The following is a 230,686-nucleotide window of genomic DNA, read 5'->3' as shown; positions in this document are numbered from 1 at the left end:
ATCTCACCATATATTGAATTATTATTCACATTTATGCACTCAATGCAATACGCATTTTTTTAAACTAAAAAAATAAATAAAATTAACCATAAACATCATCAGAATATAATAACCAAACACCAAATTAAACACAATTAAATAAATTGACAATCAACTACATACAAGACAACATCTATTAACATGAATAGCATCTAAGCCAAAATTCATTCCAAAATCAACCTGACAAATTAGAAGTTTGTCGATGAAAAATTGAGATATAAAGCAAAAAAACCTTGAAAGAAATCGCTTTACACGAAGTTCATTTCAAGGTTTTAGGATGTTTTTCAAACGAAGATTTATCGTTGAAAATTGTTAAAAAAAATCTAATTATTGAATATCGACTTTATCAAAAGCTTTTGATAACGATGGTTATCAAAAGTAAAATATTATCTAAAGTTAAATATACAAAGTACTAAAAATAAAAAAGATTAAGATCATTTTTATTTATTAAGCTTTTGATAATAAATTATAAAGAACTTCAAAATTACATATGGGAATTGTCTTCAGTTTTTTGACTATTAATCTTTAAAGTCACCTTCTATTTTTTAATTTGAATATTTAAATAACTATTCTCTATAAAAGAGAAAAATATTTTTCCAAATTTTATTCTCACGATTTTTTTGTCTTGATCATCAATTACAATGCTCTTTTTTCTGTCACAGGCAGTTTCGTCTGGACATTTCTTAGGTAATAACTGGTAGTAAAATTCCCCATTTTTGCAATAATAATTCCGCAGAATTCTTTTTTCCTCACCTTTTTTAATAATTAACTTTATAGTATTAAACTAATTATTTATGAAAACTAAATTAATATCTATGGTGGTTATCTTTTCCACTATTGAAGTTTTCGCTAAAGTTGATATTAATAATGGTACTGTAAATGAAGCACTAAAAATTGTAGACGGAGCTCAGGCAGACGGCAGAGTGTTAACTTCTGATGCTAATAGCCTGGGAACATGGAGAAATGCAACAGTTACAAATCTTACTAGGGTTACTCCAAATGTCAGCACTCCTTATGGTACTACAGCTGACAAATATATGAATGGAAAAGTTTTACCACTTATTTGAAAAGATTTACTCCCAAAAAAAAAAGATTCTAAACCTTCAGTCAGAAATTCTGATCTTAGAAGAATAACAATAGTGAAAAATATTAAACCTATTCACTTTGATAAATGAACAAGCGAAAACTTTAATGTCGGAGATAAAGCTTGGATGCCATGGAATGGTAGAAAAGCCTTTCCAGTAACTATTACTGAAGTAACCGACCGTAATTATTCATTCAATATTGAAAGACCATTAAAGCATAAAGGAAATAATCATTTTCTTTTTTTAGATGAAGTACGTAGCACTCCAGAGCTTGCTTGTATTAATTATGTAACATTGTAAATATACGAAATAATAAAACTGGTTTGATGGGTATGGTATTTTAAAAAAAAGATCTTTTAGAAAAGATCTTTCTGACATTACAAAATAATATCTAAAAAATCCTAACTTTAAAAGTTAGGATTTTTTAGATATTAAGTAAGGTAATATTGAATACTAGTAATCGTGAGGCTTCACATAATTATTGAAAAAAACAATGTATGCAAAAACATTGCGTAGTAAGATATTACCTTTGAGTATTATTTGAAATAATATGAATAAAGAAGTAGAAAATTTGATTAATGAGATTTTAAGTGATTTTTACTTAAAGACAGATGTAAAATATAAAATACACAATTCTGTAAACTTGTCGCTAGTTAGATATTTTAATTTTAGATTGAAATATATTGCAATAGTCCCAAGAAAAATAATGATTTCGAAGGAACTTCTAAAATCAATTGAAAATAATAACAGTTTAAATATTTTGTCTTTAATACAAATTTTCAATAAAGCGAGTAAAGGTCTGGATATAAATCCATTTCAAAGTAAACAGTCTTTTAATAGTAATGTTCATGATAGTTTATTTAATGATTGGGGGATACACCACCTTCATATTTCGCATGAAAAAGCTACTGATCAAGATTTCTTTAATAGAAGAACTGGTCCACTATTATTTGTAAGATTTACTAATGATACGGCATATTTTATAGATATAAAACCTCATAATGATAAGAATGTTTGGAGTAATAGGGATTTTATTAGGATCTTAAAAAACAATTGGCCGGAAAGTATCGAAAGATTTGAAGCAGGCTTCAGAATTTATCCTGATTTAGATGACTCAGATATTGGTATTTTAAGAAATAAAGGTTATTTATTCGGAATAAATGTGGATGATAAGTCTTATCTTTTATTAGGACATGGACAAGCAACTTCCGGTGATAATATGATGGCAAGTAGGCTTGCAAATAATGTTTGGAGGTGGGTAGGAGAACATATAGACTTAATTCAAAACAATAAATCATTATTTAAAAAAAAATTAATAGAGCAACTTTATATGAATTAATAAGAGGGAAATACTTCAAACTAAGTAAACTATACAAAGGATTAAAAAACTTTAATTTACAGTAGATGAATAAGCAATCTCCCTGCATAATACTACCAATAAATTATAAACCATGAATAACACTAATCCAAAAGAGAATACTAAAGGTTTACTATATTCTGCTTATCACAAGCTTTATAGTGCTTTAAGCAGCTTGGAAAAATTTGAAAAAGGAATTAACTTTTTCGACAACATCTCTCACTTAGATAATTTTTTTTCTGAGTATAGGAATGTGACATTTATGCTGCAAAAGTCATTAGCACATACACAATTTCTCAAAGTTTATGAAGAAAACAGACAAAAATATCTGCTTAACGATGTGTGTAAGTGGTTTATCGAAAAGCGCAATGAGATTTTGAAACAACAACCTTTTGATTTAGAGAAAAGAATACGAATTGTAGTGTATACTACTAACAACAATGTTGCTTTACCTGAATTGTCTTTTACAATAGAAAATGATGTAGAATTTTCTACATTGATTGACTCAATGCAAAATTTTTTCATAAAATTTAATTTGATTGAAGTAATGTTTTCTGCTGAATTTTCATTTTATGAAAGAGGCAGTAATGAAGAGCTGTATGATAATTTCATATCCGGTATTAATAACATGAAATTATTTATGAAAGCAATGAAGGAAGCGCTAAACGAAAATGATATACTGTCTGATCAACTTGAAAAAAAGATTGATGACATGAATTTTCACCGTATTCCTAAAAATATGTTGCTAACTGATGACTATGTATTTTATACTAGAGAAAACCGTTTTGAAAAAGCTTCAAGGGCAGAATTCAGCTTTGGACAAACTGATTTAAAAGTTCCTGTGACAACTTTTGAAAAGATGTTTCCTGGATCGAAAGATTTATTTAGCAATTTCATTATGATGCACTTAACTGTATTTAAAATGCAAAAAATAATAATGCCAACTTGCTTTATTATTTATAATGATGAGAAAATGAAATTTATATCATTTGATAGCTCAATAAAAACTACTGTCTATAGAAAACTCGATGAAATAGCAAATCGTATTGAAACAGAAGGAATTATTGAAGTTTTATATGTTGGTGAAATGTATCTGTATTCTAATAACGAAAATATTCTTAATTTGGAGAGCAGAGAGAGAATAAAACATAAGCATTCTGAATCACTTGTATTCTTCAAAGCAAGCCATGATGAGTTGACAAACAGTTGCTATTTGTTTGATTCAGACAAGATAGATGATATGGAATATATTGTTTCTGTTTTGCATCAAAAGGAGTCTGAGATTAAAAGTTTAGCATTTATGAATCCGGTAATCAATGAATTTAAGCGGCTAAACGCTAAAAAATAAATATTACCCTTTTTAAAATTAGTTATATGAAAAGAGTCATCTACAAATAATAAATGCTATTACGATTAAGGTTTTCTAAACTTTTGAAAATAATTTTAAATAAATATTAAAATATGGATATTAAACACGAGAAAATTACAGTGCAAAAATTAGTTGATATGTACGAAGATATAAGATTTATCTTTTCAGATGCATTAAATATCGTTAAGTCATATGGATATGATGAAAATAAAGATTGTAGAACTGTTTTCTATAAACTTGCAAGTCAAGCAACTCAAACAAATGTAATATTATTTCATCTAATCGGTGAACATTTTGGCGATCTTGAACTGTGGAATTTGCAAAAATTTGAAAATGAAGAACAAAAACAAATTTTCTTGAGAAATCAATTAGATTTTATAGTGTCTGATTTAAGAGAAAATTTATTTGTAAACATCTTTCTGCGGTTTGAAAACTTTATAAAACTAATTGCACGAAGTCAAGGACTAAACGGTGAAAAGTTGAATAAATTGACAAAAGATTTAATTGTTAAATTAAATGTTGATGATCAGTATAAAGATTTAATTGATTTAGTAACTTATATTAGAAATACTATCCACACAGAAGGATTTCATACGAAACCTGATGTTACAATTTCATATAAAGGACAGGATTTTGAACTAAAGCAAAATAATCCAGTTACATTCTATAATGAAGACTTTCTCCATTTTTTGATAAGTGAAATAAGTGAATTTGTAATGACAATTATTAATACAAATGATGTTAAATCTATTTCATTAATTGAGCATACTTATGTGGGATTGAATCATATTTATGATAACGAAGAATAAATTTAATTAGTATTAATGAAATAATTAAAAAAATGTTAGGGCAAAATAGCTTATCAGAAGAACTGGATACTATATCCAAAATTATTTTAAACGCAAAATCAAGTTTTGACGTAGTATTATTTTTGAATAATGATAATCATAAAAAAGCGAATTTAATAAATCATGAAAAAATCTCAAATGATTTCTTCAGGTTTGTAGAAGTGAATTTCTTTCGAATCACAATAATTGAATTATTTAAACTATTTAGCTCAAATAAAAATGATTATTACTCCTTTTATTCTTTAAATACGAGATTTAATTCAGGACAGAAATACGATAAGCTAACTATGTCTAACGACACTCGTAAAAGTATACGTCTTTTGCTTAAAAAATCAACAAAGACTATTAAGAAGCTAATGGATTTAAGAAATAAAGTTTATGCTCATAGTGATCAGGATTTCAAAAATTATATTGGAATCATGAATATCAAAGAAATTAACAATCTTATTTCAATTTCTAAAACAATTTTTAATAATTTCTATTCTGAAGCCTCTAAAAAAGAGTTCTTTTTTGACTTTCCTCTTGGTACACCTATTGACAGTTTGGATCACTTATTTGAAAAAATTGAATTTTATAATGTAAACTATGAGAGCTTGATGCTACAGCAGTACGATCAAATGAATAAAGTTATAGATTAGTGAATTTAGATCATAAATGATTAATATTTCATTTCAAAATATCTAAAAAAGATTTTATTTGTAACTCTTTAAAACTAATATTAAACATAAATGGAGTTAAAACATAAATTAACCAGTACACCTGAGCTATTTGAAATTTATAAATCTGTATATATAAAAATCAGTACTTCCTATTATTCTATTAATCGCTATCAAGATAATGATTGCAGAACTCAATTTTATAACAGGCTGATTTCTGATGTTGAAACAACAATGCTTTTAGTTGAGTTATTAGCTACATATTATCCCCATATCCCATCAATAGAAAAAATTGAATTTAAAAATAATGAAGATATGGCTTATTTTTTAAATTTAAAACTTAGTACAGTTACTAGTAGTATAAGAGAGAGCTTGTTCCAACGAGTATTTTTGAGATTTGAAGGTTTTGTTAGAACGATAGCAAAATACCAGAGCTTAGAGAATCATAAACTTCTCGTTACTATTGAAAAACTTATTGAACATTTAGATATTAATACAAAGTTCTTAGAATTTTCAAAACTATTACTTTACACAAGAAATACTATTCATTTCGAAGGATTTCAGACTAATTCCAGTACTAGTATTCACTATCATGGAATAGAATACCAATTTATAAAAGACAAACCATTAGCCTTTTATAATACTGAATTTTTATCATTTTTAATTACAGAAATAGATTGCTTTACATTAGCAATTATTAATTCTCAATTAATTAATAAGATAAATTTTATAGAGCATATTTCAACAGGGATAACTCATAATTTTGTAGATTAAAAAATAAATATATATTAAAATTATGGCTAAAACTTCGGATAGAGACAATTTCAGCATCATTACAAAGACAAGCCTGGCAAAACGATCCGCATACTTGTGCTCAATGTGTAAATCTTTCACCATTGGGCCAAGTTTTGAATCTATTATTTCAACCAATAATATCGGAGTTGCTGCACATATTTCTGCAGCTTCAAGAAAAGGACCCCGTTATGATGAGACGATGACTTCCGCAGAAAGATCAAGTATATCAAATGGAATTTGGTTGTGTCAAACTCACGCCAAGATGATTGATAATGACACAAAAACATGGACTGTAAAGAAAATAGTTCTTTGCAAAAAAAAACATGAGGAATTTGTTGCTAATAAACTTGGAATTCCTAATTTGTCCATTTGTAATGTGATTCCAAGTAAGCAAATCTTTATCCGAGAGTATGCGTTTGTAAATATTGGAGAATTAATTGAACCATATAGAGAGTTTATAAAACCTATTCTTCAAGATAAAAATTTAAAAAATAATTCTGATATTGGTGTCTTAATGTGCGGCTCAGATAATGAACCTTCTTGGACGTTTTTTGTCGATCGAATGTTGTTGCGTTGGCTCGTCGAAGGAAGTGTTTCTGGTTTTAACATTGGTAAAGAATTGCCTTATGAGAAAATTTTTGGTCAAATACCAGGGTGGCCCGACAATTTTTTTGAATTTCTTGAAGCAATTGTTCGAACAAAAGCAGCATTTATTTGGAAAAGAAATGAAAATGACTATCTAGTATTATCTCAAATATAAAACGGAATTTATTAATGTTATTTATGGAAATAGCTTCTTCAAACTTTTGCGTTGATTTTATTAGTCAGAAGTTGTAGTTTTCCGAAGAAGATTTTTTTTTTAAGTGAATAATTTCTTTTTGTCGGCAACACATTTGCCAGTCTAATGTAATCATAGAATATCAAGTTTCAAAAACGATAATTAAGCTATTATGGATAAAGGAAAAAAAAATAGGCTACATTTCTCCACTAAGGTTTTATTGGGATGAACTCTATAAAAATCAAAAAAAACTTACTCCACAATTTTCGAATGATAGTATTTTCTCATTATTGAGACACAATATTTTATATTCTCCTCTTTTACCTGATGAAAGTCCTGAAAAAAAGAGACCTATTAATAACTGGCTTAGAACTATGGTCGCAAGATTCAAAAGGAGAATTACTTCATATTTTCTTTCTAGAAAAATATTTACAGGATTTCCTCGAGAGTACCAACCTATCGGACTTAGACGGAATAAGAAAATATCTTTATGATAATGGAGAAAAGAAACAAATTACTTACACTAAAGTAAAAGGAAGTTCAAATTGTGTTTATTATTCTTTTGGATTACATATTCCCAATGAGAAAAACGGTTATGCTTTTGCCTTAAGCTTATTTGATAATGACACGTTAGAATTATACTTTTCTCATGGAAAAAATAATGGTGTTTTATCAGACATATTTTATACGAATTTGAGTAAAAAACAAGATTTGCAATCTAATACATTATGTAGAATGTTTAGGCTTGCTATCAACACTATTGCATATATGAAGTGTTTTCCTGAGTGTATTACAGAAGGTGTTCCCAAAATTTCTTTTCCAAGAGGTGAAAATAGATCAGATAATAATGTCATATTTAAAATGTCTGATAAAATATATTATGAAATCAATTATCAAATTTCTAAAATACCTCACTTCAGAAAAGGATATTTTAGATTACTAATTTCAGATTATTATACTCACAAAAAAGGGCAGTTGATTTACATTTCCGAAACTATGGTTAAAGGAAAAGCTAAAACTATGTCAACATCAGATAAAATTAAAAATTCAAATAGTAATTAATCTAAAAACGATAACAAATGGAAAATATTGAAAATAAAATTAAGGTGTTCACACTATATAGATACTACCTTTATGCCGTTATAATGCAGGATAATTTAAGAAAAGAAAATTTAAAAGATTTTATAAAAAGCTTAAAAGATGATGTATCTTATGTAATATTGATTTTTTCTTCTCCAGTAGATATTTACATGACATACTTCTACTCTTCTCTTCTCTTTATTTGATAATTGAAGGTTGGAAAGAATTGAAACTGTCTGATGAAACTATAGATAAACTAATAGCTTTCTCTTATACTGAAAAGTTAAGACTTTTTAGAAATGCAACATTTCACTACCAAAAAGAACCAATAAGTCCTAAAATTGTGCAATTTTTAGGGACAGAAGAAGAAGCTTCAGAAAAATGGATAAATGCTCTATACACTGAATTTGGGCGATACTTCAAGGCTAATAGTTTTGAAATTCCGGTAGAATTAATGAAAGAGATTGAAGGGAAAGGTTATCAAGAAATGACCTCACTCGTTCAAAAGTATTTTGTTAAAAATGCCAAATAAGATTTACAAACTGTATCATTAAGAATTAAATAAGCGAAAATTATACTAAAGCCTTATTATTTTTATCTAAATTATTTAGTCTTTTTATAATTAGATAATCTTAAAAAACGAGCAACTATTAAAAATGACCTTCCTAAAATATGCTATTGGTACGGTTTCCTAATTTTGTTGTTGCTATTTTTTTATGTTTTTGATTAAACTATGGCTTTTAATAAAAAACTCTACCACTTGAATGGTAGAGCATATAATATTTTTAGAAAAAGAACTGTTCAGACTTTGAAAACCCTGTCGAAACTGTTCAGATTTTGCTCGCCCTGTTCATATTTCTAAAACAAATATAGATATTAATTTTTTAAGTCTGAGAAGTGAAAATAAATTTCATAATTTTATAGTAACTAATTTTGTTCATATATTTCATTCTTCAATTATAGTTTTACTTAGTCTTCCGGTTTCTTTAGCAAGCCAGATAAAACCATATTTGTCTTTTTGATATGTTTTATACTGTTTTGCAGAAGACCATTATCCTTTGTGTACCAAGTAGAAGTATATTATTGTCCAAAAGAAAATAATTGTAAAATAGAAATAAAAAGGTATAGTTTTTTTTTATCAATTTTATCCAAAATTAAGAAAAAAATTCATGCACAATTTATTGAAAAACCAAGGATAAAATGATTATTTTTCGATAATTTTATCATAAAAAATATCTATAAGATATCGCGATATGTATAATTAAAGATCTAAACGATTATGACTTCCGAAGACAAATAAGCTATTATGCTGACTTTACAATTCAAAAACAAAGAGGAGTATACCTGTTTACGTTTCATTGCTAGTTAAAACTTGCTTTTTGAGACAAAATTTATGAAAACACTCACATAGATTTATAAATTATGAAGTTAGATATTTTTGAATTTTTATATTTCTTAATTACGAAAAATGACCATTAACCGTTAAATATAACAAATAATTGAATGTAAAAATGGCATATATAATATTTTCGATTATATTTTAAACAAAAGATGAAAAAATTACACTATATATTTGTCATAGAAAGAGTTTTGATATTGATAAGTTCCGTTGCGAAGATTGCCTATGAGCTTAGTTTCAAATATCTGCAACATTTTTTATTCATCTTTTTAAGCAGAGAACGGGTGTGATACCGAATGAATATAGAAGTTTTAATTAATTTATCTGCTGCATACGATTTCCAAATATATGCCGTAATAAATGAGTTGCATCATAAATTATAATATCCCTAAATTATTTAAATCATTCCTAAGTTTGCTGTCTTTTTCCCATGACCCTACTTTTCCTTTTTGTGGAATAACATCTTCATAAACAGATTCTAAAGCCTCTCTTTTTTGTTTTGAGTCAGCACGGGCATATATTTCAGTAGTTATTACACTTGAATGTCCTAAAAAATCTCTAATAAAAATCAGATTAATTCCAGCTTGTACCAGATGCATCGCTTTAGAATGTCTCAAAGTATGCGGACTTATACTTTCTGGAATTAAATTACTATCAATTAATCTGGCCTTTCGAACATATTTTTTAAAAATGTATGTTATACCTGCAGTAGTTAATTTTCCTCCAAAACGATTAGTAAATAAAGGATTCATTAATTTTTCTGATTTATTAAGATTATTTTCTTTAACATATAGCTCCAGCAATTTCATTTGTTCCTTTAGTAGTGGAATTTCTCTCTCCTTATTTCCTTTACCAGTAACTTTAATAAAATATGGTTCTTCAAACCTTATACAGGAAACTGTTAAATCAGCAATCTCTTGTACACGAGCAGCACTGTCATATAAAAGTGCTAACATTGTCAAGTCCCGTCTAGAAGCTATAGTATCATCAGGTATTTGCTCAAGTAATAATTTAATCCCTTCCATTGTCAAATATGTAATTGCTTTACGTGGTTCTTTTTTGGGTCTAATTGAACGAATACTTTGCCATTCTATCATTCTATCGGGTTCTTCATATTGAAGATATTTACAGAATGAACAAATAGTAGCATATCTTTGATTTCTTGTAGATATTGAATTCTTATGTTCTATCTCTAACCATTTAAGAAAATCTAAAATGACATTTTTATTAAGATGCTTTAACTCTATCTTATTTGGAGCAATTTTTTTCTCATCTTTCATAAATATAACAAGTAATCTAAATCCCTTTTTGTAACTTCTAATAGTATTTGCACTAACTCCACATTCACCAATGAGATATAAATGTATATAGTTATGTAAATGCTTGGCAAAATCTGTCATATACTTTCAATATTTAAAGATTCAACTGTTGGAAAAATTTGAGCTGCCAATTTCTCCATATTTATTAATTCGGGAAATGCCTCCGCAGTCATTCTAACATACATTTCCGTTGATCTTACATTTACATGTCCTAGAAAAGCCGAAATTATTGGTAAAGCACAATAAATATCTATATCATTTTTTACCATTTTTATAAGTGCATGAACTGCTGCTGTGTGTCTAAGATCGTGTAAACGAGGTGGATTTCCACCTGTTTTTTGTTTAATCCCTAAAAACTTTAGAATTTCATTAAACCAATCTCTAATTCGATTAACACAACATTTTTTCCCAAGTTGGGTTATAAAGAAATGATGGTTAGGTAATAAGATATTTTCGACTCTAATACAATCTCTAAATTCTTTATATTGCTTTAAAACTAGCAGTAAAGAATCATTTATTGCTGATAATCTTTCTGTATTATTTTTCTCTCCTATAATACGTATGCATCTTTTTTCAAAATCAATATCTTCATTTTTTATTTCTAATGCTTCGCTAATTCTAATACCCGTACTATAAAGTAATCTAATTAAAGCAGGAACTACAAATACCATAATTCGAGGATCTTTTTTCCATATCTTTATTTGGCTAGATGTTGAAAAAATTTCTTCCATTTCTTTATGGGTAAATACATATGGTAAATACCTATTCTTTCCTCCATTTTTAGGGAGTCTAGGAATATAGCATTCTACACCCAAAGAGCACATATATTTAGCAAGCTGATTCCATGCAGAAATTTTTATGTAAAGACTACGTTCGCTATCATTACTTCTGCTATTCTTCCATTCAACAATTGTCTCTTGTTTTATATACGAATCTCGAATGTTATACTCATTATAGAATTTGTCGAATTCTAGCATTATCCATTTTAGCCCATCTCTTTTTAAAAAACCTTTTTGTTCCTTCTCTCTTAAAAAGCTTTCAATATAAGGTGCTATTTTACTTGTAAAAACAAATTCTTTACTCATAACAATAATTAATTTGTGAATAAAATTCTTTATCTACAATTGGAACATCTAAAGAACATAATAGTAATTTCTCGATATTCAAGTTTAGGTAATCCGTTGTTGAAGTTATATTTGAATGTCCTAAGGAACTTGATATTATTAATAAAGAAGTACCTTTATTTAACATATTTGTAGCTAAACTATGCCTTAAGGAATGACTTCCCGCTTTTTTATTTTTAAAATCAATATGAGCTATTTTAAAATACTTTTTAATTGCCGTATAAAATGCTCCATCACTTAAAGCATTATAAGGTCCCGATGCCCTTAAAAATATATAAGAAATATTTGACTTTGGTCTTCCATGCTTTATATAATCAATAATAGCTTCTCCAATATCTATTAGTAATGGTAACTCTATTATTTTCTTTGTCTTAAACTGTTCAAGCCGAATAATATTTTCATTCCAATTAATATTTGAAAAATTTAAATACCTGATATCTGAAGATCTAAGCCCTAATCTAGTTGCTAATAATATCATTGCATAATCTCTTTTACCGACAGCCGTTGCCCTGTCAATATTAGCCTCAAGTTGTGAAATTTCAATAGGAGTGTAATATGATGGTAATTTTTTGAATCTTTTTTTCTTAAATTGATCTAAAATGTGTGAAGCATGATAATCTACGATTTTTTCTTCATACAATTTTTTTAATATTGCTCTAAATATTATCGCATATTCATTAGCCATAGAGTTTTGGCTTGATAAGAAGGAAAGAATTAAATTAGAAGTAACATCTTTTAGTGAAATAATATTGTCTATTTGTAATCTTTCACAGAATGTATAAAGACATCTATAATAATTTTTCTTAGTACCAATAGCGAGTCCTTTTTCATGACAATAATTGTTAAGAAAATTCATAAAAAAAACACCAAGATCACCGGGAAAAGGTATATCATAGTTTCTTCCCTGATATTTATATACCCATTCTTTCTTCAACATTCCATTTAAAAGAATGATATATCTTCTGTCATTACGGTAATTTTGTTTAGCCTTAATACTAATGATAGAGTCTCTATACTTTAGATACGAATCCCCAATTTCTTCGCAATAATTAGTAAGTGATTTGCTTTCCATGTATTTAATTAGATTATTAAATTCAGTGGAAAATCTTTTCAACATACTACTTGAATCACCATTTTCGTTTATGTACTTTTTAAGCGAGGTGTGTAAGGTATATATACTTTCTTCCATGATAAATTATTTATCCTGAAGAAATAGCTTTAATTCATAGTCAAATTTTTAAATAAATTTACAACAATATTTTAATAGTCAATTACTTAAAAACAAAATATTTGATTTTGAAACATAGAGATTTAGAAAATATTAAATAATAGTGTAATTGTCATTGATTACAAATTTATGAATTGACTTGGCAAAATAATGTTGTCCCCCTCAACTTCATGCATGATAAGGGATACAATGAGAAATTTTGATTTTCGGAAAGCTGATTCTAACTAGAGTAAAATATAACAATCTTATTTACAAAGAAAATTAACAAAAATATTGGAAACATAGAATTGCTAAATCCAGTCACCAGATAAAAGAAAATTTTAATTTAAGCTTTCGTTTTCGAGCTGGATAATTACAATAAAAAGAAATTCCAAATATGGTGTATTTACAATACACTTATCACACTCATTACAATTACTTTAGGATTTACCTACAATTTATTATACAAAAATAATAAGTGAGACTGTTTATTTTGATTATATAAACTTTTAATTTTGATTTTATATATTTGCTTACAAAATTAAAATAACGTCAAGCGTAAGCTATCGTTTTGGTACATAAAGCCGCGAACTTTAAAATGATAACCAAAAATGATAGACTTACGCCCATGCTTATACGGCGTGGGCTAAGTCTTTCTGGTTATCGGGTACTTCGCGGCACCTATGTACGGATTGATATTAGTTCCACGCTTTTTATTAAATAGGCATGATACAAATTTTAACCGTAACTACTCAACAAGAAGAAGGAGGAGCATTATTTCTAAAAATAATTTTGTTCATATATTTCATTCCTTCAATGATAGCTTTACTTCGTCTTCCAGTACTAAAGTTCAAATTTCTAATCGTTTTATTAATTAATGCATTCTTTGGATGGACAGTCTATGGTTGGTGGCTTTCTTTTATAAAAGCGGTATCTAGCAAAGGATAATCTATAATGTAATAATATTAAATAATCCGGTATATGATGATAAAGGTAATTTTAAAGGTACACAAAACTGAAGTTGATCAAGTCTTGAGTAAGCTGGTAAAACTGGGAATTAAAAATATAAAAATTAAAAAGAAGAGGAAAAGATTAAATCTTTTTCGTTACAAAAACACATTTGAAAATCCCGACAGTAAAATAGACGGAACTATTAAATAAAATAAGCAATAATTTCCCAATCAATTAAACATAAATACATTTCCGTTGTCATATTTCATCTAAATAATCTAAAAAAAGATTCTTATCATTAAAAAGAGTAGCCTTTTCACATATACTAAATAAAATCTGAACTAATTCACCTTGGAAAACTTGTAGTTCGTAATTATCAATATACAAGCGAATAGATTTATGAGTCATTTTATGCCTGATTTGATACATATTATCTAATATTAGTTCTAATTTATCGTTAGAGTTTTTAGAACTAATATTTCTAAAATTCAAGAATCGAGTTTTACATTTTTGAACCATGCCATGAATTTCAGTATCTCTGAGAAATATGCTTTCAAGAATCATAATGAACTTAGATATTCGAAGATGTAAATCATCTTCAGATATACATTTAGAATAAAAAATAATAGAGTTTTTAACTAAAATTTCTAGATGAACTTTACTATGAAATAAACCTCCAAATTGGTCATAAATGGGCATATATCCATTAATCATTTCTACAGTGTAACTTATTTGATGACATCTATTTACTTGTTCATGTATTGCCAGCCCAAATTTATTCCCCTCTTTAAAAGAAAGAAAATCAAATTTCGAAGGCATTTTACTTGCAAGCTCTAGAAAACACTTTTCAAATGGTATAACCACCGTAGGAGATGTAAGTTTTAATACATCTACAATGTAAGATGCTTTTTCATAAGCTAATTTGCTAGCTAGCCTTTTCTCTGCAATAACCTCTACGCAAACAAAAACCTGACCCAAATATTTTTTATATAATTTATTGAAATCATCTTCACTGATTCCTTCGGATTTTTTTTCCTGAAATAATTGTTCAAAATATTCTTTAGTAAAATATGTTATTTTAGCATCGCCAATGGAAAACTCTTCATCAACCTCAAGATTTAAAATCGGGTAGTAAAACGAATACTTTTTAACATCATCATCTACTAATCTATTTAAGTAATTTAATAAGCCCTCCTTGGAAAACTTATTTTTATAAATATCTACTATCCAAATCAATACTTTCTCCTTCAAATATTCAATTGAAACAAGATCAGATAAACCTTTGTGTTCATTGAATTGATAAATAAATTCATAAAATCCCTTATAATCTAATTCAGAAAAGCCATAACGGATTCCTTTGCTGAAAATGAAAATTTTTCTATCTGATAAATCAGAAAAATACTGTGTAACTATTGCAATACTATTATTAATCAAATCAGAAAGATCAGTAATCTCTCTTGTTGAAAGCGAACCTTTTAAAGACACATCTTCAAATTTCTTAAAACTTTCATCTCTGATCTCTATTATTTGGGGAACAAAAGTATAGGCTTTTAATTCAAAATCATTATCATTCATATGCTAAGCAATTTAAATTGTGTAATTTATTTGTAGGCTTCTGAATAAAAAAGAAGCAAAGTGATTAACTTTGCTTCTAATTTCTGTGCTGACCAGGTCTAGACCTGCAGTGTTGCATTACATTCTCTAAACGGCCTAAGCGCATTCTTTGATAAGCTCTAACATACACCGGTTTCCAACCAGCGCAACGTAAACATTGTGGTGTCATAATAAACGATTTAAATATTAATAATTATAACTTTAAATCACTATGACATGCTTACATTTACAAATGTATTTTATTTTAATAAATGGACAAAATAAAATACTCATTTTTCTATTTCAAGTTTTGAGTATTTTTATATAAGTCAATTAGATGATGAACAGACATATCAATTAAGGGCTCATACATAAAAGAGTTAATATGGATATTTTCAGGTGTCATCAAATTTACTCGATCTATTGTTCCTAGGTTAATACTTACAGGATATTTCTTCTTATACATATTGGATAGGACTCTTGTTTGAACATAATTTATTTTTGTAACATCTGCTTCTGGTAGCTTAGATATCATATATTGTTCAGCCTTTAATCTACAAGCAATTGCTAATGTAATTTTATTCTCTAATAAAATTTCGTTTATTTCTTTTTCCTCTACAATTGAGTCAGCAGTTGAAAAGATGAAATCCTGAATATTAAAAGCTTTATCAAAATCAATACTCTTATCACTAAGTTTGATAATTCTGTTTTTATAAATTGTAAATACTTCATCAACAATAATCCCTCTAGAATCAGATTTCTCATGGAGACAACTAGTAAGTTTTTTATAATCGTCTGTATCTGAAGAGTCTGAATACTCTATTATATTGCGCACAAATGAAATAAGACTTATAAATGTTTTTGTATCATTATAATTATTTAAAAATTCTTTAAACAGATCTTGCTTATACAGCCCTGGGATAATTTGAATTTTTCTATTTTCATCCTTAGAAGTCATAAAACATTGTTTACCCATATTCAAACGAGATGCAATTGTTCTATAAAAATCGAAATTATGCGTTAAGATAAGTGATTTGAATTTTTCTGATTGATGAAGATCAATAATATATTCTATTATGGCATACTTATTTTTATAATCAAAAGAATCTGCTATATCATCAAAGATTACCAATGTTTCTTCATTATTATTTTTCCTTGATTCTATCTCAAATAAAAACTGTAAAATAAAATATGCTCGTTGTTCACCTTTACTAAGTATTTTCAATAAATTTTCTTTTGTTTGGGGTTTAGATTCTTCATTTTCATCTGTAAAAATAAACTCCAAATTAGCAGTCTCCCTTTTTAAAATTACGTCATGTAGATTCCCCATTTTTACTTCAAATGGTACATAAAATCTATCATTAAATTTGTTGATAATATCATTCCATAGCTCTAACTCTTTTTTAGATTCTGAGATAATAATATCTAATTCTTTCTTTTTCTCTTCATACATTTTAGATAATGCTTCTGCATCATCTTTAACCTCGGATACGAAGCTAGTCCAAACCTTTTTTTTGAAACCTTCATAATCTTTTAAATTTACCAATAAGGAATTATCTTGCTCAATAACTTGTTTAAATGCTCTTAAATCTATGTTTGCTCCAATAGCTTTGTCGACTTTGTTAAAAGATTCTTTTAACTTCTCATCAGCTAAAATTTTTTCAAGCTCAGCATTATATAATTCTTTTAATTGTGATGATTCTGTAATTTCTGTTCCATCTTCCAAAACAAATTTATGACCGGCATCAAAGTAAGAGTTATCCTCTGTAGATTTCATAATTTCATTTGCCTGATAGGTTCCGAAAGTATTATTACCGGATAATTTAAATAACTTAGAATTTGAAAGGATTTGATTATAGTTTTCTACATAGTCATCTAATAAATCCTCATTTTTATCTAAGAATTTTTTTACAATTCCTTTGGTGTCAAATACTGTATTATACTTAAATGTAATCTTATCTGAGTCCTCAGTAAGCTGATCCACATTTGAGGATAATACGTCAAAGAAGTTTTTCTGAGAATCACTGCTAAAAGTTCCCATATATTCAACTTCACAGTCAGTACTCTTTGATATTGTTTTAAGCTTTTTTAAAAGTTCAGCTTTAGCATTATTTAATTCAGAATAAATTTGATCATATTTTTCTTTAAGTTCCTTACGAGCTATGAATGAGGTTATTTTATTTGTAGCATCATAAGAATTGTCTTCTGCATTAATAACCAAAATTGAATCTGGATTTATCTCTACATCATCAGATAATATTTCAAATTTTGACTTCTTACTATACACAACATCTTTTGGAAGATTTTTTTTATCATTCTTAGAAATCAAATCAAATGTTTTAGCGAATGAGGTTTTCATTGTCCCGTTCGGTGCATAAATAAGATACGAGTTGACTTTATTAAAATTAAATTCATGCTTTAGTTGCCCTATGCCGAAGCAGTTTTCAAAATCAAGCTTTAAAATTTTCATAGTAATTTAATTAGTTTTTTAGGTTGTAATAATATGAATTATATTATCATACAGAATATGGGTTTCCGTAAAAAAACAACATTTTCTATTATTATTTTGATGTTTTTAAAATATTACAAATAAAAGTAAATATTTAATAGCACGCAAAATGATTGCGCACTAAGTTTCTAATTTTGAAATCGTAAGCTATTAAGAATTTAAAAAGGAAAAATAATTTTATTGAAACTATAAATGTCATGTAATTGTAATGTTTTAAAATACTTAAAGAAATGAGATCACAGAAAAAAAAGATAGATTTAGAAAATTATATTGTAGAAGACAGACCATCTATAAAGGAAATTGATAAATTAAAACTCTATACTAAATCTGGAGGTAGATGTGCAATTTGTAATAAATATCTTATTGATTTAGGATATGGTGTCAACATTGGTGAAATGGCACATATTGTTGGATGGACTAATAAGCAGAAATCTCCAAGAGGAATTTCTGCATTACCACTAGATAAAAGAAACACTGAAGAAAACTTGATACTCCTTTGTGCAGAACATCATAAAATCATTGATGATAAAAAAGCTTTAGAAGAGTTTACTGTTGAAAGATTAATTGCTCATAAAAATGAGCACGAATCTAGAATACATCATCTTACAAACTTACATAAAGATTCTGATTCTGTTGTACTAAGAATGTTGGGCAACATCCGAGGGATTTCTGTTGAACTTTCTCAAGAAAATGCCAGACATGCCGTTTATAATACTGATAAGAAATTTGCTCGTTTTATTGATAGTTTTGATAAACAAAGTATCGAAATAGATCTATCTGCACTTCCAGAACCAGAAATTAACTGGGATTCTTATTGGCAAATGGGAACAGGAATTATTGATAAAGAACTAAGATTATTTGAGCAGGGAATTAATAGTGGCTCTATCAGACATTTATCTGTTTTTGCATTAACTAGAATACCTTTATTAATATACTTAGGATACAAGATTGGAGATAAAGTTCCTGTATCGGTATATCAAAAGCAGAGGGGTAATGAAGAAAGCTGGGCATGGCCAGGTAATGAAGACATACAATTTGAAATAGAAACTAAACAAATCAAAGCATCGGATGATGTTATCTTGATTTTAAGTTTAAGTGGAAGTATTGATTTAGATAAACTTCCTGCAGATCTCATTTCAAGTGCTAGCATTTATCTAATTAAACCTGTAAATATTGTTCCCAATAGGGATATATTCCTTTCAAAAAAAACTTATGAAAATTTCGTAAAAATGTATCATCAATTTTTAAGTTCATTAGAAATCGAGCAAAAATCTTGTAAAAACCTCCATCTTTTTCCAGCAATACCAATTTCCGCTGGAATTGCTTGTGGTAGAGGTCTAATGAGGAATATACATCCGGCATTAATAGTTTATGATTTTGCAGAAAAAGAATATTTACCAACAATTAAAATAAACGCTTATGAAACTAATTAATTATTTTAAAAATTTTCTTGACAATCAGGTCAATTTAAATTCAAGCAGAATAAAAACGCTTGATGAAAGAACCGAAGCAATTACTCAATTCCTTAAAAATAGCGACTTATTGGAGGAAAATTTTATCGATGTTATTCCACAAGGATCTTATGCACATAAAACAATTATTAAACCAGTAAGAACGACCGATGAATATGATGCAGATATACTACTTCAATTGGAAGAATTTACAGATTGGGAGGCACAAGATTATGTAGAAAATTTATATACATTATTTCGAGTAAGTAACGTATATAGAGACAAAGTAAGTAGAAAGACAAGGTGTGTAACCATTACATATGCGAATGATTTTCACATGGATATAGTTCCATTTATGGAAAGACATGGTCAAAAGTACATTACAAATAGGCATGAAAATATTTTTGAATTAACAGATCCTGAAAAGTTTACAGATTGGCTTGATGAAAGAAGTAGAATAACTAAACATCATTTTGTAAAAGTTGTCAGATTAATAAAATATATTCGTGATTATAAAAGAACATTTTCAGTAAAATCCATAATATTAAATACTTTACTTGGAGAACAAATTAATGATGCTGCATTACTCGAAAATGAAAATTGTTATGACGATGTTTCTACTGCTTTATATAATATCATGAAAAAGCTTAAAAATTATGTAGAATCAAATTACTATATGCCTACAATTGCTGATCCTAGTGAAACTGGAGAAAACTTTGGCGACCGTTGGGATCAAGATGGTTGGTTAGTTTTTCGTGACAAAATGATTTATTACAGTGATAAAATTACAGATGCTTATGAAGATCAAGACTTAAACTCAAGTTTGGAAAAATGGCAAGCAATTTTTGGAGAAGAGTTTAAGAAACTTATAATTGAAAATTCAAAGGTAAAACGATTATCTGATGGTAGTATCTTATCATTTACCGATACTGAGGAAACACTAGCTGATCATAATATTGCGCGTAAGATAAATCCTCGATATAAAGCTACATTGAAAGGTAGGGTAACTCCCAAAAATGGATTCAGAACGTATAATTTATCTGAGAGAGGTAATAAGGTTGATAAAGGACGTTCTGTTGCATTTTCTATTACTTGTAATGTTCCTCAACCATATACTATTTATTGGAAAGTTTTAAATCGTGGTGATGAAGCTTTAAGGAATGATTGTATTAGAGGGCAGATTAAAATGGGTTATTCTTCTCATACTGAGCCGACTATTTTTCGGGGAAATCATTATGTAGAATGCTACATTGTAAAGGAAGGCATTTGTGTGGCAATGGATAGACAATCTGTATTTATTGTCTAATAAAAATAAACAGCTATTAGCAGCTGTTTATTTTTTTATTATAAATTAAAAGCAAAAACTATATTATTATCAATACAATGTTATCAAAATTAAGTATGATAATCAATAATATAGACTCAAATATCATTACTGCTTTTGATAATAGTTATCTATTGATAATCGACTACATACATTGTTCCTTTGTCTACCCTACCTGTTTTGGGTAAAATTTTTGCTTTTGGATTTCCGTTTCCGTCATCTACCACTCCAAAATCATCATCATTGAAAACAGCCAGTTTATTATTTCCTAAATAAACAATTCCTTCAAACTTATCATGTTCATAGCCCAGTTTTGCTACAAGATCTACAGCTAATGTTTTGGTAACTGATTTTATTCCTGCATTGGTAATTTCATCCCATGAGCACTGTTCTAAAGCTTTTCCATTCACTTTCATACCATCTACAGCTGCAATATCAGCACCGTTTACATCGGTAGCATTACTCAGATTGATTCTGTACACTTTCTTGATACCACCCTGAGATCCAAAATTTCCATCTCTTTCGATCACTAAGAATTCATTATTACTTAGTGCAGTAATATCACAAACCGAATCAGAAGCACCTCCATCCTGTTTGTATAAAAACTGCTTAGTCTGCCCGGTAACAATATCAAAAGTGACAATTCTTGTTAAAGTAGTATTGGTTGCCAATGCTTTGCTGGGTACCAGCATCATCGACTGGATTGTTCCCACCAGCGTTCTTCCATCCGGGGTAATACAAAGTCCTTCCATCCCTCTGTTAGCTCTTCTTTTCGCCAAAACAGCGGGTAACTTTCTTGGTCCTGTATTTACACCTATTGGACTTATTCTTTCCATCTCCACGCCATCTGCACTGTAATGCACAATGTGTGGACCATATTCATCAGAAACCCAGAATGTACCGTCAGACGCAGCGACAATACTTTCGCTGTCAAGACCATAGTTATCAGTCCCTAAAACATTTCCGGAAGCATCATAAGCAATTTCTCCGGTGCTTCCCATTCCGACAGGATTAGGAAGACCTGTAATAGGTTGTCCGGATGGGTTTTTAAGTTTAATATATTTGATTACCTCTATATTCCCGTCAGCATTGATTTTAAAATGCATAATGGTTGGGGTAAAATTAGGGGCAAGAAATTTTTTCCCATTTTGAAAGTCAGTATTAGGGCCTCTGTCTGTAATAACGTAAAATTCTCCTTTCCTTGTAGGATGAGCTGCTGCTCCGGAACCAAATCCGCCATTGATGACGTCTACTCCATTTATAGTAGCCAGTTTTGTAAACGGAAACTCCTGAGGGAGTTTAGAATAATTAATATCCTGGTTTATTACTGCTGTATCATCATCACTTTTACATGAAGCTAATACTGCCAGTACTCCAACAGACCATAGTAATTTTTTCATATGCTATTTTATGGCTGCGAATGTATCACTTGATTGTAAACTGATCTTGAATGTAATGATAATTATGCTTTAACATTGAACCTAAACAAAAAAATCAATACGGTTACATCCTGCTACTGACCTTTAAAATAAATGATTCTATTAATTTGAAGGATAAATAAAATTGGTTTCCTCCTCTTTCATTTTAATCGGCAGGATTTCGATGGTTGCAGAAGGAACATATTCAAACTCTGGATTCTCTTTTGCAATTTCAATCGCCTCATCAATATTGTTAGCACGAATATGATAATATCCTACCTGAACTTCCTTATTGGGATCTACAGGAACTTTGATCCAGCCACCAGTGCTTTTGGAAAGTATAAAACCTTCGCGAATGATTGGCTGTGCTGCAACAAGCAGGTTTTCATTTTTGAGCCGTTCAATATAGGACTCACATTTTTTTATAAATGCCAAATGTTCATCTGCAGAAAGAGCAATCTTTGCATTCCCTGCATTGCGGATATAAAACATAAATTCTTTCATATTTTGTTTTTTTAATCCTCAAAAATAAAAAAAGAACACATCTTATGATATGTTCTTTTTTAAAATATTCTTAAAAAAATAAATTATTTTTTCTCTGTAGATCTTTGTAAAACCTCGTCTACCATTCCGTAGCCTTTAGCTTCTTCAGAAGTCATCCAGTAATCTCTGTCTGAAGATTTCTCTACCCACTCATATGTTTGTCCTGAGTGATGACCAATGATTTCATAAAGCTCCTGCTTCAATTTCAGCATCTCTCTCAAGTTGATCTCCATATCAGAAGCAACTCCCTGAGCACCTCCTGAAGGCTGGTGAATCATTACTCTTGAATGCTTAAGCGCAGAACGTTTTCCTTTTTCTCCGGCAACCAATAATACAGCTCCCATAGAAGCAGCCATACCTGTACAGATCGTTGCTACATCCGGTTTGATAATCTGCATGGTGTCATAAATACCTAATCCGGCATATACGCTACCACCTGGAGAGTTGATATAGATCTGAATATCTTTTGACGGATCTGCACTTTCTAAGAATAAAAGCTGAGCCGTAACAATGTTTGCTACCTGATCGTCAATACCTGTTCCAAGGAAGATAATTCTATCCATCATCAGACGGGAGAAAACATCCATCTGAGCAACGTTTAATCTTCTTTCTTCCATGATGTACGGAGTAAGATTCGTCGGTCCATACATTCCCATATACTGATCGGTAACCAAACCGTTGTTTCCTAAGTGTTTTACAGAGAAATCTCTGAATTCTTTTTTAATGTCCATATTTCTATTATGTATTATTTTTACAATATTCTCGAAGTTTAAATTACAATATTTATTCCTAAAATTTTATAGGACTTTTTGTCACAGAATACCAAAAAATCTGACTTTAAATTATCTCTTACGATCTACATAAATTCCTTTGATAGGCGAATATTCGATAATATTACTCAATCGCATAGAAGCCTGTTTTAACAGCGTAATCTTTTTGATCAGCTCATAATATTTCATTTCATCTGTACTGCTGTACTGATCAAGCTCTTTGGCGGTCTCTTTGATTAAGTAATCAATATACCTGTATTTGTGTAAAAGAACATCTCCTTTGATCTGATCTGCCACTTTATCACCGTAATTGGGTGGATAAATATTTCTGGAAGCCCAGTTTTCAAGATCATCCAACGGAATTAAAGCATCTACAACCTTTGTGGTAATCTCTTCGTCCATAAAAGATACAAAAAAGTTTCCACTTCTGAGCTCATCTTTTTGAATTCCTTCCCTTACCTGATTGATAATAATCTCGTTTTCTTTTACCAAAAATATATACTGTTCTTCTTCAAAATGATGAAGAATTTCTTCAATAACAGTAATCTGATATTCTTCATTCTGATCATTATTTCTTTTCAGAACAATATCTCCAAACATCAGCATATGATCTACAAGCTTATTTTCCATGAACAACACATCATATAGAAAAGGATCCTCTTTTTCCTGATCCAAAGGAACAATCTCCATCTTTGGAGCTGCTACCTTTTCTTTCTGCTGCTGCTGAACATGATGCGTCTGATTCTGCGTAATCTGTTTCTGAACATCCAGTTCATTGAAAAGACTCTGCTCGGAAAGTCCAAATTTATTGGAAACCTCTTTAAGATAAACTTCTCTTTTCAGGGCATTCTGTACAAAAGAAACCGATTTTACAATATCCCTTATCGCTTCTGCCTTTTTAATAGGGTCATTTCCGATATCTTTTAGCAGAATTTCCGCTTTAAAGTCGATGAAATCCATCGCTTCATTTTCGATGTATTTCTCAACATATTCCTGCGGATGTTTTCTGGCAAAGGAATCCGGGTCATCCCCATCAGGGAAAAGTAAAACACGAATGTTCATTCCTTCCGTCAGCAGCATATCAATACTTCGGAAACTGGCTTTGATACCGGCATTATCACCATCAAAAAGAATGGTTACGTTTTCCGTAAGCCTCTTAATCAGTTTAATCTGCTCTGTAGTCAGAGAAGTTCCGGAACTTGCCACCACATTTTCAATTCCGGACATATGAAGCGAAATTACATCCATATATCCTTCCACCAAAAGACAGCCATTCTTTCTTGAAATAGCCTGTTTACTTTGGTTTAATCCGTAAAGAACATTGGATTTATGATAAATCTCTGTTTCCGGCGAATTGAGATATTTCGCTGTTTTGACATTATTCTTAAGAATCCTTGCTCCAAACCCTAAAACCCTGCCGGAAAAACTGTGAATAGGGAAAATAACTCTTTCTCTAAAACGGTCTACACCTGCCGGAGTATTTTCAGGGAAAATAGAAAGTCCGGATTTTTCAAGAATTTCTTTGGTATATCCTTTCTCCAGAGCATAAGCCGTAAAAGCATTCTTTTTCTCAGGAGAATACCCCAGTTGGAATTTATTAATAATATCATCCTTCAGCTCTCTCTCTTTAAAATAAGAAAGACCTATACTTCTGCCTTCACGATCATCCCAAAGAATCTCCTGAAAATAGCTATTGGCTACTTCATGAATCTTATATAAAAGATCTTTTTCAGTCTGGGCATTTTTCGCTTCTTCAGAAATTTCACGGAGATCTTCTTCAATTTCAATTCCGTACTTTTTTGCAGCGTGGCGAAGTGCCTCAGGATAAGTAAAGTTCTCAATTTCCATAAGGAAAGAAATCGCTGTTCCTCCTTTTCCTGTTGAGAAATCTTTCCAGATCTGTTTGCTTGGTGACACGACAAAACTTGGAGATTTCTCTTCATGAAACGGACTGAGCCCTTTGTAATTAGACCCTGCTCTTTTCAACTGCACGTATTCACCCACAATCTCTTCAACGCGGATTGTGGAAAATATCTTATCAATGGTCTGTTTGGAAATCATAGTACAAAAATACACATAAAAAAAAACCTTACAATTATATAATACAAGTGCATTATATTTAGTAAGTTTTATCATTATTTTTGCAAAATAAATTTGGTATTATATGCAATTCACTATAGATAAAATCGAAGACTGGCAGGAAGTTGTTGACAGCATCATTCCTCAATTAAAACATAATATTTTTTTATTAAAAGGAAATCTGGGAGCGGGTAAAACGACATTCACCCAATTTCTGCTTAAAAATATGGGCAGTACCGATGAAGTAAACTCTCCTACTTACTCTATTGTGAATGAATACAATACAGAAAAAGGGAAAATATACCACTTTGATCTTTACCGCTTAAAAAACATTGAAGAAGTATATGATATCGGGATTGAAGAATACCTCGACAATTCTTTTTTATGCATCATCGAGTGGCCGGAAGTCTATGAGGAGGAGCTTTACGGGCTTAACTACCACACAATGAGTATTGTGAATACGGGTGAAAAAAGAGAAATTTCATTCGATTAAATATTATGTATCTTTGCTCATTAATTGAGTGTAAAATAACAATCTGTAAGACATAATTTAATTTAAGGATGAGTACAAATATTTTTACTCCTTTCACAGAAGAAGAATTAATGCCGAAAGAGGAAAAATTGGAGGTTATAAAGAAAGGAAAACAGTTCAGTATTGGAATTCCTAAAGAAACCTGTCTCAACGAGAGGAGAACCTGCATTACTCCTGATGCCGTACAGGTATTGGTAGAGCATGGCCATGAGATCATTATTGAAGCAGGGGCTGGCGAAGGTTCATTCTTTACAGATTTACAATATTCCGAATCTGGAGCGAAGATTACCAATGATCCTAAGGAAGCTTTCGGGCAGGATCTTATTCTGAAGGTGAATCCCCCTACTGAGGATGAAATAGAGTACATGAAACCTAATACTTACCTGGTTTCCGCACTTCAGATCAATCTTAGAGACAAGGAATATTTCTTAAAGCTTGCAGAGAAAAAAATAAATGCCATCGCTTTTGAATTTATCGTTGATGAATACAAACAGCTGGCTTTGGTAAGATTAATCGGGGAAATTGCAGGAACTGTTTCTATTTTATATGCTTCGGAATTATTAGCCTTATCAAATGGACTAATGCTTGGAGGGATTACAGGAGTAAGACCTGCAGAAGTAGTTGTCCTGGGTGCCGGTATTGTAGGAGAATTTGCTACGAAAGCAGCAATAGGTTTAGGAGCCAGCGTAAAGGTTTTTGACAACTCTTTATCCAAATTGAGAAGACTTCATACGATTGTAGACAGCCGTGTACCGACTTCCATTATTGATCCTAAGGAACTCAGCAAAAGTTTAAGACGTGCTGATGTTGTTATCGGAGCACTTCCAAGACTGAATATGACGCCTATCGTCACTGAAGATATGGTGATGAAAATGAAAAAAGGCAGTGTCATTATTGATATTACCATAGATAACGGTAAAGTGATTGAAACCTCAGAACTGACAACCATGGAAGATCCTTATGTCATCAAACACGGTGTTATCCACTGCGGACTTCCTAATCTTACTTCAAGAATGCCAAGAACTACAACAAAGGCAATCTCGAATTTCTTCCTTTCCTATATTTTAAATTATGACGAAGAGGGCGGCTTTGAAAACATGCTGATCCGCAAAAACGAAATGAAGCAGAGCTTATATATGTACAAAGGAAGACATACCAAAAAGATCATCTGCGACCGTTTCGGACTTACGTACCACGATATCAATCTTTTAATTTTCTAATGAAGAAACTGAAATTTTATGCAATAGGCTTCGTTCCGGGGCTTTTACTCGTATTTTTTATTTTAAACAAAAAAGGAGCAAGCTGCAGCGGTTATTTACCGAACAGCCGCGTGATTGCTGAAACCCTTTCGAAAGAATTTCAATATTCAGAAGAATTTCATAATGAAATGATTTTAAATAATATTGATGAAAAGTTTTTAAAAGATAGTATCATTACCAACGGAAAAGTAGATTTTGACCGCAGCCATGCACAAAAGAAACCCTGCCCGGACTATCTTATCACATATCCCGAAAAAAATCCAAGATTCGAAATTCATTTTGACAAATGTGAGGATCACGCAGGTTTTATTAGCTTAAAAAAACTTAAATAGTTTTTAAAAACAAACTATGGAAGGCAACTACTACATGATTCATGATTATCTGATATTCATCGGAGTTTTTGCCATTTTCCTGTTTCTCACCACCAGCATTTATCTCTTCAGCCAGAATCAGAAGCTGAAACAGAGAAACACCAAATTATCAGAGACCAACAAACTTATTGAACAGCGCCTGAATGAGGTTCGTCTGGAACATATCGGAACAAAGCTGAATCCGCATTTGTTTAAAAACATCCTTAATTCGGTACAGTCTCATGCTTATCAAACTTATATGTCACTGGACAAGCTGGCGAATGTGCTGGATTATATTTTGTACGAAAGCAACAATAAATATGTAAGCCCTAAGGAAGAGCTCAACTTTGCGTTAAGTCTTATTGAGATCAATAAAATCAAGATCAATCCACTTTTTGACTTCAGAATTAAATCAAGGATTAATAAATCTGATGCGCTGTATGAAGAAAAAGTGTTTGCTCCGCTGATCTCTGTGGATCTTATTGAAAATGCCTTTAAACATACGGATTTCCTTGCTCAGGATTCTTTTATTTCTATTTATATGGAGCTTGAAAATGGGATTTTCACCATGAAAGTCAGCAATAAAGCGTCTCTGAAAAACATTCTGGAAAAGGAGAAAAGCGGTTTCGGAAGCCAGTCTTTTGACCAAAGGCTTAAAATGATCTACAGTACTTATTATCAGCTGGAAAGAAGCTCAAAAAACGGAATCTTTACGGCGGAATTAAAAATCAATTTAGGAGAATTCTATGATAAAATGCGTTATTCTGGATGATGAATTACTGGCCATCAGTTATTTGAAACTTCTATGTGAGCAGATTGATAATGTAGAAGTGGTAAAAGCCTTCAATGATCCTAAAATTTTTCTGAACGAAATAGACAGTCTCGACTGTAATTTGTGTATTCTGGATATTGAAATGCCCGGAATGACAGGCCTGCAGGTGGCTGAGATTATTTCAGGTTACAAAAAAATCATCTTTACAACGGCTTATAAAGAATATGCTGCAGAAGCTTTCGATTTGAATGTGGTAGATTATGTAAGGAAACCTATTAAAAAAGAAAGACTGATTCAGGCCTTCGAAAAAGCTAAAGAACTGGTAGAAAATAACCCTAAAAAGACTTTTATCGAGTGGAATACCAATATTGGGAAAACGGTTATTTTCACAGAACAGATTTCTTATATCAAAACCTCTGAGATCGACAGCAGGGATAAAGATATCATTCTCAGCGACGGAACTACGATCGTTTTAAAAAACCTGAATTTTAAAAACCTTCTGGAAATGCTTCCGACAAAAGATTTTGCACAGGTCAACAAAAAAGAGATCATTGCACTTTCTTGCATTAAAGTATTTTCCACCAATGAAATTATTACCACCATTCCTTCGGAAGACAACACTTTTCTGAAACTTCAAATCGGAGATGCTTATAAAAACTCTCTAATGGAGTTATTCGGAAAATAAGTCTTTTTCAAATATTTCCGGTTTCGTTACAGAATATAAGCTCTTCATTACAACTCCCCTTTTTCAGCAGGTAATCCCTTTATTTTTGCATAGAATTAATTGATTTTATAATGAAAAATTGTTTCTATGCTGCAGGACTTCTCATATCCGGCCTGTGTTTTTCCCAGGAAACCTCTTCCAAATTAAAGGTTTCATTTTTTGACGGAATTGCTGTAGCCGGATATGTAGATCATGGTGCCTACCTCAACTTTACAGGACCTAACATAAACCTTACTCACAAAAATGTAAAATTTATATTGGGAATGCTTCCTTCCCTGAGAATTAAAGAAGATCACTCTTCCGGAACTAAAAACAGTCCAATTGTGCCAACACTGGGAGCTGGTCTCACAGTAGTGTATAAAAAAATAGCCTTCCAGATTCCGGCTTACTATAATACCAAAACGGCAGATCAGGACGGGAACTGGAGAATAGGATTTGGATTGGGATATTCATTCAAATAGATTTTATTACATTTTTTAGAACATTCATTACATTTTAAAAAAAAGAGTATTTAACATAACTATATTCTTATCAACTTTGCATAAAATATTGGAATCATGAATTTGGGGAAATACAAAAATTTAATTTTCTACATTACTACCATCGCCGTTTTTTCTTGTCTGATGTATTATTTCATCATCGAAGGACAGACGCTAGAAGTAAAAGAAAATATTGTTGCTAACACCAGCAGCGGCTCTACCTGGGAGAATTTCCTGGAATCATTCAAAACCAATCTTCATCATCCGCTTGCGTTATTATTGGCGCAAATTGTCACTATCATTATGACGGCAAGACTTTTCGGATGGATATGTATGAAAATAAAACAGCCCACTGTCATCGGAGAAATGATTGCAGGTATTGTGCTGGGGCCATCACTTGTGGGAATGTATTTTCCTGAGTTTTCGGCATTTCTTTTCCCCAAAGAATCATTAGGCAACCTTCAGTTTCTGAGTCAGATAGGTCTTATTCTCTTCATGTATATTGTTGGAATGGAGCTGGATCTGAGTGTATTAAGAAAAAAAGCTCATGATGCCGTAGTCATAAGCCATGCCAGTATTATTATTCCTTTTGCTTTGGGAATAGGACTTTCTTATTTTGTTTACCAGGAATTTGCACCGGAAGGCATTCAGTTTACCTCCTTCGCTTTATTCATAGCTATTTCTATGAGTATTACAGCCTTTCCGGTATTGGCCAGAATTGTACAGGAGAGAAACCTTCAGAAAACAAAGCTTGGAACCATTGTTATCACCTGTGCTGCAGCCGATGATATTACGGCATGGTGTATTCTTGCAGCCGTAATTGCTATTGTAAAAGCTGGCTCTTTCACAAGCTCCATCTATGTAATTATTATGGCTATTGCTTATGTATTTTTAATGATAAAAATTGTCAGACCATTCCTGAAAAGAATCGGAGACCTTCAGGCAGGAAAAAATACAATCAGCAAACCAATGGTTGCTATTTTCTTTCTGACTCTGATTTTATCGGCATATGCTACTGAGGTAATTGGTATTCACGCGTTATTCGGTGCCTTTATGGCGGGAGCTATTATGCCTGAGAATACAAAATTCCGTACTCTTTTTATTGATAAAGTAGAAGATGTGGCTTTGGTACTTCTTCTTCCGTTGTTCTTTGTATTTACGGGACTTCGCACACAAATCGGACTTCTGAATGACAGCCATTTATGGATGACAGCCGGATTTATTATTCTGACCGCTGTTCTCGGAAAGTTTGCAGGAAGTGCACTCACAGCCAGATTTGTAGGCATTAACTGGAAAGAAAGCTTAACGATCGGAGCCCTGATGAATACAAGAGGTCTTATGGAACTTATCGTATTAAACATCGGATATGACCTTGGGGTTTTAAGCCCTCAAATTTTCGCAATGCTTGTGATCATGGCACTTTTCACTACTTTTATGACAGGGCCTGCCTTAGATTTTATTAATTTTATTTTTAAATCTAAAAAAAATCAGGACGAACCCACTCATGAAAACGATTCCAAGTACCGCGTTCTCCTTTCTTTTGATAAACCGGAATCCGGAAGTACTCTCTTAAAACTGGCCCACAATTTTACTCATAAAATGAATGGCAATAAAAGCATCACTGCTATGAATATTGCTCCGGTAGATGAAATGCATGCTTATGATATTAACGAATATGAGGATTCACAATTCCAAAACGTCATTGAAACCTCTCACGATCTTAATCTAGAGGTAACTACCCTCTTCAAAGCCTCTACCGATATTGAAAGTGATCTTGCCAGCATTACCAATAAAGGACATTATGACCTACTCCTGATCATGCTTGGAAAATCCATGTATGAGGGAAGTTTATTAGGACGATTACTGGGTTTTACAACCAAAATTATCAATCCTGAAAAGCTTCTGAACACCGTAAAAGGCAAAGGAAATATATTCAACAATTCTCCTTTTGACGATTTCACCCTTCAGATTCTTGACAAAACCAATATTCCTGTGGGAATTTTGGTAGAAAAAAATTTTAAAGCGGCAGATAAAGTATTTGTTCCCATATTTAATCTGAGTGATTTCTATCTTCTTGAATATGCTAAAAGGCTGATCAATAACAATAATTCCCAGATTATTATTCTGGATGCTGCCGGACAGATCCGAAATAATATTGAGGTGAAAGAACTGATCAGAAGTATAGAACAGGTTGCTCCTAATCATATTACGCTGTATAATGAGAAAAAGATTGAGAAAGAATTCCTGAACTCACAGGATCTGATGCTGATCAGCAGCAAAAGCTGGAAAAACCTGATCGATACCAAAAGTCTCTGGCTTTCTGATATCCCATCTACATTAATAATTTCCAACCCATAGCCCAAAATAACACACCGATATTTCTATTTCTACTGAAAGCTATAAATATTATTCGTTGTCTGTAAAGAAAAAACGGGTATATTTATAGCTTCAATTTTTTGGGACATGCTGATTAACAGTGAAAATGGAGTTATAGACCTGGAAACCTTTACTACCAGACTGTACAAGGGAATGAAATTTGATCAGCTGAAGCAGACTGATTTCTATAAAGAAAAGTATCATAGTATGCGGGATGTGAAAACCGGATATTTTTGGTATTATTTTCAACATATAGAAATAACAGGATATCAGGTCTCTTTCAGTTTATGCTTTTTCGGAGATCAATTGGATATCATCCATATGAGTACCTGGGAAAAGACTGATGCAAAAGACTGGAATGATTGGACAGAAGAAAAAGAAATGAGAGTTTTCCACCGGAATAATACATTTCTTACCAGGATTCTGGAAATGCTGCCCACCCAAAAAAAGAAAACTCCTTACCCAAGCTGCACCTTCAACTTTCCCTGGGGAAATGTATGGTCCGTATACGATCCGAGAAGTGCCAGCAGCCTGATGGGAATCAATTTTAATGAAGAGGAAAAAAATAAATAAAAAAATAACTTTTAACCAAAGATTAAGATTTTAATATGTGCCGATACTCCATGATGGTTTACAAAGGTCATTATGCCTGTTTCAAATGCCAGAAAACATTCAAACGCCGCCACCTGAAAGATGTGGACCGGGACTCCGAGGTCTCTGTGGAAGCCAAATGCCCGGAATGTGGAAATCTGATGGCCAATATGGGACTTGATTTCAAATCACCGGCAAAAAATGATGATAAACAATGGGCTCATATCCGTGATTTGTATACGGTTGGAATTACTTTTCATTCGTGTGGCTGCTCCGGCCCGGGATATATTCCTCAAGATCGAAAAGCTATCATTGCCCATCTGGAAAAAATCCGCTCAGAATATATGCATGCACTGGTATTCTGGAGATACCGCATAGAGCCTGAAAATAAAAAAGAACGCGAACTGGATTATCAAAAAAACAGAGGTCATTTATGGACGGTCAATCGTAATGCTTTTAAGGAAACGGTAACCAATCAGGAAGGAATTAATTATTGGCTAAAAAGAATTAATGAAGTGGAAGAAAGACTGAATATTATCAAAGCTGATAAGAAATAATAGACATTATTCTGCCAGTTTCAGAAGCTTTTTGAAACTCTCTGTTAAGTTTTTCTCCTGTTCAGACAGATAATCAGCACTGATATTAAATCCACGTCCTGTAGTATTATTGATCATAATGATATTTCCATTTTCAAAGTAATTCCTGGTTGTGATAACCTCCGACTTATTGAAATCAAAGGCTTCCGTATCATTATTATCTTTCATTGCTTTCGTATCGTAGAAAAGCGGACGATTATACCTGTACTCTTTCTCGAGAACAAAAGATAGCTGCCCGTTCATAAGGTAATATTCTATCAGTATTTGTCCCATTTCTCCATAATGTCTGGCAATAACTTTTTCCAGCCCTTTATCGGTATAATAAAATGTGGCTTCTCCTCCTTCTGCTGATTCTCCTTCAATATCCTTCTTTTTGACAGAAGTCCATTTTGTAATAGAATTGATACTTTTAAAATTAGCCTGAATGGGTTTTATCCTATTTTTTAAACTCTTACTGCCTGTAGCATCTTTCTCGTTAAATGTTTCCCCAATCTTTACAGTATCCTGTACTTTAGTGGTGAAAAAAACAGACGCTTGATCGCCGGACTTCTGAGCATATACAGAACCCCAACTGATCAATATTATGAAAACTCCGTGTAAGAATCTATTCTTCATATTTGCTTTTTTATTGCTTTAAAATTAATAATAACTTTTGTTTGTATTGTATATCATGAAACCACAAAAGTCACAAAAGTTTTTTTTTATGGGCTGGTTTTACTTTACAACGAACTGTTTTAAAAGTTCACAAGCTTTGAAAGCCCTTATAACAGCTAAGATTCCTACGGAATGACACAATTGCCATGATATTTTATCCACACAGTTTGTCATTCCGTAGGAATCCAGCCTTATGAAAGTATCAACAAATATTTCTAATCCAGACCAAAAACCTCAACTGAAGACGTATCAATTCCCATCCTCTGGAGGGGTGGCAAAAATTTAAAGAATTTTTGACGGGGTAGTTTTGCACTACAATTCAAATCTATGTCGTAATTCTACTACAATTTTTAAAATTTAATTCCAAAAATTAATTTCAAATAGAGTTTTTTAATAGCTTTATGGGATAATTCACATTGGATGGAAATTGATTTCTTACAATATCAGGTACGAAATGGAGACACGCTGACCTCTATCGCTTCCCGACTGGGTATGACTGGCGAGGAGCTAAAGCTGTTTCACAATTCCCATTGTCAAAAAATGGATACAGTCTGGTTTGAAAATCTTAATAGTGTTAAAACTATCTTTGTTCCTACAGATTTTAAAACCAAAGAACAAAAAGAGCAGGAAAGAAAGAATAGTCTACCCAATCAACTATCCGATTCTTTTTTTGCTAAAATATATACTGTTGATGAAACTTTTGAAAGTCCGTTCGAATCTAATGTCAACATCAAATATGCCGTGGAGCTCAATCTTCGCAAAGACAAAAATACAGGTCAATATATCCTGAATTATCTTCAGAAAGATTTCAAATCCAATGGAGATGCTCCTGATGATAAGGTAAGCAGTCTTTCCATTACCTGCATGCAAAGCATTATGCCTCTTGAGTTTATTGTTAATGAACAAGGCAAAATCACAGGATTTGCAGACCATAAGAAAATTATTGTTACTTTTTCCAAACAACGTAAAGAACTTGAAGAATTCTACGTAGGAGAGGTTTCTCAATATTATATGGATACGTTTGAAAAGAGCATCAACGACGAAATGTTTTTATTAAGGCAGTTTCAAAGTACACTCCTATTTCAGACCCTATTTCCCAAAATTGACTGGTTTCAAAAGAAAACAAAATGGAAAGAATTTTTCTATTTAGTACAGAATTCCTTTCCTGTACAATGCGAAATTACTATTGAACAGGAAAATATAGAGAAAGACTCTGTTTCGACCATTTTCAATGGTAAAATCATTGAATTGTGCACGTCGCAAGAGATCATGCGCGGTATTCAACTTAAAGAATCTACACCTGAACCAGCATCAGGAAACATCATAGTAGAATACATCACTCATACCAAAAATAAGAATCTACTTCAGGCGAAAGCTTCGGTTTTACTGACTCATGAAGAAGAATTTATTCACCAACATCACATCAATATAACACAAGGATAATATGAAAAATTATGTCACACAAAAAGGCGATACATTCAGTTCGTTAGCCCGGCAGTTCAAGCTGAAAAATGAAGGCATTTTAAAAACCTATCATAATCTTCACTGCCCGCCGGAAGATGTTACGCAGGAACCCGTTCCCGGAAAAACCATTTTTATTCCGGAAGACCCACAGCTTATGACTGGTGAAACGGAACCTCAAAATATCACTGCATCCCCTCAGGAAGAATCTTCAGAGGATATAGCTTCTGGTGAAGAAAATTCAACGGAAGAGCTTCAACAAAACAGTGAACAAACATCTGAAAAAACTGAGCAGCCATCCAATAAACAAGAAAAGAAAGATAAAAAAGAAGACAGTGGATCCAGTCCTCATGAAGGAAAATATTTTATTGTACAGAAAGGAACAGTGCAATGTAATCAAGGTTTTAAATTTCCAAAATTTAAAGTAACCAGCCACCAAAAGCATTACTGGAATGATGAAGAAGGGCAGGCAGATTATCTCGCTGTAACGGAAGATGATCTTCAGTTTGATCCTGCTGCACAACCATTCGGACAATGTAAACTGAAACCCACCTCGGGAGGCTATCTTCCCTGTGCTTACGCTCCTGTCGGAAAATGGCAAAAAACGTATGAAAAAGTAAAGGTCATGGAAAAAAGCTGTCTTACTGAAATCTCAGAACTCATGTGCAGTACAGGAGGAAAAATAACCATCCTGAAACATGGCCAGCAAAGTGAAGTGGGCAAAAGCCAGGTTGAAAAAGCCAATACCCAGGAACAGCAGGTTTATAATCCTGTTGTGGATTTTGGTGAATTCAAGGAAGATACAAAAGGTACAGACGAACTTTATTACAGCTAAGCCATGACAGGAAATATTATTGGGAATCAGAATCCTATGGTAGGAACCACCTACTCCTACGAAGTAAAGCCTTCCCTCCTATCATTCGGATTGAAAGGTGAATATGAATGGTATCTTTACAGGAAACAAAAAAACGGAAGCTGGAAAGACATCACCGGAAGACCTAAAACTGGTGAAAAGGTCACTTACAGATTTGGAGAAATAGGTCTGGGAATAGAATTTCAAATGAAAGTCTATGAAACGAAAAAAGGGATTTTACCCGGACTTCCTGCTACCAAAGAATTGTTGGCTAGTCTTATATTGATCCCTGCCAGTGATAAAGTTTCAAAAATAGATAAAGTAATGCTCTTCAACAGAGGTGCAAAAGACGTTAATAAAGCCAGTTATCGTGATACGCTTATCGCTCAGGCTCACTGCATCGCCATGTTTAATAAAGAGATCGAATTCCATCTTTGGGAAGATGATGCTCCGGGAAAAGGTCATGATCCTGTTATCAATAAAAACAACCGCCATACCCGCAGTTACAAAGCTCTGGTAAATGAAAAAGGGATTGCAGAAGTGAAAATATCTCTGATGTCTGATGAAAAAATTCTTCGACAGGTTGCCAATCAATTTATGATGAAAGGTGATAAAAGTGAAGGTGCCAACCATGAGTATTATGTTACAGCCACTTATTCCGGGAAAATTCAGGGAGCAAGTCAGGTGAATGTAGACGTGGCCAATCCGGATTATAAAAGCCAGCCTCAAAACCAACCAAAGCCTAAACCTCAGCCCCAGAAAGACACACCTAAATTCCCTGCAGGACAAGGAGGAGCTCCCAAACAGCCAGATCCTAAGGGTAATATCATAGAAGCGGTTTTCATTAATGATACAGGAAAAGAACTTTCTAAAGTAGCTGTAGGTGATAAAGTAAGGGTAAGAATTCACTCCAAAAACATGGTAGGAAAACACATCCAATATGTTATCTGGGAGTATGATGCTGTTTCCAGTGATGAAATATTTAGAAGCTCAAATATTAAAATTATAGATGATATATATGATAGCGCAGGGTTTATCATTACCAAAGATATTTTTGCAAAAGGAGTAGACTCCCCTATCGGTGATCCGGATTCCGATAAACAAAACTATTTCATTGAAATTATCTCCAAAGATCTTTCTGCAGAATCTCAGAAATTTGGGGTAAATTCGGAAGGTTTGATGGAAGTGGAGAAGGTGAAGAGTGCGGCGGGGGTGCAGAAACAGCCGGAACAGCAAAATAAAATAAAAGGAAAATGTTTTTGTAACAGGAAAATTACAGGCGAGGAATTAAAAGAAATGGTAATTGCTATGCGAAAAGCTACATTTGATGAAGCTGGTGAAAATTTTTATAAATGGAATAAGGATAATTTATTTACAGGTGGGCATGAGCAATTTACTATTAAAACCTATGATAAATTTGCAGAGGTATTGAATAAAACATTTGAGAATTATGATATAAATACATGTATAAGAAAAATTCATTTTTTAGGTCAGTGTTATCATGAAACAGGTTCTTTTGTAAAAAGTGTAGAAGGTAAAAAAAATCAAGAATATTGGTATGATCCATATAGAGGAAGAGGGTTTATACATTTAACATTGCGAGGAAATTATCAAAAATTCAAAGATAATTCTGGGTATGATGTTGTCAACAACCCAACGTTAGTTTCTACTAATATTGAAGTTGCAGCAATGTCAAGCGGTTGGTATTGGAAATATAATGATATGGGAAATATAAATCCATTTGCTGATAAAGATAGTATTTTTGATACATCAAGGTTAGTTAACAAACCAAATGCTACAAAATCTTCATCCATAATTGGCTACAATCAAAGAATTAATGCCATCAATGCTCTTAAAATAGTATTCAAATATCCACAAGACTGTATAAGTTTAGGAAACAAAGAAGAAATTAAAGAAAAAACACCTTGTGCCAGTGGTTTAAAAGATTGCATCTGTATTGATAAATTTACCGTAGAGAATGGCTTCATACAACATTCAAGAGTTGCAAAAAATCATGTAAGTGTTATTGAACATGGAAATTTTAAAGATCCAAAAACAAGTGTTCAAAAAGTAATTCTACATAGAACGGCAGGTGGAACAACCCAGGCGTGCATAAATGCTTTTAAAGGAGGAAGAAAAAATAAAAAAGGAGGCATAGATCACTATGGAACTCATTTTGTGGTTGGAAAAGATGGAATCATTACTCAAACTGCAAATTTAACAAAAGTAACATGGCATTGTGCTGGATGGAATTCAAAATCTGTTGGAATTGAAGTTGTCGGATTTGCCATTGATAAAGATGGCAAACCTACACTAGGATTAAAAGGACAAAATCCAGTTGCTGGGTGGGAAAATTTAACGAAAGAACAAGCTAAATCAGTAGCCTGTCTAGTTAAGGCACTTTTAAATTATTATAATCTAGATAAAAGTAAAATTGATTGCCATGAACATTTAGCTCCTAAAGAAGAGGGAGAAGGACAAATTGTATATAATGCCATTAAAGACTATCTATAAATTTAGGCTATGAAAAATACTGCTATAATTTTCTCAATATTATTTTCATTTATAATTTCTTGCAAAGGCCAAGATAAGGATGAAAAAAAGAGAATAGAAACAAAAGTTTACGCTGCAAACTGTAAAGGTGAATATTCTACAAAAGAAAAATTAACTGAAAGAGATAAAGCATGGTCTCTTAATAGTAATGATATTGAAAAAATCATGAATTTATCAGTTCCTATTACTGATGAAGAGTGGCATTTTTCATACCCAATTACACCATGTAATATTGATATAAAAGGCTATTCATATAGAGGAAAAAAATATGATTTACAGATTAATGGAGGTTCATACATTTCTTTTTTTGATGGAAAAAAAACACAAATTCTAGGATGTGAGCTACCGGAATGTAAAAAATATTTTCTAAAACCTAAAGAAAATATGAATGAAGAAGATCTCACTCCTTCTTCTAATTCAAAATCTGCACAAAATAAAAACTATAGAGTTAACTTTAATAAAAGTGACAAAAATGATCTCATTCTCATAGAAAAAAACACAAATGACTATACTTTAAAAGCGAAAACTGATAATAAAGTATTTTTCACCAAAAATATTAACTGTGATTTTATAGAAATAGATACTAATATAAAAAACAAACAAGCTTTCAATTTAATTTTAGGCTACACTGATCAATATCAAAATACATCTCGGAAAATTGTTATACCCGTCTTTTTCAAGAATAATGATTTATTTATTGAAAAACTATTCATTGCAACTTTGGGAACTAGTGCAAAAACAGGTGAAGAAGAATGGATGCAAAAAGAGATTTCTGAAAAAACATCCCTTAAACAGCTTGATTTGGATAAAATCTTATTAGAATAAATGAAAAAAATATTCCTATTATTACCTTTATCTTTCTTTTTTAGCTGTAAAGAGAATAATGCAAAGGCTATTGACTCCATCGACACACAAAATAAAACATTATACTTTGATGATGATAATATTAAAGATAAAGCTGTAATTAAGTCAAAACAAAATACCGAACTATCTAGTTTTATTCTATCCATCTACTTATCCTCATTGAACAAAACTGTTGAAATTCCCATGTTAAACAATAGTGTTCTATATAACAACACTGAAGCAGATTATTATTTAAGTGATCCTATTATTAATAATAAAATTATTACCATTAGAGTAGATTATGCAGACCAAGTTACAAAGCCTAATATTTCCGGCGAAAAAAAAAATGTAATTGAAAAAATGAAGTTTAGATTTGATAATAAGAACAAGAAAATACAGGTTATCGGATATGATTTAAGTTATACAAAAGCTAAAAAAAATTATTCAAAATCATTTAATTTTATTACAGGCAAGTTTTATTCTACATCATCCTTTGATGGCAAAAAAGAAGAAACATCTGGTTGGACTTCAGAACTTCAAAACATATACATAGAGAATTTGAACAGTGATTTTTTTAATAAACTTTTATTACACGGAAATGAAATTGAATAAAACTTTATAAATAAAACACAATGATGAAAAACTTTTTAATTTTACTATCGCTCATATTTCTATCATACTCATGTGAGCAGAGAAAAGAGCAAAAAAGCATAACCGCAATAAATAAGACAGAATTAAACAAAACTGACTCTTTAATTTCTCAAAATAAAAATCAGAATTTAACAGTAGTAAAAGATAGTAATTTCACAAAAACCAATATTGATTTTTGGAAAGGAAAATATCATTTTGAAGCATCAAATAGAGACGAAGCAAAAACTATTTTTAACATCACAATAAATTCTCTTGAAGATATTTCTATGGATATTACTGAAGAAGGAACAACAAATAAATATTCTAAATTAAAGGCTGAAGAAGTTAATCATCAAAAAATTAAAATAAAGTATGATGATTCTTCTGATGAGATGGGAGTTATTTACATTGAAAGATCAGATGACAATTACTTTATTTCGGGAAACCCAATATACTTTATAAACCCTGGAAATAATGAGATGCTTTTACAGAAATTGAAATAATAAGATGCTTGAACTGGTACAGCAATGCAAAACCCTAAAACTACCCCCCAAAAAACCAATTCACCCCATCTATAAATAATTTAGAAAAGAAATTTCGTTTCATTTAAAAAATATTTTTACCTTTGCTAAGTGAATTTTAACAACGGAACATATTATTATAGAATTTTTACCTCAGCTCTGGGATAGGGATTCTTATGAATATAATTTAAAACCTCGTCCTAGGGACGAGGTTTTTTTATTTTAAAAAATAGAGAAAGATGAAAATAAGTATTATTGGAGTAGGATTAATCGGTGGTTCGATGGCCTTGAAATTAAGAGAGAAAAACATCGCCAGCTTTATCTACGGAATCGATAACAATACACAGCATATCAGTGACGCATTAGAACTTAAAATCATTGATGCCGGAGTAGATCTTGAGCATGGAATTAAAAATTCGGATCTGATTATCCTGGCTATTCCTGTAGATGCTGCCAGAAAGCTATTGCCTTCTGTTCTTGACTTAGTAACTGATCAGCAGACGGTAATGGATGCTGGTTCTACAAAAGCTGGAATTGTAAATGCAGTAAAAGACCACCCGAAACGTTCAAGATTTGTTGCTTTCCACCCGATGTGGGGAACAGAAAATAACGGTCCGAAATCTGCTATTGCAGAAAGTTTCTCCGGAAAAGCTGGTGTCATCTGCAACAAAGAAGAATCCGCAGAAGATGCGCTGAACATTGTTGAACAAGTGGTTAATGCCCTTGATATGCACATGATTTACATGGATGCACAAGATCACGACGTCCATACCGCTTATATTTCACATATTTCACATATCACATCTTACGCCCTTGCCAATACAGTACTGGAAAAAGAACGTGAAGAGGAGACTATCTTTCAGCTTGCGAGCTCCGGTTTTTCAAGTACGGTACGTCTTGCCAAATCGCATCCTGAAATGTGGGTTCCCATCTTTAAACAAAACAAAGAAAATGTACTGGATGTTCTGAACGAACATATCTCCCAGCTCAGAAAATTCAAATCTGCCCTTGAAAAAGAGAATTATGAATACCTTGAAGAACTGATCACCAATGCCAACAGAATCAGAGGAATTTTAAGGTAAACAATTCCACACGATACTAAAAGCCCAATGGTTTTTACTTTTATTTTATTAAGAAACCCTTAGTCATTAATGTCTAAGGGTTTTATTTTTAAAATGATGTTATTTCTATTAACATTCCGGAACGTTGACTGCGATAGCCAGTCCGCCTTCCGAAGTTTCTTTAAAATGGTCACTCATAGACTGAGCAGTTTCCCACATCGTAAGAATCACCTCATCCAATGTTACTTTTGCTTTGGCAGGATCACTTTCCAGTGCAATATTGGCTGCAGTAATCGCTTTCATAGCGCCCATTGTATTTCTTTCGATACATGGAATCTGTACCAGTCCTTTAATCGGATCGCACGTTAATCCTAAATGATGCTCCATTGCAATTTCTGCCGCCATCAATACCTGTCCTACGCTTCCACCCAGAATTTCTGTAAGTCCGGCCGCTGCCATTGCAGACGATACCCCGATTTCAGCCTGACATCCTCCCATAGCGGCAGAAATAGTGGCGTTTTTCTTGAATAATGTTCCGATTTCTCCTGCTACAAGCAAGAATCTTATGATGTCTTCCTCACTCGTAAATGGTGTAAATGCCTGAGAATACATCAATACTGCCGGAATTACCCCACTCGCTCCATTGGTAGGTGCCGTAATAATTCTTCCGAAACTTGCATTCTCTTCGTTCACTGCCAGTGCAAAACAGGCAATCCATTTATTGATATTGGTGAAGTTCTCTTCAGCGTCTACAACCTGTTGGAACCATTCATCTTTATTTTTATAAATTTTGTCTCCCAACAGCTTTCTGTTGATTCCTGCGGCTCTTCGGGTAACATTCAGTCCGCCCGGAAGAATTCCTTCTTTATTAACGCCTTTATAAATGCATTCTTTAATCTGCTGCCAGATATAAAGTGCTTCCTGTCTTGTTTCTTCCTGGGTTCTCCAGCTTTCTTCATTCATGAAAATCAAATCTGAAATTTTATCAAATCCCAGCTTTTCACAATATTTTGCAATATCCGAAGCCTTATGACAAGGGTATAATGTACGAACACACTGCTTTTGAATTGAGTTTTTTTCCTGGCTCGCAATGAAACCGCCTCCTACAGAATAAAAATCCTGCACAAGCTCTGTTCCGTCTTCGAAAACAGCTCTGAAGATCATTCCGTTCGGATGAAAATCAAGGCTCTTTTTCATATTTAAAATCAAGTGATGTCCGTAAACAAATGGAATAATTTTCTCCCCTCCCAGATTAAGGGTTTGAGTACTTTTGATATATTCTATCTTCTCATCAATTTTTGAGGTGTTGATGGTCTTAAAATCTTCTCCATTCAATCCAAGCATCCCGGCAATATCTGTTCCGTGCCCAATCCCCGTTTTGGCGAGTGAGCCAAAAAATTCAAGAAAAACCTCTTTAACTTCTTCTATTGATCTTTCTCTTTTTATAATCCTGATAAATGCAGCTGCTGCATTCCAAGGTCCCATCGTATGCGAACTGGACGGGCCTATTCCTACTTTAATAATCTCAAAAACCGATATTGATTCCATAAATGATTCGTCATTTTCCTCAAAAACAAAGATACATGATAAATCCTAATATATGCATAGCAAAATCCCAGATTTATTTGGTTTTGACAGTCCATAAAATAAGTATTTTTGTAATTGAGCCGATCATATGAATTTCAATCAGATATATTATTATACGATTCTTTTTAATCATTTTTTTTAAATGGAAACATTAATTAAAAGCATTCTGCAATATGTCCAACTAAGTCCTGAAGAAATAGCTGCCTGTAAAAGTTTCTGGACAGAAAAAACATTGGAAAAAGGTGATTTTCTGTTGAGAAATGGAGAAATATGCCGCCATGACAGTTATATCATTTCAGGTGTTTTAAAAGCTTTCTGCATCAATGAAGAAAACGGAAATGAAGAAATTCTCTTTTTAGCTATTGATCATTGGTGGGCAACTGATATTGCCAGTTTTTCAAAACAAAAACCTTCCATTTATAATATTCAGGCGGTAGAAAAAACAAAGCTCTTACAGATCAGCCACCAGTCTTTTCAAAAAATGCTGAAGGAAATTCCAGCCTTGGAAAAATACTTCAGAATTATTCTGGAAGGCTATCTTGGAACCCTTGAAAAAAGAGTTGTATTCAATCACATGTACAAAGCCGAACAAAAGTATTATGATTTCCTGGATACTTATCCTGATATTTCATCGAGAGTTCCTCAATACTTGATTGCTTCCTATTTGGGAGTTTCTGCAGAATTTATCAGCCGAATCAGGAAAAAAAATAAATCCTCTTGAACTAGATCAATTTTTCAGGATTAAATAATTAGGAATTTTGCTGGTATAAATTCTTAACAAATGAAAATACTGATTATTAATGCCAGTGTAAGAAATGAAAGATCTTACAGCAGAAAACTGACCCAGCTTTTCGTTGAAAACTGGACGACGAAATATCCTCTTGATACCTTTACCTACAGAGAAGCAGGAACTGATATTATTCCCAATATTGATGAATCCTGGATCGCAGGAGCATTCAAAAAATCTTCAGACAAAACCGAAGAAAACCAAAAGCCTTTACAGCTCAGTAATGAACTCGTCAAAGAACTCAAGGAACATGATGTGTATGTCATCGGAACTCCCATGTACAACTGGTCTATTCCATCCGGATTAAAAGCTTATATTGATCAGGTGATGCGGATTAATGAAACCTGGAAATTCAGATCCGGAGTTCCGGATGGAGATTATGTAGGACTTCTTGAAAATAAAAAGCTATTTATCCTCTCAACCCGTGGCGATACCGGATACGGAGAAAATGAAAAGAACGGCCACATCAATTTTCAAACGACTTACCTGAAGCATATTTTTGGGATCATGGGTGTAAATGATCTCACCATTCATTCATTAGATAATGAAGAATTTGGAGGTGATATCTTTGAAAATTCTAAGAATAAAATCTTCGAAGCGATTCACTCCATTCAATAAATCATTTTTGATTTTAATTAATATCATTCAGGACATTAGGTATAACTTAATGTCCTTTTTGTTAACTGAAACTTTCCTCATGCTGAGACAGGTCAAGTCCTTTATTTTCGGACTCTTCAGAAACTCTGAGCGTAATAATAGAATTGGTAATCTTATATAAAAGCAACGAACCGAAGAATGTAAAAACAGAAACCAAAACCAATGCAGCCATATGATGAAGAAAAACATCAACTCCTCCATGAAGCAGGCTCGCTTTTTCACCATGTGCAAAGATGGCAGTAAGAATCATTCCCATAATTCCCCCTACTCCATGACAGGCAAAAACATCCAGCGTATCATCTATTTTCTTTAACCCTTTCCAGTTCACCATCACATTAGATACGATCGCTGTAATAAATCCTATAAAAAGACTTTCCTGAATGCTTACAAAACCACATCCGGGAGTAATGGCCACCAGTCCTACCACAGCTCCGATACACGCACCCAGAGCCGAAACACTTCTTCCATTAATTCTGTCAAAAAAGATCCAGGTCATCATCGCAGAAGCAGAAGCAATGGTAGTTGTTCCAAAAGCGGTAGCAGCAGACGCAGAAGCACTCAGTGCAGATCCTGCATTAAAACCAAACCATCCGAACCACAGCATTCCCGTTCCCAGAAGTACATACGGAATATTGGAAGGCTCATGATGGGGATTTTTTCTGTTGCCAACTACCATAGCTCCGGCAAGAGCTGCAAAACCGGCACTCATATGCACCACAGTTCCGCCTGCAAAGTCTTTTACTCCAAAATATTTGTTCAAAAGGCCGTCAGGATGCCATACCATATGACAAAGAGGAGTATAAATAAAGATACTGAAGAGAACGATAAATAGTAAATAAGAAATAAAACGAACTCTTTCTGCAAAAGATCCGGTAATAATAGCAGGAGTAATAACGGCAAACTTCATCTGAAACAGGGCAAACAGGATAAATGGTATCGTAGGTGCCATCAGTTTATGAGGAAGATTTCCTACCCCGTTAAAGAAGGGATAACTTAATGGATTTCCAATGATCCCATAATGTTTCCCGGCAATGGTAATTCCCAGAGATTCACCAAATGACAAAGAAAAACCTACTACAACCCAAACCATAGAGATGACTCCTAAAGCAATAAAGCTCTGCAGCATGGTAGAAATTACATTTTTTTTTCCGACCATTCCTCCATAAAAGAAGGAAAGTCCCGGTGTCATGAGCAGAACAAGTCCTGCTGCAGCCAAAATCCAGGCTACATCAGCCCCTACAATTTTATCTTCACTTAGAAATTCTCCCGTATCAGGAATAACTGCAGCCGGATTCCAGAATAAACCTCCGATGGCTACAAGTGAAATAACAGAGAATGAAACGATCCATTTTAATCCTATTTTCATAAAATTCATATTTAACCCTATCAAATTTAAACATAAATTTCATAAAAACTATATTTTTAAAACAGACACCCCTTAAAAAAAACTATTTAATCAATAATATTTATTATTTCTAAGAAAACACCTCCTTCAGTATTTTGGAAACTTCTTTGGATTTTGTAGCCGGGAAAAGATGAGTTCCTCCTTTCACCACATAATCAGGATTGGAATAACGAATTGGAAAAACAATGTCTTTATCTCCCAGGATCTGAATCACATTAGGATTTTCTTCAAACTTCCATTCGGAAACCTTTTCTACAGACCATTTCAGATAGTAAGGATCTCTGACTTTAAAATATTGTAAAAGTTTGGGATTTTTTGGATCAAAAAGCTTTCGAATAACGGTATATACGTTGGCTGCTTTATCATTAAACAAACCTACAGGTAATATTCTTGGGATTTTGGTAACTTCACCTGTCTTTATAAATTTAGACTTTTCTTTATCAGATTTTATACTTCCCAGAATCACTACTTTCTCCGCAGGTTTCAATTGATTAATCTCCTGTACCATAATTCCGCCAAAAGAATATCCTAACAAACAGAACGGCTCAGAATCGTCTACTTTTTCTGCCATTCTTTTAACATATACATCAAAGGGCTCATTTTTTTCAGGGATGAGCCAATCTATAAAAATCAATTCACAGTCTTTGGGAAACTCTATTCTTTCAAGGACTTTAAAGTCTGCTCCCAGACCGCTTACAATATAAATTTTCATACAACTAATTTATAAAAAATACAGGAAAACAGGGAATGGTTACCACAAATCTTAGTCATAAAAAAATGAGCCATTCTGATGAACGGCTCACTTCTATATGGATCATATCTGATCTTATTTTTTCTTCTTAGGAACTCTGTTCTCGTTATCCAGCATTTCTGTGGTAACTTTGAATTGAATATCCATTTCGTTCTTAATGAAATAATCTTTCAATGAAGACTGATAGAATACTTTAAAGTCTCTTCTGTTCAGAGAGAACTTTGCAGATTCAATAGAGGTGGTGAACTGAGTAACGTATACATTCGCAGGGAAAGAGATGGTCTTTCTCACTCCTTTAAGGGTAAGGTCACCGTATACTGTAGAATTGTATTCACTGTTTGCTAAAGGAATAATTTTAGTCAAATGGAATTTCGCAACAGGGAATTTTTTTACTTCAAAGAAGTTGGTACTTTTCAGGTCGTTGGTAAGCTTGATCTGATCTTCATCAGAAACATCTCCCGCCATCATACTTCTCATATCTATTACAAACTCTCCATCTACCAGAACCGTATGGTCAAAATTGAATTTTCCGCTTTTCAGCTTTACTGTTCCTGAGTGGGAAGAAGCTTCGGTTTTTACCACCTTATACCCCCACCATCTGATCTCTGATGAAGTCACTTTTGCAACCTTATCAAATTTCTTTTGAGCAGAAACAAATGATATACTTGCGCATACCATAGCAAACAATAGTAATCTTTTCATTCTTTTTTATTTACAATTCAACAAAAATAAAAAAAAGTGTAGAACTTCTACACTTTTAATAATCTTTTTTTGATTAATTTATTGAGCAGTTACTTTTACAAGCATTTCAATATCATCTTTCACAAAAACATCCTGCATTGTAGACTTGTACGCTACATCAAATTTTTGTCTGTCGAAAGAGAATTTGTTTGAAACTAAACTTACTACTCCTTTGCTGTAAGAAATCTTAGCAGGGAATGAAACTGGGTTTGTTTTTCCTTTTACAGTAAGGTTTCCTGTTACAAGAGAGTTATACACTTTATCGTTGTTTTTCTTTACTCCTGTAATTTTGAAGCTTGCAGTAGGGAATTTTTCAACTTCAAAGAAGTCACCATTCTTAAGGTGTCCGTTCAGTTTTTGCTGATATTCTCCTGTAAGGTCAGTAGAACTAATAGAAGTCATATCCAAAACGAAGCTTCCTCCTACCAATTGGTTTCCTTTCATCACCATATCTCCAGACTTTACTTTTACAGTACCGTCATGAGAGCTTGCCTCAGATTTTGCTACTTTGTATCCCCACCAGTGTACATCAGACGCTACTACTTTTTTTGACTGTCCGAAAGCTAATCCACCAGCTAAAACTGCTAATAAAAATATTTTTTTCATTGAATAGAGTTGTTTACTTATTTAACAGCACAAAGGTAGCATCTTATTCAATAGATTTCATTGATGTATATCAATAAAAATTATTATTTTTATGAATAATATCATCTCATAAAAAAACTCCGAATTTCTTCGGAGTTCTGTTTTATACTTGATAGTAAGCCGTATAAAGTGCTATACCATTTAATGCGGTGTGATTTTGCTTGACCAGATAGATAGGAGTACTTCTCAGCATCTCCTCCATTTTATCACTGATCTTAAATTTCTCATAGAACTTTGCCTTGTCAATATATTCTCTTACAATCTGTGGAATATCTCCAGCAATCAGTAATCCTCCTGTAGCCTTAAGCTTTAAAGTAAGGTTATTGGCTTCTCTTGCCAGAAACTCAAGGAAGGTATCTAAAGCAATTCTGCAGATCAAAACATTTTCTTCTACAGCTGCTTTGTATAACTCTTCTACAAAATTCCCTTGTGCAAGACGTTCTCCAAGCCATTCCGGCTCAGGATGTCTTTTCACATCTCTTAAGAATCTGTAAATATTAAATAATCCTGACTTGGAAAGCACATTTTCCCAGCTTACAATACCATAGATATTATTTAAAAACTGGTAAAATTCAACTTCTACGTTGGTTCTTGGTGAAAATTCCGAGTGTCCTCCTTCTGTTGCAAAAGGTCTCAGGTATTTTCCATCAAAGAAATATCCGGCTTCTCCCAAACCGTTTCCGGGAGCCAGAACCGCTACATTTCCTTTTTCAAGATGTCCGCTTGTATAGATAGCTTCAAGATCGTTATCTTCAAGAAGAGCCATTCCGTAAGCAGAAGCCTCAAGGTCATTCAGCATGTCTACTTTTTCAAACCCGAAATCACGGGAATATTCTTCAACATCTAAATGCCACCCTAGTCTTGCAGGACTACTCTTTCCGTCCAATACAGGACCCGGCACAGCCATTCCTAGACGTTTTACATTTTCCAGCTGATTATCCTGAATAAACTTCTTTAAAATATCTGAAAAAGAAGCGTATTCTTTGGTTGCATATTTATTTTGTACTTGTATCTCAAGACCTCCGTTCCCGGAAACAAAATAGCCTAAGATTGTTATATCTTCACGGAGACTTGCCCCAATGATAGAAACATTATCATTATTACTGTTCTCTACTCCTGGTAAATAAAGTGGAAATTTTGGATTCAGAATCATAACCTCAAATTTTACCAAATATAATAATTGTTTTTGTAAATCCTGCACAGAACAAAAAAACCTTTCCACTTTCGTGAAAAGGTTTTGGTTAATAATTGTTTATATAATAAATCTAACTACTTTCCTAATGGAATATTGTAACCGAATCCTACCCCGATATTCCCCACATTATAGTCCTGACCTGGCAAATCTCCTTTAGTTCCTACAAAAACCTTTTGGTATTGTACGAAGAAATTCCAGTCTCTGTTGTGGTATCCGATCTCCGGTTTGATATAGAAACCTCCGCTAGCTCTTTCAACACTGGTGTTTGATGCCACTGTTTTATCTCCAACAAGGAATCCGTATCCTAAATCAGTTCCGAAATAGAAACCTGTTTGTTTTGGATAAATTCTGATTAAAGCTGCCACAGGCACTACTCCTACATCATTATTTTTATATCCGTTGTTCTCTTTTCCAAAATAGTGAGTATATCCGGATGCGATACCTAGTCCAAATCCTGGTGTAATCAGGTTCTGGTAGGCTACATCCACTCCTACTGCTGCAGAAAGATTATCTGAGGGAACTGCTAAACCAACATTTGCGCCTACTTTAATCATATTATTCATTTGAGAACTTTGGGCACTTGCTATACCTGCTGTTAAAATACCAGCCAGTACTATTGCTTGTTTAAACATTTTCATAACTCTAATTTTTAAATTTTACTAAACAAGAGGATGTAAAAATCATGCCAAGCAAGGGTTTTTCTTCAATTTTAACACTCAAATAATCCATAAAACAATGATTATCAATATATTAATTTTTAACAAAATTTAAATGTTTGTTTAACAAAAATTATCAAAAAATGATGGTAAAAAGTGAATTAAGGAAGGAATGGAAGTTGGAAGCCGGATGATGAAAGAAATATACTTCTATAAAACCAATTCTATTTCTATGATACAAAACTTTTTGCCTTTAGCTTCCCGCTTCCTGCCTCCAGCCCTCTCTACAATATTAACAAACCTTAACCCATTATCATTTTAACCTTTATCTTCGAAATACATCAAAAAAATAAATTCTCCCATGATGGCTGATTCATTATTAAAAAACAAGCATCTTCTTTGGCGCGCAGGATTTGGTGTTGGAGTTAATCAAATTGATGATTTGAAAAATAAGAACATTAAAACGTTGATGAATGAATTATTGAAAGAAGACAGCTTCAGTGAGATCAATTATGACACCCCGGATCCCGAATCGGCGGCAGATTATATGAACAGTACCGCTCCTGCAGAAAAGAAAAAAGAAATGCAGCGGATCAACAGAGAGCAAAATAATGAACTGAATCTGAATTTCCTGAATACCATTGTAAACAGTAAGGAGCAGATGAGAGAAAAGATGGCGTTTTTTTGGCATGGACATTTTGCATCAAGAGTACAAAATCCAAGGTTCAATAAACAGCTTTTAAATACCATCAGGAAAAATGCACTGGGAAATTTTAAAGATCTCCTTTTTGAGGTAAGCCAGTCGCCGGCAATGCTTATTTTTTTGAATAATCAGCAGAATAAAAAGGATCATCCTAATGAAAATTTCGCCCGTGAAGTGATGGAACTCTTTACCATGGGAAGAGGCAACTACACTGAAAAAGATGTAAGAGAAGGAGCCAGAGCCTTTACCGGATGGAGCTATGATAAGGAAGGAAGTTTTAAAGAAAGAAAAAATCTTCATGATGAAGGCAGTAAAACTTTTTTAGGAAAAACAGGCAACTTTGATGGAAGTGATGTTCTCAATATTATTCTTGATCAGAAAGCAACGGCACTCTTTATTACTACAAAGATTTATAAATTCTTCGTCAATGAGAAACCAGATCAGGATATCGTCAATAAACTCAGTACCAATCTCTATAATTCAGGATATGACATCAAGAAACTGATGACTGAGATATTTTCCAGTTCATGGTTTTATGATCAAAAAAACATTGGCAACCGCATAAAATCCCCTGTAGAGCTGATGGCAGGTATCATGCGAATCCTTCCTATGCAAATCCAGAATCCTGAAAACCTCATCGTTTATCAGAAGTTATTGGGACAAATGCTTCTTTATCCGCCCAATGTTTCAGGATGGCCGAATGGAAAATCGTGGATCGACAGCTCTACTCTGATGCTGAGACTTCAGGTTCCGCAGATATGGTCCGGACTTCGTCCTTTAGAATACAGTCCCCGACAGGATGATGACATAGATATGGGCATGAAATCCCGTGAAACAGCTTTAAACAAAAGCTTTAAAAACCCGAATATTACCATCGACTGGGGTCGTATTGAAAAACTTTTTGCCAATAAAAACTGTGAAGATTATCTTCTTCAGAATACGCAAAGCCTTGATATGAATTCTGTGAAGAATTTTTCAGACAAGAGCATAAAAATGAATGTCATCAATCTGATGTCTACTCCGGAATACCAGTTAATGTAGGGAGAAGATTGTAGGTTGCAGCTAGCAGACAACTGATGTCGCAGTATAACTTAGCTCCCATTTATTTACTATTTGCTGCTATAAAATTTTTATAAAAACAAACAGTAGTAAAAATATAGACAAGTTCTGCAACCTGCAACCTATCATCTATTACCGATCAACCACCTTTACCCTAAAAGCAAAATTATGTTAATCAAAAGAAGAGAATTCCTCAAAATAAGTTCGTTGGCTACCGCTTCTATGCTGATGCCTAATTTCTTAAAAGCCATGACACTGGATGAAGCACTGAACCCTAATCAGAACATTCTGGTAGTTCTTCAGTTTACAGGAGGAAATGACGGTTTGAACACCATTATTCCTGCAAAAAATGACATATATTTCAGGGAAAGAAAAACACTTGCCATTCAGGACTCTATGCCATTGACAGATGAGGCAGGAATTAATCCGTCACTCTCCTATTTTAAAGAACTTTTTGATAACGGAGAACTGTCTGTAATGAATAACGTAGGCTATCCCAATCCGGACAAATCCCATTTCCGAAGTATGGATATCTGGCAGTCGGCAAGCAGAAGCGATCAGTTCCTGGAAACAGGCTGGCTGGGACGTTTTCTGGATGAAGAATGCTATCGCTGTGACCATCCAACTCAGGCATTGGAAGTAGATGATATGCTAAGTCTTGCTTTAAAAGGTGAAAATAACAAAGCTTTTGCCTTTAAAGATCCTAAAAGACTCTACCAAACAAGCCAGGAAAAATATTTTAAATCTCTCTATGATCATCATCACGATGACGAAACAGTGTCTTATCTTTATCAGACGTTAGGTTCTACCATTAATAATGCTGATTATATTTTTGAAAAAAGCAAAGCTAAAAAGACGGAACAGATATATCCCAATTCGCAATTAGGAAAAGACTTTAAGACAGTAGCTTCTTTAATAAAATCTGATATTAATACTCAGGTTTACTACCTTTCTGTAGGAAGTTTTGATACGCATGTCAACCAGAATGACAGGCAGAAAAAGTTATTCGATGACATCAATGAAGCAGTAAAATCATTTGTGGCCGATATGAAAAGTAATGGACTTTTCAAAAATATACTATTAATGACATTTTCAGAATTTGGTCGTCGTGTAGCACAAAATGCAAGCAACGGAACAGATCACGGAACAGCCAACCAGATGTTCTTTATCAGCGGAAACCTTAAGAGAAAAGGCATACTGAATGCACTACCCGATCTTCAGAATCTTAATGAAGGCGACCTCATCTACAAAGAAGATTTCAAAAAAGTATATGCTACTATTTTAAAAAACTGGCTCAAAGCGGATTCCTCCAAGGTATTGGGATGGAAAGACGGAATCTATGATTTTGTATAAGGAAATTGCAATCTAAAAAATGAATAATAAGAACGTTTAGATTCCTACGGAATGACAAACTGTGTGGATAGACCATTATTACAAATGTCTCATTCTACAGGAATCCAGCCTTGTTTACCCATAAAAGTATAGTACTAACCAAAGACGTGAAAATTCCGCTCCCTCGGAGGGGTGGCGAAAATTCAAAGAATTTTTGACGGGGTGGTCATAACATCCCCTTAATACCGAACAAAAAAGAGACTGTGCATACTCACGACAGTCTCTTTTTCAATAATTTTAAATTTTAACTACTTTTACGTTTAAGCTGTAATCTGCTTTGGTTCTTTTTCTTTCTGATCTTCTTTTTTATCAAGTTTCTCAGATATTTTTTTAACAATATATTCTATCGCTATAGGTGCCAGGATTGCAATTAATGCTTTAAATATTCTCGATTTCATAATATGGTTTTATTGGGTTATTAATACAATTTCCAAGCCAAGATAAAACCTGAAAACAAATTATCTTTTGTAGTCCACTGCAAATAGTGCATTAGGTTAGTTTTCATCAGGAACAACCAGATTCTGATAATTTTCACTTCCTATTTTAAATTTTTCTTCCATTTTCACTCTTAATTTCCGAGGTTTATGAACAATCAAAGAGTCACCAAATCCAAGCAGCAGTCTTTCTAATTCAAAATTGATCTGAACACATATTTTAAAAAGAGTTCCGTTATCATCTTCTCTTACAATTTCCTGACTTTTATGCAGCGGCTTGGTTTTTACATAAGGAGCATTTCCTGCATCTACCCAAAAAACTACATTTCTTGGATCCATTGATTCTGCAACTGTTACTCCTACAATATCTTTAAAGTATTCATCTCCATCCAGATCTTTGTCAATATAGGGAAGACTCTCATCTGTTTCAATACTTTCCATTCTGTCCAGAGCCAGATTGTACATTTTCTGTTTGTAAAGACAGACCAGAAACCAACGGTTATTGAACTCCTTCAAAAGCTGGGGATGCACTGTAAAGATGTTGGATTCTCTTGCTGTAAAGCTTTTGTAAAGAATCTTCAGAACTTTTTTATTCGCGATACTTTCATACAGAATATCAATATGCTCCAGTCCTTTCAGCTGTTCATTTTTATCCAAGTGAATAATAGATTTCTGACTGGTTGCATGGATAGAGTCTTCCAGTTTCTGAATGACACCATTCATCTCCTTGAACATGGAGAAGTCCTTAAATTGTTTTAAAATCTGAATTGCATTGTTCATCGCTTTCAGATCACTTTCATTTACAGAGATATTATGAATACTATAATCCGGATCACTGTAACGGTAGTATTTTCTTTCGTAGACTTCAATGGGAGCTTCATAACCGAATTTTTCACTCCGCATATTCTGAAGATCAAGCTGAACCGTCCTCTTGCTTACGTAAGATTCTTTTCCTTCAAATTCAAATAATGCTTCCGAACATTCATCTATGAGATCTTCCAGCGTGTATTTTCTGTATTTGTTTTTAAGACATTTATCTAATGTTTTATACCGGATCAGGGCATTTTTATTGGATGACATACCTTAGTGTTTAATGATTGGGTGTTTTTATAAGTAAATCTGCTTTTTTAAATTATTTCTCTTTCAAAGCATTTTCGTCAAAAGTAATTCCCTCCCAACCGAATTTCATAAAGTTCCGGATATTCTGGTGATCAGTTCCATTCGGGTTTTTCAAAACGTCTTCTCTGTAGAACTCACCGAAAAGCCAAAGTGTTTCTTCTTTTGTCAGATCCTGAATGCTTGCGAAGCTGAACACTTTACAAGAGCCATTATTCTGCCCTGCCTGATTGGTTGTATCTCCGTTTTGAAAAGCAGTAGGAGTAAATTCATAATGTTCATCAATATAAGCGATCACATCGTTAAACTGGATTGTTTCAGGGAAATGTTTTAGTTGTTCTATTAATACCATGAGCCTTGTTTTTTAATTATATACTATTTTACGAAACTGCCAACGAGCTTTTTCGTCTTTTGAATAAACTTTTTGTAAAAATAATTAAAATTTCCTTATCTACGCAAAACTATTGCGTAATAATGATATTACTTTGCATCATCAAAATGAAACAAAATGGAATTTAATGGAAATCATTTAATCGAATTAGGATATAGACCAGCAAAATGGTTTAAAGATGCCATTAGCTATATCAACGAGAATAATCTGGATGAACATCAGATTGCAGAATATCTGGTACAGTTCAAACAGCCGGATATTATTCCGCTTCATGAAATGGCTAAAGATTTTATGATCAACATACGAGCGGAGCACGAAAGTGAGAATGAGAATGTGGAAAAAGTAATCAAAACGATGAAAGTTCTGATGAAAACTCCTACCCTGATTGGTGGAGCCATAATGCCTGATGCCTGTCCTACAGGTCCTGAAGGTCAGATTCCAGTAGGAGGTGTAGTGGTTGCCCAGAATGCCATTCATCCGGGATTCCATAGCGCTGATATCTGTTGTTCTGTCATGCTGACGGATTTTGGAAAAACAAAGCCTAAAGATGTATTAGATGCAGCGCATTCTATCACTCATTTCGGATATGGAGGAAGACCAAGAGGAGAACAGATGCCCATGTCTCAGGAACTGATGGATGCTTTCAGAGAAAATGTATTCTTAAATGATGAAAAACTGATCAGCATTGCCCGTTCTCATATGGGAACTCAGGGAGACGGAAACCACTTCCTTTTCGTTGGAATTTCTAAAAATACAGGAAATACCATGATGGTCACGCACCACGGATCAAGAGCTCCGGGAGCTGCTTTATACGATAAAGGGATGAAAGTAGCCAACCGTTTCAGACAGGAAATTTCCCCTGAAACACTGAGAGAAAATGCCTGGATTCCTTATGATACTGAAGAAGGTAAATCTTATTGGGAAGCACTGCAACTGATAAGACAATGGACAAAAGAAAACCATACTTCTCTTCACGATGCCGTGCTGAACAAACTGGAAATGGAGAAAGAAAACAGATATTGGAATGAACATAACTTCGTTTTCAAAGATGGAGATCTATTCTATCATGCAAAAGGGGCTACTCCACTGGATGATAAATTCATGCCTGATATTACGGGACCAAGACTGATTCCTTTGAATATGGCAGAACCTGTACTGATTGTTCAGGGAACAACGAATGAAAGAAACCTAGGTTTTGCACCGCATGGAGCAGGAAGAAATTTCAGCAGAAGCCAGCATAAAAGATCTTTAGCTCATAAAACGACTGAGGAAATTTTCAATGAGGAAACAGAAGGATTAGATATCCGTTTCTACTCCAATGAAATTGATATTTCTGAACTTCCAAGCGCTTATAAAAGTGCCAAGAACGTAAGAGCACAGATAGAAGAATACGGACTTTGCGAAGTTCTGGATGAAGTGATGCCTTACGGATGTATTATGGCCGGAGACGTTCAGAAGAATGCTCCATGGAAGAAAAAAAAGAAATTCAGAAAAGCATAATTTTTAATTTAAAAAAACTAATAACCCAACCTTACAGGTGTAAAAGCCTGTAAGGTTAATGAAAACTTTTCTATAACGGCAGGGGCAGTAGCTCAGATGGTAGAGCAACAAAATTACTTTTCGCTGCAGGCAACTAAAGTTCCTATAAATCGCCAAGATTGTGGGTCACAGGTTCGAGTCCTGTCTGCTCCTCAAAATGAAGAAAATGCGTATATTCACGTATCAGGCATTTTCATTTAAAAAAAAATTAGGCAAAGAAAGTTCCTATAATTCAGAATTACTTTCCGCCTTTTTACAAATTATAAGGCAAAGGGAGTTCCTATATTTTTGGAAAAATACTCCCCGCTTTTTATAAACTATAGGTAAAAGGAGTTCCTATACCCTTCACTTTTAATGAATCTACTCCTCACTTATTTTTTAAACTAAAAAACAATGAAAACACTACAATTATTCAATGCTGTACTGGCCAGAAAATCTGATGAAAAGCCATTTATTTCTAATGATGGTTTCATCATTGAACCGGATGCTTTATGGGCAAAAAATGAAATTATCTCTTATTATGCAAAGGAAAAACTGAATGGGAATGATTTGAACAAAACCTTTCATAAATCCTGGGAGAAAATAAAAAATACTTCCAGAATTGATTTATTTTTTGAACAGATCGAACATTATATTTCAACGTATGGAAGTAATTTCCAAAGTGAAATCTATATTCCTGACGAAATACTGAATGTTCCTGATATGAAAATGGTTTTTAAAGTTATCAAAGCTTATTCTGTAGAAGAAATGCAGGAAAAATGTCTTGCTCTTTTAAGATCAGGAATTGCTTTAAAAGAAGAAACCATTGATGATTTGCTTTCTATTTTACATACGGAGCTTGAATATGATTTTACAGGAAAAGAAAACATCAGAAATAAAGAAGCGGTTATAAAAATAGCTGATCTGTATGATATCTATCCTGAAAATCCGGTTGAGTTTTTCCGTTATGTTATTTATAAAACAACCACTACAACACTTTTAATTAAAAACGATGATTTGATTGATTTAATAAAGCAAAGTAACTTCAACCCAACGTATCTGTTTGAAAGCTTTGGAGTGGAAAAACTGGCAGAAATTTTCAACAGATTTAAGCCGTTATTCCTTGCTTATAAAAACAGAGCACCAAAAGCGATCAATAAAATATCAAAGTTATCAAAGGTTCATCATAAACCATTGATATCAAATCCTTTGAATGATGCTACTAACACATTATTGGAAAACAGCGATTGGCATTGGCTGGAAAATGCGACACCGTTTGCATTATTCAAAGCATTGTCAGCATGTTACTCAAGAATGTATGGTCAGGATACATTTGTTTACAGAGTGAGAAACGGAAAATCATGGACTAAAAAAGGTAAGGAAACTTACGTAAATCAGTTCAATTATGATTTCATTCTGGACTTTTTGAAACTGAAATATGAGAGCCTTTCCGGAAAGAAATTCTATTTCCCGGAGAATGTAGAATTTGCATTGCCAACTTCTGAAAAAATGTTCGTGGGAAATATTCCTACCGGAACGCGTTTTTATGGTGATAGACTGGCTGTGGGTATTTATTGGGAAGATCAGTGGGGTGCCCGAGACCTTGACCTTTCGGGATTGAATATCGCCGGAAAAATAGGTTGGAATGCGGCTTATAATCATGGTGACGGACAATTGATGTATTCAGGAGATATGACTTCTGCTCCCAACGGTGCTGTTGAATATCTTTATGCCAATAAAGGGCATTGTGCACCAACGCTTGTCATGAATAACGTTTTCAGTGGAGATGCTAATTGTGGATATAAAATCGTGATCGGAAAAGGAGATAACATTTCTTATGAATATATGATGAATCCTAATCATCTCTTTGCTGAAGCCAGATGTAATTCTGTACAAAAGCAAATGATTCTGGGAATGCTGACGACAAAGAACGAAAAACAATGTTTCGTACTATTGAATTTCGGAGCCGGACATGCTCATGTTTCAGGAAATAGTGAAGTTTCAATGATGGCAACAAGCGCCCTGTATCAGCAGTGGTATGAAGCCATGTCTTTCAATGAGCTTGTAAAAGAGCTTGGTGCAGAGATCACCACAGAAAAAGCGGAAGCTGATTTTGATTTCTCGCTGGAAAGCTTAGAAAAAGATAGTTTTATCAAGATTTTTAAATAAATCTCATTACGTCATTTGATTTTATCGGGTGGCGTTTTTTGTGGAATTTCGCATAGGAAACACTGAAAACCACCCCGTCAAAAATTCTTTGAATTTTCGCCACCCCTCCGAGGGAGCGGAATTTTCACGTCTTTGGTTAGTACTATACTTTTATGGGTAAAGAAGGCTGGATTTCTGCGGAATGACATAATTGTAATAATGGTCTATCCACACAGTTTGTCATTCCGTAGGAATCTAAACGAGTTTTATTATTTGTAGTTTGAAAGCTTTTGTAACAATATTATGCATTCATCTTTTTAACACAAAAAATTCCTTCATTTACATCAATGATCACTTTTTTTCCGTAATCAATCTGAACTGCAAACATATTCTCCAGCGGAAACTGAAGCACCGTCTGCAGGATCAGACGAATGACTCCGGCATGTGTAACGATAAGTGCTTTTTCTAAATCTTTTTTCTGGATCAATTCCTGCCAGAAACTGAGAACACGGATTTGCATTTCGAGAAGATTTTCACCTCCTGAGGCATTTATATGAATAAAATCTTTGTACCAGGGATTGATTTCTTCTTCGGGAATATCGGTCCATTCTTTCATTTCCCAGCTCCCGAAATTCATTTCGCGAAGCCTTTCATCTGTTTGATATTCAAACTTAAAATAATCAGCTAAAAGGCAGCAGCGCTGAGAAGGACTTGAAATAATTACATTATAATCCTCATCTAAATCCAGTTCTTTAAAATCTTCAGTATAATTTTTCCTTAAAGGCATTTCAGCAAAACCGTAACACAGGTTTTCAGGATTTTCTACAGCGGTATGACGGATTAAGTGAATTTCCATACGATGATTGTTCCTAAATAAAATAAAACTTCACAAACCTGCTGTACAGCCCCCAGGCAGTCGCCTGTATAGCCACCAATATGCTTTTTAAAATACCACCCCATATAGACTTTCCCAAGATACGCCAAAGCGAATGCAAAAATCAAATGCCAGTCAGGAATCAGGTAAAAAGCAATTAAAACACTGATAAATCCTACTATTAAAGCCGTTTTATCCAATGGTTTATTGGCTAAAGGTTTCGATTTGCTGACATCAATATCAGTCACATATTGATGAGTATAAATCATTGTTCCCGAAATAAAACGGCTTACCGTATGTCCTAAAATGACAATGAGTAAAACTCCTACCGGGTTACTCATTCCCAATGACTGAATACTATAAAATTTTAATGCAAAAAGCAGAATAATTCCAATAGTTCCGTACGCTCCTACCCGACTGTCTTTCATGATGGTTAGGATTTTCTCTTTTCCGTATCCGCCTCCAAAACTGTCGCACATATCCGTAAAACCATCTTCATGAAACGCTCCGGTTAACAAAACATTGGAAATCATCATGAGAACAATTCCAATTTCAAGATTAAAAAGGAGCGTAGAAAGATAGAGAACCAATGCATTAACGAATCCTATGATCAGTCCTACCCAGGCAAAGTATTTTTGAGATTTGTTCATAATCTCGCCGGAATATGGAATGGTAAACGGAACCGGAATTCTTGTAAAGAACATCAGGGCTGTTGCAAAATAGATCAGTTCATTTTTGAGGACTTTCATCTGCTTGTTTTAAATATAAAAACTGGTTTAATCAATTCCCGTAAAATTAGGAAAGCTTTTAACAATGGTAAAGAGATCGATTAAAAAAATGAGAAACATGAATCTTATCACCTTAGATTTATCCTTTAAAACAGGCAGTATTTATACTTTTGCACCGTAATAACCATGAAAAAAATCAAATGAAAAAATCTTATTTCATTGCATTATGCGCTATATCCCTGACTAGCTGTTCAGCTCCGGGTGATGAACTGGAAAGTTTAAATGAATCGCAAACTCTTAACGGATCTGCTCCTAACCAATTAGCAAAAGGAGGCTTCAGAGATAATCCGGATACACCAACTCCACCACCTGCCGGAATCTGGTCCAAATCTTTTTACTTAACCAACCCTATTTACGGTTTCTACAGTGATATCAACAAAAAATATCTGTACAATACCTCTCCTTTACCGTCTGAACTTCCTAAATCCTACCCTGGACTGAGCTATTATTTTCAGGAAAGATTATTAGGTTCTGCTGATGGCCCTGGTGCGGTTATCTCAAGTTGGTTTCACACAGGCAGCAATGATTTGGTATTAACCACCAATCCTAATGAATTTGCCGGACAAAACTACTGGCAGAAAAGAGATCTTGGTACCAGCTATAACGGTGATGAGCCTGGAAGTTTTCCGATTTACAGGTATTTTAATGCTGATAAAAAGACCCACTTTTACACGAGAGATAAGAATGAACTGGGAGACGGAAAAGATGGATTTGCTTACGAAGGTATTTCTTTCTACTTAAAAGAATCAGAACCGAAAGCTTTCAGAATCCGTGACGGAGAATTTTTCCAGGATAACAGTACAGGAGCAGTATACATAGTCTTTGAAAGTACTTTAAGACGTATTGAATCCTGGTCTGTTGTGAATGGATTATTTGATTTCAAACCCAATCCAAGAACAGGAAAACCTAAAGACTGGAAGATTTTAAAGGTTAATAATATCAATGACTATACCGGAGATAGAGGACCTGATATCACTTCAGCTAATCAATTGGTACAAAACACCAACGACGGTAAAATATATTTAGTGGATGATGGTTTATACCGATATATTCCTACTGATCTGATATTTAAACTGTATAACTTCAATGAAGATGCTATCCAGCACAAACCTATTCGTATGATGTTTACGGGGAAAGATATTGCTAAAACTTACTAATCGTTTTCATTGTTATACCATAAAAGGGGCTTTATTGCCCCTTTTTTTATTGTAAAACTTAAGATGATTTATTGGAAATATGAGCATCTTCAAAGCTCGACATTTCATTCAGAAAATTAACTGCACTTTGAATAATCGGATAGGCCAAAGCACAACCGGTTCCTTCTCCCAGACGCAGATTGAGATTTAAAATAGCTTGCTCTCTCATCAATCCCAACAGCTGAGGATGAGCATTTTCATTGCTTACATGGCAGAAGATACAGTTGTTCAGAATTTCAGGATTCTTTTTCCAGACGGTGGCTACGGCTACGGTGGCGATAAATCCATCTACCATGATCAGCATATTATGATGAAAAGCTTCTTCTATTGCACCAATCATTTGGGCAATTTCTAATCCACCAAAAGTTTGAGCAATTTCATCTTCGGTCATTTCAGCCGGATATTTTTTTATGGCTTCCGTTAAAATATGAACCTTATTCTGCAGCTGATGATCATTCAGTCCGGTTCCGCGTCCGATACAATTGGTAATAGGAATATCAAACAGTTTACTCATCATCAAAGAAGAAGCGGAAGTATTCCCGATTCCCATTTCACCGAAACCAATAATATTACAGCTTTTTTTTGCAATATCAGCAACGACTTCCTTACCGTTTTTAAGTGCCTGCTGATATTCTTCAGGAGTCATGGCTGGTTCTTCCAGAATATTACGGCTGGATTTTCTGACTTTTTTATTTACCAGATTCAGACCTTCAGGAAAATCAAAATTGACTCCGGCATCCACAATTTTAATTGTAATATCATTCTGTCTGCAAAAAACATTGATCGCAGCACCTCCGCCAAGGAAATTCATCACCATCTGATAGGTTACTTCCTGTGGATAGGCACTTACCCCTGCGGTAGCAATCCCATGGTCGGCCGCAAAAACCACCATATGAGGATTCAATAACTGAGGTGAAGTAGTTTTCTGAACCATTCCGATTTTGTGGGCAATATGTTCAAGGTGTCCTAATGCGCCTAATGGTTTTGTTTTAAAATCAATTTTATGCTGTAATTCTGATGATAACATGGATGTTGATAGTTATGTTAAATGGAAAAGTGCAATATTAGTAAAATTCAATGAGTCTTTTTCTTTTGTCTTGACACAAAAGAAACAAAAGGTCAAAGAAGAATTTTGGTCTGCAGCATTCATTTATCTTCCGATTTTTTTTAAAATTTTATAACACAAAATAACTACGCGAGTACATTGCGTACAATACTATTTACTTTGCATCATAAATACAAAACAATGACACCAAAAATACTTGAAAAAATAAAAGAAGTTGAGACTGCAAAAGGGGTAGAAGTCCTTCTGGCAGTAGAATCAGGGAGCAGAGCGTGGGGCTTTGCGTCTCCTGACAGTGATTATGATATACGTTTTATATACCGTCATGAAAAAGACTGGTATCTTTCTCCCTGGGATAAGGATGAAACGATAGAATTTATGACAGAAGATGATCTGGATGGCTCGGGTTGGGATCTGCGAAAGACGTTTCACCTGCTGCTAAAATCGAATGCAGCTTTGCTAAGCTGGTTTTACTCTCCTATCGTTTATAAAGCGGATGAAAGGTTTTTAGAACTCTTTAAACCCTTGGCTGAGGCCTGCTTCTCTCCGGTAGCAGTTTCTTATCATTATCTGAGCATGAGCAAGAAATATCTGGAAGCATGCAGAAGCGATGAAGTAAAATTAAAAAGTTATTTTTATTGCCTCCGAACTACACTCACCGGAAAATGGATCATAGAGAAAGGAACAGTTCCACCTATACTTTTCAGTGATTTGCTTGTTTTGACGGATGATAACACCAGACGAAAAATAGAAGATCTTGTAGCCCTAAAAGCGACCAAAGGAGAATCTTACTACCACCCGAATGATTGGATACTTTTTGATTTTCTTGAGAAAACGGTAGCAGAGAATGAAGAAAAAGCGAAAGGTTTATCTGGAGGAAAGGCGGATAAAGGGGAGATGGAAAGGGTTTTTAGGGAGATATTAAAACTTTAAAGAAAGATAACATGAAAATATTTAACTTCTTCAAAAAGAAGTACATTCAACCCCTTAAAAAGGAGATTGAAAAATTGATTCCCAAAGAGAAAGAAAAAATACATGAATTTATTGAAAGGTGTCAATTTTTAAAGGAAGAAATGGGAATTGAAGTCCCTTTATCAGTGATTGAAACTTTCAAAAGGTATGATCTTCCTAAACACAATTATTTTTATAGTATTTTTTGGAATGTTGATGATGATAGTTTTATTATTTTCTATACGGAAGCTTTTATTGAATTAGTTGTTACCCGATACAAAGAAATTCACGGAAATGATGCAGATTTGGCTACATTGTTACAGCAGCTTGATGATGCAGTTTATGAATTTCGTGTAAAAGAAGATTGTTTTGACAGAACAAATCCTTCTTTTGATTTTATCAACAACTGTTATGAAGAGTTCAAAAAGTCTGGAGAAGAACTGACTATCACCATGGATCTGGGAAACTATGACAATCTCGTTCTCAATAAAGAAGAAAAAGGCAATGTAGGATATAATTTATCATCTTATAAAACAACTGCAGGAATAAAATATAAATTTCTTACACAATTCAGACCTTTACCGGAAGTCATTAAAGAAACTTTTGATGCACTTTAATTTTTGAAGTTCACTTAATATACCACGATTATTCCGAAAAAAAATATAAAAATCATGACCATCCAAAACCTAAAAAACAAAAATCTCCTCCTTTTCGAAGCCATTTCCGGAAGCCGGGCTTTCGGATTGGCAACGGAAAATTCTGATACGGATATCCGTGGGGTATATTATCTGCCGAAGGAAGAATTCTTTGGCCTGAATTATATTCCGCAGATTTCCAATGAAACAAATGATATTACGTATTATGAAATCGGGAGATTTGTAGAATTGCTTCAGAAAAACAATCCTAATATTCTGGAAATTCTGGCAAGTCCGGAAGATTGTATTCAATACAAACATCCGTTGATGGATCTATTGAAAACTGAGGATTTTCTATCCAAACTGTGCAAAGATACCTTTGCTGGATATGCTGTTTCACAGATTAAAAAGGCAAAGGGTCTCAACAAAAAGATTTTAAATCCTATTGATAAAGAAAGAAAATCAATCTTGGATTTCTGCTTTATCCTTGATGGACAGGGTTCTGTACCGTTGAAAAAGTGGCTGCATGAGGATGGTTTCTCACAGGAAAAATGTGGATTAATAAGTATTGATCATACCAAAGGAATGTATGCTTTATTTTATGATGAATCGGGAACATTGGGATATAAAGGAGTTATTCAGAATGAAGAAGCTAATCAGGTTTCCTTATCATCTGTTCCCAAAGATGAAAAACCGGTTGTATATCTGTATTGCAATCTGGATGCCTACTCTGTGTATTGCAAAGATTACAGGGAATACTGGAAATGGGTTTCTGAGCGCAATGAAGACCGTTACAATGTCAATCAGACTCACGGTCAGAATTATGACAGCAAGAATATGATGCACACCATCCGGCTGCTGCAGTCCTGTGAACAGATTTTTAAAACCGGTTCACTGACGATCCGCGTAGAAAACCGTGATGAACTTTTAGATATCAAAGCTGGCAATCAGTCTTATGAAAATGTTATGGAAAAGGCAGAAACTCTGATACAATCAATAGAAAACCATTATTCCACCTCCAGCCTCCCCGACTCTCCGGATCTGGATAAAACAACAAAAATCTTAATTCAAATCAGAAAAAAACTGTACGATAATGAAAAGTTATGAATGGTGGGACTGTTGAAATTCAGCGCTCCCACTTTCTTACTCTCAAACCCAACAGCTCACTTCTTCGCCGCCTTCGCTAACGGATTATAATCCAGACAGATCTTGATCCAGTACTCAAAATCATCTGCTTTTTTAAAACCGATGGGTTCTACATAGCAATATCCGTTTAACTGTTTTCCTTTCATGATCATCGGCAGAAAGCCTTTCTTCTCCGAAACTTCATCTTCCAGTTCGGGATCATAACGACACATCAGATTATCATGACTGATGTTGATGCACATCTTTCCGTTCACCAAAAAAGACAGTCCGCTGAACATTTTCTTTTCTTCAATGTCTATATTATTTTCCATCGAAAGCCGTTCACGTACCCGGTCGGCAAGTTCTGTATTGTAAGCCATGATTTCAATTTTTTTATCTATCCCTTTTAGTAATAATAGCTTCGACAGGCTCAGCCAGACAGTGCTTAAAAATTTCGGTTGGTATTCGAGTTGTCACCCTGAGCCTGTCGAAGGGCTATCAATAAGAAAACCTTTGTTAATCTTTAAGCTCGAGTATTAATGAAAGGGATAAGTCGGTTAACTTTTTTGTTATTAAAATTAATTAAAAACCGTGATTATCACCCTATTTCTTTCAGTTTATTGATGGATTCTTATTTTAGAAAATAAAATTTTATTTAAATTAATTATTGTTTTACGATAATTAATTATACATTTGCAATATCAATTAAAGTTCGTACCATGAACCAGACCAAAATTATTTCAAGGATTTTATTTTATATCTGTGCCTTACTTTCAGCCGGATATTTAATCACTTTTGTGTATTCCTTATTCTGTTTGATCACCGGATTTTCGGTTACGCCTTATAAAGAAGGACAGTTTCTCCACATCAATTATCCGTTTACAGAACAGCCCTTTCTGAATATAGAAAACAATTATCCGTATATGATATTTTCTTTTATGCTGGTGCTTATTACTTATGGAATCTTTTTCTGGCTATCTGCCCGGGTTTTCAAAGTATTTTTCCAGCAGAAACTGTTTACTCAGGAAAATATCATCCGGCTTAAGAAATTTTACCTGTACAATATTTTCATCCCGCTTCCACTGGTTATAATCGCGAGTTTCTTTGTGGAAGTAGAAAGTATGATATGGGGACTGGTGTTTATTCACTTTATGCTTGGAATTTTCTGTCTGTTTCTTGCGAATATCTTTAAGCAAGGACTACATTTGCAAAACGAACAAGACCTATTTATTTAAAATGCCAATTATAGTCAACTTAGATGTGATGCTTGCCAAACGAAAAATGCAGAGTAAAGAATTGGCAGAAAAACTGGGTATCACGCCCGTGAACCTCTCTATCCTGAAAACCGGCAAAGCCAAAGGAGTCCGCTTCGATACCCTTGAAGCCATCTGTAAAATCCTGGAATGCCAGCCGGGAGATATTCTTGAGTTTAAAGAGTAAACAAGTTGCGGGATTCGGGGTTTGAGCGTTGGAGAGTTTGAGGGTGAGAGCGTTTGAGGGTGGGAGTATAAAAGTTTTTTTCTAACTTCCAGCATCTAGCATCTAGCAACTAACTTCGAACTTCCATCATCCAGCAACCAGCAACCAGCAACTAGCAACTAAAATCGAACTTCTAAAATCGCTGCCGAAAGGCTGCCTGTCCTTCTATTCCCCAAACACAACGTCATGAACACATTAACCATCAACAATCTCAGCCTTACCTACAAAAATGGTTTCCAGGCTATTAAAAACATTTCACTGGACATCAACAACGGAATGTTTGGACTGCTTGGTCCGAACGGAGCCGGAAAATCGTCTTTAATGAAAACCATTGTCGGACTTCAGAAGCCCACCTCCGGAACACTGCTTTTCAATGAAGTGGATATCGTTAAAAATCCTGATTATATCAAACAGAATCTAGGATTTCTTCCTCAGGATTTCGGAGTGTATCCGAAAGTTTCAGCGTATGATTTATTGGAGCATATTGCTATATTAAAAGGGATTACCGATAAAAACAAACGTAAAAATCAAATTCTGGGTTTGCTGGAAAAAGTCAATCTTTCTGATTTTGCTAAAAAAGAAGTCCATACTTTTTCGGGTGGAATGAAACAGCGTTTTGGTGTTGCACAAGCCTTATTGGGAGATCCAAAAATCATTATTGTAGATGAACCAACAGCAGGATTAGATCCGGAGGAACGAAACCGTTTCAATACACTGCTCAATGATATCAGTCAGGATATTATTGTTATTCTGTCCACGCATCTCGTTGAAGACGTCAGAAACCTCTGTTCGGAAATGGCAGTGATGAACCACGGACACATCCTCCGAAAAGGAAACCCCGGAACACTGATCGCAGAACTGGAAAATAGAATCTGGTCAAAACCTATTGACAAAAACGAACTGGAAAGTTATCGTTCCAATTATGAAATCATCAGCCGACAGCTTTTGGAGAGAGAACTTCATATCATTGTATTTTCTGAAGAATTTCCAAAAGAGTTTAGCCCAGTAACGCCTTTGCTGGAACACGTTTACTTCCACACCCTCACCCAAAAACCTTAATCATGAACACTTTATTTTTATTCGAAGCCAGACGCTCTTCCAAGCACTGGCTCACCTATCTTGTGGCCTTACTTTTAATTGGTCTCGGTATTTTTTGCGGCAGCCAGTTCAATCTTTCAGTAGGAGAAGGAATTTATTTAAACTCGCCTTACACCACTGGTTTTATGACCGGAACGCTAAGCCTTGCCGTGATTTTTTTCGCTACCGTATATGCATTGCAGCTGCTTTTTAAAGATCAGGATTCCAAATTTGACAGTATCCTTTTTTCATTTCCTTTTTCAAAGTTAACGTATCTGAGAGGGAAATTCTGCATCTATTTTTTACAGACTTTTTTAAGCTTTTCTTTCTTAATGACAGGATTTATCATAGGTCAGATGATGCGTACCGGAAGTGAGATGCAGGAAGGTTTTAATATCTTACATTACCTCTATCCCTTATTGATCTTCGGTTTTATCAATAGTCTGCTTATCTGTAGTTTTCTGTTTCTCATTGCTTTTACTGTGAAGAGAAAACTGCTGGTTGTAGTAGGTGGATTACTATTATATGTTTTTTATATGATTATTATGCTGTTTTCCAATTCTCCATTTATGGCAGGAAGTCATCCTCAGTCGTTGGAAACGCAACAATTTTCGGCTTTAATAGATCCTTTTGGATTGTCCGCTTATTTTATGCAGGCCTGTGATTTGACTGCTCAACAGAAAAATATTCAGATAGTTCCTTTTTCGGGGTATCTTTTGTTCAACAGACTTTTATTTTGCTTCATATCACTTGGGTTTTTGCTTCTTTCGCTCAGATTATTTTCTTTCTCCAATACCTCCGGACGGAAAGTAAAAACATTAGGAAACTCCTTTGTATTATCTGAAACAAATACTTCAGAATACTCTACAGTTACTCCCAACTTTAACAGATGGAGTTCTTTCCGGTCTGTACTATCTTTTGCAAAAACTGATCTTACGTATCTGTTTAAAAGTATTGCGGTTCCTGCTGTTTCCATTCTGTTATTGTTCTCTGTCGGAATGGAAATGTATGCCGAAATTGAAAAAGGGATTCGTCTTCCCCAGAAATATGCAGGATCAGGGCTTATGGCGACAACCATCTCAGAAAACTTTCATCTGCTTGGGCTTCTTATTTCCGCTTATTTTTTAAATGATATCTACTGGAGAAGTCCTTTTTCAGGATTTTCTCTGATTGAAAACAGCACTTATTTTTCAAAAAACAGATTAACCGGACATTTTATTTCGATCTGTTTTCTGCTGTTTTTCTTTACGGGAATTTTAATTATTCAGGGGATCATTTTTCAGGCCGCTTATCAGTATTTTCATATAGACTGGAAGGCTTATCTTGGTGTTTTCCTGTTCAATACTTTTCCATTAATTCTGTTTTCCGGGTTGATTCTTTTGATGAATGACCGGATTCCCAATAAATTCATTGCCCTCGGAGTTTCGATACTTGCCGTATTTGTATTATCAGGTCCGGTTTCAGGGAAATTGATTTCTTACCCTCTTTTCAGAATATTTTCTGATTTTAAAGGTACTTACAGCGATTTTAACGGCTATGGAATCTATGAAAAGGCTTTTGCTCAAAGGCTTCTGTTCGGAGCGGGTATTATCATCATTCTATGGATATTCAACAGCATTATAAAAATTAAAAAAATCCCTGTAATTTCCTCTTGTTTCAATATTATTCTGTTAATCTCAGGAATCTTTGCCGGAGTATTGTTTATGAAAGGTTATATTCCTAAAGATAAAGATCAAGCTATCTTAAGTTCTGTAGAATATGAAAAAAAATATCGGAAATATTCAACCCTTCCACAACCTGATATTTCTGATATTACCACAGAAATTAAACTCAATCCTTCGGAAAATGCTTATCAGATTGTTGGAAAATATACGCTTAAAAATCAAACAGATCAGCCTATCCATAAGATTCTGATCAATTTTAATGAGGATTTAAAACTGGAATCTGCTGTCATGACAAAAGGTAATGAAACGAAAAAGATTCATAAAAATATCACGGAAGTTTCATTTAAACAGCCTCTTCTACCGGGAAAAACAGCTTTCCTTGATTTTACATTATCTTATCAATGGTTTGCTGTCAACGGTCATCAGTCTTTCAATGCTGTTATTGAAAATGGTTCTTTTATGAGGATCAGCAGATATTATCCAACGATTGGTTATCAGAAAGATTATGAAAGTCAGGATGAAAAAGAACGAAGCCAATTCAAGCTTGGAAAACTCACTGAACTGAAGAAACCAGAAGCTCCAGAAGTTTCAAAAAAGGATTTTATCAATTTGAGTATGATTATTTCCACTGAAAAGAGCCAGACAGCGATAGGAACGGGAGATTTAATAAAAAAATGGTCGTCATCCAGCCGTAATTATTTCGAGTATAAAGCCGATCAGATTCCTTTCCGGTTTGCCGTTTCATCCGCAAAATATGAGTTAAAAAGTATTCATTATAAAGGAACTATCATCAATGTCTTTTATCATCAGAAACACTTTGAAAATGTGAATCACCTTCTTGAAAATGCAAAATTTACGTTAGATTACTGTCAGCAGAATTTCGGAAAATATCCTTTTAAAACCATCAATTTTGCGGAGATTTCTTCCTTTACCAAAGGTTTTGCGGCTACAGCATATCTATCTGCGGTTTTTATGCCGGAAGACATGGTTTTTCACGCCAATATTCAGGCAGACAAAAAGCAGGATGTCATTAATGAACTGGCTGGTCATGAACTTTCCCATCTCTGGTGGGGAAACAGTCAGATTAATCCTGATGACAGAGAAGGTTCTGTGATGCTTACCGAAACACTGGCAATGTATACTGAAATGATGCTCTATAAAAAAATGCACGGTACAGAAAAAATGATGGAAAGAATCAATGTACATCAACAAATCTACGATAATGAAAAAGGGCTGTCTGAAAATGTTCCGATTTATAAAGCAACCGGAGATGTCCCTCATATTTCGTATTCCAAAGGGGCTGCTGCGATGGTAGAATTGAGTAATTTAATGGGTGAAAAAAGAGTAAATATAGCATTGAAGAATTTCCTCAATAACAATCAATATCCCAAGAAACCTACATCTCTGGATCTGATCAATGAGTTTTATAACGTTGCACCTGATGCTTCAACCAGAAAACAAATCGACAGATTATTCAAAACCATAGAAAATATAACTTTTACTTCAAGGCCTAAAACAGCCTCTATCAAGGCAAAACCAAAAGAAGGTAACAACAGTTTTTAATTTTTCATGAAATTATTTTTCAGGATTTGTAACAAAATAAAATGATGATTCACTAATTAATTGATATATCAATAATTGATACATCATTTTAAATCTGAAATTATGGAAAAATTAAATTCAATTATATTCTACAACATAGACAAAGCAATCCGAGCCTACAGAAACTATGCCCAGCGACAGCTGAAAGCCCATGGTTTTACAATCACCATTGATCAGTGGCTCATCATCAAAGCGATTCTGGAAAACCCGGGAATTACCCAGAATGAAATTGGTGATCTTGTTTTTAAGGATAATGCTTCTGTGACCAGAATAATTGATTTAATGGTAAAATCCGAATACATTATCAGAAAAGTTCATCCTGAAGACCGAAGAAAAACCCAATTGGAAGTGACAGATTCCGGGGTAAAAGTGATCAAAGAGGTTCAGAATATTGTAGAAGAGAACCGTAAAATAGCTTTAAAGGGAATCAACGAAAAAGAACTGAAAGTAATGTATACCGCTTTACTGAAAATTTCAGAAAACTGTCTTAATCCTAAAAAGTAAAACGCTATGACCAGAATATTTTTACTCTTATCGGTCTGGATGCTAATCCTGTTCAACAGCAGGCTGGCCGCACAACAGACTACACAGAGTTTATCTTTGTCAGGAAATATACAATCCGGCAAAGCAGAGCAGATGGAGATCAACCTCTTTAATGCTGAACAGAAATTGATCAAAACAGAAATTGCTGATAGTAATGGTAAGTTTAATTTTAATGATTTAAAAGAAGGAACTTATCAGATAAAGATTAATAAAAATGGTACTGAAGTCTACCATTCGGAAAATATTTCACTCACCGAAAATAAGGCACTCAATCCCATTGACCTGAATGTAAAATCCATTGAAGGAGTAACGATTACGAAAACCAAACCTCTGATTGAAAGGCAGGATGGAAAAATGATTATGAATGTTGAGAACAGCATTGCCAACACGGGAAATTCTGCTTTTGAAGTTCTGGAAAAAGCTCCGGGAGTGAATATCGATAATAACGATAATATCAGCCTTCGCGGAAAAGGAAATCTCCTGATTCAGATCGATGGTAAAAATACACCCATGACCGGAGCGGATCTTGCCAATTACCTGAAGGGAATCCCCTCTTCTACTATTGAAAAAATAGAATTTATCACCAACCCTTCTTCCAAATATGATGCTGCAGGATCTGCGATTATTAATATTAAACTTAAAAAAGAACAAAGAAAAGGAACCAACGGAAGTATTTCCACGTCTTTAGGAACAGGAAAGTATGTAAAAAACAACAATAGTTTCAGCATCAACCACAGGAATAAAAAGATCAATATTTTCGGAAATTACAGCTTTGCATACAGAGAAGCTTACAATGGATTGGTTCTCGACAGAAATTTCTATGAAGCCAACAATTTTAAAAAAGCGTATGTACAGGACAATTATCTGAGATTCAAATTCAACAGTCATGTGGCCAAAGCAGGAATGGATTATTATCTGAACGATAAAAATGTGCTTGGGTTTTCTGTAGGGCTGGTTTCCAACAAATTCAATGTGAACGGAGACAATTCCAATGTAACCCTTGGCAGCAGCTATCTTCCTGAAAGCTCATTTACGACAGTCAACAGATCGAATGACCGATGGACGAATCTTTCATTCAACCTTAATCATAAATACACGATTGATTCTTTGGGTTCTGATATTTCTACGGATTTTGACTATATTAATTACGCCAATTCTTCTTTGCAGAGCTTTGATACAAGAACCCATGATATAGCCAGTGGTACGGACAATCTTGATATCATTAAAGGAGATATGGATGGAAAGCTGAATATTTATTCTTTAAAATCCGATCTTACAAAAAACTTCAGCAGTGACTGGAAACTGGAAAGCGGGGTGAAAACCAGTTTTGTAAAGACAGATAATGATCTGAAGTTCTTCAATGCAACTTCTGGTACCCTCATTCCTGATCTTACTAAAACCAATCATTTTATTTATGAAGAAAACATCAATGCAGCGTACGGAAATGTTTCAAAAAAATGGGAGAAATTCAAGGTTACGGGTGGTTTAAGACTTGAAAACACCAATGTAAAAGGAACTCAGATTACAACGAATCAGGTTAATAAGAGAAATTACACCCAGCTGTTCCCAAGTGCTGTTTTGAGTTATGATCTTACGGATAAGAGCAACCTTGAAATCAATTTCAGCAGAAGGATTACAAGACCAAGCTACAACCAGCTGAATCCTTTTAAATTCTATCTTGATCCTACCACACTGAAAGCCGGAAATCCTGATCTGAACCCACAAATCACCATGAATTATGAACTGACCTATAGTCTGAATAATAAATATTTTGCCACATTAAGCTACAGCAAGACTTCTGACAACATTACAGACATCTTAAAACCTGTAATAGAAAACGGACAGGTGGTAACGGTACAGACGATTGAAAACCTGAGTTCTGCTTCTTATTTTGGTTTAAACCTAATCGCTCCGGTGAAAGTGACCCAATGGTGGGATATGAGCAACAGTGCCAATTTCTATTATGGCTCCTACACTGGAAATGTTTCCGGAACTCAGATTAATAATAAGGGGAATTTTACATATAGCATCAACAGTATCAATTCCTTTAAACTGGGAAATGGCTTCACTGCAGAGCTTACAGGAAATTACAAAGCCAGGGAAGTCTACGCCTATCTGAATATGAGCCCGAACTGGTATTTGAATATCGGAGCACAAAAGAAGTTTAAGAACAATAGCGTACTGAAACTTTCATTTACGGATGTTTTCTTTACCAGCAATATCAAAGGACAGACTGTTTATAATGATTATATAGAAAACTTTGCGGTAAAAAGAGATACGCGTGTTGCTACAATCTCTTATACATATAATTTGGGTTCTTCTAAAAACGGACAGCCCAGAAAAACGGGAGGTGCTGAGGATCTGAAACAGAGAATTGGAACGTAATAACGTCATTGCGAGCCGAAGGCGAAGCAATCTCACTTTTGAAAATTTAAATAAAAATGATGAGATTGCTTCAATGCTACACATTTCGCAATGACATAAAAAGCAAAAATCCCTCAAATTGAGGGATTTTTTATGTTTAAGAATGAATCTTATTAAGCTTCGTTAGAAGGAGTTTCGTTTTCCACAGGTCTTTCACCTTCTGGCTTTTGTCCTTCTGGTCTTCTTTGTCCCTCAGGTCTTCCTTGTCCTTCTGGTCTTCTCTGCCCTTCTGGTCTACCTTGTCCTTCCGGTCTTGGAGGTCTTGGTAAAAGAACTTTACGGGAAAGTTTCATTTTCTTACGGTCATCGTAACCCATGAACTTCACTTCTACTTCATCACCTTCTGCATAAGGAACTTTATCAAGACGAGCCCATTCAATTTCAGAAATATGAAGAAGTCCTTCTGTTCCTTTAGCAATTGCTACGAATGCACCGAAGTCCATTACTTTCACTACTTTACCTTTGTAAACTTCACCTATAACTGGTACGAAAGTAATTTCATTGATCTTAGCAACAGCTGCATTGATTTTCTCTCTGTCTGTTCCTGCAATTTCGATACGTCCGATTTCACCAACTTCTTCAATAGCAATAACAGTATCTGTATCTTTCTGCATCTGCTGAATGATTTTTCCACCAGGCCCGATTACAGCACCAATGAAGTCTTTAGAGATCTCCATTACCACCATTTTCGGAGCGTGAGGTTTCACGTCTGCTCTTGGCTCAGAAATAGTTTCAGTAATTTTATTTAAGATGTGTAATCTTCCGTCTCTAGCCTGCATCAATGCTTTCTCCATGATATCCATAGAAAGTCCCTGGATCTTAATATCCATCTGACAAGCTGTAATACCATCTGCAGTACCTGTTACTTTGAAGTCCATATCACCAAGGTGATCTTCATCTCCTAAGATATCAGAAAGTACAGTAAATTTACCAGATTTTGCATCTGTGATCAATCCCATTGCAATACCGGAAACAGGTTTTGTAATTTTTACACCTGCATCCATCAATGCTAATGTTCCTGCACAAACTGTTGCCATCGAAGATGAACCGTTTGACTCAAGGATATCAGAAACAATTCTGATTGTATATGGATTTTCTTCAGGAATAACAGCCTGCAATGCTCTCTGAGCAAGGTTACCGTGTCCTACTTCTCTTCTTGATGTTCCTCTTAGAGGTCTTGCTTCACCTGTAGAGAATGGAGGGAAGTTATAATGCAAGAAGAATTTCTCGTCGTGTTGAGTAATTACGCTGTCTACCATGTTGGCGTCCTTTACAGAACCTAAAGTTACTGCTGTTAGAGATTGAGTTTCACCTCTTGTAAATACTGCAGAACCGTGAGCTCCCGGAAGGTAATCAATTTCAGACCAGATTGGACGGATCGTCTGAGGATCACGGCCATCAAGACGGATGTTGTCTTCAAGGATCATCTGACGCATTGCTTCTTTTTCTACGTCATGGTAATATACTTTTACGAAAGGAGTTACTCTTTCCAGTTCTTCTTCGTTTTCAGCATATTGAGCTAAAAATTCTTCACGAACCGCTTTGAATTTTTCTCCTCTCTCCTCTTTTCCAGATGGAGTTCTTGCTACTTCATATACTTTATCGTAAGTTTCTTTCCAAACTTTTTCACGAATTTCTTCGTCATGAGTTTCGTGAGAATATTCTCTCTTAGGGAAAGCTTTTCCTACTTTTTCTGCTAATCTTTCCTGAGCTTCGATTTGCTTTTTAATTTCAGCATGACCAAAATTAATAGCTTCCAACATTTCCTGCTCAGAAATTTCTTTCATTTCTCCTTCTACCATTACGATGGAATCTTTAGTAGCTCCAACCATGATGTCTAACTCAGAATTTTTCAATTCTTCGTAGCTTGGATTGATAGAAAGTACTCCGTCAAATCTTACAACTCTTACTTCAGACATTGGTCCGTTGAAAGGGATATCTGTAATAGCAATGGCTGCAGAAGCTGCCAAACCTGCTAAATCATCAGGAATTGTTTTCCCGTCATAAGAAATTAATGAAATCATTACCTGAACTTCAGCATGGAAATCTTCAGGGAAAAGCGGACGTAAAACTCTGTCCACCAAACGCATTGTTAAAATTTCCTGATCTGAGGGTCTTGCTTCTCTACGGAAGAAGTTTCCAGGAATTCTTCCACCTGCATAGAATTTTTCTCTGTAATCAACTGTTAATGGTAAAAAATCTACACCAGGATTTGCTTCTTTATTGGCTACAACAGTTGCTAAAAGCATTGTTCCACCCATTTTTACGACCACAGATCCGTCAGCCTGCTTGGCCAATTTCCCTGTTTCGATAGTGATTTCTCTGCCATCTGCAAGAGTAATCATTTCTGTAAACGCTTGAGGTATACTCATAAATTTGTCTTCTTAATACTCCGTATTGAGTATGAATTAATATTTAAACTCTTTAAATTTCGTGTGCAAAGGTACTATATAATAATGATATATTAAATTTTTCAATTGCATAAATAGGCTTTCAAAATACAAAAAATTGGCTATCAATTGATGAAAGTTTTAAAATTTGTATCGGTACTATCAACTTACTCATCATTTGTGAAAATAAAAAGTGTTTTTTAAGAATAATGTATTGAAAAATCCTGTCGTTTTTGTATTATTGTCTCAAAAAATGAAAATAATACTTTAATCTGAAAAAAAGTATCTTTTTCATTCTAAAAATGATTAAAATTATTGCAAACCAATAGGCTGATCCCTATATTTGCCCTACTTCACCAATTACAATGCTGTAGGCTAAAACAGTTAAGGAATTTTCCTTATACAGATAAATAAATGTTTATGATTAATAAAGAAGTACAATCTCAAAGCAGGAATTATACGGTACCGTTGATTACCATCACCCTGCTGTTTTTTATGTGGGGATTCATCACCTGTATGAATGACATCCTGATCCCCTATCTGAAACAACTTTTCAATCTTACCTTTTTCGAATCCATGCTGGTACAGTTCTGTTTTTTCGGGGCTTACTTCATCGGATCTCTTATTTATTTTCTGATCTCTATTACGAAAGGAGATCCTATCAATAAATTAGGATATAAAAAAGGGATTCTGTTCGGAATTTTTCTGGCGGCTTTTGGCTGTGTCCTATTCTATCCGGCAGCTACGTTTTCATATTACCCTCTATTTTTAGGAGCTTTATTTATTCTTGGACTGGGTTTTACAGTACTTCAGATTACAGCCAATGCCTATGTTTCATTGCTGGGAAGTGAAGAATCTGCATCCAGCCGACTGAATATGACCCAGGCATTCAATGCATTCGGAACAACGATTGCTCCGGTACTTGGAGGCCACCTTATTTTTGAATTTTTCTCATCTCCGGACGGATCATTCAGTGCAGTAGCAACAAGAATTCCTTATCTTATTTTTGCGGGTATTCTTTTATTGGTTGCTCTGTTGATTTCAAGAGTTAAGCTTCCTTCATTCCAGATGGGTGAAGAAGAAGTGGTAAAAGGCTGGGGAGCGCTTGAGTTCAGCCACTTGAAATTCGGAGTATTTGCCATGTTCTGCTATGTAGGCGGGGAAGTTGCTGTGGGAAGCTTTATTATCAGCTTTCTGGAGCAGCCACAAATTATGGGCTTTAATGAAATCATCAGTAAGAACTACCTTTCTCTGTATTGGGGTGGAGCAATGATCGGCCGTTTTCTTGGAGCTATCTCTTTGAATCAATCTTTAAGCCAGAGCAAAAAGGCTGTTTATATGCTGGGAGCAGCAGGAGCCGTTTTTCTTGTAATTTTCAGCATTGTGAATCTTACTTTCTCTCAGATCAGCTTTTTCCTTGTGTTTATTGTTCTTAATTTCATTGCCTTTTTCGTTGGTAAAGCAGCTCCGGCAAGAACATTATCCATCTTTGCCACAATCAATGTTGTATTATTGATTTCTGCAATGGTGAATCATGGTGAGCTTGCAATGTACAGTATTTTAGGAATCGGGATATTTAACTCTATTATGTTCTCCAACATTTATACACTGGCTATTTCAGGACTGGGTAAATATACCAGCCAGGGATCTTCTTTAGTGGTAATGGCTATTTTGGGAGGCGCTATTGTTCCTATTTTCCAGGGATATCTTGCAGATCAGTTTGGAGTACAGCATTCATTTATTATTCCTGTATTCTGCTATCTGATTATTCTGATCTTTGGAGCTTACTGTACCAAATATCTGGGTCATGTGGAAAGCACTGAGGCCAAATCTGGTCATTAAAATAAAACTTATTTAAAATATATAAAGCGGAATATCTCAACATATTCCGCTTTCTTTTTCCCAATCTAAATGTAACTTTTCATCAAAAAAAGGAACTTATCATATAGATTAGCACAATTATCATGAAAATACAATTAAAGCTTGAATACGCAGCATTTCTACTATTAGGAATATATGCTTTTGCCCAAACAGGATATTCCTGGTGGTGGTTTGCCGGACTTTTCCTTGCACCAGACATTTCCATGCTGGGATACACAATTAATAATAAAGTGGGAGCTTTCTTTTATAATCTATTTCATCACTTGGGGCTTGCTATCATTGTTTATTTGGCGGGAACAACATTATCTCTACCCTATTTACAAGTGGCTGGGGCGATCTTATTTTCTCATTCTGCTTTTGATAGAATTCTGGGTTATGGATTAAAATATCCGGATAGTTTTCAGAATACGCATTTGGGAAAGATTGGGAAGAATCCAAAATGAGTTGTTATGAAAAGGTCTGACCACCCCGTCAAAAATTCTTTGAATTTTCGCCACCCCTCCGAGGGAGGGGAATTTTTATACCTTCGGTTTTGATACTAGTTTGAGTTGCAATCTTTTTATGGATCATAAAAGCTGGATTCCTACGGAATGACAAATTGCATGGATAGATCATCTTTACAACTGTGTCATTCCGTAGGAATCTGGATTTTGCAGTTAAAAATCCCTTGTAGTGTAAAAACAAAAAAGCAACCTCTTTCGAAGTTGCTTTTTATTTTGAAAATCTTTATAGATTATTTTCTTAAACCTAGTTCAGCAATAATTGCTCTATATCTTGCGATATCTTTGTTTTTAAGGTAATCTAATAAACTTTTTCTCTTACCTACCAATTTCACTAGAGATCTCTCTGTGTTGAAATCGTGACGGTTAGCCTTTAGGTGTTGAGATAAGTGGTTGATTCTGAAAGTGAAAAGAGCGATTTGTCCTTCAGCACTCCCTGTGTCTTGTGCAGATTTTCCGTGTTTTGCGAAAATTTCCTGCTTTTTGTCTGTTGTTAAGTACATTCCAATATTGTTTAATGATTATTATGTAACGGGTGCAAAATTACGACTATTTTTTGATTCTGCAAACATTATTGATTTCATATATCAAATTTGATAGAAAAAAATGTTAAAAATTTCTTAATAAATTATATGCAATCCAACGAAAAGGCAGTAATTTTGCATTCGAATTACAAATGAAAAAAATTATATTCTTCACAGCGGTTACTACCTTTTTATTCATTGGCATTACTTCGGTAAAAGCTCAGAAAAATACTGATGATAAAATAAAAAAAGTTCTCTACTTCAATCCTGAGGTAGAGCCTGATATCGACGAAATAAAAGACCCTACCAACAATGCCTTCTTTGATGCTGTTACCGATAATTTCAGTGGTAGAAGAAATAAAGTGCTCCGTGCAGAAGTTCAGGTTCCCTTTGACAGCATAGACAAACAAACGATTGTAGACTACTGCCTCAATAATGATGCTGATTTTGCTATTGTTTCCAAAGTGAGATATTTCAAAGTAGGTTTTGGAAAATATGTTTTCTCCAACCAGGTGGTTGTGAGTATGAAGCTTTTTGGTGCTGACGGAAACCTAGTCACCGAAACAGATCACGACACCTATCGAAAAAATATGCGCCTGCTAGGCTCTACAACCAACTCTGTTAAAATAGGAACCGAAGGTGCTATAAAAGGCATCATCAAAAAACTTAGAAAACTGAAGCCGACTGAGGCTGAACTGTAAGTTTAAGTTTTAAGGTTGGAATATACGGATTTTCATTATCCATGATGAATTTATATATCAGAAAAATTCATCATTCATCATTCATCATTCATCATTCATCATTCATAACTTAATAAAAGTTTTCATAATATAAAAAGCACTTGTTTTCATTATAAACAGGTGCTTTTTACGTAAACAATACCACAAACGACTGATTTACAATTAAATATTTTCACCAAATAAGGAATTATTAAATATTTTTTACTATTTTAGTCAGACCTTAAAACTAAATCTTATGAAAAATGTAAAGAAACTCAGCAGAGAAAAAGCAAAGCAAATTAACGGCGGATCTATGGAAAGGTGCAGCGAAAACAATCCATGTACTGTCGGATGGTGTTGTTTTGGAATCTGTTCTCCCTTCATCTGTCTTGAATAAAAAATTAAACTAAATCACATAAAATCAAATCACATGAAAAATCTAAAAAAAATCAGCAGACAAGTACAAAAGGAAATCAAAGGCAGCGGACCTTTCAAAAGATGTACAGAACATTACGAATGTCCGGGCGGATCATGCTGTCACAACACCTGTGTTTTGAATCCATGTCCCCTGGAATAATATATGATCATTACAGACACCTGCACCCGTAGGTGTTTTTTTTATTAAAAAAAATAAATTATAATTTCTATTTATCATAAAATATTTCATTAATAAATGAATAATATAGAAATATTTATTATTTTAGTACAACATTAAATCTAAACTATATGAAAAACTTAAAGAAACTCAGCAGAGAAGCTGCCAAACAAATTAATGGCGGCCTCGGACTGTTCAGATGCAGTATAACAAGACCTTGCTCTGTTGGATATTGCTGTAACGGAGAATGTATTGATCATGATTGTATGATAGAGCCTTAATCTTAATATATTGATGATTATGAAAAGTTCAAATCTTAAGAAGCTCAACAGGTTCGAGCAAAAAAATATTAAAGGAAGCGGAATAAAAAAGTGTGGTGACAATTCTGATTGCGGACCATACCAATGCTGTACAAACGCTGTCTGTACCTATATTCCTACTTCAGAATGCGAACCAATATAAAGAGTATTGGAATTTAAAATTTAATTTTTGAACATCCGCTTCGGCGGGTGTTTTTTTGTGCTTATACTGAAGCACTAAACTTTAATTAATCCTTAATTTTCCCAGTTTATTGCTCAGTCTTAAAAATTTGAATTATTTTTGCATATCCAAAAAAATTCACGTTTTGAATTCTAGAGACGAACTTATCTTCAACCCTGCCGATATTGCCGAAACTCTCAGCGAACTTCATGCTGACGAGAGGCTTCTCGCGTTCCTGAAGGTTCCGAAAGAGTACAAAGCAGAAGTCTTTTCACATCTTGACCCTGATTTCCAGGAGGATACCATCAGAAGTATCGGAAGCGATGAAGTGTCTGAAATCCTGAATGCGATGACTCCGGATGACAGGACTGCTCTTTTCGAGGATTTCCCGGATGAGCTGATCAAGTATTCCATCAACCACCTAAATCCGCAGGAAAGGAGAATAGCTTTAAAACTTCTTGGATACAACTCAGACTCTATTGCCCGTCTGATGACTCCTTATTACATCCAGATCCGTAAGGAATGGACGGTAAAAAGATGTCTTCAGCAGATTAAAAAGGTAGGAAAAAGAGTGGAAACCATGAACTACCTGTATGTTGTGGATGAAAGAAACCGTCTGATTGATGACCTTGCCATCGGAACTTTACTGCTGGAAGAGGAAGATACTCTGGTTTCTGATATTACAGACAATCATTTCGTAGCCATTACCACCACTACTTCCAAAGAAGATGCGGTAACCTATTTTGAGAAGTATGACCGTGGCGCTCTTCCTATTATTACGGAAGCTGGTGTTCTGGTAGGTATTGTAACGATAGATGACATTCTGGATCAGATTGAACAGCAGAACACAGAAGATATCCAGAAATTTGGGGGATTGGAAGCGTTAGACCTTCCCTACATCCAAACTTCATGGACAGAAATGATCAAAAAAAGAGCAACCTGGCTGATTATTCTATTTGTTTCTGAAATGCTGACGGCTTCAGCAATGGGATATTTCGATAAAGAAATTGAGAAAGCTGTTGTTCTAGCCTTATTTGTTCCGCTGATTATTTCCAGTGGAGGAAATTCCGGATCGCAGGCTGCCACGTTGATTATCCGTGCGATGGCTCTTCAGGAGATTAGTTTGAAGGACTGGTGGTATGTGATGAAAAAAGAAATTATCTCCGGATTATGTCTTGGAGCAATTTTGGGAGTTATCGGGTTTATTAGAATCATGCTTTGGCAGCAGATAGGCCTATTTGATTATGGTCAGTATTGGGTATATGTAGGATTGAGTGTTTCTGTTTCCCTGATTGCCATTGTGTTGTGGGGAACATTATCAGGTTCTATGATCCCGTTTGTCTTAAAGAAATTAAATCTTGACCCCGCTACTTCTTCTGCTCCGTTTGTAGCAACATTGGTGGATGTGACGGGACTTATTATCTATTTTACCGTTGCCGGGCTTTTCTTAACCGGAAAACTTTTGTAATTTTAGGCATCATCTAACATGCCAATATGAAAATCGTTTCACTTGTACCCTCAATTACCGAGGCATTATTTGACCTTGGACTTACCGAAAATGAAGTTGTAGGCAGAACAAAATTCTGTATTCATCCTCAGGATAAAATAAAAAATGTAGCCGTAATCGGCGGAACAAAAAACATCAATATTGAGAAAATTAAAGCATTACAGCCGGATCTCATTCTTGCCAATAAGGAAGAGAATGTAAAAGAACAGGTAGAAGCTTTAATGGATGATTATAAAGTAATGGTCACCAATATTGACACGATTGAGGATAATTATTATTTGCTTAAAAATCTCGGAAAACTCTTTGGAAAGGAAGACAGAGCTCAGCTATTCAATCTTAAAATTTATGATATTCTGAATCAGGCTAAACTGGATGCTCCTGTTAAAGCCGCTTATCTCATCTGGAAAAATCCTTATATGACTATTGGTTCTGATACCTTTATTCACAGGATTTTATCTGAAATTGGATTCGAGAACATTTTTAAGGATAAAACCCGCTATCCTCAAATCACCACTGAAGATCTGGCAAATGCCGATGTTATTATGCTTTCTTCTGAACCATTTCCGTTTAAAGAAAAACATATTCAGGAACTGCAGGTGTTTTATCCTGATAAAAAGATTATGATCGTAGATGGTGAAGCATTTTCCTGGTACGGAACCCATATTGCAAAATGTGAGCATTATTTTAAAGAACTTCTTGCAGAAATTCATTCGATGCAGCAAAACTAGTTTTCACCAACAACTTTAAACCCTAAACTTTAAACTTTAAATATTCAATTCACATGTCTGGTACAGTTATATTATCCGAAGGAACGGAATTTGATCACGTTATACAGCAGGTTTCAAAATACATCAACCTTTATGTAATGGCCTTTGAAAAAGAAGAAAGAACCATTACACGGCTGGAAAAACGGGAAAATATGTATGGTGGAAACGGGACTGTATACATGGTACAGATGTTTGACCACAAAGAACTGGCTAATAATCGTTTGGCAGCCTATATGGTTTTATTGAAAAACGGTGATGAATCCGGTTTTCATACGCACAATCTAAGAAATGAAGAAGAACTGTATGTTGTTGTACATGGAACCGGAGAATATAGGGAAAGAACCGGAACAGATGGACCCATACGTAAGAAAACACTTCAAAAAGGTGATATTACAGCCATCAGTTCTATAGGATATCATTCTGTTGAAAATACGGGAGATGAGCCTTTAATCATGTTTGTGATTACCACCAATAATCCATAAAAAACTCCGGCTGAGTCAGCCGGAGTCTATATTTTACTTATCATAAGTTCGAATTACAAAATCTTAGAAACTTCATTACAAAGCCATTCTAATAATTCACGGTCTTCTTTCGTGAAAGGATCGATGGTATGAGAATCAATATCAATCTGACCAATGTTTTTTCCGTCTTTAAAAATCGGAACTACAATCTCTGCTTTTGTATCAATGGAGCAGCTTAAATAATTGCTTTCTTCATGCACATCAGGAACTACAAACGTTTCATTTGAAACAGCTACCTGACCGCAGATTCCTTTTCCGTAAGGAATAATGGTGTGATCTGTTGGTGCTCCTACGTAAGGGCCTAAAATCAACTCATCCTTGTCTCCGTTTTTGAAATAGAAACCCGTCCAGTTGAAGTAAGGAATTTCCTGATCCAACAAGTGACAAACTTTTTCAAGTTTTTCTTCTGTATTATGTTTAGGACTTTCAAGAATTGAGGAAAGTCTTTTCTTTAATTCTGACATTGTATTTATTTTTTAAGAGAATTGTTTTAGGGAAAGTTCTTCTTTATATCCGAACATTCCACGCTCTTTGATCATTTCTGCTACGCCTTCCGGCACCTGAGTTTCCCAGCCTTTCACACAGCATGCTATTTTTCTCAAAATTTCTCTTGAGTAGATTTCCAAAAATTCCGGATTATAGTTCGTAATATCTACAATACGGTTGTTGTGTTTGAAATATTTATATAATTCTTTCAGGTTTTCTTCTACTTTCAAGTTTGAAGAATCCAGTAACTGGTGTGTTTCAGGGTCTTTGTAAGGATACAGATATACTCTCATCCCATTTCTGAAAAATTTCCCGAATGCCTCAAGAATTCCTCCTGACATATTTTTATAGTATTTCTCATCAAATACCATCAACAGGTTGTTTACTCCCATCGCTACACCAATGTCTCCACTTGTGTAAGAGGCAAAATAATCAATCAGTCTGTAATATTCGGAGAAATTTGAAATAATAACGGTGTATCCCAATTTACCAAGAATGTCTACTCTATCCAGGAAATCTCTTTCATCAATATCTCCGTCTGCTCTCAGATTGGAAATGGTGATTTCAATAAGAACTTCTGTTTCTTCGTGAGTACAGGTAGCATCTTTGAAAAACATATCCATCCCATTTTTAAGCATATCAATGTTTACTTTCGTTACCGGTCTGAAACTTCCTCTTACAGCGAAAATATTTTTCTTGTACAAAACATCTGCCGGAAGCATGTTGTTCCCCTCAGAATTGAAAATCACAGCATCAGTCATTCCATTTTTTACCAGTTGAAGAGACATCAGTCTGTTGTCAACATACGCAAAAGCGGGCCCACTAAAGTCGATCATGTCAATTTCAAGATTATCTTTTGCAATATCATCGTAAAGAGATTCTACTAAAGTTCTTGGATTGTCAAAATAATGGAAGGCTCCGAAAATAAGATTTACTCCCAGATTCCCTAAGGTTTCCTGCTGAAGAGTGGCATCATTTTCTTTGAATTTTACGTGAATTACGATCTCATTATAATCTTCATTTTCTTTGGTCTGAAAACGGATCCCTACCCAGCCGTGGCCTCTTACAGTTTTGTCAAAATTGATAGTTGTTACCGTATTGGCATACGAAAAGAATTTTCTGTCCGGATTGTTATCTCTGGAAATTCTCTCCTCGATCAATGCTACCTCATATCGGAGCATTTTTCGAAGCCTGTTCTGGGTAACATACCTGTTTTTTACTTCCTTTCCGTAGATGGCATCACTAAAATCTTTGTCATAAGCAGACATTGCCTTAGCAATCGTACCGGAAGCTCCCCCTGCTCTAAAAAAGTGGCGAACAGTCTCCTGCCCGGCTCCAATTTCTGCGAAAGTACCATAAATAGTAGGATCTAGATTAATTGTTAATGCTTTTTGTTTAGGAGTTAGTTTCTGATACATTAGGACATGAAATTTTTTGTAAATTTACCAAAATTAAACCAACCTCAAAACAAAATGAAGTTGAAATTTTTAGGAACCGGTACTTCCCAAGGTGTGCCCGTTATAGGCTGTACATGTGAAGTGTGTACTTCCGAAAATCCCAAAGACAACCGTTTACGCTCTTCCGTGATGGTGACTACGGAAGAAAATAAAAAAATCCTGATCGACTGCGGTCCGGATTTCAGGCAGCAAATGCTTACCAACCACGAACATAACGTAGACATTGCGTTGATTACCCATGAACATAATGACCATGTGATTGGGCTGGATGATATGCGACCATTGATTTTTAAAAGTGGAAAAGATGTTCCATTGTACTGCTATTCAAGAGTTGCTCACGAAATAAAAAACAGATTTCCTTACGCCTTTGCAGATGTAAGATATCCCGGCGCACCCGCTTTTGAACTTCACGAAATTGAAAATAAACCTTTCCAGGTGCTGGATACAGAAATCACTCCTGTAGAAGTGATTCACTATAAAATTACCGTTTTTGGATATAAGTTTAAAAAACTGGCCTACATTACGGATGCCGGATTTATTTCTGAAACAGAAAAGGAAAAACTGAAGGATCTGGACATTCTGATCTTAAACTGCATCAGAAAATTTGATCCCCATCCTGCCCATTTTATCCTTCCGGATGTTATTAAGCTGTTTGAAGAGCTAAAACCGAAGCAATTATTTTTAACGCATATCAGTCATCATTTAGGGCTGCATGATATTGAAGATAAGCAGCTTCCGGCCGGAATGCACCTTGCCTACGATGGTTTGGAACTTAATTTTTAAAATTTTTTCTTCAAAAAGCTTTTGAACATTCAAAAAAGTTCCTATATTTGCACACCAATTTGAAACAAACATCACGTTTGAAGTAAACATCAAGCCCAGGTGGCGGAATTGGTAGACGCGCTGGTCTCAAACACCAGTTCTTAGGAGTACCGGTTCGATCCCGGTCCTGGGTACAAAAAACCTCTGAAATCATTTGATTTTCAGAGGTTTTTGCTTTTCAGGGTGGCCAAAAGGGTGGCAAAAAACTTATTTACCTTTTATTATAATATTATATTACTTGATTGAAGTTATATGATTATCATCCTTTAGATAGTTCCATTAACTATTCTCCGAAAGCTGTGTGACCTCATTTCATTAAGCAAGGCTCAAAAACTTCCGCTACCGGAAAGCGATTTAATTGTGCTGTCCGCGTTTATTTACAAATATATAAATGAAAAACCACTGCTTTTTCGGCAGTGGTCTATTTTTTATTCTAGGTCACAAGCGAGACGCTCGCGCCAGCTGGGGAAATGATATTCAATCAATTGCATATGTCTTTTCGATCAAAACAAACACGAATAAGGAATCCTTACTCGTGTTGTTAATAATTTATCGTAAAATTCTATTGAAATTCAAGAAGCTAATTATCAAAAAAAAAACATCATCAATTTCCTAAAAAGCAAACTCCTAAAAAGTTGGCTTTTGTGTTGTTCTTCTTCTAAATTTCATGAGAAAAAAGAAAAGAGCCGGAAATTAGGAAGTTGACACTAACATAGCATCTTCTATTTCCCAATAATTATCATGCAATCTTAGTTTAAATACAGCATTTCTACCGTAATAATCTTTTTTTATATGATGGTCAACAAAAACTAATGCTCTTTTTTTTGAAGTATCGAATACAATCTCTGAAAAATAGACAACACCTATCTCACATTCATTTGTATGTTTATCATACTCTGCCAGATCTAGAACTTTTGCGGTACACAAATTAAATTGATTTGCTTTTATAGAACTTCGTATGCTTAAATTTTTAATAATATCTGGACTATTGGAAAAGTCTTTAAAAAAATCCTTATTTCTTTGTATGTATTTTATATTATCTTCGGTACTACCTGTAGCAAAATCAGTATTTTTATTTTTAATAGAATCTATATACAAATTGCAAAATTTTTCAGGATGATTAAAAATTTCGTTGTGCGCTTTTGTCTTCTCTTCGATATATAAATCATCATCGTGAACTCTTAAACTATCAAAATATCTTTTTTCACCTAAATAATCTTCTCTAAAAAAATAAGGTATCAACTGATCTGTTAAATCATTATATAGTTTTACATTAGTATCGGTAGATTGGCTTACACATTTTTTCATTTCCTCCTTACAATTCGTAATTAATAAAGAGGATAATAAAATCATAACTATTTTAGTTTTAAAATTCATATTATTTAGGGATTTTGGGTTAATAACATGGTCTTACTCGCAAATTATCTTTTGGTTTTTTATAAATATCTAAAATAGATGGTTTTTTTCTGATTTCAAGTCCCTGATTTCACGTTGTTGCCTAAAATCTTTTGCAGCATTATTCCTCCTAATTCCATCAAACTTTTCACTAATTATATTACGATCAGACTCAGAAAATTGAAGATCTGTTCCAAAATAATAAATTTCCCAATTATCTCCTGCATCTGGCTTAAAACCTTTTGATTTAGGACTCCCCCTGAAAAATGGGTCTTCTTCCATGGAAACACCGCCCATTTGATAGTCTGCCCAATGATCACCTTCATGAATTATCAATTGTGCTAAATGATCAATACACGTTTTATCTCCTTTATTTTTTGAAACCGTATTTACTACGCCAGAATCTATTTTAATAACATTGGGATCTTCATCTGATTTAAATTGCCTCAAATTAAGTATACTTTCATTCATTATAACAGTCGGCCCATCTCCATCTGTGAGCATTTTTTGTATCATTTTATCATCTACACCAAGCAATTAAAAAGAAACCCATTATTGCTATGAGTGGGGATAAAATGACAAAATTCTATCAAAGAATTGATAAATTTAAAACAAATATAGAAAATATATAAAATCATAGTTTTTTGATCCTTATCCTAGACCACTCCCTAAAATGGTGTATTCAAAATCCACTTATGATACTTAATTAAAGATCCTTCAAAATCCTTTCAAGCTCCACGGAATAATATCATCTTCAGAATATTCAATAAATTCATTGATCCTTGCTCCTACTTTTGGGGTTTGAGAACTATCATAATAGAGAATACCATTTCCGGTAAATTCAAGATTGTAGCCACCGGAAGTTTCATCGTTCTAACAGCACCATCAGCACCAGCTGTTCTTTAACCAATAGTTTTTGATTGAGGAAAGATATTCTGAAGATTCAAGGAGATAGTTGAATTAAGCACTTTATAGTTCTTTCGATCTTACAGGAATTCTTTTCTTTACTAAATGAATGTATTTTTCATCACATTCTTTAAAATGCCAATATGGATTCCCTGAATTCCCTGAATTTTGAATCGAAATTGTATCATTCGAAAACAATCCACCAATACCATCCAAAAAATAAAGATATGTTGCATTATTTTCTTTATCTACCCTTACAATGCCTTGTATTTTCTTATCTTTTTTAACATTAAAAACAAAATGTTTCATACTGTCAACTTTTAGAGAAATTTTACATTTAGATCCATATGAGAAATAATCTCCCGACATACTTTGAGAATGTAAAAAGTATGGAAACAATAAAAATAGTAAGAAGATTGATTTTATTATTTTCATCATCTTTTATACTTAAATATTTATTTTGATGAGATAATTTTAGAAATACTCGTTGAGTTTAGCATAAAGACATTTGTTGGAAATCTTTTATAAGAAAGCTGTTTTGTTTCATATCTGGTTTCTTTTCCTAATCCTACCTGCATTGAAATCACTTTTTCATCATATATATTTTTGTTTGGATCTATAAAGATTTCACTGTCAGTAATAAGCCTGCTTTCAACATTGGTATGCTTGGAATATTTCAAAGATCCTTTATTTGACGGCAACATTTTTTTCTCCAGTTCCTGATCTCCTTCCACAGATTCTTTTAAAACATATTTTGGCATTCCTTGATCATCATATAAAAACTTCAGATTCCATTTATCCAGATAATCGCTTGCTTGAGTTCTATATGATTCCATATAGCCTTTTAATATTTTAAAGTCTTTATGTTTATACTTTTCATATGAAGAAATATACTTTAAATCACCGAGATTATATCCTGGCAGAAAGTCCTCCAAAAAATCAATAAGATCAGGAATGTTTAAATACTCGTTAACATTTTTCTGCAAATAGCTGAAATAGGGAGCATTTAAATAAAATATATCTTTATCTCCCACCAAAATTGTTTCATTCTTTTCATTGAAAACAATTTTAAGATTGTTTGTATAACCTTCGTTTTTAGAGTTTAACAAAAGAGTATTTTCATTTTTTGTTAAGGTATATACATCCGGTACTTTCTTTTCTGATACCTTCGAGTCGGTAAATCTGTAAAAAGCAATACTGTCTTTTTTTGGACTGAATATATAAATAAGGTTATTAGTGCTTGTCTTATCTTTTTTATCAATTCTTTTGTCATTAACATATTCTCCCTTATCAATAGTTTTATTAACAATATAAGTGATAATATATGATTTAGGCGCTTGTGCACAGGCATTTGTATGAAATACCGCCAGAATGAATAATATGTATGCTAATTTTCTCATTAATTAAACTTTTACTTTTTTCCAAAATATAGTATATCCAGCAACTCGGGTTGCTTCCAGACCAAAAGATCTCTTAGTTGCATTTTTATAGTAAAAATCACCTGTTGTCCAATAGTCCTTTTTTGCAAAATCTTCATTAGGAAGGGTGTAAACTGCTTTATTTTTTCCTTTTACTGTTTTATGTGTATGTGTCCCTTTATCACAACCTTCTTCATGAACTGAGTTATAAGCTAAAGTTGATCCTCTTCTTCCGGTTATTTTACTTTCAAAAGAATCATAGAGGCTTTTACTTATTTTTATATAATCATACTCATCAAACTTATTATGGCCGTATTTTGAAGTACTGTCAGGTTTTAAGTCAGTATCAATACCCCAAGCGAGAAAATCTTCACCATCCCATTGTGTGGCATTATCCGTAGGATCAATTTTAACCTCATCTACATCTCTTAAAAGAGCATCAATTGCCCCCGCTCTGGAATACAAAGAAATGGTGTCTTTTTCTGAAGTTTTCATTTCAACTTTATCCTTAGCATCCACACTGGAATAGCTGGAATTTAATAACTGGTACATTGTTTTTCCAACTCTCTTTGCTTCATTATAATTTGTATGTGCTATATATAAATATTCTTCTTTTTCTGATGAAAGACCTTCATGTTTAATAATATTGCAAACTTTCTGGAAGTCACTATGTACAATATTCAGCTTTTTAGGGCTTTTGTAAATATCTTCTTCTGATCCTTTTCCTTCGCAGGCATATACATCATTTTCATTTCCTTTTTTCTGACCTTTTACATTTCCTTCGAAACTTCCATTATAATTATAAAAATAACCATTTATTTTTTCTTTTGATTCAGGTACAGGAGCTCCGGTTGCATCAACCGCTTCCGGCTGATGAATTTGTCCGCTATCGGTAATTTTAATATCTACACCTCCATAAGTACATGGAATGGTACTTTTCTGTAGCAATATAAATTGTTCCTGAGAAAGGTAGGTACCTACATCTTGCCAGTCTCTTACATTCATAACAGAAGCGCATGGAGCTGCCATTTGCGGGCTTTTCTTACAGTTTCCTGTAAAAACCAGACTTTTCGGGCCCCTCTCTTTTACCGTTGCAGTTTTCTTTTCCTGTATTGTTGGCGTATCATAATTCACTTTCATAATTCCTTGTGGAACAGTACACAATGTACATTCCAGCGTTGCGGTATCTATAACAACTTTCAGCCCGTCTTCTACTTTATCTTTTTCCTCATTTTCAGCTCGTTTCTCCTCCATTTTCTTGCTGTTTTCCGCTTTCATCTGCTCACTATCCTGTGCTGTATTCTGAGTTTGAGTTTCCGGAGTATTTCCTTCTCCATCGTTCTTTAACCTATCCATAATAATGAATGTTTTAAGTGAGAATTCTGTTTTTTAATGGCTACAAAGCCTTCTTCATACTGGTTTCCTTTGCAGATAAATATTCCTCTGAAATCATCAATTTCTGTGTGTTCAAGGTTTTGAGCAGAGATTTTTAAAGTCATTTTCTCTCCATCTTTTTCGGGAATCATGATTTCTGTAAATCCTTCCGGAGAAATTCTTTTTCTTTTGGTATCAAATGACTCCAGCAAACCGTTGAAGAGTAATCCAAACATATTATAGCCAGTCAAAAAATCAATCATTTTTGTTTCATCTTCCAATAGACTGCTGATCTGGTTGAAATAGTTATCTATAGCATCTCCTTTATGGGTTTTCGATAATTCAGACTGAATTTCACCCCATCTTAAACGCAGGAAAAGCAGATTATCTAGGGCAGTTATATTCCCTTCGTTATCTACCCTGAGTTCCAGTTCATCAAACAGATAGCTGACTTTTCTTATCAATTTTCCCATAGCAGTATCGTTATCCGAAAAATCGAATTCAACTACCAGAATCTGAAATTGATGCTCTTCTTTGGCTTTTCCAAGATAATATACTTCAATCTGCCGGGCATAGCTTTTTGTAATAGCATAAACCGGATTTCTCTGCTCTGTTACAATGGTTTCAAGCCTATATGTTTTCCGATGAAGATTTTCCAGCAGCATAAAAATTATTTCAGGGGATATACTATTCTTTCATAATTACTATTGGGATCCATTCCCATCCAGTCTCTGTTTGCCGACCAATGAAGATATTTTTTACGCATAATTCTCAATAATGTCTGAGGATGATAAGCAGTAACTACAACCTCCTGCAGCGTCTTTGTTTTAATAATATTACCGTCTTTATCTACTACTTCATCAGGTATTGGTTCCTGTACCGGTTCCGGATTTTCTAATCTTTCTCTTGCTCTTTCCTCTTTTTCTTTTTCAACTTCTTCATCTGTTTTGAAATTCCATTTTTGTCCGTCCTCAAAGACATAATGGTGCAAAATATCTTTTGCTGAAGGCAGATACTGGTCGTGATCTATAGAATAGCTTGTTTCTGTTTTTGTGACGATCTGATTGTCATAAAAACCTATTCCGTGCTCTTCCATAAACTGAAGCGGAATATAGCTGTATTCTTTTCTCAGGAACCGAATTCCCGTAATCTTGCGGTATACTGCTCCCATTGTTAAAACATTCAGGAAGCTGTTATTAATTGTTATCTGTTCATCATCAAACCAATGCTCATCAATCAATTGCTGTCTGCGCTTGTTTAAGAACCACACTGGTTTATGATTGGAGGTTTCTATTTCATCTACTGTTTCTTTTCCGTTTTCATAAGCTCCGCCAATATCACAGTGAACGCCCGGAAATTCTCTTTCCACACTTCCGGGAAAGCTTGTTAATGAAAAGTTTTCCCGATGTTCATTTCCTGCTGTAAAATGAACTGCTTTGAAATAAGACCCGGGATTCAGCAACTGTAATTGTTCTACATCATCTCCGAAATTATAACTGGATCCTAACGTAGAATGCTTCATACCTTCCCATCCTACACGCTTCAACGTTCCCATATCACCAAATTCTTCATAAGACGATACAGTATCATACACTCCAATAAAACGGACGTCCAAATCTAAGGCTTCCAATTCTTCTTTGGTGAGTACATCTTTACTTAAAAGATAATATCCCAAAAAGCCAAATTTCGGAAGCTTTCCATCCACAAGGTAATTAGGATCTACCTCTGTTTTATCTTTATCTATCCAGATATCTCCATATTCCGGAACCGTAATGGGTCCTTCAGGAGAGTCCATTTGGGTATACCCTACGATCTTTCTGGATTTTTTTATTTCAACATCAACGGGTCTTTTCTTACCATTGATTTCGTAAGCAAAATTCCTTGCGGCTGCGGCTCCACGGCTGAATCCAAAGGTATCAATGTATATTTTTGCAAATTGTTTATCCGCATTTAAACCATTTCTAATGATTACTTTAATTCTTTCCGCCAATTTTTCACATCCTTTTCTCACTTTTCCTCTTACCCCTGTTATACCGGATCCGTATTGGAAGCCGTCATCTACATCCCTGCGGTTATCCAGCGTCCCAATACCTTCTATATAAATGGCATAATTGCTCTGCTCACAGCATTTATACAGTCTGGCAACATTGGTAAAGTCGTTGCTAAAGCTATTATCAACGCCCATTTTATCCAAACGGCTCCTGTGAATTGCTTTAAGATACTGATCATATTCGGAACCTGCATCCGGATCTTTTTTATGACCCAAATTATCATACTCTTTTTCCTGCTGTTTGGTAGTATTGTCTATAGCTTCTTCTTTTTTTGCAACTACATCATCAGAATCTGTGCTTTCAATTTTATTTTTGCCATCTTTATATTTTTGACGGAGCTCGGTATTTTTAAGATTATTCAAAGTTCCGTCAAAGAAAACACCTACCTCCAAATGCAGTTCATCAATAGGAGGTTTAGCATTACCAGTGTTATATACTAATGTTTTTCCCATAATCTTACATTTGAGAATTTTCTTAATTTTTCTTTTTCGACTTAAACATTTCTAATGAATCTGTCTTAATAAAAGCTTCCTTACCATTCTCTCCTTTTAGCTTTACCGTAAAAAAGCTAAAAGCTTCATTCACTTTTATCACTAATTCTGCTTTGGTACTTTTGGGATCATCTCCAAAAACGGTGTTGAAAGCATCAAGGCTGGATTTTCCGTCCAAATTACATGCTGCTCCGTATCTATTATTGTCTTTATCTGATACAGACATTGAAACTGAACGAGGAATTGCTCTAAAATCATAATCTGACAAAGGACTTTTTGCAGCATCAAACTGCTCTTTTTCCCCATTGATCATTTCGATTCCAACATCTCTCAGTGGGTTTAATTTTGCATTTTCCGGAAGTTCAAAAACTGGTTTCCAGCTAAATCTTGTTCTGTAAACATCCCATAAACCCAATGGTATTGGTTTTCCTTTGTTTTCTTCCTGTACTTTTTTGGGAATGATTTGTTCTCTTGTGTGTACCATTTCCAAATAATCTTTGCGCCAAAACCTGTTTTCATGACTGTCCAGCTTTGCAATTTCTGATTCCGGAATGGTTACTTTTTTACCCTGATATCTTCCTATTTCCTTTTGCCATCCAACTCCTGATATCCAGACAACTACCACTCCTCCCGGTGCCATACCTATAGAAATAACATTGTAATTTAAATGTTGTGGTTTTCCGCTTGCTCCTTTTATTTCAAATCCCTGGCTAAAATATTTTCTTATCTTTTCGGTATCTATTTCTGTATCTACCTGATAAAACTGGTTTTCCATATAAGACATCCAGATAAAATCCAGGCGCTTTGGTAAGCTTTTGAAACCATTACTCATCCCATTATTGATGGTTCCCCATCCTTGATTTCCCGATGCTATTCCAAAACTTAATCCCACCCATTCTCCTCCTTCACATTCTATTCCTCCTTTGTATACTTCCATAGGATAGCCTAAAGCTGCAGAAGTCCCTTCTGTCCATTCATATTTTGTCATAGTCTTAGTTTTTTGAGATTCTTTTTTTTCCTGACATGAGATCTGGATAAAAAATAAAAAGCTCAGTAAAAATTTTATCGCTTTATTCATTCTTTAATGCCTTGCTGTACAGTATTGATAACTGATTTATTATTTTGATTACCCTTTATTCACTTTAGCATCTATTTTACCCAACATTTTGGCTACGCCTGAACTCTGCAGTAAAATATCTCCGTTTTTGGCTTTATGAGTAGTCGTTGAAGTAGTTTCTTTAAGATCGCCTGTTACATTAATCGTTTTATTTTCATTGACGGTCTGTTTATAATTTTTCGAGGTAAATTTATGATCATTGATGATACTAACGGCATTATCATTTCCTACGCTGGTCTTCATATCTTTTCCTACGTTGATTGCCAAATCTTCACCTACATTGAAAGTCATATTTTTAGGAGCCGTTACAATGATATTCCCTTTACCATCCATCAAATAATTGTTTCCACTAGGGTCTATGATATTTACACTTCCTTCGGCATCATTCATTAAAATACGGATTCCGCTTCTGGTTTGTATTGATTTTAAATGATTATCTACTCCACCTCCAAGAGCTGTTCCTCCATGGAACATTCCCCCCATCACAAAAGGACGGTCGGGATGATTGTGAACAAAACCTACCATCACCTGATCTCCAACCTCCGGTATGGCTACATAGCCCCTGTTTTGAGTAATCTGGTCTGTTCCTCCGGCATCGGGAGACATCATTCTGATAAAATTGGTTGTGTCATGCAGCTGCCAGTCGAATCTAACTGTAATTCTTCCCTGTCCCAACGGATCTGTATTGGAGATTACAGTCGCTATCTGTGGCTGTGCGATAGGCATAGTAAAATCAGGTGTCGGAATATATCCTGTGTCTGAGGCAATAGCCTCGAATCTTCCTTTGTAGCGCCCGAGAGCATCTACTTCATGAATGACTTCTGTCATCATCAGCTTTGTGAAATACGCTGTTTTACTGGTATCCGTCTTCCGCATATTGATATCAGCTACACATCCAGGATATAAAAACGGAATAGTAGTTCCTCCGGAAACGGTAAAAACTTCCACAGCTTTGCTTCCGGCAGTACTCGTTTGAGAAATAACAACATCCATATCGGTTGCCGCTTTTATAGGAGCTACCTGCAATGATGGTGTTTTGAATATTCCTTCATTATTTTTATAGGCTGTCTGAGCCAGGTTGCCAACGTGTTTTATAGGAGTTTCTCCAGAAATAAGTTTAGCATTGGAACTGCTGTTATATCCGTAAAAATGAGGTCTGATATGAACAGCTTTTAATTCCACATTCACATCAGAAACATTGCTTCCGTATATTAATTCAAGTGATTTATTCTGAGGCGGCATATTTCCAAAATGTAATACTTCACCGTCGTAATAGAACTGTTCGCCATAGGCTTCTGCCATTCTGCAGAGATAATTATAGTGGGTTTCATTATACTGGGCACTGTAAAGAATCTGAGAGGATGCCTTCGCATTCACTTTTACATCAAATTTACCGTTTTCAATGCCCTGTTTAATAACATCTTCAGCAATAATCCCCATATTGACAGATTTATCACCACCGAAACTTTGAGTATGCGGAGCACCATCCAATAAAATGGTAGGGCTGTACCCTTTCAATACAATATTTCCCAAGCTATGGTTTTCCTGACTGAACCCTACTTTTGTAATTACGCCTACAAAAGTTCTTTCCGGGCTTCCTTCAACATCTTTATATTTAAAAACGACTGTTAATCTTTTTCCTAAAAATTGTTGGGCTTCTTCCAGGTCATGGTTTTGTACTCCGTCTAAAGTATCATGGGCTAATGTAAGTTCAAAATGATGGTGCTTTTTTACGCTTTGCTGCAAACGGAAATGCTTGAAGTGCTTGATCATTTTACCTTCAATCACAATATCCAGTTTCACCACACGGTTGATTCCAGGAATATGATTCTCTGAAATCTTTTCAGAATTCGAGATATTTTTATTCATATTAAATAGTGTTTGGTGAGCTCTTTATTTTCGAAAAAAACTAAAATAAACGGCTTTTTATAAAGTTATCAATTTTTTACAATATAAAGTTCACATTATCAGCTTTAATTTTCTAAATCTTAGTGAAATAATATCCTTTCCTGAGGACAAGATTACTGACAAAAAAACAGAACAGGATCCCTGATAACGGATCTACTATTCTGTTTTTATGTTTGTAGCTGTTAAAGGATTTTATCCCTGAGATCCAGGCCAGGCTCCGTCATAAGAAGAATTACCAAGCTCAATCTGTTCAGCACTAATAACAAAACTGATGTACATACTGTTTTCATCTACTGCATCGAAATCTACTTCGTGCTGGATTACGTAACCGTTTGTCCATTTCAATGTTGTTAAGGTTCCTTCTTCGTGAGATTTATTGAAAGTTACTTCTCCTACAGTAGGTTTGTATTTTCCGTTTAGCAAACTTTCAAGGATGTCTGATTTTTCAGTAGCTTCTACTGTAATTTTGATAAGAGCATTGGATGGGTCTGATGCTACACGTCCTGAAACGTCTGTAGCTCTTGATACGCTGTAATTCAGTTTTAACAGCTTTTGTCCTTCACCGTTGTTGAATTTTAAGATTCCTCTTGAATTTCTTTCTGCCATGATTGTAAATTTTAATCGTTAATATTTTGTGATTTGATGTTGTTATATCACCAAATTTAGAAGTATTACGCATAAAAAAATACAAATTGAGTATAAATCTGAAAAAGTGTAGTACTTTTACGACTAACACTTGTTAGGCAAAATACATCCTAGAAATCAATCCATTACAATCAATAAAGCAAAATAAAAACGTATTAAAAGTCTTTTATTTTCAACAAGATTTCAAAGGAAAACGTTAAAGTTTTTCAGGCTACATTGACCCCAAAAATATGTCCAACCAATGCTGTAATTCCCATTGCGACAGTTCCCCAGAAACAGATTCTCAACACAGCTATTTTAATACTGGAACCTCCGGCTCTGGCAGAAACGGCTCCCAAAAGCATTAAAAATATGATTGAAAAACCATATTGGAAATATACCATTTGTTTAAGAGGAGCCAAAAGAGAAACGGTAAACGGCAATAAAGCTCCTACTGCAAATGAACCGAATGAGGCCATTGCTGCCTGCAAAGGTTTTGCCTGTGTGATTTCATTTATCCCCAGTTCGTCACGGGCATGTGCTCCAAGTGCATCATGTTCTGTCAGTTCAACAGCTACCTGCATAGCCGTTTCTTTGGTACAGCCTCTTTTTTCATACACTTTAGCCAATTCTCTGAGTTCTATTTCGGGCATTTCTTCCAGTTCGCGCTGTTCACGAATCAAGTCTGCCTTTTCTGTATCTTCCTGTGAACTTACGGAGACATATTCCCCTGCAGCCATAGACATTGCTCCGGCAATCATTCCTGCCAGTGCTGCAAGGATAATAATATGACGTTCCGGAGCTGCCGCAGCAACGCCTATAACAATACTTGTGGTGGATAACAACCCGTCATTTGCGCCTAATACAGCTGCCCGAAGCCAGCCTACTCTGTTTACATAATGTTTCTCCAGCTGATGATGCATAACTTTTGTTTTGGTAGCAGCATAAAGTTACCAAATGTTTCATCAAGAATCATTTTAAATTAATATGAGATTTTACTTCTTTAGCTTAAAGCCGATACCGGATATTTGTTTTTGAATCTGATAAAATCTTCTAATGAATATTCCGGACATGCTCCTTCCTGTGAGGTGATGAATGCTCCGAGGGAAACAGCCTGAGCCATGATTTCATGAACAGCATTTCCTTTTTCTAATCTTTTGGAAAGAAATCCTGCAAGGAATGAATCTCCGCTTCCCACAGTATCTTTTACAGTAACCGGTATGGTAGGATACAGATAAAAATTATCTCCAGACGCATAAAGAGCTCCTTTGCTTCCTTTGGAAATAATAATTTCTTCAAGATCAAACTTGTCCTGCAGATATTTTATACCCTCCTCTTCAGTGGTATATTCTTTTCCTAAAAAATCGAGCATCATACGCATTTCTGCTTTGTTGAATTTGGCAAGATGTGTTTTGTGGAGTAGATCTTTAATCATTCCGACTTCATAGTAAGGTTCTCTGAGGTTGATATCAAAAACATTATAATCACTCAATTCAAGCAATTGGAGCAAAGTATTTCTGGATTTCTCATTCCGGGCTGCCAGTGTTCCGAATACAAACGCATTTGTTGTCTTGAGAATTTCCTGATTTTCTGTAGTTGTTTCAATAAAATCCCAAGCTACTCCTTCCACAATATCATAATGAGCATCATTATTTTCATCTACTGTAGCAATTACTGTGCTGGTGGGATATTCAGCATTGATCTGAACATAATTTGCAGGAATATTCCAGTTTTTCATTTTATCCAAAAGATCATAACCCAGCTGATCATCACCGACGCTGCTTATCATATTGACCTCGATTCCCATTTTGGAAAGGTGGTAAGCCACATTAAAAGGAGCTCCTCCCATCCTTCGCTGTTCTCCCGGAAAAATATCCCAGAGCACTTCACCAAAACAGACTGCTTTATTTTTTTTATGTTCCATTATATAAAAGTAATTAAATGTATTGATTTTTAAAAAGTTTACTATTTTGAATTTCTTTGCTTCAGAATGAATAAGCCTGTACAGAAAACTGAAGAAATGCATTATTGTTTACAGGATTCCACATCCCCCAAATTCCAATGGGAATTTTATATCCTTCAATAGTAAAGCTTTTTGAAACAATAAGGCTTATTTCATTGAATCCCGATTCTTTAGCAAAGAAATTATTTTTCTCACCATGAGTGTCTAATGCAAAAGCATATCCTATCCTTCCTCTTACTTCAAGATCATTCTTTTTGTATACAGGATATTCTCCTGAAACAAATGACGAATACTTATTTCCCGTATTTTCACTGTTTCTGTCTCTTCCGAAAACAACTGTATTCCAGCTGAGTACCAGAGGGAATTTATCACTTATGGTATAATAAGATCTTAAATCCCAAAAACGTCCGGTTTCTTTCGCAGAATAATTAAAAAACTCCTTATTGTTATAAGTTGCTCCAGGCGAAAAGTTATAAATATCCCATAATTCCAATGTAAGATGTTTGTTTTTGTATCCTACATAGTTATTGAATTCTTTATAGGAGCCATCAAAATTACCCCCTGCCCAGAATCCCGCATAAAAATTCTTATAATCAAAATGCAGGTCTCCGGTGTAAATAAATCCTGCGGAGACTTCTATCCCGCGCCACAAATGGCTGTTTCTAAGCTGCAATGCCGAATGCACTTCCTGTGCACCCAACCAGGTTCCTATAAAAGAGGAAACAAGTAGTAAGTAGGTTTTTAACATGATTCAAGTGTTTTTTAAGGTTGTAATTATCCTGTATCCAATAGCAGTCTACAGGATAATTACATTAAATGAATGAAAGAAAAAATATGATTAGTGAATAAGGTCTTTTTCTCTGATTCGCGATCCAAACAACGCATAGGTCAGCATCAATAATTCGCAGATTACGGTAAGCCACCAAGTCCATCTCCATGAACCTAAAATATCGGCTAAACCTCCCTGGATAAGGGTAAATACTGCTCCGCCAAATACAGCGGAAATGAAAATACCGGATGCTTTTGAGGTATATTTATTCAAACCTTTAATGGAAAGGGTGTAAATACAGCTCCACATGGATGAATGCAGAAGCCCGATGGCAACAAGAAACCAAAGGTTCTGGGTAATCATAGATACCAACGCAAGTATTGTTGCCAACACAGTGGTTGTTATCAACTGTGTTCTTGCAGAAATCTTGCTGAAGAAGCTCGAAACTGCTCTTCCTACAAGAAAACCTCCCCAATATAATGTGGATAATAAGGCATGAATTCCTAAATCCATACCACCGACTATGATATCTGTTTTCCCAAAAAATGTGATAGGATGCCCGGAATCCATCAATTCAAAAGCGTAGAGATTAATATTAGCGCCAATAGCCACTTCTGTTCCTACATAAAAAAAGATCGCTAAAACTCCCAATACAAAATGCCTGAACGACCAGATACTTCTCTCCAGTTTTTCTTCTCCCACCACTCTTGTATGGGCAAGATCGGGAAGATGAAGTCTTTTTGTGATGATCATGACTGTAAGGATGCAGACAATCAATACAGAAAGTGGTAGCAAAAGCTGTCTGATTTCTATATTTTCAATGGAAATTCCACTGAACATTACTACTGTGACGAAGAAAGGTGCGGAAGTAGTTCCAATAGAATTGATAGCAGTCAAAATATTAAGGCGCTGTACAGGCTGAGTTCCTTTCAGTTCATATGAAGCAGCATAAGGGTTTACCACCACCTGAATGATTGCTGCCGAAGTTCCCATCAAATAAGAACCGATAACAAAAACGATAAATCCAACAGGAATAACAGCATCTTTTATACTAAATTTCAGATCGGGATAATGATCACCAACCCATGATGAGCACAAATACATAAAAAGACCGGAAATCATAAATAAAAGCCCGCGCAAAATCGTGTTTTTATACCCAAAAGCATTTACCCATTTGCTTCCCAATGTTCCATTCAGAAGATATCCTAAAAAGAAGAAAAAGGAAATCAAAGTAGTAAATGTATTTTTCAGGCTGCCTGCGTGGCTCAGAAAGGTAAATTTCAGAGGTGCCTGCAGCTGCTCATTCACTGTGGTCAGAAAACCTACAATAAAATAGATAAACGTAATGATCGCAAACGGCAGTATAGCATTGTTTGTTTTATTGTCTGAAGAGGTTATACCTGGATTTATCTGCATGGCTTAGTTATTTTATGATGGATTGTAAAACCGTGGCGGTTCCTGAATTTTTTAAGTCTTCTGCAAGACTGTTGTATTGTTTTATAAACTGTTCAGAAGCTTTTAACTGAACTCCTTTGAAAGCTGACAACTCCAGGAAGTCCTGTGGATTTTCACTGGCAATAAGCTTCTTATCGTTATCTGTCATCCAAGGTTCAGCTGTTTCAAAAGCATTGCCCTGGTCGTCTGTTTTATATTTAAGATAATGCCTGTAGGAAGCAATTAGAAAAGCTGGTCTGGTAAGGTCTTTCGCTCCTTTTATCATTTTATCAAGATTAGGAATGATGTATACCGGGAATTTCGAAATCCCATCGAAGCACAAACGGCTCACCTGATCACTTACACTGTGATTGGCAAATCTTTCGATCAATGTCTGTTTATATTTTTCCAGATCTGTATTTTCAGGGGCAGGAACAAAAGGCGTAATGTCTGTATCCATAAAATCCCTGATGAATTTTACAAGATTTTCATCCTCCATCGCCTGATCTACCTTGCGATAGCCCATTAAGAATGCAGGATAAGATAATAAGGTGTGGGAAGCATTCAGCAAGCTTAGTTTCATATTTTCAAATGCGGTTACATCATTCGTAAATTCTACGCCTACTCTTTCCCATGACGGTCGACCCGCGATAAAGTTGTCTTCTATCACCCATTGCGTAAAATCTTCACAGTATACAGGAGCATGATCATCTGTACCATTCAACTTATTTAGTCTTTCAGCATCTTCCGGAGTTGTTGCCGGAGTAATTCGGTCAACCATGCTATTCGGGAAAGTTGCATTTTCTTTTACCCACACTGCCAATTCTGCATCCTGTGCTTCTATGAATGACATAAAAGCTCTTTTTGCTGTATTTCCGTTGTGTTGAAGGTTATCGCATGAAAGTATCGTGATTGCTCCTGCACTATGCATTTTTCTCTGGCGTAATCCTTCTGCAACAAAGCCAAAAACAGTAGTAGGACTGGAAGGATTCTTCAGATCATGTTGTATTTTCTCATCCTCCAATATAAATTCTCCGGTTTCTTTATCAAGATTATACCCTCCTTCCGTGATAGTCAAAGTAATGATCTTAACAGAATTGTCTGCAATTTTTTTCATTACAGCCTCCGGATCTTCTACTCCCCAGATCAACTCTTTTAAAGAACCTATTTTATACACCTCATCATTTCCGTTTCGTCCACAAACAGTAAGAGAATACTGGAGATTCTGGGCTCTTAAATTCTTTACGATATTTTCATCTGACGGCAACAGGCATACTCCACAAATTCCCCAGTCCTTCTGATCCTCATCATTGAGCAGCATATTGGTATAAAACTGCTGGTGGGCCCTGTGAAAGTTTCCTACTCCAATATGTAAAATTCCTGTTTGAATTTTTTCTAAATCATAATTGTAATAAATCATACTCATAAGCGTAAAATTGTCATCATATTAACCAATTCGTTAAAACTATATTAACAAATGATTAACAAGACATTTTTTTTACAAAATTCAAATTGGGAACGTTCCCAAAAATCAGGGAACGTTCCCAATTGCCTATTTTTTTATTATTTTTAGCAAAAAAACAAGGCTGATGAGACGTATTACGATTAAAGATCTGTCCAAATTTTTGTCATTATCCACCTCTACCATCTCCAGAGCGCTGCTTCATGATAAAAATGTGAATGAAGAAACAAGAAAAAGAGTATTGGATGCTGCGGAAAAATTGGGCTATAAACCGAACCTTACAGCTTTGAATTTACAATCCGGGCAATCGCGGACAATAGGGTTTGTAGTACCGGAAATGATTACTCCTTTTTCCTCCAGTGTTTTGAAAGGAATTCAGAACATTTTGTATCCTCTGGGGTATCGTATTATCATCACTCAGTCCGATGAAGATCCTCTTATAGAAAGGAAAAACCTTCAGCTTCTGGAAGAATTTAATGTAGATGCCATTATTATTAATCTCTGTCATGAAACCCATAATAATGAGGTCTATCAAAACATTATGGATAAAGGAACTCCTTTAATATTTTTTGACAGAATTCCCCATAAGTCTCTGGATGTCTCGAAGGTAATTATTGATGATGCTATTAAAGCTTCATTGATGGTGGAATATTTAATTAAGACAGGAAGGAAAAGAATTGTCCATATCATGGGGCCTTCTACGATCCGAAATGCTGTAGAAAGGGTAAATGGTTATAAACGTATTCTCATGAAATACAATATTTTTGACGAAAATCTGATTATTCAGACGGATGGAATGACTTTCGAGCATGGGAAAAAAGCGGTCAAACAGTTATTGAATAAGGATATAGAGTTTGACAGTATTTTTGCTTTTAGTGATACCTTAGCGATGGGAGCAATGAATTTTCTTCTTGAACAGAAAGTAAGAATTCCTGATGAAGTAGCTATCGCCAGCTTTTCCGGAACAGAATTGTCAACGATGGTATATCCTCAGCTCACCAGCGTACAGCAGCCATTGGAAAAAATGGGAGAAGAAGCTGCAAAACTGGCGTTGGAAAAAATCAAAAATAGTTCAGCTCCAAGCCAATCTATTCTGATGGATGCAGAATTGGTTTACAGGGCTTCTACTTAATGAATAGATTTTGAATTATTTATATCGATAGTAGGTAATCTCTCTTTCCGGAGTTTCATTATTTTGATCTGTAATTTTTTCCCGTTGGATTTCAACATTTTTATAGAAATTTTGAAGCTGGCTCAGTTCATCGTCTGTTAATTTCTGAAACCGAGGATCTATAGTGCTTTTATTCGTTGCAATCAATTCATCAAGTTTAATCTGAAGTTCTCTAAGATCTCTGTTCTGTGCATTCTTTACGAATACTACGGCAAGTCCTGCAATACCCAATAAAGTGCTGCCCATAAAATAACCGGGCCAGGCTGTCAGTTTGCCAAAAATATCTTTTATCATAATGTTATATTTTAAGTGATTGGAGTAAAAAAGCCATGCAAATCTTTTGTTACGCTCATTTTTTTAAGCTTAACCTAAGTAAACGGAAAAAATTCAGATTTTTTATTTTTACAATGGCGTACTATCAAATATAAGCAATCATACGCTAACACTTTATGACTCAAGTCATAGAATCCTGAAAAAGGCCTTTCCCATTCAGAATTTAATGTTTTCTTATCTTTGCATCCTGAAATTCGATAACAATATCAATGAGTTTATTATATATCAACTGGGATGTAAACCCCGAAATCGTCAATATCTTAGGACTTCCGATAAAATATTACGGTCTGCTTTTTCTTGCAGGACTGGTTTTATCACTTAATATTTTAAAAAGAATTTATAAAAAAGAAGGACTTAGCTCCCAAGCCCACGAAGCTTTATTCTCTTATGCACTGATAGGAATTTTAGTGGGAGCAAGATTGGGACATTGTCTTTTTTATGATTTTGATTATTATTCCCAGCATCCGATTGAGGTATTTTTACCCATTCAGAAAGGACCGGATGGAGCCTACCATTTCACAGGATTTGCAGGTCTAGCCAGTCATGGTGGTGGTATAGGACTGGTGATTATGCTTCTTATCTATGCGAGAAAGTATTCAATCCCATTCATGACTGTTCTGGATGCAATTGCTATTGTACTTCCATTGGGTGGTACTTTTATAAGGCTTGCGAATCTTATGAATTCTGAGATTATAGGAACTCCAACCAATGTTCCATGGGCTTTTATTTTCCGTCAGGTGGATGATCTTCCGAGACATCCTGCACAGCTTTATGAAGCCATTTCTTATTTCATTATTTTCCTTCTGGTGTATTTTATTTACAGAAAAAATATATTTAAAATTGGAAAAGGATTTTACTTAGGTGTCAGTATTCTGTTAATCTTCATTATGAGAATTCTGATTGAATTTATCAAAGTAGATCAGGTAGAATTTGAGCACGGAATGAGCCTGAATATGGGACAGCTTCTGAGTATTCCATTTGTTCTTCTTGGATTATTCTTTATCATCAAAAGTATCTTGGAAAAAGGAAAGGCGAAAACCGTTTAATTTTCTGATTTCTTCTAAAATAAAAACTCACTGAAAGTTGTTTTCAGTGAGTTTGCTTTTTTAAACAAATCTGTGATAGATTATCTTGTAGTGTATCCTCCGTTGGCAAAGATGGTCTGCCCTGTAATCCACCAGCCTTCTGTTACCAGAAATTCTACAAGCGGAGCGATGTCTTTAATATCTGTAAGTCCTCCCAATGCTGATGCAGATTTATGATAAGCAACTGCATCATCCGTTTCCTGTCCGTAGAAAAAAGGTGTATCCATTGGGCCAGGTGCTACAGCAGTTACGGAAATTCCTCTTGCTCCAAATTCTTTGGAAGCTGCTCTTGTAAAATGCTCTACAGGTGCTTTTGCTCCTGCATACGTAGAATACAAACCTGTATAAGCTGCCAGCAATGAAGTAACAATCGTACAGATTTTTCCTTGATCGTTCAGCTTTTTACCAGCTTCCTGCAAAAAGAAGTAAGCGGACTTGGAATTGACATTGAACATGGTATCGTATTCTTCTTCTGTAGTCTCAGCAAATGGCTTTTTCAGTACCATTCCTACAGTATTGATCGCAATATCCACTCCTCCGAAGCGGGAAATGGTTTCATCAAAAAACTTTGTGATATTGTCTACTTTGGTAAGATCTCCCTGAAATAAGAATGCTTCAGCTCCTAATGCCTGTACCTCAGCAAGTGTTTTTTCACTGTCTGCTTTTGAGCTTTCACTGTTATAGTGTATTGCCAGTTTTGCCCCTTTTGCGGCAAAATCTCTGCTTAATAATCCTCCCAGGTTTTTACCTCCTCCGGCAATTAAAACAACTTTTCCTTTTACATTTTGTGTTGACATGTTTTTATATTTAAATGTTAATGAGACAAAGATGGATAATAAAAATCGCCTCAACATGGTGAAATTTTCGGGAATTGCATAAAAATTCAACAAAATTTTCAATTTCCTATTTAAACCAAAACAGAAATATTTATTTTTTTATACAAACAGTACAGTTTAATAGAATTCTATTTACCAACCAGATACGGGTTGAAATACGGCTTTTTGATTAAACATGTCCATATAATTCACTAATAGCCATCCATTTTAGGCATAACATTTGATACTCTCCCACCCGTATTATACACCACTTCATTTTATAATATATTTTTTTATAATCCCCAGTATTCTGGGGATTTTTTTTATGACTCTGCCCGTACTTCCATGATCCTTTTACATTCAGACCATAAAGTATACCTCAAAAACGCTGTAAAACCATTTCTGATAATCAATCATTTAAAACCGGATTATTCATTTTATTGTTGTATATTTGTACATTATTAATCAAGCCACCACTTTGTTTTCTGTAACGACCCGGATATTTTTATTCAGTCTTTGCTTTTTGAGCAGTCATCTTTTTAACTTTTATTCTTCTATTAAGAACAATACTTGTCGGAATTTTAAAGCTCTGTATGATTGGAGAAACTCCAAAACAGAAAACATCGCCAGGCTTTATAGGGGTCAGCAGACCAGATTGAACCAACTAATTTATAGAAACTAAATACTAAAAATAATTTATGGCAGATTCTTTTTCTAAAAAGGAAAATTTCAAGAAAAAAATTCAAAAGCAAAAAGAAAAGGCGCTAAGACGCGAAGAACGTAAAACGAACAACAACAAAGGAGCGGAGGATGTCTTCATGTATGTAGATGAATTCGGAAGATTAACTTCTACTCCACCGGAACAAAGACAGGAAGTAAACCTTGATGATATTCAGCTGGGTGCGGCTCCTATTCTCGAAGAAGATCCAAGAAAAACAGGAATTGTTACTTTCCTGAGTGAAAAAGGATATGGTTTCATTACTGAAGATAATAACAAAGAGAACATCTTCTTCCACAATAACAACTGTGCAGAACCTGTGAAAAAAGGAAACAAAGTATCTTTCGAAAAAGAGAAATCTCCTAAAGGATTTTCTGCTGTTGAAATTCAGCTTGTTAAATAATACATACACATAAAATTTTCTGTTTTACAACAGATCTATTTTAAAAAATACAAAGAGACTGCCCTTTTGGACAGTCTCTTTTTTGAATCATATAAAAAACTATCTCAACTTGTAAAAAGTTAGATTCTGAAACAAACTCAGGAGCACCTGTCCGTAAGCTCAGGATCGCAATATTCACTGCTATATCCCTTTAAGAGCTCTCTTGACATGTTCTTCAAAGTTTTCATGGTTAGCTATTTTTATTAGATTGTAAAGATCCTGGAATTATTTCAATTACCATTACGGGAACCCGTAGGGTGTGATTAAAATTAAAACTACAAAAGAAGCCGCCTTAAAAAAGACGGCTCCTCTCATCGTAAAAAAAGTAAAAATTAATCCAGCTTCCCTCCCAGTGCTTTAAACAGCAGGACATTGTTTCTGGTATTCTGATGTTGAAACTGTAATAAATCCAATTCAGCGGTTAGTTTGCTTTTCTGAGAGTTGATCAGTTCAAAATAATTGGCATATCCTGTAAGATACAGATCATTGGAAACCTCCACTCCACGGTCAAGAAAACCCACTTCTTCTGATTTCAGCGTCAAAACACGTTCATAGATTTTGGTCTGTTTCAGAATCGACTGCAGTTCATTAAAAGCAGTTGTGATACTTTTCTGATAGTTTAAAAAAGCAATTTCTTGTTCTTTGCTTGCTACTTTAAATTCATATTTCAACTGTCCTTTGTTGAAAACAGGAACCATTAATCCTCCCAACAATTGTCCCGCCAGTGAGCTTGGTTTAAAGAATGTTTCGACGGAAAAAGAATTCAGTCCAAACCCCGCTCCAAGATCAATCTTGGGATAAAAAGCCGCTCTTGCTGCCTTGGCATCAGCCTGAGAAGCTTCCAAAACATAATAATTGGCTGCCACATCCGGTCTGGAATGAATGACATTTTCTACATTAATGGTTTTATTCAAAACTTCCATATTGGTAGGCATCAGTATTGCACCACGTTTTACATCTCCGCCGTAGCTTCCTGTCAATGTTGTGATCGCCTGTTCTACCGTAACGATTTCCACTCTTATATGCTCAATTTCTGCCAGCCAGTTGTTATTTTGGGCTTTGAACTGCTGTACTGCCAATTCAGTAGCTTTACCCACTTCACGTTGCGCCAAAACAATTTCAAAGGCTCTTTGCTGAAGCTTATAGTTTTTCTGATAAATCGCAAGACGATTGTCTAACGCCACCAACTGATAATACAGATTGGCAATATCCGTGAAAAGCTCTACCTGTAATAACCTCAGCCCTTCTGTTGAAGCCAGAAATTTCTTCTGGGCGGCAATCTTTTTATTCTTCAATTTTCCCCATGCATCAATTTCCCAGCTGCTTCTTGCTCCCACCCAGTAATTAGGCGTAAAATCTCTGTTGATTTTCTGATTTTCTGTAATATTAGGAGAAAGGTTGGTATCATAATTTCCAACGCCTTCCATCGTATATTTTCCGTATCGGTTACCAGAAGCCTCTACTCCGACTTCAAGAGAAGGCAGCAAGTCCATTTTTGATCTTTGAAGGAAACTGTTGGCAATTTCCACTCTTTGCTGAGCAATCTGGAAATCCGGATTCGCCTGAACCACTTTATCAAAAAGTTCAAGCAGGTTCGGATCTGTAAAATAAGCTTTCAGGTTGATCTGCTGGAATTCATCCGGAGATTTATTTTTATCAGATTTGATAATTTCCTCTGGTAATTCCTGAGCTTTTTTCAGCTCTGTTACTTTGGGAACAGCACACGAAACCAGAGCAAGTGAAGCTATTCCATACAATATATTTCTATGATTTAATCTTTTCATCTTTCTTCTTATTTTCAAGTTTTGCAAAGAATATATACAACCCGGGAATCACCACCAGTCCGAAAATAGTTCCAATCAGCATTCCTCCAGCTGCAGCGGTACCAATAGAACGGTTACCGATTGCTCCGGCTCCTGATGCGATACATAATGGAATAAGTCCCGCTACAAACGCAAAAGAAGTCATCAGAATAGGTCTCAGACGTTGCCTTGCCCCTTCAATAGCAGCCGGAATAATATCAAACCCCTGCTTATTTCTTGCTACAGCAAATTCTACAATCAGAATGGCATTTTTGGCCAGAAGCCCGATCAGCATAACTAATGCTACCTGCGCATAGATATTATTGTCCAGCCTCATCATTACCAATGCAATGTAAGAACCGAAGATTCCAGTCGGAAGGCTTAATAATACTGGCATTGGAAGAAGGAAGCTTTCATATTGTGCTGCTAATAAAAGGTACACGAACAAAAGACAGATCGCGAAGATATAAACCGTCTGGTTTCCTGATAAGATTTCTTCTCTTGTCATCCCTGACCATTCAATATCGAATCCTCTTGGTAATACCTCTTTTGCTACACGTTCTACCGCTGCAATGGCATCTCCGGAACTGTACCCATTTGCGGGCTCTCCGTTAATCATGGCAGACATATACATATTATATCTCGTCAAAACTTCAGGTCCGTATACTTTTTCAATCGTAATAAATGTGGAGAACGGAACCATTTCGCCTTTATCATTTTTTAAATATAAATTCAAAATACTTTCAGGGGTATCTCTGTGCTCCGGACTTGCCTGCACCATCACTTTATACATCTGGCTAAAGCGGATAAAATTTGTGGCATAATAAGATCCCAGCATGGTTTGTAGTGTAGACATCGCATTGTCTACGGATACTCCTTTCTTCGCTGCCATATCATAATCTACATTGATCATATATTGCGGAAAAGTAGCATCAAAGCTGGTAAAGTTGTTCTGCAGTTCCGGAGCTTCGTTTAATTTTTTAACAAAATCCTTAGTAATCTTATCTGTATTTTCGATGGTACCTCCGGTTCTGTCGAGCAAACGCAATTCAAAGCCGCTGGTATTACCGAAACCTGGAACGGTTGGTGGTGCAAAAATCTCAATCTGTGCATCTGCAATGCTTTTTGTTTTGTCTGAAAGTTCTGCGATCAGATCGTTCACTGAAATATTTCTTTCTTTCCAGTCTTTAAGATTAATCATTGCCATTCCGTAAGAAGAACCTGCAATTTCTGTTACGATGCTGTATCCTGCAAGTGTGGTTACATTTTCTACTCCATTAATTTTCTTGGCAATAACGGTAACCTCATCCAGTACTTTTTCTGTTCTTTCTACCGTTGCTCCCTGTGGAGTGGTTACACTCACATATACCATTCCCTGGTCTTCCATAGGAATAAAACCTGTCGGCAGGAATTTACTGGTCACAAAAGTAAGTCCGACAAATAAAAACAGCAATCCGAAAGTCACTGTAGTTCTTGTCGCAAATTTTGATAAAATACCTACATAACCATTGGTCAGTCTTTCAAAACCAATATTGAAACTCTGGAAAGCCCTGTCGATAATGGTTTTCTTTTTATCATGATTATGGGGCTTTAAAATAATTGCGCAAAGTGCAGGAGTAAGCGTCAATGCATTTACTCCGGAAATCACGATACTGATGGCCAGCGTTAATGAAAACTGGCGGTAAAATACTCCTACCGGACCATCAAGGAATGCTACAGGAATAAATACAGCAGACATTACAATCGTAATCGCTACTACAGCTCCTGCAATTTCTTTAGTAGCACTGATGGTGGCATCCATGGCATTCATTCCTTCTTCCATTTTCACATGGACGGCTTCAACGACGACAATGGCATTATCCACCACAATTCCGATGGCGAGAACCAGCGCAAACAATGTTAAAAGGTTAACAGAGAAATCCAGCATATTCATAAAGGCAAAAGTTCCTACCAAAGCTACCGGTACAGCCAGTACGGGAATCAATGTGGAACGCCAGTCCTGAAGGAAGATAAATACCACAATTCCTACCAAAATAAAGGCTTCGATAAGGGTTGCCAATACCGCACTGATGGAAGCATCCAGGAATCTGGAAACATCATAAGCCATGTTATATTCCATCCCGGGAGGGAAAGAAGTGACCTTTAATTCTTCCATTTTTGCCTTTACATTTTCAATCACTTCGGAAGCGTTGGAACCAGGACGCTGCTTCATCATGATCGATGCAGAAGGTCTTCCGTCTGTTTTGGAAACCATTCCGTAGTTCATCGCTCCGAATTCAACTTTTGCAATATCCCTAAGCTTTAAGATAGTTCCGTCCACATCAGATCTGATGGGAATTTCTTCATATTGTTTAGGCTCAAAAAACTTTCCTTTATATTTGATGACATACTGAAGCTGGCTGGAGGTTTTTCCAGATGTTTCCCCTACTTTTCCCGGTGCTGCAGAAATATTCTGTTTTTGCAGGGAAGTGATGACTTCATCTGCAGAGATACTGTAAGCTGCCATTTTCTGTGGATCCAGCCATACTCTCATGGAATATTCTTTCTGTCCCATGATTTCAGCACGTCCTACTCCATCAATACGTTTCAGCTCCTGCAGGACGTTAATATCTGTAAAATTATAAATAAACTGCTCATCCTGACTTGGATCTGTACTGGTGATATTGAGATACATCAGCATGCTGTTCACCTCTTTTTCAGTAGTTACACCCGCTCTGATTACCTCTTCAGGAAGCTCATCCAAAATCGTAGTTACCCTGTTCTGAACATTTACTGCTGCTACATCAGGATCTGTTCCTACTTCAAAGAAAACCTGAATAAGCGTAAGACCATCATTGGAGGTTACCGTCGACATATAAGTCATTCCCGGTACTCCATTAATCGCACGTTCCAGAGGAAGCGCTACCGCATTGGCGGATACTTCGGCATTCGCTCCTGTATATTTTGCAGTTACCGTTACTGAAGGTGGTACAATATCAGGAAACTGAGTGATCGGCATCTTCAATAAAGCCATAATTCCCAGCAAAACAAACAATATGGAAATAACCAACGAAAGAACCTTTCGTCTTATAAACATTTCTATCATAGTAAATTGATTTAAAGATTATGAAAGGTTAATACTTCTTTTTAATTTTGATAATATCACCATCTTTCAAAGACTGAGTCCCTTCATAAATGATTAAATCTCCTTTTTTAAGACCGCTTTCTACCATATAAGAATCTCTTAAAGTAGTTCCGATCTTAATGCTGGTCATTTTCACTTTATTCTGCTTATTCACGACAAAAACATAGGTCTTATCCTGAATGGAGAAGGTAGATTTCTGTGGAATAAGGATCGCATTGGCCTGATGTTCTGAAATAATGAGTTTTCCGGAAGTTCCGTGCTTTATCAAATGGTCAGGATTCGGGAAAAGTACTTTATATCTGATAGAGCCAGTAGTTCTGTCGATTTCTCCTTCAGCAGTTTTCAAAGCTCCGTTGAACTGGTAATTAACTCCGTTGGGCAGGGTCAGCTCAATCTTCTGATGGCTTCCGATTTTATCATTCGCCAAAAGCTCAAAATATAAGTTTTCAGGAATGGAGAAATAAGCATATACTTCGTTCAATTGAGAGAGTGTGGTCAACAGTGTACCATTTTCCACCAAACTTCCGTCTTTATGAGGAATCACGTCAATTACCCCATCAAAAGGTGCAGTAATTCTTGTAAAACTTATTTTCTGAAGAACGGTTCTCTTCTCTGCATCGGCGAAAGCATGTTTTGCTTTGGCGGAGGACAACTTGGCCTTCACCATTTCCAGTTCATTGTTGGCCACAAATTTTTTAGCATGAAGACTCTGAATCTGCTTCAGTTCTACTTCTGCAATACGAACGTCTGCTTCAGTCTGCTTTAATGTGGCATTTGCTTTTAGAAGCTCCATCTGCAGTTCCGCATCATTGATTTTGAATAGAGCCTGTCCCTGATGCACAAACTGTCCCTCGTTGACATAAATATGCTGTATAATACCTCCGATTCTGGAACGCATTTCAACATTCTTTTTAGCCTGGATATCAGTGACAAACTGGTTGCTCACCAAGGTGTCTTTTTCTTTGATTTCCAGTACGGGAACTTCTTTATCTCTTTTATTGTTTTTCTCCTTGTCTTTACTGCATGACACAGCGAATAATGTTGCAACTATGCAAATTATTACAGTTTTAAAATACATTCTTAAATGTTTAGGTTATAAAAATTTCCGTTAAAATGATTTGGTTTACAGAATTTTACAACTAGTACAGCTGGAGGAGATGGAGAAAGGATTTAACGCCACAAATAGTAGAGACTGCAATCTCCGGAAGGGTAATTTTCGGAATAGCTTTTAATATTCCTGAAAAATCTGCAATTGCAGGATCGTTTTTTTTAACTGAATGTTTTACAATTTTGGCAGCAGCAGGCAATGCATGCGTATTCATATCTGCCTCTTCGTAGACATCTAAAACGTGAATATTGTTTACATGAGGAACATGAGGAATATTCTCCCATGATTTTTCTGCCCAATTCGAATTGAAAAGGGTAAAAACCAGCAGGATATAAAATAAGAAAAATGACCTCAGACTTGTCATGTCAATCAGAACACATTAGTTTTTCAGTAAAAACGATAGTGGTGCAAAAATAGGGATTTCTACTGGGAAATTGGGTCATTGAACTGTTAAAAAAACTTAAACAATGGGGTGAGTAATGCTATTTATTAGAATTTGGATTCCTGCAATACTAAAAATAAAAAGTATCAATATTTTTGTTAACTAGATAAAAACTTCATTCTTATTCCAAATATTTTTGGTTTAATTTTAAAAAATGTAAAAAAACAGTAAACATTATAAAAGCCACTGCAATTGCAATGGCTTTTATAATGTTTTACTTTTATCTCTAGCTAAAAATCTATTTAATGATCTTTTCAGGGAAAAAATCTTTTAGATCAATATCATAAATTACAGAATTACATTTTTTTTCAGAGCTATTCTCTTTAGGTACCTTTGAAATATTACTTAAAATATCATCTATATTTTCGTAAACAGCATTCCCTTTTAGATCTATGTGTACTATATTACAACGATTTATATTATCCTGTATTGAAATACTAGACTTATATGTGTTTATATCATATGGTGGATGAATATAACTGTACATCATTAGGTATTCATAATTAAAATTATTATCAACTATTATCATTGAAGGTTTAAACATATAATTACCTACTAAACCTGTATATAAAGTAATATTGTAAATAGCTTTCTTTTTATGATATATGCTTTGTCGAAATAGAGTAAGTATTCCTTTATTGTATTTTTTAGAAAAGAAAATTAGATTTACCAAATCAATATTTATATTTTTTTTATCAAAATCAAATTTTTTCCTATTTAAAATATAAAACACACTATAATTGTTATTATCTAATATCTTTATAACATTTCTTTTTTCTGTTTTTAAATCAATTGAAAATTGCCTACCCTCTATATCTGCCATTTTCATTTGAGAAAATGCATTTATGTTTATAATTAAAGCTATTAAAATTGTTAGTTTATTTAATTGTTTTAACTCCATATTTTGTCATTATAATATTAAAATTTCTTTGAGTAGCTGCTCCATCTCTATACCAAACCCGTCCTTTTATTGCTATCAATCCAAAAGTAGTAAGCTTTGTAAAACAAGAAAATAAAACCACTGCAATTGCAATGGTTTTTATAATGTTTATACATATCTCTCACTAAAAATTTATTTAATGATCTTTTCAGGGAAAAAATCTTTTAGATCAATATCATAAATTACAGAATTACATTTTTGTTCAAAACTATTCTCTTTAGGTACCTTCGAAATATTACTTAAAATATCATTTATGTTTTCGTAAATAGCATTACCTTTTAGATCTATGTCTATTAAATTGCAATAATTTTTAGTGTTCTGTATCGTAATCCACGATTTATAAACTTCATTTTCAGGTGGAGGTGGTGGCATGTAATGATATTTTATAAAATATTCATAATTGAAATCTTTATCTAGTACAGCCATTGAAGAAACAAACATATAATTATCTGCCGAACCTGTATATAAGGTAATATTATAAATATTTTTCTTTTTATGATATATGCTTTGTCGGAATAGAGTAAGTATACCTTTATTATATTTTTTAGAAAAGAAGATAATATTTGCTTTGTCACTAATACCTGAACCTAATTTTAAATCAAAACTTCTTCGATCTAAAATATAATAAATACTATAATTGTTATCATCAGATATTTTTATAAGATTCTGTTTTTGAGTCTTTGAATTAACTGAAAATTGTTTATTCTCTATATCTGCCATTTTCATTTGAGAAAATGCATTTATGTTTATAATTAAAGCTAATAAAATTGTTAGTTTATTTAATTGTTTTAACTCCATATTTTGTCATTATAATATTAAAATTTCTTTGAGTAGCTTCACCATCTCTATACCAAACCCATCCCTTTTCATAATTTTTCTGTGAAGTTTGATTAAAGCCAATAAAATCTTGAAATCTTATAGTTCCTTGACTATTTGGCCACAAACTTGAATAATCTCTATTCACAAAAACATCTCTTGATCTTATAATTGAAGAAATTCCTGTTCCGAAAAGATCATCATATCTCACAGACCAACATGATCCCATAATCAGATTCTTACCTTCTTTAACATATTTGGCAATTCCAATAAGACTTTCTATACTATTTCTTGTTTCCGCAGCCAATTTACTTTTATCAGATATATACTGTTGCATATGGCTTCCTAAAATTTTATCATTAGCTGTATGAAAGCCTGTATCTCCTACCATCATATATTTACCGGAGCTTGGGTCACGAGTAGCTTGTCCATTTTCATCAAGCACATAACGTTCACTGGCTAAACCATGGGCATTAATGTAGATATTATCAACAAGGTTGCTTCCTAAATATGCTGTTAATTTTTCTAAAGCATCTTTTAAGCTTGAAGCATCAATCACATGCCATCCATTTTTTTCAAGATCACTATTAATAAAATTTCCAAGATGTTCTTTATCTCCTCTTATAAAATTAATGATGATATTAGTCGCTGTAGCCCCACCTCCGGTTCGTTTACCAATCCAGTTATTCTCTACATATCCTGAGGTGAAATTTCCACTTCCTCCTGCAAACCACCATGAGCCATCCGGCACATTAATTTCTAATCCTCCCTCATACGGTTTGTTTCTCATCCCATCAGGATCAGTAAACATAACAGGATTATCCGCTGCATAGTGGTAAGGGCTAAATCGTCTGAACCCTTCCGCTAATGGATCTATTACGCCCCATCTTCCCAAATCAGGCATATACATCCTCGCTCCATAATCATACATACCACTTTCCTGCAATTCTTTCCCATTGTATTTGTAGCTATAGAAGCTTCCAAACGGAGAAAATATATTTCCAATATAGTTTAATCCTAAAGGATAATAGTTCCTTTCTTCAAGATCTTTCGCATTGTCGCGGGTATTTTTAGGTAAGATTCAAAATTAGGGTATTGAAATCAATACCCTAATTTTTCACTAATACATTTGAAACATTACCACTTCAACTAGCAGTAAATCATCTTATATAACCTTTTTCTGTTTATCTTTTAAAAAAAATTGAAAAAGAATCAAAAAAAGATTCCTCAAATGTAAAATAATAATAATTAGGACAATATAATACATTAAAGTTTCTATTGAACTTAGAAATTTATTATTAAAAAAGTTATTCTCTTGTGAAAAAAAACTAGTCATTCTAAGCCAATAAAAATCAATCTCATCGTTTCCACTGACAGTAATTAGACAATAAAATAACTGTAATAAGGAAAGAATGTAAAAGTTATATTTTTTAATTCTTATTTTTTTTATACTTCCAAAAATTACATTTAATATTGTACCAAAAAAAACTAATTTATCAAATGATTTAGTTGCATCATCATGAAAAAAATCAGGAGTCAGTAATATTATAATTAATGTTATTAAACTAATTAGATAAAAAATTATTTTCATTGTTTCTTATTGTTTTATTGGAATTTGCATATGAAATTTTTCTCTTAAACCCCTTACTATTTTCATACCTTCATCACCCGGGCAATAGCGATTATTAATTTTTTCTATATGTCCTCCAAGATATTGAATTCCATATTGATTATTTAAATAATTAACTAGATTTGTTAATGATTGTCTCATTTTTGGACTGGCTTCAGCACTTCCAAAATAGTATTTTTCTATTAAAAATTTTTTAAATACAAGCCCTTTATCTTGATGATCAAGATCTGCCATTAAAACAATTCCTATATTTGATGTATTAGCACCTTCAACGTGTGAACCTTTTATATATATAGGTCTTCCTTCATAAATATTCCCTTGACTATCTATCGCAAAATGATATGGTATGTCAGCATAACCTGCTGCTTGTTCTTCTATTTGCAATTGTTGGATATTCATATAATTATGTCTATTACCTGAATGATGTATAGTGATTGTATCATAATAAGCTGCTAAACTAACTGGTACCCCCTCCCAGCTTCTACCTTTTTTAATAGGATTTCTAGCCCCCCATTCTTCTCGTGAAATAATCTTAAGTCCATCTGCAAAATGTGAAAAATCAATTTCTTTGAAATAGTTAGTCCCAGGATCATTAAGATAAGCCATTATATCTTTATAAGCTTGCGTTTCTCCAAAAGTCGCTGTAGCCCCACCTCCGGTTCGTTTACCAATCCAATTATTTTCTATATATCCCGATGTGAAATTTCCACCTGCCGCTGCAAACCACCATGAGCCATCAGGTATATTGATTTCTAATCCTCCCTCATATGGTTTGTTTCTCATCCCATCAGGATCAGTAAACATTACGGGGTTATCTGCTCCGTAATGATAAGGGCTAAATCGTCTGAATCCCTCGGCTAATGGATCTATTACGCCCCATTTACCCAAATCCGGCATATACATTCTTGCTCCAAAATCATACATACCACTTTCCTGCAATTCTTTCCCGTTGTATTTGTAGCTATAGAAGCTTCCAAACGGAGAAAATGTATTCCCTATATGATTTAATCCGAAAGGATAATAATTATTGGTATCTAAAATTTCAGGATCGCCTGCGCTGTCTTTTGCAAAACTTACCCTGGTATTTCCAAGGTGGTCTTTATACTGGTAAATATAACGGTTTTCTGTGAAACTGTAATAGCCTTCCGCCGTAGCTACAAAATCAAGATTCCATTGTGGTGCAATCACTTTTCCTGTATCAGAAATCCCTTTGTAAGCCTGTTCTTCATAAGCATTACTTGTTCTACATGTTACACAGGTAGTTCCTTCTTCAAAAGTATATTGAAATCCATCCAGATAATCTGTGGTTTGAGTAGTCGTTCTTGCCACCCTTCCTGTTGTTGTAACAGTATAGATTTTTCTGTATTTGGTTCCATCTGCACGATATAAGTAATTAAGCTTATTATTAATAGGATTCCCAAATGCATTTTGTACAATGGTGAAAGTATCAGACAGGTTAAGGAAATTATAGCTGATAGATTGTATTCCTTTGTCCAGCATATCTTTCATATTTCCATTTACATCATAAGTAATGGTATTATTTCCCCCTTCATACCCCGAATCATTCAGTGCATTCTCCGTTACTTTAGTCAAGCGGTTTCCGGTATAATCATACACCAAATCATCTACTTGTGTAGCTGTTGTTCCAGATACAGGAAAAGCATTTCTTTTTAAGGTTTTAATATTTCCGTTCAGGTCATAAGTTAGATGCTCGTTATAATAATTGTTAAACGGTGCAGTAGTTCCTGGTTCAGAATACACAGCATCCTTCAGCCTGTTCAGCCCGTCATAGGTATAGGTATATCTTTTCTGTACGTTTTCCGAAGCATTCTGCCAGTCTATTTCAGCAATACTTCCATTGTATTTTCCTGAACCCACATTACTATATTCAGGATTGTTATATTTGATTCCATATCCGAATAATTTCCCGTTCAGATTAACAGGATCATTGATCTTAATGAGAGAACCTCTGATATTATAAGCATAGTCTATACTTTGAAGAGGTGTAGAAGGGTTTGTTCCTCCTACCTTTTTATTTTTCAGCTGAGATAATTCATTATATTCATTCTGAGACAGAATTTCTATTGGATTATTATCAACCTGATGCCTGTGTACCAATAGCCTGTTCTGATTATCATAGTCGAAAAATTGGGTGATAATTCTTTCCGGATCACTTTGTAATCTTTTGTGATAGACTTTACTTTGAATGGTAGTACCTGCAAAATCTAATTTTGTTTCTGTTTTCGTATATCCTCCCAAATGATTGATCGTATGGCTTCCTATAATCCTCGATTTAGAATCATACCAGGTCCAGTTGTAAGTCCAGTTATCATTATTAATATTCTTTACATAAGAAGCAGTGGGAAGGTTTTTGGTATTTTGAGAAGCACTCATATTATCCCATATTACATCCTGTCCGAAAATAGGAACTGGTTTAGGAGGAGTTCCTTGTGGATAAGTATCATAATAATTGACACTTAGAATTACCGGTGTTTCACTGTTAAAATAACTCTCTGTATAATAAACCGCAGTCCCGCTCCTGAAAAAACCAGTTGTATCTCTTTTTTCAGTAATGATAATATTTTTCAGATCGTTTTGCCTCGCAGCTCTATCTCCCCCGTTTATAAATCCCGTATAGGCTAGCCTTCCAAATTCATCATACTTGGTCATCATCCATTGGTTATTTTGCTTCATATTGGTGTCACGGGAAAGAATTAGTCGGTCAGCCTTATCATATACCATATATTCCCAATCTTTTCCTGGAAGTTTTTTTTCTACCAGCCTTCCTAAACTATCATACCGATACTGATAGCAAAGGTTGTTCAATGCATTCTGATCTACTGCTGCTTTTGCGGCTAATGGTGTAATCACAAATACCTGCATTCCAAAATCATTATAAACGTAATAAGTGTCTATATTCTGTGTTCCATCATTTTTACGGATAAGAAGAGTTTGCCCTGTAGTATTTTTAAATTCAATTGTAGTATTACCATCACTATCTGTGGAGGATGTCTTCATCAGTTGGTCAGGCCCATAAGTTCCACTTTCAACCAATTCAGAATAAGTCGCTTCATCAACCCAGGAATTGATAACAGTATATTTTTTCACTTCTCCGGCAATATTTGCACTATATTCCATCTGTACAGGATGCAGTGTCCAATCATTTCCTAAAGGCGTAATCTTATCAACCCTGCTTAAAGGAGAATTTTCAAACTGTTTTTCCGAATAAATTTTCTCCTGCCCAAATACTGCGGAAGCATTGGATAACGGAGCTGTATAAAAAGCCCCATTCTGTGTTGTATTCTGTGGGATTGGAAGATACTCTTTAGCTACTCTTCCAAATGCATCATACTCTATATGATTAACGATATCTTTTCCGGATGGCGTAGCCTTAATTGCTACCGTTTGCTTTACATTTCCAAGACCATCAAAGTATTGTATTGCTTCTGACTTTTTAATGCAGTCTCCATCAAGACAAGTTTTGGTGTATACATAATTTTCAGTAATGGTAGCATTCAGGGTCTGTGCATAAGAATATCCCGATATCCATAAAATACTGAATATATTTAAAATTCTTTTCATCGGTATTAGTGTTTATAATTATATTGATATTCTTTAATTGTTTTACCTTCTGAATCTATTGTTTTTATTAACCTGTTTGAGATATCATATACATAGGTCAATTTTACACCATTGGCCGAAACTGTTTGTGTAGTACCAATTAGTGGATCATAAGTATAAACAGCAACCGGTTTTGACTGTAATGCAGGATCTTTTCGTAAGTTTTCTAAAGCCTGCAATAAAGACACTTCATTAGCAGGATTATCCGCATCCGCATTAGATGCATTTACAGCAGCAAGAACGGACGGTAAAGTAGAGATCTGATTGTAAGTTACCCCTGTAATCTGAGCAATAGGCTGGGTCTGATAGTAACCCCATATTGTAGTAGTAGGAATTCCATTTTTTCCTGTTATTTCCACCAAATTTCCATTACTGTCATATTTATTAAATGTCATTATTGTAACAGGTGCCATGTTTTTCAAATCGTAAGTAACCACAGAAGAAGGATTCAGATGATCCGCAGAATCATATTTGGTTTCTCCTTTGCTGGTGATGCTTCCATTTATTTTGGTTTCTAACAGAATAGGAATTGAAAGCATATTGGCATTAATCAAACGGGTAATTGAAAGATCAAATGGGTACTTTATGCTTTTTTCTGTAATTTTTCCATCCGGAGAAGTATTCTTTGTATAAGCAGGCTGGAAATTAGAAGCGTTAAAAGTAGTTTCAGTAATATCTTTCAAGCTGCTTCCATTGGAATAAAATGTTTTAGATGTTGTTGTAGTTGATTTTAACCAAGCAGCTTTTGAAACATATCCCATACATAAATAGTATTCGCCTGCACTCGGTATTTCTGCCAATTCATACTCCATACTCTCGCTCGAAAGCATCTGATTTTGTTGGTTAAACATTTCTTTTTTTATTAAAAGCCCCGAAGAAACAATGTTATAGTAAGGTTTATACAGGGTATTACTGCTTGTATAATCATCCGGGGTTTTAAAATAATATTAGGTATAACCCAGATTTCCTGAGCTTCCCTCATATATCTCCTTTACGTTACTATACAATACAGTTTGATTCAGATTTCCAGACTCTTCATTGCAGACTTCTCCAAAAAATAACTTTCCACTAGAATCATTATTATTGAATGAATCATATTTGTAAGACATGGCTTTTTTTACTGTATTATCTGCATCGTAATATTTTATATTGGCAATTCGGGCTCCTATTTTCGATGGAGTAGTATTTTTGTATGGAGTAGATAAGTTTGAGATTATATAATTTTGGATGCTTCCATTCCCGTTTCCACTGATTTGCAATGTATAGGTTCCAGGGGTTAAATTATAATATTTAACATTTTCTGAACAGCCATTAGCAACTCCTATAACTTCATTTCCTGTTGATCTTAGTAATTTATAGGTTGGCGGGAGAATAATATTGCCGTGAATGTTTACGATTTCGTAAACCTCATCAATTAAAAGTTTAATAAAAAAACGTTGCGACGTTGATACCTGAAATGTATAACTCCTACTGTTATTTGTATTATAATTAACTGTATTGGTAAGACTTAAATATTGTAGCGTAGGATCGGTAATTTGATTGGTGTTAAGTTGTGAATTATTTTTATTTTCATAAACTTCATTAGCCTCAAAATTATATACTACATATCCCCCTTCAGGTAAAGTCATTTTTTTGAGGAGTCCTAAGGTATATGTTTTAGGATTAGTTTTTGCGTTGTCAGGGCACAAAAAATTCCCGTATTCGTCAGGATTTGGAGAAGCTCCATAATTGGTTTCTGAACCTGCCTCATCATATGTAAATTGCCTTCTTTCAATAACGTTTTGATTCCTGTCTAGTTTTTGAATAGATAATAGTGTTCTTTTTCCTTTATTAACATTAACTGGATAAGTGGAACTCGAAAAACTCTCATAGTCAAAACTATACTTAGTAATTAGATGAGACGACATATCTAACAAACTAATGCTTCTGATAATATAAGGGTCATCATCAGTAATTCCTTTGTATACATTTTCAAAAGTGATTTTTCCATAGGAAGTAGTAATACTTTCCATCTTACAGTTCTGATATAATAAAATACTACTATTATCTACATTTTTACTGTTTTTCTGGTAGTTGAAACTAGCTATCGTAATATTATTTTCATCAATAACCTTTGTTAAATAGAAGGCAGATTTATAATTGAAACCTTTAGGACTTGTATCAAATCTTGCAACACTGTAATCCTCAAACACATATTTAAATCCTTTGCTGTCAGTTATTTTAAAAGAGTTAAGGACAAGTGTCGCAGTATTAGAATCTCTTGTGTATTCTATTTTAACATTACTTCCTGAAATATTATTCAGCGTAAAAGTATTGTTAATGGTATCTCTGACAAATTTAAATTTTCCTGAATTACCCGGTAAATCATAATAATAAATGTCATCAAATAAATTCTTTTTGTAACTTGATTTTGTAGCATCATAATTGAATTCATCTACAGATCCATTAATTACTCTTGAAATAACAGCACCTCCTTTTAAAAGAGACCACCCAAGACCAACTTCACTAGCGGGCATATCCTGTCCTGTATTATAGGTATGATAGTTCAATGATGTAGCAATCTCAAAGTCTTTATTTCCCGTAGGTAATGATAATAAGGGAATTCCAATATTGGGAACACCAGTAGATAAAGAGACAGGAGTGTTTACATAAGACGAAAAAGAAGAAGCTGATGGTACAGGCTGGGCTGTATCCCCATAATTCCTTTCAATCTGCGATTTTCCTAAATTAAAGATTAGAAAAATCAGAGCTAAAGTAATTTTCTTAAACATGGTTTTATTTCTTGATTAATTTGGCGTTTGCCGTTTTATTATTATCAGTTTTTATAGTGATCAAATAAGCTCCCTGAACCAAAGCCTGAGTATTGATTTTGGTCACTTTGTTCTTTGTTTTAATACTTTGCAGCTGTCTTCCACTCATGTCGTACAACAGAATATCAGCATCTTTGAAGCCCTGTTCTGAGCCTGTCGAAGAATCAAAACCAATTTCTACGTAAGCATAATCTGAAACAGGGTTTGGATAGATCTTAATATCATATTTTTCAATCAGTTGATCAACCTGTTTGTCTCCCAGTTTTACAATCTTCCAGTTTTCTTTGCCTAATTCTTCTGCACTGGTTCCGGCCAGAACAATTGAACCGTCTCTATTGAGTTTTAAATCGGAAAGTCTTTCCTCTTTTTGTCTGGATTCTCCTTTCACATGTTTTCTCCACTGTTCATTTCCGTTTTGATCGAGATATAACATCCAAAAAGTTTCATCATCAGTTTGGATTCTTCCTTCAGCTTGGGTATAACCTCCTAATAGAATGCCTTTAGATAATTTGTCATCTGCTGAATGCAGAACACTTATTCCCATCAAAATATCACGGTTTTTGAAATTGTAGGATTTCTGCCACTGTTCATCCCCTCTTTCATTTAAAGCAATTAACCAAAGATCTGTTCCTTCTTCAGTACCTACAGTCTTATTTCCCGATCTTTCTGATCTTGATTCTCCGCCAATGATAAAGCCGTTTGAAGTTAATGCCAATGTTCTGATATGATCATCTGCTTTCCCTCCGAAATTCTTCTCCCATTCTATTTTTCCGGTTTTGTCTAGCTTAACAATCCAGTAATCTCCTTCGCCGAAGTTTTCCGTGGATTTTGCATTTCGGGATACGAGATTCGAGTTTTGAACGTTGGACACAGAACCTGCACCTCGCATCTCGGAACCTTTTTCAGATCCCGAAACACGAACCTCGGAACTCCTTGAATAGATACCCAATAATGCTCCTCCATCTTTCGTTGGAATCATTTTTTCAACTTCATCTAAACCTTTTCCACCTAAAATTAATTGGGAGAGTTCTTTTCCGTCTTTATCTAGTCTTGTAATCCAGACATCTTTGGAACCATAGCCTTTTGAAGAATTCTGTACATTACCAGCAATAAAGAATCCTAAATCTGTTGTTTGAATCACAGCTCTGGCTTCTTCATCAGAAGAACTTCCTAAGGTTTTCTGCCATAATTCGTCTCCAAATTCATTGATTCTGATCAGCCAGATATCAGATCCTCCTTTGGAATCTTCTTTTTTATCCAGTCCTTTTCCTGAATAAGAGGTTCCGGCTAATAAAAATCCGCCATCCTGAGTAGTAACTGTTGCTGATAGATAATCATGATTATGTCCTGAGAAATATTTTTCCCAAACTTCTTCTCCCTGCTGATTCAGTTTTACCAGGTGAAAATCGTAACCGTTGTTTTGCTTACTTGTAGAAGTCTGCTGTTTATTACTCTGAATTGAGCTTCCTGTGATCAAATACTGTTGATCGATAGTTGTGGTGACCTGGTTTAGAAAATCCTGGGTAGAGGATTTGATATCTTTTTGCCATACCACTTGCTGAGCAGACATGCTCAAGGTTACGCATACAGTAAGCGCACCGAGATAAAGTTTTCTCATTTCAATGTTGTTTTTTAAAGTTATTAATCCGTTTATTTAAAACTGCGCGAATTTAACACTTTTTAAGACATGACAATTAAATTAATGTGATATGCTTTAAATCATACTATTAATAATTGAATACTGTTTAAAATGTATTAAAGTTTATTTTGTTTTGATGTAAAATTATTTACACCCGGCGACAGAACTTGGCGTATTTTAGTATTTGATAAAAAACAGGAATAAAATAATAGAACTAGAACACTTGATACGATAGAAAAATATATGGCTATAATCTATCATTAAGAAAGTACCGCCATATTCAACAAGCAAATAGAAAATAGCATACACAGAACGAAAATATCACTATTATTCATCTTAAAAATTAGCATTTTCCTTTGTAAATATAGCTAATGCCATTATTTCTTCGTTAAAATATTAGGTTTTGGCTGAAGCCAATTGAAATTTTGTTTTTTTATTAAACGGAACTCCCTTCGTCTAGGCTCAGGATTATAGCCCGTTTCTATTGAATCATTAAAACGATTTACTCAATATTCTGAAGCGGTAATCAAAAATATGTTCCAGTTTTTTTCTTACGAAAAGGCGATGTGCAATTTCACCTAAAAATCCCATGGGAAGTTCATAATCTATAGTGTCTCTCATCAGAACGCCTTCGGCATTGGGAATAAATTCATGGTGGTGGTTCCATAGTTTGTACGGGCCTTTTTTCTGAAAATCGGTGAAGCTTTTCTGGAAATCAACCTGAGTTATTTCAGTCTTCCACTTCATTTTAATTCCGAATAATGGGGAAACATAATAATCGATGGTCATTCCTTCATAGATTTCATCATCTTCCATTTCCGTTAATACAATAAAGCCCATGTCTTTCGGAGTAATTTCTGAAAGATTGTTAGCTGAAGAAAAGAATTTCCAGGCAGTTTCTATATCACAATTGAGCTGTTGTTCACGGAAAAGCGTATGTTTCATAAGTCCGAAGATTGTATGAAACAAATGTATGACAAAGATTTAATTATAAATCCACATCAGTACAGGTTTTCCTGATTTCTGAATCATCGGATCAATTTCCTTCATTGCGTTATTAGAAACGGTGGGGCAGCCCCAGCCTTCCGGTGACCCTTTTGGAAATACTTCATTATCACTCATCATATTCCAGGAATGAAAGACAATGAATCTTTTTAATGCATTACTGTTGGTTTCTTCAAAGCCATGCATCAGGTATTTGATATTGATTCCCCAATCGCTGTAACCCCTTCCTTCCAATTTATATTTTCCCAGAGATGAAAGGTGGCTTCCGTCTTCATTACTGAATCCGGCATTTGCTTTAGATTGATCTTTACTCCAAGCATTAGAACCGCAGCCATGCCCTACCAGATATTTTTTTGAAACTTTATTATTTTTAAAATCCCAAACAAAAAAACGGTTAACACCTGAATGAAGACTCATATCAATCAGGATACAGAAATCTTTATTAAAGTTCTTTGAAGCACAGAATTTCAAAGCTTCCTCTGCTTTTATTTTGAGTTTGGAAAGATCGGCCTCCGGTCGTTTTTCTGCAACGACAGGTATTGCTGCTGCATTTATTGTATTGGTTTTTCTTTCCTGAGAACATGAACATATCCAAAAGGCGATGAAAAACAGATAAATCCTCTTCATGTATTATTTATAGTGTTGAAAAATTCCGAAATCTGAAGGTGTCCAAAGTGCAGCTTTTTGTCCTGCCGCTTTTAAAGCGTTATTTGACCAGGTATTGCATGTATAAAGAAAGCTGTAAGTACCTTTAGCATCGTAAAAAGCGTCATTATCACTATACACAGCATTGGTAGGGATCAGCATGAAGTTTCCATTTTGATCTCTGTCAAATTTATCTTCTACATACTTTACAAGATTTTCGTACTGGCTTCTGCTGATCATGATCATTTTACAATCATCTCCTTCTTTCATAGTATTATAATAAGTACAATGCATCGCAGAATCACTTAGCCAGAATGCAGCCTTTACAGCTGTTGAAAATTTCAGATCTGCCCAGGTAGGTGTATCAAGGTAGAATCCTTTGTCTCCCCATCCTATTCCGATGTACTGATAATCTGTCTTTTTTGATTTTGTATTGGCAAAAGGAATTTTCAGACTCCAGTCCTGCAGATCATTTCTTACAGGCATTACGATATCGGTATGTACTCCGTTGGTATAAATATAGATCGGTATCTCTTTCTTCTGACCATCATCTTTTGCAGAAACAGGAATATAAGGAATCAGCAGCCCAAGGATGACATAAATAATCACAATTCCTAAAATAATTCCTATCACTTTCAGGAGATACATTAATACAGTTTTCACAGTCATGTTTTTTAATAAAATTTAATCTTTAATTTTTAGTAAAAGTATTTGTTTTAATCGAAAAATTGGCTATATTTAGTTACGAAATATTCATAAATATGCGTAAAAATACTAAATCCCAAAAAAGATTTAAAGTAAGAGTAAAAACTGCTCCTAAAAGAATACAAAAAAAACGTTGATTTTCTGTGAGATTCTGATCTCCTGAAAATCTTTTTTTCTTCATAGGAAAGGCTTTTCAAGAAACTTATTGATGTAAATCTTTACCTCCTTAAAGCTAAAAAATTTAAGGAATGGTCGACTATCCGCTCTGGTTTGGAACTATCAAAAATTCCGAAGGAGGAATTGTCACCAAAAGTTTAGGGAAAAATCAGTCAGAAGACTTCTCCAAAAACTCAATATTTCTCTTGAGCCCTGCAAATTTGGTCCTTTTCACGGGGGACTTTCTGAAGATTTCAGAGAAAATTTCCTGGGTAAGTTCTTTCCATTCTCCTTTTTTAAAGTTTTTCAAAGCTTCATTAGGTTTGAAACGGCTTTGTTTGTTGGGAGCTGAGAAACGGTTCCATGGACATACATCCTGGCAGATATCGCAGCCGAACATCCAGTCTTCCATTTTATCTTTGAAATGGCCAGGAATTTCGTCTTTCAATTCTATGGTTGCATAAGAAATGCATCGGCTTCCATCTATAATTTTTTCAGAAACAATGGCATCCGTAGGACATGCGTCAATACATTTTCTACAGCTTCCGCAGTGATCTGTGGTGGCATGATCCGGGATAAGCTCCAGATCACAGATAATTTCTGCCAGAAAATAAAAAGAACCGCTTTGTTTGGTAATAAGATTGGCATTTTTACCTACCCAGCCTATTCCTGATTTTTTAGCCCAGGCTCTTTCTAAAACCGGTGCAGAATCTACAAAAACACGGAATCCAAATTCTCCTATTTCTTCCTGAAGTTCAGCCACCATTTCACGGAGTATTTCTTTGATAACTTCGTGATAGTCTTCTGCATAAGCATATTTTGAGATTTTATAATTCTCTAATATTGAAATTTTTTCTTCAGGAAAGTAGTTGTAGGAAAGTGAAATGACAGATTTAGAGCCTTCCACCAAAAGCCGTGGATCAAGTCTTTTGTCAAAATGATTTTCCATGTATTTCATTTCGCCGTTATAGTTGTTCTTCAACCATTTTTCAAGACGGGGTGCTTCTTCTTCCAGAAAATCAGCCTTGGAAATTCCACAATTCTGGAACCCAAAACTTTTTGCCTTGGATTTTATCAGTTGGGAATATTTTTCAGCGCCTGCATTCATAATTTCACACTGCAAAATTAAGATTATTTTATTAATCTTCTGATTTTGGAGGAAGTTCATACCACAACTGGTTTCTTTTCTGAAAAATTATGTTTTCATTAGGATTTTTTTCAAAAAAAAATTGCGTAATTTCGTTTCTAATTTAATGTTTAAACCTAACAACTATGTCTTTAATAGAAGTAATACAATCCGGAAACTATGAATTAATCGACGTTCGTGAGCCAATGGAGCTTGAAATGGACGGTAATATAGATGGTGCTAAGAATATTCCTCTAGGTGAAGTAGAAGATAGACAGGATGAGATTCTTTCTATTGAAAAACCGGTAATCTTATTCTGCAGAAGTGGAAACAGAAGCGGAAAAGCATTGGATTATCTTAACGCTCAAGGATTAAAGGACGGTTATAACGGCGGAGGCTGGGCTGAGCTAAAGGCTGTTCTGGAAGCAAATCAGGGAACTTTTTAAAAGTTCCTTTTTTTATACCCTTATTTCTATGAATCTGAAAAATCAATTTGAAGAGCTCTGTTCTCCGTTTACAGAAGATGGGCAATTAATCGCCAGTCTGTGGAAGGAAATTGAAACCAAATATTCTGAAAAAGGCAGACATTATCACAATCTTCTTCATCTTGAAAATATGTTTCGTGAGTTTGAAGCAGTGAAGATGAACATATCAGATTTTTCAGCTCTTTCTTTTTCGGTTTTCTACCATGATGTGATCTATGATGCAACTTCCAAAGCTAATGAAGAAAAAAGTGCTGCAAAGGCAGAAAAAAGGCTTACTAAACTTCATCTCCATCAAAATAAAATTTCAATAATCTCAGAGCAGATTCTTGCTACAAAATATCATCAGCGTTCTGATCAGAAAGACACCAATTATCTTTTGGATGCTGATCTTTCTGTATTGGGGAAAGATTTTGAAACCTATCTGGAGTACACTCAAAATATCAGAAAAGAATATTCTATTTACCCTGATTTTCTTTATAAACCGGGAAGGAAAAAAGTTCTTAAGCATTTTCTGGAGCTTGAAAGTATCTTTAAAACAGAGCATTTTAAAGAAAAATATGAAGTTCAGGCAAAGGAAAATATTGCAGCCGAACTTCAGTTACTTTAATTCAACAGTATCATCTTTAAGTTGTATCATTGAAAAAGACATCCTGATTACGAGATGTCTTATAAATATTGTGCAGAAAATTACTGATTAAGAATTTTTACCAATAAATTCTGTTGCTTTTTTCAATACAAGTTCAGGAACTTCTTTATGAGGCGTATGCCCTACACCTGGAATGATATATTTTTCTGCACTTCCACTCACTTGGGTCACTGTTTTTTCGACCTGGTCTAATGTTCCATATTCATCGGATTCTCCCTGGATGAATAACAATGGACAGGTAATATGCTTCAAAAGGTGTTCAATATTCCAGCTTCTGTAATCATCGCGGGTCCATGTTTCTGTCCAGGCTTTGAAAAGCATTTCTACTTTATCCCCATGATATTTTTGTAAACGTTCTGCAAGATTAGTTGTTTTGTAGGCATCCCATGCGTCATAAACTCCTTTCAATGTTACGTCTTCCACAAAGATATGCCCTGCTTCACAAATAACGGCTCTTACCCATTCCGGATAAACGGCTGCCATAATCAGAGCGATTGTTCCTCCATCACTATGTCCAAATAAAATAACATCTTCAATATCAGGTTCAATTTCAAGCAAGAGTTCATTCAATACATCGGCTTCTAGTGCCATATAATTCACTGATCTTTCATGAGTAGGCATGGGGTCTGATTTTCCATATCCTAAACGGTCATAGACCAGAATATTGCATCCTGTAACCTCAGACAGTTTAGCAGGAAAGTCTCTCCAAAGCTGTACTGAACCAAGTGAATCATGCAGAAAAACAATGGTAGGTCTGCCCTCAAACGGGTTATGGTGTTTTATATATAATTTATTTCCCTTTACATCAATTATTCTTCCTTCCATTGAATAAAATTATATTTAAAAAGTGGGTATTTTCGTTTCTTCGAATTCTTTTAATAAGTGACTGAAAACAGTTTCTACCGGAAGAATTTCATCAATTAAAGCAGATACCTGACCAATTTCCAGCTCTCCATCTTCCATATCACCTTCAAACATTCCTCGTTTTGCTCTGGCTCTTCCTAATGAGGCAATTAAAGCTTCTTTATCTCTTCCGGTTATATAAATATCTTCCAGCTCATTGAAGAATTTATTTTTAACCATTCTTACAGGTGCCAGTTCTTTCAATGTAAGATGGGTATCTCCTTCCTGTAATTCTGTGATTTTCTTTTTCCAGTTTTCGTGGGCACTTGCTTCTGTAGTAGCTGCAAAACGGGAACCGATCTGTACACCGTCTGCCCCAAGAATCATTGCGGCTTTCATCTGTGAGCCTAAGGCAATTCCACCTGCAGCGATTAAGGGTTTAGAAATATGTTTTTTTACATTCGGAATAAGGCAGAAGGTGGTTGTTTCATCTCTTCCGTTGTGACCTCCTGCTTCGAAGCCTTCCGCAACGATGGCATCTACTCCTGCATCTTCGCATTTCACAGCAAATTTGGTAGACGAAACCACGTGAGCTACTTTTATTCCTTCTTTCTGAAGGGTTTCCGTATAGGTTTTTGGATTACCTGCTGATGTAAATACAATTTTCACTCCTTCTTCAAGAATGATCTGAATGATTTCCTCAATATTAGGATACAACATCGGTACATTTACACCAAACGGTTTATCAGTTGCCAGTTTACATTTCCGGATATTTTCTCTCAAAATGTCAGGATACATACTTCCTGCTCCTATGATCCCCAATCCACCACAGTTGGAAACAGCAGAAGCAAGTCTCCATCCTGAGTGCCAGATCATACCTGCCTGGATAATTGGATATTTAATATTAAAAAGATGTGAAATTCTATTTTGGGTTGCCTCCATGTCATGAAGTTTTTTTGCAGCGTTAAAATCTATAAAATTGCTCATGTGTAAAAATAATAAAAACAACGATTTCCAGAGCCTTTCATGATTAAAAAATATACAGAAAACCTCACATTATTATTTTTTGTACCGCTCTAAAATCCTGTCGATTATAAAACTTATTTTGAAAAATTTTTGAGCAAGTTCATGAATGTTCTTTTCTATATCATCAATGTTTAATTCTATCCAGCCCTGCATCAATGTCAGTGGGCCATAATCTACACTTACATTGGGCCAGTCTTTCTGGTATAATAAAAACTCTTTCCTGAAATTTTGAGCAAAATCTCTGGCGGGTATTTTATAGTCTTTCAAAGCTCTTAGTTTAAGGGCATGAATGTTATAATAGATCTTATTTTTCCGGATCGTCTCATCATTTACCCAAATCGAAAAGAAAATTCGTCCCACAGCATTTAAAGGCGACAAAAGATCTCCGGACCATTCCGGTTTATAAACTTTAAGTGCTACAGATTCTAAAATGGTACCAACAGATAATTCCAGTCTGTATTTACTAAGTGTTTCTTCAGGAATTTCAGATGCAGCAAGATAAAATTTTTCAAGGTAAAGAGTATAATCCATATGCTCAGTTTTTGTAAATATATCAATAAAAAAAACCTTCAGAAGTTCTGAAGGTTTTTTTTATTATTTTGCCATGGATTGTTTGTTCCAGTTCGACTTAAAGTTACAGCTGCCGTAACGTTTGTCGATTGAAATAAAGGTGGTTGGCAACTTAGAATTGACAAACTTTTCAACCATTTCACTTTTCTTTTTGTTCAGTGCCATCTGCTTGATTCTACTGAAATCTGTTTCCAGTGTAATCTGGTGAGACGGAATCACCTCTTCAATTTTAATGATCTTGATCTGCTTTCTTTTGTTTTCTTCATCTTCGAAAGCGGTAGTGATGTCTCCTTTGTTCAATCCTGCTAATTCGTAGCTGATTGTTCCGGGAATACTTTCTCTTTCAATTTTATCAGAACCATCTGCTCCAGGAATTATCCCGGCGTTGAATTTTGTTCTTTTATCATCAGAAAATTTAAAAGCAGCATCTTTAAATGTCATTTTCCCATCTGCAATCAGACCTCTGATGCTGTCTAATTTTGCTTTTGCAGTTTTAATCTCATCATCAGTAGGTACTGCTTTTAACAAGATATGTCTTGCATCATATACTTTACCTGATCTTTTTAACAACTGGATAATATGGAATCCGAATTCAGATTCAATAGGATCGGAAATTTCATTTTCCTGAAGGTTCAGTGCAGCGGCTTCGAATGGCTTAACCATCTGTCCTTTATTGATATTTTTATATAAACCTCCGTTGGCAGCAGACCCTTCATCTTCAGAATAAATTCTTGCCTGGCTTTCAAAAGTTTCACCTCCTTCAATATCTTTTTTGATTTTTTTCAACCTGTTGATCAGATCTTGTTTATGAGCTTCCGTTAATGTAGGATAGATCATAATCTGAGCCAGGGTAACTTCATCTTTTATCTGTGGCAGCTGCGTTTTATACATATTATAAAAATCAGTTACCTCATTTGGAGTTACGTCTGCTTTATCAGTAACTCTCTGGTATTTTGCCTGTCCGTAATACTGGTCTGTATCTATTTTCTCAATAGCATTTTTCAGTTCATAAGCATTTCTGAACTTATAGGCTGCAAGCATTGTCTTTTCATCCGGAAATTGAGAAAGCATCTGACGATATTTTGCATTAGCCTGTTCTTTGATTGCTGCAGAACGGTTTTCAATTAAGGTATCTTTTTTTGCTTCGTATACAAGAAGCTTGTTGCTGATAAGGTTTTCCAGGAACTCACATTTGTCTGTATTCGCAGCTCCCTGTTGTTTTCCATAATTCATCTGCTCGTTTACATCAGATTCCAAAACAATCTCATTCCCGATAACAGCTGCAATACCATCCACCAAATCTCCTTGTTTTAGCTGGGCATTCATCATATTTGAAGAGAATATCATGATGAAAATCCCAAGGAGAAAAGTGATTTTTAGTTTATTTGTCATTTTACTATTTTAACAAGTTGCAAATTTAGAATTCTTAACGAATTTCACTCAATTTTTTATTATAAATATTTCTTAAAAAGACTTATTTACTGCAGTTCAACATCAAAAGTGGTCAATTCTTTGAATTGTCTCAATCTGTTGAACATATCTGCTTCGCTTACTTCTTCTATTCTTTCTGTTCCGAATTTTTCTACGGTGAAAGAAGCCATTGCAGATCCTACGATAAGAGCAGATTTCATTGTTTCGAAATCAATTTTCTCTTTTTTAGCAAGGTATGCAGCAAATCCTCCTGCAAATGTATCACCAGCTCCTGTTGGATCAAAAACATCTTCCAACGGAAGTGCAGGAATAGCAAATACTTTATTATCATGGAAAAGTAAAGCTCCGTGTTCTCCTTTTTTGATGATTACGTAATCAGGACCCATTGTGTGAATCTTCTTAGCAGCTTTTACTAAAGAATATTCTCCTGAAAGCTGTCTTGCTTCTTCATCATTGATGGTAATAACGTCTGTTTTAGCAATCATATCCATTAAGATATCCCATGCAGAATCCATCCAGAAATTCATGGTATCAAGGATAACCAGTTTAGGACGGTTGTTCATTTTTTCAAGTACAGATAACTGAACTCCCGGGTGTAGGTTTCCAAGTAATAAAATTTCGGCATCCTGCATTGAATCCGGGATTTTCGGATCAAAATTCTCCAAAACATTTACTTCTGTAGCCAACGTATCTCTTGTGTTCAGGTCATTATGGTATTTTCCGGACCAGAAGAACGTTTTTCCTTCTTTTACGATTTCAATTCCTTCGATGTTTACATCTCTGTTGGTGAACATATCAAGATGTTCTTGTGGAAAGTCTCCTCCTACTACAGAAACAATTCCGGATTTAACGCCTAAAATTGATGAAGTGATTCCGATATAAGTGGCTGCACCTCCTAAAATTTTGTCCGTTTTACCAAATGGTGTTTCAATTGCATCAAATGCAACACTTCCTACAACTAAAAGTTTCATATATTTTTCAATGTATATTAAAAGTAATTATTTTTTCCATTCAAAAGTGTCCAGCAGGTGTTTCATATCATTTTTGATATAGTTCACTGCAGGCGCCAGAGAATCCGGTTTCGGTCTCGTATTAAAGTATAAGTAAGCAGTAACGAAGTGTTTCGTACTGTCTGTAATGTAAAACTGAAGATTGGAAGCACTCTGCCCTTTCAGCTCATAGAAGTTCCCGTATACTTTCTTTTCAGGGTATTCGAAGGATTTTGTATCTATGGAGCTGGCTTTAATGGTATGTTCGTATACCATTTTTTCTGCTTCTTTGATGTGATCTGCAAAGTCGTTTTGTATAGGGTAATAGGTAACGAAAAGCTTTGCCTTCATTTTAGGATAATTCAGATAGAACCAGCAAGGCTTTTTTGCGGGTGCTATTGATGCAAATTCCGAATATTCGAAGGTATAGGCACAATCGTTTTCAAACTTTTGGTATTTCGGTGCAGGATATTCAAGACGCAGTTCTCCATAAGGTTTTGGTGAAGGGTCTTTTCCACATGAAATTAAAAGCAGTGATACAAAAATAAAAATGACTTTTTTAATCATTTTGCAAAAGTACAAATTAGATTTCAGATTTCGGAAGACAAATTTCAGTCTTTCAGAGAGTTTTGAATGTAATTTTCCAGAGGCTTTGGAAACGATTTTTCATGAGAGCCCTCAACATCTGTAATCAGGTACTGATTTTCAGTTATAAAATCATTCCATATCTTCTCAGAAGTAACCTCAACATTCCATATTTCAATACTTAAATTCTTGTGGGTCAGTTTATGATTGACTGTTTTTGAACCTGTAATGAATGTTTCCATATCTGAAGAAATTCCATCAGGAAATTCAAATAATTTTTTCCAGATGAAGTCATCTGCTCTCTGACGGATCAAAAATTGTCCGTTTCTATGGATAAAATAATAGGTCAGAGCCAGGTCTTCTGCTTTTACTTTTTTTGTTTTTACAGGATAGGCAGAAATTTTCTGCATAGAAAATGCCAGGCAGTCTTCATTCACAGGACATTCTCCGCAAAGTGGATTTTTGGGTTTACAGATCTCTGAACCAATATCCATCATCGCCTGATTAAAATCCCCAACATTTTCCGGCATGACCAAAGCAGCCAGCTCAGAGAAATAGGCAAAAGCTTTTGAGTTCGAAATATCAAAGTCATCAGCAAAAAGACGGCTCAAAACACGGTAGAAATTACCGTCAACAGCAGGCATTCTTCCACCGAAACAGATACTTGACACTGCAGCAGCAGTATACTTCCCTACTCCTTTTAATTTTAGAATTTCTTCGTATTGGTCAGGAAAGACACCCAGATAATCGTTCATGATCTGTTGGGCAGCTTTATGAATATTGATGGCTCTTGAATAATAGCCCAAACCTTTCCAATAAAGCAAAACTTCATTTTCTTCAGCTTCTGCCAACGTTTTTACATCAGGAAATCTTTTAATGAAATTATTATAATGATTTAATCCCTGATTGATTCTCGTCTGCTGAAATACGATTTCACAGATCCAGATTTTATACGGATCTTTCGTCTGTCTGAAAGGCAGATCTCTTGCATTATTTTTATACCATTCAAGGATTTTGCTGCCAATATGCAGAAAATCTGAACTTTGGTTATCCTTCTCCAAAAATTTTTGTTTTGCTTTTTAAAGATACTTCGACTTCGCTCAGTATGACATTGCTAATACTAACTATTTTTTTTAGTAATTTATATTTTCGTAACGAACATCGTTCACGAAGCATCTTATATTTTGCAAAGATAAAACTTATTTAACAGAATATACGGGAGCAGCTTTTAACCATTGATATTTCAGGTTCCTGTCTTTGGCTATGAAACGGTAGCCTTCCAGTTTTTTCAGATAAACATACATGGAATCACTATTTTTAATCTTTAATTTATATTGGGATAAAAACAGCATTGGCATATCTACAGTAGAATCTCTTACCGTTTTCAATACTTTCCCAGATTTTACTTTATAGAGAAAGAATGATTTTCCGCGGCCTTTTGAACTGTCTGCCAGCTTTACATCTGAACTTGCAATGACGAGTTCACTGCCATCAAAACACTCATCTTTATTCATAATGTATGCTTTTCCTTCCTGACGTTCGTGTGCGAAAAGATCATTTTCATAACTGCCGGGACTTTGGTATTTTTTTTCACAGCTTATCAAAATGACCATCAATACAATGGGCAAACCAATGATAAGCTTTTTATTCATATTCAATTTCATAGGTGTTGGTTGAAAAAAAACCGATGTAAAATTGCATCGGTTTTTGTTATGTAAAGTACGTTTATGTTACTCCTGAGTATATTCTGCATCCCATTCGTTACCATCATCTCCCTTGTGTCCGTCCAATTTAATAACGAAACTTTTTGTAGGGAAATAAGGCGTCATACGGATATCCAGCCACACTCTGTCTTTGTTTACTCTATCCTGCTCGAAACGAACAATTTTGAATTTTTCAATCAATTTGTCCGGTCCTTTGATATTATCAAGGAAGGTTACGATTTGTCTTCTCAAATCGTCTTCGTTTTTAGCATTCCAGTTTTCGAAAGCTCTTCTGTTCAGGAAGTCAAGCAATACTTTGGTTACATAGTCGAATACACGAACTACAGAATACGTCTGAAGACCGATATTATCTCCTGTAAATAATGTCTTCGCAGAGAAGGCCATAATTTTTCCGTACTCGTTTACCATTGGTACGAGACCCATTTTTTCCAACTGAGAAATTTCACTTTTCTTCAATTCGAATTTTACGGCGTCTACTTCGTTGATATTACCATGTTTTTTACCTGCTGCTACCTGAGACATCAGTGTTTTATGGATTTTTCCGGCTAATGAAGTGGAAGGTGGAAGTTCTACGTTCTCTTCTTCTCCTACTTCTTCTGCTTTACCACGTCCTACCAGCCAGTTACACGTCATAATAACGTTACTTCTGTGAAGTTCTCCCCCTGTAAGGTTTGCAGAGTGGAATAAATCTACAACGTCATCTGGTTTATCAAGATTGGCGAAGTCTGTAACCATCATTACTTTGTTTTCATTACAGATTTTTGCCCACTTTTCGATAACCTTATTGGATCCTAAATATCCTGGTATTGCAAGGATTGAATAGTTGTCTCTAAGGTCCAGACGGTCGTAATAATTTTTGAATTCTTCTGAAATTGCATCAATGAACAAAGGATTATCCAGATCGGAAACCTGCTCAAGGCTTGCATTTACGATACTTACGTTATCCACTTTGTCCAATTCTGTATTTTTGTAGAATTGAGCTACTGTTCTGTAGTTGGTTTCCAACAGACGAACGGCATCCAGTGTATTTTTTAAGTTTGTTTTTAAGTTTTGATCGGCCTGTTGTGCTTTACTTTTGCACGTATCAGCCATTTTATCTGCAGATTCACTCCCTTCTAAAAGGTTTACCCAAAGATTGATCTTTTGAAGAAGTTCTTTTCTTTCGTCTGCTTTATTGCTGTCATTCAGGAAGATTTCTTTTCTTGCCTTTCTTGTTGGGTTCATATTGGCGATACCGTCTACAACGGATTCAACAAAGCCAAAACCACCCATTTTATTAAGCTCTGCAAGCGGGTTGCCTTTCGGCTGCCCTGAATGTTGCTGCTGCCCCTGCTGTTGGCTTTCTTGTGCCTGTAATTTGCTATCCATGATTTAATGTAGTCTTTAATTATTTTTCAAGTTCTTGTGCCACTTCTTTCAATACTTCTACGAACGCTGCTCTTGTCTGATCGTTCTCCAGCATGTTGCGTAGAATTTTGTTGGTTTTCAGCTGGCGTACTATTTTATTGTACTGCTCCTGCTCCATGCTCAGTTGCTGCAGATAATCTGATTTCTGAGTAAGGCTTTTAGGGGTAAAGTCTCCAAGGTTTTGAAAACGGAATTCTTCTTCTACCATTCCACCATCTTCTGTTTCATGTTGTACAGATATTGCAGGCTGAAAATGTTTGAAAACGTCTTCCACTGTTTTTAATCCTGTTACGATTTCAGGAGTATAAGACTCGTCTGTTGTAAGTTGGCTTACTATCAGTGATTTATTTTCCTGTATTTCCTGAATAGCTTCATTAGCGTCCACTTTTACTTCGTTTCCGCCAACACCATAATTAAACATTGCCATATTATTGTTATTTTGAGATTTATTAATTTGGTTTGGATCTGTCTTTGAGTAATTTACAGATGAATCAAATAAATTACCAATCCAGTGTTTAAATTTAAAAAAAAACTGTAACATACAAAATTTTACTAAGATTTTTCTTGGATCATCTAAATTTATCTACATTTATTCAACATAAAATCACCATATTACGATATCACTAAGCTATGAAAAAATAAATAAAAAAATCTAAGAAAAAATAAATAAAATTTTTATTCGCTTTAGTCTTATCCAAAAGTATCAAATAGATTTTAAAATAGGAATTCCTCAGACGTTACAAAAAATATTCTTTATATTTAAAGAAAGTGAACTGTGTCATGAAAGATGTAAAAATAGCTTTTAGAAAACCCATTTTTCCAGTTTCAGAAGCATTACAGCAATATTTGGAAAAATATAACAGAACCACCAAGATTAAGTTTCTGTATGAAGATCTCCTAAGGTTTACTGACAGTGTGAGTATTCTGGATAAAGACGGAAAAGATACTTTGTGGCTTGGGGTATTGTATCCTGAATTTGAGTTTAAAGAAATAGAGGCTAATTTAAATAAGATATATACCCTTCTTCATTCTGATGGAGATATTGCGACTTTGCCTTATCTGAAAGTGGATACCATCGACTTTTGTACTTTCGGAAACTCTAAGCCCTTTAGGATTCGAGTGAGAAATATTCTTAATGATAATTATACGTATTTTTATATTAAACAGGCGGATGCTTCCCGGATATTCGGGCTGGAGCTTGAAGACCTGCTTTCTCCCAACCGGATTAACTTTCTGGTTTATAAAAATACTTTGATAGAGGAGCATATTTTAGGAATCCCCGGCGATGTTTTTATTCAGAAACATCTGTTTAACTGTACGGAATTGGAAAAGGCACAGATTTCCAAAGAGTTTGTAAAATTCAATGAGCGCTGCCTTATTGGACTTCTTGGTGACATGCGTTCTTATAATTATGTTGTGATTCCAATACACGATTTCGACCAGGTGATTTACAGAATACGTCCTATCGATTTTGACCAACAAACGTATGAGGGGAATTTGAAAGTTTATCTTCCACAGTATTTCAAAGAAAACAGTCAAATGGTGAATATGGTACTGGAAAAACTGAAGCCCAGTTCAATAGAACAATACCGTAAAGAAGTACGTTCACAAATCGTAAAAAGAGTGACCAGCAGCCAAAACAGATTCGATGAACTCATTTCTATCATGAAAAAAGATAATATTGCGCCGGAAGCCAATGTTATAGAATTAAGGACAGCTTTACAAAAACTCACTTATGATGTGAATTTTAAGTATTGTGCAACGATGGGAGATATTATAGAAACCGGAATAAGATTTGTTCTCCGGAATTATAAGAAAGAATATTAAAAAGAGAATCCGTCTCACATTGAGGCGGATTCTTTCTTTTCTAACAATTTTTAGGTAAAATTACCAGATTTTTATTCTGTCCTGAGGAGTTTTATACAATTTGTCCCCAGGTTTGATATCAAATGCTTTGATGAATGAATCCTGATTTACCAACGGTCCAAATGCTCTGAACATTCCCGGAGAGTGCGGATCTGTTTTCACCTGATTGATCATGTACTGATCAGTAGCTTTAGTTCTCCAAACAGTTGCCCAGCTCATAAAGAATCTCTGATCCTGAGTGAATCCGCTGATTTTCCCTGGGTTTCCTTTATCTTTTAAATACATTTGAAGCGCATCGTAAGCCACTGCTACTCCACCTAAGTCACCGATGTTTTCACCACTTGTGAATTTACCGTTCACGAAGCTTCCTTTTACAGGTTCGTAAGCACTGTACTGAGCGGCTAACTGACCTACTTTTGCATCAAAGTTCTTACGGTCAGCATCACTCCACCAGTTATTCAGGTTACCATCTCCATCGAAACGTGAACCGCTGTCATCAAATCCGTGAGAAATCTCGTGACCGATAACGGCTCCGATTCCTCCGAAGTTCACTGCTGCATCAGCTTTAGGATTATAGAAAGGCGGCTGAAGGATCGCTGCAGGGAATACAATTTCGTTGTTTGATCCGCTGTAGTATGCATTTACAGTTTGTGGAGACATACCCCATTCTGTTTTGTCAACAGGCTTTCCTACTTTGTCCAGACTTCTCTGATACTGCCATGCTGCTACATTCTGAAGGTTAGAATATAGGGTAGCACCTTCTTTTGGAGATTCTACTTTTAATTGAGTATAATCTTTCCATTTATCCGGATAGGCAATTTTTACAGTAAACTTGGATAGTTTTTCCTGAGCTTTTACTTTGGTTTCAGGAGACATCCAGTCTATATTGGCGATGTGTGTTTTGAATGATTTTAAAAGGTAATCAATATAGGTTTCCATCTGCTTTTTAGCTTCAGGAGTGAAGTATTTGTCTACATATAGTTTTCCGAAAGCTTCTCCAAGAACTCCGTTTACAAGAGTAAGCCCTCTTTTGTTCATCGGACGCTGTTCTTTCTGACCCTGTAAATATTTAGCATAGAAATCGAATCTGATCTGCTCTAAGCTGTCGTTCAGGTTGCTTGCATTTCCGTTGATGATATGATATTTCAGATAGTCTTTCAGTAAAGGAAGGTTTTTCTGTGTGATAAACTGATCCATATTCTGGTAATATTTCAGTTCTCCGATGATCACCCGGTCTGTATTTACCCCTGCATCTTTCAGATATTTGGCAAGGTCTACGTTTTTCACAAGTCCGGATAATTCTGATACGTTTTTAGGATTGTATCTTAAATTAGCATCTCTGTTCTGCTCAAGCGTCAATAAATAATTGGCAAGCTGTTTTTCAAAGTCTACCACATTCTGTGCTGCCTGAGGAGAATTTTTATATCCTAAAACACCAAATAACTTTCCAACGTAAGTCTGATATTCTGCCAGTGTTTTAGTATTGGCTTCGTTTACTTTCTGGTAATAGTCTCTTCCTAATCCCAGATCCGGACCGCCAAGATATACAGCATTCATATTGGAATTCTTCATATCAGCACCCACTCTCCATCCGTAGAAAGAGTTATCACCTAATTTTGTAGCTTCCAAAAGGTATTTCTGAAGGTCACCAACACTTTTAATAGCATCTACTTTAGCAAGATCAGCTTTGATAGGCGCCAGACCTTCTGCATTTCTCTTACTGGTATCCATGAAAGAGGCATACAGGTTCTGGATTTTCTGCCCTTCAGATCCTGCCGGGTATGATTCTGTAAGGATTTTGTTTAAGATATCTAATGAAGCATCATCCACATTTTCTCTCAACGCATTGAAAGAACCCCAATTGGCTTTATCGGAAGGAATCTGAGTAGTTTTCACCCAATTTCCGTTCACATAGCTAAAAAAGTCATCCTGCGGACGGACACTGGTATCCATATACGATAAATTGATCCCCTCTTCTTTTGCTTCTTCTTTTACCGGTTCAGCCACTTTTGCTGTAGCTTCAGTTTTATTGTCTGTCCCTGCAGTCTTAGCTGCACCACACGAATTAAGAAATACGATACCCGAAAGGGCAAGTATTCCAATATTTAGCTTTTTCATTAAAGATAATTTTTGATTTTACACAAACTTACCAAATATACAAACTTTAATGATATGTAATGAATGATAATTGATATATGGGAATGTAAGGTTAAAAATTTAAAGTTTTGAGTTTAAGGTTTAAGGTTTAAGGTTTAAAGTTTAAGGTTTAAGGTTTGAAGTTAATGGGTAGACCACCTCGTCAAAAATTCTTTGAATTTTTACCACCCCTCCGAGGGAGGGGAATGATGGAAGCCGTTATGACAAAGGTACTCTTCCGATTCCCTAATCCCTATAACCTTTTACCTGCAACCTATCACCTGCTACCTCCTATAAAAACAAAACCGCCCATTGCTGAGCGGTTGTTATTTTTACCAGATTTTGATTCTTTCTTTCGGTGTTTTGTATAGTTTGTCTCCTTGTTTTACATCGAATGCTTTATAGAAAGCGTCAACGTTGATTAGCGGACCAAAACTTCTGAAATATCCTGGAGAGTGCGGGTCAGTTTTCACCTGATTCACCATATATTTCTCACTTGACAATGTTCTCCAAACCGTTGCCCAGCTTAGGAAGAATCTCTGATCCTGAGAGAATCCACTGATTTTCCCTGGGTTTCCTTTGTCTTTTAAATACATTTGAAGAGCATCATAAGCGATATTTACTCCACCTAAGTCAGCGATGTTTTCACCGTTTGTGAAAGTACCGTTTACAAAAGTTCCTTTTACAGGCTCGTATTTGTCATACTGAGAAGCAAGGGCTTTTGTAGCTTTTTCGAAGTTCGCTTTATCTTCCGGAGTCCACCAGTCTACCAAGTTACCATCAGCATCGAACTGTGCACCTGAATCATCAAATCCGTGGCTCATTTCGTGACCGATAACTGCACCAATACCTCCAAAGTTTACAGCAGCATCAGCTTTAGGGTTAAAGAATGGCGGCTGAAGGATTGCAGCAGGGAATACAATCTCGTTGTTTACCGGGTTGTAATATGCATTTACAGTCTGTGGAGTCATTCCCCATTCTGTTTTATCAACCGGCTTACCAATTTTAGCTAAGTCTTTGTTATACTGCCATTCTCCGATGTTCTGAAGGTTTTTGTAAAGGTTTCCACCATTCGCTTCAGAAAGGATATTTAATTTTGAATAGTCTTTCCATTTGTCCGGATAAGCCACTTTTACAGTAAACTTGTTCAGCTTCTGCATTGCTTTTTCCTTCGTTGTAGAAGACATCCATGCTAAATTATTGATATGAACTGCGAAGCTTTTCTTTAAATAATCGATCAATTCTACCATCTGAGCTTTCGCTTCAGCAGGGAAATATTTCTCAACGTATAATTTTCCGAAAGCTTCACCTAAAGAACCGTTGATCAGCTCAAATCCTCTTTTGTTCAGAGCTCTTTGTTCCTGTTGTCCTCTAAGGTATTTACCATAGAAAGCAAACTTCATATTTCCTAAGTTTTCACTTAAATAAGAAGCGCTTCCGTGGATCATGTGGAATTTCAGATAATCTTTGATTACAGGAAGATTCTGAGCATTTACTAGTTTATCGAAGTTCTTATAGAATCCTAATTCACTGATAATTACTTTATCAGAATTTACTCCTACTTTTTTAAGATATCCCGGAAGATCAACATTTTTTACCAAAGCAGAAAGTTCAGCCATCGTTTTAGGATTGTACTGAAGTGTGTTATCACGGCTCTGCTCGTTTGTCAGGTAAGTATTTGCGATGCTTTTTTCATAATTAACGATACCTTTTGCTGCTTCATCAGCATTTTTGTATCCTAATTCTTTTAGCATTGAAGCTACATATTTCTGATATTCAGCAATAGCTTCTGTATTTTTCTCATTTACTTTCTGATAGTAATCTCTTCCTAAACCTAGAGAAGCATTACCTAAGTAAACAGCATTCATTTTAGAATCTTTAAGGTCTGCATCTACTCCCCATCCGTAGAAAACGTTTTCCCCTTCTTTGGTTACAGAAGTAAGATAGTTCTGAAGATCAGCCATGTTTTTAATAGCATCAATCTTATTCAGGTTTTCCTGGATTGGTTTGATTCCGTCTGCATTTCTCTTCTGCATGTTCATATAAGTAGCATACAGATCCTGAATTTTTTTCCCTTCACTTCCGTCAGCAAATTTATCTTTCAGAAGAGAGTTCAGGATTGTCATGGAATTGTTATCCGTGTCCTCAGCCAGTTTGTTGAAGCTTCCCCAAGTTGGTTTGTCAGATGGAATTTTGGCAGTTTTCATCCAGGTTCCACTTACATAGTTGTAAAAATCATCCTGAGGACGCACCGAAGTGTCCATCAAGCTAAGGTCTAAGCCTTTGTCTGTGTTATTCACTGCTACTTTAGCAGCTTTAGCTTGTGCGCTCATAGTCGTCTGAGTACAGATCCCTGCTATTAAAAACAAAGAAAGCGTTATTTTTTTCATTATGATAACAATTTTTAGAATATGTATGATTTATTTCGTATTTGTTACTTTTCAACGAAACAAATTTAAACAAATAACGTCATAGCATGATAAGAATTTATAATTTAGAAAGTTGGAAGCTGGGAGGAGGAAGCTGGAAGCTATAAGAATCGTAAAAAATGATAACATCACTGTAATTCTATTTTTAAAAGTAGTTTTATTATAGTTCTCAGTAATGATAAAATAAAAGTTACTTCCAGCCTCATTCTTCCCGCCTCCAGCCTTCATTAAGAAGTTGCTATCTCTTTTACATTCCCGGTTCTTTTCAGGAATCCCCAGGACTGCATTTCGCCTTTCAATGCTTTTCTTAAACTTTTAAATAATACAATATACATCAGCCATCTATATCCGAATCTCTGTGGAATAACATACAGGAGATTAATCAGTTTTTCCCGCTGCATGATGAATGCGATTAAAGCTAATGAAGCATCCACCAAAAGGAAGATCAGATAATAGGTAAATATTTTATCTCCGTTTCCGGATAGGATTCCAAAAAACATAATCACGTCTGCCAGTGGTGAGAAAAATGGTATGATGTATTGGAATAATAAAATATTCGGCATTGCCCAAAGTCCCAATCCTTTATATTTGGGGTTAAGGAAAGTCTGTCTCTGCTTCCAGAACATCTGCATGATTCCGTATGTCCATCGGAAGCGCTGTTTTAAAAACTGTTTTACGGTTTCCGGAGCTTCTGTGACTGCAACAGCTCTGTTTTCATTGGCAACTGTATATCCGGCTTTTAATATTTTTACGGTAATATCACAATCTTCTGCCAAGGTATCGGATGAATATCCTCCTGCTTCAATAATCACAGATCTTTTAAATGCCCCGATAGCTCCCGGAATTACGGTAATCGCATTGATGTGAGCATACGCCAGCCTGTCAAAATTCTGACTTGTCGTATATTCTATAGCCTGCCATTTGGTGAGCCAGTTGACTTTGTTTCCTACTTTCACATTTCCTGCTACAGCTGCTATTTTTTCTTCCGGATCTGAATTTAAAAACCTTGCGATCATATATTTCACCGCATCCTGCTGCAGCTTGGTATCTGCATCAATACATACTACATATTCTGCATCAGTTTCTGAGATTCCAAAGTTTAGTGCAGTTGCTTTTCCACCATTTCTTTTGGTGAAAATTTTCAGTTTCGGATGATCCGGGAATGCTTCCAATGCTTTTTCATAAGTAGAATCCTTACTTCCGTCATCTACCATAATAATATTAAAATTAGGGTAAGTTTGTTTCAACAAATTCTGCAGGGAAGAAACAATATTCACTTCTTCATTATAAGCAGGAACAATGATTGAAACCTTAGGATAGGATTCTAAAACCGGAAATCCATCCAGTTTTTTCTCTTTTTTTCTTTCTTTAAAAGCCCAGTATGCCATCAACAATAATCGGATCAGCCCCAACACAATGAAAATGGTAAACAAAGCAACCAGAAAATGGCTTATTCCATAGATGACAGTAGCCAATACAAGGTTCAGCTGCATAATATAATACGACTTCGTTTTAGGAACTTCAGGCATCAGTTCGCTTCTGCTTTTGTGTAAAATATTCGTCAAGTTGGTAAAATGATAACCTTGTTTCTGAAGAGTTGGGATCAGGATTTTTAAAGCTTTTACCGTTTCTTCTCTGGTATCACCGCCTGCGTCATGAAGAAGAATTATATTTCCTCTCTCATGTTTGATTCCGGCCATTACACGTTTTACAATTTCATCTGCTTTTATTCCCGGCTGCCAGTCTTCAGGGTCTATATTTTCCCCGATATCAAGGTAATTTTGCTGTCTTGCCAATGCTACCGGAATAATCTCTTCTGAAGTGGTAGGCTCCGAGTCAGCATTATAAGGTGCTCTGAACAGAATTGTACTGTGACCTGTGATACATTCAATCAACAGTCTGGTCAGTTTCATTTCCAGCAAAGCTCTTTGCGGACTTACTTTTGCTACATTTTCATGAGTAAAGGTGTGATTTCCTATTTCGTGTCCTTCACGGTAGATTCTTTTAACGAGCGGAAGGTTTTTTTCTGCATTCAGTCCTACCAGAAAGAATGCTGCCGGAACATGATATTTGGACAGAACATCCAATACCTGCGGAGTATATGTTTCATCCGGACCATCATCAAAAGTGAGGACGAGTTCTTTCTGAGGAGCACTTCCATATTTTTTCACCTCGTAAGAACTTGGATAAGTGATATAATTCTCGTCTGTGATAATTTTCTCTTTTGGATCAATTTCCAGTGCAATTTTTCCGTCATGAGGCGTATTCAAAACATCTAATACTTCTCCGTCTCCGATGTAATCCACCATCGTCTGCCCTTTTACATTTTCCAGTGTTTTTAAATTCAGCTTGGAGAGGCCGGCGAACGTAAGGTCTTTATCGTAGAAATTCCAGACTCTGCTGTCTTCACTTCCGAGTCTCCAGAGTGCTGTTCCTGCCAAAGGATATTCTGAGGAAAAACGCATCGTATTAAAAATAGAAGCCGCATCATTGAAAAATACGGTGTGGGTTAAATTTTTAGAATCTGTATAAGAATAATTTAAATTAAAAGTATTGTCATTAAAATCAATAACCGCTTTACTGGCACTGGCTTTGGTAATCGCCTGCATATAAGTAACAGAGGTATTATCATCCTTATTGGAACTCCAGTCATATCCATATGCTCCCAGACCCAGAATAATTTTTTGCGGGGAAACTTGTTTTACGATTTTCCCGGTCTGTTCTTCAATCCATTTTTGGGAAGAAACCGGACCGGCATCACTTCCTGCAGAATACTCATCATAAGCCATCAGCACAAAGTAATCTACATAAGGATTCAGTCTTGGAATATTGTAATCATCGTTATCCGTCATAATATCCATGGTTACCAGCAAATTATTCTTTTTGAAAGTCTCAGAAAGCTCTTTCATAAAGGCGATCAGATTCTCATCAGAATTCAGGTTCATATCTTCAAAGTCAATATTAATTCCTTTGAAATGATATTTTTGACATTGTTGGGTAATCTTTTGAATCAGATGGGTTCTTTTCTGTGGATCATTAAGAACTTTTACAAGTCCTTCTGAGCGGAATTCTCTGTCGGAGTTGTTACTCAGCATCGGCATAGCAGCAACACCTGTTCTTTTGATTACTTTGTATCCTTCCGGATCCACATTGGTTTTCAAATCTCCTGTTTTGGGATCAAGGAAAAACCATTCAGGGAAAACAAGATTGACATGTCTGATATTTCTTTTCAGAGACATCAGCGACTGGGGATCCCATGCCACATAAAATGCAGACCGGATTCCTCCCGGAAACTGAGCCCAGTTTCGGTTCTGATTTTTGTATCTTTCAGCTCTTGCCTTCTCAATTTTATCGAGGCTGGTATGGATTGTTTTTTCAGAAATAAAGCTTCTGAACCCTTTATATTCTTTGGAAATTTTATTCTCCTGAAGATATGGTTTATTGGCTGTAATAACAGCTTTATAGTCTTCTTTAAAAGGAATTTTAGGACTTCTGTCCAGAGTCATCATCAGACCTAAAGCAAGCAGAAGCAGTATTCCTATAAAGATAAAAACACGGCTTCCCCACTGTACACTTTTCCAGCGTTTTTTGCTGCTGGTCTGAAAAATCTGTTTGGAATTTTCCACGATTTTTGAAATTTATTGAAGGGCTTTCAAAAAGTGTGAAAAACTATACTAAAAATAATTAAAAAAAAATTAAAAATAACGTATTATAGTTAACTGTTTACAAGAAGACCTACCAAATCCTGAATTACTTTTTGAGAAACAAAATCCATAAAGTCTACTCTTTCCAGATGGGGCATGTATAATTTTGAGGTTACTTCCTGATCATTAATCCTGATGGTATAGTAAACCGTTCCAACATCTTTACCATCTTCGCCTTTTCCTGGTCCTGCAACGCCTGTTGTAGAGAGGGAAATATGAGTTTCAAATAATTGCTGACATCCTTTGGCCATTTCCTGTGCTACCTGTTCACTCACTACGGTGAACTCATCTACGGTTTCTTTAGAAACATTTAAAATTTTAATCTTTTTGTCTGTCGTATACGCTACTATTCCGCCAAGGAAATATTTTGAGCTGCCAGAAACTGAAGTGATCATTTTTGCCAATTCTCCTCCTGTACAACTTTCTGCAGTCGAAATCGTCAACTTTCTTTCGGTAAGCATTTCTGCAAGAATATTTTCAATTTTATCTTCAGATACTGCGATCACATGACCTTCTACCAGAGGAAGCAATTTCTGGATTTCTTCTTCCGTTATTTGTTTCAACTGTTCTTCATTTTCCCCGGAAGCCGTCAGACGAAGCTTTACACGCGTTCCAACCGGAAGATAAGACAGGGCAATATTTTCTGGAAGTGCCAGTTCCCATTCTTCAATTTTGTCTGCAAGAATGCTTTCAGGAATACCTACCACAGAAACAATTCTGGTATGGATATAATGAAGCTTGAATCTTTGCTGTAAATAAGGAATAATCTGATCTTTGATAAGCGGCTTCACCTCATAAGGAACCCCCGGAAGGCTATAGCACAATTTTCCGTCCTGTTCCATCATCATACATGGAGCCGTTCCGTAATGGTTTTGAAAAACGACGGACTTTGTAGGTACAAAAGCCTGTTCTTTGTTCCTCTCCAGGATATCTGCTCGTCCTCTTCTTTCCATATAGCCTTTAAGATGGTTGAAGGTCACCTCATCCAAAGCAATTTCATCATTAAAATATTCCGCCAGTGCTTTTTTGGTTTTATCATCTCTCGTTGGTCCCAGTCCACCAGTTGTAATCACTAAGTCCCCAGTTTCAAAGGCTGTGCTTAATGCATTCTTAATGGTTTCAATTTCGTCTGAGATGGTAAGAATCTGAATAACTTTTATTCCTATATTTTTAAGTTCCGTGGCAATAAAATTAGAATTGGTATCTACCGTGTTTCCGGAAAGGATTTCATCACCGATAGTAATCAGAACAGCTTTTTCCATATGTTTTTTTGTTGAAAAAAATTCTATGCAAATGACGGAAAATTCTGTGGCTGGGGCAATATAAATTGATTTTTTCTATTTTTGACGAAATTATCTAAAAACTACAATAAGAATTATGTCTAAATATGATGATGCTTCATGGCATTATGGTGGTGATTTTCCGGAAGGACTTCCTCAGAAAAATGGAGCAACACACACGGGAATGTTCCTGAACTGGTGCATTCATAACGATTTGATCTCCGAAGAACTGAAGGAAGATGTTGCAGAGGAAATAGAAAAAGTAAAACGAAGAGAAATTACCGGTGCTGAATTCATTATGGATTCCTATGACGGGAAATTTTCTGAATATGACCTGAATGAACTGGGAAATCTTTTTGCAAAGGATTATTATGCTGATGATACCGACTTCGGAAACAGACACAGTTCATTTGCTGATGATTACGTAAATCTTTTCGATGGCAAAGCAGAAGAAAACGATTACGAATACGAAACATTCTATCACATCGAAGACACCTACGAAAACTATGATCTTATGAAACAGGTTATTGATCACCGTTTTGGAGAATGGAAAGAATATATTAAAAACTAAAAGCTTGAGATGAAGAAAGTTGATAGGGCAAATTAGCTTATCAACTTTCTTCATTTTTTATTAATTATGCTTTACCCAGATCAGTTCATCGGTATTATAACCGATTTTTTTGGCTTTCTGAATAAAACGCTGACGAATACTTTCCGGAATGTTAGTGGTACGGGAAAGAATCCACAAATATTTTAAACTGCTTCCTGCTACGAGAGCATATTGATAGTCTTCATCAATATCTATGACATTATAACCAGCCCATATAGGTTTAAAAAATGAAACTTTAAGACGCGCTTCAGTAAGATCTTTTACAAATTTTGCTTCCCCGATGGATTCGTTCCATACTTTTTTAACGTAATCGTACCCTTTATTTCTGACCTGAACTGTTCCATCCGGATTTTCTGTATATTCTGCGGTAACGTTATCCATATTTTTTTCGAACCTGTAATCAAAACGGGCTATCTCATACCATCTGCCAAGGTATTTTTTAAGATCAAAATTCTTCACGGCAGACGCTCCTCTGGGAATTCTTACAGAATAGGAATTGAACACGATAAGACCCAATGCTCCCAGGGAAACGGGAAGTATAATTTTATGAATGGTTTTCATGACAGGAATATTTTGGTGGTTATTATAAAAACTTCAAAAATAATGCCTTAAGCCTGTTAAAGATACAATAAATTCTATGAAAATACTTTCAGGAAATTATCTTTAAAGCTTCCAGAAACCTCAATTTCCGTATCATCAGCCAACATGACGGTTCCGCTTTTATGATAAGATTTTACAAAACCTGTATTGATAATATGGGAACGGTGAACTCTCACAAAAGGGCTTTCCAACAGGTCATCAAAGTGTTTCAGAAAACGGCACACCATCTTCTTTGAGCCATCTGTAAGGTATATCTGTGTAAAGTTTCCATCCGCCTGAAGTCTTACGATATCTTCGGTCTTTACAACATCGAATCCTTGTAAAGTTGGCAAAATTAACTGCTGCTTTTCCGGTTTTAATTTCAGGTTTTCAAGAAGGATTTTGTTTCGATTGAGTTCATCTTTTTTCTCAAGACTTTCAGCCACTTTATTGACCGCCAAAATCAATTCCTGAATATCAATAGGTTTTAAAATATAATAACTTGCTGACTTGTTTAAAGCCTGTAAAGAATATTGAGAAAATGCAGTAATGAAAATAGTTTCATAGGAAAAATCTTTCGTAGCTTCCAGAACATCAAAAGCATTTCCAAAAGGCATTTCTACATCCAGAAAGACCAGTTGTGGCTGGTGTTCAGCAATCAACGGAACGGCATCTTTAATGTTCTCAGCTTCGCCCAAAATTTCTACCTGCGGACAATACTTAGTAAGATAACTACATAAAACTTCTCTTGCTATGAGTTCATCGTCTACAATTACGGCTTTTATTTTCATTTGAATAGATATTAGGTGGCAGTGTGTAGGTTGCAGATGCAAATTAGTAATATTTAACCAACTCTACAATCTCACCCAAGCCATGCGTGAATAAAGGCTATACTTTTTTCCAGCACCAGGCGTATTTTACGATCAGTATTGTCATCATACATTCTACTATTGCAAGGAAAACATAAAATAAATACCAATCTGAAAAGGAAGTAATACCGATAAACACCATAATCAAAGTAAAAAATATACCAAAGATGATATTGAGAATCCTGTTGGCCACTGGTTTCAGGATCAGAGAAAGAAATACCATCATCGCTGGAATAGCCAGAACGGCTGAAGCAAGAAACAATTTCGATGGAGAATCTAATAAATTGGTTCCTTCCACCAGACCGCGTGCCTTTCCAGGAGTATAAAGCTCGAAATAATCACCATACAGATAGCATAAAGTAACTGAAGCCCAAAGACCAGCCAGTATAATTTTCACATTAATCTGTACATCTTCAAATTTTGTAGAATTGCTCATAATTATGATTTTTAATTTTGATTGACATTTCTATTTCGTGATCCAGCCAGCAGCAGCCAAAGGCAGATTCCTATTTCTCCTATTGTTGCCGGTAACGTGATATAATTTGATATTGAATAGTCTGAAAAATGAGGTATCCCAATTCTTCCAAAGACATTGATCAGATATCCAAAACATCCCAGCATTAATAAAATTCCTAAAATCTTTGGCAAAAAACCAGATTTATAGACCAGATATCCAAAGGGAAAAAGCCATAACCCCCAGAAGACCTGCGCAATTAAAAATCCTTTGTTATAAGTGCTCAGCAAAAACATTATTTGGCTCTGCAGCTGCTTTGCATCAAACGCTTTTAAATAATCTGTTCCTTCAATAATAGTAAGAACAGAGAATTTGTTTTGGAGGTTGATAATGGAGATAGGAATACTGATGAGAGCGAGAATAACCATCAGCTTTGCATAGTTTTCATTGATATCTTTCAACAGCTGATACAATGTTAAAGGAAGTAATGTGAAAGCGATATAACAGATAATACTGCTGGCGATACTCAGCCTGAATAACTGAACTGAGGAAGAAATATTTTGAAAAGTCAGTACAGGATTTTCCCATACAATTAGTTTTGACGGAACGTACATTAAACTGAACAATCCGGTTAGGATAACAATGAGATAAAAAAATCCCGCGAGTCTGGCTGTTTTATTAGGAGTAATCATTTTGGGTTATGTTTTTATCTAATAAGACAATAACTTTTTCAAAATGGTTACAGGTTTTTAGGTAGCAGGTAGCAGATAAAAGCTAAAAGGCATTGTAAAACTTAAATTTTTATGTATTTATGGAGCTTTTATAATATTTTATTAATTTAGGTTTTCCTAAAACTATAATCATTTTAAACCCAAAACAAGATGAAATCAAAACTTCTTATTCTTTTCTGTATAAGTGTATTCAGCTTTTCTTTTTCACAGATGAAAATATCAGAAAGAGATGATATCAGTAAGATCAACAATAACTGGAGACTTACAAAAACCAATTCCGGAACCTATGGAATTTCAGATAAAAGAGGGAAAATTATCGTACAGCCGGTATATTCTAAGATTAATAAATTTGGTGAATACTCTGATGATCTGGCACTTGTGAAAAATATAACTGGAACTTATGGCTTTATTAACCGTTCGGGAGCTGAAATCATTCCTACCCATTATGAACTGGACTATATCAAAAAGAATTTTTCTGTTTTAAAGAAAAAGTATATCAAATAAAAACACAGATCAATTTGAATTCAATTACTTCAGATTGATGTGAATGGTTACCAAAACACCACTGCTATTTTCCTTATCTTTAACGGAGCAGGTGATATCTTTTTTATACAGATCATTCAAAAGCTGAATTCTTTCCAGCGTATTTTTCATTCCCCTGCCTTCTCTGGCCTTTTGATGCTGGGTTTTCTGTTTTTTACTTTCTGCGATTCCTATTCCGTTGTCTTCGATGAGAATCTTCAGATGAGATTCATTCTTCACAAAGCTTAATTTTAAAAACCCTTTGTCCGTTCTGTAACGGAGTCCGTGCCAGACCGCATTTTCCAGAAACGGTTGTATAAGCATTCCCGGAACCTGCAGATTTTGCATATTCAGATTTTCATCTACTTCAATTTCATAATCGAATTTATCTGCAAAACGTGTTTTTTCCAAAGCAAGATAATTCTGGAGAAGATCCAGCTCCTGTTGAAAAGGGATAAAATCTTCAGCAGAGTTTTCCATCACACCGCGCATCAGCTTGGAGAATTTTGTCAGATACTGATTCGCTTCCAGTTCATTATTGGTTGCGATAAAGTGATTGACACTATTTAAACTGTTGAAAATAAAATGAGGATTCATCTCTCTGCGCAACGACTGAAGGGCAATCTTCTTATTTTTCGTCTGAACCTTTTTCAGTGTTCTGAAAATGAAAATGATTAATCCCGTCAACAGAATCAAAGCTCCAATCAGACCATAATTAAAGACATTTTTCTTTCTGATCAGTTCGTCTTTAAGCTCTTTTTCTTTTTCCAGTTGTGAAATTCGCTGTTCCGTATCTTCCAGAATTTTATTATCAACAAGACTTCTGTCTTTGGAAACGAGATTCGGAAGTTTTCCCAAAAAGTCTCTGTACAGCTGAACGGAAGCATCTACATTTCCTGAAATGGCATAAAGGCTGTCCAGTTTTTTTACACTTCTCTGTGCTTCCAGCGTATGACCTTTGTCTAAAGCAATTCCGTAGGCATTTTTCAACAGATCCACCGCTTCTTTTGGGTCATTCTTTTTAATATAAATATCCGCAAGCTCCTGAATCTGATTGACTTTTTCCTGTGAATTTTCTTTCACAAAATCTTCTTTCAGCACTTTCTTTTTAGCTTCAATAGCTTTCTCAAAATTCTTATTTTCCACATAGAGATCTGCCAGTTTCTGATTGATGGCAAGGGCTCGTTGAGGAGCTTCTTTTTTCGAAATTTTATACGCTGTATTCAAATTTTCTTCGGCACTGGAAACATCTTTTTGTCTCAGATTAACATCTGCCAGCTGGCTATAACTTTCCGCAAGATCTCCCTGTTCGTTTTCCTTTTTTGTCAGATTGATATTATTCTGAATCGCTTCTGCTTTAAGTTCGGGTGTAGGAGAAGAAAGCCTTGCCACATCGTTAGAATTCACTGCTTTGCTTTTTTCACTGTAGCTCGCTTGGGCTGCCATACTGTAATTGCTGATGGCTGGTGTTATTTTATTCTGCTTTTCCTGTGACTGGGCTAGTCTTCGGGTAGATTTTTCAATATTGGGTTTGTCATTGAGTTTTTCATACAGTTTTTTGGCTTTTGTATAATACTCTTCACTTTTCGGAAAGTTCCCGCCATTGAAAAATGTTTCACCGATATTATAATAAGAATCTGCCTGGGCAGGTTCATTTTTAGTATCCATTGCTTTTTTCAGCTTCTTCGTTTCTACCTGCACTTCTTCCACAGCAGCACTGCTGTTGTTAGTGGTTTGGGAAGATATTGTATTTCCCCAAAGCATCAGTAAAAAGAGAATAAAGAGTTTAAGCATTTTCATAAAACAAAGATATACATATATATAGTCTGCTCAAAAACTATTCACCAAGTGAAGTTTCCCTTTCACCAAGTTGAGTGTTTGATACTGTGACCGTAAGGCTAAGTTTGAGGCAAAATAATTCAAATTTAAAAATCATGAAAAAACTAGCATTTACATTTTGTCTCATCACTGCGTCTTTTTTAAACCTTTCAAAAGCACAGGTCGGAGGAAACCAAATCTACAGAGACAGAAATAACGCCGATTATTCCGCTCTCAGAAATCTCCCTGAATTTAACAATACCAATAGTTTTTTCACCAACGACTCCACACTGATTGTCAGTGTAAAAATATTGATGAACAAGCCTGCAGACCGTTACAAAATTACCCTCGGGCTGAATGAGGAGGCTGATACTCCAAAAATTGCACTGGAGAATATCAATAAGAGAATCAATGGTTTTATCAAAAGGATATCTTCAATGGAAATCAAAAGTGATGCTATTTTTGTGGATTTTATTTCACAAACGAAAGTCTATGATTACAATATCAATAAAGACTCACAGGTAACCACCCAGAAAATGGATGGATTTGAAACCAAGAAAAATGTCATTATTACAGTAAACAAGCACTCAATGATTGAAAAACTGATCTCTGAAGCTTCTGATTTTCAGATTTATGATGTGATCAAAGTAGATTATATCAGCAATGATATTGATACCATTCAGGAAGATTTACTCAAGGAAGCATATGCTGTTTTTGACAAAAAGAAGGATAACTATTTTAAACTTTTTAAAAAGGAAATTATCGGAACCCCTACAGCTACATCAGGCTTTACATATATTTTCCCTAAAAGCCAATATCAGAATTATACTGCTTTTGAAAGTGCGAATGTTACCTATGGATATGACACCAGATATGTAAAGAAGGAAGAGAGAAAATCAAAAACCTTTTATTATGACGGTACAGATTATACCGGTTTTGATAAGGTCATCAATAATGCTGATCCTGAAGTGGCCATACAATATATCATGAATCTCAGCGTAAAATATGATCTGAAAAAGAATAAAGAGAAATAAAGTCTTTTTTAAGTAGTTCTTCTTTTTCCAAAGGCTCACCAAGTGAAAGCTCCATTTCACCAAGTCTCCCGGAATCCGGTTGCTGGTCTGCGTAATTTTACATCAGAATTAAAAATTTAAAAACAGGAAATTATGAAATTGAAACATTTTTTATTAATCGGAATTTTAACTCTTGGAAGTTTTGTAAATGCTCAGGAAGTAAAGAAAAACGCAATTGAAGTAACCGGCGTTGCCGAAATGGAAGTAGAACCGGATGAAATCATCTTCAGTGTCGGAATAAAAGCTGATAACAAAAACGATCTGGCAGATAATGAGAAGAAATTATTTGAAACCTTAAAAAATGCTGGAGTAAAGAATGAAGATATCAAGTTCAAATCAATGTACCAGAATATCTATTCTAAAACAGCTAAGTTCTCTAAAAACTATCAGTTTAAAGCCAGTACAAAGTCAAGTCTCAGCAAAATCTTTGAAGACCTGAATCAGAAATGGGTAAGCAGTCTTAACATTGCGGAGGTAAAAAGCACTAAAATCGCAGATTTCAGAAAGGCAGTAAAGATCAACGCTCTGAAAGCGGCTAAAGAAAAAGCGGATTATTTATTGGAAAGCATGGGCAAAAAGACTGGAAATGCGCTTGAAATTGTAGAGATAGAAGACTACACCAGCGATATGATCATGCCTGCAGCTTATAAAGGAAGAGCAAGCAATATTCAAATGGAAATGGCTGATGCTCCGGTAGATTTCTCCTTTGATAATATTGAAAATATCAAGCTGAAATACAGCATCAAAACAAAGTACGAAATCCTTTAAAATAACAGATTTAAAAAGACAGTTCCTTCGGGAGCTGTTTTTTATTTTTCATCCTTTTCAACCTCACCAAGTCAAACTACCCTTTCACCAAGTTTCCCGATTTCCAGTCTTAAATAGGGATAATTTTACTTTAGAAATTCAAATAATAAACGATGAAATGCTATTCCCTAATGACAACTTATAAAAAATAACAATATGACAACTTTAAAAATCTTAGCACTTGCAGCAGGCACAGCTTTATTAAGCTCCGGTAATATTCCGGATAACCGCTCCAATAGTAACACGGACAATGAATTACCCGTAGAAAAAACGATATTGATTCCGGCAAATTCAACCATAAAGGACAATAAAATTCAAGTCGCCCTTTTACTGGATACTTCCAATAGTATGGACGGATTGATTGATCAGGCAAAATCCAGACTGTGGAATATCGTAAATACTTTGACCACTCTCAAGTACAACGGAAAAGCACCCCAGATTGAAATTGCCCTGTATGAATACGGCAACGACGGAATTCGTGATGAAAATTATATCCGTCAGGTAACTCCCCTCACTCAGGATCTGGATCTTGTTTCTGAAAAATTATTTGCCTTAAGAACCAATGGCGGCAGTGAATATTGTGGTGCTGTAATTCGTGATGCCTCAGCCAATCTCAATTGGGATGGAAATGAGAAAAGTATGAAACTGATTTATATCGCAGGAAATGAAGCATTCGATCAGGGAAAAATAAATTACAAAGAGATTGTTTCCAAAGCAAAAGCTAAAAATATTTATGTGAACACCATTTTCTGTGGTAGCCGTGAGGAAGGAATCCAGACTTTCTGGCAAAACGGAGCTTCATTAGGAGGTGGAAAATATTTCAACATCGATAGCGACAGAAAAGTAATCTATATTGAAACTCCTTACGACGTCAGAATCTCCGAATGTAATGCAAAGCTGAATGATACTTATATTTATTATGGAAATCATGGTTCTGAATACAGACTTAAGCAGATCACTCAGGATAAAAATGCAGAAGCCCAATCAGCATCCAATTTAGTGGAAAGAGCAGTTGCCAAATCTAAAAAGAATGCCTACAAAAATGATCACTGGGACTTAGTAGACAAAGCTGAAAAAGATGCAGGATTTATTGCCAATGTTAAAGAAAGTGAACTGCCTGCCGAGTTGAAAGGAAAAAGTAAAGAAGAAATTCAAAAAACAATTGCCACCAAATCAGCAGCCCGGGACAAAATTCAAAAGGAAATTGAGGAACTTTCCAAAAAACGTCAGAATTATATAGACTCCGAAATGAAAAAACGGGGAACCAATGATTCCGATGATCTTGGAAAAGCCATTGAAAGTTCCATTGTTGAACTGGCTAAGAAGAATGGGTATAGTTTGTAGTGTAAGCGGGTTTAGACCCGCTTTTATTTTATTTGACACCTTTTATAGTAAAAGAACATCTTTCTATCCTACAAATAATTCAGCTTAGATTCCTACGGAATGACATAGTTGGAATGGCGCTTTATCCAGGCAGTTTATCATTTTATAGGAATCTAAACAATTTTTATTTAAAAAAATAGGGTAAAATAAAGCATTACCTCCCAAATTTAAAATATCTTGATAATTGATGTTTTTTATTCTTCATAAATAAAGAAGCCATTGCCATCCCGACTACTGAAAAGGTGATCCCATTGCCTCCAAAGCCCAGTACAAAAAAAGAATTTTTAAATTTTTGATGTTCCCCAATATAAGGAAGCCCATCTTTGGTCTCACCGAAAGTTCCTGCCCAGACAAAATCTGTATAAAAATGGTATTCAGGTTTTATTTTATTAAGGTTTTTCAGGATCTCTTTTTCTTTTTTGTGCAGAATAGCATCACGCTTTCCTGCGTCATAAAAGTCTTCATCCCCTCCTCCAATCAGAAGCCTTCCGTCATCCGTAGTTCTCATGTATAGATAAGGATCATCGGTATTCCAAACCAATGTACTGCTGATGTTTTTAAACTTGTCTTTGTCTATTTCAGAAACAACAGCATAAGTGCTTTTCAGATTTACGAAGTTTTCTTTCAGCAAATTTCTACTTTCATAACCTATACAATAAATGATTTTTTTTGCCTTAATCTCAAATCCACTGTCTACGATAACCAGATTAAAACCTTTGTGTTCTTTTACTTTTACCATTTCAGTCTTATCAAATATCTTCAATCCTTTCTTTACATTACGTATAAAAAGTTCATGAGCAAACTGAAAAGCATCAATACTGGCTCCTTGTTTTGATACAATTCCGCCATAGGTATTTTCAAATTCAAATTGTTCTAAAACCTGTTCTGCTTCCAGCCACTGTACTTCAAATCCGTTTTGTTTTCTCGCTTCGTATTCTTTCTTCAGCCATTCTACATCCTTCTTTTTTGAAGCAAAATACAATGATTTCTTTCGTTTGAAACCCGCATTGGATTGGGTCAGTTTTGAAAGCTTTTCTATCCTATCAATAGCATCACTGCAAGCTTTATAACTCATAACAGCACCTTTTTTTCCTATTTTTTCTGTCAGTTCATACAAAGGAACATCTATTTCGTATTGGAGCATTGAAGTCGTAGCAGAAGTACTTCCGTTACAAAGCTCCCGCTTATCAATAAGAATTGTGCTATACCCTTCTTCTATCATCTGATGGGCAATCAGACTTCCTGTAATACCTCCACCCACGATAAGAACATCACATTCTTCATTGGATTTTAAAGAAGGGTAAGATGCTAATAATCCGTTTTTTAAAAGCCAGAAAGGTTCATTTGATTTTAAATTCATATTGATATTTTATGTTTAAAATATCAATATTTATACCTTTTTTAACAATTATCTATCAAATAATGGTGTAATTATTGTTATTTTTTTAAACTAAACCACCAAAAAATATTCATTATGATAACAATTATTCCAGAAGCTCCGGAGAATGTTGCAGCATTTAATGCAACGGGAGAGGTAACGAAAGAGGATTTTGAAAGATTGGTAATTCCGCGTGTAAAAGAGAAGGTAGAGCAATTCGGTGAACTCAACTATTTATTGTATTTGGATACCGATCTGGATAATTTTACCGTAGGAGCATGGCTTGAAGATTTGCTTTTAGGATTCAAAAACCTTGCAAATTGGAATCGTGCAGCCATTGTAACAGACAAAGCAGGAATACAGAATTTCACCAGTATTTTCAGTGTCCTGATGCCGGGAGAATTTAAATCTTTTCCTAAAGAAAATTTATACAATGCTCTCTACTGGTGTAAAAACGGAGATGAAGTAGAGGCTTAAAATCATTTTATAAAAAAGAGCCTGTTTCGCTGAGAAACAGGCTCTTTTTATGTTTAAATACTTATTGTATTTTTATTTTTTATTTATCACATGATACACATTCTGCAGCTACTTCTTTTTCATTTTGATTTTTTGAGCCGTACAGGTACATATATCTCACACTTATAACCACTCCAATAAAGGTCATTCCCACTCCTACCAACGATGGATAATTGAATGAATAACCATATTCTAAGGGAATTCCACCAAGGAAAGCACCCATTGCATTGGCAATATTAAATCCAGCCTGCATAAAAGCAGCGGCCATCATTTCACTTTTCGGAGCAGCCTTCATCATCATAATATTGATGGGTGAAGCAATGGACATGGACAAAGCACCACACATAAATGTCAATACCAGAGCAATATTTTTATATTCAGCAAGGAAGAAAACGCCCCCAAGAGAAATCATCATCAGGAAGATCAAAAGAGCACAGGTTTTTTCAGGCCCTAACTTGTCTGAAACAATACCTCCAACCAGGTTTCCCACTACCATTCCTGCTCCGGCAAGAACCATCACATAAGCCATTTGGCTGCTTTTGATTCCCGCAACAACAGTCATTAAAGGAGTAATATAACTTAACCATGTAAATAATCCACCAAATCCTATTGCTGTAATGGCCAATACCAACCATGACTGTTTATTTTTAAGGAATTTAAGTTCTTCCATAAAATGGGTATTTTGATTAGATTCCATCGCCGGAAGCCAAAGTTTTAAAAATAAGATGGCAAAAAGCCCAATTACCGCTACAATAGCAAAATACAGCCTCCAGTGGAAGGTATGCCCGATATACGTGACCAGAGGTACCATCGCAAGATTGGCAACCGTAAGCCCTGTAAACATCATGGATATATAAAAGGCTTCTTTTCCTTTTCCAGCCATTCTTGAAGCGACCACCGTTCCTACTCCGAAAAATGCTCCGTGAGGAAGTCCGGACAGAAAACGGATCACCAGCATACTGTTGTATCCGGGAGCAATAGCAGAAAGTCCATTAAATAACGTAAAAAGGATCATAAAAGCTATCAAAACTTTTTTCGGCGGAAATTTCACAGAGTAGCCAATGAGAATTGGAGCCCCGATAACCACCCCCATTGCATAAGCAGAAATCAAATGTCCGGCTTGCGGAATAGTAATCTGTAATGTTTTAGCAATATCCGGCAACAGTCCCATTACGGTAAATTCCGTAGTTCCTATCCCTAAACCACCAATTGCAAGCGGTATTATTCTTTTATCAATCTTCATTGTATCTAAATCTTTTTCTGAATTAATTTCGTCCAAATTAAAGGACTACCTGAGTATCTTTATTTTGAAAGTGCAAAAATCGAAAGAAAGTTTGAATTTCACACCTCTTTGAATGATAAAAATTTGCTCCATATTAACCTTTTTATGTAATTTTAAATTCAGAAACAATCAAATCAGGACAAAATGAAAATCCAGAAAGAAATTATTGAGTTTGAAAAAGGGAAATCATTCAAGCTATTTGCCCCTTCTCTGAAAAACTGTTTCTTCTGGCATTATCATCCGGAAATTGAACTGGTATATGTAGAAGCCGTGAATGGAATACGCCACGTTGGAAAAAATATTTCGGGTTTTACAGACAGTGATCTTTTACTGATTGGTTCCAATGTACCTCATCTTAATTTTGATTATGGTATTCAGACTGAATGCAAGCAGCTTGTATTGCAGATGCGGGAAAGTTTTCTTCAGGATATCATCCTTCCGGTTCCTGAATTTGACAATATTAAAACACTTTTAGAAAGATCATATTTGGGACTTTCATTTTTCGGAGAAACCAAAAATACAGTTGTTGAAAAACTACAGATTATTAAAGATAAAAACTCTTTTGAATCTTTAGTTGGATTAATCGAAATTCTGCAAATCCTGGCAAATTCCACTGAAATAAAAGAACTCAACAAGGAAGATACCAGAATCAAATGGTTTTTGAATGATAAAATCAGAATGGGAACCATCTACGATTATATCCACGAAAATTACGACAGAAAACCTAATGTAAACGAAGTTGCCAAGGTCGTGAGTCTTAGTACTCCTGCTTTTTGTCGTTACTTTAAAAAGCAGACCAATATGACTTTTACAGATTTTGTCAACAATTACAGAATCAATCAGGCTAAAATATTCCTCTTGAAAGATCAGTCAGTGACGGAGGTTTGTTTTCAGGTAGGTTTCGAAAGTCTTTCTTATTTTAATAAATTATTTAAACAGCATACAGGAGAAACCCCTTCTGAATTTAAGAAGAAACATTTCAGACCGATTGAGATTAATGGGAGGATTGGGGTGATTACGAAGGATACGACTTGTTAAAGCAGACTAAAGTCCGCTGCTATTGTTTCTTTGGTGTGTGTTGTATAAACCACCCCGTCAAAAATTCTTTGAATTTTTGCCACCCCTCTAAGGGAGGGGAATGATGGAAGCCGTTATTGTAAAGGTTGCCCTCCGATCCTAACCCCTATAGCCTGCTACCTATCATCTGCCATGCCACCTAAAAAACAAAAAACCGTTCATTTCTGAACGGTCTGTATTTTAATGAATATGTTTTTCTGCGTGGTAAGAACTTCTTACTAGTGGAGAACTTTCAACGTGTCTGAAACCTAGACTTCTTGCAAAATCTCCGAACTCATCAAATTCTTCAGGTGTGATAAATTTCTTTACCGGAAGATGTTTTTTAGTCGGCTGCAGATATTGCCCAAGAGTAATCACATCTACGTTGGCATTTCTGATATCTTCGATCGTCTGGAAAACCTCATCCTTAGTTTCACCTAATCCAAGCATTACACCTGTTTTGGTTCTTCTTTGTCCGGCTTCTTTCAGGTATCTTAATACTTCAAGGCTTCTTTCATATTTCGCCTGGATTCTCACTTCTCTGGTCAGACGTTTTACGGTTTCCATGTTGTGAGAGATCACTTCCGGAGCAACATCTACTAATCTGTCAAGATGTTTTGTAAGGCCTTGGAAATCCGGAATCAGAGTTTCTATCGTAGTTCCCGGAGAAATTCTTCTTACAGCATTCACTGTTTCTCCCCAAAGAATAGATCCCATATCTTTCAGATCATCACGATCCACAGATGTAAGAACAGCATGTTTGATCTTCATCAGTTTGATGGATCTTGCCACTTTTTCAGGTTCGTCCCAGTTTACATCAAGCGGTTTTCCTGTTTTTACGCCACAGAATCCACAGCTTCTTGTACAGATATTTCCTAAAATCATGAAAGTAGCTGTACCTTCACCCCAACATTCTCCCATGTTCGGGCAGCTTCCGCTTTGGCAAATTGTATTTAATTTATATTTATCAACCAATGTTCTCAGCTCTCTGTAATTCTTTCCGGTAGGAAGTTTTACGCGGATCCATTTTGGTTTTTGAACGGTAGTGTCTTGAACTGAATTTTCCATTTCTAAAATTGAAGTTCAAAGTTAAGGATTTTTTAATGGAAACCATCAACCGGATATATTGATGAAATTGATCATTCAAATTTCATTTGTATATTTATCTCTTCAAAATATTTTTATGAGAAAAACATTTTTCCTCTTATTCGCGGTATGTGGAACATTTTGTCTTGCCCAAAAACAATTTCAGCCGGCAGGTTCTACGGTCATTGAAACGGTTGATGGAGATCTTGATGGTGATAAAATTCCTGAAAAAGTAATTATTTACAATACAAAGGATACAACCGATATGGGAAATATCCGTGAAATTCAGATTTTAAAAAAAACCGGCGGAGCATGGACAATTCTTGAAAAATCCATAAATGCAGTTATGGAAAGCAATGGCGGAGGGATGATGGGTGATCCTTATGGAGAAACGAAAATAGAAAAAGGAATTCTGATCATTTCTCAAAATGGCGGCAGCAGCTGGAAATGGGATGTTACAGACAAATATAGATTTCAGAACGGTCATTTTGAACTTATAGGAACTTCTACAACTTCAGGAAGACCCGGTGATTACTGGAAAGAGGTAGATTTCAACCTTTCAACAGGGCAATTAAACTATTCAAAAGAAGTAGAAAATACGGCTGAATATGGTAAATCTTTAAAAGAAACCTATATTAAAAAAGGGCTAAAGATCAATCTGCAGAACAGAAATCAGGAAAAACAGCAAAAAATAGTTCTTCCGAAAACAAAAGAGGAAGTTTATTTTTAAATTAAGATTGTAAGATTTACGTTTTGGCTAAAGCCAATTTTGAATTTGTATTTTTTAGTAAACGGGTTAAAACCCGTTTCTATTGAATAGGATTTATTGAATTTAATTATCATCAAACTCATTATTTTTCAACAGTTCGGCTAAGACTTTTTTGGCACGCATTACCCGTACTTTGGTATTGGCAACGGAAATTCCCAGCTCTTCCGCAATTTCTTTGATGCTCTTTTCTTCAAAAAACCTCAATTTGATAATATCCTGATAGTTGGCATCCAGGGATTCTATTGTTTTGATGATTTTCTTTTGTTCCTCCTCGGAAATCAGAAGTTCTTCCGGAGATTTTGCATACTGATTTTTGACTTCATCCAAATTTTCAACGGCATCTTCATTATCACGGTTCTTTTTTCTCCAAAAATCGATTACTGTATTCTGAGCAATGGTAAGAATCCAGGTTTTAAACTGAAAATGGGGATCAAACATATCCAGTTTTGACAAAACTTTTGAAAAAACATTGACCGTGATTTCATCAGCATCATTTTCATCTCTTACCTTTTTCATGACAAAAGAGAAAACATCCACCCAAAAAACATTAATGAGTTTAGTCTGGGCCTTCTGGTCTTTATCCTTGGCCTTCTGTATGAGCAGAAATAGCTGTTCGTCGTTCATTAATAACAAATATAGATTATTTAGGATGAAAAAACAAAGGGGTAAAAAGGTTAAGTTATTCTATTTTCAAAGTGGCCGGCTAGAAAGTTTTTATGATATTCTTATTTTACATTCCTACCCTATCGTCCTTTTCCTTTTTTACCCTTAATACTTCTGAATTTACTATCTTTGCATCTTAAAATTTTAAAGTTAAAAATCAATGAATTCCTTTATAGAAGAACTGAAATGGCGTGGTCTGTTTGCCGATATGATGCCAGGAACCGATGAACAACTGAATAAAGAGGTAACTACTGCATATATTGGTTTTGATCCTACTGCCGATTCTTTACATATCGGAAGTCTTATCCAGATAAAAATTTTAGCGCACTTCCAGCTGCATGGCCACAAGCCGATTGCATTGGTAGGAGGTGCTACAGGAATGATCGGTGACCCTTCCGGGAAATCTGCTGAAAGAAATCTGCTGGATGAGGAAACTCTTTTACATTATGTGGACTGTTTAAAAAACCAGCTTTCAAAATTCTTAAACTTTGAAGGAAATGAGCCTAATAAAGCTGAACTGGTAAACAACTACGACTGGATGAAGAATATTTCTTTCCTTGATTTTGCTAAAAATGTTGGAAAGAATATCACGGTCAATTATATGATGGCTAAAGATTCTGTGAAGAAAAGATTTTCAGGAGAATCGGGTGCGGATGGAATGAGTTTTACAGAATTCACGTACCAGCTAATCCAGGGATATGATTTCCTTCACTTATACCAAAACAACAATGTAAAGCTGCAGATGGGAGGTTCTGACCAGTGGGGAAATATCACTACAGGAACAGAATTGATCCGTAGAAAAGCTCAGGGTGAAGCATTTGCTTTAACAGTTCCATTGATTACGAAAGCAGACGGTTCCAAATTTGGGAAATCTGAAAGCGGAGAAAATTATTGGCTGGATAAAAAGAAAACATCTCCTTACAAATTCTACCAATTCTGGCTGAATGCTACTGATGAAGATGCTGAAAGATTCATCAAGTTCTATACTTTCTTAGGAAAAGAAGAAATTGAGGCTTTAATTGAAGACCACAAAACGGCTGCACACGAAAGAAAATTACAAAAGAAACTTGCGGAAGAGGTTACAGTTTGGGTACATGGAAGAGAAGAATATGAAAAAGCACTGAAAGCTTCTGAAATTCTTTTCGGACGTTCTACTGCTGAAGATTTGGTAAGCCTTGACGAAGAAACATTCCTTGAAGTTTTTGATGGCGTTCCTCAAAAAGAAATTGCAAAAGAAGATGTTCTGGGAGTGAATATTGTGGATCTTCTTTCTGAAAAGTCAGGATTCTTAAAGTCTAAAAGCGAAGCACAAAGAGAGATTAAAGGAAATTCAATCTCTGTAAACAAGCAAAAAGTGAATGATACTTTTACAGCCAATGAAACGGATCTTATCGATGGTAAATTCTTATTGCTGCAAAAAGGTAAGAAAAGTTACTTTATTGTAAAGGTAAATTAACATCTATAATATATAAGAAAGCAAAAAAATAATCCTGGAAATCAGGATTATTTTTTTATAATAGATGCATTATTTAATTTAATTTTCTTCAATAACCTTCCTCCGATTTGTATTCCTTTCCTTTTTGTTAAATTAGTATTAAATTCATAACGAGCTTCAGCGTTAGGAATCAGCCCTATATCTTTTACTTCTTTTATCAAAACACCATCTACATAAATTTGCACTTTTAATGTAGAAGAAATGTTTGTACCAATTGCTTTTGCCTTAATATGCATAGGTATAAGCCATTTATGCTTTCTCGGAATCGCTATACTTGTTTCAGAGAATTCACCACTTGTCCACGTAGTGCCAATAATTCCATTAATAGATGTATTCTTTGCTTCTCCCGAAATATGATTTTCATGGCTAATATTAGTAATGGTAGCTCCCTCAGATGCTTCTACTTTATAATACCATTTATGTGTTATTTTCTGTTCAATTTCAACTTCATCTTCATCATTCTTACAAGAAGTTACTACAACAAATAAACTTACTAGTAATAAAGGAAGAAATACTGCTGTGATGTTTTGAAATACTTTTTTATGTTTTATCATTTCATTTTTATGTAATTTATAGTGTTAATCAAAAATAATGTAATACTATTCAAAAAGTACATTAATATCATTTGATTTTTATAACATAAGAGCCCTGAAATAAGACTCTTATGTTAAATTATTTTAATAGTGATATAGTTAGTTTAATTAACCTTAAACTCAACATCATAATCTGCCCTGGACGTAAGACCTTTTCCGGTTGTTATCACTTCCTTTTTCAAAACACCATCTACATAAATCTGGACTTTCAGTGTAGATGAAGCATTTGCACCGATTGCATCTGCAATAACAGTTTTGGTCCAATTAACAGTTTCTCCTACACGTAATCGATTTGTTTCCGTAATTTCAGGACTTATCCATGTAGTACCACTAACATCTATTTGATTAACCTCCCCTTTCCCATTGTGAGTTATATGTGTAATATTAGACCCTGCAGACGCTTCTGCCTTAAACATTATTTTATGGGCTACTTCATATTTTTCTTCTTCGCCATGGCAAGAAGTTACTACAGCAAACAAACCTATTAGTGTTAAACATACGGTTGTGAATCTTTGAAATACTTTTCTCTGTTTTGTCATTTTTTTAAATTATATTTAAGTTGGTACCTACAAAACAACCTTTTTATAATTTTAGTACAGACGACCTTTTTTTAAAAATACTTATAATTATAGAATAGAAATCTGAAATAAACTTTGCACTATTTATAAAATTCATTAAAAATATTTCTACATAAAAAACATACATCCAATTAGTAAATATTATAGAATATTAAAATAACATTAAAAACAAAAAACATGATTACAATCATGTTTTATAAATTAACCACTGTATATCAAATCCCTATAATACTTGTGTAATATGTATACAATAAAAAAATCCGCCTCATAACTGAGGCGGATTCTTTATATCAATAATTAAAATAATTTTATGGCTCTAAGAAACTGTAATCGATAGAAGCAACTAATACACCCTTACCTTTTTTCTTAACGGTTCTTGCAACTTCTCCATCTATATAAAGAGTGATTGTTAATTCAGAATTATCATCCGGCATTGATGCATTAGCATCAAGATTCAGCTGTGCCTGGCTGGAGTTCACAAAGAATTCTCCACTCGTCCAAGGTGATGTCACTGGTGACTGGGGAGTATTGTAGATCGTATTCTGAGCTGTACCTACCTGGGTTACAACACTTATAATATTTCCTCCGGCAGTTGTTTTCACTTCGAACTGAACCACGTGATCCTTAAATTCTTCGTCGTCATCTTTTTTACAAGAATTTACAACGGTAATTACAGAAAATAATAAAACGAATAAAAAAGAAAGTCTAAGTAAACTTTTTGAATTGTAAAATTGCTTCATTTCTCCAAATAGATTTTTTAATGTTTCAAATATAAGTTTTTTATTAATATAAAAATAACTTTTATGAAAATTTTCCAATAAAGATTTCCAAATAATATCAAATCAACAAAAATAAAAACTATCCTCTAAAGTCCAAAAATACACTCCAAACAATTAATCATTAAACATACGGCACATCCTTCCGAAGTTCATTGTATGAATAATAAAAGTTAAGATTCTGTATGTAATTTAATTATCTTTGCTGTATGAATTTAGATTATCTAGTAAGAGAGCCGGAAAACATTACTTCCCAAACTCCCATTCTTTTTATGCTTCATGGTTATGGCAGTAACGAGCAGGATCTTTTCAGTTTTAGGGAAACCCTTCCTAATGACTGGATTATTGTAAGTTTCAGAGCTCCGCGTGATACTCAATTTGAAGGATATTCCTGGTATGATATTAATTTCAACGATCCTGAAAACTTTATTGATGTGCCTCAGGCAAAAGAATCTTTAGATGCGGTACTGGAAAGTATGCTGAAGATTATCAATAAATATGGTTTGATGGAAAGTAAAGCCCATCTGTGCGGCTTCAGCCAGGGAGGAATATTGTGCTATGCTTTAGCATTGAAGCATCCTGAACTTTTCAATTATGTTGCATGTATGAGCAGCTATCCTGAAGAGAAAATTCTGGACGGTATTGTAAAAGATAAAAAGAAACTGGAAGGACTTCGTTTCTTCATTTCACATGGTACTGATGATGCTGTGATACCTCTTGAATGGGGAAGAAAAGCAGCTGATCTTCTTTATGATCTTAGCTGTTACTTCACGTTCAGAGAATATATGAGCGGACATGGCGTAAATCAGAAAAATTATATGGATCTGATGGAGTTCTTTTCAAAATAACAAGAATCCAATTTGAAACAAATTCAATAAAAAACACTATTTCATTGTAGTTCATATAAACATTCCTGCTTTTGGAATGTTTTTTTTTATCATAAAGATAAATTCAGTAAATTCAGTAAATGAAATTTAAATTGCTTTTACTGGGATTATTTCTAAGCATTTTTGTAAATGCTCAGAATTCTTTTGAGTTGATTAATACTAAAAAAGCGGTTATCCCTTTTCAGTTTATTAATAATCTTATTTTTATTCCCATCAATGTCAATGGTGCGGAACTTACCTTTTTGCTGGATACAGGAGTTTCGGAAACTATCCTTTTCAGCCTGGAAAATAAGGAACTTAAACTGAGCAATGTTGAAAAAGTGAAATTTTCAGGTCTTGGAGGAAGTTTAAGTATTGATGGTTTAAAATCTGATCGCAATATTGGTAAAATAGGAGATGTTATTGTGAATACTTCCATGTCTCTCTATATCATTATTGATGAGGAATTTAATATTTCTCCTCACGTAGGAATTCCTGTAAACGGAGTTATTGGATATCACTTTTTTAAAGACCATCCTATTTATATCGATTATACCTCAAAAAAAATAACCGTGTATGAAAGTGCTGATCTTCTGGAAAAGAAAACCAGAAGATTTGAGGAATTTCCAATCACTATTGAGAAAGATAAGCCTTACCTGTATGGAGGTGTAGAAATGACGAATGAAAAGAAAGATTCAAAACTGCTGATTGATCTTGGAAACAGTGATGCTATCTGGCTCTTCCCTACTCTTATTAAGAATTTTGTTTACAACAGACCTAATATTGATGATTTCCTTGGCCGCGGTTTCAATGGAGATATTTACGGTAAAAGAAGCCGTATTCATAATTTTTATCTTGGAAAATATAAGTTTGAAAAACCTCTTACCGCCATGCCGGATGAATTTTCTATCCAGCACGTGAATTTAGTAGAAAACAGAAAAGGTTCCATCGGCGGCGAAATTATGCGGAGATTTACCGTAATTTTTGATTATCCCAATCAAAAGCTATATTTGAAGAAAAACAGATATTTTGATGATCCTTTTCATTTTAACATGAGTGGGCTGGATTTCAAACAGGACGGACTGGAATGGCAGGAAGACAAGCTGAAAATTGAAACCCAAAAATCGACCATGGTAGCCACTGAAGTGTATAAAGATGCTTTTCAGTATAAATTCAGTTTAAAACCTATATTTTCCATTGCCGGAGTAAGAAAAGATTCTCCCGCTTATAAAGCTGGTCTGCAAAAAGATGACAGAATTTTAAGCATCAATGGAGAACGTACTGCGGATATGACGCTGGAAAAAATAGTAGAACTCATGAAATCCAATGAAGGCAGAAATATCAATATGATTATTCAAAGAAAAAATCAAAAAATGACATTGAGTTTTGCTTTGGAAGATCCCATTCCTTATCAAGAATAACAATATGAATACTGAAGAAAGCACCTTAGACAGAATAAGAACCAGACCCAGGTTTAAAATGTTTACTCATCTTACCAAAGAAGAGTACGCTGAAAATCTGAAAAAATATATGGAAGAGCATAAAGACGAGTTTTCCGGCAACATCAATAAAGAAGTTGCTACCATCTGGGTGAAAACGAAATATGATAACTACTGGAAGCCCCGCCTTGCTCTACGGGTAGAAATGGAAGATGAGCATACAGCAATACGCGGAGTATTTGGTCCTAGTTCTGCCGTGTGGACATTCTTCATGTTCCTGTATTTTTCTTTTTCTATTCTCTGGATGACTTTCTTCACGATGTATTATGTAGAGAAACAAATAAAAAGCGCCGAATACCCTTGGGCACTGAGCGCTTCTTTTATCATGTTATTTTTTATTCTTCTTACTTATATCGCTGCAAGATTCGGGCAGCATAAAGGAAAAGAAGAAATGCTTAAATTGAGACAGTTTGCTGAAGAATCTACTCTGCAGTTTGAAAAGAAAATCAATTAGACTGAGGTTCTACCGGCTTTTCATTCTGAATAGGTGTCGCTGCTGCTCTAGCCGCTTTGATGGAATCTGCTACTTTTTCTCTATTGCTTTGTTCTTTCAGCATTTTCGGAACCTCAGGTTCAAGAAGCTTAGTTAATTCTTCAACAGATATATTATTAGCATTAGGGTCATCCAGAAGTTTTCTCCACGGTTTTCTACCGCCCCACTTATAGTCTCCGAATACCATTACAGCTGTACCTCTGGCTTTTGTAGTAGCACCTCCGGGATTCAGGATCCAGGTATCTGCATAAGAATACAGCCATTTCGCATCTTTTCTCAGCAATCGTAAACATGAGTGTGAAGCAGGATATCCGGGAAGCGTATATTCATGCCATCCGATACCTCCTAAATTATGAATATTAAAGTTATAAGGAAGCTTCCATTCGCTGCTCACAGTAGAAATAGCCAGCTCTTTTTTCCAGTTGGCAAAAGTAAGTCCTCTGGTCGTCTGAGCTGCTTTTTTACCCATACTTGTGGGTCCCCATTTCACAAGACTTCCATTGGAATATACCCCAAAAGCCTGAATAGGATATGAGAATATGACAAATTTTTTCACTCCGCTCAATACATCCAGCTGCATCGGAAATGGCGAATAAGCCATCAAAGTTGTATCTATTTTGGCCGGAACGACCAGTGTATCGGCATTCCATTTACTTTTAGAATCCAGTCTGTTCAATGCTAAAATAGCGGTGCGTTCTCCTACACTGTATTTTTTACTGTATTCTGAGTAGATGGAATCTCTCATCTTTTTATCCTTTGGAAGAACAAAAGCATTATAAAAACCATTTTCCTGCATCACAGGCGGAACAGATTCTTTTTTTACCACAGGAACAGAATCTTTCTTTATAGAATCCTTTTCTGCCTCCTGAACTTCGGAAGAAGAAACAGTATCTTTAAAAGTATCACTTATTTTCTCTATTTCCTTTTTACAGGAAACAAGGAACAAAGCGCACAAACAGATATAAATAAAGGATTTTTTCACAGATATGTTTTTCATAAATAAATTGGCCGTTTAGTTTGGCTACCCAGTACAAATATCAGACCTAAAATCGAATCATAAAAGAGATTGTTAAAAATACCGTAAAAAAACGGAGGCTTCATCACTATAAATAAGGAGTTATAGTATATGATATTTAAAATTTCATAGATTTTAAAGGTGTTTTCAGATGCTGACCAGAAACATTATTCTTCTGTCTGTTCTTTCGTAGAAATCCATTCTAAATTCCCGTTTTTACCGTAGCGGTAGAGGTCCTGATGCCATCTTGCTCCTCCTCTGCATCCCGTTGTTAAAAGTTTTTTCTTTTTGTCAACAGTTACATCGCATAGACAAGAACAACTTGAGTGGGAATAATCCGGTTCCTTAAGCTTTTCAAAACGTTTGCTGCCCGGATGATACAAGTAAATATCATACATTCTGTAAACGCCCATTCCATCATCAGGAACAGAAAATGCAATATCATCATAACCATCAAAATTGTAATCCTCAATGATGCTTTGTCTGGCAAAAGAAGGTTTATCCGGAGACGGAAGTTCTATTGCAGTTTTTTTACCATCAGGATAAACAATGATAAAATGATTATTATAAGAATGATTAAATGCTAATACAGCACCATGCAGGAGATACCTGTCACTCCCGTCGTACTTTTCGCCCTCTACCATTTCCAGTGTAAACTTTCTGCCGTCTTTTGCTCTGGTATAGGTAATGTTTGAAGCACTATCATCTATCATTTCGAGTGTATAGACCCCGTTGATTTTCTCTCCGATCATTTCATTCCAGACATAATAATGAATGTCCGGCTCCCCGTCTCTTCTCCCATCTGTATCTACTTGAAAGCTTTTTATCTGTAAAGGAATGATTTCTTTCTTCCCGGAATACTGTACAAATGCTCCTTTACCCTGAGTTCCATAATAAATTTTCAGTCTGAACTCTTTTGCTTCACCAACAGATTTCAGAATAAAAGGTTGTGCTGAAATCAACGCAGAAATCATTATCATACAGAATAAAAATAGATTTTTCATAATCGTTGGTTTACATAAAAAGGTTCAACACAAATCTTACAATCCATAAAAACACAAGTAGCAGCAATATAGAAAACTGAACTTTATTCACACTTTTATTCCCGAATTTCCATACCAGAATCCGGTCTATGATAATCACCAGTAATAAAGGAACTAAACCGAACAGAATATACATTCCGAATAGGGCATCAGGTGCAGATGGACCAGTCATCATAACAATGGCTGCGATCAATCCGGCAATCATGGCAATGATTCCTGCAATAAAAAAGAGTGTCCAGTTTTGAAATTGTTTTTTCATGAATATTGAATATCATTGTGAGTTGTAATGAAACGGATATTGAATCTGTAACCATAAAATACCCCAAAAGCCGGCCATCCGGTTTGTACTTATTAGCTAAAGTAACAATAACCGTTCAATATACAAAACCGGAAAATCGCTGAAAGACTGATCAGGATTTACATATTGATCACCATAATATTACTAAGCTGATATTTAATAATTTGTTAAAGATGCAGTGCACATATTATCTATAATTTTGACAAAATATCAGTTATCATGTTATACATCATTATGGTAGTTGTACTACAGGCACTTATCACGCTTACTTTGCTTATATCGCTTATCAAAAACAGAGAATCTGTTCTGAATATGCTTCTATTGTATATCGGAGTGGTTACTCTGGATATGGGGTATGAATATTTCATCATCCAAAAATTCGGTTATGAATCTGTTTTGTATGAAATTCCGGGAAGTCTCCGTGTTTTCAAAGGTCTTATTTTTCTCTACATCACTACTTATCTGATTCATGCAAAATGGAGAGATAAACTTAAATACCTGATTGTTCCGTTAACGTTAGTCGTTATTCACCACGCTATTGCTATTTCTGCAAAGATACTTGACCTTTCCTGGGCAGATCTTGCGATCAAAAGCTATAAATCCTATTTTGTTTATTATAGTTATTATTGGATTGCATGTCTTGTAGTATGTATTTACCTGCTTACAAAGTATCGCAAAAATATTACTCATCCAGCAGCCCGTAATTTCCGTTATCTGGTTTGCTATGTATTGACGGGTGTATTGGCTTTCTGGACCGTTTATCAACTAGGTTGGGATACTTTAGTCTATCAAAAGATCTATAGTCTCTTATTTCTGTTCCAATTCGGGTGGATTTTGTACGTTTATATTTTAACGTACCAGCAAAAACTGCAGGAACAACAGAATACATCATATTTTTCCGTTCCTAAAGAAACGTATCAGTATAAAGATCTTTCCAAAATAGATTTTGATGCTGTGCAAAATGCCATTACCGCTTTCTATCAGGAAAGTCATGATTATCTGGATGAGGAATTTACTTTAGACCAGCTTTCCGGACATCTGAAAATAAGCAAAGCCGATTTAAGTATCACTTTTAATAAGTATCTTCATTCCAATTTTCATGAATACACCAACACAAGCCGCATTCAGCACTTTAAACAGATCTTGCTGGAAGATCCTTCGGCCAGTGTTACGGATCTTGCATTTCAATGTGGCTTTAAATCAAAATCTACTTTTTATAAATATTTTAAAAAAGAATTCCACTGCCTTCCCTCTCAGCTTGTTCATTAGTTACAATTATTTAATATTAGCAACTTATTGATTTACAATACAGTTCACCTCGAACTCAAGAGAAGTAGTTGCATAAAATTTAAATGAACCAAAACTTTTGAATGAGCTGACATCTTTGCACCAAACTTTATAAGGATGTCACGAGAAAGACTTTTTTTAACAAAAGCAGCATTTTTTCTTCTTGGGCCTTTGGCCTTTGCTCAAACCACCGTTCACGGAACTGTAGTAGACAGTCAGGGAAACCTGCCCAATGCCCTGGTTTACATTGAAAACAATGGACAGAAGGTAACTTCTGACACAGATGGTTCTTTTGTTCTTAATAATATTTATGACGGAAGTTATAAGCTTGTTGTAGAATATAAAGGATATGAGAGTGTCTATATTCCTTTCACCGTTGCAGATAAAAAGGAAGTAGATCTGGGTTTAATTAAATTTGGAGCCAGATTTAAAGAAAACAATCTTCAGGAGGTAGTCGTTACCAGTGTGTATAAAGCATCGCAGGCCAGAGCGATTACCATGAAGAAAAACTCCAATACAATCACGGAAGTACTTTCTGCCGATGCCATCGGGAAACTGCCGGACCGTAATGCAGCTGATGCTGTACAGCGTATGCAGGGAGTTTCTATTGAAAGAGACATGGGTGAAGGACGTTTTGTAGCAGTAAGAGGAACGCCTATACAATGGACCTCTTCTACCCTGAATGGCAACAGAATGCCGAGTGCCAGTGGTGACAATGCCAATCGTGGAATTCAGATGGATATCTTTCCTTCGGAACTTATTCAGAATGTACGCTTATCTAAGGCTTTGACACCGGATCTTGATGGAGATGCTATTGGCGGAAATGTGGATTTTATTACGAAAACCTCACCCAATAAAGAGACTTTGGCGATAAGTATGGCTTCCGGATATGTCAACATGTCCAAGTCTCCTTCTTACAATACATCAGTTGTTTACGGAAATAAAATTACAGATAAGCTTAAATTCATTACCTCAGCTGTGATTTGGGAGCGTTCTACCGCAATAGATCAGATGAGAAATATTTATAATTACGGACTGAAAGATAAAACAGCTTCTTATTCTATCAATCAGCTTCAGCTTCGGGATTATCTGGCGAACCGCAGAACTTTGGGATTCAATATGGGGCTGGATTATGAAATAGACAGCAGGAATAAATTATATGCAAAGGCGCTATACAGCCAATACAAAGACGGGCAGTCCGTAAGGGAAACCTATTTTAATTTTGACAGTAAAAATGTAATGCTGCAGGCCCGTCATGCAGATTATCTTACGGACCTGTATTCTATGCAGCTGGGTGGTAACCACCAGGTAGGACAGCGTATGGAGGTGAATTGGTCCGCATCCAAAGCACGTTCCGAATTTAAGTTCAACTCACCAGATCAGCTTGAAAAAGATCAGAGAGGCTATCCTATTATTAATTTTATACAACCCATGACCTATGGGAATCTGTCTTCTGACGGAAGGAAATATATGGCGATGGATGCTCCGGATGGCACCGGAGATACCGGAAGATATACTCTGCCTTATAACCAGCAGGCAATAGCGGCAGATAAACTTAAATTGAATCAAATTATTCTGAGTCAGAACCACAACAGTGAGACCGATCTCAGAGGACAGATTGATATTAAATATAAAGCCGCAGATAATTTTGAAATTAAATTAGGAACCAAATACAATAATAAAAACAAAATTGTAGACAGTTCTGTGTTGGTTTGGATGCCTAAATCATCATTGGGCATTCCCGGAACCCCTGTTACTTACCTGAATCAGCTTGAACGCGAAGGTTTTCCCTATAAAGGAGGTTTTATGAATCCTCTGGGTAATCCTTATAATGCAGTTATTATTGATCAGATCACCAATACGCAGATCGATCAGATGTACAATCCTACTACCCAAAACAGCTTAGGACTGATGCAGGTAAGCAGTAAGGACAGCAATTCGAATATTACAAGTTCCTACCGCGGTACTGAAAACGTATGGGCTGCTTACTTAATGGGAACATGGAAGATATCAGATCAGCTTCAGGTATTAGGAGGCTTCAGAAATGAATATAATGATATTACCTTCTGGGGCAAAAAAGTAGTTTCTGATAAAGACAATAAAACGGAAGATATTAAGGACAATAAAACGTACAATGTAGTTCTTCCGATGATCAATATGAAATGGAATATCACCAGTGACCGTATCCTGAGATTGGCCTATACCCGTTCTTTTGCAAGACCGGATTTCAACGACCTGAATCCCGGAACTATCGTCAATGATATTACCAATACCATCACTCAGGGAAATACCAAACTGGATCCTACATTTTCAAACAATTTTGACCTTATGTTTGAGAACTACTTCGGAAAGCTGGATCTGATAACTGCCGGAGTATTTTATAAAGACATTACCAATCTTATTTACAAAGACCAGTCTGTAATAGATCTTGCCGGAAGAACTTATACTTTCACAGCTCCTAAAAATCTGGAGGGAGCTAAACTCTTTGGTTTTGAATTCGGGATATCCAAACGTTTTGAAAATCTACCAGGCTTTTTGAAAAACATCGGTTTTGAGGGAAATTACACCTATATTTCTTCCAAAATGAATATGCCTGTCTACGAAAACGGCAAACAGACAGGAACGATGTCTACCACAATTCCGAATCAGGCCAAACATATTTTCAATACCATCCTCTTCTATGAAACAAGTAAGCTGATGATCCGTCTTGCCGGAAATTACAAAGGAAATTATGTAAGCGAAATCAGAGCAGCGGCCGGAGCAGATCATTATCAGTATTTTGATAAGAACTTTACTGTAGACCTTTCCACCGCGTATAGTCTTACAAAGAAAGTCCGCCTGTTTGTAGAACTGAACAATATTTTTAATGAACCCAACCGCTATTATATGGGAACCAAAGACCGCGTAGAAAATATTTCTTATTCAGGAATACGCGGACAGCTGGGATTCACTTTCAATTTTTAATCAAAAGTTTTATTCATATGAAAAAGTATATATATGGAGCTGCATTGTGTATGACAGCACTGGTACAGGCACAGGATAAATGCCAGAATATAAGAATCAATCAGCTGCAGATTGTAGGAACTCATAATTCGTACGCACAGCCGGTAGATCCCAAAGTACTGGATTTCGTAACCCCAATCATCAACGGAATGATGCAGAAATACAGCAGCATGATGTCTGAAGAACAGAAAGCCAAATTTAAAGAGTATCACCCTTATGGCATGGATCTGAAAGAAGGTCTGAATTATAACCACCCGGACTTTACAGAACAGCTCAACGCCAATCTCAGAGGACTGGAAATAGATGTCTATTATGATCCGGAAGGCGGCAGATTTAGTCATCCGGCAACGTATGAGGTATTAAAGGCAAAAGGAATTACTGATCTGGCTCCTTTTAATACAAAAGGACTGGATCAGCCGGGTTTCAAAGTACTGCATATGGCAGATATCGATTTCAGAACTCATTATCCGACTTTAAAAGATGCGCTTACAGCTCTTAAATCCTGGTCTGATCAACATCCCGGACACACTCCTGTTTTCATGATGATTGAAGCCAAAGATTCCGGTTTTCCAATTCTTGAAAACAGTACGAAAGTGCTTCCTTTTGATCAAAAAGCCTATGATGAACTAGACGAAGAGATTGTAAAATATCTTGGAAAAGATAAGATTATCACTCCAAAAGAAGTTCAGGGGAGCTATAAAACACTGAAAGAAGCGGTAACGCACAATAACTGGCCAAAACTGAATGACAGCAAAGGAAAATTTATCTTTATGCTTCTTCCGGGAAGTGCAGGAACTCTTTCATCTAAAGACAATCCTTATCTCGTGAATGGCTCTTTAAAGGAAAGAATTATGTTTCTAAACAGTGAACCAGATGATTCTTTTGCAGGGTTTATCCTAAGAGACAATGCCATAGTCAGACAGAAAGAGATACGGGATCTGGTAAAGCAAGGGTTTATGGTCAGAACCAGATCTGATATTGAAACCTATGAAGCCAAAACCAATGATTTTACAAGATCAAAAGCTGCTTTCAGTAGTGGTGCCCAAGTTGTTTCCACCGACTTTTTCCGTTCCGGGAATACTTATAGAACACCCTACTTTGTACAGCCACCGCAGGGAAAAGATTATCTTAATAATCCATTAAATTCTTCATGCAAGTAAAAAAAGCCGGATAAATTATCCGGCATTTTTTATGACTAGCCGAATCTTTAGATTTTGGATAAACCCTGGATCTCAAAACCCCAAAATTCATAATTCATAATTCATAATTCATAATTTATAAATCTCTCCTCAAACCTCATCATTCTGTTGCTATATCAATCCCTCTAATTGCTGTAAAATAGGAATCAGGGATTTTCCTTTTTGAGTAAGATTATATTCTATGTGCAGAGGCTTTTGCCTGATGACTACCCTCTCCAATAAATCCATTTCTTCCAGTTCTCTAAGAGCCGTTGATAATGTCTGTTTATTAGATCCTTCTATGTCGCGCAGCAAGCTGCTGAAACGTAAAGTAGATTTGGAGGCAAGAATAAAAATTTCTAATTTTAATTTACCTGAAAGTGTTTTTAAAAGCTTCTGTACAGGGCATATTTCTGCCCCATCAGCAGAGCTGTTATTAGTCAGATTTTTTTGACTCATTGTGTGTTTTTTTTAATATCGTAACTTTGCAAACATAGTGGTTAATAATAAATTAACATAAGATTAACCACACATTTAACAAAAAAAATTACAAAAAGTACAAAAAACTAAGTAGAAATTTTTCATTAAAAAACATATGTTTTTGTGATATCTCTTCTTAATTTGTTCTGATTATAAGTTTGCATAAAAGTATAATTGATTATCAATTATTTTTAATAAAAAAACTAAAAACCTAAAACACAAATATGAAAAATGAGATTTTTATCTTCAAATCAGGCTATAATATATATTATTCTACCAGCCTATTTTTACTCACAACACAAGCCGGCATAATTATATCTGAAGGATAGCGATACAGCACGATCTGGTTATTTATCATGGCTATTTATTAGATACATGATAATAGATGATTTCGGTACCGTTAAGCATATCTGCTTCTGTTGCATTCCCTTCCTATATATTAATTATAAACTATAAAATTTGAATAAAAGGTATTCAAACAGAATCTAATAACCTAAAAAACATGCGTATGAGAAAAAAATCAATGCTATCAGTCTGGGCTGTATTCTGCTCAGTTGCATCCGTTTATGCTTCGTCACGAGGTGATACGGACCGGCACTTTTCTAATGATCGGTTTATATTGGAAAGTCGCCTTCCAGTAACCACCCTCACTTATGATCTTGGGCCTGTGATGTCTATTTCACAAAACCTCAATGAAAAAGGAGCGGTTGTTATGAGTGGACAGCTCAACAAACCTGTTACAACAAGTGATGTTCTGATTTCCGTTAAATATCAGAATGCCTTGGGAGAATGGGTTAGTGCGTGGTGCAAAACACTATATGCCAGCAATCTGTATAATGAAAACCTTAATGCTACCTTTGAATTACCAGCTTCTGCAAGCAGCGGCACGTATAATTTAAAAGTTGTGCTGAGTTCAGAAACAGATAACTTCTCCGGAATTACGTGGAATAAAGCAGTAAGCCATTACAAATTCGGAGATTATACTGCGGCCGCTTGTGAACTGGATGAAAATGAGTACACGATACTTTTCACTCCGAAAAAAAATGGGACGGTATTGTTTAATCCTAACGGAAGTGTTTCCGGAGTCAAAGACAGGGTAAAATCACAGCATCTGACAAAGAAACTGGATGATATCGTATTGTCCGTTAACGCCAATGGTACCCTGGATAACAGCAATCCAAATGCACCTGTGATCAATATTGACAATCCTAATAATCTAGGTACGATTGCCAGCTCACAGAAATACATCTATCAAGGCAGTGACACAAGCCCTTTTGAGTTTTCTTATCATGATCCTGTTTATGTATTTGCCGGTAAGTTTTCAAGTTCGGGTTTCTTTATTAACTTCAGTAACTGGTTTTTACCTCCTGAGGAGGGCGGAGAACCCTGGGGTAGAGGATATTTGGATTTTACAAACCCTAATGCTTTAGTGAACAGGTATTACAACCTTTACAATTACATCAACGAGAAACTGACCGACATTATCTCGGATCAGGAACCTGTAGTTATTGTTGTAAGCAAAATAACCGGTTTCAGGGTATACAAATCTACCGGACAGTATATCACCGTTAATGCATTAAGCAATTATAATACAGTGAATGATTTCGGTTACCCTCCATTATATGATAAACAAAGAGGTCCCGGATCTGAAAATTTCTTTCTGAGCAATACTCCTAAAGCTTCTTTATATGGTATCGGAGCCATCAGAAACAGAAAAGTAATAGCTAACTGGAATGGACCAATGAGACCGCTTTCGGAGGTGGAAGCTGAAATCAAAAAATTTATCAAATATGTAGGTATTTTTGGAAACACAACTGCATATGATTCTGCAGATTGTGCCAATAACTGTTTTACAATTAATTCCGGAGCACTGCCGGATAATACGATATCAGACTGGACAAAAGCTCCTAACAGCTATATTTTCACAGGGAAAGATAACAACGGGAATAATGCAGACGGGTTGTATATTCCTGTAAAAAAAGCCTACGAAATGTGGCGAAGCGGGAATTATATGAAAGGAGTGGATGTTCCTTCTGGAGCAATAACTGCTGATGTATTATGGGAGGATACCATGGGACTAATAAAATCTAAGGAAAATTATACTTTGGATATTATAGGTTCAGGTGAAACGGCAAAAATAAAAGTACCTGTAAACAAAATAAAAAAAGGAAATGCAGTCGTTGCCTTTAAAGTAGATGGACAGGTTTTCTGGTCATGGCACGTTTGGGTAACAGATGATCCTACAAACGGCTCCACCTATAAAAGCTATGATGATGTAAAGAGACAATTGAGCGATGGTACAGTAGAAACAATTCCTAACTCTGAGTGGGGATGGATGGACAGAAACCTTGGTGCTCTCGGAAATTCACTTAATGGAGACGGATGGCACAGAAACGGAGGACTATTATACCAATGGGGAAGAAAAGATCCTTTTCCATCTTTAACGTATAGTGATGCTACTTTTTATCAGGTAACCGGAAGCGTTGGAAAAGTGATCTATGATGATGCAATACCAAGATTGAAATTCACCAACAGTCCTTTCAATGATTATAAAAACTTTAATGATCTGAGACTGTTTGTCAATAAATCAACGGCAAATATTACGGATAACATCAGAGCATCGGTTAAAAATCCTTTAAGCCTGATGTATGTCAACGATGATGGTACTGCTACTCCATCTACCTATGGTACTGTGAGTGGTGTTCCATATTATTATAACTGGTTTGGGCAGGTACCGGGATTACAGACCAGTGAGTTAAGTAAAGTTAACTTATGGTCAGATAACTCTCAAGGAGTACAGGCAACAGATATTTCTGTTCCACAACCATACAGAGATAAGTCCTCTTATGACCCTTGTCCGAATGGATGGAGATTACCTTCCTTATTGGTAGCATCATCCACAAAAAATATGAGAATGGATTTTACTCCTTTTGGAGCGAAAGTAAACAGTCCATTATCTGCATTATATGGTGTTCAATCTAATATTCCTCCGGGATTATCAAACTTAAAACCATATCTGGCTGGTATAAAAATATATCCTCAATACGGTTTTGATATGACCAATGTTGGAGGTAACAATATCGGAATATTCCCAGGAACAGGATGGATTGGAAGAGGTGCTGCCAGTGATGGAAGATATCACACGAAAGCAACCTTTACAGATCAGCTTGAAACCTATCTATGGACATCTACTATGACCAATTTTGGTGGATATTCATCAATAGCAAGTGCATTAAGACTAATTCCGTCTGCTGACCAGATTGTCAATAATTACAGACCAGATGCGGCCAATTATCCTAATGTGTATGGTTTATACAATTATAAACCAGCTGAAGATTATCCAACCAATAACGCACAAGCATGCAGATGTATCAAAGATCCGTTATTTGTAAAAAATAACTATAATTTTGACACTACTTACTTCACTGAAACTGAAACCTATAAAACAGGATTAGATAATCCTAATACTTATATGGTTACAAAATCTACTGCAGACCAAATCATCTCAGTACCTGTAAGTAAAGCCTTCTCTGTACAGAGTAATTATTTAGGGAATACCCAAATTCTGAATACAACAAGCTTTAATGATTTAAAAGCGAATGTACTTTGGACGGACAACCCTGCTTTGGTAACACAATTAACCATAGATAACACCTCTTCCAAAGATGGAAACATCAACGTAAAAGTAAATGCTAACCAATCCGGTAATGCTGTTGTTACTTTACACAATGGTTCAATCACTAACCCTATCTATTGGAGCTGGCATATCTGGGTAACCAATACTAATGTAAGTTCTTTTACTCATGTAAATGATACCCCTATTACCACAGATAATTACGTGAATTATACCCAATATGGAACCCTGATGAAAACAGCTACCATGGATAGAAACCTGGGAGCTACCGAAGCAATGCCAAGTGCTTATAACCCAACGGTTGCTGCACAGGTAACCCAACTGAACAGTTCACAGGGATTACATTACCAATGGGGAAGAAAAGATCCTCTGCCAATATTCAATAATATCAACGGATCTAAATACAATATTTTCCTTGGTACTACCAATAGCAGTGGTGCTGTAGCCTATTCTACATTCACAGAAGCGAACTATAATTCAAGTAACATAGTGAATTATAATACCTATAAGAGCAGCATAACTGCCGCTGATAAAATAGATGTGAGAATAGAAAAGATTCTGGGATATTCTGTTGCCAATCCATTAAAACTAATGATGCCGGTAACCGCATATCCGTATCGTGGAGACAATACACCTCATTATACTCTTGCTTCAGACTGGCTGTTTGATACTCAATATCAAGGGTTATATGATGAAAGATGGGGCTTAGGAGGCAAAAAATCTGTATTTGACCCTTGCCCGAATGGATGGAGAATTCCGGAAGTTCTTGGTAAAGGTACCAACAAAACCTCTCCATGGAGTCTTAAGAGCAATCCTGAAACACTTAGAACTATCGACGGTACAGAAGCAGGCTATTATGGAGCTCCTATCTATAGCGTAACTGCACCTAGTTTCTGGGGTAAAACAGTAGGATATGCATTCACGAACAGTTTGTATAACGTAGGAAATTATCCAAAAGCCGTTAGCAGAGGAAGCAGAAGCGTAATGTATGCAGGAGCCATTAGTACTGCTGTTGGTGCATCAGGAGGAGTATGGTATGCTAATCTAAACGGGGAAATGACAGGAAGAGCTTCTTATATGTATTTTGATATTTATAGTAGAAATAATGTGAAAAACGTGGATATAGATCCTTTTGCTTCTCTAAGCTGCAGATGCGTGAAACAGGAAGATGCTGGTACTCCAAGAGGTCCGCTTCCAGGAATTCCTGTAACGCCAAACTCAGGAGCTCAGGCCAGAACAGCGTTAAACAAAACTGTTATTGAAGAAAAGGTAAAAGATGACAAGGTAGTTCTTTATCCTAATCCGGTAAAAGATATCCTGTATATTGATGCAAAAGATGATAAGGATTATTATTATCAAATTTATAACATGTCTGGACAGCTGATGAAAGAAGGCAAGTTTAACAACAAACAAACAGATGTTACTTCATTGTTAACCGGAGCTTATCTGGTAAGAATCAACAACTCTGAGACTATTGTAAAAATCATTAAAAAGTAAATTACAATAACACATCTTAAAAGCAATGATGGCCGGGATTTCTTCCGGCCATTTTTATTTTAAATATCACATCGAGTCATCTTATTTAAAAGCGATACAACCACTCATCGAAATATATAGATCTACGTACGCTTAGAAAGAATTAATCTCATTGATTCCATCTTTGCCTTCTTAATAATTTAACATCAGAAACTCAATCTTCGTATTAAATTAAAATATATATGCTCCATCCTTGTGATTGAGCATCTAAACTTTATCAAAGTCTATAAACAAAAAAAAAGTCTTCTATTTCTAGAAGACTTTTTGCGATCCGGACGGGACTCGAACCCGCGACCTCCGCCGTGACAGGGCGGCATTCTAACCAGCTGAACTACCGGATCAATTTTTTTAAAAGAAATTGAGAAAACTTCTGCGATCCGGACGGGACTCGAACCCGCGACCTCCGCCGTGACAGGGCGGCATTCTAACCAGCTGAACTACCGGATCAATTTTTTTAAAAGAAATTGAGAAAACTTCTGCGATCCGGACGGGACTCGAACCCGCGACCTCCGCCGTGACAGGGCGGCATTCTAACCAGCTGAACTACCGGATCAATTTTTTTAAAAGAAATTGAGAAAACTTCTGCGATCCGGACGGGACTCGAACCCGCGACCTCCGCCGTGACAGGGCGGCATTCTAACCAGCTGAACTACCGGATCAATTTTTTTAAAAGAAATTGAGAAAACTTCTGCGATCCGGACGGGACTCGAACCCGCGACCTCCGCCGTGACAGGGCGGCATTCTAACCAACTGAACTACCGGATCAAATTATTAAAGAACGTCGTTTCTTTTTCGTGGTTGCAAAATTACACCTTTTTTCGTTACCTGCAAATTATTTTCAAAAAAAATGCCTCCCAATCATGGAAGGCATTCATTACCAAAGTTGTTTTTTTATAAGTGAGCGCTTAATTTTTCAGCGATAACCTCTTTTGGAGCTACACCTACTAATTTATCTACTACTTCCCCGTTCTTGAAAATAAGAACTGTAGGGATATTTCTAATACCATACTGCATAGAGATTTCCTGGTTGTTGTCTACATCCACTTTTCCAACTACTGCTTTGCCTTCAAAATCTGATGCTACTTCTTCAATGATTGGTCCTAACGTTCTGCAAGGTCCGCACCATACTGCCCAGAAGTCTACTAATACCGGTTTATCTGATTTTAAAACCGTATCCTGAAATGAGCTGTCTGTAATTTCTAAAGCCATTTTGTTTCTTTTATTTTAATTAATATTATTTTCTTTTTAATCCTCTATTGGATGTTCAAAATTACGATTTTTAAAGCACAAGACTATCTATGCTCAACATTAGTTTTTTCTATAGTGTAATCGCTTGAAATTTCCTTCAAAGCATTCACTAATGAATCAATCTCTGCTTTAGTCGTCATATGGCTGAAAGAGATACGTAATGGTGTACAGTGATCCATTTCATCCTCAGAAAGTACCATCATCATTACCATTGAAGGCTTTGATGCTCCTGATGAGCACGCACTCCCCTGAGAGATTGCAATTCCTTTCATATCCAGTTGAAGCCCTATCAATGGGTTTTTATAAGGCAATAACGCACTTAAAACCGTATAAAGACTGTTTTCCTTTTCAGCACTTCTTCCATTGAATTTAATTCCTTCAACTTCGGCAGAAAGTCTTTCAATCGCGTAATTTTTGATGTCCTGCATATGGTTGGTATATTCATCCATATGATTCAGAGAAAGTTCTAACGCTTTCCCTAATCCTACGATACCACAAACATTTTCTGTTCCGGCTCTAAGGCTTCTTTCCTGAGGACCTCCGGTAATAATTCCTTTTAAACCGGTTGCCTTTCTGATAAATGCAAATCCAGCTCCTTTTGGCCCGTGAAACTTGTGGGCACTGCATGAAGCAAAATCTACAGGGATATCGGAGAAATCAAGGTTCATATGAGCCATGGTTTGTACAGTATCCGAATGGAAAAGTGCATTATGCTCTTTGCATAGCTGGGCAACTTTTTTAAGGTCGATTATATTTCCGATTTCGTTATTAGCATGCATTAAGCTTACTAATGTTTTTTTATCTGAAGCCTTTAACAGCTCTTCTAATTTTGTAAGGTCAATATCTCCTTTTTCATTCGGGCGGATGTAGTTTACTTCTACTCCTTTTCTGCTTTTCATATCCAGAATACTTTCAGAAACACATTTGTGTTCCAGAGGAGAACTGATGATTCTTTCTACTCCAAGGTGTTCTACCGAGGATTTGATGATCATGTTGTTGGATTCTGTTCCGCAGGAAGTGAAAATGATTTCAGCAGGAGTTACATGAAGATAGTCTGCAACCTGTCTTCTTACATTTTCAATAAGGATTTTTGCTTCCTGACCAAAGCTGTGCGTTGAAGACGGGTTTCCGAAATTCATCTTCATAGTGCCCACCATTGCATCTATAACTTCTTCTGCAAGCGGAGTGGTTGCGGCATTATCTAAATATACTTTATCCATTATTATTTTGAATATTTTAATTCTACAGAGGTAAACTGGTAATCTGTGGGAACAGTGAAAATAATCCAGGGATTAGACATCACCTGAATTTCCATTCCACCGGAAGATTCTCCGGCAGGAACTTCTACATACAGAATCTGATTTTTCACAGATACATTTTTGATTTCATCAATTTTGTGACTTCCGGATCTGAAGGTTCCCAAATTGTATAAAACAACTTTCTTATTTTTTGGAAATTTCGGATGATTGGTCGTGGATTCTTTTCCCAGATCTACCCTACCAAGATTTCCTTTGAAAATATTTAGAAAATCTGTTTCGTCTTTAATGATTTTAAAGCCGGGCGTATCTGCTCCCCCCTGAGATTCAGAGACAAGGAGTTCAGTGTTTCCCTGCATAGCAGAAGACTTCTGAGGTGAAGTGCTTGCACAGCTCATAAAGATTACCGCACATGCAATTAACAGGCTTTTCATTTTTTACAATTTTATCTCCCAAAATTAGTGAAAAAATTGATAATGTCCCTCATTTGCCCATTTCAACATTGGCCGATCTCCGGAAGTATCGCCAAATGCAATAATTTTATCGTACTTAGAATTGTTTATTTCCTCTTTAATTCTTACCAGTTTTTCTTTCCCATTGCAGTTTTTTCCAACAAAATTTCCTGTGAAAATACCGTTCTTAAACTCTGCCCGCGTAGAAACGAGCTCCATTTTAAGTGCTTGGGCGAAAGGCTTCACCCAAATATCCAATGAAGCGGTAACCAATAAACTTTGTGTATTATTATGATCTATATTTTTAATAAAGTCCAGTGCATTTTCTCTCACAATTTTAGGATAATGCTGCTCGAAAAACTGTTTGGACTTCTGTTCTATCTTTTCCTGAGTCTGCCCTTTTAAAATAGAACCAATAAAGCTTTTTTTCACTTTTTCTGTTTCAGCTAGTTTCAGCTTTAGCAGAATAAAAAGGGGAACATGTCTTAAAAATTGTATACGGTATTTTGTAGAATCGTAGAATTTAAGATACATAAACATGGTATCTTTATACGTAAGGGTTCCGTCAAAATCAAAACAATACAATTTTTTCATTTCTCTTTAAAGCTTTAATTTTTTAAATATAAATTCAGGGATATTCCTGATAATCATCATGATAATACTCCAAACCGGCAAAACATATGCCACATTTTCCTCCTTTTTAAAGGCTTTATAAATACAGGCTGCTGCCTGTTTCGGAGTAGCTGTCAGTTTCGGATTTAAAGGCAGACCTTCTGTCATTTTGGTTGCCATAAACCCTGGTTTTATAGTAAGAACGTGTACTTTTTTATCAAAAAGATAGTTTCTCAAACCACTCAGATAGGCTGTAAATGCTGCTTTTGCACTTCCATAGATAAAGTTACTCTGTCTTCCTCTGTCTCCTGCTACTGATGAAAGTCCTATTATCGTTCCCGATCTTCTGCTTTCAAATTTTTGAGCAAAATAGTTCATCACAGGAACCAGTTTTGAGTAATTGATATCTATGATACGTTCCGTATTCCTGTTGTCATATAATCCTTCTTCAGTTCCCTCTCCTAAATATCCTACTGCGCAAAATAATACATTTGAATTGATAGTATCAAATCTATTGTAATCAATTTCCTTGGTCAGATCCAGTTCAATAACTTCCGCCTGCTGTAGAAACTTTACATCAATATGCCTTGCAAATCGTTCTGTAGTTTCTTTGTTTGAGGTAAAAAGGTAAATTTTTTCAAATTTTTCTCCTTCCTGAAGTGCTTTTTCCACAAAAGCCTGTGCCACTTCAGATGTGCTTCCCAGAACTATCATTATGAGTTATTGTTTATGATTCTTTTGTGCTGTAAAGACACAAATTTAGGATTTTGAATATTCTTAAGGTAATTGGTAAGCGATGATCTGCTCATACTGTCTTTGGTAAGATAAATTCTTCCTCCGAATTCCTGTACAATAGCATCCAGCTGGTCTACCAGTTTTTTCAGTTTTGAATTTACTTTAAAATCCAGTGCAAGTGTATATCCTTCCACAGGAAATGAATTGTAAGCTTCTGAATTGTTCTTTCCAAAAAGCTTTAAAACAGCCAGGAATGATCCATTTCCACTATTAGCAATTGTTTCAAGGATTCTTTTCATTCCCTCCTTCCCTGTTTCTTTTGGAATTACCATTTGATATTGAATAAAGCCAGATTTACCATAGATTTTATTCCAATCATTAATAGCATCCAAAGGATAGAAAAAAGTTTCGTAATCAATAAAATTCTTCACTTCCTTCTTAGCCTGTTTTTTATAATACAGCCAGTTGAATATTTTTACGGTAAGTGCATTCAGCACAAATCCCGGAAAATAAAAAGGAACTGTAGGTGAGAATTTTTTCTTTAATCTTAAAGAAGTTTTTGAAAAATTCTGGGGAAGCTCATGTTGAAAAGCATGCTCGCCTCTCATCAGAATACTTCTTCCAATATTTTTTCCTTTCTGAAGGCAGTCAATCCAAGCAACGGTATAGGTCCAGCTTTCGCTTTCGTCAAACAATTTAAAAATTTCATCCAGATTTTCTGCTTTAATGCTTTCCTGACGAATGTATGCAGATTCTATATTTTTAAGCTTAAATTTTGCGGTAAGAATGATTCCTGTAAGTCCCATTCCACCAATCGTTGCCCAGAACTTTTCAGCATTCTCTTCTCTGGAGCAGGTAATAATCTCTCCATTCTCGGTCATTAACTTAAATTCAATCACATATTCCGAAAAACATCCTTCAGCATGGTGATTTTTACCATGCACATCGGAAGCAATTGCACCTCCTACTGACACGAATTTTGTCCCTGGAGTAACATATAGAAAATATCCCTGCGGAACAGAAATTTCCAGAATTTCTGAAAGAAGCACACCGGATTCGCATTCCATTACTCCGTTTAAACGATCAAAATTGATGAATTTATTTAATTTTTTTGTTGAAAATATAGATTCTCCCAATGAAGCATCTCCATAGCATCTTCCGTTTCCTCTTGCTATAACTTCATTGTGATTGAGTACAAATTCTTTTATTTTTTTGAAACTGTCCTCAGATCTCATTTCTTTCTCTACCACCGGGAAATTACCCCAGTTTGTAACTTTCTGTGTGAAATTAGGCTTCATTTCTTAAAATAAATTTGAATTAAAAATGCAGCTACCCAAAGTAATAAAGTAACTTGTATATAGCGGTCTCTGTAAACAATTTTTGTAGGAGATTCTGTTCTATTGTAAACCAGTGTCTGCTGAAGATACCTCAACAATGCAAAGACTACAAAAATAACTGTATAAAAAACCCTTGAATGGAATCTTTCCTGAACTTCAGGTGACAGGGTAAACATCAGATAACACACAATTGCCAGGGTAATGGAAATGGATAGTGCAATATCTGCAAACTGAACGTTGTATCCATCCAATGCGCGTCTCGTCTTTCCCGAAACCTGCGCATTAATAAGTTCTCCTCTTCTTTTTCCGATTGCCAGTACAAGTGCAAGTACAAAAGTCAATAGAATAGCCCATTGTGAAATACTGATTCCGGTAATATAACCTCCTGCCAGTACACGCAGAACAAATCCTATAGCGATAATGAAAATATCAATGATCGGAACATGTTTGAGTCTAAAAGTATAGGCAAGATTCATCACCACATAGAATCCTATGATAGTTGCAAATTTCCAAAGATACTCGTGGAAATAGATCTGTGTAAAAAATACAAGAGCAATGTCTGTAATGACCAAGCCAATAAGAATTCCTATAGCTTTTGATTTTGAAATAGCCCCGCTAGCGAGAGGCCTTCTTCTTTTTTCAGGGTGTTTTCTATCTGCTTCAATATCATTGTAATCATTCAATATATATACTACACTTGCTGCAAGCGAAAATATAATGAATGCAAAGATGCTTTTTACAAGTAAGTCTACGTTGGTGATATTACCTGAAAAAAACAGAGGAACAAATACAAATAGGTTCTTCACCCATTGCTCCACACGGAGCAGTTTTAAATATTTCTTCATTTATGTTGTTTCAATTGCAAAAATAATAAATTTAAAATTCTTAGCCTAAAAATACAAAAAAAACCGCCGAGGCGGTCTTTTACGAAAATATTTATATATTAAATTAACTATTGCCCTTGTTTGGCATCGTTAATCATTTTTTCATTTGCAGTAATGGCAAACTCTACTCTTCTGTTTTTAGCTCTTCCTTCATCAGTATCATTGCTTGCAACCGGCATATTTTTACCTTCACCTTTAGTGAACATTCTGCCAGATGCAATTCCTTTAGCAACTAAATAACTTTTTACAGCATCTGCTCTTCTTTGAGAAAGCGACAAGTTGTATGCATCTTTACCTACACTGTCTGTATATCCATAGATATTGATATTGGTATCCGGGTTGCTAACCAATACCTGAGCTAATTTATCAAGGTTAGTTTGTGCAACAGAAGTAAGGTTTGAAGAGTCAAACGCAAAATTAACAATGCTTTCGTTCATTGTTACTTTAATACCGTCTCCTACTCTTTCTACCTGAGCTCCAGGTAAAGTTTCTTTAATATCTCTGGCCTGCTTATCCATTTTGTTACCGATAACGTTACCAGCAACACCACCGATAATACCTCCTAATACAGCACCGATAGCTCCGTTTCCTCCTCTTCCTACATTATTACCAAGAATACCTCCAAGTACTGCTCCTGAAGCAACACCTACAGCTGTACCTCTTTGTTGGTGATTTGAATTTTGAACTGCCTCACAGCTTGTCAATAATAATGCTGATGACAAGAAAAGGGCTCCTACGTATGTTTTATTAAATTTCATTTTTTTTGATCTTTTATGTTGATAAATTATTTCATTCCTGCTCTCTGGAAGTTGTAAACTACTTTTACATTACCTCCTTCAAAAGGAACATCTTGCTGAAGTGAAAACTGATCTGTTGTTTGGTTGATCAAAGTAAGGCTGTACCCTACAGAGTTTTGTTTTGCTTTTGTACCTGCAGCAATTTTTTTAAACATAAACGTGTTACCGTCTTTTATTTCAAACTTGATGGGCTGTGTAATTGCCGGGCAATCTCCTCCTCCGTTCAAAGTATACGCTCCTGTCCAGTTGTTAGGAATTAATCTCCAGTGACTTCCTACAAAACATTGTGCATCTGCACCTTCGTCAAAAGGTTTAATTTTATATCCTTTTTCGTAATCTATACTTACGATTTGCCAATCTCCTTTCATTTTCAGAAAGTCTGCTCTTTGATTTTGAGACGTAGCTGCTTTGTTAACAGAGGAACACGACACTGCAAAAAGTGATGTTCCCAACATCCCTGCAAGTAGTAACTTTTTCATTTTGTTGTTTATTATTTTGTTACTATAAAGTTACAAAAAACCGTGCCAAAATTTAAAATAAAAATAAAAAGTCCGAAAAAAATTCGGACTCTTTATGGTTTCTCCTTAAATACAGGGAGATAAATTATTTTTTAACAGCCTTTTTTATGGATTTCGAAGGCTTGGCAGGAGCAGATACCTTTCCTTTATAGAAATTAGTGTAGGCATATTCTGCTGCTTTTTTCAGGTCTATAACCCCTCCAGCCTGTGATTGATCTGCAAATCCGTCTGCTGTACTTGGATTACTGCTTTTCACCAGTGCTTCAATAATCTGGTAAGGTTTCAGATCTGGCATATAAGCCAATAAAAGGGCTGCCCCTCCAGCTACTACAGGTGAAGCCATTGAAGTTCCCTGAAGGTATTTGTATTCATTTTTCGGAACGGTAGAATAAATTTCTTCTCCGGGAGCGAAAACATTCACCATTTTTTTGTTGTAATTAGAAAAGTCTGCTCTCAAAGCATTATTCTTATTGGTGCTGGCTCCTACTACAAGAACATTGCTTACAAATGGTTTTTCATCTGTAACATTTTTAAAGTTCGTAGGATATGCCAGATGCTCCGCTACATCTTCATTTTCGTTCCCTGCTGCTTTTACTAAAAGAACTCCTTTATCTTCAGCATATTTAAAAGCATCCCAAACTACATTTTTACCTGGTGAAACAGGTTTTCCAAAGCTCATATTCAATACTTTTGCGCCATTATCCACTGCATATCTGATAGCATTGGCAACGTCTTTATCTCTTTCATCTCCATTTGGAACAGTTCTTACAGACATGATTTTAGCAACTTTGGAAGCTACTCCATACTGAACTTCTTTTCCTTGCGGAAGTCCGGCAATGATTCCTGCCACGTGAGTTCCGTGCTCTGCATCAGGACCTTCGTAATGGTTGTTTCCATAGTTTTTTTCAGAATAATCATCATAGTTATCTCCTACAATCTCTTTTCTTGGATCATATGAAAGATCGTATTGTTTTGCTGCCGGAGCAAAATGATCTATAGCCTCCTTCATCTCTTCTTTCATCTTTTTTTCAAATTCAGCGGCTGATTTTCCTTTAAATTCCGGACTTTGGGAAACCTGACTCAAGAAATCCAATGCAATCGCATCTCTCTGATCTGCAGGAGCTTTGATTGCTGAAATAGTTTCAGCTGTCACAGGCTTGCCACCTAATAATTTTACCATATTAGGAATCAGCTCGTTCAGCATAGAGTAGGTTTTGAAGTTTTGGATAGCCTCAATACTTTTTGTATTGAACATATCTTTAGCTTTCATATACATATCAAACTCGTCCTTCATCTGAGCCTGGTTAGCTTTATTCTTTGTGGAATCGGTGCCTTCAAAAATAGGTTTGTATTTGGCTACTACTCTTGTTACCTCCATATTGTCGATATCAATATCTCCGTTTTTACCGCCTATGAAGTTCCATCCATGTACGTCATCAATATATCCGTTACCGTCATCATCTTTTCCATTTCCAGGGATTTCGTTCGGGTTTGACCAAAGATTTTTTACCAATCCGGGGTGGTCTACCTGTACTCCACTGTCTAAAACTCCCACTATTACGGTTTTAGGCTTCAGTCCGTTAGATTCTAAGTATTTATAAGCATTTGCCGTATTTACTCCATATACTTTTGAAGTTGCAAAATCTTTATGATACCAGGTCATCAGATCTTTATCTGTGTTTGGATCTTTACTTTTAGCTTTAGATTCCTGTGCAAAAGAGAAGCTAAAACCTGCTAAAAAAACTGCAGCTAATAATACCTTTTTCATATGTTGATATTTAATTTTTAAAAACATTTACCAATCGCCACCTTCAACTGTTTTATACTGAGAGTTTCTTTAACAGCGATTGTATGCTAATATGATTGTTTTATATTTTTTATATATAAGAGTGATTCCGGGCCTTTATTACAAATAAGATCCAGAACCGACAGATCTTCCAAAAACCCGAATTTCTCAGAGAACGTCTGATAATATTCTTCCATTTCAAATTCAGAAGGAAGCTTTGCCGAAAACTTATCTCTAAAATTGATGCTTTCAGGGTTTTTGATATATTCTTCATTCAAAGAGTGTGCCTTTTCTGTTTTCAGTATCTGTTGGATGACTTCTATCCCCTTAAGGTTAAAGTCTAAAAGAAACTTTTCTTTAAGGTCAAAAATCTTTTTGAATTTGTCTTCATAATACTCGAAATAAGGAGAGCTCTGGTATGCCGTCTTGATTGATTTCCAATGAAGGGTTCTCCAGTCTTCACGGTAAGAGATTTCGATATCTTTAAATTCTCTTTTCCCGTTATGATTGATAGGGATTATTAATGACAGTTTTCCGTTGGCTCCATAGATATTTGTTCTGTTTCTATAGGTCTGTTTCGGAAAGTTTTCAAACTGTTCCAGTACAATTTCATTTTCGGCATTCAAAAACACTGAAAACCATGAGATTGGAGGCATATAAAATGCCGGCAATAATACATTCTTCATATTCATAATGCAAAAATGAAGTATTTTTTCAAATACTTCATTCTATTTTAAGTTTAATTTTTCTGTTAGTCGTCTTCAGTTTTTTTCTTTCTGAATAGTTTCACAAAATACTCCCATCCGAAGAACAAAATCAGGATCATCGCTGCAATCCACCAGTAAGAGGTTTTATTAGCTTCTCCTGTGTTGGTTGCTTTGAACATTCTTTCCCAACGGATTTTGAATGGCGCCTGATAAGTAGAACTACTGTCTGCAAATGCTCCCTGAAGACTCATCCATGTGAACATTGGTTTTCCGACAATATTTTCTTCCGGAACGAAACCAAAGAATCTTGCATCTAACGAAGCATCTCTGTTGTCCCCCACCATCATATAATAATCCTGCTGAATTGTATATTGGCTAGCTTCTTTTCCGTTGATGAAAATTTTTCCGTTTTTCTTTTCTAAGCTATTGTGCTCGTATTCAGAAATAATCCATTGATACGTTGGAAGCGTTTCCTGGTTGATAGCCACTACATCTCCTTTTTTAGGAATTCTTAATGGTCCATACCAATCAGCATTCCAAGGTTTGTTAATTGGAAATATCGATTGAGTAGTATCAATTTTTGTTTTTGCCTCATCTTTATAAGCAACTGCTGATTCTTCTTTTGCAAAAATTTGTTCTTTTACGTCTGTAACATGGGGAAGTTCTTTAATTTCTTTGGCAACTTTATCCGTTAAACCCTGAAAGGCATAAAGATACCCACCACTATCCTGTTGAAATTCACGAACCGGTAAAAATCCATACACTTTATATAAAGTTGGAATATCCAATTGAGCATCTGTGCTTACAACATATCCATGCTGTACTTCCTGATCTCCTAAAACAGTTTCCGGCTTTCCGTTAACGAAAAGTCTTCCTGCTCTCATTTCAAAAGTATCACCTGCTGTAGCTACACATCTTTTTACATAAGGATCTTTTCTGTCGATCGCTGTATGTACAGAATCCTGAGGATAGTTGAAAACAACTACATCATTTTTCTGTGGTTTGTTGAATTGTAAAATTCTTGTATAAGGAAGTTTTACTGCATCTACGTAAGATTTTGGATCATCTTTAGGATTTCCTTTTTGTCCTGTATCCATGATGGTTCCCTGAAGGAAAGGTATTGCTACCGGACGCATTGGAAGTCTGTATCCGTAGCTCCATTTGTTTACAAAAAGGAAGTCACCCACCAATAATGTTCTTTCCATAGATCCTGTAGGAATCCCGAAAGGCTGCGTTATGAAAACGTGGATGATGGTTGCAAAAACTACTGCGAAGGTAATGGAACCAACAAATGTATCTTTCTTTTTCTCGTTTTTCTCTTCGTCTGTCAGGAACAGATCGTTTGCATTTTCATCTTCTAACTCTACATCTTTAGAATAGTTAATTACCGCCATATAAATAAACGGCAGAATCACGGTAAGAATCTGATCCTTGAAAAGTGTTTTCCCGAACTTTTTCACTAAGTAAAGGTGGAAAACAGACATCATGATTGGCCCTACAATCGGAAGATAAGACAGGATAGCCCACCACTTCGGATGCTTTGTTTCTTTGAGAATGATGAAATAGTTGTAAAAAGGGATAAAAGCAAATAAAGGACTATAGCCCATTTTCTTGAACAGTTTCCAAGATGAAATCCCCATCAATACGGATAGTATGAGGACATATACTGTATAAGTTAAAAAATAATTCATAAATTTTTGTGCCTATTCTTATAATATAAATGATAAAATGATGAGTAATAAATGATAAAAGCAGTCCGCTGTTTACAATTCACTATTCATCATCTTCTTTATTTGTCGCAATTTACAGAATTTGTTACAAATTAAAGCCCCAAAACGTCTTTCATTGCGAAGTTTCCTTTTTTATCTTTAATCCACTCTGCAGCTACTACAGCTCCCAGTGCAAAACCGTTCCTGTTGAAAGCAGTATGTTTGATTTCAATTTCGTCTACTTCGCTTCTATAATACACGCTGTGAGTTCCCGGTACTTCATCTTCACGTACCACAAAAATTCCAAGCTGTCTGCCTTCTGTTTCTTCCAGCTTCCATGCATCGAATTTCGGATTATTCTGAATGATTCCTTCTGCAATGGAAATAGCTGTTCCACTTGGAGCGTCTTTTTTGTGAATGTGGTGAATTTCTTCCAACTGGCAAGAGTATTCATCTACATTTTTCATCAGATCAGCCAGTTTTTCGTTTAAAGCAAAGAATAAATTTACGCCTAAACTAAAGTTGGAACCATATAAGAATGCTGTATCATTATCTACAGCCAGTTTTTCTATTTCAGCTTTTTGATCCAGCCAGCCTGTTGTTCCGCAGATCACCGGAATTTTATTTTCAAGACAAGCTTTAATGTTTTCAAATGCAACTTCCGGTAATGAGAATTCAATCACAACATCCGGATTATTAAGATTCTCAGCAGTGGGGGTTTCCTTCAGACGGGCAACTACTTCATGACCTCTCTTCTGCGCGATCTCATCAATGATTTTACCCATTTTACCGTAACCAACTAATGCTATTTTCATATGATCTTTTTATTATTTAATACTGCATTTAATCTTAAAATCTTTCTGCAGATATGTTGTCTTTTAGAATCTGTAACTTAAACTGAAGCCTGTTTTCGGAGCGCTATATCCATACTGATCCTGAATAACCGATGGTTTAAAAACCAAATCCGGGTCATGGCGGCTTTCATAAAGGTGGGCATCTACAACAGCATCTACTATATTCAGAATATAAATTAATCCTGTAATAGCGATGGCGTAATCCCTTTGTCTTTTGGCTCTGTCCTGGGCATTTCCTAAAGCTCTTTTATCCAGCCACGGGTGACTGTCTACAAATTCATTAGGAGTACCATTCAGTTTCGCTACATAATATTCACGGTACTTTTTGTACTGATTGTCATTCCATACAGCAATACCTACTCCAGCTCCTACAGCTCCCCAAACAATGGGAATTTTCCAGTATTTTTTGTTGTAAAACTGTCCCAATCCCGGTAAAACAGCAGAATATAATCCGGCTCTTGTAGGATTCAGCTTTATGGTTTTTACTGTAGGACCATTGGCTTTTTCCAGATCTTCAATAATCTTTGCTTCTGTTTTGCTTGGCTTCAATACACGAGATTCCGCTTTCGGAAGAGGCTGCATCCGAACCGTATCAATAGGTTTTACTTGTGAATAAGCCAGTGCAGCGAAACACAAGAAAAATGTGAAAAATATTTTCTTCATTATTTAATATGGGACAAAATATATTCCAATTCTTCTTCATTTTTGAAGTCAAGAACAATTTTACCTTTTTTACCATTTCCAGAAGATTTGATTTCTACTCTTACGTCTAAGATATCAGCGATGGTCTTCTGGGCTTTTTTATAGTTATTGGAAAGCTCCACTTTTGCTTTTTTTGCAGCGGGAGATTTTGGATTCTTCAATGCAGCAGCAGCTTGCTCTGCCTGGCGAACATTTAATTTTTCTTTGATGATAAGATCAAACAAAACCTGCTGATCTTCTTCACTTTCAAGACTAATGATTGCTCTTCCGTGTCCTGCAGAAATCTCACCACTTCTAATGGCATTCTGAATATCCGGGTTTAATCTTAAGAGTCTGATAGAATTGGTAATGGTACTTCTGTCCTTCCCTATTCTCTGGCTAAGGTTTTCCTGAGTAAGACCGATTTCCTCTAAAAGCCTATGATAAGTTAATGCAATTTCAATAGCATCAAGGTCTTCTCTCTGGATGTTTTCAACAAGAGCCATCTCAAGAAGTTCCTGATCATTCACTAAACGGATATAGGCAGGAATAGTCGTTAGTCCTGCAATTTTACTTGCTCTGTAACGTCTTTCCCCGGAAATAATCTCAAACTTTTCACCGTCTTTCCTCAGGGTAATCGGCTGGATCACACCTAGGTTTTCAATAGACTGTGCAAGTTCGTTTAATGCTTTTTCATCAAAATAAGTTCTCGGCTGCGTCGGGTTCGGATAGATATCTTCAAGCGAAACTTCTACAATATTTCCCACAAACTTATCTGCTCCTTCATCAGTAGCTGAATTGACAGTTGCTTTAGATTCTGCACTTAAAATAGCGCCCAAACCGCGTCCCATAGCTCTTTTTTTGTCCTTCATAGATATAATTGATAAATGATGTTTGATAAGTGATGACCAGCATACACTTATTGGCCATTTATTATTAATTTAATTCTTTATTAAGTTTTCGTTTCTCAAAAGAACTTCTTCAGCTAACTGAATATACTGAACAGCTCCTTTACTTTCTGCATCATAATTCAGGATACTTTCTCCAAAACTTGGTGCTTCGCTCAATCTTACATTTCTGCTGATAATGGTTTCAAAAACCATTTCCGGGAAGTGCAGATTCACTTCTTCCACTACCTGATTGGATAATCTCAATCGGCTGTCATACATCGTAAGAAGAAGACCTTCTATTCCAAGATCTTTGTTGTGGATCTTTTGCACGTTTTTAACGGTATTCAAAAGTTTCCCAAGTCCTTCTAATGCAAAATATTCGCACTGGATAGGTATGATCACAGAATCTGCTGCTGTAAGAGCATTAACTGTAATAAGCCCTAAACTCGGCGCACAGTCGATGATGATATAGTCATAATCGTCTCTTACACTGGCCAGTGCTTTTCTCAGCATATACTCACGATCCTCCTTGTCTACCAATTCAATTTCCGCGGCTACCAGGTCGATATGCGACGGAATAATATCCAGGTTCGGAGTCGCAGTTCTTTTGATGCAAACTCTTGTTTCTGCACTATGTTCCAAAAGATTATATGTAGAATACTGAACATCTTCAACACCCAGACCGGATGTAGCATTCGCCTGAGGATCAGCATCAATGATTAATATTCTTTTTTCCAATACTCCTAATGCTGCCGCCAAGTTAACAGCGGTGGTAGTTTTACCAACGCCTCCTTTTTGATTAGCAATACCTATGATTTTTGCCATTATTAGAACTTTAAGTTTCAAAAATACACTTTTTTCTTTGCTCTCGGTGAGTGAAGAAAATCAAAATTGAGTTAAAATATTGTTAATAAGCATTTTAACGATAAAAAAAATTATCCACAAAAAAAATTCTTTGTGGATAACTATTTAAAATTTGTCTTTTCGTATTAATTATCAAATTTCATTGAGATTGGAAATTTGAAATAACTTCTTACGAATTCTCCTTTTTTGTTTTTGGCAGGAATCCATTTTCCCTTACTTGAGATGTTTTTGATTGTTCTCATTGCCTCACTGTTAAAATCGGCGTTGGTTCCATTAGCTTTTACCCCTGAGATTGTTCCGTCCATTTCTACAATAAAGGTAACTGTCGTTTTTACAACATCTTCTGATTCAAATCCTGAACCATCGAAGTTGTTCATTACTTTATTTCTGAAGGAGTCTATTCCTCCTGCAAAACTAGCTTCTACACTAGGATCCTTATCAATAATTGTAGGATCCGTCTTTTCAACTACTGGATCTGTCTTCACTGTAGGCGGGCCATCCCCTCCAATAACACGTGGAACAATCGGAATATAGGTTGTATTTGGAATTTCTTTACCTTCCGATGTCTGTGTACTTGCTACTGCATTCGTTTTATCCTCAACTTGTTTTTCATTGGTGACAATTGCTTTAGGCTCCGGTAATCTGTCATCGTATGTCTTTACAACAGGCGCCGGAGGAGTTGGTTTTACAATTTGTACTGGTGGGTCTTTAGGCTTATTCTCCTCTGGAATAATCATCGGAGGAGGAAGCACAAATCCACCATCAGTAATTACTTCCGGAGTTTTAAATGCAGAAATCACAAACGGTGTAAGGGATACTGCGGCCATTAAACTCGCTCCTATGAAAAGAGCCTTGGTTAATATTCTATCTGATTCGTTTCTTAATGCATAGGCACCATATTCTTTATTGCGGTGCTCGAACAGAACTTCGTTAAAACGAAATTCCTGGTTTTGATTATGTTGTTTCATCACTACTACTATTTAAACTGTTAAAAAAAATTTGATTATTAGTTTTGTTGTTCTTATCGATAAGTAATGTTGTAATATCAAAACATCTGCCACAATTTTACCAAAACAACATAATATTAGAAAATTTTATGATAATGTTTGAATTTTAACATTTATAAATAGAAATTTTATACAGAAAAACAAACCTATTTTTGATAAAAACAATTAAGAATAAAAAGCACAAACCACAGAACACTAGCTTAGTAGAAAGATTATATCAGTAGTAAAAGAAGGGTAAGAGGTATTAATAATCCCAGTGCATTAATAATAATCAGAATAACAGAGCTGATCTTTGTTTTCGAATAACTTTTAGCTGCAAAATAGATTGCTCCTATACTAAAAGACAAACTGCAGACTATAAAAAGGATCAGTAAAAAATCCGAACTTACATTAAACGGCAGTCCTAAATAAACAATAATTAAAACAGCATAGGCAATGGTAAGATATAAACTGATCACAATATTGTTCAGAAAACCTTGGGGTATTTTATTTTCTTCCATTATTTTTTATTTACACTTTTGTTTTAAGACAAAAGTAGATAAAAATTAAAGATTGAAATTCTCTCTTGATTAAAGGATGCATTCAAACAAAAAAAGAGACCATCCAATGATAGTCTCTTTGTTATTTTATTTCTAAGAATATTAGAATAATTCTTTTCTGATAATGTTCTGACTTCTTTCAGGACCTACAGAAACTAAGTATACATTAATTCCTAAGTATTTCTCAATAAACTCGATATATTTCTGAGCATTGTCAGGAAGTTCATCATAGCTTCTTGCTTTTGTAATATCTTCGTTCCAACCTGGTAAATCCTGGTAGATTGGTTCGTAATTATATAGCTTTTCTGTTGAAGAAGTGAAATAATCAATAATTTTTCCATCTTCAGTTTTGTAATGAGTAACGATTTTAAGGTTTTCAATTCCTGTAAGAACGTCAAGCTTAGTAATAACAAGGTTGTTGATTCCGTTGATCATACAAGCGTGCTTTAAAGAAACAAGGTCTAACCAACCTGTTCTTCTTGGTCTTCCTGTAGTCGCACCGAATTCACCTCCAATCTGTCTGATTTTTTCACCCAGTTCGTTATCTAATTCAGAAGGGAAAGGTCCGTTTCCTACTCTTGTACAGTAAGCTTTCGCTACTCCGATCAGGTTTTGAAGTGAAGTTGGCGGAACACCAGCTCCTGTACAAACTCCTCCTGTAGACGGAGAAGATGAAGTTACGTATGGGTATGTACCGAAGTCGATATCAAGCATTAACGCCTGAGCTCCTTCGAACAATACATTTTTACCGTCTCTGATGGCTTCGTTCAGCTCTAATTCAGTATCAACGATTCTGTCCTGAAGCTGTTTTCCGATTGCTAAATATTCGTTGTAGATTTCTTCAACGTCTAAAGTTGGTTTTCCGTAATATTTTTCAAAAAGAGAGTTCTTAACTTTTAAGTTTTTCTCAATTTTGTCTCTTAAAATCTCAGGATTTAAAAGATCTACCATTCTGATCCCGATTCTTGCAATTTTATCTTCATAACAAGGTCCGATTCCTTTTTTGGTAGTTCCGATCTGAGTTCCTCCGTGTTCCTCTTCACGGTAAGTATCCAAAAGGATGTGGTAAGGCATGATCACATGCGCTCTTCTGCTGATAAAGATGTGATCTGTTCTTAAGCCTTTGCTCTCGATCTGACCAACTTCTTTAATAAAAGATTTAGGGTTTACCACTACTCCATTCGCAATGATACATTTCCCTTTGCATTGAAGAACTCCTGAAGGAAGAAGGTGTAGAACGAATTTTTCATCACCTACATAAACCGTGTGACCAGCGTTGTCTCCACCCTGGAAACGTACTACATAGTCCGATTTTGCTGATAAAACATCCGTGATTTTTCCTTTGCCTTCATCTCCGTACTGAAGACCTACAACTACATAAGTTGACATATTTTACTTTTGTTTTTAGATTCGTGCAAAATTACTTTTAAAAAAAATGACGACCAAATTATAGAGGATATTTATTTTGGGTTGGGATGAAAATCATGAGGTTGAATATAGCTTCATGCATATAATTTTTACTTTCATACCTATATAAAATGGATTATATTTACTCTAAAATTATACAAAATGAAATTTAAAATTCTATTTCTACTTATAATTATTCCTTTATTTCATCTAAAAGCTCAAAATAAAGTAAATGATTATCTAAATGTTCCCGGGCCTGTTAATTTGAACCAAAAAGAATATAATTTGGCGTGGAGTTCTCATCCTAATGGAAATTATTTCAAGCAGGAATATTTAAATTCAAAAGAAAATATCAACCACTACAACAGTATGGTTTTAATTGAGTTTGTAAAAGGTGATTTCACTCTTAAAGATGTTATTGATCAAAAAGTAGGAGAACTTCAGGAGATGAAAAAAAATAACCCTATTGTTAATTATCAGATTCTTGAAAATAATGGAGAATATATTTTAGATTTTCTTATTAGCGAAAATTCAAAGGACGGCAAGGAGATATTGATTGCTGAACGAAATATTTACCGTTATAAACTTATTAATAATAGCAAAAATAAAGGTGTTCTTCTTTTTGCAGTAAGTGAAAGAGGATATGAGAAGAATATGGATGTTTTCTTTAATAATTTAAAAACTAATTCTTCTCAATTAATTGAAATTGTTGGAAATTATAAACTTCCTGACATTGAGATAAAATAATATAAAATCCTACTTATTATGCCAGTATCCCAAACCTCAGTCTACCTTCCATCAAAAATAAACAGTGAGTCCCAGCTATTCTGCACTCTATTTTCTCCGGAAACAGCAAAAGCTACCCTGCTCATTGTTCACGGTATGCAGGAACACAGCGGAAGATATGCAGAAATTGCAGAATATTTTGCCAGTCATGGAATTGCTGTATTGACGTATGATCATCTGGGACATGGAAAATCCGTAAAAGAGAAAAAAGAGATTGGTTTCTTCCAGCTTGAAAAACCGGATGAAAGGCTTGTTGCAGATGCAAAAATGATGGCAAATCATCTTGCAGAGCAATATCCGGATGTTCCTCATTTTATTTTGGGACATTCCATGGGATCTTTTATTACGCGCTGTCTTCTTCAAAAAGCAAGCAGTCAATTTTCAGGAGCTATCATTACAGGAACTGGTGGACCTTTTCCGGGAATCAATTTATTGAGAGGTTATTTATCATTAGCTAATGTCATCGCGCCTCGTCATCGTACTTTCTTGAATTCTGTTTTCACAAGTGTCAATAACAAACATTTTAAAAAGGATAAAGATTTCAGTGATACCAGCTGGCTGAGTGTAAACCCCAAAAACAGAAAAGCCTTTGAACAGGACAAACTGTGTGGAATTCCGTTCACTCATAATGCTTTTTATACTTTATTTACCATTTATAAAAAAGCTACAGCAAGAAACTGGGCTTCTTCTATTTCAAAATCATTTCCATTTCTTTTTGTAAGTGGGCAGAATGATCCGATTGGTGATTTTGGAAAAGGCGTAATGCATACGGTCAACAATTTAAAAGCTGACGGTTTTCAGCATGTAGATGTAAACATTTATCCCGATATGCGTCATGAGATTTTGAATGAGGGAATAAGAGAAGAAGTTTTGAATGGAATCTATAATTGGATTTCAAAAAATTAAAAAATTTCGCTGATCGTGCAGATTTAGCAGATTTATAAATAATCAAAAGGAATTACTATTTTAGGACACTGGAAAATCAAAATCAATCACCGTGACTATTGAAGAACTTATAAAAGACAAGACTGTAAAATCCAAAGAAAAGGTAGATATTATAAGCAAATGGATTATTGATGCATCTTTACCTACTGATGAACTGATTGCTTTCGCTGAAAAATCAAAAGATCCTGTAAAAGCGACCTGCATTGAAGCTTTGGAATATGCTACAAAACAAAATCCAAACCTTGCAGATGAAACCGTATTTGCATTTGTCACTCAAATGCTTACCGAAAAACCGCCCAGAATAAAATGGGAAAGTGCCAAAGTGATAGGCAATACATCACATTTATTCACTGAAAATCTGGATCAGGCCATTGCTAATTTATTCGGTAATACAGAACATGAAGGAACTGTGGTACGCTGGAGCGCTGCATTTGCACTGGGAGAAATTTTAAAGTTGAAGACTAAGCATAATACGACTCTGCTTCCTGCTCTTGAAAGCATCAGTGAGAAAGAAGAGAGAAACAGTATCAAAAAGATTTACCTGCATGCGATTAAGAAAACGAAGAAATAATTTTTAAAATTCATAGAAAATAAAATCCCGGAAATTGATTTCCGGGATTTTTTATGATAAGTTTTGGCTAAAGCCCGCCCCTATTGAATACCATTTACATTATACATTAGCAGAAAATAAATAATCAGCATTTCGCAGAAACCTCATCATATTTAGATTCCTACGGAATGACAAAGTATGAATATAGTTCTTATTCCAATAAAACCTCACTGCTCACCTCGATCTCATCCAGAAAAACTTCATCGTGGGAAATCACCAGAAGGGTTCCATGATAGCCTTTGATAGAATTGGTGAGAATTTCTACATTCTGCAGATCGAGGTTATTTGTAGGTTCATCAAGGATAATTATATCTGGAGCCTTATTGCTGATGGAAAGACCACAAAGAAGTAGTCGCAAACGCTCTCCTCCACTTAACATACCACATTTTTTATCCCATGTATCTTTACCAAACAAAAATCTGGACAGTAATGTTTTCACTTCGGATTCCTGCAATGAGCTGTCATTGAAAGTCTGTACAAAATCATACAGGGTCGAATCATTATCAATCAGAGAATATTCCTGATCAATATAGATACTGTTGAATTCTGCCCTGCTTATTTTTCCTTCGGAAGGTTTAAAATTCCCTAACAGAAGCTTTATCAGTGTGGTTTTCCCGGAACCGTTTGAACCTTTAATACAAATTCTATCTCCGCTTCGCAACTCAAGATTAAGATTTTCTTTCCAGAGTTTTTCCTTTCCATAATTAAAATTAATATGCTCAGCCGCAACAAGAATCTTCCCTGAATGCAGATTGGAATCATTAAAATTAACTTTCATCTGTTCGGAATTCTTTAAAGAAGAACGTAAGTCTCTCAAGTCGCCTGAAATTCCGCTGATTTTCTCCGCATGTATACTTTTCAGTTTTGAACTGTTTTTTTCAGCATTATTCCGGAGGGTATTCATCATAATCCTCGCTACTCCGGATTTTTCCTGTTTTCCTTTCCCTCTTGCATCCAGCTTTTGCTTTCTTTCTAATGTTTCCCGTTCTTTTTCTTTTGCTTTTTTCAGAGCTCTTTCTTTGGAATGAATATCATTATGTAAAGCTTCCTCCTCCACTTCTTTCTGTTCTGCATAGAAATCGTAGTTTCCCCCATAGGTTGCGACTCCCTGATTACTTAATTCGAATATGGTATCAACAAGATTGAGCAAAATCCTGTCATGACTTACAATAACAACTGTCGCATTTGTTTTGTCAATAAGATCATACAACAGCTTCCTCCCTTCAAGATCAAGATGATTAGTCGGTTCATCCAATATGATGATTTCAGGATGATTGATCTGAATTCCGGCAAGAAAAACTTTGGTCTTCTGCCCGCCGCTCAAGGCTTCCAGCTTTTGAGTTAATTCAAAATTTTCAAGTCCCCAATGTTCCAAAGCATGCTGACATCGCTCCTCAATGTCCCAGTCGTCATTGAGCGTTTCAAAATAAATTTCATCCACCTCTCCGTTGGTGATTTTTTGAAGCGCATGTAATTTCTGATCTATTTTCAGAGATTCTGCAATGGTAAGATGATTACAATTTCCGAACATCTGGGGAACATAAAAAATATCACCAAGGATATTTATATTGCCCTCTAAAGGTTGTATTTCGTCCGCGATCATTTTCAGCAGGGTTGATTTTCCCATGCCGTTACTTCCCACCAAAGCAGATTTGGTTTGAGACTGTATTGTTAAATTGATATGATTAAATAGAAGATTTCCTCCCGGAAACCCAAAGGATATATTTTGCAGTAAAATCATGATTTCTTTCTTAATAATGGTTGAACACCAGCAACATCTTCGTTACTGTTTTTATTGAATCTGAAAGAAATTACATCCTACATGCCTGTATTTTTGGGTTTTGAAAGAACAAAGATAGTCATTTTCTGGAATATTGATTTTTCATCACTAGTCAAGACATTTATCATCCTCTTCTTATTCCTACATTTCAAACAGTTGCTTTTTTAAACTGTTTCCGGCATCCTTTTTTTGGGGCTGTCACTTTCAAAAGCTTATGCTTATTATTATTTAAACAGACTTCATCATCCTGTTCAATTCTACGATCCCGAAACCACCAAACTTTCAAACTGATAAAAACAGGAAAGTATTTTAATCAAAAATCCGTAACTTTGCCTCCTACTAAAAATTTTATGGAAAGCATTAAAGTTCACGACAAAACTTTCGTTCCTTATTTAAAGGATGCCGAAATTCAGGAAATTGTAAAAGAGACAGCGTTAAGAATTTATGAAGATTACAAGGATGAGGTTCCTGTTTTCATTGGTGTTTTAAATGGGGTGGTGATGTTCTTCTCAGATCTTTTAAAATATTACCCGGGGGAATGCGAAATTGCCTTCATTCAAATGAGCTCTTATGTAGGAACTGAATCTACAGGGATTGTTTATCAGAAAATGGAGCTTACTAAAGACGTAAGAGACCGTCATATTATTATTGTTGAAGATATTGTAGATACAGGAAATACGGTTGAAAGTCTTTTCAAATATTTCACAGAAACACAACGTCCTAAATCTGTAAAACTGGCTAGTTTCCTATTGAAACCAGAGATCTACAAGAAAGATTTTAAACTGGATTATATCGGAAAGGAAATTCCTAACAAGTTTGTACTTGGATACGGACTGGATTACGATGAATTGGGAAGAAACCTTCCAAATTTATATCAGTTGGAAGACGGACAAATCAACCATTAAACGCTGTTGGCTATTAGCTGATAGCTTTTAGCTTAAAAATTATATAAAGAAATAAATTTAATAATAACTTAAAAAAGCTGAAAGCAAAAGAGCAAACGGCCAAAAGCCAGGAGCCAGAAGCAAAATGCCAATTGCCCAAAGCGTATCAACATTATGATAAACATTGTTCTGTTCGGCCCTCCAGGAAGTGGAAAAGGAACACAAGCTCAGAATCTAATCGAAAAATTCAATTTAAAACAGGTTTCAACAGGTGATCTTTTCAGATACAATATGAAAAATGACACTGAACTTGGAAAATTGGCTAAGTCATATATCGATAAGGGAGAATTGGTTCCGGATCAGGTAACAACAGATATGCTGATCGACGAGATCAAAAAACCTACTGATACCAACGGTTTTATTTTTGACGGATACCCAAGAACAACTGCTCAGACAGAAGCTTTGGAGACAATCGTTAAAGAAGTACTGAATGACGATATTGACATCTGTCTTTCATTGGTAGTAGAGGACAAAATTTTGGTTGAAAGACTTCTGAAAAGAGGTGAAACCAGCGGAAGATCAGACGACAGCAATGTAGAGATCATCGAAAACAGAATTAAAGAATATTATACTAAAACAGCAGAAGTTGCCGAGCTTTATAAGCAGCAGGGTAAATATGTAGAGGTAAACGGTGTTGGAGAAATTGATGAGATTTCCCAAAAACTTTTCGCTGAAGTAGAGAAAATTAAATAATCGGGATACGGGTGCGGGATAGGAAATTTCGTCCCGTAGCCTGTAACTCGCAACACAAACTATATGTCTAACTTTGTAGATTACGTAAAGATCCATTGTAAAAGCGGACACGGAGGTGCTGGTTCTGCCCACCTTCGCCGTGAAAAGTATATTCCTAAAGGTGGTCCTGACGGTGGCGACGGAGGTCGTGGCGGACACGTCATCATGAGAGGAAATGCTAATGAATGGACTTTGCTTCCACTCCGATACACCCGTCACATAAAAGCAGAACGAGGTGAAAACGGAGCTAAAAACCAGCTGACAGGAGCTGACGGTTCTGATATTTATATTGATGTTCCTATTGGGACTATCGCTAAAAATGAAGAAGGTGAAATTATCGGAGAAATCCTTGATGACAAACAGGAAATCATTTTGATGCAGGGGGGAAAAGGCGGAAAAGGAAACGAACATTTCAAATCCTCTACCAATCAGACTCCAAGATATGCTCAGCCCGGAATGGATGGCGAAGAAGGCTATGTTGTCTTCGAACTTAAAATTTTGGCCGATGTAGGACTTGTTGGGTTTCCAAACGCTGGAAAATCTACACTTTTAGCATCTGTTTCTGCAGCAAAACCAAAAATTGCTAATTACGCTTTTACCACGTTGACTCCTAACCTTGGGATTGTAGATTACAGAAATTACAAATCATTTGTAATGGCTGATATTCCCGGGATTATTGAAGGAGCAGCAGAAGGAAAAGGCTTAGGACACAGATTCCTGAGACATATTGAAAGAAACTCTATCCTTTTATTCTTAATTCCGGCAGATTCTGAAAATCATTTCCAGGAGTTTAAAATTCTTGAAAATGAGCTGAAGGAGTATAATCCTGAACTTTTGGATAAAGATTTCATTATTTCCGTTTCAAAATCTGATCTTTTGGATGATGAGCTGAAAAAAGAAATTGCAGCAGAGTTCCCTGAAAACAAACAGCCTCTGTTCTTCTCAGGTGTTACCGGAGAAGGCCTTATGGAACTGAAAGATGCTATCTGGAAACAATTGCACGGATAGAAATACATTGATTCACGAGTTTTATTTTTGAAAAATGGAACTGCATCATAAAAAAACAGCCTTAGATTTTCTCTGAGGCTGTTTTTATTTATAAAATTAACCGTATTTTTCTACCATTCAATATTTTAAACCATTAAGAATAAATTTAAGAAATAAAGTATAGTTAAGTAAATCATGCTGATTTTTAATCATAAAGCGAGGCCCATCTTCATATTCTTAACACCTTAATACCATCTTAATGGTTCAAATACAAGGTTAAGCAGGCTTTCTATTTTATATTTAACATAAAAGGAAAAGAAGATTTTATGTTTTGGAACAATTATTGGGAGACTCTCTGAAATTGAAAAAAACTATGAAATATTTGCTAGCTATTTGTGCTTTTGTGTTTTTAACCTCCTGTACAACTTCTCAAAAAGTAAATTCAAAATATACTAAAATTGAGTACGAAGCTACTCCATGTTTTGGATTCTGTCCTGTTTTTAAAATGACAATCAGTCCGGACAGAACTGCCGTTTTTGAAGCAGAACACTTTAATTTTAATGATAAACCTTCAAAGGATGAATTTTCCAAACCACGTGAAGGAACTTTCAAGGGAACCATCAAAGAAGAAGATTATAATAAATTAATCAGTTTGCTGGATGGTTTAAATGTAAAAGGTTTAAATGACAAATATGGCAAACACAATATTACTGACCTTCCAACCTCTTATTTAAGAATCAAATTCGCTGACGGAACTTCAAAAAATGTAGAAGATTATGGAAAACGCGGAAGCGAAAAGCTTTCGGAGGTATATCAGTTTTTTGAAAACCTAAGAAAGAATCAGCAATGGACTAAAGTGAAATAGTTGTGCTAAATAATAAAATGGCTGCCTGATGGGCAGCCATTTTTATTTTATTGAACTTATTGTTTAATAAGTGGATTTACTGAACAATAAGTTTCTTAGAAATACTTGTTCCTTTATCCAACTTAATAATTAGCAAATAAGAGGTCTTTGGCAGCTTCTCTACCGGAATATCTAATCCATTTCCGCTCAATACCGCTCTGCCTGAAAGATCATATAAAACCCATCCGGTAACTTTGTTATTCCCAGAATCTATTTTAACAATAGTAGAAGCCGGGTTAGGATAAATCTTTACTTCAGAAAAAGCTGGAGCCACTGCTGCTTTGGCAAAGCTAGAATTCATATTATTAGTATTACCTTCTCTATTCAAGTTTGCTATACTACATGGGCTTATATAAGCTTTGAAAATACCATTATCTTTGCCATTTACAAAAAATCCAGGTAATAAACTTACGTTCTTTCCGGCTTTATAATTTATGGTAAGATTGTCATTAATTTTTGATGAAGCGAAAATTGACTTACCTGCCTGATAAGTTTGTGAAGAAGTCACCGGCGTTGTTATAGTTAAGACATCTGGACAAGGACTAACAGCATCCTCTGAAGAAGGAATCAACTGGGGGAAAGAAAACCCGTTCATAGTTCCCTTCTGCGGAGATATTAGTGTAACAGGATTTACACTGGTATTCCATATATTGGGAGTCTTAATTACACCCCAATCATAAGAATCAGTATTTCCCAATTTAACAATTTCAGTTTTATCTATTGGATCATAATTAAGTTTAATAGCCTGAATAAGATAAATTTTGCCATTCTTAGCTCTCTGTAATGATGCAGAAGCTCCTCTTAAAATAAATGGATAATCAAACCCTGAATTGGGACCATTATTGGTATACCCTACAAGCTGCCCTGTAGAAATGTTATACATCGCCATTCCTGCATCTGTATTCGCGGCACTGCAAAGACAAGTTGTTGAAATAGTGAAATAGACAATATTACTGTCTGAAGAAAACTCTGCACTATTGACATAATCAGCGTTATCAATGTATATTACATTTGGAGAATTCGGAGCTATATTGAACTGATTGGTAATACTTCCTGACGCATTATTAAAATCATATAAAAAGACACCGTTGCTAGGCCAGCCTTTACTTATCCTTGTCAATAATTTCTTACTATCAGGCGAAATTTTAAAGAAATTTCCGTACGAAGGGGCAGGACTTATTACAGGAGTTGTATTCAAACCACTGGAATCCAATCTATAAGATAGAAAATTTCCATTATTAGCTGTTACAATCCAATATGAATTTCCATCGCTGGCTACCGTAGAAGTTAGTGCATTAGTCCCTGAATCTGTAAATAACATTCCCTTTGAAACGACTTTACCTAAACCTCCGTTAAAGGATAAATCCACAACAGCATAACCAAAACCATAGTTACTTGGAGTATTAGAGGTACTAGTCAGGAAGTTTTCATCATCATTAGGCTTTCTATTTCCATTGATAAAGAATACATAATATTTCGTAGAAGAGCCAGGTAACGGGACAATAATTGACGATTGATCAGAAGGGTTTCCTCTCAACTGATAAACCCAATTTACATTGGCAGGTCCAAACAGATGATCTCCATCCTGCATTATCGCACTATTTTTATTATAAACAGAATAACCATTTGAAAAAAAGAGCAATTCACCTGTATTTTTATCATTAATTACCGACGCGCCATATCTTATATACGGGCTTAAATTTGTTGTATGTACAAAACCATTGGTAGCAGCATTGTCAAAATGCCATTTATTATTGCCAAACAGCCAGTTATCATTTTCCCTCTGAGAAAACAAAAACAAGGGTATAACCAATATAAAAACTATATAAAATCGTTTCATATATTTATTTTTATTATTTCACTTTTTGCTCAAGAGCTTCTATTCTTCTTTGCTGTTCAAGGGTATACAGGGTCAGTTCTTCAATCTTTTTAAGCAAAAGAATGTTCATTTCCTTCAGCTCTATTCCATTTTTGATGGCCTCTTCCGTTGTAGGAACTTCTGGCAGATGTCCATTTTTATTGATAAACTGCTCTACTTCTTTCAGCGGCATTAGCTTGTAATCTTTTTCAAAAACATAATCTGCCCATCCATTATTGGCCGCAATATCTACTTTTACTTTTTCTGTTTTGATTCCGTCTTTTACAAACAATTTGTATTTTTCTCCATCTGCTGCAATTCCATCAGCCGGAAGTAGAGTTGTAAACTGACCAATCCCAATAGTTCCGTTAGTTCCAATGATCCAATTCCCAATATTCAGCTCATTATCTACAAATGTCGAAGTCGCTTTTACCGTAGAACCAATAAAGATATTATTTTGACCCTGAGATAAGTTATCTGCGGTGTGTGTTCCAATAGCAATATTATTAGTTCCATTACTCATGGATTGCATTGCTCTTTTTCCTACTGAAACGTTATTAATTCCATTCATAAGGTTTGCCATCGAACCAGCTCCTACAGCTGTATTTGCAGCTACATTATCCGTTGTTACAGCATTATAACGAGCCAGTGCCGCTGATCCCAATGCTGTATTCTCAGTCATCGTTCCAAATCCATTCAATGAATTTGATCCCAGTGCGGTATTTGAGTTTCCAGCCATCCCATTTATCATAGCGTTGCTGCCGATGGCTGTATTGGAGCCTCCAGTTGTAATGGCCCTACCTGAATTGGAGCCAATAGCCGTGTTTGCTACACCTGTTGTATTATTGATCAGAGAGCCAAGCCCTACAGAAGTATTGGCTTTACCTGTTGTAATTTCGTTACCGCCTCCTAAGAACAAGTTATTATCCCATCCTAAGCTTGTATCAATATTCTGGAAAATAATTCTTCCTTTAGGGGTAAGTTTCATCCATTCCACATTATTTGTCTTAAATACAAGAGATTGATTATCTGTAGTTCCGATGAAATTTGAAACCGAATTCGTTCCTGCATTACCAGAAAGATTCCATGATTGTGCATGTGCCGTTAAACCGAAAACAGCAGCAAGTAAAATGATTGTTTTTTTCATAATTATTTTTTTGATGTTTTAATACCAATTCGGTAAATATCAAATGATTTAGTTTTGTTGTTATCCTATTTATGCAAATCACAGCGTTCCGAATATTCCTGCTGTAAAAATGTGATTGTATAAAAGGAGAAGCATTTATACCTCTCTTTTTATCTTATTTTATAATAATTTTCTTTGTCACTTTTTCCCCTTTTCCCAAAGTAACATTAAGTGCGTAAGCTCCTTTTATCATGGATTTTACATCGATAGTATTACCATTTCCCTTAAGCACCATTTTTCCTGAAAGATCATACAGCTCCCAGGTAACAACTTGATCATTAGTCTGAATTTTGATAAAGTCTGAAGCAGGATTCGGATAAACATTCACCACATCCTGAACATCATTTTTATCTCTTAAATCTAAAGTTAATGAAATCCTTTGCTGATTTTTCTCAACCTGTTTTCGGCTCTCTGGTATATCAGATTGGCAGGGAGCAATTTTAGCAAGAAGATCAGAACCTGCTTTAATACTTGTATTGGGTAAAAAATTAATAAAATTATTAGCCTTCATTACAATTGATTGATTGCTGGCATCGGTCGTGTAATTATTAGAAGTAATGATATAGTTACTTGCGGCATAGACAACTCCCGGGTACGTTTCCGGGTTTTGTAATACATGCTCCATGATACATTCTGAACCCCATTGGGTGGAGAAAAATAACTGCTGTGGTAATCCCAGGTACGTCTTTTTTCCCTCCAGATAGACCGCATCCACATTGACACTACTTCCACCATACACATTCGGATTATTAATTTTGCTCAAATAAGGCTTAGCCATATTACTCAGATAAATATCATCATATTTATTCCTCTGTATTCCAAAAAATTCTACATTCTGAGCTCCGGAAAATATTTCATTGTATACGGGAGTAGTAGTAGTAGAAGCTTCGATATTGACAGCGTATACCTTCTTATTCCCCAGATACAATATTTTCCCATTTGCACTAAATTCAGAACTATATGAAGCGTTTGTATTGACAAGCAATGAAAAGTGGTTGGTAATTTTCCCGGTCAAGCTATCAAAAGAAAAAACTTTGTTAGTATTTCCATTCAAAGAGTTAAACAAATTAAGAGAAAGGTAATGAGAAAACCCCGCATTAGTATTAACTTTTGGAGAACCTTTTATTCCAAAATAATCATAATCAGCGAGTGGATTTGATAGCCCTAAACTACTCACTACAGGAACAGGGGTAAATCCAGTTCCTAATAACCTGTAACTAAGCAAATTATTTCCACTAGGAATCAGAATCCAGAATGTCCGGGAGTCTGCATGCATTACAGCCGTAATAGCTTCCGTTTTTATTTTATTTCCGTCAGGATCAAGTATTGGAATATTTCTGGTCACTACTTTTCCAAGCGGTTTTCCATCGATGCCAATACTTCCCAGAGTCATATCAACCACACTATAGGTAGCATAAAAGCCTGGTAAATCTATCATACCCGCATCAAATATATAATATAGATTACGATTTCTAGGACTTCTAACAATCACAAGTTGTTCAGCAGAATCGTGACCTTTTAATCCGGCACCATTCAGCATAATCTGATGTTCTCTGTTATAAACATCAGCACCATTGGTATAGAACAGAAGCTTTCCGGATCCGTCACTTGCTGTTCCGGTAGCTTCATGTGCAAACATCTGACTATCGGTAAGAACTGCGGGGGTGGATCCTGCAAAATTGATTCCTGCATAATAACCAAAATACCAGTTATCATTTTCTCTTCCCTGAGCGAGTATCACTCCCGTACCCAAGATCAGCATGCATAGTATAAGTATTTTTGTCTTCATAGATCAATCTCTTTAATGATTATTTAGACAAATTAACTTGCTTTTTCAACACTTCAATTTCTTCTTTCTGAGCTTTTAATTCCTTATTCTGATCGATTAAATGTAAAGTAAGTTCCTCAATCTTTTTAAGCAAAAGAATGTTCATTTCTTTAAGTTCTATTCCATTTTTAATAGCTTCTTCTGTTGTAGGAACTTCTGGCAGATGTCCATTTTTATCAATAAATTTAGCTAGGTCATTCAATGACATCAGCTTATAATCTTTTTCAAAAACATAATCTGCCCATCCATTATTGGCTGCAATATCTACTTTTATTTTTTCTGTTTTGATTCCGTCTTTTACAAACAACTTGTATTTTTCCCCATCTGCTGCAATTCCATCAGCAGGCAACTGGGAAGTGAACTGGCCGATTCCTATAGTACCATTGTTTCCTACAATCCAGTTTCCAATATTCAGTTCATTTTGGGGAGCAGTTGTATTATAAGGTGTTATATAGTTTCCTATGAAAATATTATTACTCCCCGAGGTAATTAATTTAGCATTAGAAAATCCCAGATTTATATTATTAGATCCATTTACGATGGACCTGAAAGATTCTCCGCCTATAACCGTATTATTGTTTCCATTATTAATGTACCTTAATGCACTTACTCCCAGCGCTACATTAAAATTACCTGTCAAAGAACCTGATGCCATTGCGGCATGCCCTATTCCGACATTGTAATCTCCTGTTTTAAAAGACTCCAGAGCATTCATTCCCAGAGCTGTATTACTATTGCCGGATAGAGTACCTCTCATTGAATTAAATCCTATAGCCACATTCATGGTTCCATTAGTAAATAATGACAATGCATTCGTTCCCACTGCTGTATTCCCTCCCCCTTCTGCAAGCTGAGTAAGGGCACCCATTCCAAATACGGCATTATTGGCAGTAGTTGTAACATCCATTCCACCGCCGAAGAATAAATTTTTATCCCAGATCTGTCCTGCGGCTGTTACACCGTGAAAAATAAATCTTCCTTCCGTAGTGATTCTCATTTTTTCAGCATTATTGGTTTTAAAGATTAATGACTGATTGTCCGTTGTTCCGATAAAGTTAGTGGTTGAATTGGTTCCTGTATTTCCAGTAAGATTCCAGGATTGCGCGCTCGCTTGGATACCTGCAACAACTGCAAGTAAAATGATTGTTTTTTTCATGTTTAATAGTTTTATAAAAATTAATAGTAAAAACTGATCCGGCAAACTGCCAGATCTTTTATGATTATAGTTTTATGATATATAGATTCTCCTATTTCAAACATTTGAAAACTCAGAAAGGATTGTTTCACCTTTGTTGAGAGGGCAAATATTTTTCAGCCGAAGCAAGAGCTTTGGCTGATCTTTTAATAAGATAAAAAAGTCTATGAAGTAGGTTTCTGGAATTGCACTTAGACTTCTGGTAACCCCCATAATGGGATACTCGTTTCCAAGCCTGCAGCAGGCAGGTAAAATGATTGTTTGTTCATGATTTTAGCTTTGATTCAAATATAGCTGATAAATATTCTCTCTATATTATACAATTCTTCCAAAACCTTACATATTTACAGTGTATTTTTTCAACAAAACTATATTTGAAGAAAATCCACTAAAAGAGGTTCTTAATAATTTTCCAAAAGCAGTCCAGACGTTTTTACCCTCCAGATAAATTAAGCTGTTTAAAGTGATAAAAAAATTCTTAATTTTTTTTAAACTACCTTTGCAGAATGTAATTCTTTCAGACTGAAGGAATTTTTATTTAAATTTTAAAATAATTCATTTGAATTTTACAGACTTAAACTTAATAGAACCTATTGCAAAAGCGATCCAGGAGCAGGGATACACGACTCCTACTCCTATCCAGGAAAGATCGATCCCTGACATCTTAGAAGGCAGAGACTTTTTAGGTTGTGCGCAGACAGGAACTGGAAAAACGGCAGCTTTTTCCATCCCTATTCTACAGAATTTATCCAAAAATAAAATTCCCAATAAACATATAAAAGCATTAATCCTTACGCCAACCAGAGAGCTGGCCATTCAGATTGAGGAAAACATTAATGCTTACGGTAAATATCTTCCATTAAAACAACTTGTTATTTTCGGAGGAGTAAAACAAGGAAGCCAGGAGGCTGCTTTAAGAAAAGGAGTTGATATTCTGGTAGCAACACCGGGAAGACTTCTGGACTTTATTGCTCAGGGAATTATCAGCCTGAAAAATCTTGAGATCTTTGTTCTGGATGAAGCAGACAGAATGCTGGATATGGGTTTTGTACATGATGTAAAAAGAATCATTAAACTTTTACCTCAGAGAAGACAGACTTTATTTTTCTCAGCAACCATGCCGACTGAAATTCAGAAGCTGGCTAATTCTATCCTTAATAATCCTGTAAAAGTAGAGGTTACTCCCGTTTCTTCTACGGCAGATACCATCAAACAATCTGTATATTTTGTTGAAAAGGATAATAAACTAAATTTATTAACCCACATTCTTGAAAATGATATTTCAGATTCGGTACTGGTATTTTCAAGAACGAAGCATGGTGCGGATAAGATTTCAAGAAAACTTCAGAAAGATAATATCTCTGCTGAGGCTATTCATGGGAACAAATCTCAGAATGCGAGACAAAATGCTTTGAATAACTTTAAATCCGGAAAAACAAGAGTTCTTGTCGCTACGGATATTGCAGCAAGAGGAATTGATATTGACGAATTGAAATTTGTGATCAATTTTGAGCTTTCCGATGTTTCTGAAACGTATGTACACAGAATCGGAAGAACAGGAAGAGCCGGAGCTGAAGGTAATTCTATCTCTTTTGTAGACGGACTTGACCTTTTGAATTTAAAGAATACTGAAAAACTGATTGGCAAGAAAATCCCGGTCATCAAAGATCATCCGTTCCATACTGATAATCTTGTTGCCCAGAAAAGGGATTCTAATAATAAGCCTATGCATGCAGGTGGTGAAAAACCTAAAACAGGCAACAATAATAATTCAAGGCCGAATAACAACCGTAAAAAACCTTCTGCGGGAGCTTCGGTAGGGTTTAAAAAGCCTAAGAACAAGAATTTCACAAGAAAGAAATAAAAAACAAACCCCTTTTCAACATTGGAAAGGGGTTTTTATTTATCTTAAAATTACTGTTTTACTGTTTAAAAAGATTCTTTGCATTCTCTGTCGTGATGCGGTCTATCTCAGAAAAATCTTTTCCATAGATATTCACCAGTTTTCCGGCTACCAGATCGAGATACGAGCTTTCGTTTCTCTTTCCTCTGTGCGGAACAGGAGCCAGATAAGGAGAGTCTGTTTCCAGAACAATTTTCTCCAGAGGAATTTCGTTCAGAAACTGATCTATTTTCCCATTTTTGAAGGTCACTACACCACCGATTCCTAAAATAAAATTAAGGTCAATAGCATGCTGTGCCTGTTCCAGATTTCCGGAAAAGCAATGGAAAATACCTCTCAGCTTCGGATGTTTTTTCCTTTCCAAAACTTCAAATGTCTCATCAAAACTTTCTCTCGTATGAATTACGATCGGAAGGTCTTTTTCAATCGCCCAGTCAATCTGCTGTTCGAAAGCTTTCACCTGAATATCAAGTGTTGTTTTATCCCAATACAGGTCAATTCCGATCTCTCCAATTGCTGGAAAGGGTCTCTGATCAAGGTAATTCTTCACGATTTCAAGTTCTTTTTCCCAAGATTCCGGTTTTACGTAACAAGGGTGTAATCCCATCATTGAAAAAATCTGTCCCGGATATTCTGTTTCCAGCTGCAGCATTTTCTCGTGAGATTCTGAGTCGATAGCGGGAAGGTAAAATTCTGTAATTCCTTTATCCAAAGCTCTCTGAATAGCTTCTTTTCTGTCTTCATCAAATTCTTCCGCGTATAAATGTGTATGTGTATCAATCATTTTATTTAAAATTTCAATAGATCTTCGTAAGGATTTTCAAGTCCCAGCAACATTCCGAAGGCGGGTTCTGTCTTTATTCCCTGTTTTTTAAGTTCTATTATTTTTTGTTTAAATTCTTCTCCTTTTTCCTGTAATATTTTGTATTCGGCTATCATATGAAGATAGGCGTTCTGCTGTGTCGTAGGCTTATTCTGTCCAAAAATCTCAATGGGAAAATCTTCCAGCATAAAGTTTAATGTAATGCATTTTTCGCCATTGATGATCGGATATTCAACTTTCGTTTCCACATCGTAAGGAATAAGCTTGCTGAACATTATTTCATCTAAAAAATCTTCTTCAAATCTTAAATCCACCTCACAAATAATATCCAGATCACTTCCTTCAATATCAATTTCAATAGGAATTGTTCCAGCCAAAACAGGAAAATAATTACTTAATTTTTCAAAAATACGATGCTTTGTCAGGACTCCATAAGCTCTTCTTTGTCTTTCGTTTCCGTCTTTCAGATAGTCAATTCTGGTGAAATCGAGCATTTAAAATATTTTATGTTTTACCTTTTTACGCTGCGCTTCAATTCTTTGATCCAGTTTTTCTCTGAATTCGATAAACTTCGGATCTTTCTTATCACTGGTCTTATGTTCCAGAGCTTTAACGATCTTAAAATTTTCTTTGATAAAATCCTGAGTCTCTTCTGAAAAATAAGATTTTCCAAATTTTTCAAAAATATAATTAACAGCCTGAGTACTTGGGTGAATCATATCTTCCTTATAGAAACGGTAATCCCGAAGATCATCCATTAAAATTTCATAAACAGGCAGATAGTGACAGTCTTCAAACATTGAAATAGACTCATGAATGGCTGTAATCAGCTTAGATTTGCTTAACTGATTTTCTACCATTCCATCCTTTGTATGCCTTACAGGTGAAACGGTAAACAGAATCTGTACTCCTTCTTTACAAATATCTTTAAGATCCAGAATAGTCTGGTAAATTGAACTTGTCAATTCCTGATGGGAAAGCAGTCTTTTCTCAAAAAACTTTTGTGGAATCTTGTGACAGTTGGCCACCAGCTTTTTCTTAGGAAGAAATTCATAGATAAATGAAGATCCGTAAGTGATAATGATCCAGTCAGCTTCCTGAAGAAAAGCATTCCCTGCTTCAATGGCTCCATTAATCTTATCTAAAGTCTGATGAATATAACGGGTATCAAAACTGGTGTGGTGATCCAGAGAAATATATTCTTCATTGTAGGTAATCAGCTCCTCTTCCTCATAAAATGCAGAATCATGTAATCTGTTTACCGCATAATTGATGGAAAAGGGATTGAAAATAGTCCCGAAAGGATTATTAAGGGTCTGAAGTTGTCCGTCTTGGAGTAAATCCGTCATTTCAGAGGCAAAACATGAACCTATTGAAAATATTTTATCTTCAATTTCAATCTTCTTTTCTGATGCGGGAATATCAACTTCTGTTCTGAATTTCATTGTATAGGGGTTAGGTTGCAGAAAATAGGTTGCAGGTAAATTGCTGCTACCTGCCACCTACCCTCTGCTACCTATATTAACTTTCTCTTCTCAACAAATAATTGGCCAGTTCGATAAAAGGTTTTTTCTTTTCTTCCGGAACATCTATTTTCTGAAGATAGCTTTGTCCGATTTCATTATGTTTTTCAATCAGACGTAATGCTTTTTCATCCACTTTTGTTCTTCTGAAAATCTTTTCTACTCCATACACTTTATCAACATTTTCAGTTTTTTTAGAGTACCAGTAATCCAATTCTTTTCTTTCTTCATCAGTAGCATGTTCTCTTGCCAGCAGATATAGAACCGTTTTCTTGTTTTCGTAAATATCTCCGGCATGTTTTTTTCCAAACTGTGCCTGATCTCCGAATACATCAAGATAATCATCCATAATCTGGAATGCAATTCCGATATGTTTTCCGAAATTAAAAATAGCTTTAGCATCTTTAAAATCAGCTCTTGCAATCAAAGCTCCGATCTCAAATGAAGAAGCACTCAAAACCCCTGTTTTATAGGTAATCATTCTGATATAATCATCAAAAGTAACATCTTTCTGAGTTTCAAAATTGATATCATACTGCTGTCCTTCACATAGCAGAAGCCCGGTATGGGTAAATATTCTGATACAAGCTTTGAAGATTTCAGGTTCAAGATCTTCAAAAAACTTATAGGCTTTCAGCATCAGTCCGTCTCCGGAAAGAATTCCTACGTTAAGACCGTGTAAAGTATGAATAGTTGGCTTGTTTCTTCTTAGTGGAGCTTCATCCATAATATCATCATGGATAAGCGTAAAATTATGGAAAAACTCGATAGCCAATGCCGGTTTGATTGCTTGCTTAAGATCTCCTCCAAACATTTCACATGCCATTAAAACCATAATGGGACGAAGACGTTTTCCACCATGGGAAATAATATAATTCATCGGGTCATACAGCTCCGAAGGTTTATCTTTAAAAGTATATTTAGTGATGGCATCTGCAACAATCTGCTGGTATCTGTCTAAAAATTCCATAAAATCTTATAATTTGAACAAAAATACGATTTTTCAGGGCTTTATAAAACAAAAAACTTTGCCCAAACGGACAAAGTTTATATAAATATATGATTTGTTTTTTTAGAAAAGGAAGGTTACCATAAGATAGGTAATTGCTGCCACTATTGCAGAGATTGGAATGGTTAGAACCCAAGCCCAAAGTAAGCTCACTGTGATCCCCCATCTTACTGCTGAAATTCTTTTTGTTAATCCCACCCCGATGATAGAACCTGTAATCGTATGGGTAGTAGATACAGGAATACCAAAGTGGTCTGTGATGAATAAGGTAATAGCACCTGCAGTTTCTGCACTTACTCCTTCTAATGAAGTTACTTTCGTAATCTTCGTTCCCATTGTTTTGATGATCTTCCAACCACCGCTCATTGTACCTAAAGCAATGGCAATAAATGATACTAAAGGAACCCAGATATAGTGCTGTGCAAAATAATCAAAACGTCCTGCAGAAGGAATATTCAAATACTGCGCATCCTGAAGCATATTAACGTGATAATAAATTACCGCTGCTCCAATGATACCCATTACTTTCTGAGCATCATTCAAACCGTGCCCTAAGCTGAACAGTGCAGATGAAGCCAGCTGCAATCTTTTGAAAGATTTGTCTGCTTTGTGTGGATTTGATTTTTTATAAAGATGTACAATAATCAATGTGATAATGATGGAGATAATCATCCCTATAATCGGTGCCATGAAGATGAACAGGAAGATAGGAATAACTTTATCAAACTTTACCACCCCCTGATGAGTTACCTGGCTGAAAGCTTCTTTAGTGGTTTCCCACATCCCAAGCTCTGGCTGAGCTGCAGCCACAGCATGATAATCCATCATGAAAGCATGCATAAGAGCTGCTCCTAAGAAACCTCCAATCAGCGTATGTGATGATGATGAAGGGATCCCGAACCACCATGTCAAAAGATTCCATGCAATGGCAGCGATAAGGCCGGAAAATATAACTTCAAGAGTAATAAAATTCTCGTTAACTGTTTTGGCAATTGTATTACCAATTTTGAATTCTCCAATGATGTAAGCAGCAATAAAGAAAGCTGCAAAGTTCCAAAGCGCCGCCCAAAGTACAGCCTGGAATGGAGTTAAAACTTTTGTAGAAACTATAGTTGCAATTGAGTTGGCAGCATCATGGAAACCATTGATATAATCGAAGATCAGAGCCAGCGCAATAATAACTATAAGTAAAATCGGAAATTCCATTTTTTGCTATGTATTAGGCGTATTTAATCATGATGTTCTCAATTGTATTGGCAACATCTTCTGCTTTGTCTGTTACAATTTCAAGGTAGTTCAATACAGATGAAACTTTAATAATGTTGATCGCATCATTAGTTTCAAATAATTCTACCATTGAATTGGAAAGCAAATCGTCTGCAATATTCTCAATAGAGTTCACCTTAATACAAGCTTCTTTCACCTGTTCCATATTTTTGAACCCTTTAAGGTTTTTCATAGCATTCTGAATTTCAAGACATGCTTTGTGGATCAATAAAGAGAAGTCTGAATAAGCCTTCATCTCAGGTGATTTGTAAAGGAAAATATATTTTGTGGAAGCGTAGATATAGTCAGCAATATCATCCAGTCCTGTTGCCAATGTGTGGATATCCTCACGGTCAAAAGGTGTAATGAAGTTTTTTCCTAGTTCTACGAAAATTTCGTGAGTAAGTTCATCATTCTTATGCTCGAAGTCGCTCATTTTTTTCAGCATTGAATCGTCGTTAAGATCGAAATCTTTGATTCCTGCGTTGAATTCTTCTGACATTGCAACTAGATTTTCAGTTACTTTTTCGAACAGTACAAAGAAGATTTTATCTTTTGGTTGAAAAGCGTGGAAAATATTACCAATTCCCATTATTTAGTATTTATAATTCGAGTGCAAATTTCTTAAAAAAGGATCGCACGTGAAACTATATGACATTAAGTTTTGTTAACATTAGCTTAACAGCTGATTATCAAATAAAAAAACCGGTCTTAAGACCGGTTCTATATGTAATTTATGAGATTTAGTTGGCTACTTCAGCTCTCATATCTTTTCCTTTGAATTTCATCGACTGAATATTGCTCAAGACATTGTCTTTAAACGATTTTTCAACTTCGAAGAAAGAGAATTTCTCAAGGATTTCGATATCACCGATTTCAGCTCTTTTCTTGCTTTTTCCATCAGCAGTAGCTTTATTGATAATATCTAGAACATCAAGTTTCTTCAGGTGGTCTTTTTTTCCAAGATTAAAGAAGAATCTTACCATACTTTCATCTTTTCTTCTTGGTTTTCCACCACGATCTCTGTCTCTTCCGCGATCTCTGTCTCTGTTATCTCTATCACGTCCTCTATCTCTGTCTCTATCACGTCCACGGTCTCTTCTTGAGAAATCATCATCTCTGCTGCTAAATTTCTGTTCAGCAAGATCGTGTTTGTCTTTGTAATATAAAGCAAGATCCTTCAATTGGAACTGTAGCAGCTGGTGCACCAATTCTTCTTTTGTAAAGTTGCTCAGATCCGGGATTAAACTGTCATCAAATTCAAAAAGATCTTCGTGCTCCGTCAATAATTTTTCGAATACACCTCCTACCTGAGCTTTGATAATATCTTCACCTGTAGGAATAAATTTCTCGTTGATTTCAATTTTTGTTGCAGATTTGATCTGTTTCAGCTTTCTGCTTTCTTCCGGCTTGATTAAAGCCATAGAAATACCATCTTTTCCAGCTCTACCTGTTCTTCCGCTTCTGTGAACGAATACTTCAGGGTCATCTGGTAAAGAGAAGTGAATAACGTGAGTAAGAGAGTTTACATCCAATCCTCTTGCTGCAACGTCAGTCGCTACAAGAATATCAATGTTTTTCAATCTGAATTTCTTCATTACCGTATCTCTCTGCGCTTGAGAAAGATCACCATGAAGAGCATCAGCTGCATATCCGTTCTGCATCAAGAAATCAGCTACCTCCTGAGTTTCCATTCTCGTTCTACAGAAGATAATGGAATACTGGTTAGGGTTAGCATCAATTAATCTTTTTAATGCTTCTTTTTTCTGACGGTACCCTACTACATAGTATTCGTGAGTAATGTTCTTCTTCACTTCGTTGATAGAACCTACTGAAATACGATGTGGTTTTGTAAGGTAATTTTTGGAAATTCTTTCCACTTCTTTATTCATCGTTGCTGAGAATAAGAAAGTTTGTTTCGTTTCCGGAGTTTCGCTTAGAATGGTTTCCAATTCGTCTTTGAATCCCATAGAAAGCATTTCATCAGCTTCGTCTAATACTAACCAATGAATAGCAGAAAAGTCTAATGCTTTTCTGTTGATAAGATCAATTACTCTTCCCGGAGTTCCCACAATGATTTGTGGTTTGTCCTTCAAAGATCTCATCTGCTCTACAATACTACTTCCACCATAAACCGCAGTTGTCTTGATGTCTTTCATATACTTAGAGTAATTCTTTATGTCCTTCGAAATCTGAAGACATAATTCCCGTGTCGGACAAAGCACCAATAATTGGATTTTGCGACTCGTATCGTCAATCATATCCAAAATCGGAAGCGAAAACGCTGCTGTTTTGCCTGTCCCTGTCTGCGCAAGTGCGATCAAGTCGCGAATATCTGAAAGAATAAAAGGGATAGTCTGTTTTTGGATTTCTGTTGGGCTTTCGTAGCCCAGTTCGCCAATTGCCTTAAGGATATCAGGACTTAAATTGGTTTCCGTAAATAAATTCATTAACTATTTTAAAATTTTTGCAAAGATACAATAAATATTTGATTTGTTTTTGAATAAATTTTTAAATATCCAAACTTAAATTCACAATCCTTTAATATATTTTTAATTTTTGGAAAATTAAATCCAAAAAAACAAGCGTTAGGTTAAAAAGTTGTTAAACATTATTTTTTTTTATTAAATTGGATTGATTTTTTCTGTGTTATTTATGAATTTTCAAAAATAAAGCCATGAAAAGCAAATTTTTCTTTTTGATATTCTCATGCATAGTCGTTGAAATATTTGCCCAAATTCCGAATTATCCATCCGCCTGGACACTGGAAAATTGTATTGAATACGCAAAAGAGAATAATATTTCCATTAATTCTCTCAGACTTTCAAAAAATTCTGCCCAGCAGGATCTCCTTCAGGCAAAAGATGCAAAATATCCCAACTTGAGCGGAACTGTTTCACAGGGACTTTTTGCGCTTAATGGAAGTGACGGACTTCATATGACCGGTGCACAATCCCAAAGTATAGGAGCCAATTCTTCTATGACGCTGTATCATGCCAACTATATCAAAAACAATGAAACCTCAAAGAATCTCCTTGTACAGATGGCCGATCTCTCTGTACGGGAATCCGAAAACAATATCACCCTGAATATCACTCAGGCCTACCTCAATATTCTGATGAACCAGGAAAACATCGTTTCTCTGGAAAATGTTCTGAAGACTACACAAACTCAATTAAAACAAGGTGATCAGCTGTATAAAGCAGGAAGTCTTTCCAAATTAAATTATCTTCAGATCCAGTCACAGGTTGCCCAGGATCAGTATAATCTTACAGCAGCCCAAAACAACCTGCGAACCAATACGGTTAATTTAAAACAAATCCTGCAACTGCCTTCGAATTATGATTTTCAGGTTGTAAAACCCGACAGCATCATGGTTGATGATCAATTGAAACCTTTGCAGGATGTCCAGAGTCTGGCGCAAAACCAACGTCCGGAAGTAAAATACAGTGAACTGAATGTAGAAAATTCCAACACCAATCTGAAAATGGCGAAAGCATCCATTCAACCCACTTTAAGCGTGGTTGGAAATATTTCCACCAACTATTCCAACGGAAACGGAAATTATTTTAACCAGCTCGGAAACAACTTTTACATGCCCATTGGATTAAGCCTTGGAATTCCGATTTATAACAACAGAATCTATAAAACACAGATTGAGAAATCAAAAATTGCCATAGAACAAGCTAATCTCGATTTACAAAACACCAAAACGGTACTGAATCAACAGGTAGAACAGTCATACATCAACCTTCAGAATGCATTATCCCAATACGATTCTGCTTTTAAACAAATGGACATCAGCAAACAAAGTTATGACATCGTCAATGCACAGATGAAGCTCGGAAGTATTGATTATGTACAGCTTCAGCAGCAGAGATTGCTTTATATACAATCCATCCTGAATTATCTGCAGGCCAAATACACTGCAGTTCTCAATAAACAGATCTACGAATTTTATGCAGGTAACCCTATAAATCTAAAGTAAACTATGAAAACAAAGAATAAAAAATGGTTGTACTGGGTTGTGGGCGGCATCATTGTAATAGGTGCGGCTTGGTTCTTCTTCATCAGAGAAAAAGAAATCAAAATCCAGCTGGAAACGGTAAAACCTGAAATGGGAGAAATTTCAAATTCTATTACGGCTACCGGAACCATTCAGCCTGTAGATACTGTTGCAGTGGGTACTCAGGTATCGGGAATCATTAAAAATATTTATGTGGATTTCAATTCTACCGTGAAAAAAGGAGAATTGCTGGCTACTTTAGATCCAGACCTGCTTCAGTATCAATCACAGCAGATTAAAGCCAACCTGCAGAATGCAAAAAGTAATCTTGCCTACAACGAAATTAATATCAACAGACAGTCTCAACTGTATAAAGTAGGAGCTATCAGTAAAGCAGATTATGACGTTGCCACCAATCAGTACAATGCAGCAAAAGCTCAGGTAAGTTCGGTAACAGCCCAGCTTTCCACCGCCAACAAAAACCTCTCTCTTACCAATATTTATTCTCCTATTGACGGAACGATACTCAACAGAAATGTAAGCGAAGGACAGACAGTAGCATCAAGCTTCAGTACTCCTACCCTGTTCAGTATCGCCAAGGATCTTACCAAAATGAGAGTGCGTGCCTCGGTGGATGAAGCGGATATCGGGAATGTAAAAGTAGGTCAGAAAGCCACATTTACAGTGGATGCTTTTCCGGATGAGACTTTTGACGGTCAGGTTTCAGAGGTTCGTCTGCACCCTACCGTTTCATCAAATGTGGTGAATTATACAACCATCATCAATGCTGATAATTCCAGTTTAAAACTAAAGCCGGGAATGACAGCCAATATTACAATTTACACTCAGGTTTTAAACAATATCATGAAAATTCCTGTGCCGGCTACCAGTTTCAGACCAGACAGTCTGGTGATCAAAAAATACAAAGTAAATTCTCCTTTTGCCAATGGTAAGAAACATGAAAAAGGACAATGGAAAACGCAAAATAAAGGCGCTGAAAACAAAAATGAATCTGCAGTCTGGGTAATCGCAAAAGACAGTACGATTTCCCGCAAAAAGATAAAAACAGGACTGGATAATGACACTGAAATACAGATTGTTTCAGGGCTAAATAAAAATGACAATATCATTACCGGCTATAAAGTTTTATCAAAAAAATCTTCTGGTGGACAGGCTAAAAGCCCATTCATGCCTCAAAGAAGAGGTGGTGGAAACAACAAAAACAATGGCGGCGGTGGACCAAGATAACAGAAGTCTGGATATTAATCTTACCGTTTCCATCAACAAAACAACCAGCAACTAGCAACTAGCAACTAGCAACTAGCAACTAGCAACTAGCAACTAGCAACTAGCAACTAGCAACTAGCAACTAGCAACT

At 35.2% G+C, this 230,686-nt stretch carries 209 protein-coding genes and 7 tRNA genes (1 of these 216 cut by a window edge); 89 read left to right on the top strand and 127 right to left on the bottom strand.

The features are described 5' to 3' along the window. A protein-coding gene (locus tag LKL37_RS01345) for a tetratricopeptide repeat protein (protein WP_431608783.1) crosses the window boundary here: on the bottom strand, positions 1–10 show its beginning. Its footprint begins 1,424 nt before the window's first position; only the first 10 of its 1,434 coding nucleotides appear in the window; it begins with the start codon at positions 8–10; the stop codon falls past the left edge of the window. 823 nt (positions 11–833) lie between these two features. On the opposite strand from LKL37_RS01345, the gene LKL37_RS01340 reads away from it, so the two are divergent. The 10 genes from LKL37_RS01340 to LKL37_RS01295 all read left to right on the top strand — a co-directional run bounded on the left by LKL37_RS01340 (position 834) and on the right by LKL37_RS01295 (position 8,539). Beyond that, positions 834–1,106 (top strand): hypothetical protein, encoded by a 273-nt coding sequence (locus tag LKL37_RS01340; RefSeq protein ID WP_431608782.1) that lies wholly within the window; start codon positions 834–836, stop codon positions 1,104–1,106. Between the two features lie 568 nt (positions 1,107–1,674). Continuing rightward, positions 1,675–2,463: a hypothetical protein gene (locus tag LKL37_RS01335; protein WP_431608781.1), complete on the top strand. Its 789-nt coding sequence runs from the start codon at positions 1,675–1,677 to the stop codon at positions 2,461–2,463. A gap of 112 nt (positions 2,464–2,575) precedes the next feature. Beyond that, positions 2,576–3,829, top strand: coding sequence for a hypothetical protein (locus LKL37_RS01330; RefSeq protein WP_027373241.1), 1,254 nt, complete (start codon positions 2,576–2,578; stop codon positions 3,827–3,829). 113 nt (positions 3,830–3,942) lie between these two features. Further along, the gene (locus LKL37_RS01325; protein ID WP_431608779.1) at positions 3,943–4,659 is read left to right on the top strand and encodes a hypothetical protein; all 717 of its coding nucleotides are present in this window, start codon (positions 3,943–3,945) and stop codon (positions 4,657–4,659) included. 32 nt (positions 4,660–4,691) lie between these two features. Beyond that, the gene (locus tag LKL37_RS01320) at positions 4,692–5,336 is read left to right on the top strand and encodes a hypothetical protein (protein ID WP_431608778.1); all 645 of its coding nucleotides are present in this window, start codon (positions 4,692–4,694) and stop codon (positions 5,334–5,336) included. A gap of 90 nt (positions 5,337–5,426) precedes the next feature. Further along, positions 5,427–6,128, top strand: a complete 702-nt coding sequence (locus LKL37_RS01315; protein ID WP_431608777.1) for a hypothetical protein — start codon at positions 5,427–5,429, stop codon at positions 6,126–6,128. 22 nt (positions 6,129–6,150) lie between these two features. After that, the gene (locus LKL37_RS01310; RefSeq protein WP_431608776.1) at positions 6,151–6,909 is read left to right on the top strand and encodes a hypothetical protein; all 759 of its coding nucleotides are present in this window, start codon (positions 6,151–6,153) and stop codon (positions 6,907–6,909) included. Between the two features lie 345 nt (positions 6,910–7,254). Next, the gene (locus LKL37_RS01305) at positions 7,255–7,989 is read left to right on the top strand and encodes a hypothetical protein (protein WP_431608775.1); all 735 of its coding nucleotides are present in this window, start codon (positions 7,255–7,257) and stop codon (positions 7,987–7,989) included. 17 nt (positions 7,990–8,006) lie between these two features. Next, positions 8,007–8,213 (top strand): hypothetical protein, encoded by a 207-nt coding sequence (locus LKL37_RS01300; protein WP_431608774.1) that lies wholly within the window; start codon positions 8,007–8,009, stop codon positions 8,211–8,213. 20 nt (positions 8,214–8,233) lie between these two features. Further along, the gene (locus LKL37_RS01295) at positions 8,234–8,539 is read left to right on the top strand and encodes a hypothetical protein (RefSeq protein ID WP_431608773.1); all 306 of its coding nucleotides are present in this window, start codon (positions 8,234–8,236) and stop codon (positions 8,537–8,539) included. A gap of 1,244 nt (positions 8,540–9,783) precedes the next feature. On the opposite strand, the gene LKL37_RS01290 is transcribed toward LKL37_RS01295, so the two are convergent. From LKL37_RS01290 to LKL37_RS01280, 3 genes are read right to left on the bottom strand one after another with little or no spacing between them, the layout of a single operon-like run. Continuing rightward, positions 9,784–10,806: a tyrosine-type recombinase/integrase gene (locus tag LKL37_RS01290; RefSeq protein ID WP_431608772.1), complete on the bottom strand. Its 1,023-nt coding sequence runs from the start codon at positions 10,804–10,806 to the stop codon at positions 9,784–9,786. Continuing rightward, on the bottom strand, positions 10,803–11,810 hold the full coding sequence (locus tag LKL37_RS01285; RefSeq protein ID WP_431608771.1) for a tyrosine-type recombinase/integrase: 1,008 nt from the start codon (positions 11,808–11,810) through the stop codon (positions 10,803–10,805). Before LKL37_RS01285 ends, LKL37_RS01290 begins: the two co-directional genes overlap by 4 nt. Continuing rightward, positions 11,803–13,038 (bottom strand): site-specific integrase, encoded by a 1,236-nt coding sequence (locus LKL37_RS01280; RefSeq protein WP_431608770.1) that lies wholly within the window; start codon positions 13,036–13,038, stop codon positions 11,803–11,805. Before LKL37_RS01280 ends, LKL37_RS01285 begins: the two co-directional genes overlap by 8 nt. A gap of 744 nt (positions 13,039–13,782) precedes the next feature. On the opposite strand from LKL37_RS01280, the gene LKL37_RS01275 reads away from it, so the two are divergent. Next, the gene (locus LKL37_RS01275) at positions 13,783–14,004 is read left to right on the top strand and encodes a superinfection immunity protein (RefSeq protein WP_431608769.1); all 222 of its coding nucleotides are present in this window, start codon (positions 13,783–13,785) and stop codon (positions 14,002–14,004) included. A gap of 261 nt (positions 14,005–14,265) precedes the next feature. Here LKL37_RS01275 and LKL37_RS01270 read toward each other — a convergent pair whose 3' ends face one another. Both LKL37_RS01270 and LKL37_RS01265 read right to left on the bottom strand, forming a co-directional pair. Further along, complete coding sequence (locus LKL37_RS01270; RefSeq protein ID WP_431608768.1) at positions 14,266–15,582, bottom strand: hypothetical protein; 1,317 nt, start codon at positions 15,580–15,582, stop codon at positions 14,266–14,268. Between the two features lie 316 nt (positions 15,583–15,898). After that, complete coding sequence (locus LKL37_RS01265; protein WP_431608767.1) at positions 15,899–18,070, bottom strand: hypothetical protein; 2,172 nt, start codon at positions 18,068–18,070, stop codon at positions 15,899–15,901. A 269-nt stretch (positions 18,071–18,339) separates the two neighbouring features. On the opposite strand from LKL37_RS01265, the gene LKL37_RS01260 reads away from it, so the two are divergent. Both LKL37_RS01260 and LKL37_RS01255 read left to right on the top strand, forming a co-directional pair. Continuing rightward, positions 18,340–19,542 carry an HNH endonuclease gene (locus LKL37_RS01260; RefSeq protein WP_431608766.1) on the top strand — a complete coding sequence of 401 codons (1,203 nt, stop codon included), beginning with the start codon at positions 18,340–18,342 and terminating at the stop codon, positions 19,540–19,542. After that, positions 19,529–20,866: an SMODS domain-containing nucleotidyltransferase gene (locus LKL37_RS01255; RefSeq protein ID WP_431608765.1), complete on the top strand. Its 1,338-nt coding sequence runs from the start codon at positions 19,529–19,531 to the stop codon at positions 20,864–20,866. Before LKL37_RS01260 ends, LKL37_RS01255 begins: the two co-directional genes overlap by 14 nt. A 149-nt stretch (positions 20,867–21,015) precedes the next feature. On the opposite strand, the gene LKL37_RS01250 is transcribed toward LKL37_RS01255, so the two are convergent. From LKL37_RS01250 to dnaG, 4 genes are all read right to left on the bottom strand, one after another. Next, the gene (locus LKL37_RS01250; RefSeq protein WP_431608764.1) at positions 21,016–22,284 is read right to left on the bottom strand and encodes an esterase-like activity of phytase family protein; all 1,269 of its coding nucleotides are present in this window, start codon (positions 22,282–22,284) and stop codon (positions 21,016–21,018) included. A gap of 141 nt (positions 22,285–22,425) precedes the next feature. Then, positions 22,426–22,806, bottom strand: a complete 381-nt coding sequence (locus tag LKL37_RS01245) for a YciI family protein (protein ID WP_431608763.1) — start codon at positions 22,804–22,806, stop codon at positions 22,426–22,428. Between the two features lie 83 nt (positions 22,807–22,889). Then, positions 22,890–23,576 (bottom strand): ATP-dependent Clp endopeptidase proteolytic subunit ClpP, encoded by a 687-nt coding sequence (gene clpP / locus LKL37_RS01240; RefSeq protein WP_027373257.1) that lies wholly within the window; start codon positions 23,574–23,576, stop codon positions 22,890–22,892. Between the two features lie 111 nt (positions 23,577–23,687). Continuing rightward, positions 23,688–25,676, bottom strand: coding sequence for a DNA primase (gene dnaG / locus LKL37_RS01235; protein ID WP_431608762.1), 1,989 nt, complete (start codon positions 25,674–25,676; stop codon positions 23,688–23,690). Positions 25,677–25,779: 103 nt separating this feature from the next. Here dnaG and tsaE point away from each other — a divergent pair, with 103 nt between their 5' ends. From tsaE to LKL37_RS01190, 9 genes are all read left to right on the top strand, one after another. Continuing rightward, positions 25,780–26,187, top strand: a complete 408-nt coding sequence (gene tsaE / locus LKL37_RS01230) for a tRNA (adenosine(37)-N6)-threonylcarbamoyltransferase complex ATPase subunit type 1 TsaE (protein WP_431608761.1) — start codon at positions 25,780–25,782, stop codon at positions 26,185–26,187. A gap of 68 nt (positions 26,188–26,255) precedes the next feature. Continuing rightward, the gene (locus LKL37_RS01225; protein WP_105702451.1) at positions 26,256–27,446 is read left to right on the top strand and encodes an alanine dehydrogenase; all 1,191 of its coding nucleotides are present in this window, start codon (positions 26,256–26,258) and stop codon (positions 27,444–27,446) included. Continuing rightward, the gene (locus LKL37_RS01220) at positions 27,446–27,817 is read left to right on the top strand and encodes a hypothetical protein (RefSeq protein ID WP_431608760.1); all 372 of its coding nucleotides are present in this window, start codon (positions 27,446–27,448) and stop codon (positions 27,815–27,817) included. The genes LKL37_RS01225 and LKL37_RS01220 overlap by 1 nt, the downstream gene beginning before the upstream one ends. Before the next feature lie 16 nt (positions 27,818–27,833). After that, complete coding sequence (locus LKL37_RS01215) at positions 27,834–28,607, top strand: histidine kinase (protein ID WP_431608759.1); 774 nt, start codon at positions 27,834–27,836, stop codon at positions 28,605–28,607. After that, a complete protein-coding gene (locus LKL37_RS01210) occupies positions 28,582–29,292 on the top strand; it encodes a LytR/AlgR family response regulator transcription factor (protein ID WP_431608758.1) in 711 nt (236 codons plus the stop codon). Before LKL37_RS01215 ends, LKL37_RS01210 begins: the two co-directional genes overlap by 26 nt. A 110-nt stretch (positions 29,293–29,402) precedes the next feature. After that, positions 29,403–29,792, top strand: coding sequence for a hypothetical protein (locus tag LKL37_RS01205; protein ID WP_431608757.1), 390 nt, complete (start codon positions 29,403–29,405; stop codon positions 29,790–29,792). Positions 29,793–29,888: 96 nt separating this feature from the next. Next, positions 29,889–32,168 carry a cation:proton antiporter gene (locus tag LKL37_RS01200; protein ID WP_431608756.1) on the top strand — a complete coding sequence of 760 codons (2,280 nt, stop codon included), beginning with the start codon at positions 29,889–29,891 and terminating at the stop codon, positions 32,166–32,168. Positions 32,169–32,273: 105 nt separating this feature from the next. Next, a complete protein-coding gene (locus LKL37_RS01195; protein WP_431608755.1) occupies positions 32,274–32,759 on the top strand; it encodes a hypothetical protein in 486 nt (161 codons plus the stop codon). 50 nt (positions 32,760–32,809) lie between these two features. Further along, complete coding sequence (locus tag LKL37_RS01190) at positions 32,810–33,334, top strand: hypothetical protein (RefSeq protein WP_431608754.1); 525 nt, start codon at positions 32,810–32,812, stop codon at positions 33,332–33,334. Between the two features lie 6 nt (positions 33,335–33,340). Here LKL37_RS01190 and LKL37_RS01185 read toward each other — a convergent pair whose 3' ends face one another. Next, the gene (locus tag LKL37_RS01185) at positions 33,341–33,988 is read right to left on the bottom strand and encodes a hypothetical protein (RefSeq protein WP_431608753.1); all 648 of its coding nucleotides are present in this window, start codon (positions 33,986–33,988) and stop codon (positions 33,341–33,343) included. Between the two features lie 459 nt (positions 33,989–34,447). Here LKL37_RS01185 and LKL37_RS01180 point away from each other — a divergent pair, with 459 nt between their 5' ends. The 7 genes from LKL37_RS01180 to LKL37_RS01150 all read left to right on the top strand — a co-directional run bounded on the left by LKL37_RS01180 (position 34,448) and on the right by LKL37_RS01150 (position 41,970). Beyond that, positions 34,448–35,470 (top strand): LysM peptidoglycan-binding domain-containing protein, encoded by a 1,023-nt coding sequence (locus LKL37_RS01180; protein WP_431608752.1) that lies wholly within the window; start codon positions 34,448–34,450, stop codon positions 35,468–35,470. A 1-nt stretch (position 35,471) separates the two neighbouring features. Further along, positions 35,472–36,323, top strand: coding sequence for a DUF4280 and LysM peptidoglycan-binding domain-containing protein (locus tag LKL37_RS01175; RefSeq protein WP_431608751.1), 852 nt, complete (start codon positions 35,472–35,474; stop codon positions 36,321–36,323). Between the two features lie 3 nt (positions 36,324–36,326). Further along, positions 36,327–38,855 (top strand): N-acetylmuramoyl-L-alanine amidase, encoded by a 2,529-nt coding sequence (locus LKL37_RS01170; RefSeq protein ID WP_431608750.1) that lies wholly within the window; start codon positions 36,327–36,329, stop codon positions 38,853–38,855. 9 nt (positions 38,856–38,864) lie between these two features. Beyond that, positions 38,865–39,719 (top strand): hypothetical protein, encoded by an 855-nt coding sequence (locus LKL37_RS01165; protein ID WP_431608749.1) that lies wholly within the window; start codon positions 38,865–38,867, stop codon positions 39,717–39,719. After that, positions 39,720–40,349, top strand: a complete 630-nt coding sequence (locus tag LKL37_RS01160) for a hypothetical protein (RefSeq protein WP_431608748.1) — start codon at positions 39,720–39,722, stop codon at positions 40,347–40,349. Between the two features lie 20 nt (positions 40,350–40,369). Next, a complete protein-coding gene (locus LKL37_RS01155; protein WP_431608747.1) occupies positions 40,370–40,870 on the top strand; it encodes a hypothetical protein in 501 nt (166 codons plus the stop codon). A gap of 257 nt (positions 40,871–41,127) precedes the next feature. Beyond that, positions 41,128–41,970 (top strand): prephenate dehydrogenase, encoded by an 843-nt coding sequence (locus tag LKL37_RS01150; RefSeq protein WP_114821231.1) that lies wholly within the window; start codon positions 41,128–41,130, stop codon positions 41,968–41,970. A gap of 108 nt (positions 41,971–42,078) precedes the next feature. Here LKL37_RS01150 and LKL37_RS01145 read toward each other — a convergent pair whose 3' ends face one another. Beyond that, positions 42,079–43,497, bottom strand: coding sequence for an L-serine ammonia-lyase (locus LKL37_RS01145; RefSeq protein ID WP_431608746.1), 1,419 nt, complete (start codon positions 43,495–43,497; stop codon positions 42,079–42,081). A 181-nt stretch (positions 43,498–43,678) separates the two neighbouring features. Between LKL37_RS01145 and LKL37_RS01140 the strand changes: the two genes are divergently transcribed. Further along, the gene (locus LKL37_RS01140) at positions 43,679–44,257 is read left to right on the top strand and encodes a Crp/Fnr family transcriptional regulator (protein WP_431608745.1); all 579 of its coding nucleotides are present in this window, start codon (positions 43,679–43,681) and stop codon (positions 44,255–44,257) included. Between the two features lie 60 nt (positions 44,258–44,317). After that, positions 44,318–44,941, top strand: coding sequence for an FMN-dependent NADH-azoreductase (locus LKL37_RS01135; protein ID WP_431608744.1), 624 nt, complete (start codon positions 44,318–44,320; stop codon positions 44,939–44,941). 61 nt (positions 44,942–45,002) lie between these two features. Here the strand turns inward: LKL37_RS01135 and LKL37_RS01130 are convergent, their stop codons facing one another. The 6 genes from LKL37_RS01130 to LKL37_RS01105 form a co-directional block, all read right to left on the bottom strand. After that, a complete protein-coding gene (locus LKL37_RS01130; protein ID WP_431608743.1) occupies positions 45,003–46,346 on the bottom strand; it encodes an ammonium transporter in 1,344 nt (447 codons plus the stop codon). A gap of 109 nt (positions 46,347–46,455) precedes the next feature. Continuing rightward, positions 46,456–47,097: an alpha/beta hydrolase gene (locus LKL37_RS01125; protein ID WP_431608742.1), complete on the bottom strand. Its 642-nt coding sequence runs from the start codon at positions 47,095–47,097 to the stop codon at positions 46,456–46,458. Between the two features lie 114 nt (positions 47,098–47,211). Further along, a complete protein-coding gene (locus LKL37_RS01120) occupies positions 47,212–47,838 on the bottom strand; it encodes a YceI family protein (RefSeq protein WP_431608741.1) in 627 nt (208 codons plus the stop codon). Between the two features lie 78 nt (positions 47,839–47,916). Beyond that, positions 47,917–48,483, bottom strand: a complete 567-nt coding sequence (locus LKL37_RS01115) for a YceI family protein (RefSeq protein WP_103233523.1) — start codon at positions 48,481–48,483, stop codon at positions 47,917–47,919. A 142-nt stretch (positions 48,484–48,625) separates the two neighbouring features. Next, entirely contained in the window at positions 48,626–49,675 is a 1,050-nt protein-coding gene (locus LKL37_RS01110; protein ID WP_431608740.1) for a glucokinase, read from the bottom strand. A 116-nt stretch (positions 49,676–49,791) separates the two neighbouring features. Next, positions 49,792–50,355, bottom strand: a complete 564-nt coding sequence (locus LKL37_RS01105) for a hypothetical protein (protein WP_431608739.1) — start codon at positions 50,353–50,355, stop codon at positions 49,792–49,794. 382 nt (positions 50,356–50,737) lie between these two features. On the opposite strand from LKL37_RS01105, the gene LKL37_RS01100 reads away from it, so the two are divergent. Then, entirely contained in the window at positions 50,738–52,117 is a 1,380-nt protein-coding gene (locus LKL37_RS01100) for a DUF1800 domain-containing protein (RefSeq protein ID WP_431608738.1), read from the top strand. Positions 52,118–52,303: 186 nt separating this feature from the next. After that, complete coding sequence (locus LKL37_RS01095; RefSeq protein WP_431608737.1) at positions 52,304–53,488, top strand: DUF1501 domain-containing protein; 1,185 nt, start codon at positions 52,304–52,306, stop codon at positions 53,486–53,488. A gap of 299 nt (positions 53,489–53,787) precedes the next feature. On the opposite strand, the gene LKL37_RS01090 is transcribed toward LKL37_RS01095, so the two are convergent. From LKL37_RS01090 to LKL37_RS01080, 3 genes are all read right to left on the bottom strand, one after another. Then, entirely contained in the window at positions 53,788–53,925 is a 138-nt protein-coding gene (locus tag LKL37_RS01090; protein ID WP_164723343.1) for a hypothetical protein, read from the bottom strand. A gap of 96 nt (positions 53,926–54,021) precedes the next feature. Continuing rightward, the gene (locus LKL37_RS01085) at positions 54,022–55,041 is read right to left on the bottom strand and encodes a helix-turn-helix transcriptional regulator (RefSeq protein ID WP_431608736.1); all 1,020 of its coding nucleotides are present in this window, start codon (positions 55,039–55,041) and stop codon (positions 54,022–54,024) included. 52 nt (positions 55,042–55,093) lie between these two features. Beyond that, positions 55,094–55,429 carry a HopJ type III effector protein gene (locus LKL37_RS01080; RefSeq protein ID WP_431608735.1) on the bottom strand — a complete coding sequence of 112 codons (336 nt, stop codon included), beginning with the start codon at positions 55,427–55,429 and terminating at the stop codon, positions 55,094–55,096. Between the two features lie 738 nt (positions 55,430–56,167). On the opposite strand from LKL37_RS01080, the gene LKL37_RS01075 reads away from it, so the two are divergent. The 3 genes from LKL37_RS01075 to LKL37_RS01065 all read left to right on the top strand — a co-directional run bounded on the left by LKL37_RS01075 (position 56,168) and on the right by LKL37_RS01065 (position 59,155). Beyond that, the gene (locus tag LKL37_RS01075) at positions 56,168–56,968 is read left to right on the top strand and encodes an RtcB family protein (RefSeq protein ID WP_431610424.1); all 801 of its coding nucleotides are present in this window, start codon (positions 56,168–56,170) and stop codon (positions 56,966–56,968) included. A gap of 81 nt (positions 56,969–57,049) precedes the next feature. Further along, positions 57,050–57,160: transfer RNA gene (locus LKL37_RS01070), tRNA-OTHER, on the top strand. 240 nt (positions 57,161–57,400) lie between these two features. Continuing rightward, complete coding sequence (locus LKL37_RS01065; RefSeq protein ID WP_431608734.1) at positions 57,401–59,155, top strand: hypothetical protein; 1,755 nt, start codon at positions 57,401–57,403, stop codon at positions 59,153–59,155. A 280-nt stretch (positions 59,156–59,435) separates the two neighbouring features. Here the strand turns inward: LKL37_RS01065 and LKL37_RS01060 are convergent, their stop codons facing one another. Together LKL37_RS01060 and LKL37_RS01055 are read right to left on the bottom strand one after the other, a co-directional pair. Further along, positions 59,436–59,990: a histidine phosphatase family protein gene (locus LKL37_RS01060; RefSeq protein WP_431608733.1), complete on the bottom strand. Its 555-nt coding sequence runs from the start codon at positions 59,988–59,990 to the stop codon at positions 59,436–59,438. After that, a complete protein-coding gene (locus tag LKL37_RS01055) occupies positions 59,975–60,757 on the bottom strand; it encodes an adenosylcobinamide-GDP ribazoletransferase (RefSeq protein WP_431608732.1) in 783 nt (260 codons plus the stop codon). Before LKL37_RS01055 ends, LKL37_RS01060 begins: the two co-directional genes overlap by 16 nt. Before the next feature lie 179 nt (positions 60,758–60,936). Here LKL37_RS01055 and LKL37_RS01050 point away from each other — a divergent pair, with 179 nt between their 5' ends. Next, positions 60,937–61,953: a hypothetical protein gene (locus tag LKL37_RS01050; protein WP_431608731.1), complete on the top strand. Its 1,017-nt coding sequence runs from the start codon at positions 60,937–60,939 to the stop codon at positions 61,951–61,953. Positions 61,954–62,011: 58 nt separating this feature from the next. Here the strand turns inward: LKL37_RS01050 and cobT are convergent, their stop codons facing one another. Then, a complete protein-coding gene (gene cobT, locus LKL37_RS01045; RefSeq protein ID WP_431608730.1) occupies positions 62,012–63,019 on the bottom strand; it encodes a nicotinate-nucleotide--dimethylbenzimidazole phosphoribosyltransferase in 1,008 nt (335 codons plus the stop codon). A 219-nt stretch (positions 63,020–63,238) separates the two neighbouring features. On the opposite strand from cobT, the gene LKL37_RS01040 reads away from it, so the two are divergent. Genes LKL37_RS01040 through LKL37_RS01030 form a run of 3 tightly spaced genes read left to right on the top strand, consistent with a single transcriptional unit; the run spans position 63,239 to position 65,748 of the window. After that, positions 63,239–63,988 (top strand): nucleotidyltransferase domain-containing protein, encoded by a 750-nt coding sequence (locus LKL37_RS01040; protein WP_431608729.1) that lies wholly within the window; start codon positions 63,239–63,241, stop codon positions 63,986–63,988. 11 nt (positions 63,989–63,999) lie between these two features. After that, positions 64,000–64,623, top strand: a complete 624-nt coding sequence (locus tag LKL37_RS01035) for a hypothetical protein (RefSeq protein WP_431608728.1) — start codon at positions 64,000–64,002, stop codon at positions 64,621–64,623. Positions 64,624–64,677: 54 nt separating this feature from the next. Continuing rightward, positions 64,678–65,748 carry a nucleotidyltransferase domain-containing protein gene (locus LKL37_RS01030; protein WP_431608727.1) on the top strand — a complete coding sequence of 357 codons (1,071 nt, stop codon included), beginning with the start codon at positions 64,678–64,680 and terminating at the stop codon, positions 65,746–65,748. A gap of 56 nt (positions 65,749–65,804) precedes the next feature. Here the strand turns inward: LKL37_RS01030 and LKL37_RS01025 are convergent, their stop codons facing one another. Then, the gene (locus LKL37_RS01025) at positions 65,805–66,146 is read right to left on the bottom strand and encodes a TfoX/Sxy family protein (protein ID WP_431608726.1); all 342 of its coding nucleotides are present in this window, start codon (positions 66,144–66,146) and stop codon (positions 65,805–65,807) included. Positions 66,147–66,485: 339 nt separating this feature from the next. Here LKL37_RS01025 and LKL37_RS01020 point away from each other — a divergent pair, with 339 nt between their 5' ends. The 6 genes from LKL37_RS01020 (at position 66,486) to LKL37_RS00995 (ending at position 74,516) form a co-directional block, all read left to right on the top strand. Continuing rightward, positions 66,486–67,001 (top strand): DUF2975 domain-containing protein, encoded by a 516-nt coding sequence (locus LKL37_RS01020; RefSeq protein ID WP_431608725.1) that lies wholly within the window; start codon positions 66,486–66,488, stop codon positions 66,999–67,001. A gap of 1 nt (position 67,002) precedes the next feature. Beyond that, positions 67,003–67,206, top strand: coding sequence for a helix-turn-helix domain-containing protein (locus LKL37_RS01015; RefSeq protein WP_002980904.1), 204 nt, complete (start codon positions 67,003–67,005; stop codon positions 67,204–67,206). Between the two features lie 225 nt (positions 67,207–67,431). Continuing rightward, entirely contained in the window at positions 67,432–68,304 is an 873-nt protein-coding gene (locus LKL37_RS01010; RefSeq protein ID WP_431608724.1) for an ABC transporter ATP-binding protein, read from the top strand. Positions 68,305–68,306: 2 nt separating this feature from the next. After that, on the top strand, positions 68,307–71,549 hold the full coding sequence (locus LKL37_RS01005; protein WP_431608723.1) for a M1 family aminopeptidase: 3,243 nt from the start codon (positions 68,307–68,309) through the stop codon (positions 71,547–71,549). Positions 71,550–71,651: 102 nt separating this feature from the next. Further along, a complete protein-coding gene (locus LKL37_RS01000) occupies positions 71,652–72,092 on the top strand; it encodes a MarR family winged helix-turn-helix transcriptional regulator (RefSeq protein ID WP_431608722.1) in 441 nt (146 codons plus the stop codon). Positions 72,093–72,098: 6 nt separating this feature from the next. Beyond that, a complete protein-coding gene (locus LKL37_RS00995; protein WP_431608721.1) occupies positions 72,099–74,516 on the top strand; it encodes a TonB-dependent receptor domain-containing protein in 2,418 nt (805 codons plus the stop codon). 152 nt (positions 74,517–74,668) lie between these two features. Here LKL37_RS00995 and LKL37_RS00990 read toward each other — a convergent pair whose 3' ends face one another. Next, entirely contained in the window at positions 74,669–76,927 is a 2,259-nt protein-coding gene (locus LKL37_RS00990) for a polyribonucleotide nucleotidyltransferase (protein WP_431608720.1), read from the bottom strand. A gap of 438 nt (positions 76,928–77,365) precedes the next feature. On the opposite strand from LKL37_RS00990, the gene LKL37_RS00985 reads away from it, so the two are divergent. Both LKL37_RS00985 and LKL37_RS00980 read left to right on the top strand, forming a co-directional pair. Continuing rightward, positions 77,366–78,787: a sugar MFS transporter gene (locus LKL37_RS00985; RefSeq protein WP_431608719.1), complete on the top strand. Its 1,422-nt coding sequence runs from the start codon at positions 77,366–77,368 to the stop codon at positions 78,785–78,787. A gap of 122 nt (positions 78,788–78,909) precedes the next feature. Then, positions 78,910–79,269 (top strand): DUF4260 domain-containing protein, encoded by a 360-nt coding sequence (locus LKL37_RS00980; RefSeq protein WP_431608718.1) that lies wholly within the window; start codon positions 78,910–78,912, stop codon positions 79,267–79,269. Positions 79,270–79,559: 290 nt separating this feature from the next. On the opposite strand, the gene rpsO is transcribed toward LKL37_RS00980, so the two are convergent. After that, positions 79,560–79,829, bottom strand: a complete 270-nt coding sequence (gene rpsO, locus LKL37_RS00975; RefSeq protein WP_034692246.1) for a 30S ribosomal protein S15 — start codon at positions 79,827–79,829, stop codon at positions 79,560–79,562. A gap of 173 nt (positions 79,830–80,002) precedes the next feature. Here rpsO and LKL37_RS00970 point away from each other — a divergent pair, with 173 nt between their 5' ends. From LKL37_RS00970 to LKL37_RS00940, 7 genes are all read left to right on the top strand, one after another. After that, positions 80,003–80,551, top strand: coding sequence for a pyruvate decarboxylase (locus tag LKL37_RS00970; RefSeq protein ID WP_431608717.1), 549 nt, complete (start codon positions 80,003–80,005; stop codon positions 80,549–80,551). 274 nt (positions 80,552–80,825) lie between these two features. After that, on the top strand, positions 80,826–80,966 hold the full coding sequence (locus tag LKL37_RS00965) for a bacteriocin-like protein (RefSeq protein WP_431608716.1): 141 nt from the start codon (positions 80,826–80,828) through the stop codon (positions 80,964–80,966). A 33-nt stretch (positions 80,967–80,999) separates the two neighbouring features. Then, positions 81,000–81,146, top strand: a complete 147-nt coding sequence (locus LKL37_RS00960) for a bacteriocin-like protein (protein WP_431608715.1) — start codon at positions 81,000–81,002, stop codon at positions 81,144–81,146. 149 nt (positions 81,147–81,295) lie between these two features. Beyond that, positions 81,296–81,445, top strand: a complete 150-nt coding sequence (locus LKL37_RS00955) for a bacteriocin-like protein (RefSeq protein ID WP_431608714.1) — start codon at positions 81,296–81,298, stop codon at positions 81,443–81,445. Between the two features lie 344 nt (positions 81,446–81,789). Continuing rightward, a complete protein-coding gene (gene mgtE / locus LKL37_RS00950) occupies positions 81,790–83,112 on the top strand; it encodes a magnesium transporter (RefSeq protein ID WP_105702908.1) in 1,323 nt (440 codons plus the stop codon). Between the two features lie 26 nt (positions 83,113–83,138). Next, a complete protein-coding gene (locus tag LKL37_RS00945) occupies positions 83,139–83,879 on the top strand; it encodes an ABC transporter substrate-binding protein (protein WP_431608713.1) in 741 nt (246 codons plus the stop codon). Positions 83,880–83,932: 53 nt separating this feature from the next. Then, the gene (locus LKL37_RS00940; protein ID WP_431608712.1) at positions 83,933–84,400 is read left to right on the top strand and encodes a cupin domain-containing protein; all 468 of its coding nucleotides are present in this window, start codon (positions 83,933–83,935) and stop codon (positions 84,398–84,400) included. Between the two features lie 53 nt (positions 84,401–84,453). Here the strand turns inward: LKL37_RS00940 and LKL37_RS00935 are convergent, their stop codons facing one another. Beyond that, complete coding sequence (locus tag LKL37_RS00935) at positions 84,454–84,903, bottom strand: GAF domain-containing protein (RefSeq protein WP_034692242.1); 450 nt, start codon at positions 84,901–84,903, stop codon at positions 84,454–84,456. A 12-nt stretch (positions 84,904–84,915) separates the two neighbouring features. Beyond that, positions 84,916–86,343: a TonB-dependent receptor gene (locus LKL37_RS00930; protein ID WP_431608711.1), complete on the bottom strand. Its 1,428-nt coding sequence runs from the start codon at positions 86,341–86,343 to the stop codon at positions 84,916–84,918. Positions 86,344–86,397: 54 nt separating this feature from the next. Here LKL37_RS00930 and LKL37_RS00925 point away from each other — a divergent pair, with 54 nt between their 5' ends. Both LKL37_RS00925 and LKL37_RS00920 read left to right on the top strand, forming a co-directional pair. Further along, a complete protein-coding gene (locus LKL37_RS00925; RefSeq protein ID WP_431608710.1) occupies positions 86,398–87,165 on the top strand; it encodes an MBL fold metallo-hydrolase in 768 nt (255 codons plus the stop codon). Between the two features lie 93 nt (positions 87,166–87,258). After that, positions 87,259–87,338: transfer RNA gene (locus LKL37_RS00920), tRNA-Leu, on the top strand. Between the two features lie 559 nt (positions 87,339–87,897). Here the strand turns inward: LKL37_RS00920 and LKL37_RS00915 are convergent. The 15 genes from LKL37_RS00915 to LKL37_RS00845 all read right to left on the bottom strand — a co-directional run bounded on the left by LKL37_RS00915 (position 87,898) and on the right by LKL37_RS00845 (position 104,080). Further along, positions 87,898–88,581 (bottom strand): hypothetical protein, encoded by a 684-nt coding sequence (locus tag LKL37_RS00915; RefSeq protein ID WP_431608709.1) that lies wholly within the window; start codon positions 88,579–88,581, stop codon positions 87,898–87,900. A 69-nt stretch (positions 88,582–88,650) separates the two neighbouring features. Then, positions 88,651–89,103, bottom strand: a complete 453-nt coding sequence (locus LKL37_RS00910) for a hypothetical protein (RefSeq protein WP_431608708.1) — start codon at positions 89,101–89,103, stop codon at positions 88,651–88,653. Positions 89,104–89,568: 465 nt separating this feature from the next. Next, positions 89,569–89,814: a hypothetical protein gene (locus LKL37_RS00905; protein ID WP_431608707.1), complete on the bottom strand. Its 246-nt coding sequence runs from the start codon at positions 89,812–89,814 to the stop codon at positions 89,569–89,571. Positions 89,815–89,960: 146 nt separating this feature from the next. After that, the gene (locus tag LKL37_RS00900; RefSeq protein ID WP_431608706.1) at positions 89,961–90,905 is read right to left on the bottom strand and encodes a hypothetical protein; all 945 of its coding nucleotides are present in this window, start codon (positions 90,903–90,905) and stop codon (positions 89,961–89,963) included. 3 nt (positions 90,906–90,908) lie between these two features. Continuing rightward, positions 90,909–92,279 carry a DUF4280 domain-containing protein gene (locus tag LKL37_RS00895; RefSeq protein ID WP_431608705.1) on the bottom strand — a complete coding sequence of 457 codons (1,371 nt, stop codon included), beginning with the start codon at positions 92,277–92,279 and terminating at the stop codon, positions 90,909–90,911. Continuing rightward, complete coding sequence (locus LKL37_RS00890) at positions 92,267–92,962, bottom strand: hypothetical protein (RefSeq protein ID WP_431608704.1); 696 nt, start codon at positions 92,960–92,962, stop codon at positions 92,267–92,269. Before LKL37_RS00890 ends, LKL37_RS00895 begins: the two co-directional genes overlap by 13 nt. Positions 92,963–92,967: 5 nt before the next feature. After that, positions 92,968–94,800: a phospholipase effector Tle1 domain-containing protein gene (locus LKL37_RS00885; protein WP_431608703.1), complete on the bottom strand. Its 1,833-nt coding sequence runs from the start codon at positions 94,798–94,800 to the stop codon at positions 92,968–92,970. Positions 94,801–94,822: 22 nt separating this feature from the next. Next, a complete protein-coding gene (locus LKL37_RS00880) occupies positions 94,823–95,917 on the bottom strand; it encodes a DUF2931 family protein (RefSeq protein WP_431608702.1) in 1,095 nt (364 codons plus the stop codon). A gap of 48 nt (positions 95,918–95,965) precedes the next feature. Continuing rightward, entirely contained in the window at positions 95,966–97,825 is a 1,860-nt protein-coding gene (locus LKL37_RS00875; protein WP_431608701.1) for a type VI secretion system Vgr family protein, read from the bottom strand. A 231-nt stretch (positions 97,826–98,056) separates the two neighbouring features. Beyond that, positions 98,057–98,470, bottom strand: a complete 414-nt coding sequence (gene tssD / locus LKL37_RS00870) for a type VI secretion system tube protein TssD (RefSeq protein WP_105702924.1) — start codon at positions 98,468–98,470, stop codon at positions 98,057–98,059. 245 nt (positions 98,471–98,715) lie between these two features. Further along, complete coding sequence (locus LKL37_RS00865; RefSeq protein WP_431608700.1) at positions 98,716–99,411, bottom strand: VIT1/CCC1 transporter family protein; 696 nt, start codon at positions 99,409–99,411, stop codon at positions 98,716–98,718. An 80-nt stretch (positions 99,412–99,491) separates the two neighbouring features. Further along, entirely contained in the window at positions 99,492–100,412 is a 921-nt protein-coding gene (locus tag LKL37_RS00860; protein WP_431608699.1) for a carbohydrate kinase family protein, read from the bottom strand. Between the two features lie 61 nt (positions 100,413–100,473). Then, positions 100,474–101,199 carry a hypothetical protein gene (locus LKL37_RS00855; protein ID WP_431608698.1) on the bottom strand — a complete coding sequence of 242 codons (726 nt, stop codon included), beginning with the start codon at positions 101,197–101,199 and terminating at the stop codon, positions 100,474–100,476. A gap of 90 nt (positions 101,200–101,289) precedes the next feature. Beyond that, positions 101,290–102,636, bottom strand: a complete 1,347-nt coding sequence (locus tag LKL37_RS00850) for an MFS transporter (RefSeq protein ID WP_431608697.1) — start codon at positions 102,634–102,636, stop codon at positions 101,290–101,292. Between the two features lie 7 nt (positions 102,637–102,643). Next, a complete protein-coding gene (locus tag LKL37_RS00845; RefSeq protein ID WP_431608696.1) occupies positions 102,644–104,080 on the bottom strand; it encodes a mannitol dehydrogenase family protein in 1,437 nt (478 codons plus the stop codon). A gap of 163 nt (positions 104,081–104,243) precedes the next feature. Between LKL37_RS00845 and LKL37_RS00840 the strand changes: the two genes are divergently transcribed. Continuing rightward, entirely contained in the window at positions 104,244–105,248 is a 1,005-nt protein-coding gene (locus tag LKL37_RS00840; RefSeq protein WP_431608695.1) for a LacI family DNA-binding transcriptional regulator, read from the top strand. Between the two features lie 15 nt (positions 105,249–105,263). Here the strand turns inward: LKL37_RS00840 and LKL37_RS00835 are convergent, their stop codons facing one another. Continuing rightward, positions 105,264–105,581: a low affinity iron permease family protein gene (locus tag LKL37_RS00835; RefSeq protein WP_431608694.1), complete on the bottom strand. Its 318-nt coding sequence runs from the start codon at positions 105,579–105,581 to the stop codon at positions 105,264–105,266. A gap of 248 nt (positions 105,582–105,829) precedes the next feature. Here LKL37_RS00835 and lgt point away from each other — a divergent pair, with 248 nt between their 5' ends. Next, a complete protein-coding gene (gene lgt, locus LKL37_RS00830) occupies positions 105,830–106,666 on the top strand; it encodes a prolipoprotein diacylglyceryl transferase (RefSeq protein WP_431608693.1) in 837 nt (278 codons plus the stop codon). A gap of 80 nt (positions 106,667–106,746) precedes the next feature. Here lgt and LKL37_RS00825 read toward each other — a convergent pair whose 3' ends face one another. After that, positions 106,747–107,502: an SDR family oxidoreductase gene (locus LKL37_RS00825; RefSeq protein ID WP_105702933.1), complete on the bottom strand. Its 756-nt coding sequence runs from the start codon at positions 107,500–107,502 to the stop codon at positions 106,747–106,749. A 716-nt stretch (positions 107,503–108,218) separates the two neighbouring features. Here LKL37_RS00825 and LKL37_RS00820 point away from each other — a divergent pair. Beyond that, the gene (locus tag LKL37_RS00820) at positions 108,219–108,641 is read left to right on the top strand and encodes a cold shock domain-containing protein (RefSeq protein WP_431608692.1); all 423 of its coding nucleotides are present in this window, start codon (positions 108,219–108,221) and stop codon (positions 108,639–108,641) included. 371 nt (positions 108,642–109,012) lie between these two features. On the opposite strand, the gene LKL37_RS00815 is transcribed toward LKL37_RS00820, so the two are convergent. The 15 genes from LKL37_RS00815 to queG all read right to left on the bottom strand — a co-directional run bounded on the left by LKL37_RS00815 (position 109,013) and on the right by queG (position 130,231). Next, a complete protein-coding gene (locus LKL37_RS00815; RefSeq protein WP_431608691.1) occupies positions 109,013–110,464 on the bottom strand; it encodes a TolC family protein in 1,452 nt (483 codons plus the stop codon). Beyond that, positions 110,445–113,567, bottom strand: coding sequence for an efflux RND transporter permease subunit (locus LKL37_RS00810; RefSeq protein ID WP_431608690.1), 3,123 nt, complete (start codon positions 113,565–113,567; stop codon positions 110,445–110,447). Before LKL37_RS00810 ends, LKL37_RS00815 begins: the two co-directional genes overlap by 20 nt. Before the next feature lie 28 nt (positions 113,568–113,595). Further along, a complete protein-coding gene (locus LKL37_RS00805) occupies positions 113,596–114,684 on the bottom strand; it encodes an efflux RND transporter periplasmic adaptor subunit (protein ID WP_431608689.1) in 1,089 nt (362 codons plus the stop codon). A gap of 61 nt (positions 114,685–114,745) precedes the next feature. Continuing rightward, the gene (locus LKL37_RS00800) at positions 114,746–115,078 is read right to left on the bottom strand and encodes a hypothetical protein (RefSeq protein ID WP_431608688.1); all 333 of its coding nucleotides are present in this window, start codon (positions 115,076–115,078) and stop codon (positions 114,746–114,748) included. Between the two features lie 316 nt (positions 115,079–115,394). Then, positions 115,395–116,057 (bottom strand): hypothetical protein, encoded by a 663-nt coding sequence (locus LKL37_RS00795; protein WP_431608687.1) that lies wholly within the window; start codon positions 116,055–116,057, stop codon positions 115,395–115,397. 171 nt (positions 116,058–116,228) lie between these two features. After that, positions 116,229–116,894, bottom strand: coding sequence for a hypothetical protein (locus LKL37_RS00790; RefSeq protein ID WP_431608686.1), 666 nt, complete (start codon positions 116,892–116,894; stop codon positions 116,229–116,231). Beyond that, the gene (locus LKL37_RS00785) at positions 116,872–117,909 is read right to left on the bottom strand and encodes an RHS repeat domain-containing protein (protein ID WP_431610423.1); all 1,038 of its coding nucleotides are present in this window, start codon (positions 117,907–117,909) and stop codon (positions 116,872–116,874) included. Before LKL37_RS00785 ends, LKL37_RS00790 begins: the two co-directional genes overlap by 23 nt. A 600-nt stretch (positions 117,910–118,509) precedes the next feature. Next, positions 118,510–122,124 carry a DUF6443 domain-containing protein gene (locus LKL37_RS00780; RefSeq protein ID WP_431608685.1) on the bottom strand — a complete coding sequence of 1,205 codons (3,615 nt, stop codon included), beginning with the start codon at positions 122,122–122,124 and terminating at the stop codon, positions 118,510–118,512. Positions 122,125–122,129: 5 nt separating this feature from the next. Continuing rightward, positions 122,130–123,014, bottom strand: coding sequence for a hypothetical protein (locus tag LKL37_RS00775; RefSeq protein ID WP_431608684.1), 885 nt, complete (start codon positions 123,012–123,014; stop codon positions 122,130–122,132). 96 nt (positions 123,015–123,110) lie between these two features. After that, a complete protein-coding gene (locus LKL37_RS00770) occupies positions 123,111–124,934 on the bottom strand; it encodes a hypothetical protein (protein WP_431608683.1) in 1,824 nt (607 codons plus the stop codon). Positions 124,935–124,938: 4 nt separating this feature from the next. After that, the gene (locus tag LKL37_RS00765; RefSeq protein WP_431608682.1) at positions 124,939–126,591 is read right to left on the bottom strand and encodes a T9SS type A sorting domain-containing protein; all 1,653 of its coding nucleotides are present in this window, start codon (positions 126,589–126,591) and stop codon (positions 124,939–124,941) included. Between the two features lie 513 nt (positions 126,592–127,104). Beyond that, positions 127,105–127,557: an SRPBCC family protein gene (locus LKL37_RS00760; protein ID WP_431608681.1), complete on the bottom strand. Its 453-nt coding sequence runs from the start codon at positions 127,555–127,557 to the stop codon at positions 127,105–127,107. A 39-nt stretch (positions 127,558–127,596) separates the two neighbouring features. Next, complete coding sequence (locus tag LKL37_RS00755) at positions 127,597–128,244, bottom strand: murein L,D-transpeptidase catalytic domain-containing protein (protein WP_431608680.1); 648 nt, start codon at positions 128,242–128,244, stop codon at positions 127,597–127,599. A gap of 3 nt (positions 128,245–128,247) precedes the next feature. Further along, positions 128,248–128,931, bottom strand: coding sequence for a TIGR02117 family protein (locus tag LKL37_RS00750; protein ID WP_431608679.1), 684 nt, complete (start codon positions 128,929–128,931; stop codon positions 128,248–128,250). A gap of 361 nt (positions 128,932–129,292) precedes the next feature. Beyond that, the gene (gene queG, locus LKL37_RS00745; RefSeq protein ID WP_431610422.1) at positions 129,293–130,231 is read right to left on the bottom strand and encodes a tRNA epoxyqueuosine(34) reductase QueG; all 939 of its coding nucleotides are present in this window, start codon (positions 130,229–130,231) and stop codon (positions 129,293–129,295) included. Between the two features lie 164 nt (positions 130,232–130,395). On the opposite strand from queG, the gene LKL37_RS00740 reads away from it, so the two are divergent. Together LKL37_RS00740 and LKL37_RS00735 are read left to right on the top strand one after the other, a co-directional pair. Further along, positions 130,396–130,695, top strand: coding sequence for a rhodanese-like domain-containing protein (locus LKL37_RS00740; RefSeq protein ID WP_047377132.1), 300 nt, complete (start codon positions 130,396–130,398; stop codon positions 130,693–130,695). Positions 130,696–130,723: 28 nt separating this feature from the next. After that, positions 130,724–131,341 (top strand): HD domain-containing protein, encoded by a 618-nt coding sequence (locus LKL37_RS00735; RefSeq protein ID WP_431608678.1) that lies wholly within the window; start codon positions 130,724–130,726, stop codon positions 131,339–131,341. 87 nt (positions 131,342–131,428) lie between these two features. Here the strand turns inward: LKL37_RS00735 and LKL37_RS00730 are convergent, their stop codons facing one another. From LKL37_RS00730 to LKL37_RS00685, 10 genes are all read right to left on the bottom strand, one after another. Further along, positions 131,429–132,205 (bottom strand): alpha/beta fold hydrolase, encoded by a 777-nt coding sequence (locus tag LKL37_RS00730; protein WP_431608677.1) that lies wholly within the window; start codon positions 132,203–132,205, stop codon positions 131,429–131,431. 15 nt (positions 132,206–132,220) lie between these two features. Further along, positions 132,221–133,210: an NAD(P)H-dependent flavin oxidoreductase gene (locus LKL37_RS00725; protein ID WP_431608676.1), complete on the bottom strand. Its 990-nt coding sequence runs from the start codon at positions 133,208–133,210 to the stop codon at positions 132,221–132,223. Positions 133,211–133,282: 72 nt separating this feature from the next. Next, positions 133,283–133,780 (bottom strand): hypothetical protein, encoded by a 498-nt coding sequence (locus LKL37_RS00720; protein ID WP_431608675.1) that lies wholly within the window; start codon positions 133,778–133,780, stop codon positions 133,283–133,285. A gap of 63 nt (positions 133,781–133,843) precedes the next feature. Next, positions 133,844–135,211 (bottom strand): peptidylprolyl isomerase, encoded by a 1,368-nt coding sequence (locus LKL37_RS00715; RefSeq protein WP_431608674.1) that lies wholly within the window; start codon positions 135,209–135,211, stop codon positions 133,844–133,846. Between the two features lie 86 nt (positions 135,212–135,297). Further along, the gene (locus LKL37_RS00710; protein WP_431608673.1) at positions 135,298–136,221 is read right to left on the bottom strand and encodes a PfkB family carbohydrate kinase; all 924 of its coding nucleotides are present in this window, start codon (positions 136,219–136,221) and stop codon (positions 135,298–135,300) included. Between the two features lie 27 nt (positions 136,222–136,248). Beyond that, complete coding sequence (gldD, locus tag LKL37_RS00705) at positions 136,249–136,806, bottom strand: gliding motility lipoprotein GldD (RefSeq protein ID WP_105702962.1); 558 nt, start codon at positions 136,804–136,806, stop codon at positions 136,249–136,251. 44 nt (positions 136,807–136,850) lie between these two features. After that, the gene (locus LKL37_RS00700; protein WP_431608672.1) at positions 136,851–137,885 is read right to left on the bottom strand and encodes an A/G-specific adenine glycosylase; all 1,035 of its coding nucleotides are present in this window, start codon (positions 137,883–137,885) and stop codon (positions 136,851–136,853) included. A gap of 138 nt (positions 137,886–138,023) precedes the next feature. Beyond that, a complete protein-coding gene (locus tag LKL37_RS00695) occupies positions 138,024–138,476 on the bottom strand; it encodes a hypothetical protein (protein ID WP_431608670.1) in 453 nt (150 codons plus the stop codon). Positions 138,477–138,554: 78 nt separating this feature from the next. After that, on the bottom strand, positions 138,555–139,916 hold the full coding sequence (locus tag LKL37_RS00690; protein ID WP_105703168.1) for a DUF5458 family protein: 1,362 nt from the start codon (positions 139,914–139,916) through the stop codon (positions 138,555–138,557). A gap of 19 nt (positions 139,917–139,935) precedes the next feature. After that, positions 139,936–140,382: a type VI secretion system contractile sheath small subunit gene (locus LKL37_RS00685; protein WP_431608669.1), complete on the bottom strand. Its 447-nt coding sequence runs from the start codon at positions 140,380–140,382 to the stop codon at positions 139,936–139,938. A gap of 353 nt (positions 140,383–140,735) precedes the next feature. On the opposite strand from LKL37_RS00685, the gene LKL37_RS00680 reads away from it, so the two are divergent. Continuing rightward, complete coding sequence (locus LKL37_RS00680) at positions 140,736–141,782, top strand: hypothetical protein (RefSeq protein ID WP_431608668.1); 1,047 nt, start codon at positions 140,736–140,738, stop codon at positions 141,780–141,782. Positions 141,783–141,842: 60 nt separating this feature from the next. On the opposite strand, the gene LKL37_RS00675 is transcribed toward LKL37_RS00680, so the two are convergent. The 4 genes from LKL37_RS00675 to LKL37_RS00660 form a co-directional block, all read right to left on the bottom strand. Continuing rightward, positions 141,843–143,939 carry a M13 family metallopeptidase gene (locus LKL37_RS00675; protein ID WP_431608667.1) on the bottom strand — a complete coding sequence of 699 codons (2,097 nt, stop codon included), beginning with the start codon at positions 143,937–143,939 and terminating at the stop codon, positions 141,843–141,845. Positions 143,940–144,289: 350 nt separating this feature from the next. After that, positions 144,290–146,347: a M13 family metallopeptidase gene (locus LKL37_RS00670; RefSeq protein WP_431608666.1), complete on the bottom strand. Its 2,058-nt coding sequence runs from the start codon at positions 146,345–146,347 to the stop codon at positions 144,290–144,292. Between the two features lie 266 nt (positions 146,348–146,613). Then, positions 146,614–150,012, bottom strand: a complete 3,399-nt coding sequence (locus LKL37_RS00665) for a polysaccharide deacetylase family protein (RefSeq protein WP_431608665.1) — start codon at positions 150,010–150,012, stop codon at positions 146,614–146,616. An 89-nt stretch (positions 150,013–150,101) separates the two neighbouring features. Then, a complete protein-coding gene (locus LKL37_RS00660) occupies positions 150,102–151,352 on the bottom strand; it encodes a CinA family nicotinamide mononucleotide deamidase-related protein (protein ID WP_431608664.1) in 1,251 nt (416 codons plus the stop codon). A 115-nt stretch (positions 151,353–151,467) separates the two neighbouring features. Between LKL37_RS00660 and LKL37_RS00655 the strand changes: the two genes are divergently transcribed. Further along, the gene (locus tag LKL37_RS00655; RefSeq protein WP_431608662.1) at positions 151,468–151,941 is read left to right on the top strand and encodes a hypothetical protein; all 474 of its coding nucleotides are present in this window, start codon (positions 151,468–151,470) and stop codon (positions 151,939–151,941) included. A 60-nt stretch (positions 151,942–152,001) separates the two neighbouring features. Here LKL37_RS00655 and LKL37_RS00650 read toward each other — a convergent pair whose 3' ends face one another. From LKL37_RS00650 to LKL37_RS00635, 4 genes are all read right to left on the bottom strand, one after another. Further along, positions 152,002–152,541: a lipocalin family protein gene (locus LKL37_RS00650; protein WP_407845887.1), complete on the bottom strand. Its 540-nt coding sequence runs from the start codon at positions 152,539–152,541 to the stop codon at positions 152,002–152,004. Between the two features lie 74 nt (positions 152,542–152,615). After that, positions 152,616–153,350, bottom strand: coding sequence for a LytR/AlgR family response regulator transcription factor (locus tag LKL37_RS00645; protein ID WP_431608661.1), 735 nt, complete (start codon positions 153,348–153,350; stop codon positions 152,616–152,618). Positions 153,351–153,447: 97 nt separating this feature from the next. Then, entirely contained in the window at positions 153,448–153,864 is a 417-nt protein-coding gene (locus LKL37_RS00640) for a DUF6326 family protein (RefSeq protein WP_431608660.1), read from the bottom strand. Positions 153,865–153,875: 11 nt separating this feature from the next. After that, positions 153,876–154,574: a DUF4386 domain-containing protein gene (locus LKL37_RS00635; protein WP_431608659.1), complete on the bottom strand. Its 699-nt coding sequence runs from the start codon at positions 154,572–154,574 to the stop codon at positions 153,876–153,878. A 189-nt stretch (positions 154,575–154,763) separates the two neighbouring features. On the opposite strand from LKL37_RS00635, the gene LKL37_RS00630 reads away from it, so the two are divergent. Then, the gene (locus LKL37_RS00630; protein WP_431608658.1) at positions 154,764–155,117 is read left to right on the top strand and encodes a WG repeat-containing protein; all 354 of its coding nucleotides are present in this window, start codon (positions 154,764–154,766) and stop codon (positions 155,115–155,117) included. A 24-nt stretch (positions 155,118–155,141) separates the two neighbouring features. Here LKL37_RS00630 and LKL37_RS00625 read toward each other — a convergent pair whose 3' ends face one another. Further along, a complete protein-coding gene (locus tag LKL37_RS00625) occupies positions 155,142–156,929 on the bottom strand; it encodes a tetratricopeptide repeat-containing sensor histidine kinase (RefSeq protein WP_431608657.1) in 1,788 nt (595 codons plus the stop codon). Between the two features lie 140 nt (positions 156,930–157,069). Here LKL37_RS00625 and LKL37_RS00620 point away from each other — a divergent pair, with 140 nt between their 5' ends. The 3 genes from LKL37_RS00620 (at position 157,070) to LKL37_RS00610 (ending at position 160,177) form a co-directional block, all read left to right on the top strand. Beyond that, the gene (locus LKL37_RS00620; protein ID WP_431608656.1) at positions 157,070–157,987 is read left to right on the top strand and encodes an SIMPL domain-containing protein; all 918 of its coding nucleotides are present in this window, start codon (positions 157,070–157,072) and stop codon (positions 157,985–157,987) included. Between the two features lie 132 nt (positions 157,988–158,119). Continuing rightward, entirely contained in the window at positions 158,120–158,794 is a 675-nt protein-coding gene (locus tag LKL37_RS00615; protein WP_431608655.1) for an SIMPL domain-containing protein, read from the top strand. 195 nt (positions 158,795–158,989) lie between these two features. Continuing rightward, on the top strand, positions 158,990–160,177 hold the full coding sequence (locus tag LKL37_RS00610) for a VWA domain-containing protein (RefSeq protein WP_431608654.1): 1,188 nt from the start codon (positions 158,990–158,992) through the stop codon (positions 160,175–160,177). Between the two features lie 193 nt (positions 160,178–160,370). On the opposite strand, the gene LKL37_RS00605 is transcribed toward LKL37_RS00610, so the two are convergent. Further along, positions 160,371–161,576 (bottom strand): NAD(P)/FAD-dependent oxidoreductase, encoded by a 1,206-nt coding sequence (locus LKL37_RS00605; protein ID WP_431608653.1) that lies wholly within the window; start codon positions 161,574–161,576, stop codon positions 160,371–160,373. A gap of 114 nt (positions 161,577–161,690) precedes the next feature. Between LKL37_RS00605 and LKL37_RS00600 the strand changes: the two genes are divergently transcribed. Beyond that, the gene (locus tag LKL37_RS00600) at positions 161,691–162,071 is read left to right on the top strand and encodes an STAS/SEC14 domain-containing protein (RefSeq protein WP_431608652.1); all 381 of its coding nucleotides are present in this window, start codon (positions 161,691–161,693) and stop codon (positions 162,069–162,071) included. Positions 162,072–162,150: 79 nt separating this feature from the next. On the opposite strand, the gene LKL37_RS00595 is transcribed toward LKL37_RS00600, so the two are convergent. After that, entirely contained in the window at positions 162,151–163,353 is a 1,203-nt protein-coding gene (locus LKL37_RS00595) for an MFS transporter (RefSeq protein ID WP_431608651.1), read from the bottom strand. Positions 163,354–163,536: 183 nt separating this feature from the next. On the opposite strand from LKL37_RS00595, the gene LKL37_RS00590 reads away from it, so the two are divergent. Further along, a complete protein-coding gene (locus tag LKL37_RS00590; RefSeq protein WP_431608650.1) occupies positions 163,537–164,430 on the top strand; it encodes an AraC family transcriptional regulator in 894 nt (297 codons plus the stop codon). 219 nt (positions 164,431–164,649) lie between these two features. Here the strand turns inward: LKL37_RS00590 and lipA are convergent, their stop codons facing one another. Beyond that, positions 164,650–165,516 (bottom strand): lipoyl synthase, encoded by an 867-nt coding sequence (gene lipA, locus LKL37_RS00585; RefSeq protein ID WP_431608649.1) that lies wholly within the window; start codon positions 165,514–165,516, stop codon positions 164,650–164,652. A 115-nt stretch (positions 165,517–165,631) separates the two neighbouring features. Between lipA and LKL37_RS00580 the strand changes: the two genes are divergently transcribed. After that, positions 165,632–166,264, top strand: coding sequence for a hypothetical protein (locus LKL37_RS00580; RefSeq protein ID WP_431608648.1), 633 nt, complete (start codon positions 165,632–165,634; stop codon positions 166,262–166,264). A gap of 102 nt (positions 166,265–166,366) precedes the next feature. Here LKL37_RS00580 and LKL37_RS00575 read toward each other — a convergent pair whose 3' ends face one another. Next, entirely contained in the window at positions 166,367–166,927 is a 561-nt protein-coding gene (locus LKL37_RS00575; RefSeq protein ID WP_149388260.1) for an RNA polymerase sigma factor, read from the bottom strand. Between the two features lie 199 nt (positions 166,928–167,126). Here LKL37_RS00575 and tyrS point away from each other — a divergent pair, with 199 nt between their 5' ends. Beyond that, complete coding sequence (gene tyrS, locus LKL37_RS00570; protein ID WP_431608647.1) at positions 167,127–168,422, top strand: tyrosine--tRNA ligase; 1,296 nt, start codon at positions 167,127–167,129, stop codon at positions 168,420–168,422. Between the two features lie 47 nt (positions 168,423–168,469). Here the strand turns inward: tyrS and LKL37_RS00565 are convergent, their stop codons facing one another. The 3 genes from LKL37_RS00565 to LKL37_RS00555 form a co-directional block, all read right to left on the bottom strand. Continuing rightward, positions 168,470–169,015 (bottom strand): hypothetical protein, encoded by a 546-nt coding sequence (locus LKL37_RS00565; RefSeq protein ID WP_431608646.1) that lies wholly within the window; start codon positions 169,013–169,015, stop codon positions 168,470–168,472. Between the two features lie 143 nt (positions 169,016–169,158). Beyond that, a complete protein-coding gene (locus tag LKL37_RS00560) occupies positions 169,159–169,593 on the bottom strand; it encodes a hypothetical protein (protein WP_431608645.1) in 435 nt (144 codons plus the stop codon). A 347-nt stretch (positions 169,594–169,940) separates the two neighbouring features. After that, positions 169,941–170,372, bottom strand: coding sequence for a hypothetical protein (locus tag LKL37_RS00555; protein ID WP_228413676.1), 432 nt, complete (start codon positions 170,370–170,372; stop codon positions 169,941–169,943). Positions 170,373–170,617: 245 nt separating this feature from the next. Between LKL37_RS00555 and LKL37_RS00550 the strand changes: the two genes are divergently transcribed. From LKL37_RS00550 to LKL37_RS00540, 3 genes are all read left to right on the top strand, one after another. Then, positions 170,618–171,256, top strand: coding sequence for an alpha/beta hydrolase (locus LKL37_RS00550; RefSeq protein WP_431608644.1), 639 nt, complete (start codon positions 170,618–170,620; stop codon positions 171,254–171,256). Positions 171,257–171,375: 119 nt separating this feature from the next. Beyond that, positions 171,376–172,695, top strand: a complete 1,320-nt coding sequence (locus LKL37_RS00545) for a PDZ domain-containing protein (protein ID WP_431608643.1) — start codon at positions 171,376–171,378, stop codon at positions 172,693–172,695. A gap of 4 nt (positions 172,696–172,699) precedes the next feature. Next, positions 172,700–173,227 (top strand): hypothetical protein, encoded by a 528-nt coding sequence (locus LKL37_RS00540; RefSeq protein WP_431608642.1) that lies wholly within the window; start codon positions 172,700–172,702, stop codon positions 173,225–173,227. On the opposite strand, the gene LKL37_RS00535 is transcribed toward LKL37_RS00540, so the two are convergent. The 3 genes from LKL37_RS00535 to LKL37_RS00525 all read right to left on the bottom strand — a co-directional run bounded on the left by LKL37_RS00535 (position 173,220) and on the right by LKL37_RS00525 (position 175,583). Further along, positions 173,220–174,263, bottom strand: coding sequence for a L,D-transpeptidase (locus tag LKL37_RS00535; protein ID WP_431608641.1), 1,044 nt, complete (start codon positions 174,261–174,263; stop codon positions 173,220–173,222). The genes LKL37_RS00540 and LKL37_RS00535 overlap by 8 nt on opposite strands. 185 nt (positions 174,264–174,448) lie before the next feature. Continuing rightward, positions 174,449–175,285, bottom strand: coding sequence for an XAC2610-related protein (locus LKL37_RS00530; protein ID WP_431608640.1), 837 nt, complete (start codon positions 175,283–175,285; stop codon positions 174,449–174,451). A gap of 10 nt (positions 175,286–175,295) precedes the next feature. Beyond that, the gene (locus LKL37_RS00525) at positions 175,296–175,583 is read right to left on the bottom strand and encodes a hypothetical protein (RefSeq protein ID WP_431608639.1); all 288 of its coding nucleotides are present in this window, start codon (positions 175,581–175,583) and stop codon (positions 175,296–175,298) included. Between the two features lie 258 nt (positions 175,584–175,841). Between LKL37_RS00525 and LKL37_RS00520 the strand changes: the two genes are divergently transcribed. The 3 genes from LKL37_RS00520 (at position 175,842) to LKL37_RS00510 (ending at position 181,072) form a co-directional block, all read left to right on the top strand. Next, entirely contained in the window at positions 175,842–176,891 is a 1,050-nt protein-coding gene (locus LKL37_RS00520) for a helix-turn-helix domain-containing protein (RefSeq protein WP_431608638.1), read from the top strand. A 135-nt stretch (positions 176,892–177,026) separates the two neighbouring features. Continuing rightward, positions 177,027–179,873 (top strand): TonB-dependent receptor, encoded by a 2,847-nt coding sequence (locus LKL37_RS00515; RefSeq protein WP_431608637.1) that lies wholly within the window; start codon positions 177,027–177,029, stop codon positions 179,871–179,873. 17 nt (positions 179,874–179,890) lie between these two features. Then, the gene (locus tag LKL37_RS00510; RefSeq protein ID WP_431608636.1) at positions 179,891–181,072 is read left to right on the top strand and encodes a phosphatidylinositol-specific phospholipase C domain-containing protein; all 1,182 of its coding nucleotides are present in this window, start codon (positions 179,891–179,893) and stop codon (positions 181,070–181,072) included. A 150-nt stretch (positions 181,073–181,222) separates the two neighbouring features. Here the strand turns inward: LKL37_RS00510 and LKL37_RS00505 are convergent, their stop codons facing one another. Further along, positions 181,223–181,549 (bottom strand): winged helix-turn-helix transcriptional regulator, encoded by a 327-nt coding sequence (locus LKL37_RS00505; RefSeq protein WP_431608635.1) that lies wholly within the window; start codon positions 181,547–181,549, stop codon positions 181,223–181,225. 529 nt (positions 181,550–182,078) lie between these two features. On the opposite strand from LKL37_RS00505, the gene LKL37_RS00500 reads away from it, so the two are divergent. Beyond that, a complete protein-coding gene (locus tag LKL37_RS00500; protein WP_431608634.1) occupies positions 182,079–186,701 on the top strand; it encodes a T9SS type A sorting domain-containing protein in 4,623 nt (1,540 codons plus the stop codon). A 306-nt stretch (positions 186,702–187,007) separates the two neighbouring features. On the opposite strand, the gene LKL37_RS00495 is transcribed toward LKL37_RS00500, so the two are convergent. The 24 genes from LKL37_RS00495 to LKL37_RS00380 all read right to left on the bottom strand — a co-directional run bounded on the left by LKL37_RS00495 (position 187,008) and on the right by LKL37_RS00380 (position 205,005). After that, positions 187,008–187,081, bottom strand: a tRNA-Asp gene (locus LKL37_RS00495). A gap of 32 nt (positions 187,082–187,113) precedes the next feature. Further along, a tRNA-Asp gene (locus LKL37_RS00490) sits at positions 187,114–187,187 on the bottom strand. Positions 187,188–187,219: 32 nt separating this feature from the next. Then, positions 187,220–187,293 (bottom strand) — tRNA-Asp (locus LKL37_RS00485). Positions 187,294–187,325: 32 nt separating this feature from the next. Next, positions 187,326–187,399, bottom strand: a tRNA-Asp gene (locus LKL37_RS00480). 32 nt (positions 187,400–187,431) lie between these two features. Continuing rightward, positions 187,432–187,505 (bottom strand) — tRNA-Asp (locus LKL37_RS00475). A 126-nt stretch (positions 187,506–187,631) separates the two neighbouring features. Beyond that, positions 187,632–187,949 (bottom strand): thioredoxin, encoded by a 318-nt coding sequence (gene trxA / locus LKL37_RS00470; RefSeq protein ID WP_027374941.1) that lies wholly within the window; start codon positions 187,947–187,949, stop codon positions 187,632–187,634. Positions 187,950–188,032: 83 nt separating this feature from the next. Further along, positions 188,033–189,208: a cysteine desulfurase family protein gene (locus LKL37_RS00465; RefSeq protein ID WP_431608633.1), complete on the bottom strand. Its 1,176-nt coding sequence runs from the start codon at positions 189,206–189,208 to the stop codon at positions 188,033–188,035. A gap of 2 nt (positions 189,209–189,210) precedes the next feature. Next, a complete protein-coding gene (locus LKL37_RS00460) occupies positions 189,211–189,678 on the bottom strand; it encodes a hypothetical protein (RefSeq protein WP_431608632.1) in 468 nt (155 codons plus the stop codon). A 24-nt stretch (positions 189,679–189,702) separates the two neighbouring features. After that, positions 189,703–190,290, bottom strand: coding sequence for an HAD-IB family hydrolase (locus LKL37_RS00455; protein ID WP_431608631.1), 588 nt, complete (start codon positions 190,288–190,290; stop codon positions 189,703–189,705). A 6-nt stretch (positions 190,291–190,296) separates the two neighbouring features. Next, positions 190,297–191,022: an SDR family NAD(P)-dependent oxidoreductase gene (locus LKL37_RS00450; protein ID WP_431608630.1), complete on the bottom strand. Its 726-nt coding sequence runs from the start codon at positions 191,020–191,022 to the stop codon at positions 190,297–190,299. Continuing rightward, complete coding sequence (locus LKL37_RS00445) at positions 191,022–192,341, bottom strand: FAD-binding protein (RefSeq protein WP_431608629.1); 1,320 nt, start codon at positions 192,339–192,341, stop codon at positions 191,022–191,024. The genes LKL37_RS00450 and LKL37_RS00445 overlap by 1 nt, the downstream gene beginning before the upstream one ends. Then, positions 192,338–193,225 (bottom strand): decaprenyl-phosphate phosphoribosyltransferase, encoded by an 888-nt coding sequence (locus tag LKL37_RS00440; protein WP_431608628.1) that lies wholly within the window; start codon positions 193,223–193,225, stop codon positions 192,338–192,340. The genes LKL37_RS00445 and LKL37_RS00440 overlap by 4 nt, the downstream gene beginning before the upstream one ends. Positions 193,226–193,332: 107 nt before the next feature. Continuing rightward, the gene (locus tag LKL37_RS00435) at positions 193,333–194,022 is read right to left on the bottom strand and encodes an OmpA family protein (protein WP_431608627.1); all 690 of its coding nucleotides are present in this window, start codon (positions 194,020–194,022) and stop codon (positions 193,333–193,335) included. 26 nt (positions 194,023–194,048) lie between these two features. Continuing rightward, complete coding sequence (locus tag LKL37_RS00430; protein WP_431608625.1) at positions 194,049–194,540, bottom strand: hypothetical protein; 492 nt, start codon at positions 194,538–194,540, stop codon at positions 194,049–194,051. A 124-nt stretch (positions 194,541–194,664) separates the two neighbouring features. Continuing rightward, positions 194,665–196,347 (bottom strand): S8 family serine peptidase, encoded by a 1,683-nt coding sequence (locus LKL37_RS00425; protein ID WP_431608624.1) that lies wholly within the window; start codon positions 196,345–196,347, stop codon positions 194,665–194,667. Positions 196,348–196,433: 86 nt separating this feature from the next. Next, positions 196,434–197,057: a WbqC family protein gene (locus LKL37_RS00420; protein ID WP_431608623.1), complete on the bottom strand. Its 624-nt coding sequence runs from the start codon at positions 197,055–197,057 to the stop codon at positions 196,434–196,436. A gap of 59 nt (positions 197,058–197,116) precedes the next feature. After that, positions 197,117–198,763, bottom strand: coding sequence for a signal peptidase I (gene lepB, locus LKL37_RS00415; protein WP_431608622.1), 1,647 nt, complete (start codon positions 198,761–198,763; stop codon positions 197,117–197,119). A gap of 131 nt (positions 198,764–198,894) precedes the next feature. Further along, positions 198,895–199,596: a 4-hydroxy-tetrahydrodipicolinate reductase gene (gene dapB / locus LKL37_RS00410; protein WP_431608621.1), complete on the bottom strand. Its 702-nt coding sequence runs from the start codon at positions 199,594–199,596 to the stop codon at positions 198,895–198,897. A gap of 63 nt (positions 199,597–199,659) precedes the next feature. Continuing rightward, positions 199,660–200,298 (bottom strand): DUF5683 domain-containing protein, encoded by a 639-nt coding sequence (locus LKL37_RS00405; RefSeq protein WP_431608619.1) that lies wholly within the window; start codon positions 200,296–200,298, stop codon positions 199,660–199,662. Continuing rightward, positions 200,298–201,188 carry a ParB/RepB/Spo0J family partition protein gene (locus LKL37_RS00400; RefSeq protein ID WP_431608617.1) on the bottom strand — a complete coding sequence of 297 codons (891 nt, stop codon included), beginning with the start codon at positions 201,186–201,188 and terminating at the stop codon, positions 200,298–200,300. Before LKL37_RS00400 ends, LKL37_RS00405 begins: the two co-directional genes overlap by 1 nt. 69 nt (positions 201,189–201,257) lie before the next feature. Continuing rightward, complete coding sequence (locus LKL37_RS00395) at positions 201,258–202,031, bottom strand: ParA family protein (RefSeq protein ID WP_047374161.1); 774 nt, start codon at positions 202,029–202,031, stop codon at positions 201,258–201,260. Positions 202,032–202,195: 164 nt separating this feature from the next. Beyond that, positions 202,196–203,038 (bottom strand): energy transducer TonB, encoded by an 843-nt coding sequence (locus LKL37_RS00390; RefSeq protein ID WP_431608616.1) that lies wholly within the window; start codon positions 203,036–203,038, stop codon positions 202,196–202,198. Positions 203,039–203,289: 251 nt separating this feature from the next. Then, positions 203,290–203,577, bottom strand: a complete 288-nt coding sequence (locus LKL37_RS00385) for a hypothetical protein (protein WP_431608615.1) — start codon at positions 203,575–203,577, stop codon at positions 203,290–203,292. Positions 203,578–203,718: 141 nt separating this feature from the next. Further along, complete coding sequence (locus LKL37_RS00380; RefSeq protein ID WP_426477582.1) at positions 203,719–205,005, bottom strand: adenylosuccinate synthase; 1,287 nt, start codon at positions 205,003–205,005, stop codon at positions 203,719–203,721. Between the two features lie 180 nt (positions 205,006–205,185). Here LKL37_RS00380 and LKL37_RS00375 point away from each other — a divergent pair, with 180 nt between their 5' ends. The 3 genes from LKL37_RS00375 (at position 205,186) to LKL37_RS00365 (ending at position 207,325) form a co-directional block, all read left to right on the top strand. After that, on the top strand, positions 205,186–205,770 hold the full coding sequence (locus LKL37_RS00375; RefSeq protein WP_431608614.1) for a hypothetical protein: 585 nt from the start codon (positions 205,186–205,188) through the stop codon (positions 205,768–205,770). 18 nt (positions 205,771–205,788) lie between these two features. Next, positions 205,789–206,715, top strand: coding sequence for an alpha/beta fold hydrolase (locus LKL37_RS00370; RefSeq protein ID WP_431608613.1), 927 nt, complete (start codon positions 205,789–205,791; stop codon positions 206,713–206,715). A 91-nt stretch (positions 206,716–206,806) separates the two neighbouring features. Next, positions 206,807–207,325, top strand: a complete 519-nt coding sequence (locus LKL37_RS00365; RefSeq protein ID WP_431608612.1) for a hypothetical protein — start codon at positions 206,807–206,809, stop codon at positions 207,323–207,325. A 190-nt stretch (positions 207,326–207,515) separates the two neighbouring features. Here the strand turns inward: LKL37_RS00365 and LKL37_RS00360 are convergent, their stop codons facing one another. Then, positions 207,516–209,105 carry an ABC-F family ATP-binding cassette domain-containing protein gene (locus tag LKL37_RS00360; RefSeq protein ID WP_431608611.1) on the bottom strand — a complete coding sequence of 530 codons (1,590 nt, stop codon included), beginning with the start codon at positions 209,103–209,105 and terminating at the stop codon, positions 207,516–207,518. Between the two features lie 389 nt (positions 209,106–209,494). Between LKL37_RS00360 and LKL37_RS00355 the strand changes: the two genes are divergently transcribed. The 4 genes from LKL37_RS00355 (at position 209,495) to LKL37_RS00340 (ending at position 212,672) form a co-directional block, all read left to right on the top strand. Next, entirely contained in the window at positions 209,495–210,049 is a 555-nt protein-coding gene (locus LKL37_RS00355; RefSeq protein ID WP_431608610.1) for a phosphoribosyltransferase, read from the top strand. Positions 210,050–210,202: 153 nt separating this feature from the next. After that, positions 210,203–210,781 (top strand): adenylate kinase, encoded by a 579-nt coding sequence (locus LKL37_RS00350; protein ID WP_047374143.1) that lies wholly within the window; start codon positions 210,203–210,205, stop codon positions 210,779–210,781. A gap of 63 nt (positions 210,782–210,844) precedes the next feature. Next, positions 210,845–211,828 (top strand): GTPase ObgE, encoded by a 984-nt coding sequence (obgE, locus tag LKL37_RS00345; protein WP_431608609.1) that lies wholly within the window; start codon positions 210,845–210,847, stop codon positions 211,826–211,828. Positions 211,829–212,180: 352 nt separating this feature from the next. Continuing rightward, positions 212,181–212,672, top strand: a complete 492-nt coding sequence (locus tag LKL37_RS00340) for a DUF6438 domain-containing protein (RefSeq protein WP_431608608.1) — start codon at positions 212,181–212,183, stop codon at positions 212,670–212,672. A 76-nt stretch (positions 212,673–212,748) separates the two neighbouring features. Here LKL37_RS00340 and LKL37_RS00335 read toward each other — a convergent pair whose 3' ends face one another. The 4 genes from LKL37_RS00335 to LKL37_RS00320 form a co-directional block, all read right to left on the bottom strand. Then, the gene (locus tag LKL37_RS00335; protein ID WP_431608607.1) at positions 212,749–214,551 is read right to left on the bottom strand and encodes a 3-coathanger stack domain-containing protein; all 1,803 of its coding nucleotides are present in this window, start codon (positions 214,549–214,551) and stop codon (positions 212,749–212,751) included. Between the two features lie 13 nt (positions 214,552–214,564). Then, positions 214,565–215,716, bottom strand: a complete 1,152-nt coding sequence (locus tag LKL37_RS00330; protein WP_431608606.1) for a hypothetical protein — start codon at positions 215,714–215,716, stop codon at positions 214,565–214,567. Positions 215,717–215,870: 154 nt separating this feature from the next. Then, positions 215,871–217,544 (bottom strand): T9SS type A sorting domain-containing protein, encoded by a 1,674-nt coding sequence (locus tag LKL37_RS00325; protein ID WP_431608605.1) that lies wholly within the window; start codon positions 217,542–217,544, stop codon positions 215,871–215,873. A 19-nt stretch (positions 217,545–217,563) separates the two neighbouring features. Beyond that, entirely contained in the window at positions 217,564–218,739 is a 1,176-nt protein-coding gene (locus LKL37_RS00320; RefSeq protein ID WP_431608604.1) for a hypothetical protein, read from the bottom strand. Between the two features lie 598 nt (positions 218,740–219,337). Here LKL37_RS00320 and LKL37_RS00315 point away from each other — a divergent pair. After that, on the top strand, positions 219,338–220,642 hold the full coding sequence (locus tag LKL37_RS00315; protein WP_431608603.1) for a DEAD/DEAH box helicase: 1,305 nt from the start codon (positions 219,338–219,340) through the stop codon (positions 220,640–220,642). Positions 220,643–220,700: 58 nt separating this feature from the next. Here the strand turns inward: LKL37_RS00315 and LKL37_RS00310 are convergent, their stop codons facing one another. From LKL37_RS00310 to LKL37_RS00280, 7 genes are all read right to left on the bottom strand, one after another. Then, entirely contained in the window at positions 220,701–221,465 is a 765-nt protein-coding gene (locus tag LKL37_RS00310) for a TatD family hydrolase (protein ID WP_431608602.1), read from the bottom strand. Between the two features lie 5 nt (positions 221,466–221,470). Then, positions 221,471–221,998: a DUF4269 domain-containing protein gene (locus LKL37_RS00305; protein WP_431608601.1), complete on the bottom strand. Its 528-nt coding sequence runs from the start codon at positions 221,996–221,998 to the stop codon at positions 221,471–221,473. Continuing rightward, positions 221,999–222,949: a GSCFA domain-containing protein gene (locus tag LKL37_RS00300; protein ID WP_431608600.1), complete on the bottom strand. Its 951-nt coding sequence runs from the start codon at positions 222,947–222,949 to the stop codon at positions 221,999–222,001. A gap of 76 nt (positions 222,950–223,025) precedes the next feature. After that, the gene (locus LKL37_RS00295; protein WP_047374128.1) at positions 223,026–223,997 is read right to left on the bottom strand and encodes a polyprenyl synthetase family protein; all 972 of its coding nucleotides are present in this window, start codon (positions 223,995–223,997) and stop codon (positions 223,026–223,028) included. 102 nt (positions 223,998–224,099) lie between these two features. Next, entirely contained in the window at positions 224,100–225,242 is a 1,143-nt protein-coding gene (locus LKL37_RS00290; RefSeq protein ID WP_431608599.1) for an inorganic phosphate transporter, read from the bottom strand. A gap of 13 nt (positions 225,243–225,255) precedes the next feature. Beyond that, positions 225,256–225,894: a DUF47 domain-containing protein gene (locus LKL37_RS00285; protein WP_065393534.1), complete on the bottom strand. Its 639-nt coding sequence runs from the start codon at positions 225,892–225,894 to the stop codon at positions 225,256–225,258. Between the two features lie 151 nt (positions 225,895–226,045). Next, positions 226,046–227,752: a DEAD/DEAH box helicase gene (locus tag LKL37_RS00280; RefSeq protein ID WP_431608598.1), complete on the bottom strand. Its 1,707-nt coding sequence runs from the start codon at positions 227,750–227,752 to the stop codon at positions 226,046–226,048. A gap of 227 nt (positions 227,753–227,979) precedes the next feature. Here LKL37_RS00280 and LKL37_RS00275 point away from each other — a divergent pair, with 227 nt between their 5' ends. Together LKL37_RS00275 and LKL37_RS00270 are read left to right on the top strand one after the other, a co-directional pair. Further along, entirely contained in the window at positions 227,980–229,290 is a 1,311-nt protein-coding gene (locus LKL37_RS00275) for a TolC family protein (RefSeq protein ID WP_431608597.1), read from the top strand. 3 nt (positions 229,291–229,293) lie between these two features. Further along, on the top strand, positions 229,294–230,556 hold the full coding sequence (locus LKL37_RS00270; protein WP_431608596.1) for an efflux RND transporter periplasmic adaptor subunit: 1,263 nt from the start codon (positions 229,294–229,296) through the stop codon (positions 230,554–230,556). Positions 230,557–230,686 lie beyond the last annotated feature (130 nt).

Source organism: Chryseobacterium sp. 'Rf worker isolate 10', from assembly GCF_050753305.1.
Lineage (GTDB): Bacteria > Bacteroidota > Bacteroidia > Flavobacteriales > Weeksellaceae > Chryseobacterium.
The sequence above is the reverse complement of the archived record's forward strand: the minus strand, read 5'-3'. Positions and strand labels throughout refer to the sequence as shown.

Coding starts and splice junctions, on each gene's coding strand:
- LKL37_RS00610 (WP_431608654.1), top strand. CDS start 158,990: ATGACAACTTTAAAAATCTTAGCACTTGCAGCAGGCACAGCTTTATTA.
- LKL37_RS00965 (WP_431608716.1), top strand. CDS start 80,826: ATGAAAAATGTAAAGAAACTCAGCAGAGAAAAAGCAAAGCAAATTAAC.
- lepB (WP_431608622.1), bottom strand. CDS start 198,763: ATGAATTATTTTTTAACTTATACAGTATATGTCCTCATACTATCCGTA.
- tssD (WP_105702924.1), bottom strand. CDS start 98,470: ATGGCAGAAAGAAATTCAAGAGGAATCTTAAAATTCAACAACGGTGAA.
- LKL37_RS00675 (WP_431608667.1), bottom strand. CDS start 143,939: ATGAAAAAGCTAAATATTGGAATACTTGCCCTTTCGGGTATCGTATTT.
- LKL37_RS00845 (WP_431608696.1), bottom strand. CDS start 104,080: ATGAGTATGATTTATTACAATTATGATTTAGAAAAAATTCAAACAGGA.
- LKL37_RS01120 (WP_431608741.1), bottom strand. CDS start 47,838: ATGAAAAGATTACTATTGTTTGCTATGGTATGCGCAAGTATATCATTT.
- LKL37_RS00375 (WP_431608614.1), top strand. CDS start 205,186: ATGAAATTTAAAATTCTATTTCTACTTATAATTATTCCTTTATTTCAT.
- LKL37_RS00545 (WP_431608643.1), top strand. CDS start 171,376: ATGAAATTTAAATTGCTTTTACTGGGATTATTTCTAAGCATTTTTGTA.
- LKL37_RS00980 (WP_431608718.1), top strand. CDS start 78,910: ATGAAAATACAATTAAAGCTTGAATACGCAGCATTTCTACTATTAGGA.
- LKL37_RS01040 (WP_431608729.1), top strand. CDS start 63,239: ATGACACCAAAAATACTTGAAAAAATAAAAGAAGTTGAGACTGCAAAA.
- LKL37_RS01165 (WP_431608749.1), top strand. CDS start 38,865: ATGAAAAATACTGCTATAATTTTCTCAATATTATTTTCATTTATAATT.
- LKL37_RS01090 (WP_164723343.1), bottom strand. CDS start 53,925: ATGAAATCGAGAATATTTAAAGCATTAATTGCAATCCTGGCACCTATA.
- LKL37_RS01225 (WP_105702451.1), top strand. CDS start 26,256: ATGAGTACAAATATTTTTACTCCTTTCACAGAAGAAGAATTAATGCCG.
- LKL37_RS01250 (WP_431608764.1), bottom strand. CDS start 22,284: ATGAAAAAATTACTATGGTCTGTTGGAGTACTGGCAGTATTAGCTTCA.
- LKL37_RS01275 (WP_431608769.1), top strand. CDS start 13,783: ATGATACAAATTTTAACCGTAACTACTCAACAAGAAGAAGGAGGAGCA.
- LKL37_RS00650 (WP_407845887.1), bottom strand. CDS start 152,541: ATGAAAACCATTCATAAAATTATACTTCCCGTTTCCCTGGGAGCATTG.
- gldD (WP_105702962.1), bottom strand. CDS start 136,806: ATGATTAAAAAAGTCATTTTTATTTTTGTATCACTGCTTTTAATTTCA.
- LKL37_RS01310 (WP_431608776.1), top strand. CDS start 6,151: ATGGCTAAAACTTCGGATAGAGACAATTTCAGCATCATTACAAAGACA.
- rpsO (WP_034692246.1), bottom strand. CDS start 79,829: ATGTACTTAACAACAGACAAAAAGCAGGAAATTTTCGCAAAACACGGA.
- LKL37_RS01180 (WP_431608752.1), top strand. CDS start 34,448: ATGGAAATTGATTTCTTACAATATCAGGTACGAAATGGAGACACGCTG.
- LKL37_RS00820 (WP_431608692.1), top strand. CDS start 108,219: ATGGCAGATTCTTTTTCTAAAAAGGAAAATTTCAAGAAAAAAATTCAA.
- LKL37_RS00960 (WP_431608715.1), top strand. CDS start 81,000: ATGAAAAATCTAAAAAAAATCAGCAGACAAGTACAAAAGGAAATCAAA.
- LKL37_RS00840 (WP_431608695.1), top strand. CDS start 104,244: ATGAGACGTATTACGATTAAAGATCTGTCCAAATTTTTGTCATTATCC.
- LKL37_RS01335 (WP_431608781.1), top strand. CDS start 1,675: ATGAATAAAGAAGTAGAAAATTTGATTAATGAGATTTTAAGTGATTTT.
- LKL37_RS01000 (WP_431608722.1), top strand. CDS start 71,652: ATGGAAAAATTAAATTCAATTATATTCTACAACATAGACAAAGCAATC.
- LKL37_RS00325 (WP_431608605.1), bottom strand. CDS start 217,544: ATGAAGACAAAAATACTTATACTATGCATGCTGATCTTGGGTACGGGA.
- tsaE (WP_431608761.1), top strand. CDS start 25,780: ATGCAATTCACTATAGATAAAATCGAAGACTGGCAGGAAGTTGTTGAC.
- LKL37_RS01010 (WP_431608724.1), top strand. CDS start 67,432: ATGAACACATTAACCATCAACAATCTCAGCCTTACCTACAAAAATGGT.
- LKL37_RS00940 (WP_431608712.1), top strand. CDS start 83,933: ATGTCTGGTACAGTTATATTATCCGAAGGAACGGAATTTGATCACGTT.
- LKL37_RS01195 (WP_431608755.1), top strand. CDS start 32,274: ATGCTGATTAACAGTGAAAATGGAGTTATAGACCTGGAAACCTTTACT.
- LKL37_RS00550 (WP_431608644.1), top strand. CDS start 170,618: ATGAATTTAGATTATCTAGTAAGAGAGCCGGAAAACATTACTTCCCAA.
- LKL37_RS00720 (WP_431608675.1), bottom strand. CDS start 133,780: ATGGATTATACTCTTTACCTTGAAAAATTTTATCTTGCTGCATCTGAA.
- LKL37_RS00680 (WP_431608668.1), top strand. CDS start 140,736: ATGAAAGATGTAAAAATAGCTTTTAGAAAACCCATTTTTCCAGTTTCA.
- LKL37_RS00955 (WP_431608714.1), top strand. CDS start 81,296: ATGAAAAACTTAAAGAAACTCAGCAGAGAAGCTGCCAAACAAATTAAT.
- cobT (WP_431608730.1), bottom strand. CDS start 63,019: ATGTTATCATCAGAATTACAGCATAAAATTGATTTTAAAACAAAACCA.
- LKL37_RS01075 (WP_431610424.1), top strand. CDS start 56,168: ATGGGAACTCAGGGAGACGGAAACCACTTCCTTTTCGTTGGAATTTCT.
- LKL37_RS01265 (WP_431608767.1), bottom strand. CDS start 18,070: ATGAAAATTTTAAAGCTTGATTTTGAAAACTGCTTCGGCATAGGGCAA.
- LKL37_RS01315 (WP_431608777.1), top strand. CDS start 5,427: ATGGAGTTAAAACATAAATTAACCAGTACACCTGAGCTATTTGAAATT.
- LKL37_RS01285 (WP_431608771.1), bottom strand. CDS start 11,810: ATGAGTAAAGAATTTGTTTTTACAAGTAAAATAGCACCTTATATTGAA.
- LKL37_RS00890 (WP_431608704.1), bottom strand. CDS start 92,962: ATGCTGCTGGAAAATCTTCATCGGAAAACATATAGGCTTGAAACCATT.
- LKL37_RS01125 (WP_431608742.1), bottom strand. CDS start 47,097: ATGAAAATTTATATTGTAAGCGGTCTGGGAGCAGACTTTAAAGTCCTT.
- LKL37_RS01085 (WP_431608736.1), bottom strand. CDS start 55,041: ATGTCATCCAATAAAAATGCCCTGATCCGGTATAAAACATTAGATAAA.
- LKL37_RS00510 (WP_431608636.1), top strand. CDS start 179,891: ATGAAAAAGTATATATATGGAGCTGCATTGTGTATGACAGCACTGGTA.
- obgE (WP_431608609.1), top strand. CDS start 210,845: ATGTCTAACTTTGTAGATTACGTAAAGATCCATTGTAAAAGCGGACAC.
- LKL37_RS00320 (WP_431608604.1), bottom strand. CDS start 218,739: ATGAAAAAAACAATCATTTTACTTGCAGTTGTTGCAGGTATCCAAGCG.
- LKL37_RS01330 (WP_027373241.1), top strand. CDS start 2,576: ATGAATAACACTAATCCAAAAGAGAATACTAAAGGTTTACTATATTCT.
- lipA (WP_431608649.1), bottom strand. CDS start 165,516: ATGGAAAATTCAGTTCAAGACACTACCGTTCAAAAACCAAAATGGATC.
- tyrS (WP_431608647.1), top strand. CDS start 167,127: ATGAATTCCTTTATAGAAGAACTGAAATGGCGTGGTCTGTTTGCCGAT.
- LKL37_RS00285 (WP_065393534.1), bottom strand. CDS start 225,894: ATGGGAATTGGTAATATTTTCCACGCTTTTCAACCAAAAGATAAAATC.
- LKL37_RS01220 (WP_431608760.1), top strand. CDS start 27,446: ATGAAGAAACTGAAATTTTATGCAATAGGCTTCGTTCCGGGGCTTTTA.
- LKL37_RS00435 (WP_431608627.1), bottom strand. CDS start 194,022: ATGAAATTTAATAAAACATACGTAGGAGCCCTTTTCTTGTCATCAGCA.
- LKL37_RS00390 (WP_431608616.1), bottom strand. CDS start 203,038: ATGAAACAACATAATCAAAACCAGGAATTTCGTTTTAACGAAGTTCTG.
- LKL37_RS01320 (WP_431608778.1), top strand. CDS start 4,692: ATGTTAGGGCAAAATAGCTTATCAGAAGAACTGGATACTATATCCAAA.
- LKL37_RS00880 (WP_431608702.1), bottom strand. CDS start 95,917: ATGAATAAAGCGATAAAATTTTTACTGAGCTTTTTATTTTTTATCCAG.
- LKL37_RS00395 (WP_047374161.1), bottom strand. CDS start 202,031: ATGGCAAAAATCATAGGTATTGCTAATCAAAAAGGAGGCGTTGGTAAA.
- LKL37_RS00710 (WP_431608673.1), bottom strand. CDS start 136,221: ATGAAACTTTTAGTTGTAGGAAGTGTTGCATTTGATGCAATTGAAACA.
- LKL37_RS00300 (WP_431608600.1), bottom strand. CDS start 222,949: ATGAAATTCAGAACAGAAGTTGATATTCCCGCATCAGAAAAGAAGATT.
- LKL37_RS00555 (WP_228413676.1), bottom strand. CDS start 170,372: ATGAAGCAATTTTACAATTCAAAAAGTTTACTTAGACTTTCTTTTTTA.
- LKL37_RS00590 (WP_431608650.1), top strand. CDS start 163,537: ATGAAAATCCAGAAAGAAATTATTGAGTTTGAAAAAGGGAAATCATTC.
- LKL37_RS00690 (WP_105703168.1), bottom strand. CDS start 139,916: ATGGATAGCAAATTACAGGCACAAGAAAGCCAACAGCAGGGGCAGCAG.
- LKL37_RS01300 (WP_431608774.1), top strand. CDS start 8,007: ATGGAAAATATTGAAAATAAAATTAAGGTGTTCACACTATATAGATAC.
- LKL37_RS01160 (WP_431608748.1), top strand. CDS start 39,720: ATGAAAAAAATATTCCTATTATTACCTTTATCTTTCTTTTTTAGCTGT.
- LKL37_RS01130 (WP_431608743.1), bottom strand. CDS start 46,346: ATGAAAATAGGATTAAAATGGATCGTTTCATTCTCTGTTATTTCACTT.
- dapB (WP_431608621.1), bottom strand. CDS start 199,596: ATGAAAATAGCATTAGTTGGTTACGGTAAAATGGGTAAAATCATTGAT.
- LKL37_RS00725 (WP_431608676.1), bottom strand. CDS start 133,210: ATGAGCAATTTTATAGATTTTAACGCTGCAAAAAAACTTCATGACATG.
- LKL37_RS01305 (WP_431608775.1), top strand. CDS start 7,255: ATGAAAGTCCTGAAAAAAAGAGACCTATTAATAACTGGCTTAGAACTA.
- LKL37_RS01145 (WP_431608746.1), bottom strand. CDS start 43,497: ATGGAATCAATATCGGTTTTTGAGATTATTAAAGTAGGAATAGGCCCG.
- LKL37_RS00290 (WP_431608599.1), bottom strand. CDS start 225,242: ATGGAATTTCCGATTTTACTTATAGTTATTATTGCGCTGGCTCTGATC.
- LKL37_RS00565 (WP_431608646.1), bottom strand. CDS start 169,015: ATGATAAAACATAAAAAAGTATTTCAAAACATCACAGCAGTATTTCTT.
- LKL37_RS01135 (WP_431608744.1), top strand. CDS start 44,318: ATGAAAATACTGATTATTAATGCCAGTGTAAGAAATGAAAGATCTTAC.
- LKL37_RS01185 (WP_431608753.1), bottom strand. CDS start 33,988: ATGAAGAATAGATTCTTACACGGAGTTTTCATAATATTGATCAGTTGG.
- queG (WP_431610422.1), bottom strand. CDS start 130,231: ATGAATGCAGGCGCTGAAAAATATTCCCAACTGATAAAATCCAAGGCA.
- LKL37_RS00580 (WP_431608648.1), top strand. CDS start 165,632: ATGAGAAAAACATTTTTCCTCTTATTCGCGGTATGTGGAACATTTTGT.
- LKL37_RS01055 (WP_431608732.1), bottom strand. CDS start 60,757: ATGAAAGTCCTCAAAAATGAACTGATCTATTTTGCAACAGCCCTGATG.
- LKL37_RS01210 (WP_431608758.1), top strand. CDS start 28,582: ATGATAAAATGCGTTATTCTGGATGATGAATTACTGGCCATCAGTTAT.
- LKL37_RS01015 (WP_002980904.1), top strand. CDS start 67,003: ATGCCAATTATAGTCAACTTAGATGTGATGCTTGCCAAACGAAAAATG.
- LKL37_RS00620 (WP_431608656.1), top strand. CDS start 157,070: ATGAAAAAACTAGCATTTACATTTTGTCTCATCACTGCGTCTTTTTTA.
- LKL37_RS01200 (WP_431608756.1), top strand. CDS start 29,889: ATGAATTTGGGGAAATACAAAAATTTAATTTTCTACATTACTACCATC.
- LKL37_RS00790 (WP_431608686.1), bottom strand. CDS start 116,894: ATGGAGTTAAAACAATTAAATAAACTAACAATTTTATTAGCTTTAATT.
- LKL37_RS00640 (WP_431608660.1), bottom strand. CDS start 153,864: ATGAGCAATTCTACAAAATTTGAAGATGTACAGATTAATGTGAAAATT.
- LKL37_RS00500 (WP_431608634.1), top strand. CDS start 182,079: ATGAGAAAAAAATCAATGCTATCAGTCTGGGCTGTATTCTGCTCAGTT.
- LKL37_RS00930 (WP_431608711.1), bottom strand. CDS start 86,343: ATGTATCAGAAACTAACTCCTAAACAAAAAGCATTAACAATTAATCTA.
- LKL37_RS00750 (WP_431608679.1), bottom strand. CDS start 128,931: ATGACTGTGAAAACTGTATTAATGTATCTCCTGAAAGTGATAGGAATT.
- LKL37_RS00925 (WP_431608710.1), top strand. CDS start 86,398: ATGAAGTTGAAATTTTTAGGAACCGGTACTTCCCAAGGTGTGCCCGTT.
- LKL37_RS00420 (WP_431608623.1), bottom strand. CDS start 197,057: ATGAATATGAAGAATGTATTATTGCCGGCATTTTATATGCCTCCAATC.
- LKL37_RS01215 (WP_431608759.1), top strand. CDS start 27,834: ATGGAAGGCAACTACTACATGATTCATGATTATCTGATATTCATCGGA.
- LKL37_RS00405 (WP_431608619.1), bottom strand. CDS start 200,298: ATGAAGAAAATATTTTTCACATTTTTCTTGTGTTTCGCTGCACTGGCT.
- LKL37_RS00350 (WP_047374143.1), top strand. CDS start 210,203: ATGATAAACATTGTTCTGTTCGGCCCTCCAGGAAGTGGAAAAGGAACA.
- LKL37_RS00865 (WP_431608700.1), bottom strand. CDS start 99,411: ATGCATCATCAGCTGGAGAAACATTATGTAAACAGAGTAGGCTGGCTT.
- LKL37_RS00575 (WP_149388260.1), bottom strand. CDS start 166,927: ATGAACGACGAACAGCTATTTCTGCTCATACAGAAGGCCAAGGATAAA.
- LKL37_RS00535 (WP_431608641.1), bottom strand. CDS start 174,263: ATGAAAAACATATCTGTGAAAAAATCCTTTATTTATATCTGTTTGTGC.
- LKL37_RS00460 (WP_431608632.1), bottom strand. CDS start 189,678: ATGAAAAGCCTGTTAATTGCATGTGCGGTAATCTTTATGAGCTGTGCA.
- LKL37_RS01030 (WP_431608727.1), top strand. CDS start 64,678: ATGACCATCCAAAACCTAAAAAACAAAAATCTCCTCCTTTTCGAAGCC.
- LKL37_RS01205 (WP_431608757.1), top strand. CDS start 29,403: ATGAAAAATTGTTTCTATGCTGCAGGACTTCTCATATCCGGCCTGTGT.
- LKL37_RS00440 (WP_431608628.1), bottom strand. CDS start 193,225: ATGAAGAAATATTTAAAACTGCTCCGTGTGGAGCAATGGGTGAAGAAC.
- LKL37_RS00370 (WP_431608613.1), top strand. CDS start 205,789: ATGCCAGTATCCCAAACCTCAGTCTACCTTCCATCAAAAATAAACAGT.
- LKL37_RS01050 (WP_431608731.1), top strand. CDS start 60,937: ATGAAAAAATCTTATTTCATTGCATTATGCGCTATATCCCTGACTAGC.
- LKL37_RS00715 (WP_431608674.1), bottom strand. CDS start 135,211: ATGACAAATAAACTAAAAATCACTTTTCTCCTTGGGATTTTCATCATG.
- LKL37_RS00655 (WP_431608662.1), top strand. CDS start 151,468: ATGTCTAAATATGATGATGCTTCATGGCATTATGGTGGTGATTTTCCG.
- LKL37_RS01100 (WP_431608738.1), top strand. CDS start 50,738: ATGGCTGATTCATTATTAAAAAACAAGCATCTTCTTTGGCGCGCAGGA.
- LKL37_RS00455 (WP_431608631.1), bottom strand. CDS start 190,290: ATGAAAAAATTGTATTGTTTTGATTTTGACGGAACCCTTACGTATAAA.
- LKL37_RS00380 (WP_426477582.1), bottom strand. CDS start 205,005: ATGTCAACTTATGTAGTTGTAGGTCTTCAGTACGGAGATGAAGGCAAA.
- LKL37_RS00295 (WP_047374128.1), bottom strand. CDS start 223,997: ATGGAATTTTTAGACAGATACCAGCAGATTGTTGCAGATGCCATCACT.
- LKL37_RS00835 (WP_431608694.1), bottom strand. CDS start 105,581: ATGATAAAAGATATTTTTGGCAAACTGACAGCCTGGCCCGGTTATTTT.
- LKL37_RS00400 (WP_431608617.1), bottom strand. CDS start 201,188: ATGAAGGACAAAAAAAGAGCTATGGGACGCGGTTTGGGCGCTATTTTA.
- LKL37_RS00275 (WP_431608597.1), top strand. CDS start 227,980: ATGAAAAGCAAATTTTTCTTTTTGATATTCTCATGCATAGTCGTTGAA.
- LKL37_RS00775 (WP_431608684.1), bottom strand. CDS start 123,014: ATGTTTAACCAACAAAATCAGATGCTTTCGAGCGAGAGTATGGAGTAT.
- LKL37_RS00615 (WP_431608655.1), top strand. CDS start 158,120: ATGAAATTGAAACATTTTTTATTAATCGGAATTTTAACTCTTGGAAGT.
- LKL37_RS00855 (WP_431608698.1), bottom strand. CDS start 101,199: ATGTTAAAAACCTACTTACTACTTGTTTCCTCTTTTATAGGAACCTGG.
- LKL37_RS00895 (WP_431608705.1), bottom strand. CDS start 92,279: ATGGATAGGTTAAAGAACGATGGAGAAGGAAATACTCCGGAAACTCAA.
- LKL37_RS01245 (WP_431608763.1), bottom strand. CDS start 22,806: ATGAAAGAATTTATGTTTTATATCCGCAATGCAGGGAATGCAAAGATT.
- LKL37_RS00825 (WP_105702933.1), bottom strand. CDS start 107,502: ATGTCAACACAAAATGTAAAAGGAAAAGTTGTTTTAATTGCCGGAGGA.
- LKL37_RS00630 (WP_431608658.1), top strand. CDS start 154,764: ATGAAATCAAAACTTCTTATTCTTTTCTGTATAAGTGTATTCAGCTTT.
- LKL37_RS00860 (WP_431608699.1), bottom strand. CDS start 100,412: ATGGAACATAAAAAAAATAAAGCAGTCTGTTTTGGTGAAGTGCTCTGG.
- LKL37_RS01270 (WP_431608768.1), bottom strand. CDS start 15,582: ATGAATGATAATGATTTTGAATTAAAAGCCTATACTTTTGTTCCCCAA.
- LKL37_RS00935 (WP_034692242.1), bottom strand. CDS start 84,903: ATGTCAGAATTAAAGAAAAGACTTTCCTCAATTCTTGAAAGTCCTAAA.
- LKL37_RS01035 (WP_431608728.1), top strand. CDS start 64,000: ATGAAAATATTTAACTTCTTCAAAAAGAAGTACATTCAACCCCTTAAA.
- LKL37_RS00900 (WP_431608706.1), bottom strand. CDS start 90,905: ATGAGAAAATTAGCATACATATTATTCATTCTGGCGGTATTTCATACA.
- LKL37_RS00540 (WP_431608642.1), top strand. CDS start 172,700: ATGAATACTGAAGAAAGCACCTTAGACAGAATAAGAACCAGACCCAGG.
- LKL37_RS00360 (WP_431608611.1), bottom strand. CDS start 209,105: ATGATTTTACTGCAAAATATATCCTTTGGGTTTCCGGGAGGAAATCTT.
- LKL37_RS00910 (WP_431608708.1), bottom strand. CDS start 89,103: ATGCTCACAGATGGAGATGGGCCGACTGTTATAATGAATGAAAGTATA.
- LKL37_RS01290 (WP_431608772.1), bottom strand. CDS start 10,806: ATGACAGATTTTGCCAAGCATTTACATAACTATATACATTTATATCTC.
- LKL37_RS00885 (WP_431608703.1), bottom strand. CDS start 94,800: ATGGGAAAAACATTAGTATATAACACTGGTAATGCTAAACCTCCTATT.
- lgt (WP_431608693.1), top strand. CDS start 105,830: ATGAGTTTATTATATATCAACTGGGATGTAAACCCCGAAATCGTCAAT.
- LKL37_RS00730 (WP_431608677.1), bottom strand. CDS start 132,205: ATGGAAGGAAGAATAATTGATGTAAAGGGAAATAAATTATATATAAAA.
- LKL37_RS00670 (WP_431608666.1), bottom strand. CDS start 146,347: ATGAAAAAAATAACGCTTTCTTTGTTTTTAATAGCAGGGATCTGTACT.
- LKL37_RS01340 (WP_431608782.1), top strand. CDS start 834: ATGAAAACTAAATTAATATCTATGGTGGTTATCTTTTCCACTATTGAA.
- LKL37_RS00340 (WP_431608608.1), top strand. CDS start 212,181: ATGAAATATTTGCTAGCTATTTGTGCTTTTGTGTTTTTAACCTCCTGT.
- LKL37_RS01280 (WP_431608770.1), bottom strand. CDS start 13,038: ATGGAAGAAAGTATATATACCTTACACACCTCGCTTAAAAAGTACATA.
- LKL37_RS01005 (WP_431608723.1), top strand. CDS start 68,307: ATGAACACTTTATTTTTATTCGAAGCCAGACGCTCTTCCAAGCACTGG.
- LKL37_RS01105 (WP_431608739.1), bottom strand. CDS start 50,355: ATGAAAATGTTTAAACAAGCAATAGTACTGGCTGGTATTTTAACAGCA.
- LKL37_RS00810 (WP_431608690.1), bottom strand. CDS start 113,567: ATGATAGAAATGTTTATAAGACGAAAGGTTCTTTCGTTGGTTATTTCC.
- LKL37_RS00355 (WP_431608610.1), top strand. CDS start 209,495: ATGGAAAGCATTAAAGTTCACGACAAAACTTTCGTTCCTTATTTAAAG.
- LKL37_RS00875 (WP_431608701.1), bottom strand. CDS start 97,825: ATGAATAAAAATATCTCGAATTCTGAAAAGATTTCAGAGAATCATATT.
- LKL37_RS01170 (WP_431608750.1), top strand. CDS start 36,327: ATGACAGGAAATATTATTGGGAATCAGAATCCTATGGTAGGAACCACC.
- LKL37_RS01095 (WP_431608737.1), top strand. CDS start 52,304: ATGTTAATCAAAAGAAGAGAATTCCTCAAAATAAGTTCGTTGGCTACC.
- LKL37_RS01025 (WP_431608726.1), bottom strand. CDS start 66,146: ATGGCTTACAATACAGAACTTGCCGACCGGGTACGTGAACGGCTTTCG.
- LKL37_RS00385 (WP_431608615.1), bottom strand. CDS start 203,577: ATGGAAGAAAATAAAATACCCCAAGGTTTTCTGAACAATATTGTGATC.
- LKL37_RS01255 (WP_431608765.1), top strand. CDS start 19,529: ATGAAACTAATTAATTATTTTAAAAATTTTCTTGACAATCAGGTCAAT.
- LKL37_RS00800 (WP_431608688.1), bottom strand. CDS start 115,078: ATGACAAGTCTGAGGTCATTTTTCTTATTTTATATCCTGCTGGTTTTT.
- LKL37_RS00450 (WP_431608630.1), bottom strand. CDS start 191,022: ATGATAGTTCTGGGAAGCACATCTGAAGTGGCACAGGCTTTTGTGGAA.
- LKL37_RS00740 (WP_047377132.1), top strand. CDS start 130,396: ATGTCTTTAATAGAAGTAATACAATCCGGAAACTATGAATTAATCGAC.
- LKL37_RS00595 (WP_431608651.1), bottom strand. CDS start 163,353: ATGAAGATTGATAAAAGAATAATACCGCTTGCAATTGGTGGTTTAGGG.
- LKL37_RS00305 (WP_431608601.1), bottom strand. CDS start 221,998: ATGCTCGATTTCACCAGAATTGACTATCTGAAAGACGGAAACGAAAGA.
- LKL37_RS01175 (WP_431608751.1), top strand. CDS start 35,472: ATGAAAAATTATGTCACACAAAAAGGCGATACATTCAGTTCGTTAGCC.
- LKL37_RS00515 (WP_431608637.1), top strand. CDS start 177,027: ATGTCACGAGAAAGACTTTTTTTAACAAAAGCAGCATTTTTTCTTCTT.
- LKL37_RS00505 (WP_431608635.1), bottom strand. CDS start 181,549: ATGAGTCAAAAAAATCTGACTAATAACAGCTCTGCTGATGGGGCAGAA.
- LKL37_RS00310 (WP_431608602.1), bottom strand. CDS start 221,465: ATGATTGATACACATACACATTTATACGCGGAAGAATTTGATGAAGAC.
- LKL37_RS01150 (WP_114821231.1), top strand. CDS start 41,128: ATGAAAATAAGTATTATTGGAGTAGGATTAATCGGTGGTTCGATGGCC.
- LKL37_RS00445 (WP_431608629.1), bottom strand. CDS start 192,341: ATGAAGCCTAATTTCACACAGAAAGTTACAAACTGGGGTAATTTCCCG.
- LKL37_RS00695 (WP_431608670.1), bottom strand. CDS start 138,476: ATGAATAAAAAGCTTATCATTGGTTTGCCCATTGTATTGATGGTCATT.
- LKL37_RS00605 (WP_431608653.1), bottom strand. CDS start 161,576: ATGAATTTAAAATCAAATGAACCTTTCTGGCTTTTAAAAAACGGATTA.
- LKL37_RS00915 (WP_431608709.1), bottom strand. CDS start 88,581: ATGAATTTTAAAACTAAAATAGTTATGATTTTATTATCCTCTTTATTA.
- LKL37_RS01190 (WP_431608754.1), top strand. CDS start 32,810: ATGATGGTTTACAAAGGTCATTATGCCTGTTTCAAATGCCAGAAAACA.
- LKL37_RS00990 (WP_431608720.1), bottom strand. CDS start 76,927: ATGAGTATACCTCAAGCGTTTACAGAAATGATTACTCTTGCAGATGGC.
- LKL37_RS00995 (WP_431608721.1), top strand. CDS start 72,099: ATGACCAGAATATTTTTACTCTTATCGGTCTGGATGCTAATCCTGTTC.
- LKL37_RS01155 (WP_431608747.1), top strand. CDS start 40,370: ATGATGAAAAACTTTTTAATTTTACTATCGCTCATATTTCTATCATAC.
- LKL37_RS00430 (WP_431608625.1), bottom strand. CDS start 194,540: ATGAAAAAGTTACTACTTGCAGGGATGTTGGGAACATCACTTTTTGCA.
- LKL37_RS00645 (WP_431608661.1), bottom strand. CDS start 153,350: ATGAAAATAAAAGCCGTAATTGTAGACGATGAACTCATAGCAAGAGAA.
- LKL37_RS00530 (WP_431608640.1), bottom strand. CDS start 175,285: ATGAAAAATCTATTTTTATTCTGTATGATAATGATTTCTGCGTTGATT.
- LKL37_RS00805 (WP_431608689.1), bottom strand. CDS start 114,684: ATGTATTTTAAAACTGTAATAATTTGCATAGTTGCAACATTATTCGCT.
- LKL37_RS00465 (WP_431608633.1), bottom strand. CDS start 189,208: ATGGATAAAGTATATTTAGATAATGCCGCAACCACTCCGCTTGCAGAA.
- LKL37_RS00765 (WP_431608682.1), bottom strand. CDS start 126,591: ATGAGAAAACTTTATCTCGGTGCGCTTACTGTATGCGTAACCTTGAGC.
- LKL37_RS01060 (WP_431608733.1), bottom strand. CDS start 59,990: ATGGAAATTCACTTAATCCGTCATACCGCTGTAGAAAATCCTGAAAAC.
- LKL37_RS01065 (WP_431608734.1), top strand. CDS start 57,401: ATGAAAACACTACAATTATTCAATGCTGTACTGGCCAGAAAATCTGAT.
- LKL37_RS00270 (WP_431608596.1), top strand. CDS start 229,294: ATGAAAACAAAGAATAAAAAATGGTTGTACTGGGTTGTGGGCGGCATC.
- LKL37_RS00760 (WP_431608681.1), bottom strand. CDS start 127,557: ATGAAACATACGCTTTTCCGTGAACAACAGCTCAATTGTGATATAGAA.
- LKL37_RS00330 (WP_431608606.1), bottom strand. CDS start 215,716: ATGAAAAAAACAATCATTTTACTTGCTGCTGTTTTCGGTTTAACGGCA.
- LKL37_RS00795 (WP_431608687.1), bottom strand. CDS start 116,057: ATGGAGTTAAAACAATTAAATAAACTAACAATTTTAATAGCTTTAATT.
- LKL37_RS01115 (WP_103233523.1), bottom strand. CDS start 48,483: ATGAAAAAAATATTTTTATTAGCAGTTTTAGCTGGTGGATTAGCTTTC.
- LKL37_RS00335 (WP_431608607.1), bottom strand. CDS start 214,551: ATGAAACGATTTTATATAGTTTTTATATTGGTTATACCCTTGTTTTTG.
- LKL37_RS00600 (WP_431608652.1), top strand. CDS start 161,691: ATGATAACAATTATTCCAGAAGCTCCGGAGAATGTTGCAGCATTTAAT.
- LKL37_RS01260 (WP_431608766.1), top strand. CDS start 18,340: ATGAGATCACAGAAAAAAAAGATAGATTTAGAAAATTATATTGTAGAA.
- LKL37_RS01020 (WP_431608725.1), top strand. CDS start 66,486: ATGAACCAGACCAAAATTATTTCAAGGATTTTATTTTATATCTGTGCC.
- LKL37_RS00850 (WP_431608697.1), bottom strand. CDS start 102,636: ATGCAGATAAATCCAGGTATAACCTCTTCAGACAATAAAACAAACAAT.
- LKL37_RS00780 (WP_431608685.1), bottom strand. CDS start 122,124: ATGAAAAGAATTTTAAATATATTCAGTATTTTATGGATATCGGGATAT.
- LKL37_RS00425 (WP_431608624.1), bottom strand. CDS start 196,347: ATGAAAAAGGTATTATTAGCTGCAGTTTTTTTAGCAGGTTTTAGCTTC.
- LKL37_RS01140 (WP_431608745.1), top strand. CDS start 43,679: ATGGAAACATTAATTAAAAGCATTCTGCAATATGTCCAACTAAGTCCT.
- LKL37_RS00905 (WP_431608707.1), bottom strand. CDS start 89,814: ATGAAACATTTTGTTTTTAATGTTAAAAAAGATAAGAAAATACAAGGC.
- LKL37_RS01080 (WP_431608735.1), bottom strand. CDS start 55,429: ATGGTATTAATAGAACAACTAAAACATTTCCCTGAAACAATCCAGTTT.
- LKL37_RS00735 (WP_431608678.1), top strand. CDS start 130,724: ATGAATCTGAAAAATCAATTTGAAGAGCTCTGTTCTCCGTTTACAGAA.
- LKL37_RS00985 (WP_431608719.1), top strand. CDS start 77,366: ATGATTAATAAAGAAGTACAATCTCAAAGCAGGAATTATACGGTACCG.
- LKL37_RS00280 (WP_431608598.1), bottom strand. CDS start 227,752: ATGAATTTATTTACGGAAACCAATTTAAGTCCTGATATCCTTAAGGCA.
- LKL37_RS00685 (WP_431608669.1), bottom strand. CDS start 140,382: ATGGCAATGTTTAATTATGGTGTTGGCGGAAACGAAGTAAAAGTGGAC.
- LKL37_RS00755 (WP_431608680.1), bottom strand. CDS start 128,244: ATGAAGAGGATTTATCTGTTTTTCATCGCCTTTTGGATATGTTCATGT.
- LKL37_RS00660 (WP_431608664.1), bottom strand. CDS start 151,352: ATGGAAAAAGCTGTTCTGATTACTATCGGTGATGAAATCCTTTCCGGA.
- LKL37_RS00560 (WP_431608645.1), bottom strand. CDS start 169,593: ATGACAAAACAGAGAAAAGTATTTCAAAGATTCACAACCGTATGTTTA.
- LKL37_RS00945 (WP_431608713.1), top strand. CDS start 83,139: ATGAAAATCGTTTCACTTGTACCCTCAATTACCGAGGCATTATTTGAC.
- trxA (WP_027374941.1), bottom strand. CDS start 187,949: ATGGCTTTAGAAATTACAGACAGCTCATTTCAGGATACGGTTTTAAAA.
- LKL37_RS01325 (WP_431608779.1), top strand. CDS start 3,943: ATGGATATTAAACACGAGAAAATTACAGTGCAAAAATTAGTTGATATG.
- LKL37_RS00970 (WP_431608717.1), top strand. CDS start 80,003: ATGAAAAAAATTATATTCTTCACAGCGGTTACTACCTTTTTATTCATT.
- LKL37_RS00520 (WP_431608638.1), top strand. CDS start 175,842: ATGTTATACATCATTATGGTAGTTGTACTACAGGCACTTATCACGCTT.
- clpP (WP_027373257.1), bottom strand. CDS start 23,576: ATGGACATTAAAAAAGAATTCAGAGATTTCTCTGTAAAACACTTAGGA.
- LKL37_RS00815 (WP_431608691.1), bottom strand. CDS start 110,464: ATGAAAAGATTAAATCATAGAAATATATTGTATGGAATAGCTTCACTT.
- LKL37_RS00635 (WP_431608659.1), bottom strand. CDS start 154,574: ATGATTACTCCTAATAAAACAGCCAGACTCGCGGGATTTTTTTATCTC.
- LKL37_RS01110 (WP_431608740.1), bottom strand. CDS start 49,675: ATGATTCTGAATCCAAAATTTCCACTTTATTTACCAGGAGTAGAGAAC.
- LKL37_RS00625 (WP_431608657.1), bottom strand. CDS start 156,929: ATGCTTAAACTCTTTATTCTCTTTTTACTGATGCTTTGGGGAAATACA.
- LKL37_RS00770 (WP_431608683.1), bottom strand. CDS start 124,934: ATGTTTAAGAAAATTACTTTAGCTCTGATTTTTCTAATCTTTAATTTA.
- LKL37_RS00525 (WP_431608639.1), bottom strand. CDS start 175,583: ATGAAAAAACAATTTCAAAACTGGACACTCTTTTTTATTGCAGGAATC.
- dnaG (WP_431608762.1), bottom strand. CDS start 25,676: ATGATTTCCAAACAGACCATTGATAAGATATTTTCCACAATCCGCGTT.